At 66.9% G+C, this 225,078-nt stretch carries 202 protein-coding genes, 7 tRNA genes and 2 pseudogenes (2 of these 211 only partly in view); 120 read left to right on the forward strand and 91 right to left on the reverse strand.

Translation table 11 applies throughout. The features are described 5' to 3' along the window. The 22 genes from AC2EWF_RS10860 to AC2EWF_RS10965 form a co-directional block, all read left to right on the forward strand. A protein-coding gene (locus AC2EWF_RS10860) for an aminodeoxychorismate synthase component I (RefSeq protein WP_483639390.1) crosses the window boundary here: on the forward strand, window positions 1–883 show its 3' portion. It extends 446 nt beyond the left edge of the window; the window shows 883 of its 1,329 coding nt (coding positions 447–1,329); the start codon falls outside the window, past its left edge; the stop codon is at window positions 881–883. Continuing rightward, window positions 880–1,695, forward strand: coding sequence for an aminodeoxychorismate lyase (gene pabC, locus AC2EWF_RS10865; RefSeq protein ID WP_483639391.1), 816 nt, complete (start codon window positions 880–882; stop codon window positions 1,693–1,695). The genes AC2EWF_RS10860 and pabC overlap by 4 nt, the downstream gene beginning before the upstream one ends. Beyond that, window positions 1,692–2,714 (forward strand): endolytic transglycosylase MltG, encoded by a 1,023-nt coding sequence (mltG, locus tag AC2EWF_RS10870; RefSeq protein ID WP_483639392.1) that lies wholly within the window; start codon window positions 1,692–1,694, stop codon window positions 2,712–2,714. Before pabC ends, mltG begins: the two co-directional genes overlap by 4 nt. Further along, window positions 2,711–3,346 (forward strand): dTMP kinase, encoded by a 636-nt coding sequence (tmk, locus tag AC2EWF_RS10875; protein WP_483639393.1) that lies wholly within the window; start codon window positions 2,711–2,713, stop codon window positions 3,344–3,346. Before mltG ends, tmk begins: the two co-directional genes overlap by 4 nt. Then, a complete protein-coding gene (gene holB, locus AC2EWF_RS10880; RefSeq protein WP_483639394.1) occupies window positions 3,343–4,278 on the forward strand; it encodes a DNA polymerase III subunit delta' in 936 nt (311 codons plus the stop codon). The genes tmk and holB overlap by 4 nt, the downstream gene beginning before the upstream one ends. Then, window positions 4,269–5,222: a PIG-L deacetylase family protein gene (locus AC2EWF_RS10885; RefSeq protein WP_483639395.1), complete on the forward strand. Its 954-nt coding sequence runs from the start codon at window positions 4,269–4,271 to the stop codon at window positions 5,220–5,222. Before holB ends, AC2EWF_RS10885 begins: the two co-directional genes overlap by 10 nt. A gap of 82 nt (window positions 5,223–5,304) precedes the next feature. Continuing rightward, window positions 5,305–5,658, forward strand: a complete 354-nt coding sequence (locus AC2EWF_RS10890; protein ID WP_483639396.1) for a PilZ domain-containing protein — start codon at window positions 5,305–5,307, stop codon at window positions 5,656–5,658. Window positions 5,659–5,911: 253 nt separating this feature from the next. Beyond that, the gene (locus tag AC2EWF_RS10895; protein WP_483639397.1) at window positions 5,912–6,268 is read left to right on the forward strand and encodes an NADH-quinone oxidoreductase subunit A; all 357 of its coding nucleotides are present in this window, start codon (window positions 5,912–5,914) and stop codon (window positions 6,266–6,268) included. After that, window positions 6,259–6,816, forward strand: a complete 558-nt coding sequence (locus tag AC2EWF_RS10900) for a NuoB/complex I 20 kDa subunit family protein (protein WP_483639398.1) — start codon at window positions 6,259–6,261, stop codon at window positions 6,814–6,816. The genes AC2EWF_RS10895 and AC2EWF_RS10900 overlap by 10 nt, the downstream gene beginning before the upstream one ends. A 10-nt stretch (window positions 6,817–6,826) precedes the next feature. Next, window positions 6,827–7,558 carry an NADH-quinone oxidoreductase subunit C gene (locus tag AC2EWF_RS10905; protein ID WP_483639399.1) on the forward strand — a complete coding sequence of 244 codons (732 nt, stop codon included), beginning with the start codon at window positions 6,827–6,829 and terminating at the stop codon, window positions 7,556–7,558. A gap of 4 nt (window positions 7,559–7,562) precedes the next feature. Then, window positions 7,563–8,819, forward strand: a complete 1,257-nt coding sequence (locus AC2EWF_RS10910; protein ID WP_483639400.1) for an NADH-quinone oxidoreductase subunit D — start codon at window positions 7,563–7,565, stop codon at window positions 8,817–8,819. A gap of 21 nt (window positions 8,820–8,840) precedes the next feature. Then, window positions 8,841–9,368: an NADH-quinone oxidoreductase subunit NuoE gene (gene nuoE, locus AC2EWF_RS10915; RefSeq protein WP_483639401.1), complete on the forward strand. Its 528-nt coding sequence runs from the start codon at window positions 8,841–8,843 to the stop codon at window positions 9,366–9,368. 7 nt (window positions 9,369–9,375) lie between these two features. Further along, window positions 9,376–10,713: an NADH-quinone oxidoreductase subunit NuoF gene (gene nuoF, locus AC2EWF_RS10920; protein ID WP_483639402.1), complete on the forward strand. Its 1,338-nt coding sequence runs from the start codon at window positions 9,376–9,378 to the stop codon at window positions 10,711–10,713. Continuing rightward, window positions 10,713–13,040: an NADH-quinone oxidoreductase subunit NuoG gene (gene nuoG, locus AC2EWF_RS10925; RefSeq protein WP_483639403.1), complete on the forward strand. Its 2,328-nt coding sequence runs from the start codon at window positions 10,713–10,715 to the stop codon at window positions 13,038–13,040. Before nuoF ends, nuoG begins: the two co-directional genes overlap by 1 nt. 5 nt (window positions 13,041–13,045) lie before the next feature. Then, on the forward strand, window positions 13,046–14,062 hold the full coding sequence (gene nuoH, locus AC2EWF_RS10930) for an NADH-quinone oxidoreductase subunit NuoH (RefSeq protein WP_483639404.1): 1,017 nt from the start codon (window positions 13,046–13,048) through the stop codon (window positions 14,060–14,062). Window positions 14,063–14,069: 7 nt separating this feature from the next. Beyond that, a complete protein-coding gene (gene nuoI / locus AC2EWF_RS10935; RefSeq protein WP_483639405.1) occupies window positions 14,070–14,561 on the forward strand; it encodes an NADH-quinone oxidoreductase subunit NuoI in 492 nt (163 codons plus the stop codon). A 13-nt stretch (window positions 14,562–14,574) separates the two neighbouring features. Next, window positions 14,575–15,225 (forward strand): NADH-quinone oxidoreductase subunit J, encoded by a 651-nt coding sequence (locus AC2EWF_RS10940; protein ID WP_483639406.1) that lies wholly within the window; start codon window positions 14,575–14,577, stop codon window positions 15,223–15,225. After that, entirely contained in the window at window positions 15,222–15,527 is a 306-nt protein-coding gene (gene nuoK, locus AC2EWF_RS10945; protein ID WP_077483669.1) for an NADH-quinone oxidoreductase subunit NuoK, read from the forward strand. The genes AC2EWF_RS10940 and nuoK overlap by 4 nt, the downstream gene beginning before the upstream one ends. Window positions 15,528–15,531: 4 nt before the next feature. Further along, entirely contained in the window at window positions 15,532–17,574 is a 2,043-nt protein-coding gene (gene nuoL / locus AC2EWF_RS10950) for an NADH-quinone oxidoreductase subunit L (protein ID WP_483639407.1), read from the forward strand. 15 nt (window positions 17,575–17,589) lie between these two features. Continuing rightward, complete coding sequence (locus AC2EWF_RS10955; RefSeq protein WP_483639408.1) at window positions 17,590–19,098, forward strand: NADH-quinone oxidoreductase subunit M; 1,509 nt, start codon at window positions 17,590–17,592, stop codon at window positions 19,096–19,098. Window positions 19,099–19,110: 12 nt separating this feature from the next. Then, window positions 19,111–20,553 carry an NADH-quinone oxidoreductase subunit NuoN gene (gene nuoN / locus AC2EWF_RS10960; RefSeq protein WP_483639409.1) on the forward strand — a complete coding sequence of 481 codons (1,443 nt, stop codon included), beginning with the start codon at window positions 19,111–19,113 and terminating at the stop codon, window positions 20,551–20,553. Between the two features lie 76 nt (window positions 20,554–20,629). Beyond that, window positions 20,630–20,706, forward strand: a tRNA-Met gene (locus AC2EWF_RS10965). On the opposite strand, the gene AC2EWF_RS10970 is transcribed toward AC2EWF_RS10965, so the two are convergent. Beyond that, the gene (locus AC2EWF_RS10970) at window positions 20,663–21,559 is read right to left on the reverse strand and encodes a recombinase zinc beta ribbon domain-containing protein (RefSeq protein WP_483639803.1); all 897 of its coding nucleotides are present in this window, start codon (window positions 21,557–21,559) and stop codon (window positions 20,663–20,665) included. The two genes, AC2EWF_RS10965 and AC2EWF_RS10970, sit on opposite strands and share 44 nt — an antisense overlap. 14 nt (window positions 21,560–21,573) lie before the next feature. Between AC2EWF_RS10970 and AC2EWF_RS10975 the strand changes: the two genes are divergently transcribed. Continuing rightward, window positions 21,574–21,822, forward strand: coding sequence for a hypothetical protein (locus tag AC2EWF_RS10975; RefSeq protein WP_483639410.1), 249 nt, complete (start codon window positions 21,574–21,576; stop codon window positions 21,820–21,822). Window positions 21,823–21,840: 18 nt separating this feature from the next. Then, window positions 21,841–22,560 (forward strand): glycine-rich domain-containing protein, encoded by a 720-nt coding sequence (locus AC2EWF_RS10980; RefSeq protein ID WP_483639804.1) that lies wholly within the window; start codon window positions 21,841–21,843, stop codon window positions 22,558–22,560. 394 nt (window positions 22,561–22,954) lie between these two features. On the opposite strand, the gene AC2EWF_RS10985 is transcribed toward AC2EWF_RS10980, so the two are convergent. After that, complete coding sequence (locus AC2EWF_RS10985) at window positions 22,955–24,061, reverse strand: acyltransferase family protein (RefSeq protein WP_483639411.1); 1,107 nt, start codon at window positions 24,059–24,061, stop codon at window positions 22,955–22,957. Between the two features lie 130 nt (window positions 24,062–24,191). On the opposite strand from AC2EWF_RS10985, the gene AC2EWF_RS10990 reads away from it, so the two are divergent. The 17 genes from AC2EWF_RS10990 to AC2EWF_RS11070 all read left to right on the forward strand — a co-directional run bounded on the left by AC2EWF_RS10990 (window position 24,192) and on the right by AC2EWF_RS11070 (window position 45,658). Then, complete coding sequence (locus AC2EWF_RS10990; RefSeq protein ID WP_483639412.1) at window positions 24,192–24,479, forward strand: hypothetical protein; 288 nt, start codon at window positions 24,192–24,194, stop codon at window positions 24,477–24,479. A gap of 343 nt (window positions 24,480–24,822) precedes the next feature. Further along, window positions 24,823–25,365, forward strand: coding sequence for a ribosome maturation factor RimP (locus AC2EWF_RS10995; RefSeq protein ID WP_483639413.1), 543 nt, complete (start codon window positions 24,823–24,825; stop codon window positions 25,363–25,365). A gap of 178 nt (window positions 25,366–25,543) precedes the next feature. Then, window positions 25,544–27,049, forward strand: a complete 1,506-nt coding sequence (gene nusA / locus AC2EWF_RS11000; RefSeq protein WP_483639414.1) for a transcription termination factor NusA — start codon at window positions 25,544–25,546, stop codon at window positions 27,047–27,049. 125 nt (window positions 27,050–27,174) lie between these two features. Further along, entirely contained in the window at window positions 27,175–29,955 is a 2,781-nt protein-coding gene (gene infB / locus AC2EWF_RS11005) for a translation initiation factor IF-2 (protein WP_483639415.1), read from the forward strand. Between the two features lie 127 nt (window positions 29,956–30,082). Continuing rightward, window positions 30,083–30,454 carry a 30S ribosome-binding factor RbfA gene (gene rbfA / locus AC2EWF_RS11010; RefSeq protein ID WP_483639416.1) on the forward strand — a complete coding sequence of 124 codons (372 nt, stop codon included), beginning with the start codon at window positions 30,083–30,085 and terminating at the stop codon, window positions 30,452–30,454. Continuing rightward, window positions 30,441–31,394 (forward strand): tRNA pseudouridine(55) synthase TruB, encoded by a 954-nt coding sequence (truB, locus tag AC2EWF_RS11015; protein WP_483639417.1) that lies wholly within the window; start codon window positions 30,441–30,443, stop codon window positions 31,392–31,394. The genes rbfA and truB overlap by 14 nt, the downstream gene beginning before the upstream one ends. A 167-nt stretch (window positions 31,395–31,561) precedes the next feature. Continuing rightward, window positions 31,562–31,831: a 30S ribosomal protein S15 gene (gene rpsO, locus AC2EWF_RS11020; RefSeq protein WP_367845079.1), complete on the forward strand. Its 270-nt coding sequence runs from the start codon at window positions 31,562–31,564 to the stop codon at window positions 31,829–31,831. A gap of 143 nt (window positions 31,832–31,974) precedes the next feature. Beyond that, on the forward strand, window positions 31,975–34,077 hold the full coding sequence (gene pnp, locus AC2EWF_RS11025) for a polyribonucleotide nucleotidyltransferase (protein WP_483639418.1): 2,103 nt from the start codon (window positions 31,975–31,977) through the stop codon (window positions 34,075–34,077). 189 nt (window positions 34,078–34,266) lie between these two features. Then, window positions 34,267–35,256, forward strand: a complete 990-nt coding sequence (locus tag AC2EWF_RS11030) for a poly(R)-hydroxyalkanoic acid synthase subunit PhaE (RefSeq protein WP_483639419.1) — start codon at window positions 34,267–34,269, stop codon at window positions 35,254–35,256. A gap of 11 nt (window positions 35,257–35,267) precedes the next feature. Then, window positions 35,268–36,335: a class III poly(R)-hydroxyalkanoic acid synthase subunit PhaC gene (gene phaC, locus AC2EWF_RS11035; RefSeq protein ID WP_483639420.1), complete on the forward strand. Its 1,068-nt coding sequence runs from the start codon at window positions 35,268–35,270 to the stop codon at window positions 36,333–36,335. 26 nt (window positions 36,336–36,361) lie between these two features. Further along, the gene (locus AC2EWF_RS11040; RefSeq protein WP_077485233.1) at window positions 36,362–36,547 is read left to right on the forward strand and encodes a PspC domain-containing protein; all 186 of its coding nucleotides are present in this window, start codon (window positions 36,362–36,364) and stop codon (window positions 36,545–36,547) included. A 28-nt stretch (window positions 36,548–36,575) separates the two neighbouring features. After that, complete coding sequence (gene mtnA, locus AC2EWF_RS11045; RefSeq protein ID WP_483639421.1) at window positions 36,576–37,589, forward strand: S-methyl-5-thioribose-1-phosphate isomerase; 1,014 nt, start codon at window positions 36,576–36,578, stop codon at window positions 37,587–37,589. 212 nt (window positions 37,590–37,801) lie between these two features. After that, on the forward strand, window positions 37,802–40,399 hold the full coding sequence (gene gyrA / locus AC2EWF_RS11050) for a DNA gyrase subunit A (RefSeq protein WP_483639422.1): 2,598 nt from the start codon (window positions 37,802–37,804) through the stop codon (window positions 40,397–40,399). A gap of 157 nt (window positions 40,400–40,556) precedes the next feature. Then, window positions 40,557–41,609, forward strand: a complete 1,053-nt coding sequence (locus AC2EWF_RS11055; RefSeq protein ID WP_483639423.1) for a VirK/YbjX family protein — start codon at window positions 40,557–40,559, stop codon at window positions 41,607–41,609. After that, on the forward strand, window positions 41,606–42,160 hold the full coding sequence (locus tag AC2EWF_RS11060; RefSeq protein ID WP_483639424.1) for an RNA polymerase sigma factor: 555 nt from the start codon (window positions 41,606–41,608) through the stop codon (window positions 42,158–42,160). The genes AC2EWF_RS11055 and AC2EWF_RS11060 overlap by 4 nt, the downstream gene beginning before the upstream one ends. After that, window positions 42,160–43,170, forward strand: coding sequence for a FecR family protein (locus tag AC2EWF_RS11065; protein ID WP_483639425.1), 1,011 nt, complete (start codon window positions 42,160–42,162; stop codon window positions 43,168–43,170). Before AC2EWF_RS11060 ends, AC2EWF_RS11065 begins: the two co-directional genes overlap by 1 nt. Before the next feature lie 91 nt (window positions 43,171–43,261). After that, a complete protein-coding gene (locus AC2EWF_RS11070) occupies window positions 43,262–45,658 on the forward strand; it encodes a TonB-dependent siderophore receptor (protein WP_483639426.1) in 2,397 nt (798 codons plus the stop codon). A gap of 21 nt (window positions 45,659–45,679) precedes the next feature. Here AC2EWF_RS11070 and AC2EWF_RS11075 read toward each other — a convergent pair whose 3' ends face one another. Then, window positions 45,680–46,093 (reverse strand): DoxX family protein, encoded by a 414-nt coding sequence (locus AC2EWF_RS11075; protein ID WP_483639427.1) that lies wholly within the window; start codon window positions 46,091–46,093, stop codon window positions 45,680–45,682. A 115-nt stretch (window positions 46,094–46,208) separates the two neighbouring features. After that, the gene (locus AC2EWF_RS11080; RefSeq protein WP_483639428.1) at window positions 46,209–46,694 is read right to left on the reverse strand and encodes a redoxin family protein; all 486 of its coding nucleotides are present in this window, start codon (window positions 46,692–46,694) and stop codon (window positions 46,209–46,211) included. A gap of 138 nt (window positions 46,695–46,832) precedes the next feature. On the opposite strand from AC2EWF_RS11080, the gene AC2EWF_RS11085 reads away from it, so the two are divergent. Both AC2EWF_RS11085 and AC2EWF_RS11090 read left to right on the forward strand, forming a co-directional pair. Next, the gene (locus tag AC2EWF_RS11085; protein ID WP_483639429.1) at window positions 46,833–47,276 is read left to right on the forward strand and encodes an Hsp20/alpha crystallin family protein; all 444 of its coding nucleotides are present in this window, start codon (window positions 46,833–46,835) and stop codon (window positions 47,274–47,276) included. Window positions 47,277–47,512: 236 nt separating this feature from the next. Continuing rightward, window positions 47,513–48,418 (forward strand): DnaJ C-terminal domain-containing protein, encoded by a 906-nt coding sequence (locus AC2EWF_RS11090; protein WP_483639430.1) that lies wholly within the window; start codon window positions 47,513–47,515, stop codon window positions 48,416–48,418. Between the two features lie 142 nt (window positions 48,419–48,560). Here the strand turns inward: AC2EWF_RS11090 and pilH are convergent, their stop codons facing one another. From pilH to AC2EWF_RS11135, 9 genes are all read right to left on the reverse strand, one after another. Next, window positions 48,561–48,926 carry a twitching motility response regulator PilH gene (gene pilH / locus AC2EWF_RS11095; protein ID WP_367845065.1) on the reverse strand — a complete coding sequence of 122 codons (366 nt, stop codon included), beginning with the start codon at window positions 48,924–48,926 and terminating at the stop codon, window positions 48,561–48,563. 69 nt (window positions 48,927–48,995) lie between these two features. Further along, a complete protein-coding gene (locus AC2EWF_RS11100; protein ID WP_483639431.1) occupies window positions 48,996–49,991 on the reverse strand; it encodes an oxidoreductase in 996 nt (331 codons plus the stop codon). Between the two features lie 19 nt (window positions 49,992–50,010). Next, window positions 50,011–50,607, reverse strand: a complete 597-nt coding sequence (locus AC2EWF_RS11105) for an LOG family protein (protein WP_483639432.1) — start codon at window positions 50,605–50,607, stop codon at window positions 50,011–50,013. A 151-nt stretch (window positions 50,608–50,758) separates the two neighbouring features. Further along, window positions 50,759–52,186, reverse strand: a complete 1,428-nt coding sequence (lpdA, locus tag AC2EWF_RS11110; RefSeq protein ID WP_483639433.1) for a dihydrolipoyl dehydrogenase — start codon at window positions 52,184–52,186, stop codon at window positions 50,759–50,761. Window positions 52,187–52,330: 144 nt separating this feature from the next. Then, window positions 52,331–53,524 carry a 2-oxoglutarate dehydrogenase complex dihydrolipoyllysine-residue succinyltransferase gene (gene odhB / locus AC2EWF_RS11115; RefSeq protein ID WP_483639434.1) on the reverse strand — a complete coding sequence of 398 codons (1,194 nt, stop codon included), beginning with the start codon at window positions 53,522–53,524 and terminating at the stop codon, window positions 52,331–52,333. A 91-nt stretch (window positions 53,525–53,615) separates the two neighbouring features. Next, window positions 53,616–56,453: a 2-oxoglutarate dehydrogenase E1 component gene (locus AC2EWF_RS11120; RefSeq protein WP_483639435.1), complete on the reverse strand. Its 2,838-nt coding sequence runs from the start codon at window positions 56,451–56,453 to the stop codon at window positions 53,616–53,618. Window positions 56,454–56,697: 244 nt separating this feature from the next. Continuing rightward, complete coding sequence (locus AC2EWF_RS11125; protein WP_483639436.1) at window positions 56,698–57,198, reverse strand: DUF7931 domain-containing protein; 501 nt, start codon at window positions 57,196–57,198, stop codon at window positions 56,698–56,700. After that, window positions 57,195–58,373 (reverse strand): ribosomal protein uL16 3-hydroxylase, encoded by a 1,179-nt coding sequence (locus tag AC2EWF_RS11130; RefSeq protein WP_483639437.1) that lies wholly within the window; start codon window positions 58,371–58,373, stop codon window positions 57,195–57,197. Before AC2EWF_RS11130 ends, AC2EWF_RS11125 begins: the two co-directional genes overlap by 4 nt. Window positions 58,374–59,031: 658 nt before the next feature. Further along, on the reverse strand, window positions 59,032–59,781 hold the full coding sequence (locus tag AC2EWF_RS11135; protein WP_483639438.1) for a sulfite exporter TauE/SafE family protein: 750 nt from the start codon (window positions 59,779–59,781) through the stop codon (window positions 59,032–59,034). A 179-nt stretch (window positions 59,782–59,960) separates the two neighbouring features. Between AC2EWF_RS11135 and AC2EWF_RS11140 the strand changes: the two genes are divergently transcribed. The 3 genes from AC2EWF_RS11140 to AC2EWF_RS11150 all read left to right on the forward strand — a co-directional run bounded on the left by AC2EWF_RS11140 (window position 59,961) and on the right by AC2EWF_RS11150 (window position 64,329). Continuing rightward, complete coding sequence (locus tag AC2EWF_RS11140; RefSeq protein WP_483639805.1) at window positions 59,961–61,772, forward strand: assimilatory sulfite reductase (NADPH) flavoprotein subunit; 1,812 nt, start codon at window positions 59,961–59,963, stop codon at window positions 61,770–61,772. 62 nt (window positions 61,773–61,834) lie between these two features. Next, entirely contained in the window at window positions 61,835–63,595 is a 1,761-nt protein-coding gene (cysI, locus tag AC2EWF_RS11145; RefSeq protein WP_483639439.1) for an assimilatory sulfite reductase (NADPH) hemoprotein subunit, read from the forward strand. After that, the gene (locus AC2EWF_RS11150; RefSeq protein ID WP_483639440.1) at window positions 63,592–64,329 is read left to right on the forward strand and encodes a phosphoadenylyl-sulfate reductase; all 738 of its coding nucleotides are present in this window, start codon (window positions 63,592–63,594) and stop codon (window positions 64,327–64,329) included. The genes cysI and AC2EWF_RS11150 overlap by 4 nt, the downstream gene beginning before the upstream one ends. On the opposite strand, the gene AC2EWF_RS11155 is transcribed toward AC2EWF_RS11150, so the two are convergent. Next, window positions 64,295–65,347 carry a LysR substrate-binding domain-containing protein gene (locus tag AC2EWF_RS11155; RefSeq protein WP_483639441.1) on the reverse strand — a complete coding sequence of 351 codons (1,053 nt, stop codon included), beginning with the start codon at window positions 65,345–65,347 and terminating at the stop codon, window positions 64,295–64,297. The genes AC2EWF_RS11150 and AC2EWF_RS11155 overlap by 35 nt on opposite strands. Window positions 65,348–65,715: 368 nt before the next feature. On the opposite strand from AC2EWF_RS11155, the gene cysG reads away from it, so the two are divergent. The 4 genes from cysG to AC2EWF_RS11175 all read left to right on the forward strand — a co-directional run bounded on the left by cysG (window position 65,716) and on the right by AC2EWF_RS11175 (window position 69,061). Then, window positions 65,716–67,185: a siroheme synthase CysG gene (cysG, locus tag AC2EWF_RS11160; protein WP_483639442.1), complete on the forward strand. Its 1,470-nt coding sequence runs from the start codon at window positions 65,716–65,718 to the stop codon at window positions 67,183–67,185. A gap of 143 nt (window positions 67,186–67,328) precedes the next feature. Further along, complete coding sequence (gene cysK / locus AC2EWF_RS11165; RefSeq protein WP_483639443.1) at window positions 67,329–68,270, forward strand: cysteine synthase A; 942 nt, start codon at window positions 67,329–67,331, stop codon at window positions 68,268–68,270. Window positions 68,271–68,341: 71 nt separating this feature from the next. Beyond that, window positions 68,342–68,812 carry a Tse2 family ADP-ribosyltransferase toxin gene (locus tag AC2EWF_RS11170; RefSeq protein WP_483639444.1) on the forward strand — a complete coding sequence of 157 codons (471 nt, stop codon included), beginning with the start codon at window positions 68,342–68,344 and terminating at the stop codon, window positions 68,810–68,812. Window positions 68,813–68,839: 27 nt separating this feature from the next. Beyond that, window positions 68,840–69,061, forward strand: coding sequence for a Tsi2 family anti-toxin (locus AC2EWF_RS11175; RefSeq protein ID WP_483639445.1), 222 nt, complete (start codon window positions 68,840–68,842; stop codon window positions 69,059–69,061). Window positions 69,062–69,071: 10 nt separating this feature from the next. On the opposite strand, the gene AC2EWF_RS11180 is transcribed toward AC2EWF_RS11175, so the two are convergent. Then, window positions 69,072–69,455 carry a winged helix-turn-helix transcriptional regulator gene (locus AC2EWF_RS11180; RefSeq protein WP_483639446.1) on the reverse strand — a complete coding sequence of 128 codons (384 nt, stop codon included), beginning with the start codon at window positions 69,453–69,455 and terminating at the stop codon, window positions 69,072–69,074. A 144-nt stretch (window positions 69,456–69,599) separates the two neighbouring features. On the opposite strand from AC2EWF_RS11180, the gene gstA reads away from it, so the two are divergent. Next, window positions 69,600–70,220 carry a glutathione transferase GstA gene (gene gstA / locus AC2EWF_RS11185; RefSeq protein WP_483639447.1) on the forward strand — a complete coding sequence of 207 codons (621 nt, stop codon included), beginning with the start codon at window positions 69,600–69,602 and terminating at the stop codon, window positions 70,218–70,220. 251 nt (window positions 70,221–70,471) lie between these two features. Here the strand turns inward: gstA and purB are convergent, their stop codons facing one another. After that, window positions 70,472–71,839: an adenylosuccinate lyase gene (gene purB / locus AC2EWF_RS11190; protein ID WP_483639448.1), complete on the reverse strand. Its 1,368-nt coding sequence runs from the start codon at window positions 71,837–71,839 to the stop codon at window positions 70,472–70,474. Between the two features lie 103 nt (window positions 71,840–71,942). On the opposite strand from purB, the gene AC2EWF_RS11195 reads away from it, so the two are divergent. Next, entirely contained in the window at window positions 71,943–73,325 is a 1,383-nt protein-coding gene (locus AC2EWF_RS11195; protein WP_483639449.1) for a class II fumarate hydratase, read from the forward strand. Window positions 73,326–73,357: 32 nt separating this feature from the next. On the opposite strand, the gene AC2EWF_RS11200 is transcribed toward AC2EWF_RS11195, so the two are convergent. The 10 genes from AC2EWF_RS11200 to AC2EWF_RS11245 all read right to left on the reverse strand — a co-directional run bounded on the left by AC2EWF_RS11200 (window position 73,358) and on the right by AC2EWF_RS11245 (window position 79,374). Then, window positions 73,358–73,786, reverse strand: a complete 429-nt coding sequence (locus tag AC2EWF_RS11200; protein ID WP_483639450.1) for a DUF6326 family protein — start codon at window positions 73,784–73,786, stop codon at window positions 73,358–73,360. A 32-nt stretch (window positions 73,787–73,818) separates the two neighbouring features. Further along, a complete protein-coding gene (locus AC2EWF_RS11205) occupies window positions 73,819–74,541 on the reverse strand; it encodes a DUF4386 domain-containing protein (RefSeq protein WP_483639451.1) in 723 nt (240 codons plus the stop codon). Between the two features lie 36 nt (window positions 74,542–74,577). Then, on the reverse strand, window positions 74,578–74,964 hold the full coding sequence (locus AC2EWF_RS11210; RefSeq protein WP_483639452.1) for a PDZ domain-containing protein: 387 nt from the start codon (window positions 74,962–74,964) through the stop codon (window positions 74,578–74,580). 39 nt (window positions 74,965–75,003) lie between these two features. Continuing rightward, entirely contained in the window at window positions 75,004–75,567 is a 564-nt protein-coding gene (locus tag AC2EWF_RS11215) for a DUF2884 family protein (RefSeq protein ID WP_483639453.1), read from the reverse strand. 34 nt (window positions 75,568–75,601) lie between these two features. Continuing rightward, window positions 75,602–76,303 carry a YggN family protein gene (locus AC2EWF_RS11220; protein ID WP_483639454.1) on the reverse strand — a complete coding sequence of 234 codons (702 nt, stop codon included), beginning with the start codon at window positions 76,301–76,303 and terminating at the stop codon, window positions 75,602–75,604. Window positions 76,304–76,335: 32 nt separating this feature from the next. Continuing rightward, window positions 76,336–77,310: a hypothetical protein gene (locus AC2EWF_RS11225; RefSeq protein WP_483639455.1), complete on the reverse strand. Its 975-nt coding sequence runs from the start codon at window positions 77,308–77,310 to the stop codon at window positions 76,336–76,338. Next, a complete protein-coding gene (locus AC2EWF_RS11230; RefSeq protein WP_483639456.1) occupies window positions 77,307–78,164 on the reverse strand; it encodes an ABC transporter ATP-binding protein in 858 nt (285 codons plus the stop codon). The genes AC2EWF_RS11225 and AC2EWF_RS11230 overlap by 4 nt, the downstream gene beginning before the upstream one ends. Then, the gene (locus AC2EWF_RS11235) at window positions 78,161–78,535 is read right to left on the reverse strand and encodes a GntR family transcriptional regulator (protein WP_367845042.1); all 375 of its coding nucleotides are present in this window, start codon (window positions 78,533–78,535) and stop codon (window positions 78,161–78,163) included. Before AC2EWF_RS11235 ends, AC2EWF_RS11230 begins: the two co-directional genes overlap by 4 nt. Before the next feature lie 3 nt (window positions 78,536–78,538). Next, window positions 78,539–78,919 carry a hypothetical protein gene (locus tag AC2EWF_RS11240; protein ID WP_483639457.1) on the reverse strand — a complete coding sequence of 127 codons (381 nt, stop codon included), beginning with the start codon at window positions 78,917–78,919 and terminating at the stop codon, window positions 78,539–78,541. Between the two features lie 188 nt (window positions 78,920–79,107). After that, the gene (locus AC2EWF_RS11245) at window positions 79,108–79,374 is read right to left on the reverse strand and encodes an NAD(P)H-dependent oxidoreductase (RefSeq protein WP_483639458.1); all 267 of its coding nucleotides are present in this window, start codon (window positions 79,372–79,374) and stop codon (window positions 79,108–79,110) included. Window positions 79,375–79,510: 136 nt separating this feature from the next. Between AC2EWF_RS11245 and AC2EWF_RS11250 the strand changes: the two genes are divergently transcribed. From AC2EWF_RS11250 to AC2EWF_RS11265, 4 genes are all read left to right on the forward strand, one after another. Further along, a complete protein-coding gene (locus tag AC2EWF_RS11250) occupies window positions 79,511–80,476 on the forward strand; it encodes a LysR substrate-binding domain-containing protein (protein ID WP_483639459.1) in 966 nt (321 codons plus the stop codon). A gap of 127 nt (window positions 80,477–80,603) precedes the next feature. Beyond that, window positions 80,604–81,749, forward strand: a complete 1,146-nt coding sequence (locus tag AC2EWF_RS11255) for a pyridoxal phosphate-dependent aminotransferase (RefSeq protein ID WP_483639460.1) — start codon at window positions 80,604–80,606, stop codon at window positions 81,747–81,749. A 2-nt stretch (window positions 81,750–81,751) separates the two neighbouring features. Further along, complete coding sequence (locus AC2EWF_RS11260) at window positions 81,752–82,552, forward strand: amidohydrolase (RefSeq protein ID WP_483639806.1); 801 nt, start codon at window positions 81,752–81,754, stop codon at window positions 82,550–82,552. A gap of 160 nt (window positions 82,553–82,712) precedes the next feature. Then, complete coding sequence (locus tag AC2EWF_RS11265; RefSeq protein WP_483639461.1) at window positions 82,713–84,098, forward strand: FAD-binding oxidoreductase; 1,386 nt, start codon at window positions 82,713–82,715, stop codon at window positions 84,096–84,098. Here AC2EWF_RS11265 and AC2EWF_RS11270 read toward each other — a convergent pair. Beyond that, window positions 84,056–86,572 carry an ATP-binding protein gene (locus tag AC2EWF_RS11270; RefSeq protein WP_483639462.1) on the reverse strand — a complete coding sequence of 839 codons (2,517 nt, stop codon included), beginning with the start codon at window positions 86,570–86,572 and terminating at the stop codon, window positions 84,056–84,058. The genes AC2EWF_RS11265 and AC2EWF_RS11270 overlap by 43 nt on opposite strands. Before the next feature lie 159 nt (window positions 86,573–86,731). Between AC2EWF_RS11270 and AC2EWF_RS11275 the strand changes: the two genes are divergently transcribed. Beyond that, on the forward strand, window positions 86,732–87,322 hold the full coding sequence (locus AC2EWF_RS11275) for a hypothetical protein (protein WP_483639463.1): 591 nt from the start codon (window positions 86,732–86,734) through the stop codon (window positions 87,320–87,322). Window positions 87,323–87,371: 49 nt separating this feature from the next. Here AC2EWF_RS11275 and arsC read toward each other — a convergent pair whose 3' ends face one another. The 4 genes from arsC to AC2EWF_RS11295 are packed head-to-tail and all read right to left on the reverse strand — an operon-like array spanning window position 87,372 to window position 90,960. Beyond that, window positions 87,372–87,710, reverse strand: coding sequence for an arsenate reductase (glutaredoxin) (gene arsC / locus AC2EWF_RS11280; protein WP_483639464.1), 339 nt, complete (start codon window positions 87,708–87,710; stop codon window positions 87,372–87,374). Continuing rightward, a complete protein-coding gene (locus AC2EWF_RS11285; RefSeq protein WP_483639465.1) occupies window positions 87,710–89,134 on the reverse strand; it encodes a pseudouridine synthase in 1,425 nt (474 codons plus the stop codon). Before AC2EWF_RS11285 ends, arsC begins: the two co-directional genes overlap by 1 nt. A gap of 12 nt (window positions 89,135–89,146) precedes the next feature. After that, window positions 89,147–89,983, reverse strand: coding sequence for an SMC-Scp complex subunit ScpB (gene scpB / locus AC2EWF_RS11290; protein WP_483639466.1), 837 nt, complete (start codon window positions 89,981–89,983; stop codon window positions 89,147–89,149). Window positions 89,984–90,000: 17 nt separating this feature from the next. Beyond that, window positions 90,001–90,960: a segregation and condensation protein A gene (locus AC2EWF_RS11295; RefSeq protein ID WP_483639467.1), complete on the reverse strand. Its 960-nt coding sequence runs from the start codon at window positions 90,958–90,960 to the stop codon at window positions 90,001–90,003. Window positions 90,961–91,681: 721 nt separating this feature from the next. Between AC2EWF_RS11295 and AC2EWF_RS11300 the strand changes: the two genes are divergently transcribed. Then, complete coding sequence (locus AC2EWF_RS11300; RefSeq protein ID WP_077485156.1) at window positions 91,682–92,044, forward strand: PilZ domain-containing protein; 363 nt, start codon at window positions 91,682–91,684, stop codon at window positions 92,042–92,044. Window positions 92,045–92,159: 115 nt separating this feature from the next. On the opposite strand, the gene AC2EWF_RS11305 is transcribed toward AC2EWF_RS11300, so the two are convergent. Together AC2EWF_RS11305 and acnA are read right to left on the reverse strand one after the other, a co-directional pair. Next, on the reverse strand, window positions 92,160–93,839 hold the full coding sequence (locus AC2EWF_RS11305) for a long-chain-fatty-acid--CoA ligase (RefSeq protein ID WP_483639468.1): 1,680 nt from the start codon (window positions 93,837–93,839) through the stop codon (window positions 92,160–92,162). Between the two features lie 178 nt (window positions 93,840–94,017). Then, window positions 94,018–96,768 carry an aconitate hydratase AcnA gene (acnA, locus tag AC2EWF_RS11310; protein WP_483639469.1) on the reverse strand — a complete coding sequence of 917 codons (2,751 nt, stop codon included), beginning with the start codon at window positions 96,766–96,768 and terminating at the stop codon, window positions 94,018–94,020. Window positions 96,769–96,970: 202 nt separating this feature from the next. On the opposite strand from acnA, the gene AC2EWF_RS11315 reads away from it, so the two are divergent. Continuing rightward, complete coding sequence (locus AC2EWF_RS11315; protein ID WP_483639470.1) at window positions 96,971–97,876, forward strand: LysR family transcriptional regulator; 906 nt, start codon at window positions 96,971–96,973, stop codon at window positions 97,874–97,876. On the opposite strand, the gene hflD is transcribed toward AC2EWF_RS11315, so the two are convergent. The 3 genes from hflD to AC2EWF_RS11330 are packed head-to-tail and all read right to left on the reverse strand — an operon-like array spanning window position 97,873 to window position 100,114. After that, window positions 97,873–98,499, reverse strand: coding sequence for a high frequency lysogenization protein HflD (hflD, locus tag AC2EWF_RS11320; RefSeq protein ID WP_483639471.1), 627 nt, complete (start codon window positions 98,497–98,499; stop codon window positions 97,873–97,875). The two genes, AC2EWF_RS11315 and hflD, sit on opposite strands and share 4 nt — an antisense overlap. 20 nt (window positions 98,500–98,519) lie before the next feature. Continuing rightward, window positions 98,520–99,632: a tRNA 2-thiouridine(34) synthase MnmA gene (mnmA, locus tag AC2EWF_RS11325; RefSeq protein WP_483639472.1), complete on the reverse strand. Its 1,113-nt coding sequence runs from the start codon at window positions 99,630–99,632 to the stop codon at window positions 98,520–98,522. Continuing rightward, on the reverse strand, window positions 99,629–100,114 hold the full coding sequence (locus AC2EWF_RS11330; protein WP_483639473.1) for an NUDIX hydrolase: 486 nt from the start codon (window positions 100,112–100,114) through the stop codon (window positions 99,629–99,631). Before AC2EWF_RS11330 ends, mnmA begins: the two co-directional genes overlap by 4 nt. A 114-nt stretch (window positions 100,115–100,228) precedes the next feature. On the opposite strand from AC2EWF_RS11330, the gene clpS reads away from it, so the two are divergent. Together clpS and clpA are read left to right on the forward strand one after the other, a co-directional pair. Beyond that, on the forward strand, window positions 100,229–100,555 hold the full coding sequence (gene clpS / locus AC2EWF_RS11335; protein ID WP_483639474.1) for an ATP-dependent Clp protease adapter ClpS: 327 nt from the start codon (window positions 100,229–100,231) through the stop codon (window positions 100,553–100,555). Window positions 100,556–100,652: 97 nt separating this feature from the next. Then, window positions 100,653–102,926, forward strand: coding sequence for an ATP-dependent Clp protease ATP-binding subunit ClpA (clpA, locus tag AC2EWF_RS11340; RefSeq protein ID WP_483639475.1), 2,274 nt, complete (start codon window positions 100,653–100,655; stop codon window positions 102,924–102,926). Between the two features lie 141 nt (window positions 102,927–103,067). Here clpA and infA read toward each other — a convergent pair whose 3' ends face one another. Together infA and AC2EWF_RS11350 are read right to left on the reverse strand one after the other, a co-directional pair. After that, on the reverse strand, window positions 103,068–103,286 hold the full coding sequence (gene infA / locus AC2EWF_RS11345; RefSeq protein WP_077485337.1) for a translation initiation factor IF-1: 219 nt from the start codon (window positions 103,284–103,286) through the stop codon (window positions 103,068–103,070). A gap of 154 nt (window positions 103,287–103,440) precedes the next feature. Further along, the gene (locus tag AC2EWF_RS11350; protein ID WP_483639476.1) at window positions 103,441–103,716 is read right to left on the reverse strand and encodes a polyhydroxyalkanoic acid system family protein; all 276 of its coding nucleotides are present in this window, start codon (window positions 103,714–103,716) and stop codon (window positions 103,441–103,443) included. Between the two features lie 157 nt (window positions 103,717–103,873). Between AC2EWF_RS11350 and AC2EWF_RS11355 the strand changes: the two genes are divergently transcribed. The 13 genes from AC2EWF_RS11355 (at window position 103,874) to AC2EWF_RS11415 (ending at window position 115,590) form a co-directional block, all read left to right on the forward strand. Beyond that, window positions 103,874–104,641 carry an FHA domain-containing protein gene (locus AC2EWF_RS11355; protein WP_483639477.1) on the forward strand — a complete coding sequence of 256 codons (768 nt, stop codon included), beginning with the start codon at window positions 103,874–103,876 and terminating at the stop codon, window positions 104,639–104,641. A gap of 203 nt (window positions 104,642–104,844) precedes the next feature. Then, window positions 104,845–105,930 (forward strand): 3-phosphoserine/phosphohydroxythreonine transaminase, encoded by a 1,086-nt coding sequence (gene serC, locus AC2EWF_RS11360; RefSeq protein WP_483639478.1) that lies wholly within the window; start codon window positions 104,845–104,847, stop codon window positions 105,928–105,930. A gap of 202 nt (window positions 105,931–106,132) precedes the next feature. Next, a complete protein-coding gene (gene pheA, locus AC2EWF_RS11365; RefSeq protein ID WP_483639479.1) occupies window positions 106,133–107,221 on the forward strand; it encodes a prephenate dehydratase in 1,089 nt (362 codons plus the stop codon). An 8-nt stretch (window positions 107,222–107,229) separates the two neighbouring features. Then, the gene (aroA, locus tag AC2EWF_RS11370) at window positions 107,230–108,528 is read left to right on the forward strand and encodes a 3-phosphoshikimate 1-carboxyvinyltransferase (protein ID WP_483639480.1); all 1,299 of its coding nucleotides are present in this window, start codon (window positions 107,230–107,232) and stop codon (window positions 108,526–108,528) included. A 122-nt stretch (window positions 108,529–108,650) separates the two neighbouring features. Then, window positions 108,651–109,424 (forward strand): 3-deoxy-manno-octulosonate cytidylyltransferase, encoded by a 774-nt coding sequence (gene kdsB, locus AC2EWF_RS11375; RefSeq protein WP_483639481.1) that lies wholly within the window; start codon window positions 108,651–108,653, stop codon window positions 109,422–109,424. Further along, entirely contained in the window at window positions 109,421–109,897 is a 477-nt protein-coding gene (locus AC2EWF_RS11380) for a low molecular weight protein-tyrosine-phosphatase (RefSeq protein WP_483639482.1), read from the forward strand. Before kdsB ends, AC2EWF_RS11380 begins: the two co-directional genes overlap by 4 nt. Before the next feature lie 281 nt (window positions 109,898–110,178). Beyond that, entirely contained in the window at window positions 110,179–112,005 is a 1,827-nt protein-coding gene (gene uvrC / locus AC2EWF_RS11385) for an excinuclease ABC subunit UvrC (protein ID WP_483639483.1), read from the forward strand. A gap of 66 nt (window positions 112,006–112,071) precedes the next feature. After that, a complete protein-coding gene (gene pgsA, locus AC2EWF_RS11390; protein WP_483639484.1) occupies window positions 112,072–112,680 on the forward strand; it encodes a CDP-diacylglycerol--glycerol-3-phosphate 3-phosphatidyltransferase in 609 nt (202 codons plus the stop codon). A gap of 60 nt (window positions 112,681–112,740) precedes the next feature. Further along, window positions 112,741–112,816, forward strand: a tRNA-Gly gene (locus AC2EWF_RS11395). 136 nt (window positions 112,817–112,952) lie between these two features. Next, window positions 112,953–113,028: transfer RNA gene (locus AC2EWF_RS11400), tRNA-Gly, on the forward strand. 81 nt (window positions 113,029–113,109) lie between these two features. Then, a tRNA-Cys gene (locus AC2EWF_RS11405) sits at window positions 113,110–113,183 on the forward strand. Window positions 113,184–114,224: 1,041 nt separating this feature from the next. After that, window positions 114,225–114,311: transfer RNA gene (locus AC2EWF_RS11410), tRNA-Leu, on the forward strand. Window positions 114,312–114,396: 85 nt separating this feature from the next. After that, window positions 114,397–115,590, forward strand: coding sequence for a serine hydrolase domain-containing protein (locus AC2EWF_RS11415; protein ID WP_483639485.1), 1,194 nt, complete (start codon window positions 114,397–114,399; stop codon window positions 115,588–115,590). Between the two features lie 71 nt (window positions 115,591–115,661). Here AC2EWF_RS11415 and AC2EWF_RS11420 read toward each other — a convergent pair whose 3' ends face one another. The 3 genes from AC2EWF_RS11420 to AC2EWF_RS11430 form a co-directional block, all read right to left on the reverse strand. Then, the gene (locus AC2EWF_RS11420; RefSeq protein WP_483639486.1) at window positions 115,662–117,428 is read right to left on the reverse strand and encodes an ABC transporter transmembrane domain-containing protein; all 1,767 of its coding nucleotides are present in this window, start codon (window positions 117,426–117,428) and stop codon (window positions 115,662–115,664) included. Between the two features lie 81 nt (window positions 117,429–117,509). Further along, the gene (locus AC2EWF_RS11425; RefSeq protein ID WP_483639487.1) at window positions 117,510–118,610 is read right to left on the reverse strand and encodes an acyltransferase family protein; all 1,101 of its coding nucleotides are present in this window, start codon (window positions 118,608–118,610) and stop codon (window positions 117,510–117,512) included. A gap of 123 nt (window positions 118,611–118,733) precedes the next feature. Beyond that, entirely contained in the window at window positions 118,734–119,330 is a 597-nt protein-coding gene (locus AC2EWF_RS11430) for an IMPACT family protein (RefSeq protein WP_483639807.1), read from the reverse strand. Between the two features lie 83 nt (window positions 119,331–119,413). On the opposite strand from AC2EWF_RS11430, the gene AC2EWF_RS11435 reads away from it, so the two are divergent. Then, window positions 119,414–120,172: a YdcF family protein gene (locus AC2EWF_RS11435; protein WP_483639488.1), complete on the forward strand. Its 759-nt coding sequence runs from the start codon at window positions 119,414–119,416 to the stop codon at window positions 120,170–120,172. A 49-nt stretch (window positions 120,173–120,221) separates the two neighbouring features. Then, window positions 120,222–120,962, forward strand: a complete 741-nt coding sequence (locus AC2EWF_RS11440; protein ID WP_483639489.1) for a YdcF family protein — start codon at window positions 120,222–120,224, stop codon at window positions 120,960–120,962. 18 nt (window positions 120,963–120,980) lie between these two features. Here AC2EWF_RS11440 and AC2EWF_RS11445 read toward each other — a convergent pair whose 3' ends face one another. The 4 genes from AC2EWF_RS11445 to AC2EWF_RS11460 all read right to left on the reverse strand — a co-directional run bounded on the left by AC2EWF_RS11445 (window position 120,981) and on the right by AC2EWF_RS11460 (window position 127,006). Next, on the reverse strand, window positions 120,981–122,408 hold the full coding sequence (locus tag AC2EWF_RS11445; protein ID WP_483639490.1) for an aldehyde dehydrogenase family protein: 1,428 nt from the start codon (window positions 122,406–122,408) through the stop codon (window positions 120,981–120,983). A 13-nt stretch (window positions 122,409–122,421) separates the two neighbouring features. Further along, window positions 122,422–124,065, reverse strand: coding sequence for an acetolactate synthase large subunit (locus tag AC2EWF_RS11450; protein WP_483639491.1), 1,644 nt, complete (start codon window positions 124,063–124,065; stop codon window positions 122,422–122,424). A gap of 63 nt (window positions 124,066–124,128) precedes the next feature. Continuing rightward, the gene (gene xseA, locus AC2EWF_RS11455) at window positions 124,129–125,481 is read right to left on the reverse strand and encodes an exodeoxyribonuclease VII large subunit (protein ID WP_483639492.1); all 1,353 of its coding nucleotides are present in this window, start codon (window positions 125,479–125,481) and stop codon (window positions 124,129–124,131) included. A gap of 91 nt (window positions 125,482–125,572) precedes the next feature. Further along, window positions 125,573–127,006: a phospholipase D-like domain-containing protein gene (locus AC2EWF_RS11460; RefSeq protein ID WP_483639493.1), complete on the reverse strand. Its 1,434-nt coding sequence runs from the start codon at window positions 127,004–127,006 to the stop codon at window positions 125,573–125,575. 114 nt (window positions 127,007–127,120) lie between these two features. Between AC2EWF_RS11460 and ispG the strand changes: the two genes are divergently transcribed. Both ispG and AC2EWF_RS11470 read left to right on the forward strand, forming a co-directional pair. Continuing rightward, window positions 127,121–128,380 carry a flavodoxin-dependent (E)-4-hydroxy-3-methylbut-2-enyl-diphosphate synthase gene (gene ispG, locus AC2EWF_RS11465; RefSeq protein WP_483639494.1) on the forward strand — a complete coding sequence of 420 codons (1,260 nt, stop codon included), beginning with the start codon at window positions 127,121–127,123 and terminating at the stop codon, window positions 128,378–128,380. Window positions 128,381–128,384: 4 nt separating this feature from the next. Next, entirely contained in the window at window positions 128,385–129,083 is a 699-nt protein-coding gene (locus AC2EWF_RS11470) for a class I SAM-dependent methyltransferase (RefSeq protein WP_483639495.1), read from the forward strand. Here the strand turns inward: AC2EWF_RS11470 and aat are convergent. Genes aat through trxB form a run of 3 tightly spaced genes read right to left on the reverse strand, consistent with a single transcriptional unit; the run spans window position 129,053 to window position 131,935 of the window. Next, a complete protein-coding gene (aat, locus tag AC2EWF_RS11475; RefSeq protein ID WP_483639496.1) occupies window positions 129,053–129,787 on the reverse strand; it encodes a leucyl/phenylalanyl-tRNA--protein transferase in 735 nt (244 codons plus the stop codon). The genes AC2EWF_RS11470 and aat overlap by 31 nt on opposite strands. Beyond that, window positions 129,784–130,929, reverse strand: a complete 1,146-nt coding sequence (locus AC2EWF_RS11480; protein WP_483639497.1) for a GNAT family N-acetyltransferase — start codon at window positions 130,927–130,929, stop codon at window positions 129,784–129,786. Before AC2EWF_RS11480 ends, aat begins: the two co-directional genes overlap by 4 nt. Before the next feature lie 40 nt (window positions 130,930–130,969). Further along, a complete protein-coding gene (gene trxB / locus AC2EWF_RS11485) occupies window positions 130,970–131,935 on the reverse strand; it encodes a thioredoxin-disulfide reductase (RefSeq protein ID WP_483639498.1) in 966 nt (321 codons plus the stop codon). A 215-nt stretch (window positions 131,936–132,150) separates the two neighbouring features. On the opposite strand from trxB, the gene AC2EWF_RS11490 reads away from it, so the two are divergent. Next, the gene (locus tag AC2EWF_RS11490; RefSeq protein ID WP_483639499.1) at window positions 132,151–134,478 is read left to right on the forward strand and encodes a DNA translocase FtsK; all 2,328 of its coding nucleotides are present in this window, start codon (window positions 132,151–132,153) and stop codon (window positions 134,476–134,478) included. 13 nt (window positions 134,479–134,491) lie between these two features. On the opposite strand, the gene alr is transcribed toward AC2EWF_RS11490, so the two are convergent. Both alr and AC2EWF_RS11500 read right to left on the reverse strand, forming a co-directional pair. After that, on the reverse strand, window positions 134,492–135,568 hold the full coding sequence (alr, locus tag AC2EWF_RS11495; protein WP_483639500.1) for an alanine racemase: 1,077 nt from the start codon (window positions 135,566–135,568) through the stop codon (window positions 134,492–134,494). Then, on the reverse strand, window positions 135,568–136,839 hold the full coding sequence (locus AC2EWF_RS11500) for a D-amino acid dehydrogenase (RefSeq protein WP_483639501.1): 1,272 nt from the start codon (window positions 136,837–136,839) through the stop codon (window positions 135,568–135,570). The genes alr and AC2EWF_RS11500 overlap by 1 nt, the downstream gene beginning before the upstream one ends. A 146-nt stretch (window positions 136,840–136,985) precedes the next feature. On the opposite strand from AC2EWF_RS11500, the gene AC2EWF_RS11505 reads away from it, so the two are divergent. The 3 genes from AC2EWF_RS11505 to AC2EWF_RS11515 all read left to right on the forward strand — a co-directional run bounded on the left by AC2EWF_RS11505 (window position 136,986) and on the right by AC2EWF_RS11515 (window position 138,897). Beyond that, window positions 136,986–137,465, forward strand: coding sequence for an AsnC family transcriptional regulator (locus AC2EWF_RS11505; RefSeq protein ID WP_483639502.1), 480 nt, complete (start codon window positions 136,986–136,988; stop codon window positions 137,463–137,465). 61 nt (window positions 137,466–137,526) lie between these two features. Then, window positions 137,527–138,189: an outer membrane lipoprotein periplasmic chaperone LolA gene (lolA, locus tag AC2EWF_RS11510; protein ID WP_483639503.1), complete on the forward strand. Its 663-nt coding sequence runs from the start codon at window positions 137,527–137,529 to the stop codon at window positions 138,187–138,189. 18 nt (window positions 138,190–138,207) lie between these two features. Then, the gene (locus AC2EWF_RS11515) at window positions 138,208–138,897 is read left to right on the forward strand and encodes a YoaK family protein (RefSeq protein WP_483639504.1); all 690 of its coding nucleotides are present in this window, start codon (window positions 138,208–138,210) and stop codon (window positions 138,895–138,897) included. A 19-nt stretch (window positions 138,898–138,916) separates the two neighbouring features. On the opposite strand, the gene AC2EWF_RS11520 is transcribed toward AC2EWF_RS11515, so the two are convergent. Then, entirely contained in the window at window positions 138,917–141,952 is a 3,036-nt protein-coding gene (locus AC2EWF_RS11520) for a ligand-binding sensor domain-containing diguanylate cyclase (protein WP_483639505.1), read from the reverse strand. Between the two features lie 175 nt (window positions 141,953–142,127). Here AC2EWF_RS11520 and AC2EWF_RS11525 point away from each other — a divergent pair, with 175 nt between their 5' ends. The 5 genes from AC2EWF_RS11525 to AC2EWF_RS11545 all read left to right on the forward strand — a co-directional run bounded on the left by AC2EWF_RS11525 (window position 142,128) and on the right by AC2EWF_RS11545 (window position 146,784). Next, window positions 142,128–143,474: a replication-associated recombination protein A gene (locus AC2EWF_RS11525; RefSeq protein WP_483639808.1), complete on the forward strand. Its 1,347-nt coding sequence runs from the start codon at window positions 142,128–142,130 to the stop codon at window positions 143,472–143,474. A 195-nt stretch (window positions 143,475–143,669) separates the two neighbouring features. Next, entirely contained in the window at window positions 143,670–144,950 is a 1,281-nt protein-coding gene (gene serS, locus AC2EWF_RS11530) for a serine--tRNA ligase (protein WP_483639506.1), read from the forward strand. After that, window positions 144,947–145,327: an LrgA gene (locus AC2EWF_RS11535; protein WP_483639507.1), complete on the forward strand. Its 381-nt coding sequence runs from the start codon at window positions 144,947–144,949 to the stop codon at window positions 145,325–145,327. The genes serS and AC2EWF_RS11535 overlap by 4 nt, the downstream gene beginning before the upstream one ends. A gap of 48 nt (window positions 145,328–145,375) precedes the next feature. Continuing rightward, window positions 145,376–145,465: transfer RNA gene (locus AC2EWF_RS11540), tRNA-Ser, on the forward strand. 656 nt (window positions 145,466–146,121) lie between these two features. Beyond that, window positions 146,122–146,784 carry a hypothetical protein gene (locus tag AC2EWF_RS11545; protein ID WP_483639508.1) on the forward strand — a complete coding sequence of 221 codons (663 nt, stop codon included), beginning with the start codon at window positions 146,122–146,124 and terminating at the stop codon, window positions 146,782–146,784. A 593-nt stretch (window positions 146,785–147,377) separates the two neighbouring features. Here AC2EWF_RS11545 and AC2EWF_RS11550 read toward each other — a convergent pair. Then, window positions 147,378–147,749, reverse strand: a complete 372-nt coding sequence (locus tag AC2EWF_RS11550; RefSeq protein WP_483639509.1) for a hypothetical protein — start codon at window positions 147,747–147,749, stop codon at window positions 147,378–147,380. A gap of 47 nt (window positions 147,750–147,796) precedes the next feature. Between AC2EWF_RS11550 and AC2EWF_RS11555 the strand changes: the two genes are divergently transcribed. Then, a complete protein-coding gene (locus AC2EWF_RS11555; protein WP_483639510.1) occupies window positions 147,797–148,453 on the forward strand; it encodes a hypothetical protein in 657 nt (218 codons plus the stop codon). A 60-nt stretch (window positions 148,454–148,513) separates the two neighbouring features. Here the strand turns inward: AC2EWF_RS11555 and AC2EWF_RS11560 are convergent, their stop codons facing one another. Next, window positions 148,514–148,759: a hypothetical protein gene (locus tag AC2EWF_RS11560; RefSeq protein WP_483639511.1), complete on the reverse strand. Its 246-nt coding sequence runs from the start codon at window positions 148,757–148,759 to the stop codon at window positions 148,514–148,516. After that, a complete protein-coding gene (locus tag AC2EWF_RS11565; protein WP_483639512.1) occupies window positions 148,756–150,858 on the reverse strand; it encodes a hypothetical protein in 2,103 nt (700 codons plus the stop codon). Before AC2EWF_RS11565 ends, AC2EWF_RS11560 begins: the two co-directional genes overlap by 4 nt. Window positions 150,859–150,879: 21 nt before the next feature. Between AC2EWF_RS11565 and AC2EWF_RS11570 the strand changes: the two genes are divergently transcribed. After that, the gene (locus tag AC2EWF_RS11570; protein ID WP_483639513.1) at window positions 150,880–151,593 is read left to right on the forward strand and encodes a hypothetical protein; all 714 of its coding nucleotides are present in this window, start codon (window positions 150,880–150,882) and stop codon (window positions 151,591–151,593) included. 86 nt (window positions 151,594–151,679) lie between these two features. Here the strand turns inward: AC2EWF_RS11570 and AC2EWF_RS11575 are convergent, their stop codons facing one another. From AC2EWF_RS11575 to AC2EWF_RS11585, 3 genes are read right to left on the reverse strand one after another with little or no spacing between them, the layout of a single operon-like run. Beyond that, window positions 151,680–152,213 (reverse strand): terminase small subunit, encoded by a 534-nt coding sequence (locus AC2EWF_RS11575; protein WP_483639514.1) that lies wholly within the window; start codon window positions 152,211–152,213, stop codon window positions 151,680–151,682. Continuing rightward, window positions 152,213–152,830: a hypothetical protein gene (locus AC2EWF_RS11580; RefSeq protein WP_483639515.1), complete on the reverse strand. Its 618-nt coding sequence runs from the start codon at window positions 152,828–152,830 to the stop codon at window positions 152,213–152,215. Before AC2EWF_RS11580 ends, AC2EWF_RS11575 begins: the two co-directional genes overlap by 1 nt. After that, a complete protein-coding gene (locus AC2EWF_RS11585; RefSeq protein WP_483639516.1) occupies window positions 152,823–153,398 on the reverse strand; it encodes a hypothetical protein in 576 nt (191 codons plus the stop codon). The genes AC2EWF_RS11580 and AC2EWF_RS11585 overlap by 8 nt, the downstream gene beginning before the upstream one ends. 436 nt (window positions 153,399–153,834) lie before the next feature. Between AC2EWF_RS11585 and AC2EWF_RS11590 the strand changes: the two genes are divergently transcribed. Next, window positions 153,835–154,089: a hypothetical protein gene (locus tag AC2EWF_RS11590; protein WP_483639517.1), complete on the forward strand. Its 255-nt coding sequence runs from the start codon at window positions 153,835–153,837 to the stop codon at window positions 154,087–154,089. A 267-nt stretch (window positions 154,090–154,356) separates the two neighbouring features. On the opposite strand, the gene AC2EWF_RS11595 is transcribed toward AC2EWF_RS11590, so the two are convergent. From AC2EWF_RS11595 to AC2EWF_RS11610, 4 genes are all read right to left on the reverse strand, one after another. Further along, window positions 154,357–156,330 (reverse strand): AAA family ATPase, encoded by a 1,974-nt coding sequence (locus AC2EWF_RS11595; protein ID WP_483639518.1) that lies wholly within the window; start codon window positions 156,328–156,330, stop codon window positions 154,357–154,359. Continuing rightward, window positions 156,327–156,833 (reverse strand): hypothetical protein, encoded by a 507-nt coding sequence (locus AC2EWF_RS11600; RefSeq protein WP_483639519.1) that lies wholly within the window; start codon window positions 156,831–156,833, stop codon window positions 156,327–156,329. Before AC2EWF_RS11600 ends, AC2EWF_RS11595 begins: the two co-directional genes overlap by 4 nt. Next, window positions 156,830–157,084 carry a helix-turn-helix transcriptional regulator gene (locus AC2EWF_RS11605; protein WP_483639520.1) on the reverse strand — a complete coding sequence of 85 codons (255 nt, stop codon included), beginning with the start codon at window positions 157,082–157,084 and terminating at the stop codon, window positions 156,830–156,832. Before AC2EWF_RS11605 ends, AC2EWF_RS11600 begins: the two co-directional genes overlap by 4 nt. 342 nt (window positions 157,085–157,426) lie before the next feature. After that, on the reverse strand, window positions 157,427–158,635 hold the full coding sequence (locus tag AC2EWF_RS11610) for a tyrosine-type recombinase/integrase (RefSeq protein WP_483639521.1): 1,209 nt from the start codon (window positions 158,633–158,635) through the stop codon (window positions 157,427–157,429). A gap of 220 nt (window positions 158,636–158,855) precedes the next feature. Between AC2EWF_RS11610 and AC2EWF_RS11615 the strand changes: the two genes are divergently transcribed. Continuing rightward, the gene (locus tag AC2EWF_RS11615; RefSeq protein ID WP_483639522.1) at window positions 158,856–159,572 is read left to right on the forward strand and encodes a DUF6538 domain-containing protein; all 717 of its coding nucleotides are present in this window, start codon (window positions 158,856–158,858) and stop codon (window positions 159,570–159,572) included. Here the strand turns inward: AC2EWF_RS11615 and AC2EWF_RS11620 are convergent. Both AC2EWF_RS11620 and AC2EWF_RS11625 read right to left on the reverse strand, forming a co-directional pair. Continuing rightward, window positions 159,535–160,125, reverse strand: coding sequence for a hypothetical protein (locus tag AC2EWF_RS11620; protein ID WP_483639523.1), 591 nt, complete (start codon window positions 160,123–160,125; stop codon window positions 159,535–159,537). The genes AC2EWF_RS11615 and AC2EWF_RS11620 overlap by 38 nt on opposite strands. Further along, window positions 160,122–160,607, reverse strand: a complete 486-nt coding sequence (locus tag AC2EWF_RS11625; protein WP_483639524.1) for an RNA polymerase sigma factor — start codon at window positions 160,605–160,607, stop codon at window positions 160,122–160,124. The genes AC2EWF_RS11620 and AC2EWF_RS11625 overlap by 4 nt, the downstream gene beginning before the upstream one ends. Before the next feature lie 222 nt (window positions 160,608–160,829). On the opposite strand from AC2EWF_RS11625, the gene AC2EWF_RS11630 reads away from it, so the two are divergent. Then, window positions 160,830–162,185 carry an alpha/beta hydrolase family protein gene (locus tag AC2EWF_RS11630; protein WP_483639525.1) on the forward strand — a complete coding sequence of 452 codons (1,356 nt, stop codon included), beginning with the start codon at window positions 160,830–160,832 and terminating at the stop codon, window positions 162,183–162,185. Between the two features lie 637 nt (window positions 162,186–162,822). On the opposite strand, the gene AC2EWF_RS11635 is transcribed toward AC2EWF_RS11630, so the two are convergent. From AC2EWF_RS11635 to AC2EWF_RS11650, 4 genes are all read right to left on the reverse strand, one after another. Further along, a complete protein-coding gene (locus AC2EWF_RS11635) occupies window positions 162,823–163,653 on the reverse strand; it encodes a CHAD domain-containing protein (protein WP_483639526.1) in 831 nt (276 codons plus the stop codon). A 493-nt stretch (window positions 163,654–164,146) separates the two neighbouring features. Next, window positions 164,147–164,956, reverse strand: a complete 810-nt coding sequence (locus tag AC2EWF_RS11640; protein WP_483639527.1) for a helix-turn-helix domain-containing protein — start codon at window positions 164,954–164,956, stop codon at window positions 164,147–164,149. A 20-nt stretch (window positions 164,957–164,976) separates the two neighbouring features. After that, window positions 164,977–165,387 carry a GFA family protein gene (locus AC2EWF_RS11645; protein ID WP_483639528.1) on the reverse strand — a complete coding sequence of 137 codons (411 nt, stop codon included), beginning with the start codon at window positions 165,385–165,387 and terminating at the stop codon, window positions 164,977–164,979. A gap of 200 nt (window positions 165,388–165,587) precedes the next feature. Continuing rightward, on the reverse strand, window positions 165,588–166,049 hold the full coding sequence (locus AC2EWF_RS11650) for a glycine zipper 2TM domain-containing protein (protein ID WP_483639529.1): 462 nt from the start codon (window positions 166,047–166,049) through the stop codon (window positions 165,588–165,590). A 241-nt stretch (window positions 166,050–166,290) separates the two neighbouring features. Between AC2EWF_RS11650 and AC2EWF_RS11655 the strand changes: the two genes are divergently transcribed. Next, window positions 166,291–168,942 (forward strand): TonB-dependent receptor plug domain-containing protein, encoded by a 2,652-nt coding sequence (locus tag AC2EWF_RS11655; protein ID WP_483639530.1) that lies wholly within the window; start codon window positions 166,291–166,293, stop codon window positions 168,940–168,942. Between the two features lie 107 nt (window positions 168,943–169,049). On the opposite strand, the gene AC2EWF_RS11660 is transcribed toward AC2EWF_RS11655, so the two are convergent. Together AC2EWF_RS11660 and AC2EWF_RS11665 are read right to left on the reverse strand one after the other, a co-directional pair. Continuing rightward, on the reverse strand, window positions 169,050–170,237 hold the full coding sequence (locus tag AC2EWF_RS11660; protein ID WP_483639531.1) for a cation:proton antiporter: 1,188 nt from the start codon (window positions 170,235–170,237) through the stop codon (window positions 169,050–169,052). 190 nt (window positions 170,238–170,427) lie between these two features. Beyond that, window positions 170,428–171,897: an MFS transporter gene (locus tag AC2EWF_RS11665; RefSeq protein WP_483639532.1), complete on the reverse strand. Its 1,470-nt coding sequence runs from the start codon at window positions 171,895–171,897 to the stop codon at window positions 170,428–170,430. A 186-nt stretch (window positions 171,898–172,083) separates the two neighbouring features. Between AC2EWF_RS11665 and rnk the strand changes: the two genes are divergently transcribed. Beyond that, window positions 172,084–172,494, forward strand: a complete 411-nt coding sequence (gene rnk, locus AC2EWF_RS11670; protein WP_483639533.1) for a nucleoside diphosphate kinase regulator — start codon at window positions 172,084–172,086, stop codon at window positions 172,492–172,494. A gap of 115 nt (window positions 172,495–172,609) precedes the next feature. Here rnk and AC2EWF_RS11675 read toward each other — a convergent pair whose 3' ends face one another. Further along, window positions 172,610–173,236 (reverse strand): phosphatase PAP2 family protein, encoded by a 627-nt coding sequence (locus AC2EWF_RS11675; RefSeq protein WP_483639534.1) that lies wholly within the window; start codon window positions 173,234–173,236, stop codon window positions 172,610–172,612. 118 nt (window positions 173,237–173,354) lie between these two features. Here AC2EWF_RS11675 and ligA point away from each other — a divergent pair, with 118 nt between their 5' ends. Genes ligA through gloA2 form a run of 3 tightly spaced genes read left to right on the forward strand, consistent with a single transcriptional unit; the run spans window position 173,355 to window position 177,117 of the window. Further along, on the forward strand, window positions 173,355–175,763 hold the full coding sequence (ligA, locus tag AC2EWF_RS11680; protein ID WP_483639535.1) for an NAD-dependent DNA ligase LigA: 2,409 nt from the start codon (window positions 173,355–173,357) through the stop codon (window positions 175,761–175,763). After that, complete coding sequence (gene epmA / locus AC2EWF_RS11685) at window positions 175,760–176,719, forward strand: EF-P lysine aminoacylase EpmA (RefSeq protein WP_483639536.1); 960 nt, start codon at window positions 175,760–175,762, stop codon at window positions 176,717–176,719. Before ligA ends, epmA begins: the two co-directional genes overlap by 4 nt. 2 nt (window positions 176,720–176,721) lie before the next feature. After that, window positions 176,722–177,117 carry an SMU1112c/YaeR family gloxylase I-like metalloprotein gene (gene gloA2 / locus AC2EWF_RS11690; protein WP_483639537.1) on the forward strand — a complete coding sequence of 132 codons (396 nt, stop codon included), beginning with the start codon at window positions 176,722–176,724 and terminating at the stop codon, window positions 177,115–177,117. 42 nt (window positions 177,118–177,159) lie between these two features. On the opposite strand, the gene aqpZ is transcribed toward gloA2, so the two are convergent. Beyond that, window positions 177,160–177,891, reverse strand: a complete 732-nt coding sequence (gene aqpZ / locus AC2EWF_RS11695; protein ID WP_483639538.1) for an aquaporin Z — start codon at window positions 177,889–177,891, stop codon at window positions 177,160–177,162. Between the two features lie 263 nt (window positions 177,892–178,154). On the opposite strand from aqpZ, the gene AC2EWF_RS11700 reads away from it, so the two are divergent. After that, a complete protein-coding gene (locus tag AC2EWF_RS11700) occupies window positions 178,155–179,492 on the forward strand; it encodes an MFS transporter (protein WP_483639539.1) in 1,338 nt (445 codons plus the stop codon). Here the strand turns inward: AC2EWF_RS11700 and AC2EWF_RS11705 are convergent. Both AC2EWF_RS11705 and sbcB read right to left on the reverse strand, forming a co-directional pair. Next, window positions 179,489–180,175, reverse strand: a complete 687-nt coding sequence (locus AC2EWF_RS11705; protein ID WP_483639540.1) for a DUF2461 domain-containing protein — start codon at window positions 180,173–180,175, stop codon at window positions 179,489–179,491. The genes AC2EWF_RS11700 and AC2EWF_RS11705 overlap by 4 nt on opposite strands. 11 nt (window positions 180,176–180,186) lie before the next feature. Then, a complete protein-coding gene (gene sbcB, locus AC2EWF_RS11710) occupies window positions 180,187–181,623 on the reverse strand; it encodes an exodeoxyribonuclease I (RefSeq protein WP_483639541.1) in 1,437 nt (478 codons plus the stop codon). A 101-nt stretch (window positions 181,624–181,724) separates the two neighbouring features. On the opposite strand from sbcB, the gene orn reads away from it, so the two are divergent. The 4 genes from orn (at window position 181,725) to AC2EWF_RS11730 (ending at window position 185,677) form a co-directional block, all read left to right on the forward strand. Further along, the gene (gene orn / locus AC2EWF_RS11715; RefSeq protein ID WP_483639542.1) at window positions 181,725–182,282 is read left to right on the forward strand and encodes an oligoribonuclease; all 558 of its coding nucleotides are present in this window, start codon (window positions 181,725–181,727) and stop codon (window positions 182,280–182,282) included. Then, complete coding sequence (folP, locus tag AC2EWF_RS11720; protein WP_483639543.1) at window positions 182,279–183,193, forward strand: dihydropteroate synthase; 915 nt, start codon at window positions 182,279–182,281, stop codon at window positions 183,191–183,193. The genes orn and folP overlap by 4 nt, the downstream gene beginning before the upstream one ends. 78 nt (window positions 183,194–183,271) lie before the next feature. Next, a complete protein-coding gene (glmM, locus tag AC2EWF_RS11725) occupies window positions 183,272–184,618 on the forward strand; it encodes a phosphoglucosamine mutase (RefSeq protein ID WP_483639544.1) in 1,347 nt (448 codons plus the stop codon). A 123-nt stretch (window positions 184,619–184,741) separates the two neighbouring features. Beyond that, window positions 184,742–185,677, forward strand: coding sequence for an isopenicillin N synthase family dioxygenase (locus AC2EWF_RS11730; RefSeq protein WP_483639545.1), 936 nt, complete (start codon window positions 184,742–184,744; stop codon window positions 185,675–185,677). Window positions 185,678–185,756: 79 nt separating this feature from the next. On the opposite strand, the gene AC2EWF_RS11735 is transcribed toward AC2EWF_RS11730, so the two are convergent. Beyond that, entirely contained in the window at window positions 185,757–186,563 is an 807-nt protein-coding gene (locus AC2EWF_RS11735; protein WP_483639546.1) for an SDR family NAD(P)-dependent oxidoreductase, read from the reverse strand. Between the two features lie 109 nt (window positions 186,564–186,672). Between AC2EWF_RS11735 and tpiA the strand changes: the two genes are divergently transcribed. From tpiA to AC2EWF_RS11760, 5 genes are all read left to right on the forward strand, one after another. Continuing rightward, window positions 186,673–187,422: a triose-phosphate isomerase gene (tpiA, locus tag AC2EWF_RS11740; RefSeq protein ID WP_483639547.1), complete on the forward strand. Its 750-nt coding sequence runs from the start codon at window positions 186,673–186,675 to the stop codon at window positions 187,420–187,422. 19 nt (window positions 187,423–187,441) lie between these two features. Next, window positions 187,442–187,891: a preprotein translocase subunit SecG gene (gene secG, locus AC2EWF_RS11745; RefSeq protein ID WP_483639548.1), complete on the forward strand. Its 450-nt coding sequence runs from the start codon at window positions 187,442–187,444 to the stop codon at window positions 187,889–187,891. An 11-nt stretch (window positions 187,892–187,902) separates the two neighbouring features. Next, window positions 187,903–187,987 (forward strand) — tRNA-Leu (locus AC2EWF_RS11750). Window positions 187,988–188,163: 176 nt separating this feature from the next. Further along, window positions 188,164–189,744 (forward strand): tyrosine-type recombinase/integrase, encoded by a 1,581-nt coding sequence (locus AC2EWF_RS11755; protein ID WP_483639549.1) that lies wholly within the window; start codon window positions 188,164–188,166, stop codon window positions 189,742–189,744. A 23-nt stretch (window positions 189,745–189,767) separates the two neighbouring features. After that, window positions 189,768–190,085, forward strand: coding sequence for a hypothetical protein (locus AC2EWF_RS11760; RefSeq protein WP_483639550.1), 318 nt, complete (start codon window positions 189,768–189,770; stop codon window positions 190,083–190,085). On the opposite strand, the gene AC2EWF_RS11765 is transcribed toward AC2EWF_RS11760, so the two are convergent. The 8 genes from AC2EWF_RS11765 to AC2EWF_RS11800 form a co-directional block, all read right to left on the reverse strand. Further along, window positions 190,072–191,088: a hypothetical protein gene (locus AC2EWF_RS11765; protein ID WP_483639551.1), complete on the reverse strand. Its 1,017-nt coding sequence runs from the start codon at window positions 191,086–191,088 to the stop codon at window positions 190,072–190,074. The two genes, AC2EWF_RS11760 and AC2EWF_RS11765, sit on opposite strands and share 14 nt — an antisense overlap. A gap of 174 nt (window positions 191,089–191,262) precedes the next feature. Further along, window positions 191,263–192,582 carry a hypothetical protein gene (locus AC2EWF_RS11770; protein ID WP_483639552.1) on the reverse strand — a complete coding sequence of 440 codons (1,320 nt, stop codon included), beginning with the start codon at window positions 192,580–192,582 and terminating at the stop codon, window positions 191,263–191,265. Window positions 192,583–192,947: 365 nt separating this feature from the next. Further along, window positions 192,948–193,388, reverse strand: a complete 441-nt coding sequence (locus tag AC2EWF_RS11775; protein WP_483639553.1) for a very short patch repair endonuclease — start codon at window positions 193,386–193,388, stop codon at window positions 192,948–192,950. Between the two features lie 16 nt (window positions 193,389–193,404). After that, window positions 193,405–198,927 (reverse strand): ATP-binding protein, encoded by a 5,523-nt coding sequence (locus AC2EWF_RS11780; protein ID WP_483639554.1) that lies wholly within the window; start codon window positions 198,925–198,927, stop codon window positions 193,405–193,407. Beyond that, window positions 198,924–200,453 carry a hypothetical protein gene (locus AC2EWF_RS11785; protein ID WP_483639555.1) on the reverse strand — a complete coding sequence of 510 codons (1,530 nt, stop codon included), beginning with the start codon at window positions 200,451–200,453 and terminating at the stop codon, window positions 198,924–198,926. Before AC2EWF_RS11785 ends, AC2EWF_RS11780 begins: the two co-directional genes overlap by 4 nt. Then, the gene (locus tag AC2EWF_RS11790) at window positions 200,450–202,186 is read right to left on the reverse strand and encodes a hypothetical protein (RefSeq protein ID WP_483639556.1); all 1,737 of its coding nucleotides are present in this window, start codon (window positions 202,184–202,186) and stop codon (window positions 200,450–200,452) included. The genes AC2EWF_RS11785 and AC2EWF_RS11790 overlap by 4 nt, the downstream gene beginning before the upstream one ends. A 422-nt stretch (window positions 202,187–202,608) precedes the next feature. Further along, a complete protein-coding gene (locus AC2EWF_RS11795) occupies window positions 202,609–203,946 on the reverse strand; it encodes a DNA cytosine methyltransferase (RefSeq protein ID WP_483639557.1) in 1,338 nt (445 codons plus the stop codon). 216 nt (window positions 203,947–204,162) lie between these two features. Then, on the reverse strand, window positions 204,163–204,759 hold the full coding sequence (locus AC2EWF_RS11800) for a DUF6088 family protein (protein WP_483639558.1): 597 nt from the start codon (window positions 204,757–204,759) through the stop codon (window positions 204,163–204,165). 439 nt (window positions 204,760–205,198) lie between these two features. On the opposite strand from AC2EWF_RS11800, the gene AC2EWF_RS11805 reads away from it, so the two are divergent. Together AC2EWF_RS11805 and AC2EWF_RS11810 are read left to right on the forward strand one after the other, a co-directional pair. Further along, window positions 205,199–205,603: a hypothetical protein gene (locus AC2EWF_RS11805; RefSeq protein WP_483639559.1), complete on the forward strand. Its 405-nt coding sequence runs from the start codon at window positions 205,199–205,201 to the stop codon at window positions 205,601–205,603. 146 nt (window positions 205,604–205,749) lie between these two features. Next, complete coding sequence (locus AC2EWF_RS11810; protein WP_483639560.1) at window positions 205,750–206,229, forward strand: JAB domain-containing protein; 480 nt, start codon at window positions 205,750–205,752, stop codon at window positions 206,227–206,229. Window positions 206,230–206,260: 31 nt separating this feature from the next. Here AC2EWF_RS11810 and AC2EWF_RS11815 read toward each other — a convergent pair whose 3' ends face one another. Then, entirely contained in the window at window positions 206,261–206,563 is a 303-nt protein-coding gene (locus AC2EWF_RS11815) for a helix-turn-helix domain-containing protein (protein WP_483639561.1), read from the reverse strand. 379 nt (window positions 206,564–206,942) lie between these two features. Between AC2EWF_RS11815 and AC2EWF_RS11820 the strand changes: the two genes are divergently transcribed. The 5 genes and pseudogenes from AC2EWF_RS11820 (at window position 206,943) to AC2EWF_RS11840 (ending at window position 209,653) form a co-directional block, all read left to right on the forward strand. Further along, entirely contained in the window at window positions 206,943–207,293 is a 351-nt protein-coding gene (locus tag AC2EWF_RS11820) for a DUF4190 domain-containing protein (protein WP_483639562.1), read from the forward strand. Between the two features lie 160 nt (window positions 207,294–207,453). Beyond that, window positions 207,454–207,534: pseudogene (locus tag AC2EWF_RS11825) on the forward strand (zinc-ribbon domain-containing protein); the annotation flags it as partial. 15 nt (window positions 207,535–207,549) lie between these two features. Continuing rightward, window positions 207,550–207,990 (forward strand): hypothetical protein, encoded by a 441-nt coding sequence (locus tag AC2EWF_RS11830; RefSeq protein ID WP_483639820.1) that lies wholly within the window; start codon window positions 207,550–207,552, stop codon window positions 207,988–207,990. A 196-nt stretch (window positions 207,991–208,186) separates the two neighbouring features. After that, complete coding sequence (locus AC2EWF_RS11835; RefSeq protein ID WP_483639563.1) at window positions 208,187–208,528, forward strand: hypothetical protein; 342 nt, start codon at window positions 208,187–208,189, stop codon at window positions 208,526–208,528. Window positions 208,529–208,588: 60 nt separating this feature from the next. Then, window positions 208,589–209,653 (forward strand): hypothetical protein, encoded by a 1,065-nt coding sequence (locus tag AC2EWF_RS11840; protein WP_483639564.1) that lies wholly within the window; start codon window positions 208,589–208,591, stop codon window positions 209,651–209,653. Between the two features lie 524 nt (window positions 209,654–210,177). On the opposite strand, the gene AC2EWF_RS11845 is transcribed toward AC2EWF_RS11840, so the two are convergent. Together AC2EWF_RS11845 and AC2EWF_RS11850 are read right to left on the reverse strand one after the other, a co-directional pair. Further along, window positions 210,178–211,989 (reverse strand): hypothetical protein, encoded by a 1,812-nt coding sequence (locus tag AC2EWF_RS11845; RefSeq protein ID WP_483639565.1) that lies wholly within the window; start codon window positions 211,987–211,989, stop codon window positions 210,178–210,180. A 256-nt stretch (window positions 211,990–212,245) separates the two neighbouring features. Then, the gene (locus AC2EWF_RS11850) at window positions 212,246–212,650 is read right to left on the reverse strand and encodes an H-NS histone family protein (RefSeq protein WP_483639566.1); all 405 of its coding nucleotides are present in this window, start codon (window positions 212,648–212,650) and stop codon (window positions 212,246–212,248) included. 299 nt (window positions 212,651–212,949) lie between these two features. Between AC2EWF_RS11850 and AC2EWF_RS11855 the strand changes: the two genes are divergently transcribed. From AC2EWF_RS11855 to AC2EWF_RS11870, 4 genes are all read left to right on the forward strand, one after another. After that, window positions 212,950–213,468, forward strand: coding sequence for a hypothetical protein (locus tag AC2EWF_RS11855; RefSeq protein WP_483639567.1), 519 nt, complete (start codon window positions 212,950–212,952; stop codon window positions 213,466–213,468). 787 nt (window positions 213,469–214,255) lie between these two features. Continuing rightward, on the forward strand, window positions 214,256–215,212 hold the full coding sequence (locus tag AC2EWF_RS11860; RefSeq protein ID WP_483639568.1) for a DUF932 domain-containing protein: 957 nt from the start codon (window positions 214,256–214,258) through the stop codon (window positions 215,210–215,212). A 128-nt stretch (window positions 215,213–215,340) separates the two neighbouring features. Then, window positions 215,341–216,339, forward strand: a complete 999-nt coding sequence (locus AC2EWF_RS11865; RefSeq protein ID WP_483639569.1) for a YqaJ viral recombinase family nuclease — start codon at window positions 215,341–215,343, stop codon at window positions 216,337–216,339. Further along, window positions 216,333–217,226 (forward strand): recombination directionality factor, encoded by an 894-nt coding sequence (locus AC2EWF_RS11870; protein ID WP_483639570.1) that lies wholly within the window; start codon window positions 216,333–216,335, stop codon window positions 217,224–217,226. The genes AC2EWF_RS11865 and AC2EWF_RS11870 overlap by 7 nt, the downstream gene beginning before the upstream one ends. 108 nt (window positions 217,227–217,334) lie before the next feature. Here AC2EWF_RS11870 and AC2EWF_RS11875 read toward each other — a convergent pair whose 3' ends face one another. Then, window positions 217,335–218,714 carry a DUF3987 domain-containing protein gene (locus AC2EWF_RS11875; RefSeq protein WP_483639571.1) on the reverse strand — a complete coding sequence of 460 codons (1,380 nt, stop codon included), beginning with the start codon at window positions 218,712–218,714 and terminating at the stop codon, window positions 217,335–217,337. A gap of 942 nt (window positions 218,715–219,656) precedes the next feature. On the opposite strand from AC2EWF_RS11875, the gene AC2EWF_RS11880 reads away from it, so the two are divergent. Both AC2EWF_RS11880 and AC2EWF_RS11885 read left to right on the forward strand, forming a co-directional pair. Continuing rightward, window positions 219,657–220,835 (forward strand): hypothetical protein, encoded by a 1,179-nt coding sequence (locus AC2EWF_RS11880; protein ID WP_483639572.1) that lies wholly within the window; start codon window positions 219,657–219,659, stop codon window positions 220,833–220,835. Window positions 220,836–220,877: 42 nt separating this feature from the next. Continuing rightward, window positions 220,878–221,414, forward strand: a pseudogene (locus tag AC2EWF_RS11885) (ABC transporter permease); the annotation flags it as partial. A gap of 175 nt (window positions 221,415–221,589) precedes the next feature. Here AC2EWF_RS11885 and AC2EWF_RS11890 read toward each other — a convergent pair. From AC2EWF_RS11890 to AC2EWF_RS11910, 5 genes are all read right to left on the reverse strand, one after another. Beyond that, on the reverse strand, window positions 221,590–222,213 hold the full coding sequence (locus AC2EWF_RS11890; RefSeq protein WP_483639573.1) for a hypothetical protein: 624 nt from the start codon (window positions 222,211–222,213) through the stop codon (window positions 221,590–221,592). Continuing rightward, window positions 222,210–222,548, reverse strand: a complete 339-nt coding sequence (locus AC2EWF_RS11895; RefSeq protein WP_483639574.1) for a hypothetical protein — start codon at window positions 222,546–222,548, stop codon at window positions 222,210–222,212. Before AC2EWF_RS11895 ends, AC2EWF_RS11890 begins: the two co-directional genes overlap by 4 nt. Before the next feature lie 158 nt (window positions 222,549–222,706). Beyond that, the gene (locus AC2EWF_RS11900; protein WP_483639575.1) at window positions 222,707–223,669 is read right to left on the reverse strand and encodes a hypothetical protein; all 963 of its coding nucleotides are present in this window, start codon (window positions 223,667–223,669) and stop codon (window positions 222,707–222,709) included. A gap of 340 nt (window positions 223,670–224,009) precedes the next feature. Then, window positions 224,010–224,708, reverse strand: a complete 699-nt coding sequence (locus tag AC2EWF_RS11905; RefSeq protein ID WP_483639576.1) for a ribonuclease H-like domain-containing protein — start codon at window positions 224,706–224,708, stop codon at window positions 224,010–224,012. Between the two features lie 119 nt (window positions 224,709–224,827). Continuing rightward, window positions 224,828–225,078, reverse strand: the 3' portion of a protein-coding gene (locus AC2EWF_RS11910) for a DEAD/DEAH box helicase (RefSeq protein WP_483639577.1). Its footprint extends 2,158 nt past the window's final position; 251 of the gene's 2,409 nt are visible here — the last part of the coding sequence; the start codon falls outside the window, past its right edge; its stop codon occupies window positions 224,828–224,830.

Raw genomic sequence — 225,078 nt, forward strand, 5'->3', positions numbered from 1 at the left:
TGCCTTGGCGGCGGATCTGCACGCGGCGCCGACGATGGTGGCGCTCCCGCCGCCCGCGCAACTGGTCGAAGACGAGCCGCGGCACTTTCTCGACGGCGTGGCGCGCATCCATGGGCATCTGCAGGCGGGCGACATCTTCCAGGTGAACCTGTCGCGGGCGTGGCGTGCACACTACGCATCGGCGCCGACACCGGCGGCCCTGCATGCCGCGTTGCGCCGCGCCAACCCCGCGCCGTTCGCGGGCTTGCTGCAGCAGCCAGGCTGGGCGATCGCCAGTTCTTCGCCCGAGCGGCTGGTGGAAGTGCGCGACGGCATCGCGCAGACGCGTCCCATCGCCGGTACCCGGCCGCGCACGGCCGGCGATGACGACGTGGCGCGCATCCGCGAGCTCGCCGCGCATCCCAAGGAGCGCGCCGAGCACGTGATGCTGATCGACCTCGAGCGCAACGACCTCGGCCGCGTCTGCGTGCCGGGCACGGTCGAGGTGGACGAATTGATGACAGTGGAGAGCTACGCCCACGTGCACCACATCGTCTCCAACGTGCGCGGCCGCCTGCGTGCGGGCGTGACGCCGGGGCAGGCGATCGCCGCGGTGTTCCCGGGCGGCACCATCACCGGCTGCCCCAAGGTGCGCTGCATGGAAATCATCGCCGCGCTGGAGGACGCGCCTCGCGGCGCCTACACCGGCGCGCTGGGCTACCTCGACGCGAATGGCGATCTCGACCTCAACATCCTGATCCGCACGCTGACCCTCGCCGGCGACACGGTGAGCCTGCGCGCAGGCGCCGGCATCGTGGCCGACTCGGTGGCCGAGAAGGAACTGGACGAAACGCGGGCGAAGGCACGTGGCCTGCTGCGCGCGCTGGGCGTGACGGACGCATGATCCTGGTCGACGGCCAACCGCAGGATCACGTGTCTGCGCAGGACCGCGGGCTGCTTTACGGCGACGGCCTGTTCGAGACGATCCGTTGCGTGGACGGCATCGCGCCGCTGTGGTCGCGGCACATGCGGCGGCTGGCGCTGGGTTGCGACCGCCTGCACCTGCCCGCGCCCGATCCGGAAGCGTTGTGGCGCGAAGCCTTTGCGGTGTCGCGTGGCATGGCGCAGTCGGTGGTGCGCATCACGTTCACCCGCGGCACGGGTACGCGCGGTTATGCGATGCCCGCGTCCCCTCGTGCCACCCGCATCGTCGCGGCCTTTCCGATGCCGGTGCTGGATGCGGCCGCCTATCGCGACGGCCTGCGCCTGCACCTCTGCGGGATGCGGCTCGCCGGGCAGCCGCTGCTGGCCGGCCTCAAGCATCTCAATCGGCTGGAGCAGGTGCTGGCGCGCGCCGAGTGGAACGATCCGGCGATTGCCGAAGGCCTGCTGTGCGACGCGCAGGGCAACGTGATCTCCGCTACCGCGGCGAACCTGTTCGCGGTGGTCGACGGCATGCCGGTGACGCCCGCGCTGGAGCGCTGTGGCGTGGCCGGCGTGCTGCGCGCCGAATTGCTGGAGGCGCTGCGGCGGGTCGAGGTGCGCGACCTGCCGATGGCCGAATGCCTGCGCGCATCCGAACTCTTCCTAAGCTCCAGCGTTCGCGGCATCCTGCCGGTTCAGGCCGTGGCGGATAAGGTGTTCGTCCCAGGCCCGGTGGCCCGCGCGATGCAGGCGCATTGGTCCGCACTCGGTTTCCCGATGGAGCAGGCATGACCCGCAAGACCTGGCGCAAGACGATCCTGGTGCTGCTGCTGGCGCTGATTGGCGCCGCGGCCTGGGGCTGGCGCGACTTCAGTCGCTTCGGCAACGCGCCGCTGCATGTCACCGCGCAAGGCGAAAGCATCGACATCGGCCGCGGCAGCAGCTTCAAGGAGATCGTGCGCCAGCTGCGCGGCCAGGGCCTGAGCACCGCTTCTCCGCTGTACTGGCGCCTGCTGGCCGTGCAGATGCGGGTGGCCGGCAAGCTGCACGCCGGTGAGTACGCCACGCCCATCGGCCTCACCCCGCGCCAGCTGCTGGCCAACATGGCGGCGGGCAGGGTGATGCAGCGCAATTTCACCATCGTCGACGGCTGGACCTTCCGCGAGGTACTGGCCGCGCTGGGCAAGGCGGACAAGCTGCAGCACGCGACCGCCGGCCTCGACGATGCCGCGATCATGCAGAAGATCGGCGCTCCGGGCGAACAGCCCGAAGGCCGCTTCCTGCCCGAGACCTACGCCTACGTGAAGGGTGACAGCGACCTCGACATCCTCAGGCGCGCGCATGCCGCGATGGTGAAGACCCTCGATGCGCTGTGGCCGCAACGTGACAAGGATCTGCCGCTGGCGACGCCTTACGATGCGCTGATCCTCGCCTCCATCGTCGAGAAGGAGACCGGCCGCGCCGACGAGCGCGCGAAGATCGCCGGCGTGTTCGTGCGCCGCCTCGAGAACCACATGCTGCTGCAAACCGATCCCAGCGTGATCTACGGCATGGGCGCGAGCTACCAGGGCAAGATCCACAAGGTCGACCTCACCACGGACACGCCCTACAACACCTACACCCGCCCAGGACTTCCACCCACGCCGATCGCGCTGCCGGGCAAGCCGGCGATCCTGGCCGCGCTGCATCCCGCGCCTGGCACCGCGTTGTATTTCGTGGCGCGCGGCGATGGCAGCCACGTGTTCGCCGATACGCTCGCCGAGCAGAACCGCAACGTGGCCTGCTACCAGCTCAAGCGGTGCAGCCAGTGAGCGGGCGCGGCCGTTTCATCACGCTGGAGGGTGGCGAGGGTGCGGGCAAGAGCACCTTGCTGGCCGGCTTGCGCGCGCACCTGGAAAGCCGCGGCGTCGACCTGTTGCTCACCCGCGAACCGGGCGGCACCGCACTGGGCGAGGCGGTGCGCGCCATCGTGCTGGATCCGGCGAGGCATGAACTGTGTGCGGAGAGCGAGTTGCTGCTGATGTTCGCCTCGCGCGCGCAACTGGTACGCGAGACGATAGAGCCGGCCCTGGCGGCAGGACGCTGGGTGCTGTGCGACCGCTACGTGGATGCCAGCTATGCCTATCAGGGCGGCGGCCGGGGCCAGCCGGCGGAGCGCATCGCAGCTCTCGAGCAATGGGCTTGCGCCGGCCTCGTGCCCGACCTCACCCTGCTGCTCGACCTGCCGGTGAGCACCGGACGCGCCCGCGCCGCGGGTCGCGGCACGGCAGATCGCATCGAAGTCGAGGCGGACGGTTTCTTCGAGCGCGTGCGCGCCGCGTATCGCGCCCGCGCCGCGGCCGAACCGCAGCGCTTCCGGGTGGTCGACGCCAGCCAGTCGCCCGAGGCGGTGGTGCGCGACGCGGTGGCGGTGACCGCGCACCTGTTCGGGGATCAGCCATGAGCACAATGCCCTGGCATGCGGCGGATTGGTCGCGGCTGCAGGCGCGCCGGCAGCGCAATGCGTTGCCGCACGCGCTGTTGCTGTGCGGCCCGGCCGGACTGGGCAAGCGCGTGTTCGCGCAGCGTTTCGCGCGCGGCCTGTTGTGCGAACGCGCGCAGGACGGCGAGGCCTGCGGGCAGTGCCGCAGTTGCCTGCTGTTCGACGCGGGCACGCATCCCGACGTGGTCACGCTCACGTTCGGCCTGCGCAAGGACGGCACGCCGCGCACCGAAATCGTGATCGAGCAGATCCGCGAGCTGTCCGCGCGGCTGGCGATGCGCAGCCAGTTCGGCGGGTGGCAGGGGGTGCTGATCGATCCGGCCGACGCCATGAACGCGGCGGCGGCGAATGCGCTGCTCAAGACGCTGGAGGAGCCGTCCAGGCAAACCCTGCTGCTGCTGCTGGCCGACGCGCCGTGGCGTTTGCCACAGACGATACGCAGCCGCTGCCAGCGCATCGAGTTCACGTTGCCGGCGCCCGCCGATGCCCGGGCCTGGCTGGAAGAGCAGGGCGTGGCGCAGGCGCAAGTCGCGCTGGATGCGGCGTTGGGCAATCCCGGCCTGGCCCTGGCCTGGGCGCAGGAGGGGGCGCTGGAGCGCCGCGCCGAAGTGCGGCGCGACCTCGCTGCGCTGGCGGCAGGCCGCGGCCAGGTCACCGAGATGGCGCGGCGCTGGCTGGACGACGAAGCTGCGCAGCGCCTGTGGTTCGCCGCGCAGGCGGCGGCCGACGAACGCCGCGCACAGGCGACGCAGGCCGCGCCGCCGCTCGTCAGCGCGCTCGACGGCGCGGCGCTGGCGCACTGGTACGACGCCGCCAACCGCACCCGCGACGCCTTGCGCGGTCCCTTGCGCGGTGACCTGCTATTGCTGGAACTGCTGGCGCAATGGCGCTGACGGCTGCGCCGCCGGCGTCGCCGTTGCCGCCTTTCACGGCGCAGACCCGCCTGCTGGTGGTGGCGCCGCATCCGGACGACGAGACGATCGCCAACGGCCTGCTGATCCAGCGCGTGCGCGCGGCCGGCGGCACGGTGCGCGTACTGCTGCTCACTGACGGCGACAACAATCCCTGGCCGCAGCGCTGGCTGGAGCGGCGCTGGTCAATCGACGCCGCCGGGCGCGAACGCTGGGGCCGCCGCCGCCGAGCCGAACTGGAGGAAGCGCTGCGCCGGCTGGATCTGCCGCCCGCGGCGCTGCAGTCGCTGGGCTGGCCCGACCTGGGCGTGCTCGACCGCCTGCTGCAACCGGACCGCTCGGCGCTGGCCGAGCTGGCGATGGTGCTGGCCGGCTTCGCTCCCGACCTGGTCGCCGTGCCTGCGCTGGGCGATCGCCATCCCGACCACGGCGCGGCCCACGTGCTGTTGCGCATGGCGCTGGCCAGGCAGGGCGGCGCGGCGCGGCTGCTCGGCTACCTGGTCCACGGCCACGACGACGGCACGCCGGTGCCCGAGCCGCCGGTCTCGCCGGCCCAGAGGGCCGCCAAGCAGCATGCGCTGGCCGCCTACGCCAGCCAGCTGGCCTTGAGCGGCGGCCGCCTGCGCCGGCTGGCCGAACGTCCCGAGCTCCATGCGCAACCGGCGCCGCCGCCATCAGGGCCGGTCCGTGTCCTGCCGTGGCGGCCGCCGCCCTTGTTGTGGCCGCGCCTGCGGCTGACCGCGGCCAGCACATCCGGCCACGCGCAGCAGTGGCCGTGGCGCTCGGCGCCGTTGCGGCGCGACGGGCAGGGCGCCTGGCGGCTGGACTGGCCGGCGGCGCGGGCGGAGGATGCTTGCTTCGTGCGGCTGTCGCTGGCGCTGCCCTCGCCATGGATCTTCGATCACTGGGGTTGGCGCGAAGTGTGAGCGGGCGCTTTGCGCGCCGCGCCGCGGTGGTTAGCATGGACAGCCGCCGCCATGCGTGCCGAGACGCCATTCAGGAGCATCCATGAACCCCGTAGCCGCCCGCCAGGGCATCATCTCGCTGAAGATCAAGGATGCCGCCACGCTTTACAACGCCTACATGCCGTTCCTGCGCAACGGCGGCCTGTTCGCGCCTACCGCCCAGCCCTATGCCCTGGGCGACGAAGTGGTGCTGCTGGTGAGTCTGGCCGACGAGAGCGAGCGCCTGTCAGTGGTGGGCAAGGTGGCGTGGATCTGCCCGCCCGGCGCGCAAGGCAACCGCACCGCGGGCATCGGCGTCCACTTCAACGACTCGCCGGACGCGGAGGTGGCGCGCCAGCGCATCGAGAACATGCTCGCCGGCGTGCTCAACTCCGAGCGGCCCACCCATACGATGTGACGACGGGGTGACGCGTGCCGCATGGGCGGATTCATGCCTCGCCCATGCTCGTCAAGCTGTTGTGGTGTCGGCATGCGCTGATACAATGCGTCGGTTCACGACCCCCGTATCGTGGAGAGTCGGGCGTTCGCCATCACAAGAGATTGCGGGCGCGGCCGCGAAGCCCATGGCCTCCGGGTCTGCCGAAACGAATTGCCGGACCGTTGCCCCACGGTCACTGATGCGCCCCGGTGGCGCGGAGGTAGGTTGCATCGTGATTGCCGAATACTGGCCCGTACTGCTGTTCATCGCCGTGGCCGCCGGCCTCGGCCTCGTGCTTCTGGCGGTCGGCATGCTTGCCGGCCCGCGTCGCCCCGAGGCGGAAAAGCTCGCACCCTACGAGTGCGGCTTCGAGGCGTTCGAGGATGCGCGCGCGCGCTTCGACGTGCGCTATTACCTGCTCGCGATCCTGTTCATCATCTTCGACCTGGAAATCGCCTTCCTGTTTCCATGGGCGGTGGTGTTCAAGCAGATCGGCATCACGGCGTTGATCGAGATGGCGCTGTTCCTGCTGCTGCTGGTGGTCGGTTTCGCCTACGTCTGGAAGAAGGGAGCACTGGAATGGGAGTGATCTCCTCCATCGACAAGGTGATGCACAATCCGCAGCCGCTCGAGGTCGTGGACGACATCCTGCGTCCAGCCGGCGACAACCCGATCGTGCAGCGCGGCTTCGCCACCACCAGCGTCGACGCGCTGATGAACTGGGCGCGCACCGGCTCGATGTGGCCGATGACCTTCGGCCTGGCCTGCTGCGCGGTGGAGATGATGCACGCCGGCGCCGCCCGCCTGGACCTCGACCGCTACGGCGTGATCTTCCGCCCCAGTCCGCGCCAGAGCGACGTGATGATCGTCGCCGGCACGTTGGTCAACAAGATGGCCCCCGCACTGCGCAAGGTCTATGACCAGATGCCCGAGCCGAAGTGGGTGATCTCGATGGGCAGTTGCGCGAACGGCGGCGGCTACTACCACTACTCCTATTCCGTGGTGCGCGGCTGCGACCGCATCGTGCCGGTGGACATCTACGTGCCGGGCTGCCCGCCCACGGCCGAAGCCCTGATCCACGGCATCCTGCAGTTGCAGAAGAAGATCCGCCGCACCAGCACCATCGCGCGTTCCTGAAGGCGCTGCCATGACCGATACCCAAAAGACCTCGCTGGCCGAGCGCCTCGCCGCGCGGTTCGGCGACACGCTGAAGATCAGCGTCGTCCGCCACGAGACCACCGCCGAACTGGCGGCCGCCGACCTGCTTGCCGTGGCCGCCGCGCTGCGCGACGAGCCGGGCTTCCGCTTCAGCGAGCTGGTCGACCTGTGCGGCATCGATTACCTCGGCTACGGCCAGGTCGAGTGGGACACCGAGACCGTCAGCGGCTCCGGTTTCTCGCGCGGCGTGGAAGGCGAGGCGCAGGGACGCTTCGGCTGGGCCGACCGTCCGCGCGGCGTGAGCCAGCCGCGCCGCTACGCCTCCGTCGTCCACCTGCTTTCGATCGAGCACAACCAGCGCCTGCGCCTGCGCGTGTTCTGCGAGGACGACAGCCTGCCGCTGGTGCCCTCCGTGACCGGTATCTGGCCCGGCGCGAACTGGTTCGAGCGCGAGGCGTTCGACCTCTACGGCATCGTCTACGACGGCCATCCCGACCTGCGCCGCATCCTCACCGACTACGGTTTCGTGGGGCACCCGTTCCGCAAGGACTTCCCGCTGATCGGCAACGTCGAGGTGCGTTACGACGCCGAGCAGAAGCGGGTGGTGTACGAACCCGTGACGTCGGTGGTGCCGCGCGTGCTCGTGCCGCGCGTGATCCGCGACGACGCCGACCTCATGCAGGCCAAGGCCGAAGCCGCCGACGACTGGCGCAGGAACTGATTCGATGGCCCAGGAAATCCGCAACTACACGATGAACTTCGGCCCGCAGCATCCTGCTGCGCACGGCGTGCTGCGCCTGGTGCTGGAAATGGACGGCGAGACCATCGTCCGCGCCGACCCGCATATCGGCCTGCTGCATCGCGGTACCGAGAAGCTGGCCGAGTCCAAGCCGTTCAACCAGTCGATCGGCTACATGGACCGCCTCGACTACGTGTCGATGATGTGCAACGAGCACGCCTACGTGCGAGCCATCGAGACCCTGCTGGGGATAGCGGCGCCGGAACGCGCGCAGTACATCCGCACGATGTTCGACGAGATCACCCGCATCCTGAACCACCTGATGTGGATCGGCTCGAACGCGCTCGACCTCGGCGCGATGGCGGTGTTCCTCTACGCGTTCCGCGAACGCGAGGAATTGATGGACGTCTACGAGGCGGTGTCCGGAGCGCGCATGCACGCGACCTACTACCGGCCGGGCGGCGTCTATCGCGACCTGCCGGCACAGATGTCGCAGTATCGCGAGTCGCCTTGGCACAAGGGCAAGGACCTGAAGCGCCTGAACAGCTGGCGCGAAGGCTCGATGCTGGACTTCCTCGACGCCTTCACCGACGACTTCCCGACCAAGGTGGACGAGTACGAAGAGCTGCTCACCACCAACCGCATCTGGAAGCAGCGCACCGTGGGCATCGGCGTGATCTCGCCGGAACAGGCCCAGGCCTGGGGCATGACCGGCGCGATGATCCGCGGTTCCGGCATCGCCTGGGACCTGCGCAAGAAGCAGCCCTACGCGAAGTACGCGGAGATGGACTTCGACATCCCGGTGGGCGTCAACGGCGACTGCTACGACCGCTACCTGGTGCGCGTCGAGGAAATGCGCCAGGCCAACCGCATCATCAAGCAGTGCGTGAAGTGGCTGCGCGCCAACCCCGGCCCGGTGATGGTGGAGAACTACAAGGTCGCCCCGCCGAAGCGCGAAGAGATGAAAGAGAGCATGGAAGCGCTCATCCACCACTTCAAGCTGTTCACCGAAGGCTACGGCGTGCCTGCCGGCGAGACCTACTGCGCGGTCGAGGCGCCGAAGGGCGAGTTCGGCTGCTACCTGGTCTCCGACGGCGCCAACAAGCCGTTCCGCGTGCACCTGCGTGCGCCGGGTTTTGCCCATCTCTCCTCGATCGATCCCATCGTCAGGGGGCACATGCTGCCCGACGTGGTGGCGATGATCGGCACCTACGACCTCGTGTTCGGCGAAGTGGACCGCTGAGCCGGCACGACGGAGAAACGCATGAAAGCCACCGGACATTACGACCAGGTCAGGAACGTCGACCCGCTCGCCGTGCTGACCGAGCACACGCGGCACCACATCGACCACTGGCTGACCAAGTTCCCGCCTGACCGCAGGCGCTCGGCGCTGATCCAGGCGCTGTTCGCGGCGCAGGAACAGAACCAGGGCTTCCTCACCGACGAACTGATCGCGGCGGTGGCGAAGTACCTCGACCTGCCTGCGATCTGGGCCTACGAGGTGGCCAGCTTCTACTCGATGCTGGAGACGAAGCCGGTGGGCCGGAACAACGTGGCGATCTGCACCAACATCTCGTGCTGGCTGAACGGTGCCGAGGATCTGGTGAGGCACTGCGAGAAGAAGCTCGGCATCAAGCTCGGCGAGAGCACCCCGGACGGCCGCGTCTACCTCAAGCAGGAGGAAGAGTGCATCGCCGCCTGCGTGTACGCGCCGGCGATGACGGTGAACGGCCACTACCACGAACGGCTCACCACCGAGAAGCTCGACCAGATTCTGGACGGCCTGGAGTAAGCGCGACATGGCAAGCATTACCGGTCCGGTCGGACCCGCACCCCAGGACCACCAGGTCGTCTACACCACGCTGCATTTCGACAAGCCGTGGGCGATGGCCAGCTACGAGCAGGTCGACGGCTACAAGGCCTGGCGCAAGATCCTCACCGAGAAGCCCGATCCCGCCGGCCTGATCGAGGAAGTGAAGAAATCCAGCCTGCGCGGCCGCGGGGGCGCGGGTTTCCCCACCGGCCTGAAGTGGTCCTTCATGCCGAAGGGCTCGATGCAGAAATACATCCTCTGCAACTCGGACGAGTCGGAGCCCGGCACGGCCAAGGACCGCGACATCCTGCGCTACAACCCGCACGCGGTGATCGAGGGCCTGGCGATCGCCTGCTACTGCACCGGCTCGACGGTGGCCTACAACTACCTGCGCGGCGAATTCCATCATGAACCCTTCGAGCACTTCGAGGAGGCGCTGAAGGAAGCCTATGCCGCCGGCCTGCTGGGCAAGGACATCCAGGGTTCGGGCATCGACGTGGACATCTACGGCGCGCTCGGCGCCGGCGCCTACATCTGCGGCGAGGAAACCGCGCTGATGGAGTCGCTGGAGGGCAAGAAGGGCCAGCCGCGCTTCAAGCCGCCGTTCCCAGCCAATTTCGGCCTGTACGGCAAGCCGACCACGATCAACAATACCGAGACCTACGCCTCGGTGCCGGCGATCCTGCGCAACGGCGCGGAGTGGTTCCTCAATCTCGGCAAGCCCAACAACGGCGGACCGAAGATCTTCTCGGTGTCCGGTCACGTCAACAAGCCGGGCAACTTCGAGATCCGCCTCGGCACCCCGTTCAAGGACCTGCTCGAGATGGCGGGCGGCGTGCGCGACGGCAAGCAGTTGAAGGCGGTGATCCCCGGCGGCTCCTCGATGAAGGTGCTCAATGCCGAGGAAATGATGGCGAGCACCATGGATTACGACTGCCTGCAGAAGGCGGGTTCGGGCCTGGGCTCCGGCGCGGTGATCGTGATGGACGAAACCACCTGCATGGTCAAGGCCTGCCACCGCATCGCGCGCTTCTACAAGGCCGAGTCCTGCGGCCAGTGCACGCCCTGCCGCGAGGGCACCGGCTGGATGTACCGCGTGCTCGACCGCATCGTGGAAGGCAAGGGCACGCAGGACGACCTGCACCGCCTGAAGGCCATCGCCGGCCAGATCGAGGGGCACACCATCTGCGCGTTCGGCGAAGCCGCCGCGTGGCCGGTGCAGGGCTTCCTCGCCAAGTTCTGGAACGAATTCGAATACTACGTGCAGCATGGTCGCTCGATGACCGAGGACCGGCTCGCCGCCAACCGTGGAGTCGCTGCCTGATGAGCGCGCAGCCAACCAACAACGCCGCGCCCGATCTCGTCAGCATCGAGGTCGACGGCAAGCCCGTGCAGATCCGCAAGGGCGCGATGATCATCGAGGCAGCCGACGCCATCGGCATCGCCATCCCGCGTTTCTGCTACCACCGCAAGCTCCCCATCGCCGCCAACTGCCGCATGTGCCTGGTGGACGTGGAGCTGGGCGGCCGTCCGATGCCCAAGCCGCAACCTGCCTGCGCCACCCCGGTGGGCGAGGGCATGAAGGTCACCACGCGCTCGGACAAGGCGCTGAAGTTCCAGAAGGACGTGATGGAGTTCCTTCTCATCAACCATCCGCTGGACTGCCCGATCTGCGACCAGGGCGGCGAGTGCGAGCTGCAGGACGTGGCCCTGGGCTACGGTCGCAGCGTGTCGCGCTACACCGAGCGCAAGCGCACCATCGCCGACGAGAACATCGGGCCGCTGGTCGCCACCGAGATGACCCGCTGCATCCAGTGCACGCGCTGCGTGCGCTTCACCAGCGAGATCGCCGGCAGCTACGAGCTGGGCGGCATGAGCCGCGGCGAGAACCTGCAGATCGGCACGTATATCGGAAAAACCGTGGAAACGGAGCTTTCGGGCAACATCATCGATGTCTGCCCGGTCGGCGCGCTCACCAACAAACCATTCCAGTTCAAGGCGCGCGCCTGGGAGCTGGTCGCCAAGCCGTCGGTCGCCTACCACGATGCGCTGGGCTCCAACCTGTGGCTGCACACTCGCCGCGGCGAGGTGCTGCGCACGGTGCCACGCGACAACGAAACGATCAACGAGTGCTGGCTGTCCGACCGCGACCGCTACAGCCACCAGGGCCTTTACGCCGCGGATCGCGTGAGCGCGCCGCAGGTCAAGCGCAACGGCCAGTGGCAGCAGACCACCTGGGACGACGCGCTTTCCTTCGCAGCCGAGGCGCTGAGGAGCGCGCCGGGCAGCGAGCTGGGCGTGCTGGTGCATCCGGCCACCACGAACGAGGAGGCCGACCTGCTGCTGCGTCTCGCGCGCGGCCTCGGCAGCGCCCACGTCGACCATCGCCTGCGCCAGCTCGATTTTGCCGACCAGGCCGTGGCCACCAGCTTCGGCCTGCCGGTGGCCGAGGTATCGCAGGTCAAGGCTGCGCTGCTGGTCGGTTCCGACCTGCGCCGCGAGATGCCACTGCTCAACCATCGCCTGCACCAGGCGACCAAGCAGGGTGCCAAGGTCTATGCGGTCAATCCGGCCGCGTTCGAGTTCAACTACGCGCTGGCCGGCGCGGCGATCGTGCCGCCGCAAGGCATGGTCGACGCGCTGCTGGCGCTGGCCCGCGCCGCGGTGGCGGAGGGTGCCGCCGCGCCGGCCGCACTGGCCGACGCGATCAATGCCGCCGCCAGCGACGCGGGCGACCATGCCGCCATCGCCGCGCTGAAGGCGGGCAAGGCGGTGGTGATCCTCGGCGAGGCCGCGGTCACCCATCCGGAGGCCTCCTGGCTGCGCGCGATCGCGCGCTTCATCGCCACCGCCACCGGCGCCGGCTACGACGAACTGCCGGTGGGCGCGAACGCGGTCGGCCTGGCCCGGCTCGGCGTGGTGCCGGGCAACGGTGGCCTGGACGCCCAGGCCATGCTGGCGCACCCGCGCAAGGGCTATGTGCTGTTCGGGGTAGAGCCGCCGCACGATTTCGCCGACGGCGCGCAGGCGCTGGCTGCGCTGCGCGGCGCGCAGCAGGTGGTGGCGTTCAGTGCCTACGCCAGCCCCGCGTTGCGCGAGGTGGCGAACGTGATCCTGCCGATCGCATTGCTGCCGGAAACCGACGGCACCCTGGTCAACGTGGACGGCCTGGCGCAGGCGGTGCAGGCCGGCGCGAAGGCACCCGGCGAAGGCCGCCCGGGCTGGAAAGTGCTGCGCGCGCTGGGCGGCCTGATGCAGTTCGCCGGTTTCGAGTTCGACGACCTGGCGGGGCTGCGCGACGGCATCGTGGCGCGCGGTGCCGCGGCGCGTGACGCGCTGGCCGCTCGCAAGCCGGCTGCCGCGCTCGCCCGCCTCGCCACCTGGCCGATCTACCGCGGCGATGCGGTGCTGCGCCGGGCCGCCGCGCTCAATGCCCATCCGCTGAATCGGGCGCCAGCCGTGCGCATCAGCGCGGCCGAGGCGGCCCGGCTGGGCCTGGCCGACGGTGCGCCGGTGCGCGTCGCCGACGCGACGCTGCCGCTGGTCGTCGACCACGCCGTGCCCGAGGGCGCCGTATGGATCGAGGCCGCGCAGGACATCACCGCCACGCTGCCGCCTTACGGCGCGGCCATCACCCTGGGCAAGGCATAAGCATCATGGCTGATCAACTCGTCAACCAGCTCGTCTGGCCGATCATCCACATCCTGTGCATCGTGCTGCCGCTGGTGGTCGCGGTGGCGATGTTCGTGTACTGGGAACGCAAGATCATCGGCTGGATGCACGTGCGGATGGGGCCGAACAAGGTCGGTCCGCTCGGCCTGCTGCAGGCCTTCGCCGACGTGATGAAGCTGCTTCTGAAGGAAGTGATCCTGCCGAGCAAGGCGAACCGCGCGCTGTACTATCTGGCGCCGCTGCTCGCGCTGATCCCCGCGCTGGCGGCATGGGCGGTGATCCCGTTCGGCGCGAAGCTGGTGCTGTCGAACGCGAACGCGGGCCTGCTCTACCTGCTGGCGATGACCTCGCTGGGCGTGTACGGCATCATCCTCGCCGGCTGGGCCTCCAACTCCCGTTACGCGCTGCTCGGGGCAATGCGCTCGGCGGCGCAGGTGATCTCCTACGAGCTGGCGATGGGCCTGTGCCTGGTCTGCGTGCTGGTGCTGGCGGGCTCGCTCAACCTCACGGACATCGTCAACGCGCAGGCCGGCAACAAGGGCATCCTCGGCTGGTTCATGTGGCCGCTGCTGCCGGTGTTCGTCATCTACTTCATCTCCGGCGTGGCCGAGACCAACCGCGCGCCGTTCGACGTGGCCGAGGGCGAGTCGGAGATCGTGGCCGGCTTCCACGTGGAATATTCAGGCTCGGCGTTCGCGCTGTTCTTCCTCGCCGAGTACGCCAACATGATCCTGGTGAGCTTCCTCGCCTCGATCCTGTTCATGGGCGGCTGGCTCAGCCCGTTCCCGGCGAGCTGGGGCTTCATCGGCCACGGCGGATTCCTGTGGCTGTTCATCAAGGCCTTCGGCTTCGCCTTCCTGTTCCTGTGGTTCCGCGCCACCTTCCCGCGCTACCGCTACGACCAGATCATGCGGCTGGGCTGGAAGGTGTTCATTCCGATCGCGATCGTCTGGGTGCTGGTGGCCGGTTGCATGAAGTACTACGGCATCGCGGGGGTCTGAGGTTCCGATGAAACGCGTAATCAGTTATTTCAACAGCCTGCTGCTGATCGAGCTGCTCAAGGGCATGGCGCTGACCTGGCGCTACCTGTTCAGCCCGAAGTACACGATGCGCTACCCGATGGAGCACATCCCGAAGTCGAACCGCTTTCGCGGCCTGCATGCACTGCGCCGCTACGCGAACGGCGAGGAGCGTTGCATCGCCTGCAAGCTGTGCGAGGCGGTGTGCCCGGCGCTGGCGATCACCATCGACTCGGCGCCGCGCGAGAGCGACGGCCAGCGCCGTACCACGCGCTACGACATCGACCTGTTCAAGTGCATCTTCTGCGGCTTCTGCGAGGAGAGCTGCCCGGTGGACTCGATCGTCGAGACGCATGTGCACGAATACCACTTCGAGCGCCGCGGCGAGAACGTGGTGACCAAGCCGCAGCTGCTCGCCATCGGCGACCGCTTCGAGGCGGAGATCGCCGCTGCCCGCGCGCAAGACGCGGCGTACCGCTGAGGCAGGGGACATCATGATCAACCTCCAAGTGTTCCAACTGGTCTGTTTCTACGCCTTCGCCGCGGTCACGGTGGCTTCCGCGCTGGCGGTGATCAGCCTGCGCAACTCGGTGCACGCGGTGCTCGCGCTGGTGCTGACCTTCTTCAGTACGGCCTGCATCTGGATGCTGGCCGAGGCGGAGTTCCTCGCCATCGCGCTGATCGTGGTCTACGTGGGCGCGGTGATGGTGCTGTTCCTGTTCGTGGTGATGATGCTGGACATCGACCAGGAAAAGCTGCGCGAGGGTTTCGTGCGGTTCCTGCCGGTGGGCCTGGTGGTGGCCGTGGTGATGCTGGTGGAAATGCTGGCGCTGATCGGCGTGCGCGTGATGCATGCGCAGACGATGGGCGCGAACCCGGCCGGCGACTCCAACACCGCGTGGCTGGGCAAGGCGCTGTATACGCAGTACCTGCTGCCGTTCGAGATCGCTGCGCTGATCCTCACGGTGGGCGTTATTGCCGCGGTGGCGCTGACCCTGCGTGAGCGCACCGGTGTGAAGCGCCAGCTGGCCAGCGAGCAGGTCGCGATCAACCCGCGTGACCGTGTGCGCGTGCTGAAGATGGCGGCCGAGCGTCCCGCCGATGCAGAGCCGGCCGCGGCCCCGGCACAGGAGTCCAAGCCATGATTACCCTTTCGCACTTCATCGTGCTCGGCGCAATCCTGTTCTGCATTGCCGTCGCCGGCCTGTTCATCAATCGCAAGAACGTGATCGTGCTGCTGATGGCGATCGAGCTGATGCTGCTGGCGGTGAACATCAACTTCGTGGCGTTCTCCCGCTTCGGCCACGACGTGGCGGGGCAGGTGTTCGTGTTCTTCATCCTCACCGTGGCCGCGGCGGAATCCGCGATCGGCCTGGCGATCCTGGTGCTGCTGTTCCGCAACCGCAGCACGGTCAACGTCGCCGAAATCGACAGCATGAAGGGTTGATCCGATGCAACTTCCGACATCCATCCTGCTGACGATCGCGCTGGCACCGCTGGTGGGCTGCCTGCTGGCCGGTTTCCTCGGCAGGCAGATCGGCCGCGCCGGTGCGCACAGCGTCACCATCCTGGGCCTGCTGATCTCCTGCGGCCTGTCGTTCTACGTGCTGTACCAGCTGGTCTGGGCCGGCGCGGCGAACTACGACCAGAACCTCTACACCTGGTTCGAGATCGGCAAGTTCAACGCCAGCGTCGGCTTCATGATCGACCGCCTCACCGCAATGATGATGGTGGTGGTCACCTTCGTGTCGCTGCTGGTGCACGTGTACACCATCGGCTACATGCACGAGGACCCTGGCTACCAGCGCTTTTTCAGCTATATCTCGCTGTTCACCTTCTCGATGCTGATGCTCGTGATGAGCAACAACTTCCTGCAGCTGTTCTTCGGCTGGGAGGCGGTGGGTCTGGTGTCGTACCTGCTGATCGGCTTCTGGTTCAAGCGGCCGACCGCGATCTTCGCGAACCTCAAGGCCTTCCTGGTCAACCGCGTGGGCGACTTCGGCTTCCTGCTGGGCATCGCCGCGGTGCTGTACTTCCTCAACACGCTGGACTACGCCACCGCGTTCGCCGCGGCGCCGACGCTGGCCGGCAAGACGCTGGCGATCACCCAGGGCACGCAGTGGGACGCGGCCACGGTGATCTGCATCCTGCTGTTCATCGGCGCGATGGGCAAGAGCGCCCAGGTGCCGCTGCACGTGTGGCTGCCCGACTCGATGGAAGGCCCGACCCCGATCTCCGCGCTGATCCATGCGGCGACCATGGTGACCGCCGGCATCTTCATGGTGGCGCGCATGTCGCCGCTGTTCGAACTGTCGCAATCGGCGCTCAGCTTCGTGATGGTGATCGGCGCGACCGGCGCCCTGTTCACCGGCCTGATCGGCATCGTGCAGAACGACATCAAGCGCGTGGTGGCATACTCCACGCTGTCGCAGCTGGGCTACATGACAGTGGCGCTGGGCGTGTCGGCCTACGCCGGCGCGGTGTTTCACCTGATGACCCACGCCTTCTTCAAGGCGCTGCTGTTCCTGGGCGCGGGCTCGGTGATCATCGCCATGCACCACGAGCAGGACATGCGTTACATGGGCGGCCTGCGCAAGTACATGCCGATCACCTGGATCACGATGTGGATCGGCTCGCTGGCGCTGGTGGCGGTGCCGTTCACCTCGGGCTTCTACTCGAAGGACGCGATCATCGAGGCGGTGGGCGAATCGCACCGCTGGGGGGCGGGCTACGCCTACTTCTGCGTGCTGGCAGGCGCCTTCGTCACGGCGACCTACACGTTCCGCCAGATGTACCTGACCTTCCACGGCAGGGAACGCTTCACCGTGGTGCATGACCACGGCCACCACGTCGAACACATGGACGACCATGGCCACCACGAGCAGGGCATCATGCACGAGACGCCGAAGGAGTCGCCGTGGGTGGTCACGCTGCCGCTGGTGCTGCTGGCGATCCCGTCGCTGCTGGTGGGCTTCTTCGCCGCCAAGCCGATGCTGTTCGGCGGCTGGTTCGGCGGCGCGATCCACGTCGATCCCGCGAACGACGTGCTGGGCGAGATGGGGCACGAATTCCACGGTGCGCTGCAGATGGCGCTGCAGGGCTTCTGGAGCCTGCCGTTCGGCCTGGTGGTGCTGGCCTTCGCGATCACCACCTACATCTACCTGTTCAACCCGGCCGTGGCCGACAAGATCAAGAACGCGCTGCATCCGTTCTACCAGATGCTCAACCACAAGTACTGGTTCGACGCGGTGTACTACGTGGTGTTCGCCCGCGGCGGCGTGGCGCTGGGCCGGCTGTTCTGGAAGGCGGGCGATGCCGCGGTGATCGACGGCGTGATGGTCGACGGCACCGCCGGCCTGACCCGCCGCATCGCCTCCGGCATGCGCCGGGTGCAGTCGGGTTATCTCTACCAGTACGCCTTCGCGATGATCATCGGCCTGATCCTGCTGCTCGGCGGGTACTGGCTGTTCGGTCCCATGCTGGCTGCGCAATAAGGGAAGCAAGCAAACATGTTCAATCACTTGCTCAGCCTGCTGATCTGGCTGCCCATCGTCGGCGCGGTGCCGGTGCTGCTGGCCGGCTCCTCTCGTCCCAATGCGGCGCGCTGGCTCGCGCTGCTGTTCATGGTGCTCACCTTCGCGGTGAGCCTGTTCCTGCTGCCGCAGTACGACGCCGCGCGGGGCGGCATGCAGCTGGTCGAGAGCCACCTGTGGATCGCCTCGCTCAATGTGCACTACGGCCTGGCCGTGGACGGCATCTCGGTGGCGCTGATCCTGCTCACCACCATCGTCGGCATCCTGGTGGTGGTCGGCGCGTGGGAGGTGATCCAGAACAAGCCGCACCAGTACATGGCCGCGATGCTGGCGCTCGAAGGCCTGATGATCGGTGTGTTCTGCGCCACCGACGCCTTGCTGTTCTACGTGTTCTTCGAGGCGATGCTGATCCCGATGTTCATCCTGATCGGCATCTGGGGCGGTCCGCGGCGCGTCTACGCCACGCTGAAGTTCTTCATCTACACCTTCCTCGGCTCGATCTTCATGCTGGTCGCGCTGCTGTACCTGTACCACAAGGCCGGCACGTTCGATCTGCGCACGCTGGCGGCGCTGCCGTTGACGTTCACCGAGCAGGCCTGGATCTTCTTCGCCTTCCTGCTTGCATTCGCGATCAAGGTGCCGATGGTGCCGGTGCACACCTGGCTGCCGGACGCCCACGTCGAGGCACCTACCGGCGGCTCGGTGGTGCTGGCGGCGGTGATGCTGAAGGTCGGCACCTACGGCATGCTGCGTTTCATCCTGCCGATCGTGCCCGACGCCGGCGCGCACTTCACGTGGCTGGTCGTGGCGTTGAGCCTGATCGCGGTCGTCTACATTGGCTACGTGGCGCTGGTGCAGGAGGACATGAAGAAGCTGGTGGCGTATTCGTCCGTGGCGCACATGGGCTTCGTCACCCTGGGCATCTTCATCGCCTTCATGCTGGCGCGCGGGCTGGGCGACGTCGACTCGGCGCGCCTCGGCATGCAGGGCGCGATGGTGCAGATGATCTCGCACGGTTTCGTCTCCGGCGCGATGTTCACCTGCATCGGCGTGCTGTACGACCGCCTGCACACCCGCCTGATCAAGGACTATGGCGGCGTGATCAACGTGATGCCGTGGTTCGGCTTCTTCTACGTACTGTTCGCGATGGCCAACTGCGGCCTGCCGGGCACCAGCGGCTTCGTGGGCGAGTTCATGGTGATCCTGGCCAGCTTCAAGGCCAACCCCTGGATCGCGCTGTTCGCCGCCTTCACCCTGATCATTGGCGCGGCCTACACGCTGTGGCTGGTCAAGCGCGTGCTGTGGGGCGACATCCACAACCCGCACGTGGCCGAGATGAAGGACATCAACGGCCGCGAGACCTTCGTGCTGTTCTCCTTCGCCGCGTTGACGGTGGCGCTGGGCATCTGGCCGGAGCCGCTGATCCACCTGATGGACAGCTCGGTGACGCAGCTGGTGCAGCAGCTGGCCATCCACAAGATTTAAGCAGGATCGAACATGCCTACTCTCAACGACATCCTGATCCTGTTGCCGGAGTTCTACCTGGTGGCGGCGGCCTGCTTGCTGCTGCTGCTGGACGCCTTCATGAAGCCGGAGCAGCGCGGCACGCTGCACTGGATCTCCATCGTTGTGCTGCTGGTGGCTGCCTATATGGTGATCGCGGGCCAGCCCGACGTCACGGTGACCGCGTTCGGCGACATGTTCGTGCGCGACCAGACCTCGGAAATCCTCAAGGTGTTCGCGCTGCTGTGCACCGTGCTGGTGTTCGTCTACGCCAGGCCGTACCTGCTCGACCGCAAGCTGTATCAGGGCGAGTTCTACACGTTGATGATCTTCGCCACGATCGGCGTGATGCTGCTGGTCTCGGCCGGCAACCTGGTGATGATCTACCTGGGGCTGGAGCTTCTGACGCTGTCGTCCTACGCGCTGGTGGCCTTGAACCGCGACTCGCCGCTGTCTTCCGAGGCCGCGATCAAGTACTTCGTGCTGGGCGCGCTGTCCTCGGGCATGCTGCTGTACGGCATGTCGATGGTGTACGGCGCCACCGGCACGCTGGACCTGGCCCAACTGCACGCCGCGGTGCCGCAGAGCGCGATGCCGCACCTGCTGGTGTTCGGCCTGATCTTCATGCTGGTGGGCATCGCCTTCAAGCTGGGCGCGGCACCATTCCACATGTGGATCCCGGACGTCTACCAAGGCGCGTCCACCCCGGTCACCACCTTCATCGCCTCCACCTCCAAGCTGGCCGCATTCGGCATGGCCTGGCGCCTGCTGGAAACGGGGCTGGGCGACCTGTCGCAGCATTGGCAGCCGATGCTGGCCGCGATCGCGGTGCTGTCGATGGCGATCGGCAACCTGGTCGCGATTGTGCAGAGCAACCTCAAGCGCATGCTGGCCTATTCGACCATCTCGCACATGGGCTACCTGCTGATGGGCCTGGTCAACGCGGGGCCGGAAGGCTATGCCTCGGCGATGTTCTACGCGATCAGCTACGCGCTGATGAGCACGGTGGCGTTCGGCGTGATCCTGGCGCTGGCTCGCGCGGGCTTCGAGTGCGAGGAGATCGCCGACCTCAAGGGCCTGAACCAGCGCTCGCCGTGGTTCGCCGCGCTGATGGCGCTGGCGATGTTCTCGCTGGCCGGCGTGCCGCCGCTGTTCGGCTTCTACGCGAAGTACCTGGTGCTGCAGGCGGCGATCGACGCGCACATGCTGTGGCTGGCGCTCGCCGGCGCGGTGTTCGCGATCATCGGCCTGTACTACTACCTGCACGTGGTCAAGGTGATGTATTTCGACAAGGCCGAAGAAGGCGGCGCCGACCAGTCCGCACCCGACATGTCGATGCGCGTGGTGCTGTCGCTCAACGCGCTGGCGCTGCTGGTGCTGGGCGTGTACTGGGGGCCGCTGCTGGGTTGGTGCCGCCACTCGTTCGGTCTCGGTTGATCGCGGAGCCCGATACGAATCCCTCCGGCGAGGCTTGCGGTGAATGGCAAGTCTCGCTAGAATCTCCGGACTCTGATGCGGGGTGGAGCAGTCTGGCAGCTCGTCGGGCTCATAACCCGAAGGTCGCAGGTTCGAATCCTGCCCCCGCTACCAAGTTAATCTGCGACGCGGCGATCTCTGCAAAGAGGTCGCCGTTTTCGTTTATGAGCTTCACTTGGTCGTCGATCAGGCTGAGGATCGCCGCGCGTGCACGCTTAATGTTTCGACCGACGTCGCCCAGCGCCTCCACCATCGCATGCCACTGCTCGCGCAGGCGCGGGATCATCTGCGCCGGCTGCTGGGCGCGCGCTGCCGCAAGGGCAGCCTGAGCCGCAGCCACTTCGCCCTCCGCATTCATCAGCTCGGCTCGCGTGCTGGGCGTGATGATGCCGGCGCGCAGCGCGGCGAGGATATTGTCCTTCACCCTTTCGGCCTCGGCGAGACGCCGTTCCAGTGCATCGGTGTCGGGCTTCTTGGACTTCAGCGTCTCGCGCACCGTGCGCTGCAGTCGCTGGAACGCTGCATCGGTCAGCAGTTCCTGGCGGATCGTGGAAAGCACCGCGCGCTCGAGGACCTGCGGCGTGACACGTGCGCGCGACGAGCGCACCGAACTTCCGCGGTCCTTGTGCACGCTGCAGCCGTAGTAGCGGCCCACCATCACGATCGCGCCCCCACATTCCCTGCAGCGCAGGATGCCGCTCAGCAGGTAGCGCGGCGGGCGCCCCGGCCCGGCGTGCGGCTGTCCTTCGCGCTTCGGCTTGGCGCCCTTGATGCGCGCCTGTGCCGCCGCCCACGTCGACGCGTCGATGATCGCCAGCTCAGGGTGCTCGGTGACGATCCACTCCGACTCCGGACGGTTCTGCCGGATGCGCCGCCCCGTGTCCGGGTGCTTGATCCAGCGGCTGCGGTTCCAAACCTGCCGGCCGATACCACCGACACCGTGGTGAAGCAGGGCATCCAGCTGCAGCCGGCGACGCTCTCTTGCCCGCGCCCAGCACCAGCGGGTTCTCGATCAATTACCTGATCGAGGCGAAGTTCCAGTCGTCCGACACCGGCAGCGTGGTGCTGCCGTACTACAACGCCAGCAACCCACAGCAGGCCTTCAGCGGGCCGAACAATAGGGGTGCCGCGCAGGCTGTCACACGCGCCGGCACCGTCTCGCTGCAGGCGAAGGCTGGCATCGCGGCGGCTACTGGCACGCAGACGACACCGGCCGTCGATGCTGGGTAGATCGCCCTTGCCGTGGTCATGGTGGCGAATGGGCAGGCGACGATCACCAGCGGCAACATCGTCGCCGCGACGAATGGGCAGATTCTTTCGGAGCCGGTTTCTTCTGGGCGCCTGCTCAACGTGCAGGTATTCACCGCGAGCGGCACGTACACGCCGACGCCGGGCACGAATAGCGTTGTGGTGGAAGTGCTGGGCGCCGGTGGAGGCGCGGCTGCTACAGCCGCAGGCCAGGGATCTATCGGCGGCGGCGGCTGGTCTGGCGCATACGCAAAGGGGCGCATAACCTCGGGTTTTTCGGGCGCCTCCATTACGGTAGGTGCGAGCGGATCGGCCGTCAGTGGTGCAGCCGGTAATACAGGTGGTACATCCTCTTTTTGCGCACTTATTTCGGCACCTGGCGGTCCTGGCGGAGCCACGTCGGTTGCGACCTCCACCTTTCCTGTATGCCAGGGTGCTTCAGTCGCCACCATGTCACCTGCAACGGGTGGAAGCATTCTTAATACCCCAGGAAATCCGCCACCCATCGGCATCATTCCGAACCTCAGCACATGTGCGGCTGGCACAGGCGCGTCATCGCCATTTGGCGGTGGTGGCTATGGGATCACTTACGGCGTTTCCGCCAAGCCTGGATCAGGCTATGGAGCTGGCGGAGGCGGTGCGGCGAATGCCGCGAGCGCCTCGGCTGCTGCTGGTGGCGCGGGATCTCCGGGGTTGGTCATTGTTTGGGAGTATGCATAAATGAGCTTGTACGCACGAATCTACAACGGCCAGATTGCCGAGCTTTTCAGCAGCGACACCGACATCACCGAATTATTCAATCCGGCGCTCGTGTGGGTTGACGTGACAAGCGTGAGCCCCGCACCTAAGGTAGGGTGGAGCGCAGCACAGGAATCGTCTGGCTGGAGCTTCACCGCGCCCGCTACCGCCGCCATTGGCTTAGCGTTCAGGCATTGTCAGCCCTGGAATCGTCCGATCTGGTCGTTCTGCGCTGCTATGAGAATGCAATCTCGCTTCCGGCTGCCTGGGTCGCCTATCGCAAGGCGCTGCGTGCCATTGCCAATGGAAGCGACACCGTATCAACTACGTTGCCGACGCAACCGGCATATCCGTCCGGAACCTGAGCCAGTACCTGTCATGCGGTCGTGGCCGTTACGTCGTTGTCGCCACGGCGCAAGGTCAAACCCGCGAGAAATCGACGTCCTGGCACCTCGATCAAACGGTACGTAATGCTGGCCATGGCGATGACTACCAGAAGTAGTCCCATCAGATAGAGGCGGGAGTCACCAGGGACATTGACTCCGGTCTGCACGCTCCACAGGTGGATTCCAAGGAGAATCGGGAAGTGCACTAGGTAGATCGAGTAGGAGATCTCTCCGAGGTACACCATAGGCCGAGCGCGAAGGGCAGCGCGCACCAGATTGCTCCGGATAACGGACAGGATCATTGCCGGAAAGATGACGTAGCAAAGCAGTACATCGCCATAGTTCGGCCACCAATAGCCAGCCAGATACGCAAAGGAAATTGCCATCAGCATGAATGAGGCGACATCCCATTTTATCAAGCTTCCACGCGCCTCGAGGTGGCAGTGCAGACGATAGGTCAGAACGCCAATGAAGAATCCGGCGGCCGTCCTCACCAGATCATTTTCAATCCATCCGAAGGCTGCGGAGCCATTGATGACTCCACGGACGCACATCGTGACCACCGATGTGATCGCCAGAAGCCAGATGATCGCCTTGGCTGCACGTCTTGGCGTGACGATAATGATAAGAAAGAGCAGGTTTATCAGAAACTCGGTCGATATAGACCACGATGGCGCGTTGAATGAAAAACCATGCTGCAACCCAGACGAGTTGAGCAGTAGAAGGTTGAGTGCAAAGTGATAGCTGTCGTTGAATCGATAGATAAACGGTTCGCTATGCAGATGCGTAACCAAGTACCACTGCATTATCGCGACGGCGCATAGGGTTGCTAGATGGAGTGGATAAAGTCGGACAATGCGTGCCTTCACATTGGCCACGAGCTTCGGCGACCTGTCATCCGTCCAGAATGCGCGCGCCAACACAAAACCGGACAAGACGAAGAAGAAGTCGACCATGAGCAACCCGCGCCCATAGAAGGGCGCCAGGACATGTCCGAACGGCGCCGCATGGTACGTATTGACGTAGTGCCAGCAAATGACGCCCAAGGCGGCAATGGCCCGAAGCGAATCCAGCTCATGATATCGATGGTTGGTCAAGTCGACGCCTCCGTTGTCGAGCCATAGGATATCCGGCGGCAAGCATCTATACCGGCATGTAACTTGCCAGTGGCCACGCTTGGGCCGATCGTTGGGGCGCTCCGCGTCGGCCCGGGCGTAGCATGCCACCATGCCCAACGAAGTCACCATCCGCTGGCGCCAGGTCACCCTGAGCATGCACACGCATGGCCACTGGTTCGCCAGCCTGTCTGCCCCGGTCCGGTCGGAGATCTTCGCCGGCGTCGCCCGGACGCTCGATGGCACCTGGCTGATCGAGCTGTCGCCGAAGGGGCGCGGCCTGGGCCAGCCGATCATCGCCGTGAGGCGCTACCGGTCGCTGGCGAAGGTCAAGGCTCACGTCGAGCGGTGGGGCAGGGCGCACTGGCGGACGCTGCCGGCGGATCGCAGGGCGCCCTGAGAAGCGTCGAGCGCCCTGGCTGGTCTCTTTCCCGCGGTTGCGTGAAAACATGGGCTCACGCTACACTTTGCGGCCTGTAGCGGGTTGGAGCGGTATGCGGATGGTCTCTGGCGACAGATAAAGACCGAAGCATGCCCCCGCTACCAGATCTTTCTTGGACAAGAAAGCCTCCTCGTGAGGCTTTTTTGTTGGGCGCAGGATGCGCCGCGACGGTTGCGGCTTGTTGCCGTGCCGGCGCCGGAGGAGCTGCCTGGAGTCGGGACATCGGCGAGGACGCTCCGGCACGGAGCAGGGAATGGGCCGCTTGAGCCCATTTTTTGTTTTTGCGACCTGGAAACGCATGATGGATACGCACGCACTCGCACAACGCTTCAGCGCCGTCCTGGCCGATCTCGGCCTGGAATGCCTGGGCGTGGAATTCACGCCGTCGCAGGGGCAGAGTACCCTGCGCGTCTACTTGGACATTCCCCAGGGTGCCGCTGCCGCCGACGGCGAACGTCGCGAGGTGGGCATCGAGGATTGCGAGGCGGCCAGCCGCGAGCTTTCCGCGCTGCTCGACGTGGAGGATCCGATCCCCGGCCATTACGTGCTGGAGGTCTCCTCGCCCGGCCTGGACCGTCCGCTGTTCACCGCCGCGCAGTTCGCGCGGGTGGCCGGCCAGGAAGTGAAACTGCTGCTGCGCGCGCCGCTGGAAGGGCGCCGCCGCCTGCGCGGCAAGCTGCTGGCAGTGGAGGGCGAGCGGATTTCGCTGGAGGCCGAGGGCAAGGTGTTCGCCTTCGACCATGCCCAGGTGGAAAGCGCGCGGGTGGTGCCGGACTGGATGGCGCTGGGCTACGCACCCAAGCCCAAGCCCGGCAAAGGCCCCGGCAAGAAGCGGGTTGATTGAGGCCCTATTGAAGAGTGCGACCATGGACGGTCGCTTCCTGACCTTCGCGTTCAGGGACGAACGCAAAAGCATCGAACAGTGCGACCATGGACGGCCGCTTTTGATCCACGCGTCCAAGGACGAATCCAAACGCCAAGTTATCGAGCGGTCGCCGGTGGGCGCCCATGGAGTTGTTGCAATGAGCAAAGAGCTTTTGCTGGTGGTCGACGCGGTTGCCAACGAGAAGGGCGTGCCGCGCGAGGTGATCTTCGAGGCGATGGAGGCCGCGCTGGCTTCGGCCGCCAAGAAGCGCTATCCCGACGAGGAGCCGGATATCCGCGTGTCGATCGACCATGACACCGGCGAGTACGAGACCTTCCGCCGCTGGGAGATCATCGCCGACGACGGCGAGATGGAGTCGCCGTACTACCAGCTGCGCCTGATGGACGCGCTGGACGAGCGCGCCGATGCCCAGGTGGGCGAATACATCGAGACGCAGATCGAGAACGCCGAGTTCGGTCGCATCGCGGCCCAGGCCGCCAAGCAGGTGATCGTGCAGCGCGTGCGCGAGGCCGAGCGCCAGCAGGTGGTGGACGCCTACAAGGACCGTGTGGGCGAGTTGATCACCGGCATCGTCAAGCGCGTCGAGCGTGGCAACATCTACCTCGACCTGGGCGGCAACGCCGAGGCCTTCATCCCGCGCGACAAGACCATTCCGCGCGAGTCGGTGCGCGTGGGCGACCGCGTGCGCGGCTACCTGTACGAGGTGAAGTCCGAGGTGCGGGGGCCGCAGCTGTTCGTGTCGCGCGCCGCGCCGGAGTTCATGATCGAGCTGTTCAAGCTCGAGGTGCCGGAAGTCGGCCAGGGCCTGGTCGAGATCAAGGGTTGCGCCCGCGACCCGGGCGACCGCGCCAAGATCGCCGTGGTGGCCCACGACAGCCGCACCGATCCCATCGGCGCGTGCATCGGCATGCGCGGCTCGCGCGTGCAGGCGGTATCCAACGACCTCAACGGAGAGCGCGTGGACATCATCCTGTGGCACGAGAACCAGGCGCAGTTCGTCATCAACGCGATGGCGCCGGCCGAGGTGCAGTCCATCATCATGGACGAGGACAAGCATTCGATGGACATCGCGGTGGCCGAGGACAAGCTGTCCCAGGCGATCGGCCGCGGCGGCCAGAACGTGCGCCTCGCCAGCAAGCTCACCGGCTGGCAGCTCAACGTGATGACGCAGGACCAGGTCGCCGCCAAGAGCGAGGCCGAGCAGGAAGCCGCGCGCCAGCTGTTCATGGACAAGCTCGAGGTGGACCAGGAGATCGCAAACATCCTGGTGCAGGAAGGCTTTTCCAGCGTCGAGGAAATCGCCTACGTGCCCAGCGCCGAGCTGCTGGCGGTCGAGGGTTTCGACGAGGACATCGTCGAGGAACTGCGCGCCCGCGCCCGCGACGCGCTGCTCACCGAGGCGCTGGCGGTCGAGGAGACCATCGACGAGCACCAGCCCAGCGAGGATCTGCTGGCGCTCGGCGGCATGGACGAGACCACGGCCTATGCGCTGGCGGCCCGCGGTGTGGTCACGGTTGACGATCTCGCCGACCAGGCGGTGGACGACCTGATCGACATCGAGGGCATGAGCGAAGAGCGCGCCGCATCACTGATCATGGCGGCACGCGCGCCGATGATCGAACAACTGGAGAAGGGCGGCTAACCGCGAACGGCCGCGCCCGGGATGGGCGCGCCGAGGAAGGCGATGAGCCTTCCACCAGGGATGGCGGTGTACGTGCAGGCCAGGCCGCACGGACGACAAGCGCGGGAACGGCGGAGAAAAACACGATGTCGGATGTCACGATCAAACAACTCGCCCAGGTGCTGGGCATGCCGGTTGACAAGCTGCTCGGGCAGCTTGGCGAGGCCGGCATGAAATTCTCCGATCCGGAGCAGGTCATCAGCAGCACCGAGAAGGTGAAGCTGCTGGGTTTCCTGCGCCGCACCCACGGCAAGAACGAACCGGTGGCGGAAGCCGCCGACAGCGCGCCGCGCCAGATCACGCTGAAGCGTCGCACCGTGGGCGAGCTCAAGGTGTCCACGCCGGGCGGCCGCGGCGCGGCCAGCACGGCCAAGACGGTCAATGTCGAGGTGCGCGCCAAGCGCACCTACGTCAAGCGCAGCGTGATCGCCGAGGAGGCCAGTGCCGAGCCCGAGCGCGAGGAGGCCGTGCGCAAGCTGGCCGAGTCGCGCGAGCAGCGCGCGCAGGAAGAACAGGGCCGCCGCGAGGCCGAGCAGCGCAAGCAGGAAGCGAAGCAACGCGCGCTGGAGGAACAGCAGCGGGCTCACGAGGAAGCCGAAGAGCGCCAGCGCCAGGTCGAGGCAGAGGCCGCCGCCGCCGAGTTCGCGAGCGAGCCGGAGGAAGTCGCCGAGCCGGCGCCGGAAGCGGCCGAGCCGCTCGCCGCCACGGGCGCCGCCGGTACTGCCGACGAGCCGCAGCCGGCGGTGCAGCGCCTCGATACGCGCGGCCTCGGCATGATCGTTCCGCAGGTGCACGAGCCGCGCAAGCGCGAAAAACTTGTCAAGCCGGCAGCCGCTCCCGCGCCTGCGCCGGCACCCGTACGCGCCGCCCCGCCTGCGGCGCCGGGCGACGCGCGTGGCAAACCCCGCCACGGCGGCCGCGACCGCGATGACACACCGGGCGGCAAGCGTTTTGCCTCCGGAGAACTGCACCTGAGCGATGCCGATCGCGCCCGCCGTTCCAGCGGCAAGCGCGGCAAGCCAGGCAAGGGCGCCGTGCGGGAAGCCGTCCGCGGCGGTTCGCCGGCCGCTGGCGCCCATGGCTTCACCCGTCCCACCGCCGCCGTCGTGCGCGAAGTCGTCGTGGGCGACGCCAATGTGGTCGCCGAGCTGGCGCAGAAGATGGCAGTCAAGGGCTCGGAAGTGGTCAAGACGCTGTTCAAGATGGGCGTGATGGCCACCATCAACCAGACCATCGACCACGATACCGCCGCACTGGTGGTGGAGGAACTCGGCCACAAGGTGGTCGAGGCCAACGCCAACAATGCCGAGGCCGCGCTGGCAGCGCACACGCAGAGCGTGGAGCTGGACGGCGAGAAGGAATCGCGTCCGCCGGTGGTCACCATCATGGGCCACGTCGACCACGGCAAGACCTCGCTGCTGGACTACATCCGCCGCACCAAGGTCGCCTCGGGCGAGGCCGGCGGCATCACCCAGCACATCGGTGCCTACCACGTGGATACGCCGAAGGGCGTGATCACCTTCCTCGACACCCCGGGCCACGCCGCGTTCACGGCGATGCGCGCCCGTGGCGCGCAGTCCACCGACATCGTGGTGCTGGTGGTTGCCGCCGACGACGGCGTCATGCCGCAGACCGCCGAAGCCGTGCAGCATGCGCGTGCCGCCAAGGTGCCGCTGATCGTCGCGCTCAACAAGATGGACAAGGCCGACGCCAATCCGGACCACGTCAAGCAGGGCCTCGGCAACCTGGAGGTCATTCCGGAAGAGTGGGGTGGCGACACGCCGTTCGTGCCGGTCTCGGCCAAGACCGGCATGGGCGTCGATGCGCTGCTCGACGCGATCTCGGTACAGGCCGAGGTGATGGAACTTACCGCCGTGGTCGACGGCCCGGCCTCCGGCGTGGTGATCGAATCCAGCCTGGACAAGGGCCGCGGCCCGGTGGCCACGGTGCTGGTGCAGCAGGGCACGCTGAAGCGCGGCGACTTCGTGGTCTGCGGCGTGGAATACGGCCGCATGCGCGCGCTGGTCGACGAAACCGGCAAGGCCGTGCAGGAAGCCGGCCCCTCGATACCCGTTCAGGTACTGGGCCTCTCCGGCGTGCCGGAGGCGGGCGACGATTTCGTGGTGGTGGCCGACGAGAAGCTGGCCAAGCAGGTGGCCGCCGAGCGCCAGCAGAAGCGCCGCGAGACGCGCATGGTCAGCAAGGCCAACCGCCTCGAGGACATCATGGCGCAGATGGGCCAGGGCAGCGGGCAGCAGACGCTCAATATCCTGGTCAAGGCCGACGTGCAGGGTTCGGTCGAGGCGCTGCGCGAGTCGCTGAGCGCGATCGGCAACGAAAACGTCAAGGTCAATGTGATCTCCGCCGGCGTCGGCGGCATCACGGAGTCCGACGCGACGCTGGCGGCGGCCTCCAAGGCGCTGGTGATCGGCTTCAACGTGCGCGCCGATGCCTCGGCGCGCAAGGTGATCGACACCGCCGGCCTTGACGTGCGCTATTTCTCGATCATCTACGACGTGATCGACCAGGTGAAGCAGGCGGCTTCCGGTCTGCTGGGCGTGGAGGTGCGCGAGGAGATCATCGGCGTCGCCCAGGTGCGCGAGGTGTTCCGCAGCTCCAAGTTCGGCGCGGTGGCGGGCTGCATGGTCACCGAGGGTACGGTCAAGCGGAACAAGCCGATCCGCGTGCTGCGCGACAATACCGTGGTGTTCGAAGGCGAGCTGGAATCGCTGCGCCGCTTCAAGGACCTGGTCGACGAGGTGCGCAACGGCATGGAATGCGGCATCGCCGTGAAGCAGTACAACGACGTCAAGGTCGGTGACCAGATCGAGTGCTTCGAAAGGATCGAAGTCGCCCGCACCCTCTGACGCCAGAGCCCGGAGGCGCCCCGGCATGTGCCGGGGCGCCGAGTCAATCAAGTGCAGGACTGCGCCTTGATCGACATGGGTAACGCAGCTCTTGCTCTTCGTCTTCGATACGGACTCCGATTCCTTCATGCCTTCCCGCGACTTCAAACGTACCGACCGTGTAGGCGCCGAGCTGCGCCGCGAGCTGGGTCTGCTGGTGCATGCCGCGGTGCGCGACCACGGCCTGCCCTCGTGCAGCGTGTCGGACGTGGAGGTGAGCCGCGACCTGGATTTCGCCTCGGTCTGGGTGACCGCACTCATCCCCGAGCAGTCGGTGGTGGCAGTGAAGGCGCTCAACACGCTGGCCGGCGAGTTCCGTCGTTCGCTGTCGCGCAGCATGCGGCTGCGGCGCGTGCCGGAGCTGCGCTTCAAGTACGACGACTCGGTGGACAAGGGCGAACGCATCGACGCGCTGTTGCGCGATGCGGGCGATGCCACGCCGCCGGATGACGAGACGTAACCCGGGCTTCATGCACCGCAACCGCAAGCTCCCCCGCATCGCCTGGCGCGATCTGCACGGCATCGTGCTGCTCGACAAACCCGAAGGCGTCAGCTCCAACCAGGCCCTGCAATCGGTACGCCGCCTGTTCCGCGCCGCCAAGGGTGGCCATACGGGTGCGCTCGACCCCATGGCCACCGGCCTGCTGCCGCTGTGCTTCGGCGAGGCCACCAAGCTGGCCGGCAACCTGCTCGGCGCGCGCAAGGCCTACCGGGCCGAATGCCGGCTGGGTACCACCACCACCACGGCCGACCGCGAGGGCGAGCCGCTGCGGCAGTGGCCGGTGCCCGCGCTGGACGACGCCACCCTCGAGGCGGCGCTGGCACCGCTGCGCGGCCGCATCGTGCAGGTGCCCCCGGCGTATTCGGCGCTGAAGCAGGGCGGCGAGCCGCTGTATCTCAAGGCACGCCGCGGCGAGGCGGTGGAAGCGCCGCCCCGGGAAGTCGAGGTGTACCGGCTGGACCTGCTGTCCCGCACGGCGGATACCCTGGTGCTCGAAGTGGAGTGCGGCTCGGGCACCTACATACGCTCGCTGGCGGTTGACCTGGGCGAGGCGCTGGGCTGCGGGGCCCATCTCACCGCCCTGCGGCGGCTGTGGGTCGAACCGTTCCGCGAGCCGCACATGGTCACGCTGGCGGAGCTGGAGCTGGCGGCAGAGCAGGGCGATGCGGCCCTGCTGGCCTGGCTGCTGCCGGTGGCGGCGGGGCTGGGCGACTGGCCGCGGCTGCAACTGGACGAGGCACAGGGCCACGCCATCGCCCGTGGCCAGCCCATCGTGGTGGCCGGCGCCAGGGGGCGCCATGCCGCGTTTGCCGGCGACGGCACCCTGCTGGCGCTGCTGGAGCTCGATGCGGGCGGGCACAGCCGCATCCTGCGGGGTTTCAACCTGCCGCCACCGTGAGCCGGCCCGTTCCAGCCCCCGTCGCCCTTGTTGCAGGGGCCTTGCCGCCGCTAGAATAAGCAAGTTATTCCAGCACTTTCATCCATCAGGCGAAGCTTGCGCTTGCGTCACTCACGGTGGCGCAAACGCAAGCTTCGCATCGCATTTTCAAGGAAACAGGTATCACCATGTCTCTTACCGCAGAACAGACCGGCAAGATCATCGCTGACTTCGGCCGCGTGCCGAACGACACCGGCTCCACCGAAGTGCAGGTGGCGCTGCTGTCCGCCCGCATCGACCACCTCACCGACCACTTCAAGTCGCACAAGCAGGACCACCACTCCCGCCGCGGCCTGCTGAAGCTGGTGAACCGCCGCAAGAGCCTGCTCGCCTACCTCAAGGACCGCGACCTGGCCCGTTACCAGAGCCTGATCGAGCGTCTCGGCCTCCGGAGGTAACTTTTGCGTTCGTCCTGAACGCGAGAGTCAAAAGGGCGGCCATCCTTGGTCGCACTCTCCAAAGGTTCTGCGTTCGCCCGTGAACGCAAAGATCAAGGGGCGGCCATCCATGGCCGCACTCTTCAAAAAGGCAGGAAATCATCGTGGCGAAAGTAACCAAGTCATTCCAGTACGGTAAACACGAAGTCACGCTGGAGACGGGCGAAATCGCCCGCCAGGCGTCCGGTGCGGTCATGGTCAGCATGGGCGGCACCGTGGTGCTGGTCACCGCGGTGGCCGCGGCCAAGGCGAAGGAAGGGCAGGACTTCTTCCCGCTCACCGTCGACTACGTCGAGAAGTTCTACTCCGCCGGCCGCATCCCGGGCGGCTTCTTCAAGCGCGAAGGCCGCCCGACCGAGAAGGAGACGCTGACCTCGCGCCTGATCGATCGCCCGGTGCGCCCGCTGTTCCCCGAGGACTTCAAGAACGAAGTCCAGGTCATCGCCCAGGTCGTTTCGCTCAATCCCGAGATCGACGGCGACATCCCTGCGCTGATCGGCGCGTCCGCGGCGCTGAGCCTCGCCGGCATCCCCTTCAAGGGCCCGATCGGCGCCGCCCGCGTCGGTTACGCCAACGGCCAGTACCTGCTGAACCCCACCACCAGCGAACTGGCCGGCTCGCAGCTGGATCTCGTCGTCGCCGGTACCGCCGGTGCGGTGCTGATGGTGGAGTCCGAGGCGGAGCTGCTGTCCGAGGACGTGATGCTCGGCGCGGTGATGTTCGGCCACCAGCAGATGCAGGTCGCGATCCGCGCGATCGCCGAGCTGGCCACCGAGGCCAGCCGCCCGTCGATGGACTGGCAGCCGCCGGCGCGCGACGAGTCGCTGGTCGCCGCGGTCAAGGGCGCCGTGGGCGACAAGCTGGAAGCCGCCTTCCAGGTGCGCGACAAGCTGCAGCGCCGCGATGCGATCGCCGCGATCAAGGCGGACGTGATGGCTTCGCTGAAAGACGATGCCGAGGCCAGGGGCTGGGACAAGGCCGAGCTGGCCAAGGAGTTCGGCGAACTCGAATACCGCACCCTGCGCGACAGCGTGCTGAAGACCAAGGTGCGTATCGACGGCCGCCAGCTGGATGACGTGCGCGCGATCACCGCCCGGGTGGGCGTGCTGCCGCGCACCCACGGCTCGGCGCTGTTCACCCGCGGCGAAACGCAGGCGCTGGTGGTGGTCACCCTGGGCACCACGCGCGACGCGCAGATCATCGATGCGCCGGCCGGCGAGTCGAAGGATCCGTTCCTGTTCCACTACAACTTCCCGCCGTTCTCGGTGGGCGAGGCCGGGCGCTTCGGTGCGCCGAAGCGCCGCGAGATCGGCCATGGCCGCCTCGCCAAGCGCGGCGTGCAGGCGGTGAAGCCCTCGCTGGACGCGTTCCCCTACGTGCTGCGCGTGGTCTCGGAGATCACCGAGTCCAACGGCTCCTCGTCGATGGCCTCGGTGTGCGGTTCGTCGCTGGCGATGATGGACGCCGGCGTGCCGCTGAAAGCGCCGGTGGCCGGCATCGCCATGGGCCTGGTGAAGGAAGGCAACGATTTCGTCGTGCTCTCCGACATCCTCGGCGACGAGGACCACCTCGGCGACATGGACTTCAAGGTGGCCGGTTCGTCCGAGGGCATCAGCGCCCTGCAGATGGACATCAAGATCGACGGCATCACCGAGGAGATCATGAAAGTGGCGCTGGCCCAGGCCAAGCGCGGTCGCCTGCACATCCTCGGCGAGATGGCCAAGGCGCTCAGCACCGCGCGTACCGAGATGAGCGAATACGCGCCGCGCCTGATCACCATCAAGATCCACCCGGACAAGATCCGCGAGGTCATCGGCAAGGGCGGCGCGACCATCCGTTCGATCACCGAGGAGACCGGCGCCACCATCGACATCAACGACGACGGCACCGTGATCATCGCCTCGGTCAACCGCGACGCGGGCGAGGCGGCGAAGAAGCGCATCGAGCAGATCGTCTCCGACGTCGAGCCGGGCCGCATCTACGAGGGCAAGGTCGCCAAGCTGATGGACTTCGGCGCGTTCGTCACCATCATGCCGGGCAAGGACGGCCTGGTGCATGTGTCGCAGATTTCCAACGAGCGGGTCGAGAAGGTCTCCGACAAGCTGAAGGAAGGCGACGTCGTCAAGGTCAAGGTGCTGGAAGTGGACAAGCAGGGCCGCATCCGCCTGTCCATGAAGGCGGTGGCCGACGGCGAGGGCGAGGGCTGATCGGCCCGGGTCTGCGCTGCATGCAATGCGAACGAGGCCCGGCCATGCCGGGCCTTGTTCGTTTGTGCAGGTGGCGACTCCGACTGAATGCCCGTTGATCCTCGCGATCAAGCACGATCGCGGGGATCGTGCGCGTTTCGCGCAACTGGCTTTTGCTACGATGCGGATGTCGGCGGACGAGGATGGGCGATGAGCGGACAGGCAGGCGATTTCATCAAGGACTGGCAGGTGCTCGCCCAGCAATCCTGGGATGCCTGGCTGCGCCAGCTGCAGCCCTCTCCGGTGGTTGCGCCGTCGCCCCCGGGCAATGAGGCATTCGAGCGCACGCTGGCCGGCCTCAAGGGTTGTTTCGACTGGATGCAGGGCGTGGCCGCGGCCGGCGCCAGCCAGCCAGGTGCGGACTGGCAGAGCCTGCTGCGCGCCTGGGCCGGCTCCGGCAACCAGCCATTCACCCAGGCCTTCAACGGCATCGACAATGCCGCCGCGCAGGGCTTCGTGCAGCAGTGGCAGGCGTGGCTGCAGTCGATGCAGGCCGGCGGTTTCGCCGTGCCCGGGACGATGAATGGCCCGGTGCCGGCGTTCGGCCTGCACCGCGAACAGGCGGCGCAGCAGCAGGAGCTGGCGGCCGCGATCCAGGTCGCGCTGGAGGCGAGCGCGCGCTACCAGGCGCTGATCCAGCGCGCGAATGCACAAGGGCTGGAGCGTCTGCAGGCGCAGCTGGCACAGCGCGATGCGGCGAGCCCGCCGATCGAATCGCTGAGGGCGCTGTACGACCTGTGGGTGGATGCGGCCGAGGAAGCCTATGCGGAGATCGCGCTGTCCGACGAGTTCCGCTTGGCCTACGGCGAGATGGTCAACACCCAGATGCGCGTGCGCCAGTTGCAGCAGCAGCGGACCGGCCAGCTGTACCGCGAACTGGGCCTGCCGACCCGCGAAGAAGTTTCGGCGCTGGGCGAGCGCCTGCAGCAATTGCGCCGTGACATGCGCAAGCAGGGCAAAGAGGGTGTCGCGGACGAGGTCCTCGCGCTGCGGCGCGAAGTGACGGCGCTGAAGCGCGAACTGGCCGCGGCACTGGCCGAGTCGAAACCGAAGGCAGCGACCAGGCGTGCCGCGGTGCCCGCGAAGGCGCCCGCGCGCGGCAAGTCGCCTTCGTCCGCCACCAGCCCGCGCAGGCGCTGAAGGGAGCCGCCATGGATACTCCGCTCCACCTCGATCCCGTCCTGCTGATGCAGGAGATCGGCACGTTCCAGCGCAAGCTCAGTGCCGGCTTGGGCCAGCTGCGCGGCATGAGCGAACCCGGCTATGCCAACACGCCGCGCGAGCTGGTCCACGCCGAAGACAAGCTGAAGCTGTGGCACATGCAGGGGGACCGCGCGCCCACCGCGAAAACGCCCACGCTGATCGTCTACGCCCTGGTCAACACCGTGTGGATGACCGACCTGCAGCCCGACCGCTCGCTGGTGCGCAACCTGCTGGCGCAGGGCGAGGACGTGTACCTCATCGACTGGGGTTACCCCGACGGCGCCGACCGCTGGCTGACGCTGGACGATTACCTCAACGGTTACCTCGACCGCTGCGTGGATGCGGTGCGCGAACGCCACGGGCTGGACGCGATCAACCTGCTGGGCATCTGCCAGGGCGGTGCGTTCTCGCTGTGCTATTCCGCGATGCACCCGGACAAGGTGAAGAACCTCGTCACCATGGTCACGCCGGTGGACTTCCAGACGCCGGACAACATGCTCTCGCACTGGTGCCGGGAGCTGGACGCAGACCTGTTCGTCGATACCCTCGGCAATGTGCCGGCGATGCTGATGAACTGGGTCTACCTCACGCTCAAGCCGGTGCGGCTGAACCAGCAGAAATACGTCGGCCTGGTCGACATCCTCGACAAGCCGGTGGAGCTGGAGAACTTCCTGCGGATGGAGCGCTGGATCTTCGACTCGCCCGACCAGGCTGGCGAAGCCTTCCGCCAGTTCATCAAGGACTTCTACCAGGGCAACAAGCTGGTGAAGGGTGGGCTGGTCATCGGCGGCCGCGAAGTGGATCTGCGCAAGCTCGAGCTGCCGATCCTCAACATCTACGCCGAGCAGGATCATCTGGTCCCGCCCGACGCCTCGCGCGCCCTGGGTCGGCGAGCGGGCAGCACCGATTACACTGAGCTGGCGTTCAAGGGCGGCCACATCGGCATCTACGTCTCCGGCCGCGCCCAGCGCGAAGTGCCGCCGGCGATCCACCAGTGGTTGCGCGCGCGCGACTGATTCTCTTCCCCGCAGGATTCACGAGCATGGAAAAACGCCTCTGTCGTTCCCGCCAGAACCGCCAACTCGCCGGCGTCTGCGGCGGCATCGCCGAATACCTGGGCTGGGACCCGACCCTCGTGCGGGTGGCATGGATCATCCTCACCCTGCTGGGCGGTTCGGGCATCCTGATCTACCTCATCCTCTGGCTGGTGATGCCGGAATCGCCCTGAATCCCCGCCTCACGACACGAACATTCCGATGGATTACGACCGCTACGACCGCGTCCGCGCCGTGCAATGGCGCGGCGATCGTCTTCGTCTGCTCGACCAGCGCCTGCTGCCACAGGAGGAACGCTGGATCGATTGCCGGGACGCCGCCGGGGTGACCCAGGCGATCAGGGATCTCGCCGTGCGCGGCGCGCCGGCCATCGGCATCGCCGCGGCGTGGGGCGTGGTGCTGGCCGCGCAGCAGCGCGCCGCGCTGGACGAGGCGCTGGCGATGCTGCGCGCGGCGCGGCCCACCGCGGTGAACCTGATGTGGGCGCTGGACCGCATGAAGGCGCGCATCGCCGCCGGTGCCGACGCGCAGGCGCTGGAGCGCGAGGCGCAGGCGATCCAGGACGAGGACCTGGCCGCCAACCGCCGCATGGGCGAGCAGGGCGCCGCGCTGATCGCGCCGGGTTCCGGCGTGCTCACCCATTGCAACACCGGTTCGCTGGCCACCGCGGGTTTCGGTACCGCGCTGGGCGTGATCCGCGCGGGCGTGGCGCAAGGGCGCATCGTCAGCGTATTCGCGGGCGAGACGCGGCCGTGGCAGCAGGGAGCGCGGCTCACCATGTACGAGCTGGTGCGCGACGGCATCCCGGCAAAGCTGATCGCCGATTCCGCCGCGGCGCACCTGATGAAGTCCGGCGCGGTGCAGTGGGTGATCGTGGGCGCCGACCGCATCGCCGCGAACGGCGATACCGCGAACAAGATCGGCACCTATCAGCTGGCGATCGCGGCGAGGTACCACGGCGTGAAGTTCATGGTGGTGGCGCCGTCCTCCACGGTGGACATGGCCACGGCCTCGGGCGGGGCGATCGAGATCGAATTGCGCGATCCGGCCGAACTGCTCGCCATCGGCGGCCGGCGCGTGGCGGTCGAGGGCGCCGAGGCCTGGAACCCGGTGTTCGACGTCACGCCGGCGGGCCTGATCGATGCCATCGTCACCGAGCGGGGCGTGATCGGGCAACCGGACACAGGCGCGATGAGGGCCTTGTTCGGCGCCTGAAGACGGTGTGCGCGAGGTATCTGCGGACCACGCGTCGCGGTACTTCGCCAAGGCTGCGCATTTTTTGCGCAAAATACTGAAAAACAACGCTTAATCTTCGCTTTTCGCAGGCTGCGAAGGGTTGGCTCGTGCTACACTCGAAGGGTTGATTTTCATGCGTCCGCGAATGCGGCGCGACGCCGCCACTCCTCGCTCATCAGGGAAGCCGATTGATGGCAGAACTCGCCAAAGAAGTCATCCGCGTCAACATCGAAGACGAGATGCGCCAGAGCTATCTCGACTACGCGATGAGCGTGATCGTAGGCCGCGCGCTGCCGGACGTGCGCGACGGCCTGAAGCCGGTGCATCGTCGTGTGCTGTTCGCGATGAACGAGCTGGGCAACGCCTGGAACAAGCCCTACAAGAAGTCGGCCCGCGTGGTCGGCGACGTGATCGGTAAATACCACCCGCACGGCGACGCCTCGGTCTACGACGCGATCGTGCGCATGGCGCAGCCGTTCTCGCTGCGCTACATGCTGGTGGACGGCCAGGGCAACTTCGGTTCGGTCGACGGCGACAACGCGGCGGCGATGCGCTACACCGAGGTGCGCATGGCGCGCCTCACGCATGAGCTTCTTGCCGATATCGACAAGGAAACCGTCGACTTCGGCCCCAACTACGACGAGAGCGAGCACGAGCCGCTGGTGCTGCCCACCCGCGTGCCGAACCTGCTGGTGAACGGCTCCGCCGGCATCGCCGTGGGCATGGCCACCAACGTGCCGCCGCACAACCTCAACGAAGTGGTGGCCGCGACCATCGCGCTGATCGACGAGCCGACGCTGTCGATCGCCGACCTGATGCACTACATCCCGGGCCCGGATTTCCCGACCGCCGGCATCATCAACGGCTCCTCCGGCATCGTCGAGGCCTACCGCACCGGCCGCGGCCGCATCCTGGTGCGTGCCAAGACCGAGATCGAGACCGAAAGCAACGGCCGCGAGACCATCCTGGTCCACGAGCTGCCCTACCAGGTGAACAAGGCGCGGCTGATCGAGAAGATCGCCGAGCTGGTCAAGGAAAAGAAGCTCGAAGGCATCAGCGAGCTGCGCGACGAGTCCGACAAGGACGGCATGCGCATCGTCATCGAGATCCGCAAGGATGCGATGGCCGACGTGGTGCTGAACAACCTGTTCCAGCAGACCCAGCTGCAGGTGACCTTCGGCATCAACATGGTGGCGCTGCTGGACGGCCAGCCGCGGCTGCTGAACCTCAAGGACATCCTCGAGGCCTTCATCCGCCACCGCCGCGAGGTGGTGACCCGCCGCACCATCTTCGAACTGCGCAAGGCCCGCGCCCGCGCCCATATCCTGGAAGGCCTCACCGTCGCGCTCGCCAACATCGACGAGATGATCGAGCTGATCAAGGCCTCGGCCTCGCCGCAGGAAGCGCGCGAACGCATGCTGGCGCGCAAGTGGCAGCCGGGCATGGTGGGCGCGCTGCTCGCCGCCGCGGGCGCCGAGGCCTCGCGGCCGGAGGACATGGACCCGCGCGACGGACTCAAGGCCGAGGGTTACCAGCTCTCCGAGGTGCAAGCGCAGGAGATCCTGGCGATGCGCCTGCATCGCCTCACTGGCCTGGAGCAGGAGAAGCTCTCCGACGAATACCGCGAGATCCTGGAGACCATCCGTGGCCTGATCGAGATCCTGGAGAACCCCGAGCGCCTGCTCGCGGTGATCCGCGAGGAGCTGGAGACGGTCAAGAACGAATTCGGCGACGCGCGGCGCACCGAGATCCAGCACTCGCAGGAAGACCTGAACGTCCTCGACCTGATCGCGCCGGAAGACATGGTGGTGACGCTGTCGCACACCGGCTACATCAAGCGCCAGCCGGCCAGCGCCTACCGTGCGCAGAAGCGCGGCGGCAAGGGCCGCTCCGCCTCGGCGCTGAAAGACGAAGACGTGGTCGAGCAGCTGTGGGTGGTGAACACCCACGACACCTTGCTCACCTTCACCAGCACTGGCCGCGTGTACTGGCTCAAGGTCTACCAGATGCCGGAGGCGGGCCCGGGCGCGCGCGGCAAACCGATCATCAACCTGCTGCCGCTGGCCGCGGGCGAGAAGGTGCAGGCGGTGCTGCCGGTGCGCGAGTACAGCGAGGACTGCTACGTGTTCTTCGCCACCAAGCACGGCACGGTGAAGAAGACCCCGCTCACCGAGTTCGCCTTCCAGCTGCAGAAGGGCAAGCAGGCGATCAAGCTCGACGAGGGCGACGCGCTGGTCAACGTGGAGCTCACCGGCGGCAACAGCGACATCCTGCTGTTCGCCTCCAACGGCAAGACGGTGCGTTTCGACGAGAACACCGTGCGCTCGATGGGCCGTACCGCCACCGGCGTGCGCGGCATGCGCCTGGCCGAAGGCGAGGAAGTGGTTTCGCTGATCGTGGCGGCCGAGGGCGACATCCTCACCGCCACCGCACGCGGCTACGGCAAGCGCACCCAGCTCGAGGAGTTCCCGAAGAAAGGGCGCGGCACCCAGGGCGTGATCGGCATCCAGTGCTCCGAGCGCAACGGCGCGCTGGTCGCCGCGGTGCAGGTCAGCGAGGCGCACGAGCTGATGCTGATCTCCAACCAGGGCACCCTGGTACGCACCCGCGTGGCGGAAGTCTCCCAGCTCAGCCGCAACACCCAGGGCGTGACCCTGATCCGCCTGCCAGCCGAGGAATCGCTGGTCAGCGTGGTGCGGCTGGAGGCGGAGGAGGACAACGGCGAGGAAGCCGGCGATGCCTTGTCCGAAGGCGGCACGGCACCGCACGCGGGCACTGACGAAACCTGATCCGCGCCTGACGCTGCGGTTGCGCGACGGAAGCCCCGGCCTGGCCGGGGCTTTCCGCATGCGGAGTCCGCGACGGCCGCACCGCCGTTTCAAATTCCTGGCCTGCAAACGTCTTTCAGCTGACGTGATCGATTGCAGGCCGACGACCTTGAACGAAATGGAGCATTCACTGCGCAGCATCGCGGACGCCGTGCGCGTGGCCGGCCCGCCGGCATCGTCGCGCACCGGCGAGCCGGCGTCGGCTGCGGCGCACCTGCTGCGCTCGTTGCGCGGCCGTTCCGACTGGCGTGGCGACCTGGGCAGGCGCGTGTCGATGGCGGCCAAGTACCTTGCCCGCAGCCTGCTGATGTTCCGCCCGCACGCGGACTACCTGGCCTTCGTCGAGAGCGAGCCTGCGCTGCGCGCGCTCCGGCAGCGCGATCCGCGGATGCAGGAGCGCCACTTCCATCGCTACCTCAACCTGGGCTGGAACCGGCGGCAGCGCCTGCAGGCGATCAGCCGGCACTACCGTCATGCGCTCGCGGCGATGCCGGCCCCGCTGTTCCGCGCGATCTATGCGGAAGGCGGCGCGCCGCTGGGGCTGCTGCCGCTCAAGGACGGCAGCCGGCTGATTCTCAGCCTGCGGCCGCCGATATTCCTGGGCTGCGAGGGCGAGCTCGGCATCCAGCTCGCCGACGAGCAGGGCCATCCGCTGTACTGCATCGTGGTTACCGTGACCGACGAGCGCACGCTGGCGATCGGCTGCATCCAGGGGCCGGACGGAACCGCGGCGCGGGAGCGGGTGCGCGACCTTACGCGCCAGCTGCACGGCCTGCGCCCGAAATGCCTGATGCTGGCGCTGGTGTGTGCGCTGGCGCGACACTGGGGCATCACGCGGCTGCTGGCGGTCGGCAACGCGGCCCACCCGCTGCGCAACGCACGCCGCCGCTTCATGGCGGACTACGATGCGTTCTGGCAGGAGCAGCACGGCCGGGCGGTTGCCGGCGGCTGGTACGAGCTGCCGCTGCAGCCGGGACGCAGGACCGAGGCGGAGGTGCCCAGCCACCACCGCTCCGCATTCCGCAGGCGCGAGGCCCTGCGCGCGGAGGCCGAGCGCCTGCTGGTCGAAGCGCTGGGCGCACCGTCGGAACACCAGCGGCCGCGCGTCCCGCGGTTCGAAGCATCGAGTCCCCATCAGTTGTTCCAGGGAGTCTGCGCGGAAGCCTCATGAACCAGCCGGATCCCATCGCCGACATCGCGACACTGCCCGGGCATGCGAGCCGGGTGGCTGCGCTGTTCCGCGAGCACAATCGCGCGCTGCTGGCTTTCCTGCAATGCCGGCTCGGTTCACTGGCCGATGCGCAGGAGCTGGCGCAGGAAGCTTACGTGCGCATGCTCACGCTGGAGCATCCCGAGCAAATCGATTCGCTGCGTGCCTTCCTGTTCCGTGTCGCGGCGAACCTCGCGGTCGACCGCCTGCGCATGCGCAAGCTGCGCGAGGCGACGAGTGCCGACGAGCCGGTGGAGCCGGCGCCCGAACTGCATCTGGCGCCGGTGCCCGAACGCCAGGTGGCGGCGGCCGAACAATGGCGCGACCTGCAAGCGGCGCTGCGCGAACTGCCGCCCAAGACCAGTCGCGCCTTCGTTCTGCATGCGATCGAGGGGCGCGATTTCGAGGCGATCGCGCAAACCATGAAACTCAGCGCACGCATGGTGCGCTACCACGTCACCCGCGCGCTGGCGCATTGTCGCGCGCGCGTGGAAGAACGGGAGATGCCGTGATGGCCCATACCCCACAACATCCCGACGAACAGCTGCTGCTGGCCGCCGCCGACTGGTGGACACGCCTGCGTGATCCGCAGGCCGGCGAGGCAAGCCTGGAACAATGGCTGGACTGGACGGCGCAGGACGCGCGCCATCTCGCGGCCTTCGAATACGTCAGCGCCTTCGGCGAACGGCTGGGCACCCTCGATGCGGGCGCACGCCGCCGGCTGCTGGGCGAGTTCGCGCCAGCCGTTGCGCCGCGCCGGCGCCGCTGGCTGCCGCTGGCCGCGGCGGCCGCCTTGGCCGTGGCGATCGGGGCGGGTTTCCTGCTTTGGGGGCGCCTGGCGGTCGACGCCGCCGCGCCGGTCACCTACGCGTGCGTCACCGGGCAGAACCGCGACATCGTGCTGGCGGACGGCAGCGAGGTGACGCTGGGCGGCGCCAGCCGCCTCAGCGTGCGCTTCAGTCGGGGCGCGCGCCAGGTGGCGCTTGAGGCGGGCGAGGCGTATTTCCAGGTCGTGCACGACGCACAGCGCCCCTTTGTGGTGACCGCCGGCGACATCACGGTGCGCGACATCGGCACCGCCTTCGACGTTCGCCGCACCGGTGCCCGGGTGGCGGTAGCCGTCACCCGGGGCCGGGTGCGGGTCGCCGGACCCGGCGGCGCGTCGATGCCAGGGCGTCGCCTCGATGCCGTGGCCGGCCAGCGCGTGGCCTGGGACCCGCGCGCGCGCACCTTGAACCTGGGGACGGCCACGCTGGAGCAGGCCATCGGCTGGCGCAGCAACCGGCTGGAATTCGTCGACGAACCGCTGGCCGTGGTGATCTCCAACGTCAATCGCTACAGCCGCAGGCCGGTGCAGGCGGACGGCGTCGACCTGAGCGGTCTCAGCTTCACCGGCACAGTGCGCACCGACGAGATCGACGGTTGGCTGCGCGCCTTGCCCCAGGTGTTCCCGCTGCAGGTGCGTATGGGCGAGCACGCGGTGACCCTCTCCGGGGACGGAAGGGCGCCGCGGCAGCGCTGACGGAGCCGCGCATCCGCAAGGCGCCGCCCCCGCTGCATTCGCCCCCGGCGCATGCCACACTTGTCGCTTTCACCCGGGACAAGCGGATGTCATGAGGCGGTCCGGCCTGCTGCCAGCCATCGGGAGCCTGCTGCCGACGGTCGCGTTCGCCGCCGCGGCCACGCCGGGCCATGCCGCGGTTGCGGCCACGCTGCATTTCGCGATACCGCCGCAGGCGCTTTCCACGGCGCTGATCGCATTCGGCCGCCAGGCGAACGTGCAGGTGCTCACGGCCGGTGGCAGGGTCGATGCCGTCCGCTCGCCTGGAGTCGCCGGCGACTGCACCGCGGCGGCCGCGCTCGACCGGCTGCTGGCGGGCACCGGGCTGGCCTACCGCTATGCCGATGCCGGGACGGTGGTGGTGAAGCCCCTCGCCGCCGGCGAGAACGGCACCGGGCGCGCCGCCCTATCTGCCGCGGGAGGCGATGTCCGGCAGCTGGCGCCGGTGGTCGCCACCGGTGTGGTCGACCAGGGCGGCTACTTGGTCGACATCGCCAGTGGCGCCACGCGCATCGACACCGACCTGCTCGAACTGCCGGCCTCGGTCAGCGAGGTGCCGCACGAGCTGCTGGATTCGCAGCAGGCGCGCACCGTGGCCGACGCCGTGCGCAACGTGGCCGGCGTGCAGTTCCTGGACGGCGCGGACGCGCTGCCGGTATTCCTGGTGCGCGGTTTCCAGGTCGGCAACGGCATGATCGACGGCTTGCCGAACAGCATCGTTTCCTACGGCGATCTGCCTCCGCTGATCGGCATCGACCGCGTCGAGGTGCTGAAAGGGCCGCAGGCGATCATCGGCGACGCCTCGGTCAGCAACAACTTCGGCGGCTTGATCAACCTGATGATGAAGCAGCCGACGGCGGCGCCCGTGCGCCGGCTCGAGTTCGCGCTGGGCCAGTATGGCGACAGCCAGCTCGGCGTCGACCTCGGCGGCCCGCTCGGCAAGAGCGGGCACTGGACGTATCGCCTGGTCGCCTCCGGCGAATACGCCGACCGCAGCCGCCAGGGCCGGCGCGGCCAGCGCGCCGGCTACCTGGCGCCGTCGATAAGCTGGCGGGACACGGCGAACAAGCTGGTGGTTTCCGCCGAGCGCATCGTGCGGCGAGAGCCCATTCCCGATTATGCGGTGATGCTGGGCGGCAGCCTCTCCACCGCGACCCCGCCAGGCCTGATGACCGGCAACCCGGGCGACCACTCGCTGTTCCGCACCACCCGGCTTTCCTACGTGTTCGAACACCGATTCGGCACCGACTGGACCTTGCGCAGCCGTGGCCAGTACGTGCGCCAGGGATCGTCGGTGCAGGAGTGGAACCTCGCGGGCTTCTCGCCGAACGGTGATGCGCAGGCGCTGGCCGAACGGTTCCGTTACGGCGATGCGTTCTACACCGTGCAGAACGACGTGGTAGGACGTTTCGGCGATGGCGCGGTCCGCCACGTGCTGGTCGCGGGCCTCGATTATTCGCGGGCACAGTCCGGCAGCCTCGACGACGCGTTCGGCACCACCGCCCAGGCCACGTACAACCTGTTTGCCAGTCCGCCGCTGCCGCCGGCGGCGGCGGTGACCGGCCCGGGCAGCGGCTTCGACATGCACTTCCCGGGCGACCCCTGGTCGACCGACCACGCACTGTTCCTGCAGGACCAGCTCGCGCTGGGCGAACGCTGGAACGTGTTGCTGGCCTTGCGGCGCACCACCTACGAGCTCGTGACGCAGGACGCCAACGGCAACTCCTCGACCCAGCACAAGTCGCAATGGGTGCCGAACGCCGGGCTGCTTTACAAGCTCACGCCGCTGCTGTCGCTGTATGCCAGCGCCACCAGCGGTTTCCAGGCCGACGAGGTGCTGGGCAAGAACGGCCAGCCGCTGCTGCCGTCGCGCTCGCGCCAGCTGGAAGCGGGGACGAAGCTGATGCTGTTCGGCCAGCGCGCGATGCTCACCGTGGCGGCCTACCGCATCATGCTCGACCACAGCACGGACCTCAGCTCGCCCAAGCCGCCGTATTTCGGCATTCCCGGACCGGGGCAGACCAATCGCGGCATCGAGCTGGAGTTCAACGGCCGGCCCGCGCCGGGGCTGGACCTCAGCGCCGCCTGGACCGACGCGATGGTGCGCAACCACGACGGCTCGCAGCCCATCGGCACGCCGAGGCAGCGCTTCAACCTGTGGGCCAGCTACCGGCTCCGGCGCGGGACCCTGCGCGGCTGGGGCATCGCCGGCGGCGTGCTGGCGCGCAGCGCGAGCCGCGGCCAGCTGTCGGACGGCTCGGCGTATTTCGCGATACCGGGGCAGGCCCGCGTGGATGCGAACCTGTCGTACCAGGCCGTGCGCTGGAGCGTGACACTGGGCGTACGCAACCTGTTCGACCGCAACCTGCACGATGCGGTGTTCGACGAAACCTTCGTGCCGCTGCACCGCGGTCGCAGCGTGCTGCTGAGCGGCAGCCGGGATTTCTGAGCGCTGCCCCGCCGTAGCGTCCTATCGTCGATCGATCGAATACCTGCCGGGCCCGGTGAGGCAGAGCAGCAGCAGGCCGCCGATGATCGACAGGTTCTTGTAGAAGTTGATCATGTTGGCCATGTGCTCCGCGCCAGCCATCGTCCAGTAACGGTGCCCGACCAGCGCCGTGCCCAGCGTGTACAGGGCCAGCAGCAGGGCCAGCGGCCGTGTCCAGAAGCCGAGCACGATCGCCAGGCCCACGAAGAACTCCATCAGGATGACCACGGCAGCGGTCACGGCGGGCAGGGGCAGACCTTCGGCCGCCATGTAGGCGCTGGTGCCGCTGAAGTCGGTCAGCTTTTCCCAGCCGAACAGCACGAACAGCAGCATCATCAGGATGCGGGCGACGAGCAGCAGCGCGTCCCGCTGGCTTTCGAACAAGGCGTAGCGCATGGCGGTTCCCCTCGAACGACGGATGGCGCGGCCGGCGAGGCGAGCCGCGATCGGCCAGGCATCGGCGCGACGCGCTGGACTATAGCGCCGGTCCGGCCTGTTCGCGCGACCGGGTTCAGCCGGGGAGCGCCGCCAGCATCGCCTCCGCGCCGGAGACGCGGAACTCGCCCGGTGCCTCGACGTGCAGCTGGCGCACCACGCCGTCTTCCGCGTATAGCGCGAAGCGGCGCGCGCGCAGGCCCATGCCGTAGTCCCTGCCGTCCCGTTCCAGGCCCAGCGCGCGGGTGAAGTCGGCGTTGCCGTCGGCGAGCAGCAGCAGGCCGGGAGGCACGTGCTGCGACGCGGCCCAGGCCTGCATCACGTAGGCGTCGTTGACCGCGAGGCAGTACACGGCGATGCCGCGCGCCACGAAGGCCGCATGCTGCTGCACGTAGCCCGGCAGGTGCTTCTCCGAACAGGTCGGGGTGAAGGCGCCCGGGACGGCGAACAGCACTGCCTTGCGGTCGGCGAACAACGCGCCGGTGCGGGTGGGCTCGATGCGGCCCTCGGCGATGGTCTTGATCTCGATGTCGGGCAAAGGCTGGCCGATCCGGATGCTCATGGCGCGCTCCCTGGGGCAGTGGCAATCCGTCGATGCTAGCCGCTGCGGCCGGGCGTTGTCGCCTTGAATCGCCGCGCGGCGCACCTATCTTCCCGGGCAGGCGGCAGCGTGCCGCAATCCATGCCGAGGAGTTTTCCGATGAGCCTGAACCATCACGTGATGTGGGGCCTGCCGCACGACGCGCGGGCGTTTCGCCGTGCATTCGACCGTGTCGCGGAGCACGACGGCAGCCTGCCGACGGGCGGGGCGTCGTGGGCGCCGCGCGTCGACATCCGCGAGGAAGACGGACGTTTCGTCATCCGTGCCGACGTGCCCGGCGTCGATCCCGCGGCGATCGAGGTGAACATGGATCGCAACGTGTTGTCGATCAGCGGCGAGCGCGCGGCCGAGCCGGCCGATGCGCCCGGCCGCTTCTCGCGGCAGGAGCGGTCGCACGGTCCGTTCCATCGCCGCTTCGTGCTGCCGGACAGCGTCGACGCCGAACGCATCACCGCCAGCAACCGCCAGGGCGTGCTGGAGATCGTGATACCGAAGAAGGCCGAGAGCGCGCCGCGCCGCATCGCGATCGACGCCAGCCACTGAGTTCCGCGGAACTTGCGGGTGCGGCCTGCGGCGGACGATGATCCGCCGTGGGCCGTTCGGCGTTGGTGTGGCTGCCTCGCGGCCCGGGGGTTGCGCGACCGCGACGCACGGAAGTGTCGCACGCGATCAGGCACGCCCAGTGCCTGATCGGCGGAGGCGGGGCCGGACATGCGCCGGCCCGCCGACTCGACCCGCCGGCAGGATGGCGGTGGGCCGAACGTCAGAGAGGAGCGGCGGTGGAATTCAAAGACTATTACGAGATCCTGGGTGTGAAGCCCGAGGCCAGCGAGGCGGAGATCAAGACCGCCTACCGCAAGCTGGCGCGCAAATACCACCCGGACAAGAACAAGGAAGCGGGCGCCGAGGACAAGTTCAAGGCCGCGAACGAGGCACAGGAGGTGCTGCTGGACGCCGAGAAGCGTCGCGCCTACGACCAGCTGCGCGCAGGCGGTTACCGTGGCGGCGAGCAGTTCCGGCCGCCGCCGGGCTGGGGCGAAGGGCAGGGCAGGAACTTCGACTTCGGCGGCGACGGCGATTTCAGCGACTTCTTCGAGAGCCTGTTCGGCCGCGCCGCCGGTGGCCACGGCCAGCGCGGCCAGCCGCGCGCGCGCCGCGGGCAGGACGTGCAGGCCAGGGTTGAGATCGACCTGCAGACCGCGTTCGACGGCGGCCGCACCCGGCTGTCGCTTCACGATGGGCGCGGCGAGGAGCGCGTGCTGGAGGTGAAGATTCCCGCCGGCATCCAGCCGGGCCAGGTGATCCGGCTGACAGGGCAGGGCCATCCCGGCGGCCATGGCGGGCCGAAAGGCGACCTGCTGCTGGAAGTGGGTATTCGCGACGACGCCCGTTTCAAGCTGGAAGGCCGCAACGTGCTGCACGTGCTGCCGATCAGCCCGTGGGAAGCGGCGCTGGGCGCCACGGTGCCGGTGCCGACCCTGGCCGGTACGGTGGAGCTGCGCATTCCGGCCGGGTCGCAATCTGGGCGCAAGCTGCGCTTGAAGGGGCGCGGCATGCCGGGTGCGCACCCTGGCGACCAGCTGGTGGAGCTGTCGATCCGCGTGCCGGCCGCGGCCAGCGACGAGCAGCGCGCGACCTACGAGGCGCTGCGCGCGCAGTTCGCAGACTACGACCCGCGCCGCTGAACTCCGTGCCGGCGGATGCGGCCGCCGGGAGCGACAGTGGCATCGCGCCGGCGATGGCCGGAGGGCAGGCGCCAGGGATCGTGGTCGCCAAACGAGAACGGCGCCGCGAGGCGCCGTTTTCCGTGGCGACGCCGGAACCAGCTCAGGCCGGCAGCAGCTCCTTCAGCGTGGCCACCAGCTCTTCTTCCTTGATCGGCTTGGTGACGTAGGCGCGTGCGCCCTGGCGCATGCCCCACACCTTGTCGGTTTCCTGGTCCTTGGTGGTGACCAGCACCACCGGGATATGCGCCGTGCTGGCGTCCTTGCTGATGGTGCGGGTGGCCTGGAAGCCGTTGAGGTTGGGCATCACCACGTCCATCAGGATCAGGTCGGGGATCTCGCGCTTGGCCACCTCGACGCCGGCGGCGCCATCCTCGGCGGTGAGGGTCTCGTGGCCGAGCTTCTCCACGATGCGCTTCAGGCCCAGGAGCTGCGACGGCGAATCGTCGACGATCAGGATGCGTGCCATAAGGTCGGTGTCCCCTTGTTGTTTCGGTGGATTCTATGCTTGTGGCGCGGTGCTTCCAAGCCGCAAGCCTCAGTTTGCGGCGATGCGCACCACGGTGCGGCCGAAGGAATCCCCGGCCAGCATGCGGGCGAATACGTCGGGCAGCTCGTCCAGCGTCGCCTCGCGGGTGGCGATGCGCTGCAGGTGGCGCGGCTTCCAGTCGCCCGAAAGCTTCTCCCAGACGCGCTCGCGCATGGCGCGCGCGGTGCCGGCCGAGGCCACGCCCAGCAGGTTCACGCCGCGGATGATGAAGGGCATCACCGTGCCGTCAAAGGCGATGCCGCCGGCGTTGCCGCAGATCGCCACATTGCCGTACGGCGCGATCAGCGGCAGCAGGCCGGCCAGCATGGCGCCGCCCACATTGTCCAGCGCGCCGCCGAAGCGGGCCGAGTCCATCGGTTTGCCGCTGAAGGCGAGCGCATGGCGGTCGATGCAGGCGGCCGCGCCCAGCGAGTGCAGGAAATCGAAATGCTCGGTCTTGCCGCTGATCGCGTGCACCGCGTAGCCGGCGCGGCTGTAGATGTCGATCGCGAGCTGGCCCACGCCGCCGCTGGCGCCGGTGACGGCGATCGGGCCCAGCGCGGGCGTCTGGCCGTTGTCCTGCATGTGCTGCAGGCCCAGTGCCGCGGTGAAGCCCGCAGTGCCGAGGATCATGCTCTCGCGCAGCGAAAGACCTTGCGGCAGTGGGATCGTCCAGCGCGCCTCCAGCCGTGCGTATCCGGCGTAGCCGCCATCGCGGGTCTCGGACAGGCCGCTGCCGGTGCAGAGCACCGCGTCGCCTTCCTTGAACGCGGGGTCGGTGGAGGCGACCACGTGGCCGGCCACGTCGATGCCGCCGTTGAGCGGATACCGGCGCAGGATGCGGCCCTTGCCGGTGCCGGCCAGTGCGTCCTTGTAGTTGACCGAGGAGTAGGCCACCTTGACCAGCACCTCGCCGGGCGTCAGCGCGTCGGTGGCCATTTCCTCGATGCCGGCACGGTAGCCGGCGTCGTCGTTGTGGATGCGGAAGGCGCGGAAGTCGGTCATCGTCATCTCCCCGCCTGGCTCAGGCGTGCACGCTGTCGCGGTCGATCCACTTGGGTTGGTGGATACCCTCGTAGTCCTGCATCCAGTCGAACAGCGCGCCGATCTCCTCGCCGAACCAGATGCTGTCGCGCTGCCCGGCGCGCACGAAGCGCTCGCCGACCATGTGGTCCATCATCGCGCGCAGGTCGCGGTAATAGCCGCGCACGTCGAGGAAGGCGCAGGGGTAGCGGTGCAGGCCGAGCTGGGCCCAGGTCAGCATCTCGAACATCTCGTCCATGGTGCCGAACCCCCCGGGCAGCGCGACGAAGGCGTCGGACAGCTCGAACATGCGCGTCTTGCGCTGGTGCATGGTGTCCACCACCACCAGCTCGCTGAGGTCCTTGTGCGCCACTTCGCGCTCGACCAGCTGGCGCGGGATCACGCCGACGGCCTTGCCGCCGCCGGCCAGCACCGCGTCGGCGACGATGCCCATCAGGCCCACGTTGCCGCCGCCGTACACCAGCGCGATGCCGCGCTTCGCCATCTCGGTGCCGAAGGCGCGCGCCCGTTCGGCGTATTCGGGATGCCTGCCGGCGCTGGAGCCGCAGTAGACGCAGAGGGAGGTGGGCTGTGGCATGGGACGCCTGCGCTCAGGAGGTGGCCGTCACCTCGGCTACGGTCGGGAGGACGGCGGAAAAACGGCGACCCGCCGTGTCGCCACAAGCGGGCCGCATGGATCCCGGATCCACGCACCTCCATGTGCGGCCCGGGGCGAGGTCATCCTGACCTCAGTTGCCCTTGTGGATGGCGCGCTTGTCCACCGACAGCGCCGCCTCGTGCACGGCTTCCGACAGGGTCGGATGGGCGTGGACGATGCGGGCCAGGTCTTCGGAGGAGCCCTTGAACTCCATCGCCACCACGCACTCGGCGATCAGCTCGGATACGCCCGGTCCGACCATGTGCACGCCGAGGATGCGGTCCGTGTCGGCATGGGCGAGCATCTTCACCTGGCCGACGGCTTCGTTCATCGCCACGGCGCGGCCGATGGCGGCGAACGGGAAGGTGCCGACCTTGTACGGCACGCCTTCGTCCTTGAGCTGCTTTTCGGTCTTGCCGGCCCAGGCGATTTCCGGCTCGGTGTAGATCACCCACGGAATCGTGTCGTAGGCGACATGGCCCGACTTACCGGCGATCCACTCAGCCACGGCAATGCCTTCCTCGAAGCCCTTGTGCGCCAACATCGGGCCGCGCACCGCGTCGCCCACCGCCCAGACGCCGTCGACGCCGGTGTGGCAGTGGTCGTCCACGGCGATGCGGCCGCGCTCGTCCAGCTTCACGCCGCAGTCGTCGGACAGCAGGCCGTCGGTGTAGGCACGGCGGCCCACGGCGACCAGCAGCTTGTCGACCACCAGGCTGTGCTCGCCGTCGGAGTCGGTGTAGGTGAGGTGGACTTCGTTCTTCTTCACCTCGGCTTTGGCCAGCTTGGCGCCCAGCTTGATGTCCAGCCCGAGCTTCTTGAACTCCTTCAGCGCCACCTTGGCGATGTCCGCGTCGGCGGCGCCGAGGAAGTCGGGCAGGGCCTCGAGCACGGTCACTTCGGCACCCAGACGGCGCCACACGCTGCCCAGCTCCAGGCCGATCACGCCCGCGCCGATCACGCCCAGGCGCTTGGGCACTTCGTTGATGTCCAGGGCGCCGGCGTTGTCGATGATGTGCTTGCCGTCGAACTTGGCGAACGGCAGCTCGATCGGCACCGAGCCGGAGGCCAGGATCACGTTGGTGGCGCTGATGGTCTGCTTGGCGCCGTCGTTGCCGGTGATCTCCACCTGGTTGCCCTTCAACAGCTTGCCCTTGCCGAAGAAGCTGGTGATCTTGTTCGCCTTGAACAGCTGAGCCACGCCGCCGGTGAACTGCTTGACGATCTTGTCCTTGCGGCCGATGAAGGTGCCCAGGTCGACCTTGGCGTTGTCCACGCTGATGCCGTGCACTGGCAGGTTGTGTGCGATGTTGTAGAACTGCTTGGACGAATCGAGCAGCGCCTTGGACGGGATGCAGCCCACGTTGAGGCAGGTGCCGCCCAGCGCCTGCTTGCCGTCCTTGCCGGCCCAGGCGTCGATGCAGGCGGTCTTCAGGCCCAGCTGCGCAGCGCGGATGGCGGCGTGATAGCCGGCCGGGCCGCCACCGATGACGATGACGTCGAATTGTTGGTCGCTCATGGTGTTTCTCGCTTCTGTCCCTCTCCCTGCGGGAGAGGATGCCCAAAGGGCGGGTGAGGGTGCGTGCGGAGCGAGGCGTCGCGGCGATGCCGAACCCTCACCCCAACCCCTCTCCCACACGGAGAGGGGGCGATGCGGTGATGCTTAGAGGCCAAGCAGCATCCGCTGCGGGTTCTCGAGCTGGTTCTTGATGTCGACCAGGAACAACACCGCGTCCTTGCCGTCGATGATGCGGTGGTCGTAGCTGATCGCGATGTACATCATCGGCGCGGCGATCACCTGGCCGTTCTCGACGACGGCGCGCTCCTTGATCGTGTGCATGCCGAGGATGGCGCTCTGCGGCGGGTTTACGATCGGGGTGGAGAGCAGCGAACCGAAGGTGCCGCCGTTGGTGATGGTGAAGGTGCCGCCCTGCAGGTCCTCCAGGGTCAGCTTGCCGTCGCGCGCCTTCTTGGCATAGTCGGCGATGGCCTTCTCGACGTCGGCGAAGCTCATGTTCTCGGCGTTGCGCAGTACCGGTGTGACCAGGCCCTTGTCGGTGGAAACCGCGATCGAGACGTCCTGGTAGCCGTGGTAGATGATGTCGTTGCCGTCCACCGAGGCGTTGACGATCGGGTGGCGCTTCAGCGCCTCGACCGTGGCCTTGACGAAGAAGCTCATGAAGCCGAGCTTGACGCCGTGTTCCTTCTGGAACTGCTCGCCGAGGTCTTTGCGCATCTTGCTGACCGCGGCCAGGTTCACCTCGTTGAACGAGGTGAGCATGGCGATCGAGTTCTTCGACTGCATCAGGCGCTCGGCGATCTTCGCGCGCATGCGGGTCATCGGCACGCGCTCTTCCGGGCGGGCGCCCGGCGTGGGCTTTGCGGCCGGCGCGGCGGCGGGGGCTGCGGCCGGGCGCGCACCGGCGCTGACCACGTCTTCCTTGATGATGCGGCCGTCGCGGCCGGTGCCGGCGATGGCGGAGGTGTCGACCTTGTTCTCGGTCGCGACCCGCTGCGCGGCGGGCGAAAGCTCGGCGGCGGCAGCCTTCGGCGCGGCCGGGGCGGGCGCGCCAGCCTTCGGCTCTTCCTTCGCGGCCGGCGCCGGCGCCGGAGCAGCGGCGCCTTCCTCGATGATCGCGATCACCTGCTGGCTGTTCACCGTGGCGCCGGTGTCCTGCCTGATCTCCTTGATCACGCCGTCGACCGGTGCGGGCACCTCCAGCACCACCTTGTCGGTTTCCAGGTCGACCAGGTTCTCGTCGCGCTTCACCGCATCGCCGGCCTTCTTGTGCCAGGTGGCGATGGTGGCGTCGGAGACCGACTCGGGCAGGACGGGGACTTTGACTTCGATGGACATGACGGGCCCTTGGGGTTGGTGCGCTCGCCCTGGAGCGCAAAAATCAGAAGAATCGAAAGCGGCCGTCCCTGGCCGCGGGATGCTCGGAAGCTTACTCCGCGGAGTGGTCGGTGCCGATCGGCGCAGCCAGCGCCTGCTCGACCAGCGCGGCCTGCTCGGCGACGTGGGTGTTGAGGTGGCCCGCGGCCGGCGCCGGCGAGCGCGCGCGGCCGGCGTAGGAGAGGCTGTGCTTCGGGCCCACGCAGGCCTGCAGGTGGTGGCGGATCTGGAACCAGGCGCCCTGGTTCATCGGTTCCTCCTGGCACCACAACACTTCCTTCGCGGCCGGGTACTTCTCCAGCTCGGCGGACACCTCGGCGCGCGGGAACGGGTAGAGCTGCTCCACGCGCACGATGGCCACGTCGGCGAGGCCGCGCTTCTCGGCCTCTTCCAGCAGGTCGTAGTAGACCTTGCCGGCGCACAGCACCACGCGCTTCACCTTCTTGGCGGCCAGCTCGCGGTGCTCGCCGATCACCAGCTGGAAGCTGCCGTTGGCCAGCTCGTCCAGCGTCGACACGGCCAGCTTGTGGCGCAGCAGCGACTTCGGCGTCATCACGATCAGCGGCTTGCGCACCGGGCGCAGCATCTGACGGCGGATCATGTGGAAATCCTGCGCTGGCGTGGTGGGCACGCACACCTGCATGTTGTCGAACGCGCACAGCTGCAGGAAACGCTCCAGGCGTGCGGACGAATGCTCCGGGCCCTGGCCCTCGTAACCGTGCGGCAGGAACAGCGCCAGGCCGCACAGGCGATTCCACTTCGCTTCGCCCGAGCTGATGAACTGGTCGATCACCACCTGGGCGCCGTTGGCGAAGTCGCCGAACTGGCCTTCCCAGATGTTGAGTGTGTCGGGGTCGGTGGTGGAATGGCCGTATTCGAAAGCCATCACCGCCTCCTCGCTGAGCAGCGAGTCGATCACTTCCACGTCGGCGCCGTCGCGGATCGTGGCCAGCGGCATGAAGGTATGGCCATCCTTCTGGTCGTGCAGCACCGCATGGCGGTGGAAGAAGGTGCCGCGGCCCGAATCCTGGCCCACCAGGCGCAGGTTGCAGCCGGCGTCGATCAGGCTGGCATAGGCCAGGTTCTCGGCGAAGCCCCAGTCGCCCGGCTGCTGGCCGGAAGCCATCTTGCGGCGATCGTCGTAGATCTTCGCCACGCGTGACTGCAGGGCGATCTCCTTGGGGATGTCCAGCAGCTTGTTGGCCAGCTCCACCAGCTTCTGCTTTGGCAGCGTGGTGTCGGTCTTGTCGGACAGCTTGCCGTTGAGGAAGCGCGTCCAGTCGATGTGGATGTCGCGCTTCGGCGAGGGGTCGAGCTCGGTCATCGGCTTGCCCGCTTCCAGGCGGTCGCGGTAGGCGTCGAAGCGCTTCTGCACGTCGCCGTCGGCGATCACGCCCTCCTTCGCCAACTGCTGGCCGTACAGCTCGCGCGCGGGCGGCAGCTTCTTGATGACCTGGTACATCACTGGCTGGGTGGCGGTCGGCTCGTCGGCCTCGTTGTGGCCGTGGCGGCGGTAGCACACCAGGTCGATCACCACGTCCTTGCGGAAGGTCTTGCGGAAATCGTAGGCGAGGCGGGTGGCTTCGATCACCGCCTCCGGATCGTCGCCGTTCACGTGCAGCACCGGTGCGTTGACCATCTTGGCCAGGTCGGTGCAGTACATCGTGGAGCGCGCGTCCTGCGGGTTGGAGGTGGTGAAGCCCACCTGGTTGTTCACCACGATGTGCAGGCTGCCGCCGATCTTGAAGCCGCGGGCCTGCGACATGTTGAACAGTTCCATGTTCACGCCCTGGCCGGCCAGCGCGGCGTCGCCGTGGATCAGCACCGCCATCGACTGCTGGTGGGCGCCGTCGTGGCGGCGCACCTGGCGCGCATGCACGGAGCCGGCCACCACCGGGTTGACGATTTCCAGGTGCGAGGGGTTGAACGCCAGCGCCACGTGGGTACCGCCCCTGGGCGTCTTGACGTCGGCGGAGAAGCCCATGTGGTACTTCACGTCGCCGGAGTGCGCGGGATCGTCAGGGTGCTCGAAGCGGCCCTCGAACTCGTCGAACAGGGTCTTCGGCGGCTTGCCGAGGATGTTGACCAGCACGTTGAGGCGGCCGCGGTGGGCCATGCCGATCACCACTTCCTTGATGCCGTTGTCGCCGGCGGCGCGCACCACGTCGTCCAGCATCGGGATCAGGCTGTCGCCGCCTTCCAGCGAGAAGCGCTTCTGGCCGACGTATTTCGTGTGGAGGTAGCGCTCCAGGCCGTCGGCGGCGGTGAGGCCCTCCAGCACGCGCTGCTTGCCTGCGGCGTCGAGGCCGGCGCTGCCGTTGGCCTGCTCCAGGCGGCTGTAGATCCAGTTGCGCTGCGCGTGGTCGGAGATGTACATGAACTCCGCGCCGATGCTGCGCGTGTACACCTTCTTGAGGCGCGCCCACAGCTCGCGCAGCTTCATGCGCTGGCCGCCACCGGCATAGGTGCCGCAGTCGAACTCGGTGTCGAGGTCGGCTTCGGAGAGACCGTGGAAGGCAAGGCCGAGATCGGGCGCCTCCATCTTGTGCGCCAGGCCCAGCGGGTCGAGGTCGGCGGCGAGGTGGCCGCGCGAGCGGTAGGCGGTCAGCAGGCGCAGCACGCCGGCCTGTTTGCGCGCGTGTTCGTCGCTGACCGGCGCGGCGGCCACGACATGGCGCTGCTTCTGCGCCGCCTCGATGCGCGCGATGGCGTTGCCGTGCGGGACGTCGCCGGCCTCGCGGCCCCTGAACGTCTCGAAGTATTTGCTCCACTCGGCGGAAACCGACGCGGGGTCGGCCAGCCAGGCGTCGTACAGGGATTCGACGTAATCGGCGTTGCCGCCAGCGAGTTGCGAGGATTCGAAGAACTCGCGGATCAGGTTTGTACTCACGTCACCACCGGCAGGGAAGGGAGGCTTGCGGCGATCCTTCGGCGGCACGGATCGCCGGCGAAAAATCCTGTTAATTATAGCCTTGCGTTGCTGCGCAGCGGCAACCCATGCACGGCCCGGATCGGGCCTCGCGCAAGGGATTTCAAGCACGGGCCGCCGCGACTTTGGTCGCAAACGGCCCCCGGTCGCGTTTTGCGGCACCCGGGGCGCGTGCCGTCGAGGTGAACCGGGCGTTCAGCAGCTGCTACAAGTCCAGGGCCTGCAGCTCGCTTGCGCGGGCCGAGCGCTCCCACATCTCCTCGAACTGCTGCTGCAGCGGCGCCTGCGCAGCGCGGTCGGAGAGCGCCATGCGCCCCTGCGGGCGGCCGGCGTCGGGCAGGTACAGGTAGCCCCCGGTGTCCGTGGTGAGCCAGGCGCTGGCACATTGGCGATCCACGTCCTCCACCGGCGTGCGGATCGCGATCGCGCTGGAAAGGCGCTGGAACAGCGCGATCAGCCGGTGGCCGTCGCGCAGCGCGGTGGCAGGGTCGTGCAGCAGGATGCGGATCCCGGCACGGCGGCCGGAGGTGGCGATGCGCTTGAGCTCGGCCAGTTCCGCGTCGTTGCCGTAGTCGTCGCGGCCGAGCAGGGGCAAGTGCAGCGCCAGCCGGTGGCGCGCGGCGACCAGCAGTTGCAGCCGTGCGGCGGCCAATGCCTCGCGGCCGTCGATCGCCCGGCGCCCGTCGTCGTCGGCCGGGGCGTTCACCGCCGGCGTGCCCTGCGCAGCACCAGGTGCCCGTCGTTGACCAGCGCCAGCAGCAACTCGCCCGCCGCCGTGGACGGCGCGGCATCGAACGCGATCTCGCGCTGCGCACACAGCTGCCGCGCCAGCGCCGCCGAGGCCGGCCAGGCCTGGCCGTTCGCATACAGGGTGCAGCCGGACTTGCCGCGGCTCCACGCCATGCGAGACCACGGATGGCGCAGCAGGCGCGCGCCGGCGGCGAGCCGCTTGCGCAGCGCGGCCTCGGTGACGGGACGGTCGGGCGCGGCCGGGGTCTGCGCGTTGCGGTAGCGGGTGATGAAGCGGCCGAACCAGTCGCGCAGGGTGTCCTCGTCCAGCGCGGCGGCGAACGGCAGCGCCCGGCGCAGCCGCGCCAGCGACGCGTCGTCGATCTCCCCGGGCGCCCTGGCCGGTGCGAGGTCGGGGTCGGCGTAGCGCTGGTCGTCGTGCAGCCGCTCGGCAAGGTAGTCGGCGAGGTCGCCGGTCAATTCCCCCTGCGAGGGTGCGCGCATGCCCACCGAGATCGTCATGCAGGGCCCGCCGAAGGCCACGCCGTCGTGCGGCACGCCGGGCGGCAGGTAGAGCATGTCGCCCGGCTCCAGCAGCCATTCGTGGGTCGGCGTGAACTCGCGCAGCTGCTTCAGCTCCACGTCGGGGCGGAAGTCCTTCGGCGCGGCGGGGTCGGTACTGATCGCCCAGTGCCGCTGGCCCAGGCCCTGCAGCAGGAACACGTCGTACTGGTCCACGTGCGCGCCCACGCCGCCGCCGGGCTCGGCGTAGGAGATCATGATGTCGTCCACCCGCCAGCTGGGCAGGAAGGCGAAAGCCTCCAGCAGGGCGGCCACGTCGGCGTCCCACTTGTCCACGTCCTGCACCAGCAGGGTCCAGTTCGCGTCGCCGGTCTTCGCGAAGTCGGCCTCGGTCAGCGGGCCGGTCTTCACCTGCCAGCGCTCGCGTGCCTCGTCGTGGCGGATCAGCCGCGACAGCGCACCTTCCTCGCAGGCCAGGCCGGCCAGATCCTCGGGCTGGATCGGCGGCACGAAATCCGGGAAGGCGTTGCGGATCAGCAGCGGGCGCTTCTGCCAGTAGTCGCGCAGGAACTGCGCGGGCGGCATGCCCAGCGGCTGCCGGGTGGAACCGCGCACTTCGAGAGGGAGCATGGTCTTGCGGGGAGTGGGGGCGGGTGTCATTCGCGCATTGTAGATGGCGGAGGAGATGGCTGTTGCCCTCGGGCAAGTTTCAAAACGGTTTCGTGCCGCTGCCGCGGCCCGGGTTACTTTTCTCTTGGGTGGCCAAGAAAAAAGTAACCCAAAGAGAAGGCCACCCCGGTTGGCGCTTGCCGGGCATCCTGCCCGGCAAGTCCGTGAGTCGGGGCCGGGCTTTTCGAGCGGGCTCCTGCCCGCGCGAAAAGGCGAGGCCATCCCTGGCCTCGCCCGCTGCGCGGCCTGATCGTCCCCGCCTCATCGCCGCCCAGGGGCCCCGGAAAGAGCAGCGCGCTCCTGCGCGCAGAAGCAACGGCTAGAGCAAAGTAAGCCAAAGCGGCGCGTAGCGCCGCGAGGCTTTGCTCCCTCGGCTCCCGAATACGGCGCGGTATGGCCGTATCGTGTATCGCGCAGGCAGAAGTGGCTCCAAGAACCTCGAAACGTCCTGCTCGTAATCCTGGCGGGTTGAACCAGGCCATTTCCCTTGGTTACTTCTCTTTGGACCAGCAAAGAGAAGTGAGTCGGGTGCCGTCAGGCGGTCGAAACCGCTTCGTCCCCAGCGACAGGCGACCGAAACCACTCCACCGCCTGCGGCAACGCCCCCGCAGGCAAACCCTCAATGCAGCACACGCACCGCGTTGTTGATACCCAGCGCCAATACCGCCAGCCCGGCCAGCACGGTGGCGGCACGCGCCGGGATGCGGCGGATGAAGAACGCGCCGCACGGGGCCGCGAGGATGCCCCCCGCGATCAATCCCAGCACGGCTACCCCGTGGCCGGCGCCGATGCCGAACAGGAAGGCGGCGCTGGCGGCGATGCTCACCACGCATTTGGCCAGGTGCACGCTGCCGATCACCACGCGAGGCTGCAATCCGCGGGCGAGCAGGGTGGTGGCGGTCAGGGCGCTCCAGCCGCCACCGCCGACCGCGTCGAGGAAGCCGGCCGCCGCACCCAGCAACGAGGTGCCGCGCGGCGGTTCGGTGCATTCACCGGCGCGCTTCGCGCCGCGCAGCAACAGGAACAGGCCCATGCCAAGCAGGTAGGGCGCCAGCGCGATGCGCATCCACTGCGTGGGCAGGTGCACCGCCAGCCACGCGCCGAGCAGGGCGCCGATCACGCCGGGAATCGCCAGCGCCAGGAACAGGCGCCGCCGCACATTGCCGGCCGCGAGGTGGCTGAGCCCCGAGGCTCCGCAGGTGAAGGTCTCCGCGTAGTGCACGCTGGCGCTGGCCATCACCGGCGGCATGCCCAGGCCCAGCAGCAGTCCCGCCGAGGTCACGCCGTAGGCCATGCCCAGCGCACCGTCCACCAGTTGCGCCGCGGCGCCCACGAGGGCAAAGACAAGGAATTCCGGCAGGGCGCTCATCGGCACTCGCGGTTGGATGGCCGGCGCATGTCAGCACGCGCGCCGGTGGCCCGGAAATGAGCGGCCCGCATAAGCACATGCCCACAAGTGTTTTCAGGCCTGCCATCCCTGGCCATAGCATGGCCGCCAAGACGTATGGACGTCCAAAAGGAAAGCCTGTGAGCGTTGCCACACGACCGATGCTGCCGACGCCGGGCCTGGCCGCGGAGCGGTTGGCGCTGCTGCACCGGCTGACCGAAGGCTTGCCGCCCGCGGATCTGTACTGGATCTCGGCGTGGAGCGCCGCCCTGGCGGCGCAGTCCACGAGCGTGGTCCTGCCGGGCGCCGCCGCCACGGCCGTGGCGCCGAACGCGACGGCGGGCGGGCGGCTGACCGTGCTCTACGGGAGCCAGACCGGCAACTCGCGCCGGGTAGCCGAGCGGCTGGCCGAGCGCGCCACGGCGGCGGGCCTGAACGTGCGGCTGCTGCGCACCGGCGCCTATCCGGCGCGCGAGCTGGCCGAGGAGCGCCACCTCGCGCTGGTGATCAGCAGCCAGGGCGACGGCGACCCGCCGGACGACGCGCTGGGCTTCGTCGAGTTCCTCACCGGCAGGCGCGCCCCGAAGCTGCCGAAGCTGAAATTCGCGGTGCTGGGCCTGGGCGACTCCAGCTACCCGCAGTTCTGCGCGGTGAGCCGCCGGCTCGACGCGCGCTTCGCCGAACTGGGCGCGCAGCGCTTCGCCGAGCCGGGCGAGGCGGACGTGGATTTCGAGGCGGTGGGCGCGAGCTGGAGCGATGGCGTGCTGGAAAAGGCGCGCGAGGCGCTGGGCGCGCCGGCCACGCCTGTCGCCGCGAACCAGCGTCCGGTGGCCCTGCACGCGGTGAACAGTGTGCTGCACGGCCGCGAAAACCCGTATGCCGCCGAGGTGCTGGAAAACCAGCGCATCGTCGCGCGCGACAGCGCACGCGAGGTGCGCCACCTCGAATTGTCGCTTGAGGGCTCGGGCCTGCGCTACGAGCCGGGCGACGCGCTGGGCGTGTGGCCGCACAACCCGCCGGTGCTGGTGGACGAAGTCCTGCGCCTGCTGCGCCTGGACGGCGGACAGGAGGTGGCTCACGACGGTCGCCGACTGCCGCTGGCGCGCTGGCTGAGCCACGAGCGCGAGCTGACCCGGCTGAGCCGCCCGCTGCTGGCTGCGCATGCCGCCGCCAGTGGCGACGCCGCGCTCGCCCGCGTGCTGGAACCGGAGCGGCGCGAGGCGCTGGCCCGGCTGCTCGACACGCACCAGCCGATCGACCTGCTGCGCCGCCATCCGGTGGACTGGGATGCCGCGCAACTGGTGGCCGCGTTGCGCCCGCTCACCCCGCGGCTGTATTCCATCGCCTCCAGCCCAAAGGCGGTGGGTGAGGACGAGGTGCATCTCGCCCTGGCCGTCGTGGGCTACCACGCCCATGGCAGCGAGCACTTCGGTGCGGCCTCGTCCTTCCTCGCCGCGGCCGGCGACGGGCAGCGCGTACCGGTGTTCGTGGAGCCGAACGAGCGTTTCCGCCTGCCTGCCGACACCAGCCGCGACATCGTGATGATAGGGCCGGGTACCGGCGTGGCACCGTTCCGCGCCTTCGTGCAGGAGCGCCAGGCCGTGGGCGCCGCGGGGCGCAACTGGCTGTTCTTCGGCAATCGCCATTTCGCGCAGGACTTCCTTTACCAGACCGAATGGCAGCAGGCACTGCAGGACGGCGCGCTGCATCGCCTCGATCTCGCCTTCTCGCGTGACACCGCCGCCAAGACCTACGTCCAGCATCGATTGCGCGAACACGGCCGCGAACTATACGCCTGGCTGCGCGACGGCGCCCATCTCTATGTCTGCGGCGACGCGACGCACATGGCGAAGGACGTGCACGAGGCGCTGGTCGCGGTGGCCACCACCCATGGCGGCCTCTCCGCCGAAGATGCCCGCGGCTGGCTGGCCGAACTGCTGCAGGAAGGGCGCTACGCAAGAGACGTTTATTAGTGCGTTGACCCATGAACGCAAGAGTCAAGAAGCGGCCGTCCCTGGCCGTACTTTAGGAATCCATGCGTTCGTCCGCGAACGCGTGGATCAGGAAGCGGCCATCCATCGCCGCACTTTCAAAAGAAGCTAGCCATCCCATGCCTTCGCATTTCGAACACATCAAGGCCACCAGCCGCTTCCTGCGCGGCGGCATCGCCGAAGGGCTGGCCGACCCGGTCACCGGCGCGATCAGCGAGGACGACAACAAGCTGCTGAAGTTCCACGGCAGCTACCAGCAGGACGACCGCGACATCCGCGACGAGCGGCGGCGGCAAAAGCTGGAGCCCGCCTACGCCTTCATGGTGCGCGCGCGCCTGGCGGGCGGCGTGATGACGCCGGCGCAGTGGCTGGCCTTCGACAGGATCGCCAGCGACTACGCCTCCAGCGGCCTGCGCATCACCACGCGGCAGACCTTCCAGTGGCACGGCATCGTCAAGCGCAACCTGAAGCCCACCATCGCCGCGATCAACGACGCGCTGGCCAGCACCATCGCCGCCTGCGGCGACGTCAACCGCAACGTGGTGTGCAATGCCAATCCCGTGCAGTCGCAGGCACATGCCGCCGCCTATGCCTGGGCCGCGAAGCTGTCCGAGCATCTGAAGCCGAACACTCGCGCCTACCATGAGATCTGGCTGGATGGCGAGCAGCTGGTGGGCGAGGCGGCTGCCGCCGAGCACGAACCGCTCTACGGCGCCACCTACCTGCCGCGCAAGTTCAAGATAGGCGTGGCGATCCCGCCGCTCAACGACGTCGACGTGTTCGCCCAGGACCTGGGCCTGATCGCGATCCTGGAGCAGGGCGAGCTGGCCGGCTTCAACGTGGCGATCGGCGGCGGCATGGGCGCCAGCCATGGCGACCCGTCGACGTATCCGCGACTTGCCGACGTGATCGGCTTCGTGCCGCCCGAGCGCCTGGTGACGCTGGCCGAGGCCACCATCGCCGTGCAGCGCGACTGGGGCGACCGCGAGGAGCGCAAGCATGCGCGCTTCAAGTACACCATCGACAGGCATGGGCTGGACAAGGTCAAGGCGGAAATCGAACGGCGCGCGGGCTTCGCGCTGGCGCCGGTGCGGCCGTTCCGCTTCGACCACAACGGCGACCGTTATGGCTGGATCGAAGGCCATGACGGTCGCTGGCATCTCACCCTGCAGGTGGAGTCCGGCCGCCTGCTGGACGGCGGCGAGGCGCGCTGGTTGAGCGGCATGCGCGAGATCGCGCACGTGCATACCGGAGACATCCGGCTCACCTGCAACCAGAACCTGATCGTCGCCAATGTGGAGGCGGCCGACCGGGAGCACGTCGACGCCATCGTGGCCGCGCATGGCATGGACGGCTACCGCCGCCACAGCGGCATCCGCCGCCACGCCGTCGCCTGCGTGGCGCTGCCCACCTGCGGGCTGGCGATGGCTGAGAGTGAGCGCTACCTGCCGCAGCTGCTGCCCAAGCTGGAGGCTTCGCTGGATCGCCACGGGCTGCTCGACGCAGCCATCCTGCTGCGCCTTTCCGGCTGCCCGAACGGCTGCTCGCGTCCCTACCTCGGCGAAATCGCCCTGGTGGGCCGCGCGGTGGGGCGCTACGACTTGCGCCTGGCGGCGGATTTCCGCGGCCAGCGGCTCAACCAGGTTTATCGCGAGAACGTGGACGAGGCCGCGATCCTGTCGGCCCTGGACGAATTGTTTGCCCGCTATGCCGGCGAGCGTGCCCCGGGCGAGCACTTCGGCGACTTCCTGTTGCGCACCGGCATCGTGGCGTCGAAGAAGATCGCGCTGGAGGTCATTGCATGAGCGCGCCCGGGCTTCCCGCCGACGGCAACGACGCCGGAGCGCTGCGCGCGCTCAACCACTGGCTGGCCGGGCGCGATGCCGCGGCGCGCGTGCGCTGGATGTTGGCGCAGGTGCCAGGCGCGCATGCGCTGTCGTCCAGCTTCGGCGCGCAGGCGGCGGTGTCGTTGCACCTGCTGGCGAGCCATGCGCCGGACATCCCGGTGATCCTGATCGACACCGGCTACCTGTTTCCCGAGACGTACCAGTTCGTCGATACCCTGAGCGAGCGGCTCGCGCTCAACCTCAAGGTCTATCGCCCCGCCATCGGCCGCGCCTGGGCCGAGGCGCGCTACGGCAGGCTGTGGGAGCAGGGCATCGAGGGACTGGACCGCTACAACCGCATCCGCAAGGTGGAGCCGATGCAACGCGCGCTGGCCGAGCTGGGCGTACAGGGCTGGTTCGCCGGCCTGCGCCGCAGCCAGTCACGCAGCCGCCGCGCGATCGACTTCGTGGAATGGCGGCCGGATTCGTCCGGCACGGGCAGGTGGAAGCTGCACCCGATCGCCGACTGGACGGATCGCGACGTGGGTCGTTACCTGCAAGAGTACGACCTGCCCTACCACCCGTTGTGGGAGCAGGGCTACATCTCCATCGGCGACACCCACACCACCCACCGCTGGGAGCCGGGCATGGACGCCGAGGACACCCGCTTCTTCGGGCTCAAGCGCGAGTGCGGCCTGCACGAACTGCCGTGAGCGGCGAGGCCGCCGCGACAGCACGGGTGGCGCCGACGGCGGCATCATGGCCCTCGCGCCAGTGCGGCACGCGGGGCGGGGTTTCCGGCGCGATGCCCAGCGTGAGCTGGCGGCGCACGTCGCTGCGGTCCAGGTGCGGCGCGAACTGCGCGATCCACTCCAGAGTGTAGTCGCGCAGCACGCAGTCCTTGCGCAGCACGATCCAGGTGGTGCACAGCGGCAGCAACGCGTCTGCCTGGATCACCTGCAGGTCGGCGTCCTCGCCCGGCTGCAGCGCCATCTCGGCCAGCACGCCGATGCCGAGTCCCGCGCGTACGTAGGTCTTGATGAGGTCGGCGTCGGCGGCGGTCATCGCGATCTGCGGCACCAGCCCGGCGGCGGCGAAGGCGCGGCGCAGCGAGGATTCCGGCCGCTTCGAGGAGTCGTAGCTCACCAGCGGTTGCGCGGCCAGCTCGGCCAGGGTAGGCGCGCGGCCCAGCGTCGCCAGCGGATGGTCCCGTGGCGAAAGCACCACGCGGCTCCAGCGGTAGGCGGGCAGGGCGATGCCGCCGGCCGGCGCGGCGCCGGAGGTGCTGACCACCGCCAGGTCGACGCGGCCGCTTTCCAGCAGGGCCAGCACTTCGGCGTCGCCGCTGGGCTGCAGGTGCACGCTGACCTGCGGGTAGCGCCGGTTCAGCGCGGCGATCGAGCCGGGCAGGGCGAAGCGCGCCTGCGTGTGCGTGGTGGCGATGCGCAGCTCGCCGTGCGCCTCGTTGCGCAGGTTCGCGGCGATCGAGCGGATGTTCAGCGCCTCGGCCAGGATCACCCGTGCCCGCTCGATCACCCGCACGCCGGCATCGGTGGCCGAATCCAGGCTCTTGCCCTTGCGGATGAACAGCTGCAGGCCGAGTTCGTCCTCCAGCTGCTTGAGCTGCTTGCTTACCCCGGGCTGGGTGGCATGCACGTGCTCGGCGGCGGCGGTGATGTTGAGGCGGCAGTCGGCGATGGCGACAAGGTAGCGAAGCTGGGTCAGGGTCATGGCGATCCAGGGTGTCGGGACGGCGGCTGTGGCGTGGCGGCGTGCTGCGCGCACGTACATCGCATCGTCCCCGCCCGCACGACGCGGGTGCTGGGTCGGATGGATTCGGCATCGATGATGGCCATGCGAGCCAGTGTATATGCATTTTTGTTCGGACGTCTATACGGATAGACGTTCATAAATGCCTGACGGAAAGCATTCCGGTGGACGGTATCGATCGTGGCCCCTTCTCTGGCGAGCGAGCAGGGAGGGGCGCATTCGCGGATTCATGCTGCAGCGGCATATGCACGGATGGGATCGTTATTTCCGCCCACCGGGCGCGTTGCGTAGCGTGATCCCTTCCGAGGCCTTGACGTCGAAGCCACGCCATGAAGCTGTACCCGCTGTTCGCCGATCTTTCCCGTCGCGCCGTGCTGGTGGTAGGTGGCGGCGCCGTGGCCGAGCGCAAGGCTGCCGCCTTGCTGGCGGCAGGTGCGCAGGTGACCGTGGGTGCGCCGGAACTGACGCTGCAGCTGCAGCGCTGGGCGCGCCAGGGGCGCATCGCGCACCGTGCCGGCGAATTCGCGCCGAACTGGCTCGACCACGTGTGGCTGGTGGTGGCGGCCACCGGCGATCGCGCATTGAACGCCCACGTCGCCGAACTCGCGGGCCTGCAGCGCGTGTTCGTCAATGTGGTGGACGACGCGGAGCTGTCCAGCTTCCAGGTGCCGGCGGTAATCGACCGCGCGCCGCTAGTGGTGGCGATCTCCAGCGGCGGCGCGGCGCCAATGCTGGCGCGCCTCGTGCGCGAACGGCTGGAAAGCCTGCTCGACCATTCGCTGGGCCCGCTGGCCCTGCTCGCTGCACGGTTGCGCAGGCGCATCCGCCGCCGCCATCCCGAGCTGGCGGCGCGCCGCCGTTTCTACGAAGGCCTGTTCAACGGCCCGGTGGCCGCCTTGCTGCGCAGCGGCCAGCCGAAGCTGGCTGCCGAGGCCGCCGGGCAGGCGTTGCACGCCAACCCTGCCGCCACGACCGGCTCGGTGGTGCTGGTGGGCGCCGGCCCCGGCGATCCGGGGCTGCTGACCTTGCGCGGCCTGCGTGCACTGAACGAGGCCGACGTGATCCTGCACGACCGCCTGGTGAGTGCCGAGGTGCTGGAACTGGCGCGCCGCGACGCCGAGCGCATCGAGGTGGGCAAGCAGGCCGGCAGACACCACGCCACCCAGCACGCGATCCACGCATTGCTGCTCGAACACGCGCGGGCCGGCCGTCGCGTGGTGCGGCTGAAGGGCGGTGATCCTTTCGTGTTCGGCCGCGGTGGCGAGGAACTGGAATTCCTGCGCGACCACGGCATTCCCTATGAAGTAGTGCCCGGCATCACCGCCGCGCTGGCCTGCGCCGCCCATGCCGGCGTGCCGCTGACCCACCGCGACCACGCGCAGTCGGTGCGTTTCGTCACCGCGCACTGCCGCGATTCGCTGGACACGCTGGACTGGCGCGCGCTGGCGCAGGAGCGGCAGACCCTGGCGGTGTACATGGGCGTGGCCGGCCTCGACAGCCTGCAGGAGCGACTGCTTGCGCACGGACGCGCACCCTCCACCCCGTTCGCCCTGGTCGAGAACGGCACGCGCGCGAACCAGCGCGTGGTCACCGGCACCCTGGCCAGCCTGCCGGAGCGCGCCGCCGCGCACGCGGTGTGCTCGCCCGCACTGCTGATCCTGGGCGAGGTCGCCGCGCTGGCCGACCGCCTGGCATGGTTCGGTGCGCCACCGCTGGGTGGGGCCGTCGTCGCCGTCCGGCCAGTCAAGCCGTTGCGCCCGCCGCGCGAGGACGCCGTCGCCCTGCGCCGGCGCGCCTGACCGGGGAGCTGCTTCCTCCCCTGCCTGCGTCGAGCACCCCCTCCTGACCCCTCGCTGCAAGCTGGGGAAGAGACAAAGCTGCATACATCGTCTTAGCAAACCCGCGTGCATGATCGCGTGCGGCCATCGCCCGGAGCCCCGCCATGATTTACGACAGCATCCTCGACACCATCGGCAACACGCCCATCGTCCACCTGCACCGCCTCGCCCCGAAGCACGTGGAGCTGTACGTGAAGGTGGAGGCGTTCAACCCCGCGGGTTCGGTGAAGGACCGCCTCGCCCTGGCGATCATCCTCGACGCCGAGCAGCGCGGCACGCTCCAGCCCGGCCAGACCGTGATCGAAGCCACCTCGGGCAATACCGGCGTGGCGCTGGCGGCAGTGTGCGCGGCACGCGGCTACCCGTTCGTGGCGGTGATGAGCGACTCGTTCTCGGTCGAGCGGCGCAAGCTGATCCGCGCCTACGGCGGCAAGGTGCTGCTCACCCCCGCCGCCGCGCGCGGCACCGGCATGGTGCGGGTGGCGGAGGAACTGGCGCGCAAGCACGGCTGGTTCCTGGCGCGCCAGTTCGAGAATCCGGCCAACCCGGCCTGGCACCGGCAGACCACCGCGCCGGAAATCCTGCGCGACTTCGCCGGCCGCCGCCTCGACTACTTCGTCAGCGGCTGGGGCACCGGCGGCACGCTCACCGGCGTGGGCGAAGTGCTCAAGGTGGCGCGGCCGGACGTGAAGGTGATCGCCACCGAGCCGGCGGGGGCCTCGCTGCTCGGTGGCAAGGAATGGCAGCCGCACAAGATCCAGGGCTGGACCCCCGACTTCGTGCCCGCCGTGCTCAACCGCACGGTGGTCGACCAGTTGGTGCCTGTGGACGACATCGTGGCCCGCGACACCTCGCGCGCGCTGGCGCAGAAGGAGGGCATCTTCACCGGCATTTCCTCGGGCGCCACCCTGGCCGCTGCCTTGCAGGTGGCCCAGACCGCGCCCGCGGGTTCGGTGCTGCTGGCCATGCTGCCGGATACCGGCGAGCGCTACCTGTCGACGTTCCTGTTCGAGGGGGTCAACGAGGGGTCGGACGAGGTGGAGTGAGGTGCCGCAAACTTTCAGCCGGAGTTCCCGTGTAGCATCCACCGCCGTGTCGACGGGCAGGAGTGCGCGTGATGGCGACGACGAACACCGACTTGTATCGATCGGTCATGGGAAATGACTTCAAGGTCATCAAACTTGGGGTGTACCCCGGAGATGGCGTGCTCGACCCCCGCTGGGAGTCGAAGCAGTATTTCAGCAACAAGCTGAAAAAGATGGTCATCAGCCAAGCGGACGTCACGGTGGTTGCGGGCGGCAAGGACGGCCCGGAGGTGCTGCCGGACGGAGGCACCTCGTTGCACGACGTGGCCGGATGGTTCCCGAGCAAGGAATTCTTCATTCCCGCTGGAACCGAGTATGCAGAAGAAGTCATCCGCATCCGCAAGGACGACAAGCTCAAGACCAGTCCCTACAACAGCAAGCTGCAAGGACATCATTACCAGCTCGAGCCCCGTACGCGCATGACGGTGGAAGCCTTCAAGGGGGCGCTGGACAACATGGCGCGCGCGGCGGTCGTCCAGCAATGCAAAATGGCCGGGCGGTGATTCCCGTTGCGGTCGACGAGGACAGGTATGCCTAGCATCAGCCATCAAACCCTGGTCGTCGCCATACAGGCCGTGGCCGCCGAGATCCGGAGCCTGCGTGCGGCGCTTGCGGAAGGCGGTGCCGAGCCGGAGGAGTACCAGCTCCTGGAGGACCGCATCCGCGCTGCCGAGGATTTGGAGCGGGCCTACGACGAAGCGGCCAGGACCGTCCTCAACCTACCGCCCTACGACGAGCTGGTCGGGAGCTGACCGGGCGCATTCAACCCACCACGCGTGCCTTCTTTGCAAGCGAAGCCCGCGAATCCCACTCCGCGATCAGCTTCTGCCCCACCCGCGCCAGCGCATTGATCGCGGGCAGCAGTTCGCGCCCGAGTTCGGTGAGCGCGTATTCGGCGGAGGGCGGAGAGGTGTCAATCAGGCGACGCGATACCAAGCCGCGCGATTCCAGTTCGCGCAGGCGGGCGCTAAGCACGCGGGCGGAGATGCGCGGGATGTCGTGGCGCAGTTCGCCGAAACGGCGGGGTTCGCCGCTGAGGTACCAGATCACGTTGGGCGCCCAGGCGCCGCGCAGCAGCGCCAGGCTTTCGGTGAGCGGGCAGGCGGGTGGGGGTATGACCTTGCTCTTGCGTACGGGGAGACCCATGGGTGGCTCGCTGCTGGCGTGGGCGGTTCGGTAACCGCGGGGTTACCGCATTCTGCGGCTGATGGGTGGATACATGGTATCCAATGGTAACCATGGCGGCGTACGATGCGGGGCTTGTTCCACGTCCCTACCAGGAGTCATCGCATGAAGCTTTACTACTCCCCCGGCGCCTGTTCGCTTTCCCCGCACATCGTGGCGCTGGAGGCCGGCATCCCGCTGCAACTGGAGAAGGTCGACGGCAAGGCCAAGCGCACCGAGAGCGGCGCGGATTTCTGGCTGGTCAATCCCAAGGGCTACGTGCCGGTGCTGGAGCTGGACAGCGGCGAAGTGCTGACCGAAGGCCCGGCCATCGTGCAGTACCTGGCCGACCAGAACCCCGCCAGCAAGCTTGCGCCCGGCAACGGCACGCTGCCGCGCTACCACCTGCAGGAGATGCTGGGCTACATCAACTCGGAGCTCCACAAGAGCTACAGCCCGCTGTTCAAGCCCGACACGCCCGACACCACCCGTGCCGAGCGCAAGGAGTACCTGGCGAAGCGTTACCAGTTCATCGAGAAGGTGCTGGCGAAGCAGCCGTTCCTGCTGGGCGACGCGTTCACCGTGGCCGACGCCTACCTGTTCACCGTGACCAACTGGGCCAAGCACGTGCAGCTGGACTTGTCAGGCTTCCCGGCGTTGCTGGCGTTCCAGCAGCGCGTGGGCGAGCGCCCGGCAGTGCGCGAGGCGATGGAGGCCGAAGGCCTGGTGAAGAAGGCGCACGCCTGATACGCAGCGGGCCGCGCATATCGATGCGTGGCCCCCCATTCACCCGTTCGCGCCGCGCGTAGCTTGCGATAGCAAGCGCACGCGGAGAGCGGTCGTGGATGACCGCGCATTGGGGAGCGGGGAAGTCAAAGCGCCAACACCCGCGGCCTTTCGACTTCGGCCCTGCGGGCCTGCGCTCAGGGCGAACGGAGTCTTTGGCTGGGTTCGTTGCCAGTCAGGCCAACCGATGCTGGGGAGCAGGTACGCGGCGATCAGATATCCCGCGCCAGCCCCTCGGCCAGGCCGATGTAGCTGCCCGGCGTGAGCTCGAGCAGGCGCTGCTTCGCCTCGGCGGGCAGCTCCAGCTTGCCGATGAAATCGCGCATGGATTCCTTCGTGATGCCCTGGCCGCGGGTCAGCGCCTTGAGCTGCTCGTAGGGCTGCGGCAGGCCGTGGCGGCGCATCACGGTCTGCACGGCCTCGGCCAGTACTTCCCAGCTGGCGTCGAGGTCGGCGGCGAGGCGCTCGGCGTTCACGGTGAGCTTGCCCAGGCCCTTCTGCAGCGATTCCAGTGCCACCAGGGTATGGCCGAAGGCGGTGCCCAGCGCGCGCAGCACGGTGGAGTCGGTGAGGTCGCGCTGCCAGCGGCTGATCGGCAGTTTTTCCGCAAAATGACCCAGCAGCGCGTTGGCGAGGCCGAAGTTGCCCTCGGCGTTCTCGAAGTCGATAGGGTTCACCTTGTGCGGCATGGTGGACGAGCCCACCTCGCCCTCCTTGAGCTTCTGCTTGAAGTAGCCCAGCGAGATGTAGCCCCACACATCGCGCGCGAGGTCTATCAGGATGGTGTTGGCCCGGCGCACCGCGTCGCAGTATTCGGCCACGCCGTCGTGCGGCTCGATCTGCGTGGTGTACGGGTTGTAGTCCAGGCCCAGGCTTTCCACGAAGCGCTGCGAGAACGCGCGCCAGTCGATCTCCGGATAAGTGATGGCGTGGGCGTTGTAGTTGCCTACCGCGCCGTTGATCTTGCCGGGGATTTCCAGCGCGGCGAGCTGCCTGCGCTGGCGCTCCAGCCGCGCCACCACGTTCGCCAGTTCCTTGCCCAGCGTGCTGGGCGAGGCGGTCTGGCCGTGGGTGCGCGAGAGCATCGGCAGCGCGGCGTTGGCGTGCGCCAGTTCGCGCAGCCTGGCGATGATCTTGTCGAAGGCCGGCAACAGCACCTGCTCGCGCGCATCGCGCAGCATCAACGCGTAGGAGAGGTTGTTGATGTCCTCGCTGGTGCAGGCGAAGTGCACGAACTCCCTGGCCTGGGCCAAGGCAGGGTCCGAGCCGATGCGCTCCTTGATGAAGTACTCCACCGCCTTCACGTCGTGGTTGGTGGTGGCCTCGATCGCCTTGATGCGCGCGCCTTCCTCGATCGCGAAGCTGTCCGCGATGGTATGCAACTGCTTGACCTGGGTGGGCGTGAACGGCGGCAATTCCCCGATGCCCGGTTCGGCGGCCAGCGCCAGCAGCCACTCGATCTCCACGTGCACGCGGCGATGCATCAGGCCGAACTCGCTGAAGATCGGGCGCAACGGCTCGACTTTGCCGGCATAGCGGCCGTCCAGCGGGGACAGGGCGGTGAGGGCGTGGTTGGACATCGGGGCGTTCCGGCACGGGGAAACGGCCATTTTACATTGACTGCGGCTCCATGCCCGGGCGTCTATAGTCGGCCGGTTTCCCGTTCCCCCAAGGAAAACGACCATGAGCGGCTTCCGCATCGAACACGACAGCATGGGCGAGCTGCAGGTGCCCGCCGACGCGCTGTACGGCGCGCAGACCCAGCGTGCCATCGACAACTTCCCGATCTCCGGCCTGCGCCTGCCGCGCGAGTTCATCCGCGCGCTGGGGCTGATCAAGGCCGCCGCCGCGGAGGCGAACCTCGCGCTGGGTCATCTGAAGAAGGGCCAGGCCGCGGCCATCCGCAAGGCCGCGCTGGCGGTGGCAGGCGGCGAATACGACGCGCAGTTCCCCATCGACGTGTTCCAGACCGGCTCCGGTACCAGCACCAACATGAACGCGAACGAGGTGATCGCCCACCTCGCCGCACGCGCCGGCGCCAAGGTGCACCCGAACGACCACGTCAACTACGGACAGAGCTCGAACGACGTGATCCCCACCGCGATCCACGTCGGCGCCACCCTGGTCGCGCATGAGCAGCTGCTGCCGGCCCTCAAGCACTTGAAGAAGACCATCGACCAGCGTGCGCGCCAGTTGCGCCACGTGGCCAAGACCGGCCGCACGCACTTGATGGACGCGATGCCGGTGACTTTCGGCCAGGAGCTGTCCGGCTGGGCCGCGCAGATCGGCTCGGCCATCGCGCGCATCGAGGATGCGCTGAAACGCATGCGCCGCCTGCCGCAGGGTGGTACGGCGGTGGGCACCGGCATCAATGCCGACCCGAAGTTCGGCGTGGCGGTGGCCCGTGAGCTGAAAAGGCTCACCGGCGTGCGCTTCGAGGCGATGGAAAACCCCTTTGAAGGCATGGCCGCGCAGGACGACGCGGTGGAGCTCTCCGGCGCGCTGAAGGCGCTGGCCGTGGCGCTGATGAAGATTTCCAACGACCTGCGCTGGATGAATTCCGGACCGCTCGCCGGACTGGGCGAGATCGAGCTGCCGGCGCTGCAGCCCGGCTCCTCGATCATGCCCGGCAAGGTGAACCCGGTGATCCCCGAGGCCGCCGCGATGGTGGCCGCGCAGGTGATCGGCAACGACGCGGCCATCGCCATCGCCGGCCAGAGCGGCAATTTCCAGCTCAACGTGATGCTGCCGCTGATCGCCTATAACCTGCTGGAGTCGCTGGGCATCCTAGCGAACGTCTCGCGCCTGCTCGCCGACAAGGCCATCGCCGGCTTCGTCGTCAACAAGGCGCGGGTGAACCAGGCGCTGGCGATGAACCCGATCCTGGTCACCGCGCTCAATCCCGTGATCGGCTACGAGCAGGGCGCGGCCACCGCCAAGCAGGCGTACAAGGAGCGCCGGCCCATCATGGACGTGGCGCTGGAGACCACGGGGCTGTCCAGGGCCGAGCTCGCGAAACTGCTTGATCCGCTGGCGCTGACCAAGGGCGGCATCCACGGCGACTGATGCGCGGCGCTCCTGTCGGGTGGCGCCCTGGCTCAGGCGACCCGGGCGCTGCGTGGCCAGCGCCACGCATACCAGACCGCAAGCGACTGCAGCACCACCTCGATGATGCTGAGGAAGATGTAGAACGCCCACGACCCGGGAATGGTCATCAGCACAATGACGGTCAACGGTACGCCCGTCAGGATGTTCAACCAGCGTGCCAGTGCGGGCGGCAGCGCCAGCGACAGGAAGATCATCACGGCGGGCACGGCGATCAGGACGGCCACGGCCAGCAGCGACCCCTGGCTGGTCGGTCCAAGCAACCCCTGTCCGGCCAGAATCCCCTTGACCTCACCCGGACGGTAGAGTCCGAGGAAATCCCCGTAGATGTAGCAGGACATCACCGACGCCCACAGCGCGGACAGTTTCAGTTGCACGGGCACGCGCCAGTGTTCGAGCGGCCGATTTGCGGTCGTGTTCAAGGCAAACTCCCTGCGTGCGATGGAAAGGATGGTCACGCGCGCGTTGGCGTAACGGATGCGGCCTGCGGCCGCCGGAAGCCGGGGCGTGCGCCCAGTACCAGCAGCCACAGCATGAACAGCACTTCCACGAACTGCAGTGGCGCGAGCACGCTGGAAAGCCTGTCCTGTCCATCCGGAAACAAGGCCCACGCCAGGCTCTGGATCACGTAGGCCAGGCCATTGAGGATCAGCCCGTAGCCGAACAGGCGTGGCAGGAAGCCCGAGCGCAGCACCAGCAGCGCCAGCGGGAACAGCCACAGTCCCCACAGCATTTCGGCGGCACCGACGGTTTGACCGTGCAGGTGGAGGAACAGCACGGCGAGCGCCGCGCGCTGCGACGCATCGAACGCGGACAATGCATCCCCGCCATGCACCAGCAGCAGGGCGGCGGCATCGTTGAGCACATTGAAGAAGTACAGCGCCGGCACCAGCGCGCCGCCCAGCAGCAGCATGGCGATGCCGCCCTGCCGGTTGACCCCGCCGAGCAGGCGGAAAAGCGCGAGCACCATGAAAGCCTGCAGGGCGCCGCAGGCAAGATCGGTGGCGAGGCCGAGCCGGAACAGCGCCTCGTGTGCCGCGATGTTCGCGACGGTCTCCGCCACGTTGCCATCCACAAACAAGGTGCCCGGCACGTAGATCAGGCGGTACGGCGCGACCAGCACCACCAGCAGGTAGAGCAGGCCGGCAAGCCGCGCACTTCGGTTCCGTGGACTCATGCGTGCTCCTTGCACAGGTATCCGGGCCTGCCCGTTTCAGGGTTGTGGGTGCACAAGGGAAGCCAGCTCACCGGCGGGCAGGGCGAGCTGCAGGTCATCGTGACCGCGGCGCACGCTCAATTTGCAAGCGGCCTGCAGGTGCGCGTTCGCATAGCTCACCAGGTCGACCACGTGGGCCGCAGGCTGACCGTCGACGGCGACGATCACGTCACCCGGCTTCAGGCCATCGCGGTCGGCGGGTTCAATGCGGGCGACACGGATGCCCTTGCCGTCTGGCGAGACAAGGTCGAGCGCGCGGCCGTCGGGGGAATGCCAGGTCAGCATGTCGCGCGTGCCGTGCTCGTACACGTAAAGGCCGGCATGGGCCGGCAAAGCAAAGGCGCTTGCGGCGGCGAGGGCGCCGAGCAGGATCAGGTGTCGCATGGGACCGTCTCCATGGTGGTGGGGAGAAATGTGACGTGCTCAGGGCTTGGCCAGCGAGCGGTTCGCCTCGTCCAGGCCCTGCCTGCACTTGCCGACCTTGTCCTCGTCCAGCGTGGCGTAGGGGCGGAACGCCGCGACCTGGGCGGCGACGGCGTCCTGGGCGGCGCGCAGCTGTTCCAGGCCGATGCAGATCGCGGCGGCCTGGGCGGTGACCTTGCCGGCCTGCGCCTGGATGTCCTTGCCGATCTGGTCGGTGTCGCCGTGCGCCAGTCCCGACATCACGCTGCCCACGGCCTGGCCGGCCAGCGCCGCGCCGGCCTTGCCGGTGGCGATGCCCTCGCTGCGGATCTTGTACACGCCCACGTAGTACTGCTTGAGCAGGTCGCGCTGGTCCGCCGTCAGCGTCACCGGCTTGCCGGCGATGCTGAGCGTGCCGTCGCCGGTGACGCTGGCATCGGGCTGGCCCGCCACCTGGATCACCGCCACGCCGTCGCGCAGCCGGATGCTGCCGTTGTCGCCGGCGATGGTGGTGCCGCTGTCGCGGCCGCAGGCGGCGAGCAGCAGGCAAAGCAGGGTGGTGCATGTGAGGGGGCGAAGTTTCATCGTTGGGTTCCGTCGACGATGGTGCAGGCCGGGATCAATCGGAGAAAACGGCGAAGCCCTTCTTGCCGTTGCTGTCGGCGGTGTCCTTGCCGCAGTCGTCGACATCCTTCTGGGTCATCGTGGCGTAGGGCTTGAACGCCGGCATGGCGGCGGCGAGCTTCTGCTGCGAAGCCAGCATGTCGGGCAAGCGCTTGCACAGCTTCATGGCGGCAGCCTGGATCTTGTCGGTCTGCGGCTTGATGCTGGCCTCGATCTCCTTGTCGCTCTTGCCGGCCAGCGCGCCGAAAATCGCCTGCTTGGCTGCGCTCACGCCGAGGTCGGCGCCGCTGGCGCCAATGTCCATGCCGGCCTCGGCGATGCCGATGATCTGCTGGCGGTAGTCCACCAGCAAGGCGTGCTGCCCGGGCGTGGCGTCCACCGGCTTGCCGGCGATGACCAAGTTGCCCTGCGGAGTGATCACGGCCTTGGGCAGTTTGCTGGTGTCCTCGTGCTGTCCCTTGCTGTTGATGTGCACGCTGCTGACGTCGATGTCCTTGGTGAGCAGCTCCTGCTTGGCCTGGTTGATGCCTTTCTGCACCTCCGCGCCGATCGCCGACGAGGATGTCTGCTTCTGCACTTCCTTCATGGCTTGCGCCACGTTGTCGCCGGAGCCGTTTTCGGACGATTGGCTGCAGGCCGTGAGCGGCAGCAGCAGGGCCAGCGCAAGGATGCTGCCGGTGATCGCGGTGCTTTTCATGATGGTTCTCCCCGTTGGAATCCGAGCGGATATCAGTTGTCGTCGCGCCAGCGGCGCAGCCAGATCGCGCCGCCAAGCAGGGCGAGGCCGGCGACCGCGCCGATCCAGAAGCCCGGCGTGCCCATCACGCCGTAGGCATTGCCCAGGTTCAGGGCGTCCAGCCCGTGAGCCGCATCGTTGCTGACGGCCTGGTAGTTGCCCGCGCCCAGCCAGCTGCCCGGGAACACGCTGAGCAGGATGCGGCCGCAGATGTCGCTCCAGTACCAGCTGTTGCCCATGACCGCCGCACCCAGCAGATTGAACCAGCCCAGCATCAGGCCCACTGCGATCGGCAGTACCGCGGCCCACAGGAAGGGCTTGCTGCGCGCCCAGGCGGAGCAGAGCAGCAGCCAGCCGGTGGCGGGCAGCGCCCACATCGCGTACAGCGGGATGGTGCCGACCAGGTTTGCCACGACCCGGAACGGATGCGCGTAGGCCAGCAGGTGCCAGGCGCCGACGCCGTGGAAAGACAGCGTGGTGACGTACATCAGCAGCATCGCGATGCCGGTGACCACGCCGCAGACCACCGCGATCACCGGGGCCAGCAGGGTGCCGGCCACCACCTTGGACAACACGGTGGCGGAGTCCGACAACGGCAGCGACTTCCAGAACAGCAGGCTGCGGTCGCGGCGGTCGTCGTACAGCGCGCCCAAGAGGTAGAAGAACACCACGAAGCCCAGCACGATGCTGATGATGAACGTGGTCGAGTACATCACCATGTCCATCAGCATGCCGGCCCGGGCCGCCTCGTCCGCGCTCAGCGCGTGGTCGAGGATGTGGATGCGCGCGCTGAACAGCGAGTGGATGCCGTGCTGCGCGCCGAACACCTCGCCGGCAATGACGCCCATCAGGTTCAGCAGCAGGAACACGCCACCGGTGATCACCGGCGTCCACAGGAAGCCGCCGCGGTGCTCCCAGAATTCGCGCTTCACCAGCCAGTACATTTCGTTCAGAGCCGGGGTTTTCATGCGTAGGTCCCTTTCATGGTGGCGACGAACAGGTCGCTGACGGCAGGGCGGCGGATCTCGCCCAGCGCCTCCAGCTGCGCACGTTCGACGCCGTCGAACAGGAAGATGCTCTTGCCGAACACCTGGCGCTCGTCCAGCGGCTTCAGCGCGCGGGCGGCGGCGGCCTTGTCGGCACCGACCATCACCTCGGCGAAGCGCTCGCCCACCGTGTCCATGTCGGCGTCCAGCACGATCCTGCCGTCGCGGATGAACATCAGGTCGGTGAGGATGTGCTCGACTTCCTCCACCTGGTGGGTGGTGACGATGATGGTCTTGTTCTCGTCGAAGTAGTCCTCCAGCAGGTTCTGGTAGAACTGCTTGCGGTAGAGGATGTCCAGGCCGAGCGTGGGTTCGTCCAGCACCAGCAGGCGGGCGTCGATCGCCATCACCAGGGCCAGGTGCAGCTGCACGATCATGCCCTTGGACATCTGCTTGACGCGCAGGTCGGGCGTGAGCTTGGTGCGGGCGAGGAAGGCCTCGCATTTCTTGCGGTCGAAGCGCGGGTGGACGTTGGCGACGAAGTCCACGGCCTCGCGCACCCGGATCCATCGCGGCAGCACGGCGACGTCGGCGATGAAACAGACCTGTTCCATCAGCTTGCCACGCTGCTTGCGCGGGTCCAGGCCCAGCACCGAGAGCTCGCCCTGGAAATCGGTGAGGCCCAGGATGGCCTTCAGCGCGGTGGTCTTGCCCGCGCCGTTGGGACCGATCAGGCCCACGATGCGGCCCGCCTCGATGCGGAAGCTGGCGTTGTCCAGCGCAGCGGTGTTCTTGTAGCGCTTGCTCAGGCCACTGGCGACGACGACGGCGTTCATGCGGGCTTCTCCGGGTCGGCCTGCGTCTCGCGCAGCAGGGTCTTCAGGTCCAAGCCCAGCCGTTGCAGGCGGGCGTACAGCGCGGGCCATTCCTCGCGCAGAAAACGTTCGCGCTCGGATTTCAGCAGTTCCTCGCGCGCTCCTTCGATGACAAACATGCCCAAGCCCCTCCTTTTCTCAACCAAGCGTTCGTCGACCAGCTCCTGGTACGCCTTCGATACGGTCAGCGGATTGATCTGGAAATCCGCGGCCACCTGGCGCACCGACGGCAGCGGGTCGCCCTCGTTCAAGGCGCCATCCAGGATCATCGCCACCACGCGTTGGTGCAGTTGGCGATAGATCGGGATGCTGTCGTTCCAGGTGATGGTCATGGATTATTCCTTGCTGCTGGCGATGCCGGTCGTCGTGGAGCCAAACGAATAGTAGGGCATGGCCAACTGCGCCCCGAGCTGCGCGGCGCCGCCGCCGGGCAGGGTAGCGATGCCCACCGCGGCGTGTTCCAGCAGCGCCGCGGCCTTCAGCTCGGCGGCCGTGGGCGTCACCTGGACCGGCGCCAGGTTGGTCACGTGGATGCCGTCGATCCAGGCCACTTCGGGGGCGCGGACCGGCAGGTTCACGAGTGCGATGGTCAGGCTGGTCATCACCAGGGCGGTGGCGGAGGCAATCCAGCGCCGGGCAGGGACCAGGGTGGAGACGAAGATGTCGTCGGCGACGACGGCGGGGTGGTTCAGGCTGGACTCGTGCTTGGCGTTCATGGCGGCTCTCCTCTAGTGAGCTCGTTGACCGGTGTTGTAGTGAACTATAACACTGAAATTGAGCACGTCAAGCGGAACCTGCCGGTTTGGCAACATGACTGATGGCAGGGGGTGCCGGGATACGAAAAGACGCAAGGCCAGCTCGGGCTGGCCTTGCGCGGGGACCCCAGGCCGCCGGCGAAGCGGCTTCAGGCGGCCAGGGCGAGCGTGCCCAGCGCGCCGATGACCTGGCGCGCCGCGGTCAATGCCCTCGACCTGTGTTCCTCGCCCATGTTGACGCCTTCGGCACGCACGAACTCGACGTGGACGATGCCGAGGAAACCGAGCAGGGCGCACAGATAGGGTTTCTGGAAGTCCACAGGGCTGCCGGAATGCATGCCGCCACGGCTGGAAGCCACGATCACGCGCTTGCCGCCGGCTAGGCCTTCGGGACCGGCGGGACCGCAGATGTGCAAGAGTTTCCTGGCGGTTTCCGGGTGCGAGTTGATGTTGTCGGGCCGGCATGTCCGGCGACAGGATCAAGGTATATTTGGAACAATCTGGCGATAATTCGGCAGAACTCGAACTCGTTGTTCTTGAAGGGAAACGCTCATGCTGCAGTTGACTGGCGCCTTGCAGGACCTCAATGACCTGTATTTCTTCGCGGCCGTAGTCGAGCACGGCGGGTTCTCGGCGGCGGGGCGGGCGCTTGGCGTGCCCAAGTCGCGGCTCAGCAAGCGGGTGGCGCAGCTGGAGGAGCGCCTTGGCGTGCGCCTGCTGCAGCGGACCACACGCCGCTTCGTGGTCACCGAGGTGGGCGAGCGCTTCTACGCGCATTGCCGCGCGGTGCTGGAAGAGGCTCGCGCCGCGCAGGAGGCGGTGGATGAGCTGCGTGCCGAACCGCGGGGCGTGGTGCGGCTGAGCTGCCCGGTGTCGCTCACCCAGACCATCCTGGCGCACGTGCTGCCGGACTTCCTGGCCCAGTACCCGCGGCTGCAGGTGCGCGTGCTCTCCAGCAACCGGCGGGTGGACCTGCTGGGCGAGGGCTACGACCTGGCGATCCGCGTGCGCAACAAGCTCGACACCGACGCCAACATGGTGGTGCGCAGTTTCGGCCAATCGCGGGTGCTGCCGGTGGCCAGTCCGAAGTTGCTCGACACGCTGGGCCGGCCGCAGCATCCCGACGAACTGGCCAAGTTGCCGGCGCTGTCGATGCAGGAACATGAGGGCCCGCAGACCTGGGAGCTGATCGACGCAGCGGGCGAGCGCGTCAGCGTGGAAGTGCAGGCTCGGCTGATCTGCGGCGACTTCGCCGTGCTGCTGGAGGCAGCGCGCCGCGGCGTCGGCGTCACCTTGCTGCCGGAGTTCGTCTGCGCACCGGCGGTGACCCGCGGCGAACTGGAAGTGCTGCTGCCCGAATGGAGCACCCCGGAAGGCACCATGCACTTCATCTACCCGAGCCGTCGCGGCATGCTGCCTGGCGTGCGCGCCCTGGTGGACTTCCTTGCCGATCGCCTGCCAGAAGCCACCTTGCGCAAGCACGAGGAGTGCAAGACGCGCCCGTTGCCGGAACTGTAGAAGCGCACCCTGTGCGCGATTGCTCACGGCTCCGGTCGAAGCGCGTGGCATTCGCGCAAAGGGTGTGCTCCTGCCCGAGGCACGTGCGCATGCTACCCTTCCGTTTGGACATCCATACGGTATCGCGATGAAGATCGACACCAAGCTCCCCAAGGTCGGCACGACCATTTTCAGCGTGATGAGCCAGCTCGCGCTGCAGCACAAGGCCGTGAACCTGGGCCAGGGCTTTCCCGACTTCGAGCCGCCGCAAGGCCTGCGCGACGCGCTGGGGCGCGCGATGGACGATGGCAGGAACCAGTACGCGCCGATGCACGGCACCGCCTCGCTGCGCGAGCAGATCGCGGCGAAGACCGCGCGCATGTACGGCCATCGCCCCGACGTAGACGCTGAAATCACCGTCACCTCCGGCGCCACCGAGGCGCTGTTCGCCGCCATCGCCGCGGTGGTGCGCACGGGCGAGGAGGTGATCGTGTTCGATCCCGCCTACGACAGCTACGAGCCGGCCATCGAGCTGCAGGGCGCGAAAGCAGTGCACATCCCGCTGGTCGCTCCGGCTTTCTCGGTGGACTGGCAGCGCGTGCGGGATGCGGTGACGCCGCGCACGCGCATGATCCTCATCAACAGCCCGCACAACCCCTCCGGCGCGGTGCTGTCGGCGGCCGACCTCGAGGAACTGGCGGCGATCGTGCGCGACACCGGCATCGTGGTGCTCTCCGACGAGGTGTACGAGCACATCGTCTACGACGGCCGGCAGCACGAAAGCGTGCTGCGCCACCCCGAGCTGGCCGCGCGCAGCATCGTGGTGTCCTCCTTCGGCAAGACCTACCACTGCACTGGCTGGAAGCTGGGCTATGCGGTGGCGCCGCGGGTGCTCACCGCGGAGTTCCGCAAGGTGCACCAGTACCTCACCTTCTGCAGCTTCCATCCCGGGCAGGCCGCGTTCGCCGAGTTCCTCGCCAGCGACCCACAGCATTACCTGGAACTGCCCGCGTTCTACCAGGCCAAGCGCGACCGTTTCCGCGCACTGCTGGCGCCGTCGCGCTTCAAGCTGCTCGACGTGCCGGGCGGTTATTTCCAGCTGGTGGACTACTCGGCCATCCGCGACGAGGACGACCTCGCCTTCAGCCGCTGGCTGGTGGAAGAGGGTGGAGTGGCGGCGATCCCGCTGACGCCGTTCTGCGAGACCGCGCCGGGCACGCGTCTGCTGCGCCTGTGCTTCGCCAAGAGCGACGCCACCATGGAGGCGGCCGCCGAGCGGCTGTGCGGGCTTTGAGTCTGCTGCCGCTGACCATCTCGCTGGTGCAGGGCGCCACGCGCTGGCACGACGCCCCGGCCAACCGCGACTACTACGGCGCGCTGGTACGCCGTGCGCGCGGCAGCGATCTGATCGTGTTGCCGGAAACCTTCCTCTCCGGTTTCAGCAATGACACGGGCGTCAGCGCCGACACCATGGACGGCGAGGGCGTGGCCTGGCTGCGCGCACTGGCTGCCGAGGTGGGTGCGGTGGTCTGCGGCAGCCTTGCGATACGCGAGGGCGGCACCGTCTACAACCGCCTGCTGTGGATGCGCCCGGACGGCGTATTCGAGCAATACGACAAGCGCCACCTGTTCCGCATGGCCGGCGAGCACACCCGCTACGGCGGCGGCAACGCGCGGCTGATCGTGGAGCTGAAGGGTTGGCGCATCCTGCCCCAGGTCTGCTACGACCTGCGCTTCCCGGTGTGGCTGCGCAACCGCCGGTTGGCGGCCGCCGCAGGCGGCATGGACTACGACCTCGCGATCTTCGTGGCGAACTGGCCGGCGCCGCGCCGCCAGCCGTGGCGCACCCTGCTGCGCGCCCGCGCCATCGAAAACCTCGCCTGCGTGATCGGCGTGAACCGCGTGGGCGTGGACGGCAACGATCTTCCCTATGCCGGCGACAGCGCGGTGATCGATGCGGTGGGCGAACCGCTGGTGGAGTGCGGCGCGGTGGAGCAGGTCGCCACCGTCACCCTCGACCCCGCGCCGCTACTCGCCCATCGCGAGCGCTTCCCGGCGTGGATGGATGCCGACGCCTTCACGCTCGACGCGAACTGAACGTGCTTGCGGCCAGCCGACGCTGGCCGGGGCATCATCGAAGCCCAACGCTTCCATCATGACGGGTAGCGCCGTCCGGGTGCATGATGCCGTCCGGCCGGGGCCAGTCGGCGCGACGCGGCCCGTGGATGCCGCAGCTCATCGCGAGGAAGGGGGGAGCATGTCCGTCGAGTCTGGTCGTGCAAACGCGTTCGCCTGGCAGGATCTGGCCGGGGAGCTGCGGGGCAGGTTGCTGCGGCGGGGCGACCCTGAATATGAATCGCGCCGCCGCGTGTGGAACGGCGCGATCGACCGCTGCCCGCCGGCCATCGCCCAGTGCGCGGACGCCGGCGACGTCGTGGCCGCGGTCAAGTTCGCCGCCGCCGCGGGCCTGCCAATGACGGTGCGCGGTGGCGGCCACAACGTGGCCGGGTTGGCGGTGCGCGAGGACGCGCTGATGCTGGACCTCGGCGCGTTGAACCGCGTCGAGGTGGATGCGGCTGCGCGCATCGTGCGGGTCGGCGGCGGAACCCTGTGGCGCGATGTGGACGCGGCCACGCAGCCGCATGGGCTGGCCACCACCGGCGGCCTGGTCTCGACCACCGGTGTCGGCGGCTACACGCTCGGCGGCGGCGTAGGGTGGTTGATGCGCCGCTACGGGCTGGCGGTGGACAACCTGGTCGAAGCCGACGTCGTGCTGGCGGACGGTCGTGTGGTCGTGGCCAGCGAGCGTCAGCATGCCGATCTCTTCTGGGGGCTGCGCGGTGGCGCGGGCGGGCTGGGCGTGGTTACCCGCTTCACCTACCGGCTGCATGCGGTGGACGAGGTCTATGCAGGCGTGGCGTTCCATCCCATCGGATCCGCCGCGGAGCTGCTGCGTGCGTTCCGTGCATTCACGCCGGCGGCGCCGGCCGCGCTGACCGCGATGCTGGTATTCACCACTGCGCCGCCCCTGCCGTTCCTGCCGGTCGAGTCGCATGGGCAGCGCGCCATCGCGCTGGCCTGGTGCTGGAGCGGCCAACCCGCAGAAGGCCCGCGGGCAGTGGCGCCGCTCGCTGGCCACGGCCAGGCCTTGGGCCGCCACGAAGGGGTGATGCCGTACGCCGTATGGCAGCAGGCGTTCGATCCCACCGCGCCTGCGGGCGACCACTATTACTGGACGACCTCGCAACTCGATGCGCTCGACGACGCGCTGGTCGATGTGCTGGTTCCGTTGGCGACCCTGCCGCCCGATCCGCTCTGCGAAGTGCATGTGCACCACCTGGGCGGTGCCGTGGCTGCCGTTCCAGGCGATGCCACGGCCTTCGCGAACCGCGACGCACCCTTCTTCGTCAACGTGATCGGCCATGCCGGCGCGGCGGAGCGCTACGCCGGCGTCCGCGAATGGACGCGTGGCCTGCGCGCGGCGATCGCGCCACATGCGCGTGCCGGCATGCAGCCGAACTTCGTCGGCGAGCTGGCCGACCTCGGTGCGCGCACGCACGACGCGGCTGCGCAGGCCCGGCTGGCGGCGTTGCGTGCGAGCTACGATCCGGCAGGCTTGCTGGCCACGCTGCGCCGGCCCTGAGCCATTTCCGCCAGTGCTGCCCGGGCCTCGGCGGCGATTTCCTCGAAGCGCGCGGCGGCGCTCTTGCGCTGGATCTGCGCAAAGGCGGCGCCGAGCCCATCGCGGGCCATGCCCTCGGCCACGGCTTGCCCCTTGCGCCATTGCGGCATGAGTGGCGCGTCGGTCAGTACGCGCATGCGGGCGGCTGCGGCCAGGAAGCGTGCGGCGCCGCGCACTTCGCCTCGGGCGGCGGCAAGGTAGGCGGCGCCTTCGACGCAACCCGCCACGCCGCGCCAATGCTGTAGCCGGGTCATGGTATCCAGCACGGTGAGCCAATCCTGCGCGGCCCTGGCGTATTGGCGCAGGTAAAAGCGCAGCAGGGCAAGATTGATCAGCGTATAGGCCTGGTGGAAGGCGTCGTGTTCCGGCGCCCACACCGCGGCATAGGCCGCGGCCAGGCAGGCCTCGGCCTCGCGATCATGGCGACTGAGGGCTAGCGCGATGCCGCGGCTCAGCAGCGCCATCGAGCGCAGCCACGCGTCGTCCAGCGCCTCGGCGATGGCCAGGGCCGACGCCACGCTACGCTCGGCGCCGGGAAAGTCGCCGCAGGTTGCCAGCTCGAAGGCCAGCACGGCTTCGCCCGCCGCGGTCAGCCAGGTGTCGCCGAGCCGCGCGGCCAGCGCGATGCCTTCGCGCAGGCGCGGCCCGGCCTGCTCGTGCAAGGCCGACTGGTGATACACCATGCCGATGGCGATGAGTGCCTGCGCCCGCGACCGCGTCGCCGCCTGCCCGGCGCGCAGCGCCTGGTCGAGCCACCGCGCGGACTGGGCGTAATCGCTGCTCACCCGGAAGTACCAGCACAGGTTGCCGACCAGCGCCAGCGCAGGTTCCGCGCGATCGGGCCGTGACATGGCATGGTCGAACGCCGCGTGCAGGTTGGCCCACTCGCGCCGGATGCGGTCCGCCCACAGCTGCTGGCGGTTGCTGCGGATCTCCGCGTCGACCTGCGCGGCGAGCTGAACGAAGTGCCCCAGGTGCGCATCGCGCACCTGCGTCTCGTCGGCGCTTTCAGCCAGCTTTTCCTGCGCGAACAGTCGCACGCTGTCCAGCAGGCGATAGCCGGGCGGGTTGGTGGCTGCGTCCATCGCGAGCAGCGACTTGTCGATCAAGCCGCCCAGCAGGTCCAGCACCTGACCATCGTCGAGCCCGAACACGGCGCCTACCGCGCAGGCGCCGCCAAGCGTGCAGGCACCGGCAAAGACGCTCAAACCGCGCAGCAGCGCCTGTTCGCGCTCCGACAGCAGCGAATAGCTCCATTCGATCAGGGCACGCAGGGTGCGGTGATGCGCCGGCTGGCTGGAGCTGGCCTTGGCGTCGTTGAGAAAATGAGGGCCCACCCGCACCAGCAGTTGTTCCGGGCTGAGCAACCGCAGGCGCGCCGCGGCGATCTCCAGTGCCAGTGGCAGCCCTTCCATCCGCCGGCAGATCTCGGCGACCGCGGACGCGTTGTCCGGCGTCAGCATGAAGCCAGAAGCGAGCGCGCGCGAACGCTCCAGCAGCAGCTGCACCGCCGGCACCTGCGCCAGTTCCGCCACCGCGGCGCCAGTCGCCCATTCGCCCGGCGGCGGAAGGTCCAGTGGCGGCAGCCGGTAGATCGATTCGCCTGCGCAATCCATGCGATGCTGGCTGGTCACCAGCATGCGCAGGTCCGAGCACGCGCCCAGCAGGGTTTCGGCGATTTTCCCGAGCGGGCCGGCGACCCGTTCGCAGTTGTCGAACACCAGCAGCACGCGGCGCATCCGCAGCAGTTCGCATAGGCGAGCCAGCGATTCGTCCGCACCGCTGGTGGCGCGGATGTCGAACATGTCGGCCAGCGCGCGCACCATCGCGTCGCCGTCGTCGTGCAAGGTGCAATCGAACAGCCACGCGCCGTCGGGGAAATCCGCGGCGACCCTGCGCGCGACTTCCAGCGCCGCTTGCGTCTTGCCAATGCCGCCGGCGCCGGTGACGGTCACTAGCCGGGTCTCCTGCAACAGTCGTGCGAGCTGCCCGAGATCGTGTTCGCGTCCGATCAACGCTTCGCTCCGTTGCGGCACGCGGCTGCGTGTCGACGGCGCGAAGCGCAGCACGGGGGGCGCCTCGTCCCCGGCTTGCTGCAAGGGAGCGATGAAGCGATAGCCCAGCCCGTGCACGGTCTGGATGCAATGCGGGTTTTCGCTGTCGTCCTGCAGTGCGCGCCGCAATTGCGCGATGAGGCGGTTGAGGGTGCCGGGCGTGATGCAGGCGTGCCCCCAGACCGCGTCGAGCAGGTCCTCGCGGCTGCGCAACTGGCCGGGGCTGGCGAGGAACTCAAGCAGCACGGCGAAGGCCTTCGGCTCGATCGCGATCTCGCGCCCGTTGCGCAGCAGGCGGTGGGCAACCGCATCGACGACGACGTCCGCGAAAGCAAACCTGGCGGGCGTTTCCTGATACGTCGGGAGCCTGTCGTTTCCCATGTCGTAAGGCGCCGTGCTGGCCAAATCGCCGCGATCGCGGGGACGGAAATCCTCGCGATTCCCTCACCGGGCCATCATGACTCCAGCCCCTGTCGACGCGCAGTTTATCCCCAGGGCGGCACAAGGCGTGCCGCCCGACCAACCATCGAGGGGAACACCATGAATACTCGCACGCATGCTGCCTTCGCGCTCGGCGCGATCGGTCTGTCGATGCTTTTTTGCCATGCCGCAAAAGCCTGCGGCGCCAGCGGCGAGGCGGTCGGCATGCCCGTCGCCCTGGTCGTGGACGGGGCCCAGTCCAGCCTCTTGCAGGCAGTACCCGGCATGGTCAATCCCTTGCAGGAGCAAGAGCCGGTCACGGGCTTGTACCGGTTCACCTTCACCGCCAAGGGCGACCAGGACATACCCGACGGCACCGTGCTCGACCAGGGTTTCGCCACCTGGCATGCCGACGGCACCGAGATCATGAATTCCGGGCGGGCGCCCGTGACGCAGAGCTTCTGCATGGGCGTGTGGACGCGGACCGGGCCGAAAACCTATCGACTCAACCACTGGGCGATGAGCTGGGATCCCACCGGCAAGACCTACATCGGGCCGACCAACATCCGCGAATACGTAAGGCTGGATCGCAACGACAACAGCTATTCCGGGGACTTCACGCTGACCCAGTACGCCCCTGACGGAAAGACCAGGCTCGGCCAGGTCCAGGGCAGTGTCGTGGCGACGCGCGTGACGCCCGACGACGATTGAGCGGCTGGTACGGCTGGCGGGTGCGGGCCTCGCGCATCCGCCAGGGCAGTCAGAGTATCGCCAGCACCGCTTCCGGTGGCCGGCCGATCGCGGCCTTGCCGTTGGCGACCACGATGGGGCGCTCGATCAGGACCGGATGGGCAGCCATCGCGGCGACCAGCGCCTCGTCGTCCAGCGCAGGGTCGGCAAGGCCGAGTTCCTTGTAGACGGCCTCGCCGCGACGCAGCAGCTGGCGCGCCGGGATGCCGAGCAGTGCCAGCAGGCCTTTCAGTTCGGCGGCGTCGGGCGGCGTGTCGAGGTAGTGGATCACCTCGACGTCGCGGCCTTCCAGCAGCGCCAGCGTCTCGCGCGATTTGCTGCAGCGGGCGTGATGGTAGATGCGGACCATCAACGATTGCCGGAACGGTTGCCGCCGCGCCCGTGCGGGCGGTTGCCGCCGGGGCGACCGCCACCTTGCGGCGAACGGTTGCCGCCCTGGCCCTGCGGGCGACCGCGGCCGCCCGGACGGTTGCCGCCGGGGCGCGCTTCGTTGCCGTGGCCATGGCTGCTGCCGCCGTGGCTGCCGCCGAAACCGCCGTAAGGGTTGGCCGGCGCGAAGCCGGCCTGGCCGGTGCCGGCGCGGGCGCCGCCGGGCTTGCCGCCGCGGCGCTTGCCGGGTGCACCGGCCGGACGGGCGGTGCCGTCGCGGCTGTCGCCGGCGAACCACGTGCGTACCGAGGGCAGCTCCTGGCCAGGCGCGACGCCGCGCTTGTTCTTCTTGCGCAGGCCTGCGCCCGGGGAGCGCTCGGGCCGCGCCACGTTGCCGTTCACTTCGCGGCCGGGTGCGCGTTGCTTCTGGCGGCCGCGCGGCGGCTCTTCGCGGATGCGGTCGAAGGCGCGCAGCTCGCGTGCCTCGTCGTGGTAGCCGCCGCTCCAGGCGGCGGTTTCGCCGCGCTCGGGGCGGTATTCGGTGACATTGCGGTTGGCGCGGCGCTGGTGCAGCACGGGGCTCAGGGTGAGCACGGGCTGCGGTGCGCCGAGGCCGCTGGTCTGGCGCAGTTGCTTGACCGCTTCTTCGTCCAGCGCGGCGCAATCGCCGCGGCGCAGGGTACGTGGCAGTTCGAGGCCGCCGTAGCGGATGCGCTTCAGGCGGCTGACCAGGAAGCCCTGCGAATCCCACAGCCGGCGCACTTCGCGGTTGCGGCCTTCGCGGATCACCACGCGGAACCAGCTGTGGCTGCCGCCGCGGCTGATCACCGCGATCTCGTCGAAGCGGGCAGGGCCGTCATCCAGCTCCACGCCGGCCTTGAGCTTCTCGATCACTTCGTCGGGCACTTCGCCGTGCACGCGGCAGAGGTATTCGCGCTCGATGCCGTTGCGCGGGTGCATCAGCGCGTTGGCCAGCTCGCCGTCGGTGGTGAGCAGCAGCAGGCCGGTGGTGTTGATGTCGAGGCGGCCCACGGCGACCCAGCGCGCGCCCTTCAGGCGCGGCAACTGCTCGAACACTGTGGGGCGGCCCTCGGGATCGTCGCGGGTGGTCAGCACGCCTTCCGGCTTGTGGTAGATCAGTACCTCGACGTCGCCGCGGTTGTCGGTGGCGATCACGAACTGCTTGCCGTCGATCACCACGCGGTCGCCCGCGTGCACGCTGGTGCCGATGGTGGCCGGGCTGCCGTTGAGCTCGATCTCGCCGGCCTGGATGCGTTGTTCCAGCATGCGGCGCGAGCCGAGGCCGGCGTTGGCGAGCACCTTGTGCAGGCGCTCTTCCAGCGGCGCGCTCTCGGTGAGCGGCGCGCGCTTGAGGGAAAGGATGGATTTCTGCGGCGCAGTCATGCGCGGTACTCCTCAGGAATGCTGTGCGGCGGTGTCGTCGTCGACATCCGCGGGGGCCGCTGCCTCGTCGGCAGTGGCGGGTTCGGGTTCAAGGGATGCGCGTGCCCCGGCGGCGGTTTCGCCGGTCTCGGCGTCCGCTGTGGCGGTTTCATGCGGCGGCAGCCCGGGCGCTTCTTCGGCCGGGGTGGCTTCGGCGGTTTCGGCCGCGGTGCTTTCGTCCCTGGCCGTTGAGTCCTCGCCGGCTTCCTCGTCCGGATCGATCGGCAGGTCCTTGATCACGCGGGCCGGCAGCGGTGTCTGCTCGAAGCCCATCTGCGGATCCTCCATGTCGCGGATCTCGGACAGCGGCGGCAACTGGTCCAGCGACTTCAGGTTGAAGTAGTCGAGGAAGGCCCGGGTGGTGCCGAACAGTGCCGGCTTGCCGGGCACGTCGCGGTAGCCGACCACGCGGATCCATTCGCGCTCTTCCAGTGTCTTGACGATGTTGCTGGACACCACCACGCCGCGGATCTGCTCGATCTCGGGGCGGGTGATCGGCTGGCGATAGGCGATCAGCGCCAGCGTCTCCAGCAGGGCGCGCGAGTAGCGGCTGGGCTTCTCGGTCCACATCCGCGAGATCCACGGGTGCACCTCCTGCCGCACCTGGTAGCGGAAGCCGGAGGCGATCTCCTTGAGCTCCACGCCGCGACCTTCGCAGTCGGCCGCGAGCGCTTCCAGCGTGCGCGCGATCTGCTCGTGGCCGACCTCGTCGGTCTCGGCGAACAGGTCGCCGAGCTGGGAGATGCTCATCGGCTGACTGGCGGCGAGCAGAGCCGCCTCGACGATGGGTTTGAGTTGCTCGATCTGCATGGGCCTTCGGTGCCGATTCAGTGAGTGCCGTTGTTGCTGGCGTCGGTGGTTTCGAACGCCGATTCCTGTGCGGCGGGGTCATCCGCCGCCTCGTTCTCCGCCCCGTCGGCGAGCGGTTCCTCGCCGTGTTCCACCCGTGCCTTCAGGTAGATCGGCGCCAGCGGGGCCTCCTGCACGATCTCGATCAGCATTTCCTTGGCCAGCTCCAGCATGGCAAGGAAGGTGACCACCACGCCGAGCCGGCCTTCGCTGACGTCGAACAGTGTCTCGAAGCGGTGGAAGGCCTGGCCCTCCAGCTTGCCCAGCAGCTCGCCCATGCGTTGGCGCACGCTGAGCGCCTCGCGCTTGATCGCGTGGTGGCCGAACAGTTCGGCGCGGTGCAGCACGTCCTTCAGCGCCAGCAGCATTTCCTTGAGGTCCAGCGGCGGCGGCAGCCTGATCACGTTGCGCTCGCCGGTGTCGGCTTGCGCCGGCGCGGTGTCGCGCTCCATGCGTGGCAGCGCCTCGATGTCCTCCGCCGCCTTCTTGAAGCGTTCGTACTCCTGCAGGCGACGTACCAGCTCGGCGCGGGGATCCTCTTCGACGCCTTCCTCGGCGGGCGGCCGGGGCAGCAGCAGCCGCGACTTGATCTCGCCCAGGATCGCGGCCATCAGCAGGTACTCGGCGGCCAGCTCCAGCCGCATCGTTTCCCGCATCATGTCGATGTATTCCATGTATTGCCGGGTGATCTCGGCAATCGGAATGTCCAGGATGTCGAGGTTCTGCCGGCGGATCAGGTACAGCAGCAGGTCCAGCGGGCCCTCGAACGCCTCCAGGAACACTTCCAGCGCGTCCGGCGGGATGTACAGGTCCTGCGGCATCTGCAACACCGGCTCGCCGCGCACGACCGCCAGCGGCATTTCCTGCTGCTGCGGGGGCGTCGCGTGATTGTCCTGCGATACGACCGGGCGCTGTGGCCCGACTGGCTCGGTGCTCATCGATGCGTGTCGTTGGGCCGCCCCGCGGCCGGCAATGCGTCTGGATCCATCATGGGCGAAACGGTTGCCTCGCAGGACGATCCGGGCCGAACCCGTGCATGGATCGTGGAGCCGAGGCGGCACTTCGGTAAAGCGGTTTCGCACGATGCCTCGTGGACAAAGTCCGGCTCCCCCTTGTCGCTGCCGGCGTGACGAAGCCGCGTGTCGCGGTTCGATCAGGCATGCGGGCGTTGCAGCCAGGTGCCGGCACGGGACGCGGAGCGCGTCTGGCGGGAACAAGGCGGTGCGGTGACAAGAGAAACGTCACCGACAAGTCGGTCGATCTGCCTGGGGCATCGGGTGGGCGCCATCGCTGCGGCCGATCGACTGGTCGGCTTCTGGTCGTGGCGCCACGCGTGGATGACAGAGTAGCGACTGGCCGGCGACAAGTCCAGCGCATGCAACGCGCGGCGCACGCGAAACGGGCGACCGGTCGGCGCGTACAATAACGGGGTTGCACGCGGAGCCGCGATGCGATCCGGCGAGCCGCAAGGTGACCCTGAGGGTCCGACACGGCGAGCACGCGTCAGTCGACGTGGGCGAAAACGCGTGCAAGAGGGCGCATTGCGCGGCCAAACAGGAGCTGGCACACGGTTTGCTTGGGTGTGATCGCGGACACCATGCGAAGTCGGGCCGCGGGGACCGCCACGGTGGCGGGAAGGCAACACACAAGGAGCGCAGCATGGCGAAGGACGACAACAAGCTGAGTGGCGAATCCGAACGCCTGCGTCCGGCGCGCATGCAGATCGAGACGACCGTGCTGATGAGCCGCGGCGTCGAATCGCATCCCACCGAGCTGGTGGACATTTCCGCGACCGGCGCGCTGCTGCGCCGGCCGCTGGGCTGGGGCGGCGAGGTGGGCCAGACCTGGCTGCTGGACATGATCTTCGGCAGCGACCTGCACATCCATCTCGAGGCGCAGGTGGCGCGCGTCGCCGACCACCACATCGGCTTTTCCTACGTGTGCATCCCGGAGGACAAGCAGGTGCCGCTGTGGAACCTGCTGGGCGGCTACGCGGACATCCTCGAGTCCTGGAAGAACTGAGCGCGCGGCGCAAGCCCTCACTCGACAGCCCTCACTCGACCCGCCCCTGGCGAGGCGGCCGGGAAACGGGGACAGGCGCTTCGCCTAGTCCCGGACCCCGAGCCCCGGATCGCGGTCAGTCGGCCTTCTTCTCATCACGCAGCTCGCGCCGCAGGATCTTGCCCACGTTGCTTTTGGGCAGCGTGTCGCGGAACTCGATGAACCTCGGCCGCTTGTAGCCGGTGAGATTGTCGTGGCAGAACTGCTTGAGCGCGTCGACGGTGAGCGCCGGATCCTTGCGCACCACGAACAACTTCACCACCTCGCCGGAATGCTCGTCCGGCACGCCCACCGCGGCCACCTCGGCCACGCCGGGATGCTGCATCACCGTGTCCTCCACCTCGTTCGGATACACGTTGAAGCCGGACACCAGGATCATGTCCTTCTTGCGGTCGACGATGTAGACATAGCCGGACTGGTCCATCCGGGCGATGTCGCCGGTGTGCAGCCAGCCGTCGTCGCCCAGCACCTTGGCGGTCTCGTCAGGACGGTTCCAGTAGCCCTTCATCACCTGCGGGCCCTGCACCATCAGCTCGCCCACTTCGCCGATCGGCAGCGGCCGGTTCTCTTCCGACCAGATCGCCACGTCCGTGCTGGGCAGCGGGAGGCCGATCGAGCCGTTGTAGTCCTTGAGGTCGACCGGGTTGATGCAGACGCCGGGGGAGGTTTCGGTGAGGCCGTAGGCCTCGGACAGGGGGCAGCCGGTGACCTTCTTCCAGCGCTCCGCGACGGCGCGTTGCACCGCCATGCCGCCGCCCAGCGAGATCTTCATGTGCGAGAAATCCAGCTCGGCGAAGCCGGGTGTGTTGAGCAGCCCGTTGAACAAGGTGTTGACCCCGGGCAGGATCGAGAAGGGGACCTTGCTCAGTTCCTTGACGAAGCCGGGCATGTCGCGCGGATTGGTGATCAGCACCGTGTGCATGCCCAGCCGCACGAACACCATGCCGCAGGCGGTCAGCGAGAAGATGTGGTACAGCGGCAGTGCGCCGATGGCGACCTCCTCGCCCGGCCGCAGCGCTTCGCCGATCCATGCGCCGACCTGCAGCATGTTGGCGATCATGTTGGCGTGGGTCAGCATCGCGCCCTTGGCCACGCCGGTGGTGCCGCCGGTGTACTGCAGGAAGGCGATGTCGCCGTGGCCGAGCGTAACCTGCGGCAGCGGATGCGCGGCACCCTGCGCCAGCGCGTCGCGGAAACGCACCGCTTGCGGCAGGCTGTAGGCCGGTACCATTTTCTTGACATGCTTGAGCACGAAGTTGACCAGCGCACCCTTGGGGAAGCCGAGCAGGTCGCCGATGCCGGTGGTGACGACGTGCTCCACCGCGGTCTCGGCCAGCACCTGCTGCAGGGTGGCGGCGAAGTTGTCCAGCACCACGATCGCCTTGGCGCCGGAGTCCTCCAGCTGGTGCTTCAGCTCGCGCGCGGTGTACATCGGGTTGGTGTTGACCACGATGAGACCGGCGCGCAGCGCGCCGAACAGGGCGATCGGGTATTGCAGCACGTTCGGCATCATGATCGCGATGCGATCGCCCTTGCCAAGCTTGAGCACGCCGGTGAGGTAGCCTGCGAACTGGCGGCTGAGCAGGTCGATCTGGCCGTAGCTGAGCACCTTGCCGAAGTTGGCGAACGCGGGGCGGTCCCGGTAGCGCTGGAAGGATTCCTCCAGCACGGCCACCACCGAGGCATAGGCATGGAGGTCTATCTCGGCAGGCACGCCTTGCGGATAGTGGTCGAGCCACGGACGCTCGTTGCTCATGTGCTTGTTCGACTCCTGAATCGTGGCCGCCGAGGCAAAAGGATGGCGACACCCCCTTCCGGCATTGGAGCATACGGTCGCGTACAGCAGCAAGCTGCGGGACGCCTTGCGGCGGGCGTAAAAAAGCCGCCCCGGTTCGCATCGGGGCGGCCTTGGCTCGACGGTGCCGCGGCTGTGCTCAGGCGGCTTTCTTGCCGGCCAGCTGGCGCAGCACGTACTGCAGGATGCCGCCGTGGCGGAAGAAGTCGCGCTCCTTCGGGGTGAGCAGCAGCACTTTCACGGTGAACTCCTTCTTCTTGCCGTCCTTGCCGGTGGCGACCACCTTCGCTTCCTTCGATTCGCCGCCGGCCAGACCGGTGATCTCGAAGCTCTCGTAGCCGTCGAGGCCCAGCGACTTCGCGCTCTCGCCGTCCCTGAACTGCAGCGGCAGCACGCCCATGCCGACCAGGTTGGAGCGGTGGATGCGCTCGAAGCTCTCGGCGATCACCGCCTTCACGCCCAGCAGCAAGGTGCCCTTGGCCGCCCAGTCGCGGCTGGAGCCGGTGCCGTATTCCTTGCCCGCGAGCACGATCAGCGGGGTCTTCTCGGCCTTGTACTTCATGGCCGCGTCGTAGATCGCCATCTGCTCGCCCGAGGGCACGTGCTTCGTGTAGCCGCCCTCGACACCGTCCAGCATCTGGTTCTTGATGCGGATGTTGGCGAAGGTGCCGCGCACCATCACGTCGTCGTTGCCGCGGCGCGAACCGTAGGAGTTGAAGTCCTTCGGCGCCACGCCCTTCTCGATCAGGAAACGGCCCGCCGGGCTGTCCTTCTTGATCGAGCCAGCCGGCGAGATGTGGTCGGTGGTGATGGAGTCGCCGAACAGGCCGAGCACGCGGGCACCGTGGATGTCCTCCACCTTGCCCAGTTCCATCGTCATGCCCTCGAAGTAGGGCGGGTTCTTGATGTAGGTGGAATCGTCCCACGCGTACACCGCGCCGTCCGGCGAGGCGATCTGGTTCCAGCGGCTGTCGCCCTTGAACACATCGGCGTAGTTCTTCTTGAACATCTCCGGGTTGATCGCGCCGGCGATGGTGTCGGAGATTTCCTGGTTGGTCGGCCAGATGTCCTTGAGGTAGACCGGCTTGCCGTCGTTGCCGGTGCCGATCGCGTCCTTCGTCAGGTCGATGTCCAGCGTGCCGGCCAGCGCGTAGGCCACCACCAGCGGCGGCGAGGCCAGGTAGTTCATCTTCACTTCCGGGTGCACGCGGCCCTCGAAGTTGCGGTTGCCGGACAGCACCGAAGCCACGGCGAGGTCGCCCTCGGCGATGCCCTTGCTGATCTCCGCCGGCAGCGGGCCGGAGTTGCCGATGCAGGTGGTGCAGCCGTAGCCGACGATGTAGAAGCCGACTTTCTCCAGCTCCTGCAGCAGGCCGGTCTTTTCCAGGTAGTCGGAGACCACCAGCGAGCCTGGCCCGATCGAGGTCTTCACCCAGGGCTTGGCCTTCAGGCCCTTCGCCGCGGCCTTCTTCGCCACTAGGCCGGCGCCCAGCATCACCGCCGGGTTGGAGGTGTTGGTGCAGGAGGTGATCGCGGCGATGACCACCGAGCCGTCGCCGATCTTGAAGCTCTCGCCGTCCTTCTCCACCCGTACGCCGCCGTTGGTGATGCCGTTGGCGGCGTTGCCGATGGCCGCCGAGCCGCCCTCGCTGATGAATTCGGCGGTGGCGTTGTCGCGCGGGGCGCGGTTTGCGGTGAGCGGCCCGATCACCTCGCGATAGTTCTTCTGCACGCCGTCCAGCAGCACGCGATCCTGCGGGCGCTTCGGGCCGGCCAGCGAGGGCTTCACGTCGGCCAGGTCCAGTTCCAGCGTGGTGGTGAACTCCGGCTCGGCGGTGTGCTCGTCGTGCCACAGGCCCTGGGCCTTGGCATAGGCCTCGACCAGCTTGATCTGGCCTTCGTCGCGGCCGGACAGGTGCAGGTAGTTCAGCGCCTCCTGGTCGACCGGGAAGATGCCGCAGGTGGCGCCGTACTCCGGGGCCATGTTGGCGATGGTGGCGCGGTCGGCCAGCGCCAGGTGCCTCAGGCCCGGACCGAAGAACTCCACGAACTTGCCCACCACGCCCAGCTTGCGCAGCATCTGGGTGACGGTGAGCACCAGGTCGGTGGCGGTCACGCCCTCGGCCAGCTTGCCGGTGAGCTTGAAGCCCACCACCTGCGGAATCAGCATCGACGAGGGCTGGCCCAGCATCGCGGCCTCGGCCTCGATGCCGCCCACGCCCCAGCCGAGCACGCCGATGCCGTTGATCATGGTGGTGTGCGAGTCGGTGCCGAACACGGTGTCCGGGTAGGCCCAGTTCTCGCCGTTCTTGTCGTTGGTGAACACCACGCGGGCAAGGTGCTCCAGGTTCACCTGGTGCACGATGCCGGTGCGCGGCGGCACCACCTTGAAGTTGTTGAACGCCTTCTGGCCCCAGCGCAGGAAGCTGTAGCGCTCCTGGTTGCGCTCGAACTCGATCTCGACGTTCTGCTCCAGCGCAGACTCGGAGCCGTACACGTCCACCTGCACCGAGTGGTCGATCACCAGCTCGGCCGGCGCCAGCGGGTTGATCTGGTTGGCGTCGCCGCCCAGCTTCACCACGGCGTCGCGCATCGCGGCCAGGTCCACCACGCAGGGCACGCCGGTGAAGTCCTGCAGCACCACGCGCGCGGGCATGAAGGCGATCTCGGTGTCGGGCTCCTTCTTCGCGTCCCACTTCGCCACCGCCTCGATCTCCTTCGCGGTGACGTTGACGCCGTCCTCGTGGCGCAGCAGGTTCTCCAGCAGGATCTTCATCGAGTAAGGCAGGCGCTTGATGTCGAAGCGCTGGCCCAGCTTGGCGAGACTGGCGAAGCTGTATTTCCTGCCATTGGCCTCGAAGGTGTCGCGTACCTGGAATGAATCTTTCATGGGGAAGGCTCCTGGCGAATTCCTGCTGGGACGGTTGAACGGGGAAGGCGGCCGTGTCCGGCCGACAAAGATCGCAATTATCGCGCAAACACGGTGTGATCGCTGCGCATCGGCCTGCGACACCGAGCGTCGGGGAGGCGGGGCGGCCGGATGCCGTATAGCATGGGCGCCGGTGCAGTCCGGCACAAACGCATTTCATGACATGCAGCATTCGATGATTTCGACGGCGCTGGCGGCGGTCTCGCTGCGCGACCTCGCGCTGGTGCAGGCGGTGCATCGCCACGGCAGCTTCAACAGCGCGGCGCGGGCCATGCACATCAGCCCGTCCGGGCTGTCGCACCAGGTGCAGAAAGTGGAGCAGGCGCTCGGTGCGCCGCTGTTCGAACGTGGCGGACGCAAGGTGGTGCCCACCGCGGGCGGCCACCGGTTGCTGGAGCGAATCGACGCCGTGCTCGCCGCGGGCGAACTGCTGCAGCAGGCCGCCCGCGCCGGCGCGGTGGCGTTCGGCGGCGAGCTGCGCCTCGGCGTGCCGGCCTCGCTGGGGCCTTACCTGTTGCCGCACCTGATCGCCCCGTTCCCGCAGCATTTCCCCGGCGTGCGGCTGGGCATCTCCGAGGGCAAGCCGCGCGGACTGCTGAGGCGCCTGCACGAGGCCGAACTCGACGCCGTGCTGGCACCGCTCACGCCGGCGGCCAGCGGCATCGCGATGCAGCCGCTGTTCTTCGAACCGTGGGAGGCGATGCTGCGCGCCGATCACCCCCTGGCCGGCCAGCGCAGCGTGGCCCTCGACCAGTTGGAACAGGCCGATGCCATCCTGATGGCCGAGAGCCACGCCGACGGCGACGGCCACGTGCAGGACGTGAGCCTGGAAAGCCTCGCCGCCCTGGTCAGCCTGCGCGGCGGCCACGCCCTGGTGCCCGCGCTGGCGCACGAGCGGCTGGCCTCCAAACCCGACATCGTGCTGGCGAAGATCAGGGGACAGGCACCGGGCCGCGAGATCGCGCTGTACTGGCGCGAGGCCACGCCATGGGGCGCCGACCTGGCGGCCTTCGGCAAGCTGCTGCGTGCCCTGGCGAAACAATTGCCGGGCTTGAAACTGGCCGGTTAGCGCCCGCTGTCCAGCGTGGCGCCGGTGAGCAGGCCGCGCGCCAGCATGCTGCACTGGCGGCGGAACAGCAGCAGTTGCCACTGGCGGCCGCCGAGCTGGCGCCACAGCACGGCCGAGCGTACCGCCGCCAGCAGGCTGCTGCGCACCTTTTCGACGATGGCCGGCTGCTGCAGGTGCTGCGGATCGCCGTTGACCATCACGCGCGGGCGCAGGGTGGACAGAGTGGAGGTGTACAGCTCGGCCAGGCGCGCGGTGACCTGGTTCGAACCCTGTCCGAAATGTTCCACCTGGCGCTGGGTGGCGCGGATGCCTTGCTGCAGTCGGTCGAGCAGCTCCGGGCGGCCGGACAGGCTGCGCTCCAGCCGCATCACGGTCATCGCCATGCGGGTCACCGCCATGTCCTCGCTGCTCTCGTCGAGCTGGGACACCAGGCTGCGCAGCCCCAGCCGCACGCCGGCGATGTTGCCGTACACGCCGACCACCGACGGTGCGTCGATGCGGAACACGCTGGCGATGCTCGCATCCATCGCGTTCTCGTCGCAGCGGCCCTGGTTGGCCAGCTGCTGCACCAGCGCACAGGCCTGGTAGAGGCCGGCCAGCGCCAGCACGCGTTCCTCGTTCATCGCGAAAGCATCAAGCACCGTCAATTCTCGTCATGTATGGGGGACAGGCCGCCGAAGGGCGCGTCGGTGGCGGCGATCACCGCGCCACCGAGGCAGGCTTCGCCGGCGTAGAGCACCACCGACTGGCCGGGCGTCACCGCACGTTGCGGGGTGTCGAAGCGTACTTCAAGGCCAGCGTCCAGAACGCGCACCTCGCAGGCCTGGTCGGCCTGGCGGTAACGGGTCTTGGCGGTGCAGCGGAAATGCGCGGCCGGGGCATGTCCGGCCACCCAGGTCGGCGCCTCGCTGCGCAGCAGCCGGGAGTCCAGCCAGTGGTTCGCGTTGCCCTGGGCCACGTAGAGCAGGTTGGCCGCCACGTCCTTGCCCACCACGTACCACGGCTCGCCGCTGGCATCGCGGCGGCCGCCGATGCCCAGGCCGTTGCGCTGGCCCAGCGTGTAGTACATCGCGCCCTGGTGTTCGCCCACGAGCTCGCCTCCTGGCGTGCGCATCTCGCCGGGCCGGGCCGGGATGTACCGGGCGAGGAAGCTGCGGAAGTCGCGCTCGCCGATGAAGCAGATGCCGGTGGAATCCTTCTTCGCATGGGTGGGCAGGTTGGCCGTGCGGGCCATCTCGCGCACCTGCGCCTTCGTGATCTCGCCGACCGGGAACAGCGTGGCGGACAGCTGGGCCTGACCCAGCCCGTGCAGGAAGTAGGTTTGATCCTTGGCCGCATCCACCGCGCGCAGCAGGCGGCACTCGCCGTTTCGGCAGTCCACGCGGGCGTAATGGCCGGTGGCGATCTTTTCGGCGCCGAGCGCGCGCGCCTCGTCGAGGAAGGTCTTGAACTTGATCTCGCGGTTGCACAGCACGTCGGGATTCGGCGTGCGGCCGGCGCGGTATTCGGCGAGGAAGTGTTCGAACACGCCGTCCCAGTATTCGGCGGCGAAGTTGCGTGCGTGGAAGGGGATGCCCAGCCGGCCGCATACGGCCACGGCGTCTTTGCGGTCGGCGTCGGCGGTGCAGGGGCCGTCGCGGTCGTCCTCCTCCCAGTTCTGCATGAACAGGCCCTCGACCGCGTGGCCGGCCTGTTGCAGCAGCAGCGCCGCGACCGAGGAATCGACGCCGCCGGAGATGCCCAGCATCACCTTCATGACGCGGCCGGGTCGGGCAGCCAGTGCAGCGCGTCCAGCGGCAGGCGCGCACCGGCCAGCCAGGCGTCGATGCTTTCCAGCACCAGCGGGCTGCGCAGGCGTTCGCCCAGCGCGGCGATCTCGGCGCGGCTCAGCCACAGCGCGCGGCGGATGCCGGTATCCAGCACCCGCGCGGAATCGTGGGCCAGCGGACGGGCGGCGAAGCTGAAGCGGAGCACGCCCTCGCCGTGCTCGGTGCTGCGCCACTGGTGCACGCCGATCAGGTGGCTGGGCTGTACCGTCCAGCCGGTTTCCTCCAGCGTCTCGCGCACGGCGGCGTCGACGAGGCGCTCGCGATCCTCCAGGTGGCCGGCCGGCTGGTTGTAGGCGAGCCGGCCGTTCACCTCCTCTTCCACCATCAGGTAGCGCGCACCGTCGCTTACCACGCAGGCCACGGTGACATGGGGGCGCCAGATGGCGTCGGTAGTGGCGGCAGGCGGCATGACGGACGGGGGCTGGAAAAGCCGTCATTGTGCCACTACCTGTCGTAGCGGTCGCCGCGAAGCGTGCGGGTGGCCAGCGTATAATCGCAACCGTCGAAGGAACACCCGTCATCCATGGCCCACGAACCACAAAACGAACACGAGAGCGGCCACGGCCTGGCGGTGCAGACCGCGAAACCGGAGGTGGCGAAGCCGCCGCTGTTCCAGGTGGTGCTGCTGAACGACGACTTCACGCCGATGGACTTCGTGGTCGAGGTGTTGCGCGGCTTCTTCGGCCTGGACCAGGAGCGCGCGGTGCAGGTGATGCTGCACGTGCATACCCGCGGCAAGGGCGTGTGCGGCGTGTTCACCCGCGAGGTGGCCGAGACCAAGGTCACCCAGGTCAACGAATATTCACGCTCGCATCAGCACCCTCTGTTGTGCACCATGGAGAAGCTCTAGCGGCCGCCCAGGCGGCACTATGGAAATGACCTAGCTGCCCCCACCATGTAGCCATCGCGGCATAGCCGCCCATGCCATTGCAACGGAGACGGTCCGGATGTTCAGCAAGGATCTCGAAGTCACCATCGGCCAGTGCTACAAGCAGGCCCGCGAGCAGCGCCACGAATTCATGACCGTGGAGCACCTGCTGCTTGCTCTCACCGGCAACCAGTCCGCGCTGGGCGCCTTGCGCGCCTGCGGCGTGGATCTGCCGCGGCTCACCCACGAGCTGGAAAAGGTCATCGCCGAAACCGTGCCGGTACTGCCGCACGGCGACGAGCGCGACACCCAGCCCACGCTGGGCTTCCAGCGCGTGCTGCAGCGGGCGGTCTACCACGTGCAGTCTTCCGGGCGGAAGGAGGTCACCGGCGCGAACGTGCTGGTGGCGATCTTCGGCGAGAAGGATTCGCACGCCGTGTACTTCCTGCACCAGCAGGAGATCACCCGGCTGGACGTGGTCAACTACATCTCCCACGGCATCGCCAAGGTGGGCGACGAAACCCCCAGCGGCACCTCCGGCGGCAGCGAGCGCGAGGGCGAGGAGGGCGGCGAGGCGAAGGGCAATCCGCTGTCCGAGTACGCCAGCAATCTCAACGAGCTGGCGCTGGAAGGCAAGATCGATCCGCTGATCGGCCGTGCCGACGAGATCGAGCGCACCATCCAGGTGCTGTGCCGCCGCCGCAAGAACAATCCGCTCTACGTGGGCGACGCCGGCGTGGGCAAGACCGCGCTGGCCGAGGGCCTGGCCAAGCGCATCGTGGACGGCGAAGTGCCCGCGGTGCTGGAGAACGCCACGATCTGGGCGCTGGACCTCGGCGCGCTGGTGGCGGGCACCAAGTACCGCGGCGACTTCGAGAAGCGGCTGAAGAGCGTAATCGGCCAGCTGAAGAAGCAGCCGGGCTCGATCCTGTTCATCGACGAGATCCACACCATCATCGGCGCCGGCTCTGCCTCGGGCGGCACCATGGACGCCAGCAACCTGATCAAGCCGCTGCTGGCCTCCGGCGAGCTGCGCTGCATCGGCTCGACCACGTTCCAGGAATACCGCGGCGTGTTCGAGAAGGACCGCGCGCTGGCGCGGCGCTTCCAGAAGATCGACGTGGTCGAGCCCTCCGTGGCCGACAGCGTCGAGATCCTCAAGGGCCTGCGTTCGCGTTTCGAGGAGCACCACAATGTCATCTACACCAACGAGTCGCTGAAGGCGGCGGTGGACCTGTCGGTGAAGCACATCCCCGACCGCCTGTTGCCGGACAAGGCGATCGACGTGATCGACGAGGCGGGTGCCCGCCAGAGGTTGCTGCCCGAGGACCAGCGCAGCGGCAAGGTGGACGTGCCGGAGGTGGAGTACATCGTGGCCAAGATGGCGCGCATCCCGGCCAAGCAGGTTTCCGCTTCCGACCGCGACGTGCTGAAGAACCTGGAGCGCAACCTGAAGATGGTGGTGTTCGGCCAGGACACCGCGATCGAGGCGCTGGCCGCGTCGATCAAGATGGCGCGCTCCGGCCTGGCCGACCCCGCCAAGCCGATCGGCTGCTTCCTGCTGGCCGGCCCCACCGGCGTGGGCAAGACCGAGGTCACCCGCCAGCTCGCCCTGCAGCTCGGCATCGAGATGATCCGCTTCGACATGTCCGAGTACATGGAGGCGCATTCGGTGTCGCGTCTGGTCGGTGCGCCCCCGGGTTACGTGGGCTTCGACCAGGGCGGTCTGCTGACCGAGGCCGTCACCAAGCATCCGCATGCGGTGCTGCTGCTCGACGAGATCGAGAAGGCGCATCCTGACGTCTACAACATCCTGCTGCAGGTGATGGACCGCGGCGTGCTCACCGACACCAACGGGCGCGAGGCGAACTTCAAGAACGTGATCGTGGTGATGACCACCAATGCTGGCGCGGCGCAGGCGGCACGGCGCAGCATCGGCTTCCTCGAGCAGAGCCACCGCACCGACGCGATGGAGGTGATCCGCCGCAGCTTCACGCCCGAGTTCCGCAACCGGCTGGATGCGATCATCCAGTTCAACGCGCTGGACTTCGAGCACATCCTGCGCGTGGTGGACAAGTTCCTGATCGAGCTGGAGGCCCAGTTGACCGAGAAGCACGTGAGCCTGGACGTGGACGCCGAGGCGCGCCGCTGGCTGGCCGAGCACGGCTTCGACGCGCAGATGGGTGCCCGCCCGATGGCGCGGGTGATCCAGGAAAAGGTGAAGCGCGCGCTGGCCGACGAACTGCTGTTCGGCAAGCTGGCCGAGGGCGGCAAGGTGACGCTGGGCGTGAAGGACGGCGAACTGGTGGTGGGCTGCGAGACTGCCGAGAAGCTGCCGGCCGTGGTGGATTGACCACCGGCAGGCAACGCCCGGGCAACACAAAAGGCCGCGCAATGCGCGGCCTTTTCATAATCTTTTGCGATCATCCTTGATCGCCAAGGTCATACGGGCAGCCATCCATGGCTGCACTTTTCATCCGGTGCGGCTGTCGCCCTATTTCATGCGGTAGGTGATCCGCCCCTTGCTCAGGTCGTACGGGGTCATCTCGATCTTGACCTTGTCGCCCGTGAGGATGCGGATGTAATGCTTGCGCATGCGCCCGGAGATGTGGGCGATGACCACGTGCCCGTTCTCCAGCTGCACGCGGAACATGGTGTTGGGCAGGGTCTCCAGGACCGTGCCTTCCATTTCGATGACGTCGTCTTTGGCCATGTGTTCCGGGTCGGAGAGCGGCCGTGGTGGCCGCACAAGCCGGCGATTATGCCACGGTCGGGCCTGCGATCAAAATATCGCCGGAAACGATGTGGCGTCCCGGCAGCGACGGCCCGCAGGGCGGCTGCCATGGATGGCGGCTGCATGAGAACCCTCAGGCGAAATGCTCGTCCAGCTTGCGCCGGATCTCCTGTTCGATCATGCCCTTCAGCGGGGACAGCAGCAGGCCCAGCTCGACGCGCACCCGTATCGCATCCCCCTCCACGGCGATCAGTCCCTTCACGCCGGGGCGGGAGAAGTGCAGGGTGTCGCCCTGCCAGTGGCCCTCGAGATCGAACTTCTCGTGCATGCGCGCAGCCACTTTCTCGACCACGGCGCGGGCTTCCGGCAGCGGCAGGCGATGGGGGCGGTGGATGTCGATGCTGGGCATGCTGGACTCCGTCGGGGGGCGGCATGATAAGCCTTGGAGCGCCGCGATAGGACGTGGGGTGATTCGGTGCAAAAGTGTGAGCGGGTGCTCAGGAATCGCATGCTAGAGTGCAAGCGGTTGATCGGAGCACCCCGTTGGTCAATGGATTGGTAAGGCAATGCGCATCGAGTTTCTCCATTCGGCCCGCGAAGATTTCCTGTGGGTCGAACCACAATTGCGGATAGGCAGTGCGGCGGACAACGACCTGGTGCTGTCGGCGACGCAGGCCGCGCCACGGCACCTGCGCATTGAGCAGGACAACCGCGGCTGGGTGCTCCAGGTGCTGCCCTCGGCCACCCGCGTGTACGTGAACGCGCGGCCGGTGCGCGAACGTGCCCTGCTGCGCCCCGGCGACATGCTCAGCGTAGGCGACTGCCGCATGTTGCTGCGCGACGAGGCGTCGCCGGAGCAGCGTGAGGTGGCGCCGGTCCCGGCGCAGGCGCGCTGCACCGCGGCGCTGCGTGCGCTGGCGGGTGCGCTGTCCGGGCGTGTGTTGCCGATCGGCGACGGCCTGGAACTGGGGCCGTACGGCCGCTGCCCGCTGGAACTGCCGCAGGGCGAGGTGGCCAGCCTGAAACTGGACTGGCAGGACGACCGCCTGATGCTGGAGGCGACGCAGGCGTCGACAACCTGGCCGCTGCGGCTGAACGGCGTGCCGGTGCAGCGCGTGGCGCTGCAGCCCGGCGACCAGCTGAGCCTGGGGCCGCATCGCTTCGTGCTGGACGCGCCGGGCATGGAGGCGGAACCCGCGATCGCGCCACCCGCGCCCCCGGCACCGGCGCTGCCCGAGGACGCAGCCGGCCCGCGCGGCGAGGTGTGGTGGCTGATCGTCACCGCCGCGGCGCTGGCACTGGGCATCGCGCTGGTGCTGTGGATCCGCTTCTAGCCTGGCGGTCGCCCGTGACCGCGAAGGTCAAACGGGTGTCCAGCGCGTGCTTGCTGCTCTCCATGTCTTGCGACCATCCATGGCCGCAGGTATCAAAACGGGCGGTCGTCCCTGGCCACACGCGTCGATAGCGAAAGACCTCATTGACGGCTCCATGCTGCGGCGCGGCATAATGCGGCGGACGCAACCTTTGGGACAGCCCGGTGAGCCAGGTGTGGAATTTCAGTGCGGGTCCGGCAGCGCTGCCGCGCGAGGTGCTCGAGCGTGCGCGGCGCGAACTGCTGGACTGGGATGGCAGCGGCATGTCGGTGATGGAGCAGTCGCACCGCGGCAAGCGCTTCATCGCCATGGCCGCCCGGGCCGAGGCCGACCTGCGCGAACTGGCCGCGATCCCCGACGACTACGCCGTGCTGTTCCTGCAGGGCGGCGCCACCCAGCATTTCGCGCAGATCCCGATGAACCTGGCGGGCGAGGGCGACAGCGCCGACTACATCGTCAACGGCCACTGGGGCGCCAAGGCGGCCGGCGAGGCGGCGCCCTATGTCAGGGTGAACGTGGCCGCCGACAGCAAGGCCGAAGGTTACCGCCGCCTGCCTCCGCGCGAGGCATGGAAGCTCGACCCGCGCGCCGCCTACGTTCACTACACGCCCAACGAGACCATCCATGGCGTGCAGCACCATACCGTTCCCGACGTGGGCGAGGTGCCGCTGGTGGCCGACATGTCCTCCGACATCCTTTCCGCGCCGCTGGACGTGCGCCGCTTCGGCCTGATCTACGCCGGCGCGCAGAAGAACATCGGCCCCTCCGGCCTGGTGCTGATGATCGTGCGCCGCGACCTGCTGGCGCGCGCGACGCGACCGATGGCGAAGATCTTCCGCTACGCCGAGCATGCGGCGAACGATTCCATGCTCAACACGCCGAACACCTGGGGCTGGTATCTCGCCGGGCTCACCTTCCAGTGGCTGAAGGCGCAAGGTGGCCTGGCCACCATGGACGAGCGCAACCGGGCCAAGGCCGAGCAGCTTTACGCGGCCATCGACGGTTCCGGCGGCTACTACCGCAACGCGGTCGATCCGGTCGCGCGCTCGCGCATGAACGTGCCCTTCACCCTGCACGACAGTGCGCTCGATGCGCTGTTCCTCGCCGAGTCCGAGGCCGCTGGCCTGATCGCGCTGAAGGGCCACAAGGCGCTGGGCGGCATGCGCGCCTCGCTCTACAACGCGGTGCCGCCGGAAGCGGTGGAGGCGCTGGTTGCGTTCATGCGCGATTTCGCGGCGCGACACGGTTGAGAGCCTGCGCCTCTCAACCCGGCCATGGATGGCCGGAGCGCAAGGCGGACACGGAGGTGCCCGCCTTGCGGGGGCGACTCCGGACATGTGCCGGACTCGTGACCGAACAAATCCACTGGATGTGGATTTGTTCGCAAGACCCGGGCGTTTCGGGCATCATCGATCATCCGCATTTGGCCTTCCATCCGTTTAGACAGCCGACATGACCGACAGCAAGACCTCGCTGGCCAATGTGCGCGAGCGCATCGACAGCATCGACCGGCAGATCCAGGAGCTGATCTCCGAGCGTGCGAACTGGGCGCAGGAGGTCGCGCGGGTGAAGGGCGAGGGCCTCTCCGCAATCGATTACTACCGCCCCGAGCGCGAGGCGCACGTGCTGCGCATGGTGGTGGATCGCAACAAGGGTCCGCTGTCCGACGCCGAGATGGTGCGGCTGTTCCGCGAGATCATGTCCTCCTGCCTGGCGCAGGAGGACCCGCTGAAGATCGGCTACCTCGGCCCCGAGGGCACCTTCAGCGAGCAGGCGGTGCGCAAGCACTTCGGCCATGCCGCCTACGGCCTGCCGCTGGGCAGCATCGAGGAAGTGTTCCAGGAAGTCGCCGCAGGCCATGCCGATTTCGGCGTGGTGCCGGTGGAGAACTCCGGCCAGGGCATGATCCAGGTGACGCTGGACATGTTCCTCACGTCCGACGCGCGCATCTGCGGCGAGGTCGAGCTGCGCGTGCACCAGTGCCTGCATTCGATGGCGGGGCGGCTGGAGGACATCAAGCGGGTCTACGCCCACGCGCAGTCGCTGCAGCAGTGCAAGACCTGGCTGCGCATGAACCTGCCGAACGTGAGCTGCGAGGCGGTGGGCAGCAATGCCGAGGCGGCCCGGCTGGCGCGCCACGCCGACGACGCGGGCGCGATCGCCGGCGAGACCGCGGGCAAGGTCTACGGCCTGCGCACCCTGGCCACCGGCATCGAGGACCGCGCCGACAACACCACCCGCTTCCTGGTCATCGGTCGTTCGTTGTTCCCGCCCTCTGGCAACGACCGCACCTCGCTGCTGATCACCGTCAACGACCAGCCGGGCGCGCTGTACCACGTGCTCAGCCCGTTCGCGGTGCACGGCGTCAGCCTCAACCGCATCGAGTCGCGCCCCGCGCACAGCGGCAAGTGGCAGTACGCGTTCTTCATCGACGTCTCCGGCCACATCCAGGGCGAGGCGCTGCAGGCGGCGGTGAAGGAGATCGAACAGTCGGTGGCGCAGCTGCGCGTGCTCGGCTCCTACCCGGTGGCATTGCCGTGAGCGGGCGCATGGATTGGCGCAGCGGCCCGGCCGGCCCGCTGCGGGGCAGCGTGGGCGTGCCGGGCGACAAATCCGTCTCACACCGCGCGCTGATGTTCGCCGCGCTGGCCGACGGCAACTCGCATATCCGCGGCTTCCTCGAAGGCGAGGACACCCGCGCCACCGCCGCGGTACTGCAGCAGCTCGGCGTGCGTATCGACACGCCTGCGGAAGGCGAGCGCCTGGTGCATGGCGTGGGCCTGCACGGCCTGCGCGCAAGTGCGCAACCGCTGGACTGTGGCAATGCCGGCACCGGCATGCGGCTGCTGGCCGGCCTGCTAGCGGGGCAGGCGTTCGACAGCACCCTGATCGGCGACGCCTCGCTGTCGAAGCGGCCGATGCGCCGCGTCACCGATCCGCTGGCCGCGATGGGGGCGCGCATCGACACCCGCGACGGCCTGCCGCCGCTGGTGATCCGCGGCGGCCAGCGCCTGCACGGCATCCGCTACGAGCTGCCGGTGGCCAGCGCGCAGGTGAAGTCCGCGCTGTTGCTGGCGGGTCTGTACGCGGAAGGCGAGACCGAAGTGGTCGAGCCGCATCCCACCCGCGACTACACCGAGCGCATGCTGGCCGCGTTCGGCTGGCCGATCGCGTTCGGGCCCGGTCGCGCCAGGCTCTCCGGCGGGCACGCGCTAAGCGCCACCGACGTGGACGTGCCGGCGGATTTCTCCTCCGCCGCGTTCTTCCTGGTCGCCGCGAGCATCGTGCCCGGTTCCGAGCTGCGCCTGCCGGCGGTGGGCCTCAACCCGCGCCGTACCGGCCTGCTCGAGGCGTTGCGCCTGATGGGGGCGGACATCCGCATCGAGAACGAAAAGACCAGCGGTGGCGAACCGGTGGGCGACCTGGTGGTGCGCCATGCACCGCTGCACGGCGTCGAGCTGCCCGAGGCGCTGGTGCCCGACATGATCGACGAGTTCCCCGTGCTGTTCGTCGCCGCGGCCGTGGCCAGGGGCAACACCGTCATCCGCGGTGCCGGCGAGTTGCGCGTGAAGGAATCCGACCGCCTCGCCGCCATGGCCACCGGCCTGCGCGCCCTGGGCATCACGGTGGACGAAACACCGGATGGCGCGACCATCCACGGCGGCACGCTGACCGGCGGCGCGGTGGAAAGCCTCACCGACCACCGCATCGCGATGAGCTTCGCGGTGGCCGGGCTGGTGGCGCAGGCGCCGGTGCGCATCAACGATTGCCGCCACGTGGCCACCTCGTTCCCAGGCTTCATGGCGCTGGCCAACGGCTGCGGCTTCGTGTTGGATGCTGCCGACTGATCCTGATGCTTGAGCCCCTCTCCCCGTGGGAGAGGGGTTGGGGTGAGGGTTCGGGGTTGCGATGACCTTCGAGTGGCGGCAATTCCGGTAGAGTCGCAGCCCGTTTTCGTTCGAGGTCGCCAATGCCCATCGTCCCGCCCTTCATCGTCGCCATCCCCGCCCGCTACGGCTCCACCCGCCTGCCGGCCAAGCCACTGCGCGAGATCGCCGGTGTGCCGATGGTGGTGCGCGTGGCGCAGCGCGCCTTGCAGGCGGGTGCGGTGGACGTGGTGGTGGCGACGGACGATGCGCGCATCGCCGATGCCCTGGCCGGGCAGGGCGTCAAGGTGTGCATGACCCGCGTCGACCACGCCTCCGGCAGCGACCGCCTCGCCGAATGCGCCGCGCTGTGCGGCTGGGCCGACGACGCCATCGTGGTGAACCTGCAGGGCGACGAACCGTTCGCGCCCGCCGCCGGCATCCGCGAGGTGGCGCGCGCGCTGGCCGGGGACGATGCGCCGATGGCGACGCTGGCGACGCCGATCGCCGATGCGCACGAGCTGTTCGACCCGAACGTGGTGAAGCTGGTGCGCGGCGCGAACGACCGGGCGCTGTACTTCAGCCGGGCGCCCTTGCCGTGGGCGCGCGATGCCTTCGCCGCGGATCGCGAGGCGTTGCCGGCCGGCGTTCCGTTCCTGCGCCACATCGGCATCTATGCCTACCGAGCGGGTTTCCTCGCGCAGTACGCGCGACTGCCGCGTACGCCGCTGGAGCAGGCCGAGTCGCTGGAGCAGTTGCGCGCGCTGGAGCACGGCCATGCGATCGCCGTGCGGCTCACGCCCGAGCCGTTTCCGCCCGGCATCGATACCGAGGCCGACCTGGCGCGCGCCGCGCAATGGCTGCAGGCGGCGGGATGATCGTGCGCCGCCTGCTGTTCGTCTGCCTCGGCAACATCTGCCGTTCGCCCCTGGTGGAAGCGGTGGCACGCAAGCGCCTGGCCGAAGCCGGGCTGGACGTGACCGTGGCATCCTGCGGCACCGGCGGCTGGCATACGGGCGAGGGGGCCGACCCGCGCATGATCGCGGCGGCGCGCGTCGCCGGCCACGACCTGTCGCAACACCGCGCCCGCCAACTGCGTGAGCGTGATTTCGAGGACTACGACCTGTTGCTGGCGATGGACCGCAGCAACCTGGGCGAATTGCACCAGCTCGCCGCCACGCCCGGACAGGCGGGGCAGGCCATGCTGTTCCTTGAGTGGACGGGTTCGGCGCCGCCGCTGGAATTTCCGGACCCCTGGCATGGCGATGCGTCCGGTTTTGCGGCAGCGGTGGCACTGGCCGAGCGCGGCGTCACCGGTCTGGTGGAACGCTTGCGCAACGGCGACGGCTGAAGCCGCGGGAATGGCGCGGCCAAAACCGTGTTTCCACTCGCCGTGGATGAGGCCGGAATGACGAACAAGGCCGGTGCCGCCCGCGCAGCATCGCGATGACGATGCCGGACGGGATCGCGCCGGACAGCAGGCCGACAACGGCGCCCCGCCATTCGCCGACCCGCCTGCCGGGCGCGGCACAACGCCGGCGGCGGCTGGCAGCTCCCGGGTCTTTGCGCCAGGTTGCCGGTCGGGCGTCCATGGTGCCGGCCGCCGTGGGGCGAACCGGCTAAAATCCCCGCATGCCATCCAACACGCCGCCTGCCTTCGACGGCAAGGCCTTCGTCCGCTCCCTGACCACCTCGCCCGGCGTCTACCGCTACTTCGACGCGGACGGCGAACTGCTGTACGTGGGCAAGGCCGGCAACCTGAAGAAGCGCGTGGGCAGCTATTTCCTCAAGCCGCGCATGGAACCGCGCATCGCCGCGATGATCACCCAGATCGCACGCTGCGATATCACCGTCACGCGCACCGAGGGCGAGGCGCTGCTGCTGGAATCGCAGCTGATCAAGTCGCTGAAGCCGCGCTACAACATCATGTTGCGCGACGACAAGAGCTACCCCTACATCTATCTTTCCGGCGGCGAGGACTATCCGCGGCTGGCCTTCCACCGTGGCGCGAAGAACCTGCCCGGACGCTACTTCGGGCCGTACCCCAGCACCTTCGCGGTGCGCGAAAGCCTGGGCCTGATGCAGAAGCTGTTCAAGGTGCGCCAGTGCGAAGACAGCTATTTCCGCAATCGCTCGCGCCCCTGCCTGCAGTACCAGATCGGCCGCTGCAGCGCGCCGTGCGTGGGGCTGGTGACCAAAGAAGACTACGCGGGCGACGTGCGCCATGCCGAGATGTTCCTGGAAGGCCGCAGCAGCGCGGTGATCGACGAACTGGCCGCAACGATGGAGCAGGCCAGCGCGAGGCTGGACTTCGAGCGCGCCGCCGCGCTGCGCGACCAGGTGGCCGCGTTGCGGCAATTGCAGGCGCAGCACCACGTGCAGGGCGCCAGTGCCGACATGGACGTGGTCGCCTGCCGCATCGAGGCCGGCCTGGCCTGCGTCAGCGTGCTGTTCTTCCGTGACGGTATCAGCCTGGGCACGCGCGATTTCTTCCCGCGCCTGCCGCTGGATGCCGAACCGGCCGATGTGCTCGCCCAGTTCGTGGCGCAGTACTACCTGGACCGCCCAGTGCCGCGCGAGCTGATCCTGGGCGAGGAGCTGCCCGAACAGGCCGTGCTCGCGGAGGTGCTGACGGCACAGAGCGGGCACGCGGTAGAGCTGAAGAGCCGCGTGCGCGGCGAACGCGCGCGCTTCCTGCAGATGGCCGAACGCAACGCGCAGGCATCGCTGACCCAGCGCCTCGCCAGCCGGCAAACCCTGGGCACGCGCTTCGAGGATCTGCAGAAACTGCTGCAACTGCCCGCGCCGCCGCGGCGCATCGAGTGTTTCGACATCAGCCATACCCGCGGCGAGCTCACCGTGGCCTCCTGCGTGGTGTTCGGGCCGGAAGGGCCGGAGAAGTCGCATTACCGCCGCTTCAACATCGCCGGCATCACGCCGGGCGACGACTACGCGGCGATGCACCAGGCGTTGACCCGCCGCTTCCGCAAGGTGGCCGAAGGCGAGGGCGCGAAGCCCGACGTGCTGCTGATCGACGGCGGGGGAGGCCAGGTGGCGCAGGCGCTGGGCGTGCTGAAGGAACTCGGCGTCGCCGGCATCCACGTGGTCGGCGTGGCCAAGGGGCCGGCGCGGCGTGCCGGAGAGGAAACCCTGATCCTGGTCGACCAGGGCCGCGAGATCCATCCCGGCCCCACCTCGCCGGCGCTGCACCTGGTGGCGGCGGTACGCGACGAGTCGCACCGCTTCGCGATCAGCGGCCACCGCAAGCGGCGCGAGAAGGCGCGCGAGCGCAGCGTGCTGGAGGACGTGCCCGGCGTCGGCGCGCGCCGGCGCGCGGCATTGCTGAAAACCTTCGGCGGCCTCGCCGGCGTGGAGGCCGCCGGCGTGGAAGAGTTGACGCGCGTGAAAGGCATCGATCGCGGCCTGGCCGAACGCATCTACGACGCGCTGCACGGCTGAATGCCTCGCGTCGCTGCGCGGCGGCGCGGCGGCATGCGACACTGTGGCAAATCCGCAGGCGCCCCCATGCACATCAACCTTCCCACCTGGCTGACCTTGTTCCGCGTGCTGCTGCTGCCGGTGATGGTGCTGGTGTTCTACCTGCCGTTCCACGGCCACAACATCACCGCCGCGATCGTGTTCCTGCTCGCCGCGGTCACCGACTGGCTGGACGGCTTCCTCGCGCGCCGGATGAACCTCACCTCGGCCTTCGGCGCCTTTCTCGATCCGGTGGCCGACAAGCTGATGGTGGCGGTGACCCTGTTCCTGCTGGTGGAATCGCACCCGGAAGGCTGGTCCAGCATCGTGATGGCGGTGACCGCGGCGGTGATCGTGGGTCGCGAGATCAGCATTTCGGCGTTGCGCGAATGGATGGCCGAAGTCGGCATGCGCGCCACGGTCAAGGTGGCGTTCATCGGCAAGCTGAAGACGGTGATGCAGATCGTGGCGCTGGTGGTGCTGATCGTGCAGCACGAGAAGGAGGCCACCGCGCTGCGCCTGTACCACATCGGCGAGGCGCTGCTGGTGATTGCCGGCGTGCTCACCATCTGGTCGGGCCTGTACTACCTGCACGCGGCATGGCCCACCTTGCGCGGCGACGCGCCGCGGCGGCCGGGCCCGCACGGCGACGCTTGAACGGCGCGCGCGGGCAAGTCTTGACGCCGCGCACCCGCGTATTAGAATGCGCCCTCCCAAGCGGGAATAGCTCAGTTGGTAGAGCACGACCTTGCCAAGGTCGGGGTCGCGAGTTCGAGTCTCGTTTCCCGCTCCAGATTCACGCACGAAGCCCCGGCCCGCCGGGGCTTCGTCGTTTCCTGGGCATCGGCCGCGCGCGGGATGCGGCGCAGCGTGGCTGGCGCGAGGGCTTCACATCCGCCATGCTTCTGTTATCATTGACGGCTCACCAAGCGGGAATAGCTCAGTTGGTAGAGCACGACCTTGCCAAGGTCGGGGTCGCGAGTTCGAGTCTCGTTTCCCGCTCCAGTTTTCCAGCAAAACCTCGCGTCGCCGGGGTTTTGTTTTATCGGCAGCCGGTGATCCCCGTGGATCGCGACTGCGCCATCTGGCCGGGTGGCAGAGTGGTCATGCAGCGGACTGCAAATCCGCGTACGCCGGTTCGATTCCGACCTCGGCCTCCAATGTTCTGAAGCAAAGCATTGAAGGGCAACGACTTTCGTGGTCGTTGCCCTTTTTGCTATGCACACTTCTACGCCCACATGCCTCGATCGCTCAATGTGCGATCAAGCGCGAGCCGATGACCGAGCGCTTCGAAATATCGAGCCTTTGAGGCGCTTCCAGATTCCCTTGGCAGACTGCCGTTGTGCATGTCCGAGGACCTTCCGGACATCCTCCCGCGCGTCTGCAACCGCTTTTTGATAAGGGAGAAGGACGTCTAGATAACCTGCAGGTGGAGTGCTGCGTATGTTCGTTTGGATCCATTGCGTGCGGGCCATGATGGGGCGAAGGCTACCGAGCAGTGCGCCTAGCCGTGTACCCAGATCCCCCGGGAGCACTGCGAATTTGTCGAAGTGAGCGTGCAGATTTGGCGCCGATAAATTCGCCTGCGCCAGATCATTCATATGTACGAGCTCATCTCGAGTGAATCCGGACTGCCCGATGATCATGACCGCGGTGCGTTGATCAAGTTGGTTCAGCGCCTCGCCGATCGTGTGTAATTCGGGTTGCAGAAATGCCAAGAGGACGGTGGCATCTCTGCGACGGTCCTGTGACCTACGGAATCCGTCACGTAGCCCGAGAAGCAGCGCGATTAGCGCTGCAAAGAATGTCACCGCCGCGCCGGCCCATGTAGCAAGGTCACCCACCTTATAGCCGTGCCACACCGGATCCCCTGTCATGCGCGGATTCCCATCCAATACGACGACTCAGCATAGTCCACTGGCTTCATGCCGGTAGTGCTTCAGCGCTCCTCAGAGCGCCATGTCCACCTCGTCGATCGCTACCATGGCCACGAGGCCGGCCAGAAGCCCGCCGCATGGCGGGTTTTTTGTGGCCGTCGTTCGTGGCGGTTGCCATCTCGTGCCGTCGCCGACGCGCCGTCAAATGCCTTCCCTGGCGATTTAATTGCGCCCCGGCACAGCGTCGACGGCTCGTGGCGTCCGGGTTGCGCGCCCGCTGCGTGCTACGATCCGCGCCGCCTGTGCGCAGGCATCCCGCTCGCCGCCCGGATGGCGAAACTGGTAGACGCAAGGGACTTAAAATCCCTCACCCTCACGGGTATCCCGGTTCGATCCCGGGTCCGGGCACCAGTCGGCTCTGCACGGCCTGTCCGCGATGGACGGTGCTTGGCAGCGGCTAGAATCGCCGCTTCCTTGTCCTGTGCCGCACACCGACATGCCTGCCAGCTTCCGCACCTGTCTCATCGCCGCCGCCCTGTGCCTGGGTTTCTCCCTGTCGGCGGCGGCTGCGAGCGGACCGGCCAAACCCACCATCGGCCAGCAGCTCGAAGGCGTGCTGTTCTGGCCGCAGGCGGAGCGCGATGCGCAGTTCCGGCGGATGTACGAACGCTTTCCCAGCGACCGTGCGGCGCGAGGCACGCTGGTGCATGCCTTGCCCGCGGGCAAGCCGCTGGCAGTGGATGGGCGTGATGGATCGGCGTGGCTGGCCGGCTACATGGCGAAGTACCACGTCGCCGGCGTGATGGTGCTGCAGGATGGCCGCGTGCGGCTGGAGCGTTACGCGCTGGGCTTCGGGCCGCGGCAGCGCTGGACCTCGTTCTCGATGGCCAAGTCGGTGACTTCGGTGCTGCTGGGGATCGCCCTGCAGCACGGCGATATCGGCGGCATGGACGACACGCTGGCCACCTACATCCCGGAACTGCGCGGCAGCGCCTATGCCGGCGTCACGGTGGAGCAGTTGCTGACGATGACCTCGGGCGTGCACTGGAACGAGGACTACGACGACGCGAAGTCGGACGTGGCGCAGATGTATCTGGGCGCCTGCGTCGATGGCGAAGCGCATGTGCTGTCCTACCTGGCGAAACAGGCGCGGCAGTGGCCGGCGGGCACGCACTGGAACTACAACACTGCGGAGACCGACCTGCTCGGCATACTGGTGCAGCGGGCAACACACCGCTCGCTGGCGGCGTACCTGTCCGAGGCGATATGGAAGCCGTACGGCATGGCCTCCGACGCCTACTGGACCAAGGACGAATGCGACGGCAGCGACACCGGCGGCAGCGGCCTCTCGGCCACGCTGGGCGACTACGCGCGGCTGGGGCAGTTCATGCTGGGCGGCAGCCGCATTGATGGCAGGCCGGTGATCGCGAAGGCGTGGCTGGCCGGCGCCACGCGGCGGCACGCCGCCACCGGCGCGCCGGATCGCGGTTACGGCTTCCTGTGGTGGACCGACACCGACGGCAGCTACGCGGCCATCGGCATCTTCGGGCAAATGGTGTATGTCGATCCCGCGCGCAAGCTGGTGATCGCGCAGGTGGCCTCGTGGCCCGCCGCGACCTCGAAGGCACTGGTGGCCGGTCGTCGCGCGTTCGTCGAAGCGATCAAGCGGGCAGTGGATGCCCGGCCATAGGAGCGCACGCGGTGCGCGGTGTCGTCATCGCAAGAGCCCGGCCACGCCGCACAGGCGCACAGGGCGTGCTCCTACGCCACGAACTGCAGTCGCGCCAGCTCGGCGTACAGGCCGCCTTCGGCCAGCAGGCTCTCGTGCGTGCCCTGCGCCACGATGCGGCCGCCGTCCATCACCACGATGCGGTCGGCGCGCTGCACCGTGGCCAGCCGGTGGGCGATGACCAGCGTGGTGCGGCCCTGTTCCAGCCGTGCCAGCGCCTGCTGGATAGCGGCTTCGGATTGCGCGTCCAGCGCCGAGGTCGCTTCGTCGAGCAGCAGCAGCGGCGCGTCGCGCAGGATGGCGCGTGCGATCGCGATGCGCTGGCGCTGTCCGCCGGACAGGCGCACGCCGCGTTCGCCCAGCTCCGCGGTGTAGCCGTCGGGCAGGGCGCTGATGAAGTCGTGCGCCTCGGCGGCGCGGGCGGCTTCGATCACCTCGTCGTCGCCGGCGTCCTGGCGACCGAAGCGGATGTTGTCGGCCGCGCTGCCGGCGAAGATCGCGGTCTCCTGCGGCACCAGCGCGATCGCCCCGCGCAGTTCGGGCAGGGCCAGCGCGCGCAGGTCCACCCCATCGAAGGTGATGCGGCCGGACTGCGGATCGTAGAAGCGCAGCAACAGCGCCAGCACGGTGCTCTTGCCTGCGCCGGAAGGGCCGACCAGGGCCACCGTCTCGCCGGGGCGGATGGCCAGGTTGAAGTCGTGCAGCGCAGGCACATCGGGACGGGTGGGGTAGTGGAAGCGCACGTGCTCGAAGCTGAGCGCGCCGCTCACCGGGCGCGGCAGCACCTGCGGCTGCGCGGGGCTGGCGATATCGGCGCGCTCGGCGAACAGCTCGCCGATGCGTTCCATCGCGCCGGCCGCGCGCATCACGTCGCCCCACACTTCGCTGAGGCCCGCCACTGAGCCGGCGGCGAAGATCGCGTACAGCACGAACTGGCCCAGCACGCCGGCGCTGAGCGTACCGGCTAGCACGTCGCGCGCGCCGGCCCACAGCACCAGGGTGATGGCGCCAAAGAACAGCACGATCACCGCGGCGGTGAGCCAGGCGCGCATGCCGATGCGCCGGCGCGCGGAAGCCAGCGCGCGGGTGATCGCACCGGCGTAGCGGGTGCTCTCGATGTCCTCGCGGGCATAGGCCTTCACCGCGGGGGCGGCGTTGAGCGTCTCGTTGGCGATCGCCGCGGCGTCGGCGAGGCGGTCCTGGCTGGCGCGCGACAGCTTCTGCACGCGCCGGCCGAACACCAGGATCGGCAGCATCACCGCGGGGATCACCAGCGCGGTGAGTCCGGCCAGACGCGGGCTGGTCCAGATCATCATCGCGCTGGCGCCCAGCAGCATCACCACGCTGCGCAGCGCCACCGAGATGCCCGAGCCGATCAGCGCCTGCACCACCTCGGTGTCGGTGCCCAGGCGCGAGTTCAGCTCGCCCACGCGGCTGCGCTCGAAGAAGCCCACGTCGAGCCGGATCACATGCGCGTAGAGCTGGCTGCGCAGCGAGGCCAGCGCGCGCTCGCCCAGCAGGGTGATGCAGAAATAGCGCGCCGCGGTGGCGACGGCCAGCACCAGCGCCACGGCGAACAAGCCCATGAAGGTGGTGTTGATCGCGGCGGGATCGGTGTGCTCGAAGCCGTGCTCGATGATCTGCCGCGCCGCCATCGGCAGCACCAGGGTGGCGGTGGACGACACGCCCAGGAACACCAGCCAGCCCAGTGCCAGTCGCCAGTGCGGCCGCAGGAACGGCCATAGCTGGCGCAAGGCGCCAAGGCGGCGGGTAGGACGGGGCTGGGCGGATTCGCTCATGGCATGTCGTGAGGAACGAGCGGCGGACCGCGATCCGTTCCACATGGGGCTGGCATGGGGCGATTCAATCGCGATGCGTGGTCAGGCCGACGCTGCCTGCGTTTCGATGGCTCCGCGCGAACCGCTGCCGGCCAGCCGCGCGCGCAGGCGCAGGAACGGCCGTTCGACACCGTGGTGCAGCAGCACGCCGGTGGCGGCGATCGCCAGTGCGTACAGCGCGAAGGCGGCGAACCCGTGCACCGCAGGCCAGCGCAGCAGCAGGCCGTGCATCGCGTGCATCGCCAGCTTGTGGCTCAGGTACAGGCTGTACGAAACGGTGGCGACCCAGCCCGCGCCGGGAACCCGCCAGCGTCCCAGCCAGCCGGTGTTCCCGGCGCCCGCGGCCACCAGCAGGGCCAGCCCCAGCGACAGCAGCGGGAAACCGAACACGCTGGCGGCGAACGCGGTCTTGTCGCGGAACAGCCAGATCGCGGCGCCGGCCAGCAGCAGACCCGCACCGGCAAGTCCGTTGGCGCGCCGCTGCATGGCGGCCCAGCCATCCGGCTGCCAGATCTGGATGGTGGCGAGCAGCACGCCGGCCAGCAGGCCGTCCAGCCGCGTCCAGGTCGGGTAGTAGATGTTTTCCAGCCAGTCGCTGCCGTGCAGCGAGGCGTAGCCGCGCAGCAGCAGACCCGCCGCCACGACGAGCGCGGCAACGCCGACGACGCGCGCCCGCGACGGGCGCCGCGCCAGCCACCAGGCCTGCAGCGGGAACAGCAGGTAGAAGTGTTCCTCCACGCACAGCGACCATGCGTGCGAGAACGCCTGGTTGCGCCGGTAGTCGATCAACAGGTTCAACGTGAAGGTGAGGAACTGCCACGCCGGCTGCATGCCTGGCGCCTCGCGCCAGGCGGGAAACAGCAGGTAGACCGCCAGCACGACCAGGAAGGCCGGCAGGATGCGGAAGGCGCGGCGCAGGTAGAACGCGCCGAAGCGCAGCGGTTCGCCCCGGCGCAGCGGTGCCAGCAACTGGTGGCCGATCAGGTAGCCGCTGAGCACGAAGAACAGGTCCACGCCCATCCAGCCGTAGTCGGCGACGGGCTGGAGCGGCCCACCGACGCCGCCGATCATCCACGAGTGGAACAGCATCACCCAGACGATGGCGATGGCGCGCAGCAGGTCGAGGCCGGGCAGGCGTGGCATGGATTTCCCCGTGAGGCAGGCGCCGGACGTCGACCGGCGGGCGCGGTGGCGCAGTGTGCGCACTGCTTCGGCGCGCCACAAGGCCGGATGGTGGCGATTCGATGGACCGTGCGGAAACCGCGTTCAGTCGAGCCGTCGTGCCGCGATGCGGCCGCGGCTGAGGTCGCCGATGCGGGCCTGCGCCTCGGCCACGCGCTGCGCGGGCAGCTCGACTTCCAGCGTCACGCCGTCGGCGCCGAATTGCTCGCGCGTGATTTCGGCATGCAGTTCACGCAGGCGCGCCTTGAGCAGGGCCAGCTCCCCGAAATCGCAGGCCAAGCCCAGCCGCGCCATCGCCACGATGGGCACGCGCGCCGCCATGCGCAGGCATGTCGCCGCGGTGCCGCCGTAGGCGCGGGCCAGGCCGCCGGCGCCGAGCTTGATGCCGCCGTACCAGCGCGTCACCACCACCGCGACGCGATCGCAGCCCTGGCCCTCGATCGCCTGCAGGATCGGCCGGCCCGCGGTGCCGCCGGGCTCACCGTCGTCGTTGAAACGGTAGTCCAGGCCAATGCGCCAGGCCCAGCAGTTGTGCGTGGCATCCGCGGCGGACACCCCTCGCACGAAAGCCAGCGCCTGTTCCGGTGAGCTGGCCGGCGCGGCCTGGGCGAGGAAGCGGCTCTTCCTGATCTCCTCGGCGTACCGGCATGCTTCGACGAGGGTGTGCAGCGGGTCGTTCATGCGCGCAGGGTAGGCGAAGCGCGACATCCCGTCATGCCTTTGCTTTACCCTGCTGACCTTGCGTCGCGCCGGAGAGGATTTTGATGTCGCTGGATGTGCTGATCGTGCTGGTGCTGCTGGGCGTGGCCATGCGCGCGCTGAAGTGGCGGCGCACGGCCGCCGTCGCCCTGGGTCTGGCCGTGCTGCTGTTCCTCGCGACGGGCTGCGGCCTGTTGCCTGCCTGGTTGCTGCGGAACCTGCAAGGGCCTTATGCGCGGCGTCCCGCGATCGCCTGGGCGCCGCGCAACGCCATCGTGCTGCTGGGCGCCGGCGCGCAGCGTGCGGCGGACGGCACGGTGGAGCCGGGAGAGCCCGCGCACAGCCGCATCAACGAGGCATTCGCGCTGTACCGCGCATGCAAGGCCAGCGGCATGGACTGCCGCCTCGAGGTGAGCGGCGGCGACGCGCGGCATATCGGCGAGTCGGAGGCCAAGGTGTACGCCGCGGTGCTGGAACGCATGGGTGTGGCGACCGCGGACCTGCTGCTGGAACCGCGCAGCATGAACACCTGGCAGAACGCCCAGTTCAGCGCGCCGCTGTTGCACGGCTACGGCGCGCAGCGCGTGGTGCTGGTGTCGTCGGCCACGCATCTGCATCGCGCCAGCCTGTATTTCGCCCACTTCGGCATCGTTACCACACCGGTGCGCAGCGACTGGCTGAAGGAGCGCATGGACTGGTGGCCGCAGTCGTGGAACTTCGCGGTGACCGATCTGGCCCTGCACGAATACGTCGGCGTGCTGCGCTACCACGTCTACAACGTGATGGGCTGGAACGCGCAGGAGACGGAGCCGGGCGCGCCGTAGCGGCGCAGTCCATCGGCATAATGGGGCACCGCCCGTCGCTGGAGCGACCATGATCCTGTCCACGTTGATCGCCGTGCTTGCCTGCGCCTGGCTGGCCGGGCGACTGGGCTGGCACCGCTTGCGGCTGGCAGGCATGGTGCTGGCGGTGGCGGCGGTATTCGCGATCGGCTGCGGTCCGGTGCCCCATCTGCTGCTGCGCGGCTGGCAGGCACCGTACGCGCATCGGCCGCCGCTGGACTGGGCGCCCAGCAACGCGATCGTGCTGCTTACCGCCAACGCGAACAACCCGCCCGGCGATATGCCGGAGCCCGGCCCGGTCGGCTACGCGCGGGTGGCCGAAACGATGTCCTTGTTCAACGCCTGCCGTACCGCCGGCATGCACTGCACGGTGCTGGTCAGCGGCGGGGATGACTATGCCGCGGGCGAGCCGTTGGCGCGGGTCTACGGCAGGGCGCTGGCGCGGCTCGGTTTGCCGGCGTCGGACATGGTGCTCGAACCGCGCAGCCGCACTACCTGGCAAAACGCCGAGTTCGCACGGACGCCGCTGGCGCGGATCGGCGCGAAGCGGATCTGGCTGGTCAGTTCGGCATTGCACCTGCGGCGCGCTGAGTTCGCGTTTCGCCACTTCGGCATCACGGTCACGCCGGTGCGGGCGGACTACGCGCGCGTCGCTTGGTCGTTGCTGCCCCTGGCCGGCAACCTGAGCCTCTTCGACCACGCGTTGCATGAGTATGCCGGCATGGCGCTGTATCGTTGGAGGGCCTGGCGCCAGGGCGCCGTTGCGAAATGACCCTCCCTGGAACGGGGTCTACCGCCGCATCACCATCAGGCGCAGCTCGCTCATGTCCTCGATGGCGTAGCGCACGCCCTCGCGGCCGAGCCCGGAGAGTTTCACGCCGCCGTAGGGCATGTTGTCCACGCGGAAGCTGGGAATGTCGTTCACCACCACGCCGCCTTGTTCCAGCTCGTCCCAGGCGCGCATGGCGTGTTCCAGGCTGTCGGTGAAGATGCCGGCCTGCAGGCCGTAGTCGGAGTCGTTGACCAGCGTAATCGCCTCGTCGAGGGTCTGGAACGGCGCGAGCAGGGCGAACGGGCCGAACGCCTCCATGCGGTTGGCCTTGGCGTCGTGCGGCACATGCTCCATCAGGGTGGCGTCCAGCATGTTGCCGCGGCGCTTGCCGCCGCAGAGGATTTTTCCGCCGGCCCGTTTTGCTTCCGCGATCCAGCCGTGCAGGCGTTCGGCGGCGGCCTCGTCGATCATCGGGCCGAGGAACACGCTCTTGTCCTTGGGGTCGCCGGCCTTGAGCTTATTCGTGGCCGCGACGAGTTTCCGTTTCAGCGCATCGTAGACGTCGGCGTGGGCGTAGATGCGCTGCACGCCGATGCAGCTCTGGCCGGACTGGTAGAACGCGCCGAAGATCAGCCGCTCCACCACCTTGTCCAGCTTCGGCCCCTGGTCGGCGTCGACAATGCAGGCGGCGTTGCCGCCCAGTTCCAGCGTCACCTTCTTGTGGCCCGCGCGGGCCTTGAGGTCCCAGCCGATCTGGCCACCGGTGAAGGAAAGCAGCTTGAAACGTTCATCCTCCACCAGCGGTGCGGCATGCGCGCCATCCAGCGGCAGGATGGAGAACGCACCCTTCGGCAGGTCGGTCTCGGCCAGCACCGCGCCGATGATCAGTGCGCCGATCGGCGTCTTCTCCGACGGCTTCAGCACGAACGGGCAGCCCGCGGCGATCGCCGGCGCCACCTTGTGCGCCACCAGGTTCAACGGGAAATTGAATGGCGTGATGAAGGACACTGGCCCCAGCGGCACGCGCCTGGTGTAGCCGTGGTAGCCGTCCAGGCGCGCAGCCAGTTCCAGGTTCAGGGTCTCGCCGTTGATGCGCACGGACTCCTCGGCAGCGATGCGGAAGGTCTCGATCAGCCGCGTCACTTCGCCAGCCGCATCCTTGATCGGCTTGCCCGCCTCGATGCACAGCGCCTCGGCCAGCTCGTCGCGGCGGCCGCTGAAGCGGTCCACGCAGTGCTGCAGCACCGCCTGCCGCGCCCAGGGCTTGAACTCGCGCATCGGCCTGGCCGCCTTCACCGCGGCGGCGATGGCCTTCTCGGTGGCCTTGGCGTCGGGCATCGCCACGCGGGTGGCCAGCTTGCCGCTGTACTTGTCGAAGACGTCCAGCATGGCCTTCGAGGTCTGCGGCTGGTTGGCGAGGTAGTAGGGGTAGGTCTTGGCTAGCATCGGGTTCTCCGGTTCAGACCGCCGCGCTCAGCTGGCGGATTTGTTCGTCGAGAATGCGGTGGTTGTCGGAATAATCGATGGCGAGGTCGATCAGGTGCACGCCGCCGGCGTCGAAGGCCGCGCGCAGCGTGGGCAGGAAGGCGTCGGCGCTGTCCGGGCGGTGGCCGTGCGCGCCATGCGCCTCGGCGAACATCACGAAGTCGGGGTTGCCGAACTGCATACCGTAGTCGGCGAAGCCCATGTCCGCCTGCTTCCAGCGGATCATGCCGTAGGCGTCGTCGCGCAGCAGCAGGATCACCAGGTCGAGCCTCAGCCGCACCGCGGTCTCCAGCTCCTGCGCGTTCATCATGAAGCCGCCGTCGCCGCAGATCGCCAACACCCTGCGGCCCGGGTGCACCAGCTTCGCCGCGATCGCCGAGGGCAGGCCGGCGCCCATGGTCGCCAGCGCGTTGTCCAGCAGGATGGTGTTGGGCTGGCGGGCGCGGTAGTAGCGCGCGTACCACAGCTTGTACATGCCGTTGTCCAGGCACAGTACGCCGTCGTCGGCCATACAGGCGCGCGTGTCGGCGACGATGCGCACCGGATGCATGGGGAAGCGCGGGTCGTCGGCGTGTTCCTTCAGCTGCGCGTGGAACGCCTTGCGCACTTTGTCGAAGTAGCCGAAGTCCCAGTGCGGCTGCTTCTGCACCGCGTCGGTGAGCCGCTCGATGGTGTGGGCGATGTCACCCACCACCTCGATCTGCGGGAAGTACACCGCGTCCACCTCGGCGGTGGAAAAGTTGATGTGGATCACCGTGCGCCGGCCCTTGTGCATGAAGAACGGCGGCTTCTCCACCACGTCGTGGCCGGCGTTGACGATCACGTCGGCGGCGTCGATCGCGCGGTGCACGAAGTCGCCGTCGGACAGCGCGGCGTTGCCCAGCCACAGCGGGTGGTCCTCGTCCACCACGCCCTTGCCCATCTGCGTGGTGAAGAACGGGATGCCCAGCTTGTCGATGAAGGCGCGCAGCGCCACCGCGGTGCGCTGGCGGTTCGCCGCCGCGCCTATCATCAGGATCGGATGCCTCGCCTGGCTGATCGCCTCGCCGGCCTGCACCAGCGCGGCGTCGTCGGGCGAGGGGCGGCGTGCGTACTCGGTGGGCAGCAGGATCGCATCGTCCACCTCGTCGCGTGCGATGTCCTCGGGCAGTTCCAGGTGCGCCGCGCCGGGGCGTTCCTCCTCGGCGCGGCGGAACGCCTCGCGTATCCGCGCCGGGATCGTCGCGGCGGACACCAGCTGGCGCGTGTACTTGGTGAGCGGCTGCATCATGTCCACCACGTCCACCAGCTGGAACAGGCCCTGCTTGTGCAGGCGGATGGGTTTCTGTCCGGTGATCATCAGCATCGGCATCGCGCCGAGCTGTGCGTAGGCCGCCGCGGTGACCAGGTTGGTGGCGCCCGGCCCCAGCGTGGAAAGGGCCACGCCGGCCTCGCCGGTGAGGCGGCCCCAGGTGGCCGCCATGAAGCCGGCGGCCTGCTCGTGGCGGGTGACGATCAGCCGGATCGAAGACTCGCGCAGCGCTTCGACCAGATCGAGATTCTCCTCGCCCGGCACGCCGAAGATGCAACGCACGCCTTCGGCCTCCAGCGCCTTCACGAACAAGGATGCAGCTTTCATGCACGACCTCCGCAGGGAGGCGGCAGGATGCGCGATGCCGCGTTCACTGCATGTGAGCAGGTATCACGCGCGGTCCACGTGCAGCGGCAATTCGCCGTCGGCGAGGCGGGCGCGCAGCGCGGTGCCCGCCTCGACACCCTGCACGGAGCGCAGCACCTTGCCGCTCTCGTCGAACAGGATCGCGTAGCCGCGTTCCAGCGTGGCCAGCGGGCTCACCGCGTGCAGGGTGCGGGCGGCCTGCTGCAGGGCGTGGCGTTCGCGCTCCAGCTGGCGCGCCATGGCCTGGCGCAGGCGCTGCGCCTGCTCGGCAAGCTGCCGCTGCAGCAGGGCAAGACGCTGCTGCGGGTGGCGGGCCAGCAGGCGTGCCTGCAGTCGATCCAGCCTGGCAAGCTCGCGTTGCCGCCGTTCGCGCGATACCGCGAGCAGGCGGTGTTGCAGGTGGGCGAGGCGTTCGCGGTCGCGCGCCAGCCGCGCCTGCGGACGTTGCGCCTGCAGGCGCGTGAGCAGGTGGTCGACGCGCTGGCCGAGCGCCTGCAGCCGGCGCTGCTGCAGCGTGGCGAGGCGCTGCTGCAGCTGGCCCAGATGGCGCAGCGTGGTCTGCGCGTCGGGCACCAGCAGCTCGGCGGCGGCCGAGGGCGTGGGTGCGCGCAGGTCGGCGACGAAGTCGGCGATGCTGAAGTCCACCTCGTGGCCCACGGCGCTCACCACGGGGACGGTGCTGGCGTGGATGGCACGCGCCACGGCTTCGTCATTGAAGGCCCAGAGATCTTCCAGCGAGCCGCCGCCGCGGGTGACCAGCAGCACGTCGTGGCGTGCGGCGCGCGAGGCCTTGGCCAGCATGGCCACGATGGCGGGCGGTGCCTCGCGGCCCTGTACCGGCACCGGCAGCACTTCCACCTCGGCCAGCGGCCAGCGGCGCGACAGCACGCTCAGCACGTCGCGGATCGCCGCGCCGGTGGCCGAGGTGATGACGCCGATGCGCCGCGCGTAGCGGGGCAGCGGACGCTTGTGGGCGGCATCGAACAGCCCCTCGGCGTCCAGCTTGGCCTTGAGTTGCTCGAACGCGCGCTGCAGCGCGCCTTCGCCCGCCGGTTCCATGGATTCGGCCACCAGCTGGAATTCGCCGCGCGGCTCGTACAGTCCAACCCGTGCGCGCAGCAGCACCTGCATGCCATCGACGGGCTTGAAGCGCAGCGCCGCATTTTTCGGGCGGAACATCGCGCAGCGCACCTGGGCGCCGCTGTCCTTCAGCGTGAAATACAGATGCCCCGAAGCCGGACGCGCCACGTTCGACAGCTCGCCCTCGATCCATACCAGCGGCAGCGTGTCTTCCAGCAGTCCGCGCACCAGCCGGTTCAGCGTGCTGGGGGTGAGGATAGGGCGGGGCGGGGTAGCGTGGTCGTCGGGCGCGTGCATGGAACGAGCAGCCTAGCACGTCTGGCACGGCCTCAGAGGCTTGCGCAACAGTGGCTTGGCGGACGTTGTGCAGGTAACGCCTGACGTGTGATCAGTCTGTCGATTCGTGTTTGCGGCGCCGTTCGCGCCAGGCGCGGATGGCGAGGTTCAGCGCCAGCCACGCGCACAGCACGCCCAGCGGCCAGGCCAGCACCGCGGGCCAGTACCCGGCCACCACCGCGAGCAACAGCAGGGCCAGCGCGCCCAGCCCCAGCGGGCCGGCATCGGCACGGCCCAGCACGCGCTGGTCGATCAGCGCTGCGCCCATGCGGTTGGCGAGGCGGACCGCGCCGGTGGCGGCACGGCTGGAACTGCCGCCATCGTGGTGCGCGCGCGGCGGGCGCGCGGTGGCGTGGCGCAGCTTGTCGCGGCGGCGCCTGCGCGCGCTCAGCACGATCTCGGTGGCATGGGCGAGGTCGCGCTCGTACTGGATGGCGAGCTGCGCGGCGAAGCCGGCGTCCTCGATCGCCACGTCGATCTCGCGGTTGTTCAACCAGCTGGCGAGGTTGAGGTTGGAAGAGCCCACCCGCGCCCACTGGCCGTCGGCCACCGCGGTCTTGGCGTGCAGCATCGAGCCATTCCACTCGAACACGCGGATGCCGGCCTGCAGCAGCGGCCGGTAGCCCGACCGCGACAGGCTGGCCACCATGGGGATGTCGCTGCTGCCGGGCACTAGCAGGCGCACGTCCACGCCGTCGCGCGCGGCGGCCGTGAGCGCCTGCACGTAGGGTGCCGTGCCCACGAAATAGGCATCGGTGAGCCACAGCGTCTTGCGCGCCAGCGCGGCGATCATCTGGTCGAGCCGGTAAATGCCGGCGCTGGATGGCTGGGTGGCGATCAGGCGCAGCGCCACGTTGCCGGCCGCGGCGTCGGCGGCTGGCACGCAGCCGGGCAGTTCGGCACCGCACTCGGCCCAGCTCTGCGCGAATGCCGCCTGCATCTCGGCCACTACCGGGCCGCGCAGCAGCACGCCGGTGTCGCGCCACGGCGCCACGCCGCGGCGGGCGTCGCCCAGCCATTTCGCGCTGATGCACACGCCGGAGAGGAAGCCCTGCGCGCCGTCCACCACCAGCAGCTTGCGGTGGTCGCGGCTGAGCCAGCCGAACGGCTGGCCCAGTTGCGGCGGGTTGAAGGTGCGCACCTGGCCCCCGGCTGCACGCAGCGGTTGCCAGAACGTGCGACCGGACTGGCCGAGGCAACCCATCCAGTCGGCCACCACCGCCACGAACACCCCGGAGCGGGCGCGCTCGGCCAGCGCATCGCGGAAGGCGCGGCCGACTTCGTCGTCGCGGATGATGTAGTTCTCCAGCAGCACGCAGCGTCGCGCGCCGCGGATCGCGGCCAGCCAGGATGCGTAGTGCGCCTCGGCGTCGATCAGCAGCTCCGCCGCGTTGCCGCCCAGTAGCGGTGCGCCCGCGCTGCGGCTCAGCGCCTGTTCGGCCAGCAGGCGGGTGGCGGGAGACGACAAAGGCGAAGTCGCGGGCATGCCGGCAGTGTGCCACGCCGCGCGATCCGGTTCCGCCGTGCGGTCATGGGCGTTCCGCTATGCTTGTCGCCTGCGCCGCGACGTCGAGCGGCGGAATCCTCCCCGGTTGCCTGCATGAACGAACCCTCTACCCCGAAACCGCGCGCGGCCGAACCGATGGCGCGCCGTCCCAGCGTCGGCGTGCAGATCGGCAAGGTGACGGTGGGCGGCGGTGCACCCATCGTGGTGCAGTCGATGACGAACACCGACACCGAGGACCCGGTCAGCACCGCGAAGCAGATCGCGGAGCTGGCGCGCGCGGGCTCGGAGATCGTGCGCATCACGGTGAACACGCCGGCGGCGGCGGCGGCGGTGCCGCGCATCGCCGAGCGGCTGGCGATGATGGGCATGGACGTGCCGATCGTCGGCGACTTCCACTACAACGGCCATCAGCTGCTGGAAGCCGAGCCGGCCTGCGCCGAGGTGCTGGCGAAATACCGCATCAACCCCGGCAACGTGGGCTTCGGCAAGAAGAAGGACGCGCAGTTCGGCGCGATCATCGAGAAGGCGATCCAGTACGGCAAGCCGGTGCGCATCGGCGCGAACTGGGGCTCGCTGGACCAGGCGATGGTCGCCACCCTGATGGACGAGAACCACACGCGCGCCGAACCCTGGGACGCCGGCCACGTGGCGCGCGAGGCGCTGATCCGCTCGGCGCTGGACTCGGCCGTGCTGGCCGAGCGGATCGGCCTGCCGCGCGAGCGCATCATCCTCTCGTGCAAGGTATCCGGCGTGCAGGAGTTGATCGCGGTGTACCGCGACCTGGCGCTGCGCTGCGACTACGCCTTGCACCTGGGCCTGACCGAGGCGGGCATGGGTTCCAAGGGCATCACCGCCTCCAGCGCGGCGCTGGCCGTGTTGCTGCAGGAGGGCATCGGCGACACCATCCGCATCTCGCTCACGCCGGAGCCGGGCGCTTCGCGCACCGGCGAGGTGATCGTGGCGCAGGAGCTGCTGCAGACCATGGGCCTGCGCTCCTTCACGCCGCTGGTCACCGCCTGCCCGGGTTGCGGGCGCACCACCAGCGAGTTCTTCCAGGAACTGGCCAAGACCGTGCAGGAGCATGTGCGCGAGAACATGCCGCTGTGGCGGGTGAAGTACGACGGCGTGGAGAACATGACGCTGGCGGTGATGGGCTGCGTGGTGAACGGCCCGGGCGAATCGAAGCACGCCAACATCGGCATTTCCCTGCCGGGCAACGGCGAGGCGCCGGCGGCGCCGGTGTTCATCGACGGCGAGAAGGCGATGACCTTGCGCGGCGACAACATCGCCAGCGAGTTCGTGGGCATCCTCGACGACTACGTGGCCCGCAAGTACGCCGCGCGCGGCGGTTGACCGGGTGATTGCCGGCGCGCAGGAACGCCTGATCCTCGACGCCTGGCACGCCAACGCACAGGCCTGGGAACGCGCCGTGCGCGAGCGGCGCATCGACAGCCGCAGGCTGGCGACCGACCCGGCCATCCTCGATGCCGTGCTGGCGCGCTCGCCGCGCACGGCGATCGACGTGGGATGTGGCGAGGGCTGGCTGGCGCGCGCACTGGCGGAGCGCGGCGTGCAGGTGCTCGGCGTGGATGCCGTGCCGGCTTTGGTCGAGGCGGCCTGCGCCAGGGGCGGCGGCGAGTTCCGCGTCATGTCCTACGAAGAGATCGCCACCGGCGCGCTGCACCGGCAGGCCGATGTAGTGGTGTGCAACTTCTCGCTGCTTGGCGCGGCCTCGGTCGACGGATTGCTCGCCGCCGTGCCGGGCCTGCTGGCAGCGGGCGGCGCGCTGATCGTGCAGACGCTGCACCCGGCGATGGCCGGCGGACCTTATGCGGACGGCTGGCGCGAGGGTTCGTGGGCGGGATGCGGCGAGGGTTTCGGCTCGCCCGCGCCATGGTACTTCCGCACTCTCGGTACCTGGGTGGCCGCCTTCGCGGCGGCGGGCCTGAGCCTCGCGCAGCTTCTCGAGCCGCTGCACCCGGACACGGGGCGCCCGGCCTCCGCGATCTTCGTTGCGGTGGCGCGTCAGGCGCCGTCCAGCAGGTCCAAGGGCTGAACCCGGGACGCGCCGCAAGCCCAGCTGCCAACGCGGCCGGGCAGGGCGGCGAGCCGCGCCGCCTCGCGCAGGTACTCCTCCCGCGGGATCTCCTCGGCGCCCAGGCCCAGCGTGTGGGCGTTCGCTACCTGCGTGTCGATCAGCGGCCAGCCCCATGAGCGCAGCATGGCCGCCAGGGCCACCAGCGCAAGCTTGGAGCCGCCGCTCTCGGCGCTGAACATCGACTCGCCGCAGAACAACTGGCCGACGGCGAGGCCGTAGACGCCGCCGACCAGGCGCGTGCCGTCCCACACTTCGACGCTGTGCGCGTGGCCGAGCCGGTGCAGCGCGGCGTAGGCGTCGATCATCTCGGGTACGATCCAGGTGGCGGCATGGCCGTCGCGCGGCGCGGCGCAGGCCTGGACCACCGCTTCGAAGGCGCCATCCACGCTCACCCGCCACGATCTGCCGCGCAGCTGCCGACGCAGGCTGCGGTTGATGCGCAGTGTCTCGGTGCGGAACACGCAGCGCGGGTCGGGCGACCACCACAGGATCGGTTCGTCCTCGCCGTACCACGGGAAGATGCCGCGGGCGTAGGCGGCCAGCAGCCGCGCGGGCGAAAGGTCGCCGCCGAACGCCAGCAAGCCGTTCGGTTCGCGCAGCGCACCGCGCGGATCGGGGAAGCACGCCGGCGCGCCGGGATCGAGTTCGGGCAGGCGGATCATCGTGCGCCAGCCTGCGCGTACGGGCTGTGTCCCCGCAGTTCCCGCGCGTAGTCGTCCATCGACGCCGCCTCGTGCTGCAGCGCCTCGCGCACGGCGGCGCGGAAGCCTTGGTGCAGGATCAGGTGCCGCGACTGCGTGCGCACGGGCAGGAAGCCGCGCGCCAGTTTGTGTTCGCCCTGTGCGCCGGGCTCGAAGCGTTGCAGGCCGTGTGCGATCGCGTACTCGATGCCGCGGTAGTAGCACAGCTCGAAATGCAGGCCGGGCAGGTCGACCCGGCTGCCCCAGTAGCGGCCGTAGAGCACACCATCGCCCGCGAGGAACAGCGCCATCGCCGCGATGCCGCCCGCGTCGTGCGCCAGCGCCAGTTGTGCCAGTCCGCCGAGCCGGTGGAAGAACGCGGGCGTCAGCGCGGCGTGGTTGCCCTTGGCGTCGAAGGTGGCGAGGTAGAGTGCGTGCACTTCGTCCCATTCGGCTTCCGTGAGCGAGGCACCGTCGCGCCACTCGATGCGCAGGCCGCCGGTGGCGACGCGGGCGCGTTCGTGGCGGATGTTCGCGCGCTTCTTGTGGTTGAGCGTGGCGAGGAAATCGCCGAAGTCGCGCCAGCCGCGGTTGCGCCAGTGGAACTGCAGGTCCGAGCGGGCCAGCCAGTCCGTGCCGAACACGGCGGCCTCGTCGTCGCGGAGGAAGTTGGCGTGCACCGACGACAGCCGCAGGCGCTCCGCCTCGCGGTGCATCCCATCCACCAGCGCGTGCTGCAGTTCGACCTTGCCGCCGGCCAGCAGGCGCGGGCCGGTCACCGGCGAGTAGGGCACCCCGCACAGCAGCTTGGGGTAGTAGTCGCCGCCGGCGCGTTCCCAGGCCGCGGCCCAGCTCCAGTCGAACACGAATTCGCCGTGGGAGTTGCCCTTGAGGTAAAGCGGCGCGGCGGCGAGCAACCGGCCATGCTCGTACAGGCCGAGGTGGTGCGCCTGCCAGCCCCAGTCGGGACGGATGCAGCCGGTGTCTTCCAGCGCGCGCAGGAAGGCATGCGACACGAAGGGATGGCCGTCGGGGCGCAGCGCGTCCCAGTCGGCGGCGGGGATGTCGGCGATGCGGTCGTGGTAACGCGCTTCGATCACGGCACGATGATGCCAGCTATCCATGGCGCCGCTCCGGCTGGCCGGAGCGGCGGGGCATGCTGCATCAGCCGGCCGGCTTCTGCTGGTCCAGCCAGCGCTCGGCGTCCAGCGCGGCCATGCAGCCGAAGCCGGCCGAGGTGATCGCCTGGCGGTAGACGTGGTCGGCCACGTCGCCGGCGGCGAACACGCCGGGCACCGAGGTCATCGTGGCCATGCCGCCCTGGCCGCTGTGGATGCGGATGTAGCCGTCGTGCATCTCCAGCTGGTCCTCGAAGATGCCGGTGTTCGGCGTGTGGCCGATCGCCACGAAGAAGCCGGTGGCGGCGATGCCGCGGGTGGCACCGGAGTTGACGTCCTGCACGCGCACGCCGGTGACGCCGGAGTCGTCGCCCAGCACCTCGGCCACAGTGTGGTTCCAGACCAGCTCGATCTTGCCGGCGGCGGCCTTCTCGAACAGCTTGTCCTGCATGATCTTCTCCGCGCGCAGCTTGTCGCGGCGGTGCACCAGGGTGACCTTGCTGGCGATGTTGGAGAGGTACAGCGCCTCCTCGACCGCGGTGTTGCCGCCGCCGATCACCACCACTTCCTGCTCGCGGAAGAAGAAGCCGTCGCAGGTGGCGCAGGCGGACACGCCCTTGCCCTTGAACCTCTCCTCGCTGGCGATGCCGAGGTACTTCGCCGTGGCGCCGGTGGCCACGATCAGCGCATCGGCGGTGTACTCGCCGGAGTCGCCCTTGAGGCGGAACGGGCGCTGCTTCAAGTCCACCGTGTGGATGTGGTCGAAGATCATCTCGGTATGGAAGCGTTCGGCGTGCTCGGCCATGCGCTGCATCAGCGCCGGGCCCTGCAGGCCTTCGACGTCGCCGGGCCAGTTGTCCACGTCGGTGGTGGTCATCAGCTGGCCGCCCTGCTGCAGGCCGGTGATCATGGTCGGCTTGAGGTTGGCGCGGGCGGCGTACACCGCGGCGGTGTAGCCGGCGGGGCCGGAGCCGAGGATCAGCAGGCGGGAGTGCTTGGGGGTGGCGGTCATTGCGCGGGTTCCTCGGGATGGTCGGCGGTTCGCGTGGCTATTCGCCACGACCGCCGCGAAGGTTGCATCGTAGGGTGACGTTGACCCGCAAGGATGGGGAAGGCGGCCAGCCGATTCAAGCCGTAGGATGCCGATCCAGGCGCGACGGGCCGCTATGGAACCCCGCGCCGCCTGTGTAGACTTGCCGGGAATTCGGCAACAGGAAGCCCGTCCCGGTGGCGCGCAGCGCAAACGTCAAACAGAAAAAGGAGCGCGCCCCGCTCAGCGACGAGCTGAAGCGCCGCCTGCGCGAAGCGGGCGCCCTGGTGCTGCTGCCGCTGGCGCTGTACCTGCTGGTCTGCCTGTTCAGCTACGACGCCCAGGATCCGAGCTGGTCGCGCGTCGGCGCGTCGGCGCACGTGCACAACCTGGGCGGCACGGTGGGCGCCTATGTCGCCGACCTGCTGCGCTACCTGTTCGGCGGCGTGGCCTATTTCTTCCCGCTGCTGCTGTTGCTGCTCGGCGTGCAGGTGTTGCGCCAGCGCGGCGTGCAGCCGGTGCACCCCTGGGAATCCTCGCTGCGCCTGATCGGCGCGGTGTTCTTCTTCATCACCGCGCCGGGCCTGTGCTGGCTGAATTTCCGGCAGAGCACGATGGAGCCGCAAGGCGCCGGCGGCGTGATCGGCAGCGCGGTGGCGCATGGCCTGCTTGCCGCGTTCGGCGAGAAGGGCGCGCCGCTGCTGCTGCTGGCGGTGTTCCTGGTCGCCGTGACGCTGGCCACCGGGCTGTCCTGGTTCAAGCTGATGGACTGGACCGGGCAGGCCACGCTGCGCCTGGTCGAGTGGCTGCGCGGCAAGCTGCGGGCGGCGCCCGATGCGCTCAAGGCACAGCAGGCGCGCGCCGAGCGCGAGACGGCGAAGAAAGTCGAGGCGGTGAAGCAGGCCAGGCGCGAGCCGGTGCGCATCGAGACGCCGCCCGCGCCGGTGGCGAAGAGCGAGCGCGCGAAGCTGGAAACGCAGATCCCGCTGTTCACCGGCGCCTCCGCGCCCGGCGAGCTGCCGCCGTTGTCGCTGCTGGACGAGGCGCCGGAGCAGGGCCCGGGCTATTCGGAAGAGACGCTGGAGGTGCTGTCGCGCCAGGTCGAGCTGAAGCTCAAGGACTTCCGCATCGAGGCGAAGGTGGTGGGCGTGTATCCCGGCCCGGTGATCACCCGTTTCGAGCTGGAACCGGCCGCGGGCGTGCGCGGCTCGCAGGTGTCCAGCCTGGACAAGGACATCGCGCGCGGCCTGTCGGTGGTCAGCGTGCGCGTGGTGGACGTGATCCCCGGCAAGAACGTGATCGGCCTGGAGATCCCCAACGCCAAGAAGCAGATCGTCTACCTGTCCGAGATCCTGCGCTCGGACCGGTACGACCAGACCAAGTCGCCGCTGGCGCTGGCGCTGGGCAAGGACATCGGCGGCCGCGCGGTGGTGACCGACCTCGCCAAGATGCCGCACCTTCTGGTGGCCGGCACCACCGGCTCGGGCAAGTCCGTCGCGGTGAACGCGATGGTGCTCTCGCTGCTGTACAAGGCGAGCCCGAAAGACGTGCGGATGATCATGATCGACCCGAAGATGCTGGAGCTCTCGGTCTACGAGGGCATCCCGCACTTGCTGGCGCCGGTGGTCACCGACATGAAGGAGGCCGCCAACGCGCTGCGCTGGTGCGTGGCCGAAATGGAGCGCCGCTACAAGCTGATGGCCGCGGTGGGCGTGCGCAACCTCGGCGGCTTCAACAAAAAAGTGAAGGACGCCGAGAACGCCGGCCAGCCGCTGCTGGACCCGCTGTTCCGCCCCAACCCCGAGATGCCGAACCTCGCCGCGGAGCCGCTGGAGCCGCTGCCCTACATCGTGATCATCATCGACGAATTCGCCGACATGATGATGATCGTCGGCAAGAAGGTCGAGGAGCTGATCGCCCGCCTGGCACAGAAGGCGCGCGCCGCCGGCGTGCACCTGGTGCTGGCCACCCAGCGCCCGTCGGTGGACGTGATCACCGGCCTGATCAAGGCCAACATCCCCACCCGCATCGCGTTCCAGGTGTCGAGCAAGATCGATTCGCGCACGATCCTGGACCAGAGCGGCGCGGAAGCGCTGCTCGGCCACGGCGACATGCTCTACCTGCCGCCCGGCACGGCCACGCCCGAACGCGTGCACGGCGCCTTCGTGGACGACCACGAGGTGCACAACGTGGTGAACTGGCTGAAGGCGCAGGGCGCGCCGCAGTACATCGAGGGCGTGCTGGAGGAAGTGCAGGCCACGTCGGACGGCAAGTTCATCAACGATGCCGGCCTGCCGCAGGAAGGCGAGGAAGGCGGCGACGCCGACACCCAGCTCTACGACAAGGCCGTGGCCATCGTCACCCAGACCCGCCGTGCCTCGATCTCGGGCGTGCAGCGGCACCTGCGCATCGGCTACAACCGCGCCGCCCGCCTGATCGAGCAGATGGAGCAGGACGGCGTGGTCAGCGCCCCGCAGCACAACGGCAACCGCGAGGTGCTGGCGCCGCCCCCGCCAAGGGATTGAGTGTCGCCGCCGATCAGGCGTTGACGTAGCGGCGCGGCACGCGCTTCAGCGCGCACAGCAGGCGGTATGCGCTGGTGTTGCACAGCGGGGCCAGCGCCGGCACACGCGGCGCGTCGCCCCACAGCTGCACCAGGCTGCCCACCCCGGCCTGCGGATGGTCGGTGAGCTCGACGGTGAGCATGTCCATCGACACGCGCCCGATGGTGTGCCCTGGCTGGCCGTCGATCAGCACCGGCGTACCGTTGGGGGCGTATTGCGGGTAGCCGTCGGCATAGCCCATCGCCACCACGCCGACGCGGGTGGGGCGCTGCGCCACGAAGCGCGCGCCATAGCCCACCGGTTCGCCCACGCCGATCTCGCGCACCAGGAACACGCGCGACTGCAGCGTCATCACCGCCCGCAGCTCGTCGGCGTGCTCGTGCGGTTGGCCGTGCAGCGGATCGGCGCCGTACAGCATCAGCCCCGGGCGCGCCCAGTCGTTGCGCAGCTGCGGCCAGCCCAGCGCGGCGGCCGAGTTGCACAGGCTGGTCTCGCCGGCGAGGCCGTCGATGGCGCGGCGGAAGTTCTCCAGCTGTTCCAGCGTGCGCGGGCTGTCCAGCTCGTCGGCGCGCGCGAGGTGGCTCATCAGCACCATTGGCACCAGGTTCGGCCGCGCCGAGAGGCGCGCATGGGCGGCGCGGAAATCCCCGGGCGACAGGCCCAGCCGATGCATGCCACTGTCCAGCATCAGCCAGATGTGCAGCGTGGCGCGGGTCTCGAACGCAAGCACGGCCTCGAGCTGTTCGGGCGAGGCCACCGCGATCCACAGCCCGTGTTCCACCACCAGCGGCAGTTCCCCGGCGTCGAAGCAGCCCTCCATCAGCAGGATCGCTGCCTTGATGCCGGCCGCGCGCAGCTCCAGCGCCTCCTCGATGCAGGCCACGCCGAAGCCGTCGGCTTCGGCTTCGAGGGCGCGCGCGCAGGCCACCGCGCCGTGGCCGTAGGCATCGGCCTTGACGACAGCCAGCGCCTTGCCGCCGCCCAGCCGTTTCGCCAGCCGGTAGTTGTGGCGTAGCGCATCGAGGTCGATCAGGGCCTGGGCCGGGCGCATCAGCGGCCTCCCGCCGGGCCGAGGTAGCGGAAGATGTCCAGGCCTTCGCTGTCGATCGCCGGCGTCCTGCCGCCGATCAGGTCGGTGAGGTAGCGGCCGGAGCCGGCGGCCATGGTCCAGCCCAGGGTGCCGTGGCCGGTGTTGAGGTAGAGGTTGCGGTACGGCGTGGCGCCCACCACCGGCGTGCCGTCCGGCGTGGCCGGGCGCAGGCCGGTCCAGAAGGTGGCGCGGGCGAGGTCGCCGCCGCGCGGATAGAGGTCGTTGACCACCTTTTCCAGGGTGGCGCGCCGGCGCGGGTTCAGCGAGCGGTCGTAGCCGACCACCTCGGCCATGCCGCCCACGCGGATGCGGTCGTCGAAGCGGGTGACCGCGATCTTGTAGCTCTCGTCCAGGATGGTGGAGGTCGGCGCCGCGTCCGGGTCGGTGATCGGCACGGTCAGCGAATAGCCCTTCAGCGGATAAACCGGCAGGCGCAGGCCCAGCGGCTTGAGCAGCTGCGGCGACCAGCTGCCCAGCGCGACCACGTAGGCGTCGGCGCTTTCCAGCCTGTCGCCGACGCGCACGCCGGCGATGCGGTCGCCGTCGCGTTGCAGGCCGCCCACCTCCTGGCCGTAGCGGAACGCGACGCCGGCCTCGGCGGCCAGCGCCGCGAGCCTGCGCGTGAACAGCTGGCAGTCGCCGGTCTGGTCCATCGGCAGGCGCAGCGCGCCGACCAGCTTGTCGACGGTGGCCGCCAGCGCGGGTTCGGCCTTGACGATGCCGGCGCGGTCCAGCACCTCGTAGGGCACGCCGTACTCGCGCAGCACCCCAATGTCGTGGGCCGCCGCGTCGAGCTGCTGCTGGGTGCGGAACAGCTGCGTGGTGCCGAGCCGGCGCCCTTCGTAGTCGATGCCGGTGGTCCGGCTCAGCTCGTTGATGCAGTCGCGGCTGTAGTCGGACATGCGCACCATGCGCGCCTTGTTGACCGCGTAACGGGCTGCACTGCAGTTGCGCAACATCTGCCACAGCCAGCGGTACTGGTCCGGATTCGCGGTGGGACGGATCGACAGCGGCGCATGCGCCTCGAACAGCCACTTCACCGCCTTCAGCGGCACGCCGGGCGCGGCCCACGGCGAGGTGTAGCCGAACGACAGCTGGCCGGCATTGGCGAAACTGGTCTCCAGCGCCGGTCCGGTCTCCCGGTCCAGCACGGTCACCTCGTGTCCGGCCTGGCGCAGGTACCACGCGTTGGTCACGCCGATCACGCCGCTGCCGAGCATCAGAATCCGCATTGCTTCCTCCTGGCCACATTCCCTGCACGAAGCGCTGCGCAGTGGATGAATCGCGTAGTATAAGTGGGTGCATGTGGTTGTTTTTGCCGCAATGAATGAAAATGGCAGGATATTTTCCTGAAGCAACCCGCCGGAGCCAGAACGCCATGCCGTCCCGACCACGCGAGCTGGACAGGATCGACCGGAAAATCCTCAAGATCCTGCAACAGGAGGGGCGGATTTCCTTCACCGAGCTGGGCGAGCGGGTGGGCTTGTCCACCACGCCGTGCACCGAGCGCGTGCGCCGGCTCGAGCGCGAGCAGGTGATCACCGGCTACTACGCCCGGCTCGACCCGCAGTACGTCAAGGCGGGGCTGCTGGTGTTCGTGGAGATCAGCCTGGCCTACAAGTCCGGCGACATCTTCGAGGAGTTCCGCCGCGCCGCGCTGCGCCTGCCCAACGTGCTGGAATGCCACCTGGTCTCCGGCGACTTCGACTACCTGATCAAGGCGCGCATCAGCGAGATGGCCTCCTACCGCAAGCTGCTGGGCAGCACCTTGCTGACCCTGCCGCACGTGCGCGAATCCAAGAGCTACATCGTGATGGAGGAGGTCAAGGAGACCCTGTGCCTGCCCATCGCGGAATGAAGGTGCGGGTTAAGCCTGCAACGGCGACAATGGCGCCCATCGCCATGCTGCGGGGAATCCGATGAAACGTTTCAAGCTTGCCCTGGCCGCGCTCGCGCTGCTGTCGCTGGGCGCCGCCGCCCAGGGCGCCACCGGCACCGCGCGCGCCCGGCTCGACGCCTTCGCCACCGGCCTGCATTCGCTCACCGGCGACTTCAGCCAGACCCTGGTCGACCCGAACGGCAACGCCGGCAAGGCCAGCACCGGCACGCTGGCGCTGCAGGCGCCACGGCAGTTCCGCTGGGAGACCAGCGCGCCGTACAAGCAGACCATCGTCGCCGACGGCAGCCGGGTGTGGATGTACGACCCCGAGCTGGAGCAGGTGACGGTGAAGATCCAGAGCAGCGAGGAGGCGCACAGCCCGCTCACCGTGCTGACCGACCTCAAGCAGATGGACCGCGAGTTCAAGGTCACCGAGCAGGGCGAGCACGACGGCCTCGCCTGGCTGCGCCTCACCTCCACCGCGAAGGACCCGCAGTTCGCCTATGCCGATCTCGGCTTCGACGCGAATGGCCTGGCGCGGATGACGTTCAAGGACCAGCTGGGCTCCACCACCGACATCCGCTTCTCGGACTGGCGCCGCAACGTGGCCATTCCGCCGTCGGTGTTCACCTTCGTGCCGCCCAAGGGCGCCGACGTGATCGGCGACGCGCCGGTGCTGCAGGTGCAGCCGCTGAAGAACTGAGGCCGCGGAGCCCACGCCATGCCGGTATTGCGCCAATTGCCGCGCTGGGCCTGGTTCGGCACGGGCGTGCTGGCCTTCATCGCGGGCCAAGTCAACGCGGTGGGCTACCTCGGCTTCCGCCACGAATCCATCAGCAACATGACCGGCAACACCAGCCTGCTCGGCATCGCGCTGGGCCGGGGCGAGGCCGGCGAGGCGCTGCACTGGGCGCTGGCGATCGCGTCCTTCGTGCTCGGTACCTTGCTGAGCGGCATCATCGTGCAGCAGAGCACGCTGCGACTCGGCCGGCGCTACGGCGTGGCGCTGGTGCTGGAGTCGGCGCTGCTGTTCGCCGCCGTGCCCCTGCTCGATGCCTCCAGTTCCGTCGGCCTGTACCTGGCGTCCGTCGGCATGGGTCTGCAGAACGGCATGGTCAGCGCCTACAGCGGCGCGGTGATCCGCACCACCCATGTCACCGGCATCTTCACCGACCTGGGCATCTACCTCGGCCACCTGCTGCGCGGCCTGCCGGTGGACCGGCTGCGCCTGCGCGTCTGCGTGCTGGTGGCGGCCAGCTTCATGCTCGGCAGCGTCGTCGGCGCCGCGCTGTTCCGGCTGATGCAGCAGCACAGCCTGCTGATTCCCGCCACGCTCACCGGGATCTGTGGCCTGGGCTACGGCCTGTATCGCCAGTACACGCTGAGCAAGGCGGGTTCCGCGGACAGCTGATTGCGGAGGGCGGCTGGCCTCAGCCCGCCAGCGTGCAGCAGTCGCGGCCGCGGTGCTTGGATTCGTAGAGCGCCGCATCGGCGCGCGACAGCCACGAGGTCATGCCCTCGCCGGGCCGCAGTTCGGCGACGCCGATGCTCACCGTGATGGTGATCGCGTGGCCTTCGTGCCAGACCCGCGTGCCGCGCAGTGCGACGCGGATCTGTTCGGCGATCGCGATGGCCTTGGCGCCCGGGTTGTTCGGCAGGCACAACACCAGCTCCTCGCCGCCGTAGCGGCCGACCAGGTCGCCGGCGCGCAACTGCTGGCAGATCACGCCGGCGGCCGACCGCAACACCGCATCGCCGGCGAGGTGGCCGTACTCGTCGTTGACGTGCTTGAAGCGGTCCAGGTCGAGCAGGGCGATGCAGGCCGGCGCGGTGTCGGCGTAACGCCGCACGCCTTCGGCCAGTTCGAGGAAGCGGCGGCGGTTGCAGACGCCGGTCAGCTCGTCGGTGCCGGCCAGCAGGTCCAGGCGCCGGTTGGCGGCCTGCAGCTCATGGGTGTGCTTCTCGATCTGCGCCTGCAGCTGCACGGCGCGGCGGCGCAGGTAGATCGTGCGCATCTGCACCAGCAGCACCACCAGCGCCAGCAGCAGCACGATCGCCAGCAGGCGCGCCCACAGCGTCTCGTACCACAGCGGCGCAACGCTGATCGCCAGCGTGCTCTCGGCCGCGCGCGCGTGCAGCCCGCGCGGCACCGCGCGCAGGTGCAGCACGTAGCGGCCGTGCGGCAGGTTGGTGTAGATCGCGCTCGGCGTGCCGCCCTTGGGCACGTCGATCCAGTCGTCGTCGAAGCCGGCCATGCGGTAGCTGTACGCGGTCTCCTGCGATCCCTGGTAGTCGAGCAGGGCGAAGTCCAGGCGCAGGCTGCGTTCGTGCGCGGACAGCGCGAGGGTGCCGTGGTCGCCGGGCAGGCGGCCGAACGGCAACGGGTGCCCGTTCACCAGCGCATTCGTGATGCGCAGCGGCACCTGCGGGTCGTCGGGGCCGCGCCACCGCGGGCGGACCACGGTGAGGCCGCCGAGGCCGCCGAACAGCAGGGTGCCGCCGGGCATGCGCGCGGCGGCGGCGTAGATATAGCTGGCGATGTGCTGGCCGTCGCGCACGCCGAGGTTGCGGATGCGCAGGTTCTGCCCGTTGACCACCGAGATGCCGTTCGAGGTGCTCACCCACAGGTTGCCCTTGTCGTCGGGCAGCAGGGCGGTGATCTTGTCGCTGGCCAGTCCGGCGGCGGTGCCGAGATGCTGGAAACGCCACGGCGGCTTGTTGCCCTGCGGCAGCAGGGCGAGGCCGCCCAGCGTGCCCGCCCACACGCGGCCGCGGGTGTCGACGGCGATCGAATCGACCAGGTTCTGCGGCAGGCTGGCGGCGTCGCCCTCGTGCTGCACCAGGTTCACGAAACCCGAGGTCTGCAGCGGATCGGGCGCGACGCTGATGCCGTTGTTGGTGGCGTACCAGACGGCGGTGCCCACGCGCACGATCTGCCGCACGGTGTCGCTGACCAGGCTGCCGGGCTGGCCGGCGACGTGGCGGTAGTGGACCAGCTGGCCGTTGCTCGAGTCGTAGCGGAACGCGCCGTTGTAGGTGCCGATCAGCATGTACGGCCCCATGCGCAACAGGCTCAGCACCGGGCTGTCGCCCAGCGCGGGCAGGATCGCGTCCCGCACCGCCAGCGTGTCGGGGTCGACCTGCGCCAGGCCCTGGGTGCCGACCCAGATCGAGCCGTCCGGCGCCTCGGCCAGACTCTGCACGTCGCGGCGCAGCTGCTTGCCGGCCAGTTTCAGGTGGCGCACGGTGCCGGCGACCGGGTCGACGATGTCGATCTCGCCCGCCGCCATGCCCAGCCAGATGCGGCCGCGCGCATCGACGAGGATGCTGCGCACGTTGGGGTTGGCCAGCGAATGCGCGGAGTCGGACGACGGCAGCATGGAGAACGCGATGTCGGCCCTCGCGTTGCTGCGCGCCGCGCCGAGATCGGTGGCGGCCCAGGCGTTGCCGGCGCGACCCAGCAGCAGCGCGCGCACGGAATTGCCGGGCAGCGAGGAGGGCAGCGAGGTGTCGTGGTCCAGCACGCGCGTGTCGGCGTCGCCGGGGCTGTAGGTGACGATGCCGTCGCCGTCGGTGGCGATCCACATCCGGCCCGGCCGCACCTCCAGGAAGTCGCGCACGGTGGCCTGCCTGGCAGTGCCGTCATAGCCGCTGAAGCCGGGGACCGTGCGCCAGCGGCCGTCGGTGTCGCGGTAGATCGCGCCCATCTGCACGCTGCCTACCCACAGGCGCCCTTCGGCGTCCTCGCGCACCGCCCAGATCTCGTCGTGCAGCACCTGGTCGACCACGCCCGCGGGGTGGTCCGGGCGCACGAAGTCGTGGCGGCCCGCGTAGCGCACGAACAGGCCCTTGTCGTTGCCCAGCCAAAGGTTGTCGGCGCGGTCCTGGTACACCGCGAAGTTGCGCGGCGCCGCAGGCCCGGTGTCGACCGGCGCAATCCGGTCGCTGCTCAGGTCCAGGCGGTCCAGGCCGTTGTCGGTGGCGATCCACACGCCGCTGTCGCCGTCCGCCGCCAGCGCGTAGATCTTGCGGTTGCCGGTGCCGCCCGGACCGACCGGGTAGCTGCGGAAATGGCCGGTCTGCGGGTCGAAGCGGGCCAGGCCGCCCGCGTTGGTGCCCACCAGCAGGCCGCCGTCCGGCAGCGCGAGCAGGCTGCGCACGTAGGTGTCGGGCAGGCCGGCGGCCGCCGCATCGGCCAGCTCGAACACCTGAACGCGGTAGCCGTCGTAGCGCGCCAGGCCGCCCATGGTGCCGATCCACATCAGTCCGTCGCGATCCTGCGCCAGTGCGGTGGTGATGGAGTGGGGCAGGCCCTCGGCCATGCCCACGTCGTCGAACCACTGCCGCTCCAGCGGAAGCCAGCGGTCGCTGGCGACGGTGGCGACGGCGGCATGCAGCCAGGTGCACGGCAGCACCGCCAGCAGCATGGCCAGCAGGGTCGCGCGCAGGCCGCCAGCCCGCCTCAAGCGCAGCGCTCCGCCACGCCGCCGCGCTTCCGGCGATGGCGGTGCGGGCCAAGCTGGCGGTGGATTCCCCCGGACATGCGCGGCTCCTTGCGTGGTGCGCCGTTCCCGGCGACATGATAACGGGCGCGCCCGTTTCCCGGGGCGGGCCGTCGTCCGGGGACGTATCATGCTGGCCATGCCCCACAACCCTTTCCAGCCGGCGGGCTCCCTGTTCGCCGAACCCGAGGCGCTCAAGCCGCTGGCCGAACGCATGCGCCCGCGCAACCTCGACGAGGTCGTGGGCCAGCGTCGCCTGGTGGCGCCGGATCGCGCCCTGCGCCGCGCGCTGGAGGCAGGCCGGCTGCACTCGATGGTGCTGTGGGGACCGCCCGGCTGCGGCAAGACCACGCTGGCGCTGCTGGTGGCGCAGTACGCCGACGCCGACTTCAAGGCGATCTCCGCCGTGCTCTCCGGCCTGCCCGAGGTGCGCAAGGCGCTGGCCGAGGCCGAGGCGAACTTCGCCCAAGGACGGCGCACCGTGCTGTTCGTGGACGAGGTGCACCGCTTCAACAAGGCGCAGCAGGACGCCTTCCTGCCGCACATCGAGCGCGGCGTGATCCTGTTCGTGGGCGCCACCACCGAGAACCCCTCGTTCGAGCTGAACTCCGCGCTGCTCTCGCGCTGCCGCGTGCACGTGCTGGAAGCGGTGTCGGTGGACGACATCGTGGCCGCGCTCAGGCGCGCGCTGGCGGACACCGAGCGAGGCCTCGGCGCGCTGCAACTGCAGGTGGACGAGTCCTCGCTGCAGCTGATCGCCCAGGCCGCCGACGGTGACGTGCGCCGCGCGCTGACCCTGCTGGAAATCGCCGCCGAGCTGGCCGAACACAACCGCATCGACCAGGCCACGCTGGAACAGGTGCTGGCCGACCGCACCCGCCGCTTCGACAAGCAGGGCGAGCAGTTCTACGACCAGATCTCGGCGCTGCACAAATCCGTGCGCTCCTCCGACCCCGACGCCGCCGTGTACTGGCTGGCGCGCATGCTCGACGGCGGCTGCGACCCGCGCTACCTGGCTCGGCGCATGACCCGCATGGCGGTGGAGGACGTGGGCCTGGCGGAGCCGCGCGCCTGGCGCATGGCGCTGGACGCCTGGGACACCTACGAGCGCCTGGGCAGCCCCGAGGGCGAACTGGGCCTGGCCCAGCTCGCGATCTGGCTGGCCGTGGCGCCCAAGAGCAACGCCGCCTACATGGCCTGGAACCAGGCCCGCGCCGCAGTGCGCGACACCGGCACGCTGGACGTGCCCATGCACCTGCGCAACGCACCGACCAAGCTGATGAAGGGCCTGGGCTACGGCAAGGGCTACCAGTACGACCACGACGCCGAAGGCGGCGTCGCGCTGGCCCAGCAATGCCTGCCCGACGCGCTGGACGGCACCGTGTTCTACGAGCCGGTGGAGCGCGGCCTGGAGATCCAGCTGCGCGAAAAGCTCGCGGCGCTGCGCGAGGCGCGCCGCAAGGCGCGCGGAGGTAAGCCCCAGTGAATCCCTCTCCCTCCGGGAGAGGGTGGCGGCAGCCGGGTGAGGGTCCGGGCGAAGCGAAGTGTTGAGGCCAGTCCGAACCCTCACCCCCGGCCCCTCTCCCGGTGGGAGAGGGGAGCAAGCCGGCTTGCATCGCGTTGCCACTAGTCACGCGCGGCGGCGATAATCCGGGCCTTCGACCGCTTTCCGGACACCCCCATGCTCGACCCCGCCCTGCTGCGTTCGCGCCTCGCCGAAACCGCGGCGCGACTCAAGGAAACCCGCGGCTTCGAGCTCGACGTGGCTGCCGTGGAGTCGCTGGAAACCGAGCGCAAGCGCCTCGCCACCGAGACGCAGGATCTGCAGAACCTGCGCAACACGCGTTCCAAGGCGATCGGCCAGGCCAAGGCCAAGGGCGAGGACGCCGCGCCGCTGCTCGCCGAAGTCGCCGGCATCGGCGACAGGCTCAAAGCCAACGAGGCCGCGCTGACCGAAGTGCAGGCCAAGCTGGCCGACATCGCGCTGGGCATCCCCAACCTTCCGCACGAGTCCGTGCCGCTGGGCAGGGACGAAACCGCAAATGCCGAGCAGTCGCGCTGGGGCACGCCGCGCACCTTCGACTTCGCGGTGAAGGACCACGTCGACCTCGGCGCCCGCCACGGCTGGTTGGACGCCGACGCCGGCGCGAAGCTCTCCGGCGCGCGCTTCACGGTGCTGCGCGGCCAGCTGGCGCGGCTGCATCGCGCGCTCGCGCAGTTCATGGTCAACCTGCACAGCGGCGAGCACGGCTACCTCGAGTGCAACGTACCGCTGATCGTCAACGCCGGGACCATGCAGGGCACCAGCCAGCTGCCGAAGTTCGAGGAAGACCTTTTCGCCACCCAGGTCGGCGACAGCAGGCGTTACCTGATCCCCACCGCCGAAGTCGCGCTCACCAACCTCGTCGCCGACAGCATCGTCGAGGCCGACGCGCTGCCGATGCGGCTCGCCGCGCACTCCATGTGCTTCCGCGCCGAGGCCGGCAGCTATGGCCGCGACACCCGCGGCATGATCCGCCAGCACCAGTTCGAGAAGGTGGAGATGGTGCAGATCGCCGCGCCGGACCAGTCGCACGCGCAGCTGGAGGAAATGGTCGGCCACGCCGAGAAGGTGCTGCAGCTGCTCGGCCTGCCGTACCGCAAGGTGCTGCTGTGCACCGGCGACATGGGCTTCGCCGCGATCAAGACCTACGACCTCGAAGTGTGGCTGCCGAGCCAGAACACCTACCGCGAGATTTCCTCCTGCTCCAACTGCGGCGACTTCCAGGCCCGCCGCATGCAGGCACGCTGGCGCAACCCGGAAACCGGCAAGCCCGAACTGGTGCACACGCTCAACGGCTCCGGCCTCGCCGTGGGCCGTACCCTGGTCGCGGTGATGGAGAACTACCAGAACGCCGACGGCTCGATCACCGTGCCCGAGGTGCTGCGCCCGACCATGGGCGGGCAGGAGCGCATCGCGTGAACGCATCCGCCGAGGAGCGCGGCTGGGACAAGGTCGAGTACTGGACCAGCTGGTTCCTGCTGGCGGTGCTCGGCTCGGTGATCCTCACCCGCCTCGGTTTCGCCAGCGTGTGGACGGTACCCGCGCTCGACCTCGTGCTGGGCGGCATCGCGCTGCTGCTGATCCTCGCCAGCCCCTGGATCGCCCGCCGTCGCCGCGCGCTGCGGATTGCCATCGTGGCCTACGCCACCGCCACCCAGCTGGTGCCGATGTCGATCCGCCATCCCGCCTTGCTGCTGCCGCTGCTTGGCGCGCTGATCCCCGTCGCCATCACGATCTGGGCGCTGGTCGCGCTGTCGCGCAAAGGCCGTGCGGGGCAGGGAGTCCCGCGTACCTGATAGGATGCGCGCTGACTGCTGGGGAGCAGCTGACTCGCGGAAAAATCCGGAGAGATGGCCGAGCGGTTTAAGGCACCGGTCTTGAAAACCGGCGAAGGGTCAAACCTTCCGTGGGTTCGAATCCCACTCTCTCCGCCATTTGATGCGACAAGTCTCTGATTTTTCAGGATCTTTTTTTTTTGACGTCAGGGGCCTGCGAGGCTACCCATACCAGATCGCGAGTGGGCATCTGTGTTGCAGGTAGCTGCGGGGCAGCTTTACGATCACCGATGTGGTGGCGCATCGGGGGGGGGGGGGGGGGGATCGGCGATGAGGCGAAAAGGACTGCTCGTCGCGGTAACGTCGGCGGCTTTGTGCGGTTGCGTAATGCAAAACCTACAGAAGGACTTAGCCTCCTATGTAGACAAGCCGCTAGATGTCGCGATCGCGCACATGGGGGTGCCGACTAGCGAGCGGAACATCGCCGGCCATCACGTCTACGTCTGGACAAATCGGGACCAGCTGGTGTTGCCGACCTATCAGACAAGTACGACCACAGGCTATGTCGGGAATCAGAGCTTCTCGGCTACGACAGGGCAAATGGGGTCGACCGTTGTCCAGGGCGCTTGCGAGATTACACTCGAGGTCAACGACGAAAATATCGTAAAGTCATGGTCTTACTACGGTAATCCAGCCGGCTGCGGTCGCTACCAATAGCGGCGCACCTGTTTCCTCTCTGCCTGTGCTCTCGGCTAACGTTGATCTCGTAGTGACATCGTTATATACGGGTAACAACCTGTTGCGAAAGGACGGCCGTGCTTACGAAAAAAGAATTGTCCGACCGAGGCCTCGCGTATTACGAAGCCCTAGTAAACGCCTGGTTACAGACTGCAATGGAGCTAGATCGGAGCCTACTAACTCTGTCGGTTGCTGGACTGGGCTTGCTTCTTACGCTTCTTTCAACACATGCTGGCTGCAATCCTCTTTGGATGGTAATTCTGTATGTGGTTTCGATTGTCGGCTTCTCGGTCTGCGCCGTTGTTGTGCTTGTCGTGTTCCACGTGAACAAAAACGTTAATCTTGAGGCGATAAAGAACGATTTGGCCGGGGTTTCATCTCAACAATTGACGGGAGCGCAGACGCTCGCGAGGAGATTGGATATACTGGCCTGGACATCGTTTGGCGTTGGCGCGTTATCTTTGGCGATAATTTGCATGGGCTTGGCAATCAATTCGCGAGGAAGTTCGGATATGAACAAAGAAATCAAGTCAAAAGTCGTCATCGCATTGGATAGTTACCAAGGCGTGAATAGTATCAGCCCCCAAGCTGTCATTAAGAGCCTCAGCGGCATTAGTAACCTAAGCCCGGCTCAACTGGCGCAATCGGTCAGCACAACCGCTAACGGTGGCACTCAAACGACCGCGCAAAGCAGCTCGCAACCGGCTTCTAGCGGTGCAAGTAAATCGCCGGGTAAGTAAGCATCGTCGACTTATCCGGGCGACAACGGCGCGTGGTTCACGGACCTCATGGGCGCAAGACGTCGAGACGCCGCTGATAGCTAAACAGCCGTGTCGGCCGCCCCCTACGCGCCATCAAGCCCGGCGCTGGTGGGGCGCGTCACACAATCGCGCCACTCTACGCCTGCTCCGCACGTCAGGCCCAAACCGACCAAGCTGCCAGGCGTAAGCCAGCCGGTACGGAACGTCAGGCGGAACCGACATGCGTGGCACTTTCCTTAAGTTGCTTCATCACCTCATGCGCACCAACGGGCCGCTTTGTCTGCGCCACTTGCGGGTGGCACGAAGCAGCGCTAGGTTTCCGCCACCTTGGCTGATGGGGGAGCTCATGGCAACTCGTAAGACGATCAAGGTCAAAGCGCCGACCAATCGCGAGACGGTCGACGCGGCGAGGCAGACCCGAGCGGGTCATCCCTCCGGGGGAAAGGTCCTAGCGGAGCGCGAAGCGGCCAAGAATGCCGCCTCCAAAAAGTCCGCTGCCAAAAAGGCTCCACCGAAAAAGAAATAAGCCCGAGGCGACTGCATCGCGCGTGCAACGCAGTCGCCTCCTGGGTTCACCCGCTCCAAGTGAACATGAAAGTGCCCGGGGGCGGTTCGTACTTCGGCACGGTCTCCCAGCCGGGCGCGCTCTTGAACTCCACCGCGAGGGAGACCTGGCTACGCTCAAGCGCCGTCAGACTTCGAATCACTCCCCGCGGATCGCACGCATCCACGGAGCCGTGGCGCCACGCGAGCGCGTAGGCTACGCCGCGCATTCTCGCCGTCCCATGCAGCGTCCAGCCCTCGGCTATCGCGGACGGGTGTTCGACCTTCACGACCTCCCGCCAGTCGGCCAGGAAGTCAAAGGCGAAATCGGGTGAGGGTTTGCGTTCTCTGCGCGGCATGCCGGCGAGTGTGCGCGCCGGGAATCTCAGGTTCGGAGACACGCGTCGGTGTAGGCTGCCGCAACCATTGAACCGGGCGGGGGAAATGCATGACGCACAAGAATCTGTGCAAAGACCGCGAGTTGGCAGGCGACCTACTGAGGCAGCGACGCGACTTCTACGCGATTTCCCTGGGCCTGATCTTGTTCCACCTGGCGGGCGGCGTCATGAAGGATACCGCGACGCTCTCCACTCTGCCGGTGAAGCTCGCACACCCTCAGGTGCTGTACTGGTCGGCTTGGGTTTCGTTTGCCTACTTCGCCTGGCGTTACTGGGTACTAGACCCCGGCAGCTTGGAGCGGTTCCGGGAGGAATGGAATCGCCAGGCTCTCGCGAGCACAGAATTCCGGCGCCTTTGCGGGCGATGGCTGCAAAGATGCGAGCCACCCGACACGAACGCCGTAAGCGCGGCGACCAATTTGCTGAGGCAGTACCGCCCCGCATTTCCCGAGATCAAGGAAGGAGTACCGGTAAAGCTGAGCCAAATGTCGCACTTGACGTCGCCAAGGCTAGAGGGGACCCGCCCCCTTCTCGAGACGTCAGTGCGCCCCGAGGATCTTGGGCCGTTGCGGCGCGCTAGGCGCCATGGCTTCTTTCGCGCGATTTTACTTGAGCGAACAGCGACCGATCTACTGCTTCCATACTTCATGGGCGCTTCGGCGGTCGTCGTGTCGATCATCACCGCTTTGACCGGGCATAGCCTCTAGGCGATACGCCACTGGTCGCCTCATTGAGCTGATCAAAAGTCGTTGCGTGATTCGAAGGCATCAGACGTCCAAGACGTCGAGGCACCACCGATAGCTAAACGGCCGCGTCGACGTGTCGTCCTGCAGCCATTCTTGCGCGTCCAGTTCGCGCGCCTTGGGCTTGGCCTCGGGATTCTTGGCCCGGCGTGTCTCCATCGTCTCCACGTCCCTGAACGCCTGCAGCACCACCGCCGCGACGATGCGCCGGGCGGTGGATGCCTCCAGCGCAATCGGGACGACGAAGCCGTCGTCTGACATCAACGTCATGGGGTCGCTTGCCCCACGGCCGCCCCTATGTTCGGCGCGCGGCTCGGCGCCATGTCGCCGGACTGCCACCACGAGGTTTGCCCCTGCCGCGCCATGCGTTCCTGAACGCGGGCGTTGTATCCCGGCGACAGCTTCTCCATCTGCTGCTGGTAGACCATGTGGTTGAACGCGGCTTTCAGGTACCACAGGCGGCTGAACGGCATGGCGTAGTTGCGGGCGAACCGGAGGGTCTTGGCGCCGTACTGCCCCGGCCGTGTGCTACCGTTGCCGGTGGCCTCGTTCTCGGTGTCGCCGTAGAGGTGAATCAGGTCGTCCATGAACGTGGCGCCCGGGCCAAGCACCTTCACCAGGCCGTTATTGCGGTGTTCGGTGTTGTCCCCGAACAGGAAGTCGCCGTACATGCCGAAGCCGCCCGATGCAATCGCGATCTTGCCGAGACCCTTGGGCGTGGCCAGGTTCTCGGGGTCCTGGCCCAAGGCCATCGACTTGAGGGTGAGCGCCAGCGCGCCCAGACTCGCCTGCATTGCCAACAGGCGCGCGCGGTAACTCCAGGCGCTACGCCAGTCGCCCATGGCGCCGGGAACATCGATCATGTGCGTGCGGAAGATGCCCAGCGGGGTCTGCTTGAGGAACAACAACCAGCGAGCCATCTGGCCCATGATCGTACCGGCGCTGTCCGGCGTTACGTGCAAGGCTAGGTTGTCGCGAATGCTGTTGCCGCTGCCACCGCGCGCGCCGATGTGCGACTCGGCCAAGGTGAGCGCCAGCAGGTGCTGCGCCGCTTCGGTGCGAAGCCGGCGGATATCCTGCGCGATCTGATCCGGTGAGGCGTTCGCGCCAGCGCGCGCTTCGGCGATCGGGCGCAGCTTGTCGTCGGGAATGCTGTAGATGCTGTCCGGCGTCAGCATCGTATGGCCGCCATCCGGGCCGCCCTCCAGCTCGGCGCGCTGCCACGTGGCGAAGTGGTCGGCCGTCACGCCACGGGATGCGAGGTAGGCCTGGTCCTTCGGATCGAGCGCGGCGAAATCCGCTTGCCGCGTGTGCTCGCCGAGTAGATCCATCAGGCTCGCGGAAACCGCATGCGTCTGGCCGCGGTCCCACATCCGCAACAGGCTGGCCACGTGGACGCCGTGATTGAGGAACCGGGTGAATTGGTTCGACAGCTCACCCGCGCCAAACCGATGGGTACCGTCCTGCAGAGTCTGCGCGGTGATGCCAAGCCGCCGGACATAGGCCAGGTTCTCCTTGGTCGGCTTGAATCCTTCGGCCATGTTGCCCAACAGCGCGCGGCGCGTCAGGCCGATTTCGCGACCGTAAGCCATCGCCATGCCCATGTCGGGGATCGCGGCCAAGGTCGAGCCGCCGAGCAACGTGCTGCCCACCACACCCCGTATCGTGTTCGACACCTGTGCCCACAGAGGCAACGCACCCGGACTGCCCGGATTGCGCATGGCCTGGTATTCGGCCAGCGTGCGGCGCTTGAGGTTGTCCAGTTGCTTCAACTGGGCTTCGTCCAAGCCGCCCGCCGCATCCGCCGCAAACGCGCGGTTGACGAGCTGCGTCACTAACCGATCGGCACTGCGCCCGTACGTGCGCGCCGTGGCGATGTCGCGCGCCATGCCGTGAAAGTGATGGTCGAGCAACGACAGCACGTTGCCGGCGCTGCCGAATTCTTCGGCCATGCGGATTTCTGCCTCGGCATCCCGGAACTTCAGCTGTCGGGGAGTGTTGCGCGAGGCGCCGACGCTGTTGCCGTAACCGGAGCCCATCTGCTCGCCGCGCTTGTTGGCGCCATTCGTGCCCAGGGTCTCGGCCGATTCGCTTACGAACCGGCGCAACTGGTCCGCCGTCATCGGCGAGCCGTCGCGGTTGATGTAGTCGTCGGGGTTGATTTCCTCAAGCGCGCGCTTGATGAAGTGCGCGCGGTCGGCGCCGATCTTCTCCCACGCCCACGCACGCGGCATGTAGTCGTCGAGGTGGTGAATGGGGATGCCGGCATCGTTGGCGGCGACGCGTGCACGCTCCACGACGTCACGCACCTGTTTACCCAGCGCGTCGATTTCCGGATTACCGGAATCCTTGCCGAAGATCGCACGCATGATTGCGCGCTGTTCGAGCGGATGCTGTACCAGCCCGAAGAATCGCCCCTTCAACGCGCCGCCATCCAGCTCGCGGGTGAAGTCGTGATAGACGCCCTGGATTTTCTGTTCCAGCGGGATATCGCCGCCGCGGAAATTGCCCTGCAGGGTGAGCCGCTGGCGCAGTGCCGCGAGCTGGCCTTTCAGGCCAGGCTTGAACGAGTCCAGCAGACGCAGCTGCGCTGTTTGGAGCTGCATATCGCGCACGGTGCGCGCCTGCGCGGCCAGGGTGTCGGCCTTGTAGTTCGCGTGCGCCAGCTTGCCGGCTTCGGCGAACCGCTGCTCGCGCGACATGCCGCGCCACGCGGCCGGGTCCTTGCGCGCCAGCTCGCGCATGCTGCCCAGCATGCGGTCTTCGATGGCGCCGGTTTCCGCGGCCGTCAGCTTGCGGCCGGCGGCACGCGCCACGGCTTCCACACATTGGTCGAGCATCGATCAGCCTCCGTTCCGGGCCGCGCACGCGGCCGCGATTTCGTGCAGCTTGCCGAAGCTGTCCGCTTCCACGCTTTGCGCTTCCAGTTCTGTTCGGAGTTCCGCAAACGTGATTTCCCGACCGTCGTCGGTCGGCACGAGGAGGCTGCCGTACTCCTCGGCCAGCGAGTCCAGTTGTTCGGTGATTGCGGGATCGAGGAAGCCCATAAGCTTTTTCCTATAAAAAAATTTCGCAGCGTTCGTTCGCTACATGGCCCTGGGTGAAACATGCGCGGCCAGTTCCGGGGGTGCCACCACCACCGGCCCCGGGTCGCGGCGAAAAGGGGACCCGTTGCCGCGCGGCGCGCTGCTCACGGCTTTTCGATCCACCGATCAGACGGCGGAAATTCCCGCGCAGTTGATTCGTTATCAATTGGACGAGCGCCCGCAAACGCAGGCAGCGCAACAAACTCGCCGTCGATGTGCTCGGCTGGGTCGCACATGGGTCGCAAAACGCGGGATCGAGCCGTGGCCAGAGCCTCGGCGATGTCGGGCTGTGCACCGAGGTTCAAGTCCAGCTTGTCGCGCAGGAGGCCGGCCAAGCGGGCGCGCAGCTCAATCGCCTTGACGTACGCATTCGGGTTCTTGGCTTGCACGGCGAAGGCAATCGCCTGGTCCAGCTCGGCCATGCAGCGTTCGCCGTTGTAGTCAGCCGCCTTGGCCAGGTTCTGCGACACCTTGTCGAGCTCGGCGCGCACCAGCTTGTTGTCGTGCATGAGGGTGTGCGCGATGTGCCGCGCCGAATGCTCGCTGTAGCCGGCCGCGATGGCCGCCTGCGTCGCGCTGATACCGGTTTGGTACGCGGCCACGAATGCGCGTTGCTTGGGCGTGAGCTGGCGCGGCATTACTTGCCTCGACGCGCTGCGCGGCTGGTGCGAGCACGGGCGCGGTTGGCCAGATAGTTGATGAGAACCGGGTCGTTGCCCATGCCTGACTGCTCCAGCCAGTTGCGGACGGCCGGGTTTCGCTGGGCGATGGCGTCCACTTCCTGCTGCGCCAGCTTGATGGTTTCGGCGCCGCGCTGCGGATCCGTGCGCGTGAGCTGCGCAGTCACGCGCTCGGCGGCCGCGACGTTCGCCTCGTACGTGGGCGGATTCGCCGCGGCCTTGTTCCAGACAGTGGATAGGTACCGGCCCACTTCGGCCGGCACCTGTTCGGCGGCGAACAACGTGCGCGCGGCCAGTTCCTGTTCGGGGCTGTGCGTGATGCCTGGCGGCACGCGATCGAAGCTGTAGCGGCCGGGCTGTGCGGCCTCGTCGAAGAACGCGCCATCCTGAAAATCGGCTTCGCGTTCGGCCTGGGTGAATTCGCGTTGCGGTGCGTCGGCGCCGCTGGCCGGTGCAGCCTCGGCCGGCTGCTTGGGCTCGCTGGCTGGCGCTGGGCGCATGTCGAACGCGCCGGGGGCGAGCGTGCCCGATGCGGTAGCCGCAACGCTTTCGGACTGCTGGATTTCCTCAGTCATGGTCGGCCCCCACGTCGGCGGCCTTCCAGCGCTTCACGAGGTCCGGCGTGCTGGCCAGCTTGTCGGCCAGCGGTTCGATTTCGTGGTGGGCCTGCATGCTGGCGCCGAACGGTAGGCCGTGGCGCACCAGTTCGACACGCACCAGGTTTTCAACCATGTGGCCGCGCAGCAGTGCTCCGTCCATGTCCGGCACGTTGGGGAGTGCCCCGAGCACCGTATGCCCCAGCTCGACCAACTCGCGGTAGCCCTTGGCCAGGGCTTCCACCTGCTGGCCGATCGCCTTGGCCACCTCGGCACGGCGCACGGCCGCCTTGTGGGCGGCGTCGTATGCCTTGGTGCGGGCGTGGCGCTGCTCCGCGGCCTGGGCGGCGCTGTGGCGGCTGCGCGTGGCATCCAAGGCGTCCCGCGCAATGCGTTCGGCGGCTTCGGCCGCGGCGAGCTTGGCGCGGGCGTCGGATAGCTTGCGCAAGTCGGCGGTGTCCTCGGCTACCACGTTGGCCAGGGTGTCGGCGTACTCGGCGCGGGACAGGTCCAGCGCGGCCGCAGCGTCGGCATGCTGCTGGGTCACGCGGTCGACGGCGGCCGCGGCTTTGTCGACGGGAGATGCGTCCAGGGGCTTTCGGAACAGTGAGGGCATGCGCGCAGCCAGCGGGGAACTTGGCTACATTTTACCACGTGTCATGTGTTTGAACATGGGTAGATGTAATTTCAAAGAAATATAGTGAAGTATTTACATGGACTTACGTGGATAGTTTGATTGCGCATCGATCCTCCACACTCTGCTACAGCCTGAACACGACCGACACCGGCGACGGCTCGCGCGCACGCGCGATGGCGCTGGCCGAAGCTGGCAAGAAGGACGGGCCGAGTTGTGCCATTCGCAACCATGGTGTTGCGGAAAGAACAACACTAAGTATTTGATATTGAACGATAATTGCATTGACGGCGCCCGATTTCAAGCCTAGCGTTGCCCCCGCTGCATCCCGCGGCCAGGAGAACGAACCATGTCGAACGAACTGCAGACCGAATTCAGCGCCGCCGAAGTGCTCGGCCTCTACTCTCAATTGCACCAGCAGATGAGCCGGCTCGCGTACCGCGTTAGCCGCTGGATCGAACCGGGCTCCGGGCTCGACTGGGCGCGTGCCGACCGGGACAGCAGAGATGAAATGGAGAGCGCCAGGGGGGAGCTATTCGCCGCCGGCTACCTCGACGCAGACGGATCGTTAACCGAGCGATGCGGGGACTACGGCGTAGCGTGAGTGAGCGGGAACAGACTGTGACGACCAGGGGTTAGACCTACCCGCGGAAGTGGAAGTCCCCCTAAGGGGGGGACACTTCCACTTCCGCACCTGGCGGATGCGGAAATTCACTTCCACGCACACTTCCGCACTTCCGCGATGTGCCTCTAGCCCTTGTGGCACAAGGGTTGCGAAAATCTGGCCGGCGCCTGGCGCACCTCCGCGCCACTTCCGCAGACGGAAAATTTCGCCCTGCCGCGGAAGTGACCGCACTTCCGCACTTTCGGGTCAAAAATCACCGGTCAGGCGATACGCGGCCACCCCCTTTTTCGTCACCGTCTCGACCAGCTTTTGAGCTGTCAGCCAGTCCCGGGCATCGGTGAAATTCTTTCGCCGCGCGTCCCTGGCCTTGCGCGAGGCCTTGGGGTCCTCGTCGTCCGGCAGCGGTGTTGCGTCGAAATAGGCTCGCTGCCATTCGGTGATTCCGCAGATGGGGACATCGCCCGCATTGGCGAACTTGCCCGAAAGTACCGCGCGCAAGGTTTCGTAGACGTTGCTTCGCACTGGCGTCCATTTACGCGATACGCCGGGTGCGGGGGCGTCGGCCTTGGCCAAGTCAACGACGACGCATGACGAGTCGCGTTCGAACGGATCCGCGTCCGGGTCGTGCGCGCTCGTCGGGCCAAGGTCGACCGACTCGAGCCGGAACGAAAAGCGCGCGCCGTCCTCGCCATCCTTGACCTTGGTTGCCTTCAGGTACCGCGTCGAGCCATCGGGGCCGCGGAAAACTTCCAGCTCGGCATCGGCAGCGCCGAGCAGCGAAGAATGGCCGCGCGCGCCGGCGCTGCTGTCCTTGCCCGAGTGGTGCACGAACACGCACAGGCAGTTCAAGGCGGACGCGATCAACCCGGCACACCGAATCGCCTGGCCCATGTCCTCGCTGGCATTCTCGTTACCGCCGGGCATCGCGCGGTTGAGCGTATCCACGACCACCAGTGCCACCGGTTCACCGTCCTGCAGATCCGCAACGAGGTCCTTTGCATCCCTGGCACCCTCGGCCAACAGGTCGACGCCCTGGCGCTCGATGATCTGCAGGGCGGCCAGTTCATCCGGGCGCAGTTCATGTGCCTGCAGGTACGCCTCGGCGCGTGCCCGCATGGATCCCTCCAATCCGACGTAGACCACGCGCCCGTGGCGCACGCGCTGCTGCGCCCAGGCCTTCCCCTGCGCGATCGCCGCGGCGAGGTCGAGCATCAGGAAGCTTTTCCCGCTGCCGGGCGCGCCGTAGACCACACCGAGCCCGCGCGCCGGCAGCAGTCCGCGCACCAGCCATGCCGGGCGCGGCTGGTTCAACAGGTCCGCGACCGTTGCGACGTTGTACCGACGTTTCCGGGGCTCGACAGAAACCGGTTCAAACTGACATTCCGGCGCGTCGGCTCCCTGCGGATTCTGGCCGTTCCGATACGCGCTGGCGATCGTCTGCCGCAGCTCGTCCGCGTCGAGCATCGGTTCGCACGGCCAGTGTTCGAGCATGAGCGCCAGGCACTCGTCGGATCCGCACCCCAAGTCCTTCACCTTGGCCGCCGCAGCGAATGCCGCGTGGTTGCGGCCACCTTCCGCGACGACATCAAGATGCGTCAGGTACTCGACGGCGCGGGCATGGGCCCGCTCGGGGTCGATACCGGGAAGCGCGGCACGGCTGCCCGGCTCCGCATGCTGGGCGCCGGGGTGCGGCAGCAACGCTTCCAGCCACCCGGGGCAGTCGGCCAACTCGTGGTCCTTTGCCACCGCGTAGGCGCCCCCGTCGACTTCGGAGCCCGGCCCGACGACGTAGCCGCCGACGCCGCGGACGTCGACACCAGGCGCCAGCACGTTGGCGTTGCTGCCCACCGCGCGCGACGTATGGAGGTAGAGATGCAGGCCGCCGGAAGGCGTGCGCACCGTCAGCGTGTCCGGCAGGCCGCCGTGCGGATCGGCAAGCGTGCGCAGCGCTGCAATTCCGTCCTTGCCGCCCTTGGTGTCCAGGTCGATCACGGCCATATGCCGGACAGAGCCGTTCACGATCCGCTCTCCGGCATACACGCCGATGTTGTGCGTGTTATCCGCAAACCAACCCCGCACCTTGTCCGCATCGTGGGTGGCGACGCTTGGCCAGCGCTTTGTCGCCGGCTGCTTTCCACCAGGGACGCATCGGAACACCCGGAAGCCGTTGGCGCCTAGCTCGGTCGCATAGCCTGCGCGGTCCATCGCCGCGGCACTCATGCACACCCCGGCAGTTCGGCGTAGACCGATGCGACGACGAAGTCAGTGTGCCCGATCGGCTGGCAGCGGCGTGGGTCAGTACTGGGGCCGTCCAGCATCAGCTCGGCGCTTTGCAGTGTTGCCAGTGACTCGGCGGTGATACGGCCGCCCTTGGTCAGTTCCGTCACCACTTTGCGCATGCCGCCGCACGCCGCACGCAACTCGTCCGCGGAATACCCGAGCAATTCGCTGCCGGGCCGGCCGAGCACGCCAACCACGAAACGCAACTGTGCGCCGTCCATCTGGAGATCCACTTGGAAGTGCCGCTGTCCCGGAATGGGCGGCTCCAGGTTCTTCGGCGCGTCCATGTCGTGACGCGACAGAATGGTGATGGCTGCGCCGTCGTCGTCCGAAAGCGTGCCGTCAACGTGCCCGTTAATCAGCGACACCAGGTCGGCGAGCACGTCGTCGTCGCGGATGTCGACCCACACACGCCAGGGGATGCGGTAGGTGATCGGCTTCATTCAGCACCACCCGCTTTAGCGCGAGCGGCGAAGCGCGCTTCGAGCCACGCATCGACCTCGGCAGCGTTGAAGATGGAGCGGCGGCCGACCTTGGCCGGTTTCGGGAACTGCCCGGCCAGCATCAAGGCGTAGAGAGAGCTGCGGCCCAGCGCGGTTTTGCGGATGACGTCGGGTAGGGTGAGGGCGACGACGCCGGAAAGCGGCTTTTTCGCTGCAGCAGAATCCCGGGTTTGGTCAGCTGAGTTTTTCATGGGGAGCACCATTTGGAGATGGTGGCCATTCCCCGGAAGCTACGAAAACGCCCCCGAAACTCCGCGGCCAGATGGCGGAGTTTCGGAGGCGTGGTCGAGGATCCTTGCCCGCGTTTTCCCTTCGCTCGGCTACAGCTTCTGCGGGGGAACCTCAACTACACCGTCCGGAAAGTTGCGAACGGAGGGTACGGCGACATTATACATCAGAAGCCGCAGACGTCCAGCAATATTCGCTTTCTAATCAAATACCTGCAGGGCAATTGACTAAAAATCAATTGGTCTGTGGCTCGCAGCCCGCATGCCACAACGATTCGTCGCGGGCGCTTTTGCGCTGGGTCGCAGCTAGGTCGCAGAGGCGCGCTTCGGTGTGCAGTAGCGCGCCCACTCGTTCATCAGCTGCCGGCGCTTCTCTTTCATCGTGCCGCGGCGGTAGGCGGCTTCCGTCTTGTCGCTGACGATGTGCGCGAGGGCCATCTCTGCCAACTCGCCGGGATAGTTCGTTTGCTCGGCCACCCAGTCGCGGAACGTTGAACGGAAGCCGTGGGCGGTCAGGTCGCTACGGCCCATCCGCTTCAACAGCGCCAGCATCGCCATGTTCGACAGCGGATCGCGCGAACGCCGGCCGGGGAATACATAGTCACCCAGGCGCACCGCGTGCTGAGCCTTGACGATCTCCATCGCCCGCGACGACAACGGCACCTCGTGCGGCCGGCCCGCCTTCATGCGATCGCCCGGTACGGTCCATACCTTTGCCTCCATGTCGAACTCGTCCCAGCGCGCGCCGATCACTTCGCCCGTGCGCGCGGCGGTCAGAATCAGGAACTCAAGGGCGCGAGCCGTCACGCTATCGTGGGCGCGCAAGTCGCCGACGAAGATTGCTGCATCGGCATAGGGCAGGGCCGGGTGATGCTGGACCTTCCGCACCTTCGATCGCTTGGGCAGCAGCTTGTCCAGGTGGCCGCGCCAGCGGGCCGGATTCTCGCCGGTACGGAACCCGCGGACGGTCGCCCAGTCGAGCACGGACTCGATGCGGCCCCGCACTCGGCTGGCGGTCTCAGTCTTGGCCGCCCACAGTGGCCCCAGTGCGCGCATCACCGCGGCGGTATCGACGTCTTGCACAGGCCACGCGCCGAACTCCGGCGATGCGTAGGCGGAGAGGGTGCTCGCCCACTGGTCTCCGTGCTTCGCGTTCCGCCAGCCGGCGCGGTGCGCCTCGATGTAAGCCGCGGCGCACTGGTCAAAGGTCTGCGCGCGCGCCGCTTCCAGGCGCTGCCGTTGCCGCTCCGCGTCGCGCTGTGCGATCGGGTCGACACCATCGGCCAGCAACTGACGGCAGCGCGTCGCGCGCTCGCGTGCCTCCTTCAGTGAAAAGGTGTGCGCGGCCCCCAGGCCCATCTCGCGAGGCCGTCCGGCCATCTGGAAGCGGAACACCCACGACTTCGTGAGCGATGGCGACACCTGCAGATACAAGCCGCCGCCGTCGCCCAGATATCCCGGCGTCTTCGCGTTCCGCACCTTCAGATCCGTCAGCTTGTTGACTGCACGCGCCACAGTCCAACCCCCGCTTCTACCCATGAAAGTACGCCCGATTTGGGCGGCCGCACCCGGACGTTGTTGGAATCTCAACACCCGTAATGTAGCTATTTTACAGGGTTTCTAGGCTGTCAGCGAATCACGATGGACGGGAGTTAGATCGACACTCTCTCCGCCAAACCTTGTAAATTATTGATTTTCAGATGTTTTTCTGAAGCATCGATAAGTGCGCTTGGTCATGTCGGTTGGTCAAATCGACATGCGTTTGGCACACCATCTTTTGCGTCATCCGTCGGGTGTGTGGCACTTCCGCCTGATCGTCCCCGCCGACCTCCAAGCCATGCCGGGGCGGCGCGTCATCAAGAAGTCCTTGGGCACCCGGGACCCGGTGGTGGCCCGCGCGTGGGCGTATGCGTTGGGGGCGCAGTATGCTCAAGCCTTCGCCGCGGCACGCGGGAAAGGGGCGCGCATGGGAAGCGACTTTGAGGATTACTTGAAGGGCCTGAAGGGGTTCGAGATCGAGCAAGGGCCGGAGCCGCACCAGGTCAAGATCCGCACGAACGGGACGCCCGAAGCTAGCGACGCCATGTTGGACAGCTTGCCGGCAGCAGTCCAATCAGCCGATCCTGTTACAGCGCGTGGCGTAATTCCTCTTGGCTACGCAGCGAACCAGCGCCGGTATGAAGCGCAGCAGCGAAAAAACTACAGCCATCGCGACGATAGCGTTGGATACCGACAACACTATGTGACCACCATGCGTCTGGTACCACGCCAGGGCGATCAAGGCACCGGCGATGACAATGCTGAAGAGAATGGATGCGATGCGAATGTTCGACATGATGTTTCCCTATGTGGGGCCGGATTGACCGGTGTTGGTCTCGGCTATCGGAAACAAAGTCGTGGCCGCGTGGGATTTCTTACAGACTTTCTTCGAGTGACTTCAGTTTCCCGGTGAGCTCCAGGAGTTGGTGCCGCCTGGCACGCGCCAGTACGAGACCCGCGATCATCATCAGGACAAGGGCAGCCAGGCCAACGATTGTCTGCATCAGCGCCAGACCAGATTGAAGGGCGTGCCCACCGGGAGCCGCCCCCGGTGACAGAACCCTCATCAGAACTGTCCCTGCTGCCGCGCCCAGCGGTGTCCCCAGATAGAGACAGCGCGCCTGGAAGAGTCCCCGCTTGGCCTGGACGATCATGCGCTTCAGCAGACTGACCGTATCAAGGTCGAGCGTATCCACACTGTGGCAGCGCTTATGCTGATACCTGAGCGCGCCGGCCATGAAGGCAATCCACAACGCACTGATGAGCCCGTGGGTGCCGTATCGCCCGGTGGCCTCCTCAAAAACCAGACACGAAGCAATGCCACAGAGAATGACGATGAGGATTCGGTGCTGCCGCCGTTGCGCATTCTTCAAACGCTGCATGTCCTGCATGAGCTGCCGGGTGTCCGGCTTGGGCGCGGATTGCCAGAGGGCGGCGAAAGGATCGGTGTGGGATGACTCACTCATGACTCGGCTCCGAAATTCAACCGGATGAAAGTCTTGGCACGATGCAACCGTACGGATGCGTTACTTTCGCTGATGCCGAGGATCATCGCGATGTCCTTGATCGGTATCTCCTCGAGATAGAGACCGGCGACCGCTTTCAGTGGCTCCGGCAATTGGCGTACCACCTTGGTCAGGCGAGCCAGTTGCCTGGCGTGGTCCGTGGCTTCGTCGACGGGTATGGCCATGTCCGGAATGCTGTCGCTCAAGGGTTCGTCCTTGCGCACCAATGCGCGGCGCACATGGGTGACGCAAATGTTCTGGGCGATGCGGGCTATATAGGGTTTGAGCATCGACGGGTTGTCCAGGCGGGGCAGCGCCTGCCAGACAGCCAGCCAGACTTCTTGCACAAGATCGTCGACCCGGTCGGGGTAGCGCTCATAGACCGTCGCAATGCGACGGACCATGCCGGCGTGCTTGTCGACGATCGCTTCAAGGCTCAACACGATGTAGGTATTCCGTTCCCTTTGGGTGCATTAGTCGCTTGAACTGGAATCTCCTTACAAGCGGTTGGCGACAAGAAATTGTGCCTGATGCAGTAAGACCTGCCGCCGGCCCTCGACTTTACGTCTGACGCCAAGCCGGCGTTCTTGCAGAGGGGAAAAACTTTGAAAACGCATGGGACGAAACGGTCGGTAGCGAGGCGCCTGTTCGCCGTCGGGAGTCTGTTGGCCCTGACCATCGGCACGGTCTCGGCCGAAGATGCAGCGGGCGATTGGGGCGGCCTCCTGGCTGGCCAGTATCACATCGTGGTGCACGTCACCAAAGACGGCACAGGCCACTACGAGGCGACGCTCAAAAGCCCCGATCAGGGAGGCTTTGTTCTGCCTGCCGCTGACGTTGCGACCGATGCCGACCATTTGAGTTTCACCCTCCCCAAGATCAGTGCCACCTACAGGGGACGCTGGGACGCCACCAAGAAAGGCTGGGTCGGGACTTGGTCTCAGGGAACCACCATGCCGCTCGTCCTGACCCGGATGACGGACCAGACGTCGGGCATCGCGCCTCCGAAGCGCCCACAGGAAGAAGCGATCGCCACCGGCATTCGCCCTTACCGGCAGCAGGAAGTCACCTTCGACAATGCATCGGCAGGGATCCGGTTGGCTGGCACGCTCAGCGTGCCCGACGGTACCGGCCCCTTTCCAGCTGTCGTGCTGATCGGGGGCACCGGACCCGGAACGCGTGACGAGAACAGCTATGGGCACAAAATGTTTGTTGTCCTTGCTGATGCCCTCAATCGTCGCGGGATCGCCGTGTTGCGCTATGACAAACGGGGCATTGGCGCGTCGGGCGGAGACTTTGCCGCGGCCACCATCCCCGACTTCGCCTCCGATGCCGAAGCGGCCGTGACCTTCCTGAGGTCATGCCCCGAGATCGACGCGAAGCATATCGGCATCATCGGCCATTCGGAGGGAGGTGCCATCGCACCCATGATTGCCGTTCGCAATTCAGCCGTGCGCTTCGTTGTGCTCATGGCCGGACCGGGTATGCGCATCGGCCGGCTCTTGAATCTGCAAGACGCCCGGATTGCCAGGGCATCCGGCGTTCCCGAGGAGCAGATTGCAAAGCGAAGCGTCTTTTTCGACAAGCTCTATGCCGACCTGGCGACCGCAGGCAGCAACCCGGCAGCCCTGTCAATCGCCAGGGCGGACATTGCGCAAGGCGTCGCCGACAAGGTCATCCGACCGGACAATGCGGACGCGCTTGCCCATCTGGTCACCAGTCCCTGGGCGCGGCAGGCCTTCAACTACGACCCTATCCCGACGCTTCGCGCGCTGCGAACACCGGTGCTCGTGCTTGATGGCAGTCGCGACCTCTACGTGCCACCGGAAGACAACCTGCCCGCCATCAAGGCTGCCCTGACAGGCAACCCCAAGGCGACGATTGTCGAGCTTCCGAACATCAACCACATGTTCCAGACGGCCAAAATCGGAACGCCGGCGGAATCTGCCCGCATCGAGGAGACAATCTCACCGGTTGCTCTGAAAGAGATTGCCGATTGGGTGGTGGCGCAAGGCTCCTGACGACAGGGCCTCCCGACCTGGAAGGAATGTCTGCGAGAGCTCTTCCGTCGAAAGATCTGCTGCGCCCGGCAGACCTTCGGCAGGTTCCGCCTTGGAATGGATGGTCGATTGCGTCGCGGGCAAGGAGCAAACCGAAGAATTTAGAGCCCTGCTTTTGATAGCCCGGCCCCTTTTCCGAGCATCACCGAAGGGGCGCGTGTCGATATCCACGAAATGGAATCTCTCCGCGAAGGAGGCGGTCACTTCTTCAAAGACGTGAGGCCCTTACAGTCAAACATAAGGAGCTTTGGCGACTGCGCATCGCGTGGGCTTTCGGATTTTCAAGAGCAGTTTTTCTTGAACACACTGCATCGGACCTATTGTTGCCGTATGTGCTCGGCGTCTTGGCGGTCGTTTGTGCCGCCGCGACTATCTTGGCAGGGCACATCCCGTGGCGAATCAACTGAGAGTGCCCCCGCACAATGATGCTGGGACTCCTGGGAGGCTCGTTGTCGTCGGGTTCACTCGCTGGCGAGCATCTGACTGAAGTCGGGCGCACGATCAGGTGACGTTCCGTCGGCACTCCATCACGATCCCTGATCCCGCTTCGCCATGCGCTTGCTCACGCCATTCGCGTTCCAGGGTGCCAGTTGCTCCATCATTTTCGCGCTACCAAACCACCCGCAGGCTCCCGCAGTGTCGCGCGCTTGATTTCCAGGCGAAGGCGCCGCCGCATTGGCGCCAGCGGCAACGATGCGTCTGCTCCGTCGAGGAAGGGCTCAAGCATCTGGAGATCCTGGAGCCAACCGAGGCGGTCCGACCATTGGACCAGCTCGTGCAGGGACGCATATCGATGGGGTCGGGGTGGACCGGCCCAGGATGGTGCCTTCTTTCGTGCTGCCTGGATCGTCTGGTACTGCATGCGCAGACGCCGAAGCCTGCGCCGCCAGCGATGGCTGTTGGCCGTGTCGGGCTCCCGCTTCGCAGCCCGTTCTGCCTTGGCCAGGCGACGTGCGCTCCGCGCGATGCCTTCGCCGAGGTGCCCATCCTCAAGATGTTCCCACGGCAGTTCGGCCGTGGCCCGGGCCAGTTCATCGAGCTGCCTGCGTCGCGCAGTGAAATCCGGATCTTCCGCCAGGGCTTCCGCCAGAAACTGCTCACGTCGCGCGGCGAGGCGCGCGGCCAGCGCAAGCCAGCCTTCGGGCTGGTCCGCTGTAGCCAGCTTGGCCGCCGTCGTCGCCACGACGTGCGCGTCGCGCAGGTGCGACAAGCTGGCGCCAAGACGCTTGAGCTCCTTGTCGATGGTTTTCGCCTTTGCCCCAAGCCCCGGACGGCAGAGGGCCAGGAGGCTGCGCAGCCTGCGGATGGCCTTGCGCGTGCGATGGATCGCGGCATGCCGGTTCCTTCGCTGCGCCAGGGAGCGCATGGCCTGGCCCGCTTGCGCCGCAGCAAGCGCCGCAAATACCGATACTGGAGAGCGTGCATTCATGCTGGAGGCCGGCCGACTGCTCCACGGTGTTTATCGTAACGTGACCGAGAATAGGGTCAGGTTCAGTGATCCCAAGCCACTGGGGGCTTGTCGAGAGATGCCTGGCTCGCCATCCAGACAAAACGCCCCGGCCGGGGCGTTTTGCGTTACTGACAGGAAGGGACGATCACACGAGACCGCGTCCTGCACGGATCTCCATCAGCCCTTGGCGCACAGGCAGGTGCCGCCTTGCTGGCAGCCGCACTGGCAACCCGCGGACTCAGTGGTCGAGGTTGCCTGGCAGCCGCAGGTGCAGGCCGAGCCGAGGCAGTCGATGCACGAACAGGGAATGCTGGTTTCGGTATTCATGGTTTGTCACTCCAGTAGAAGTGGGCCGGAAGTAGTCCACGGCGCGCATTCTCAGGATCCTGGTCACGCGAGGCTTGAATGTAAGGGCTGATCTGCGGCGGCGGTGCCGTCGCATGATCCGGTGGCAGGAGAGAAGCGGGGGTGCCTACTCGACCCGTCCGAGCATGGTCGGCGCGATGCCGAACATCCGCCGGCAGGTGCGGCTCAGGTGGGCGGAATCGGCGAAGCCGGATTGCTGGGCCGCCGTCGTCCACGATTCCCCGCCCAGGCCACGGCCAATGGCATGGCCGACCCGTGCCCAAAGCAGGTAGGCGCGGAACGAAATGCCGGTCTGGGCAACGAAGAGATGGCGGAACCGGCTTGGCGAAAGATGCGCTACCGCCGCAGCCTGCCCCAGGTCGATCGGTGTGTCCAGGTGGTCGCGGATCCAGTCGAGTGCCCGTGTGATCCGCTGGTCCGGCGCGGCTGTTCCGGAAGCTTGTCCGGCGAGCAGATCAACGATCTGTTTGGCGGCTTCGATCAGGGCGGCATCATCGTAAGTAGTGCGATCGCCAAAGGCAGCCAGGAGATCGCGCGCGCGGCGGAGTACAACGGCGTCGCCGATCGATGCCAGCTCGGAATCGCCATAACGGATGGACAACGCCCGTCCGACGAGCGTTTCAGGCTCGACAAAGATCATGACCACATCCTGGCCACACCCATCAAATTGGTGCTGGCGGTCGGGCATGACGATGGAGGCATGCATGTCCTGCCAGTCCGCGGCCGCAGAGCACCGAAACCGGACCGGCTGTTCCGGCGCCAGCGTGATCTGCATGGCATGGTGGGCGTGGGGTTGCACCAGGCCGGTGGCCCGCCCCATCCACACGCTTCCGCCACGCCACATCAACACGCGGCCGGACGCGGCCGCCGCCGTGCGAGCGCTGCGGTGATTCGACGTGGCGGTGAGCTGCGTCATGCTGGGCGGTGGCGAAATTTCTACAAGTGCCGCGTTTCGGCGGGGCTTTTGTCCCAGTTGTCGTTGAGCCCGTCGTAATACGCCACGGGGGCGGACACCAGCTCGTCGATATCAACACCATCAAGGCACATGACGTTGATGTTGTAGTACCTGCTGCCGCTCATGTTCGGCATGTCGATCCATTCGAACGCCCTGACGCCGCAGTGTTTGCAGAACTGATGGTGGGCGACCGAGTTTCCGCGCCCTCGGTAGTCCGTGAGGTCGTCCTCGCCTGCCAGCAGGCGGAATGCCTCCGGCAGGGCATTGACCGACCACAACCGCATTTTGGTGCAGATCGTGCAATTGCACTTGCCGGTGCCGGTGCTGATGTCGAGATCCGCCTCGAAGCGGACGGCGCCGCAGTGGCAGCTTCCGGTGTATGTCGTGAGCATCGGACTCTCCACTGGTCTCCGGCCTTTCGACATTGCACCACGACTGGGACGGTTGCGGCGCCATCCCGTCCGCGATCCGCTCCGGCGGGCATGACGGCCAGAGAACGGGACGGCCGGAGGGAATCGAATATCGTCGTCATGGGGCGCCCTGACAAAACGCCCCAACCGGGGCGTTTTGTCTTCCCGCCATCCGGCAGCCCTCACCGGATCCGCGTGATGTTCCCGTTCGCGTCCACCTGCACCAGGTCGCCCTGGCGGATGGCGCTGGCGTCGTTGACCTGGATGTTCTGGTAGCTGCCGTTGCTCATCTTGATGCGTACGATCCAGGTGGTGCTGCTGCCGGCCTTGTTGCCGATGGCGTGGCCGGCGAATCCGCCGCCCACCGCGCCGCCCACGGTGGCGAGCTTGCGGCCGCTGCCCTTGCCGATCTGGTTGCCGAGCACGCCGCCGGCGATCGCGCCGATGATGGTGCCGGCGGTGCCGTGGCCGCCGCCCTGGGTGATGTTCTGTTCCACCCGCTCCACGGTGCCGCACTGGTCGCAGCGCAGGTAGATGCCGTCCGGGCGCATGAGTACTCCGCTGTTTTGCGCGCTGGCGACGCCGGTACCGGCGATGGTCAGCGTGGCGGCCAGGGCGAGCGAGGACAGGGAATGGGTCTTCATGGGGATCTCCTTGAATGAGGTGGTTCCACTGCGCAGTGTAGAGGCCCGTGAGCGCAAGATTTCGTTACGACGGCACCCCGCGATTCCCCGCTTCGGCAGCCCACGCGACCTGCCGTTGCGCCCGCGCTGCCGGGGTCGCCCGCATGCCTCGAAATCGGAAACGTGACGCTTTTTCCGCCGCGCGCGCCGTTGTAGCGTGCCGATGCGGGGGGCTTTCGGGGCAAGGGAAGGGGAGACGCAAATGCCAAACAAGACAAGTATCAACGTGGTGCTCGTGCGCACGGCGCTGGCCGCTGCGCTGTCGATGGCATGGTCGGCACAGGCGCAGGACCAGGGGACGGCGGACAGCGGACAGGCGGCACCGCCCTCGGCGACGGCGGCCCAACGCCGCAGCGCGAGCAAGGCCAAGACGACCACGAACCTGCAGGAGGTGGTGGTGACCGGCACGCATCGGGCGGGCTTGTCGCCGACCGAGTCGATTTCGCCGATCGACGCGTTCAGCGGCAGGCAGATCGCGGAGCAGCCCTCGGCGGACCTGACCGACACGCTGACCAGCATCGTGCCCTCGCTGACCACCCAGCGTTTCCCCATCGCCGACGGCACGGCGTTCGTGCGGCCGGTGTCGCTGCGCAACCTGTCGCCCGACCAGACCCTGGTGCTGGTCGACGGCGTGCGCTTCCACCGTTCGGCGCTGGTCAACCTGCAGATCGACCCGCTCGGCACCTTCAACCAGGGCGCGCAGGCGGTCGATTTCTCGGTGTTTCCGTCCAACGCGATCGAGCGCGTCGAAGTGCTGCGTGACGGCGCCTCGGTGCTGTACGGCTCGGACGCGATCGCCGGCGTCGTCAACGTCATCCTCAAGAAGGAGGCCAAGGGCGCTACGGTCAGCGCGGAGTGGGGCCAGTACGGCAAGGGCGACGGCGATCTGCGCCGCTACGACGCCGACGCGGGCTTCCCGCTGGGCGCCGACGGCTTCGTGCACGTGAGCGCGGAGCGCGAAACCACCGATCCCACCTCGCGTGGCGTGCCGCAGGGCGGCGCGGCGGCCGTCGCGGCGGTGGTGGGCGCGAACCAGGTGCCCTACGACGGCCTCGGCCAGCGCTGGGGCGATCCGCAGACCACGTCGAACAAGCTGTTCGTCAACGCGGGCCTGCCGCTGGCGGGCGACGTGCAGCTGTACGGCTACGGCGACTTCATGGACAAGAAGGTGCTGTCCAGCTTTTTCTACCGCAACCCGGTGCTGCCGCCGCAGTACGGCATCAGCGGCCGCTCGACCCTGGTGAGCTATGCCAACGGCACCCTGGTGCCGGCGAACGCGCCGCAGTCGCTGGTGGACAGCATCACCGCGGGTGGCGGCAACCCGGCGGACTACCTCACGGCCAACCCGGCCAGCCCGAGCGGCTGGGAGCTGCTCAACCCGATCTACAAGCAGTTCCCCGGCGGCTACAGCCCGCTGTTCGGCGCCGACATCGCCGACCACCAGCTGGTCGGGGGCGTGCGCGGCGGCGGCGAGAGCAACTTCCAGTGGGACGTGCACTACCGCAACGGCAGCAACGAGGTCGACTACCGGCTGCAGGGTTCAATCAACCCGAGCCTGGGCATGCTTTCGCCCACGAACTTCCATCCCGGCAAGCTGACCCAGCGCGAGCAGGGCGCCGGCGCAGATTTCGTCCGCTCGTTCGACAACTCGCCGCTCACCCTGGCCTTCGGCGCGCAGTGGCGCCAGGAGACCTACATCATCCACCAGGGCGATGCCGGATCGATCGCCGTGGGGCCGACCGCATCGGTATTCGGCGTGGGCTCGGACGCCTTCCAGGGCTTTCCGGCCAATGCGGCGGGACGGTTCACGCAGAACAGCGACTCCGCCTACTTCGACGCCGAGACGAACCTTACCGACAAGTGGTCGGGCGCCGCGGCGGTGCGCTACGAACACGCGAACGGTTACGGCTCCAAGGTGGTGTACAAGCTCTCCAGCCGCTACGCGTTCACCGATGCGTTCGCGCTGCGCGGCACCTACAACACCGGCTTCCGCACGCCGACGCCCGGCCAGGCGAACACGCTCAACGTCACCACCACGGCGAACGCACAAGGCGGCTTGATTCCCAGCGGCACCTATCCGGTGAACAACCCGGTGGCGCGCGCGCTGGGCTCGGCACCGCTGCAGACCGAGACCTCGAAGAGCCTGTCGGTGGGCGCGGTGTGGACGTCGACCGACAACGTCACCACCAGCCTGGACTACTACCTCATCCGTATCGCCAACCGCATCGGCCTGGTCAGCAAGACCGTGACCCAGGCCACCGTCGACCAGCTCGCCGCCGGCGGCTACCCGAACGCGCAGCTGCTGCTCGGCAGCGACGCCAGCTATTTCGGCAACGCATTCGGCTCGCATGTCCGGGGCCTGGACTTCGTGGTCGACACGCGGCACCCGCTGGGCGACGGCACGCTCAACATCGACTTCCGCTACAACTACAACAAACAGGACGTGGTGAAGGTCAAGCCGGACACGCTCAACAACGATTTCGTGTATGACCTCGAGCACCAGGTGCCGAAGAGCCGGGCGGTGCTCAGCTTCGACTACAACCTGCACCGGTTCGACGCGATCGCGCGGATCAACCACTACGGCAGCTGGAGCACCACGGTCGGCCTGTTCGGCAGCAACAACCCCCCGGACGACCTGAACCGTTACAGCGGCAAGACGCTGCTCGATCTGGAGGCGCGCTACAAGTTCAACGACACCTTCTCGGTGGCCGTCGGCGGCAACAACGTGTTCGACACCTATCCGGGCAAGGAGCAGAACGCCACGCTGCAGTTCCTCGGCGTCAAGTACGCACTTACCTCGCCGTTCGGTTTCAACGGCGCGTTCTGGTATGCGCGGGTGACGGCGCACTTCTGAGCCGTGCGCTCTGCGCGGCGGGACGCCCCGGACGGGGTGTCCCGCCTTCGCCAACCTGCTGCGCGGCATGCCGCCTGCGCCGGGGTCGGCCAGGCCGTCCCTGGCGTTCAGTGCGGCGGCGTGGTTTCCGGCGAATGCCGCAGCAGCCACGCCAGCACCGGCGGCGTCACCATCGCGGTGAGCAGGGACATCGCCACGATGACTGCGTAGACGCGGTTGCTGAACACGCCGGCGGCCAGGCCGAGGCTGGCGATCACCACGCCCACCTCGCCGCGCGGCACCATGCCGAAGCCCACGATGGTGGCGCCGCGCCGGCCCAGCGGCAGCGCGCCGAGGCCGCCGCCGACCAGCTTGGAGATAATGGCGATCACGGTGACCACCAGCAGCATCCACAGCGCGTCGGGGCTGGCCAGTTCGTGCAGGTCGATCTTGCTGCCGGTGATCACGAAGAAGAACGGGGTGAGCAGGGCCAGCAGCGGCTGGGTCTGCTGTTCCAGCGTGTGCTGCTGGCGGGTTTCGGAGGCGATCATGCCGGCGAGGAAGGCGCCGATGATCGCGGCGAGGCCGAACAGGGTGGAAACGTAGGCCAGGCCCAGGCACAGCGCCAGCGCGATCAGCAGCGGCGACTGCGCGTGGCGCGGCTTCTCCAGCCAGCTGGAGTTCCAGCGCATCACCCGCGCGCCGCCCCAGCCGATCACCGCGATGAAGCCCACCGCCTCGCCCAGCACCACCAGCAGGTGGGCGGGCTGGAAACCTTCGCCGCCCTGCAGCGACACCACCACGCCGAGCAGCAGCATGGCGAGGATGTCGTCGATCACCGCGGCGCCCAGGATCACCTTGCTCTCCGTCCGCTGCAGCGCGCCCAGTTCCTGCAGCACGCGCGCGGTGATGCCGGCCGAGGTGGCCACGAAGGCGGCGGCCACGAACATCGACTTGTCCCAGCCGAAGCCGCTGCCGTGCGCCCACAGCGAGCCCATGCCGAACGGCACGATCACGCCGATCACGCCGACCAGGAAGGCCGTCCTGCCGACCTTCTTCAGGTCCTCCAGCCGCGTTTCCAGGCCCACCGAGAACAGCAACAGCACCACGCCGACCTCGGCCAGCACGTCCAGCGGCGTGCCGGTGGCGATCTGCTCTGGGGTGATCCAGCCCAGCATCGACGGGCCGACCACGCAGCCGGCGGCGATTTCGCCCACCACGCCGGGCAGCTTCAGCCGCTGCGCGATCTCGCCGCCGATCTGCGCCGCGACGAACACGATGAACAGGGTCAGCAGGATGTCACTGGCGTGGTGCATGCGACGCATCCGGGCGTGGGCGAAGCCTGCATGCTACATGCCGGTCGCGTGCGCGTCGTGATCCCGGGGGCCAGCAAAAAAACAAGCCGCGGAATTTTCCATCGGCGCATGCCTATGGAACGGGTTGCCTGCGTGGGGCATGCAGGTCCGGCCATCCCTGACCAGGCCGGGAGGCGGAAAAAACCGACTCTCAGCGCGTCGCCGGCAACGCCTCGACCGGGCGGTCGGGGCGCAGGCGGCCGAACACGCGACTGGCGGCGGCCGTGACCACGGCCAGCAGCAGCACGGTCCAGCGGAAGGACACCACGAAATCCTCGGCCGTGTGCCCGCGCAGCAGCGCCTGCATCAGCAGGGTGGACAGGGCGATGCCGAAGCTCATCGCCAGGTATTGCACGGTGGAGGCCATCGACGAGGCCATCGAGGCGTGCCGGATGTCCAGGTCGTTGTAGATCAGCGTGTTCATGGTGGTGTACTGCAGGCCGGCGAAGAAGCCGTAGCAGAACGTGAGCACGGCAATCAGCCATGCCGGGGTGCCGGGCCCGAACAGCGCGAACGCGGCCAGCAGCAGGGCCACGAGCAAGGTGTTGCCCAGCAGCAGGCGGCGGTAGCCGAAGTGCACCAGCGCGCGGTTGATCACCCACTTCGCAGCGATCGCGCCCATCGCCTGCGGCACCATCATCAGGCCCGCGTCCAGCGGCGACCAGCCGCAACCCACCTGCAGGAACAGCACCAGCAGCAGGAACATGCCGGAGATGCCGAGCCGGGTGGACAGGCCGCCGGCCAGCGATACCCATACGCTGCGCACGCGCAGCAGGGACAGGTCCGCCACCGGGTGCGCGGTGCGCCGGCTGTGCCACACGTAGACCACGCCGAGCAGCAGGGCGATGCCGCCGCAGGCGCCCATCGCCGCCCAGGGCACCGGATCGGCGCCGGCGAGCTCCGAGCCGGTGAGCAGCAGGGCGGAGGCGGCGGCGAACAGCAGGAAGCCCACGAGATCGAAAGGATTGGCCCGCTCCAGCCGGTATTCCGGCATGTCGCGCCGGTTCATCCACACGCCGGCGACCGCCACCGGCACGTTGATGAGGAAGATCAGGCGCCACGAGGTGTATTCCACCAGCGCACCGCCGAGGAAAGGTCCCAGCACCGAGCCGAGCAGGCCGAAGGTGGCCACCGTGCTCATCGCGCGCACGAACTCGCGCTTGTCGATGCTGCGCACCAGCACGTAGCGCCCCACCGGCATCAGTGCGGCGCCGCCCACGCCCTGCAGCACGCGCGCGGCGACCAGCTGGGCCAGCGTCTGCGACAGGCCGCACAGAAGCGAGCCCAGGCCGAACAGCACGATCGCGCCACCGAACACCCGGCGCGTGCCAAAGCGGTCGCACAGCCACGGGCTGGCGGGAATCAGGACGGCCAGGGTCAGCACGTAGCTGGTCAGCGCGCTGCGCATGCCCAATGGCGTCTCGTGCAGCGCCTCGGCCATCGCCGGCACCGCAGTGTTGACCACCGTGGAGTCCAGCGCCTGCATGAAGAACGCCGCGGCCACCAGCCAGAGCAGCCCGCGATAGCGTTCGCGCGAAGAGACCGCGGGCTCCGCCTCGGCTACGGCCGCCGCCGTGGCGGTGTCGGCGTGGGGGAGAGGCTCGGCGGCTTCGTGGTGCATTGTGCGAATGGTAACTGCTGTGACAGCTTGTTTTCCGGCGGCACCTTGCGCAAAGTCAGCCTTGTTTCATCGATCGTCGTACCCAGATCGGATGGACGACACATCCAAGACCAGCGCGCGCCGGGGTGCCAACGCTCCGGCGTGTGCTTTTGCGCGACCCGCTTTGCTTGCGACAGGACAAGGACCATGAGCCGCAAACCCGCCATCACCGTTTCCCGCCTCGACCTGGAACGCATCGAGCACCTGCTCGACCGCATGACCCCGGCCCAGGCCGCGGCGCATGCCGCGTTGCGCGAGGAACTGGATCGCGCCACGGTGCTGGAACCGGCGGAGATGCCGCGCAACGTGGTGACGATGAACTCCATCGTGCGCTTCACCGACGACGCCGGCGGCGAGCCTTCGACGATGACCCTGGTCTACCCGAACGCGGCCGGCAAGCCCGGCACGGTGTCGATCCTGGCGCCGGTGGGCAGCGCATTGCTCGGTCTCGCCAAGGGCAGGCACATCGACTGGCCCACCCCGGACGGCCGCAGGCACCGCCTCACCGTGCTGTCGATCGACTACCAGCCGGAAGCGGCGGGCGACCTGCACCGCTGAGCGCCCGCCGCCGTCAGCCGTGCCGTGCCCCCGGGTGAATCCCTCCCTCTCCCCGCGAGAGGGACCGGCCGGGGCGAGGGACGGGTGCGCCGGCACCTCGCACCTGCGCGATCGCCTACGGCTTGAAGTGGTGCACGAAGCCCACCTGGAAGCCGCCCGGCAGCCAGCCGATGATCAGCGGAGAATCCCGGTGCGCGGCCCAGATGCCCACGCCCGCACCCAGCGCGGCGCCTGCCAGCACGTCGGTCTGCCAGTGGCCGCGGGTCTTCATGCGCGCCACTGCGTCGTACGCCGGCAACAGCGCCAGCGCATACACCGCGGGATGGTCGTGGCCGTAGTTCACGATGAACGGCGTCACCGCAGCGGTGATCGCGGTGACCTCGCCGCTGGGGAAGCTCTGCGCGTGGCTGCCCTCGAAGAAACGGTTCGGGTCGGAGGTCTGCGAGGGACGTTCGCGCTGGAAGGTGTACTTCAGCGCCGTGGCGCCGAGGCTGGAGATCACCATGGCGTCCACCGAGCGCCAGAACGTGTCGCCCAGCTTGTCCTGGTCGCCGAAGGCCAGCGCGCCGCCGCCCACGGCGAGGATGGTGCCGTACATCAGCGCGGTCTGGTTGCTGCGCTTCCAGATGCCGCTGTTGTCGTAGTGCAGGCGATGGTCGATGCCGAGCGGGCCACCGCCGGCAAAGGCCGGTGCAGACAGCGTGAAGGCGAGCAGCAGCAACGCATAACGTATCGTGCGCATGGGGTGCCTCCCTTGCGGCCGGAGACAACGGCCGTCCATGGATCAGCATAGCCCGGCAGCCTTTCGGTCCGCTTACGTCGACCGTCCGCCCCGCCTTGTGGATCGCTAAACTGCGCGCATGAGCGCATCCCCCGTTCCCACCGACAGCAAGACCCGTGCCGCCGACCTGCGCGAGCGCATCGAGCAGGCCAACTACCGCTACCACGTGCTCGACGATCCCACGATCACCGATGCCGAGTACGACGCCCTGATGCACGAGCTGGAGGCGCTGGAAGCCGCGCATCCCGGCCTGGCTACGCCCGACTCGCCCACCCGCCGGGTGGGCGCGCGCGCCACCGGCGGCTTCGCCGAGGTGCGCCACGCGCTGCCGATGCTGTCGCTGTCCAACGCCTTCGAGCAGCAAGCCGATGGAGAGCGGGGCGACGACGAGCGCACGCGCTTCCACGAGGTGGCCGAGTTCGAGCGGCGCATCGAGCAGACGCTGCATCGCAGCGAGCCCGTGTTTTCGGTGGAGCCGAAACTGGACGGTCTGGCGATCAGCCTACGCTACGAGCATGGCGTGTTCGTGCAGGGAGCGACCCGCGGCGACGGCGAGACCGGCGAGGACGTCACCGCCAACCTGCGCACCGTGCGCGCGATCCCGTTGAGGCTGCGCGGCACGGGCTGGCCGCAGGTGCTGGAAGTGCGCGGCGAGGTCGTCATGCTGCGCAAGGACTTCGAAGCGTTCAATCAACACGCGCGCACGCGTGGGGAAAAGACGCTGGCCAATCCGCGCAACGGCGCGGCCGGTTCGCTGCGGCAGCTCGACCCGGCGATCACCGCCAAGCGCAAGCTGAGCTTCTACGCCTATGCCGTAGGCGTGGTGGAAGGCGGCGAGCTGCCGCCCACGCACTCGGCCACCCTGAAGCAGCTGCGCGAGTGGGGCTTTCCGGTGTCGCCTGAAGTGGGCACGGCGCGCGGCTTCGCCGGGCTGATCGCCTACTTCAAGCGCATCGGCGCGAAGCGCGACCGCCTGCCTTACGACATCGACGGCGTGGTCTACAAGCTGGACGATTACGCAGGGCAGCGCGCGATGGGCTTCGTGGCGCGCGCCCCGCGTTGGGCCATCGCGCACAAGTTTCCCGCGCAGGAGCAGACCACCGCGGTGGAGGCGATCGAAATCCAGATTGGCCGCACCGGCGCCGCCACCCCGGTGGCGCGGCTGGCGCCGGTGCAGGTGGCCGGCGTGGTCGTCACCAATGCCACCTTGCACAACGCCGACCAGGTGGCGCGCCTGGACGTGCGCGTGGGCGACACCGTGATCGTGCGCCGTGCGGGCGACGTGATCCCCGAGGTGGTGCGGGTGATGCCCGAACTGCGGCCGCCGCACACGCGCCCCTGGCACATGCCCGCGCACTGCCCGGTGTGCGGCTCGGCGTTGCTGCGTGAAGAGGGGGCGGCGGCCTACCGCTGTTCCGGCGGCCTGATCTGCGCGGCGCAGCGCAAGGAGGCGCTGATCCACTTCGCCTCGCGCCGCGCCATGGACATCGATGGCCTCGGCGAGCGCTATGTCGACGCGCTGGTGGACTTCAGCTACGTGCAGACGCCGGCCGACCTGTACCGGCTCACGCTGGACGATTTCCTGGAGATGAAGCGCCGCGCCGACGAGCGCGACGGCACCACGCCGGAGACGGTGAAGCAGGGCAAGGTGGCCACCAAGTGGGCGGAAAACCTGCTCGACGGCATCGCGGCCAGCAGGAACACCACGCTGGCGCGTTTCCTGTTCGGGCTCGGCATCATGCACATCGGCGAGAGCACGGCGAAGACGCTGGCCGCCTGGCTGGGCCGGCTGGAGTTCGTGCGCAGCATGCCGGCGCCGGTATTGCGCACGCTGCCCGACATCGGCAACGAGGTGGCTGCGTCGATCGCCGGCTTCTTCGATCAGCACGGCAACCAGCAGGTGGTCGATGCGCTGCTTGCCGCGGGTATCCGCTTCGGCGACGAGGGCGCGCCCTCGCCGAGGCTGCGCGAGCGCCTGAACCTTGCGGTGCTGCTGGACATGGCGCACGTCAACAAGCTTGGCCCGAAGAGCACCGCGCTGCTGGCTGCACAGTATCCAACGCTGCAGCACCTGCGCGATGCCGGGCAGGCGCAGTGGATCGTCGCCGGTTTGCCGCAGGCGGCGGCGATCAATCTCGATGCCTACCTGGCCGACGCATCGCAGCTGGCGGCCTTGTGCGAGGCGGAATCGGCGATGCAGCAGCTGCTCGACGCCATTCCGCAGTCGGCGGAATCGGCCGGCTTGCCGCTGGACGGCCAGACCGTGGTGCTCACCGGCACGCTGCCGACGATGAGCCGCGATCAGGCGAAGGAAAAACTCGAAGCGCTGGGCGCGAAGGTGGCGGGCAGCGTGTCGAAGAAGACCAGTTTCGTGGTGGCCGGCGCGGAAGCCGGCTCCAAGCTCGACAAGGCGAACGAGCTGGGCGTGCCGGTATGGGACGAGGTGCAGCTGCTGGCGTTGCTGGCCAGGCACGGGGTTGCGCCGTGAAGCAGCCCGCCCTGCACGGGGCATTGCGATTGCGGGCGCGCCTCTATGCCCTGGTCCGCGCGTTCTTCGCCGAACGGAAGGTGCTGGAGGTGGAGACGCCGATCCTGTCGGCGGCGGGCAACACCGAGCCGAACATCGAGAGCTTCAGCACGCAGTTCAGCGGCCACGTCGATGCCGGCGCGCGCGAGCGCTGGTTGCGCACCTCGCCGGAATACCCGTTGAAGCGCCTGCTCGCCGCGGGCATGGGCGACTGCTACGAGCTGGGCCGGGTGTTCCGCAACGGCGAGGCGGGCGGACGGCACAACCCCGAATTCAGCATGCTGGAGTGGTATCGGGTGGGCTGGGACCACCGCCGCCTGATGCACGAGGTCATCGAGCTGGTGGAGGCGGCGCTGGCGCTGGAGGGTCGTCGCGCCGAGGTGCTGATCGAGGGTTACCGCCAGCTGTTCATCGACGAGCTGGGCATCGATCCCGCGCACGCGCCGATCGAGGAACTGCGCGCGCCCCTGGCGGACTTCGGCATCGATCCCGCGGGGCTCACCCGCGACGACTGGCTGGACCTGCTGCTCACCCACAAGCTGCAGCCGGCGTTTCCGGATGACCGCATCACGGTGATCCACGACTATCCGGCAAGCCAGTGCGCGCTGGCGAAGGTGCGCCCCGGAGACCCGCCGCGGGCTGAACGTTTCGAGCTGTACCTCGGCCGCTACGAACTGGCCAACGGCTATCACGAACTGAACGACTCGCGCGAGCAGCGCGTCCGCTTCGAGCGGGACAACGCCCGCCGCCGCGAACGCGGGCAGCGCGAGGTTCCGTTCGACGAAAACCTGCTGGCGGTGCTCGACGCGCTGCCCGATTGCGCCGGTGTGGCGCTGGGCATGGAGCGCCTGCTGATGTGCCTGGCCCGCTGCGACGAGATCGCCGGCGTGCTGGCGTTTCCCTTTTCGGAGGCCTGAGCATGGCCGAACCGTTGTTGCGCGGCATCCATCACGTCGCCCTGATCTGCTCGGACTACCCGCGCTCGAAGGCGTTCTACAGCACGACGCTGGGGCTGCGCATCGTGCGCGAGGTCTACCGCGACGCGCGCGATTCCTGGAAGTGCGACCTGGAAGTCGGCCCCGGCGTGCAGCTGGAGCTGTTCTCGTTTCCCGGCGCGCCGCCGCGTCCCTCCTGGCCGGAGGCGCAGGGACTCCGCCACCTCGCCTTCGCCGTGGCCGACGTGGAGGCGGCGGTGGCCGTGCTCACGGCGCGCGGCGTCGCCTGCGAGCCGGTGCGGGTGGACGAGCACACCGGTCGCCGCTTCGTCTTCTTCGCCGATCCGGACGGATTGCCGATCGAGCTTTACGAGTCGTAGTCGGCACGGGGCCCGAGAGACCGCGTGCCGTGTGTGGCGGGCTCAGGCCCGGTCGCCCTTGATGTCGGGAAGGACGGCGCTGTCGCTCCACAGGTAGCGGTAGATCAGGCCGCCGATGATGCCGCCGACGATCGGCATCACCCAGAAGAACCACAGTTGCCCCAACGCCCAGCCGCCCTGGAACAGGGCCACCCCGGTGGAGCGTGCCGGGTTCACCGAGGTGTTGGTGACCGGGATGCTGATCAGGTGGATCAGGGTCAGCGCGAGCCCGATCGCGATGCCGGCGAAGCCCACCGGCGCGCTCTTGTGGGTGGCGCCCATGATGATGAAGATGAAGAAGCAGGTCATCACGATCTCGCACACCGCCGCCGCGCCCATCGAATAGCCGCCCGGCGAATGCGCGCCGTAGCCGTTCGAGGCGAAGCCGCCGCCGACGGGGTCGAAGCCCGCCTTGCCCGAGGCGATCACGTACAGCACCGCGCCGGCCACCAGGCCGCCGATCACCTGGGCGACGATGTAGGGGATCACCTCCTTCACCGGAAAACGGCCGCCGGCGGCGAGGCCGCAAGTCACCGCCGGGTTGATGTGGCAGCCGGAGATGTGACCGATGGCGTAGCACATCGTCAGCAGGGTGAGGCCGAAGGCCAGCGCCACGCCGGCGAAGCCGATGCCGAGTCCCGGAAAGCCGGCGGCGAGCACGGCGCTGCCGCAGCCGCCCAACACCAGCCAGAACGTGCCGAAGAATTCGGCGGCCATGCGTTTGCCCAGGTTCATCGAAGACTCCTTCCCGATTGCGTGAATGGACAGGTGCGCCGCGACTGTGCGGCGCGGTCTGGATCACTGGCCGGCGGCCAGGTCGTACGACGTTTCCTCTCCCCCGAAACGACGCCGGGCGGGTCGCCTGCAGGCCGCGGCTCGCCCGTGTGGCCCGGCATCCCGCCGGACGGCGCGAGCATAAGCCATGCAGGGGGCATCGCGAAGTGGCGCGTGCTGCGCTATGTTGCCGGGCCTTCTCCGCATCGGGCCACGGTTCCGTCATGAGCGACGCCACGACATTGCCCGCACCGGACACGACAGGCGGCGCAGTGCGCCGGCTGGATCGTCGTGACGCGCGCACCCTGCTGCTGTCCGCGCTGGGCGGCGCGCTGGAGTTCTACGACTTCGTGGTGTTCGTGTTCTTCGCCGTTCCGCTCGGTCACCTGTTCTTTCCGCCGCATACCGCGCCATGGCTGGCCCAGCTGCAGGTCTATGGCATCTTCGCCGCCGGCTACCTGGCGCGGCCGCTGGGCGGTGTCGTGATGGCGCACTACGGCGACACGCTGGGCCGCAAGCGGATGTTCACCCTCAGCGTTTTGCTGATGGCGTTGCCCACGCTCGGCATCGGCCTGCTGCCGGTACATGCGCAGATCGGCATGCTGGCGCCGCTGCTGCTGCTTCTGCTGCGTGTGGTGCAGGGCATTGCCGTGGGCGGCGAGGTACCCGGTGCATGGGTGTTCGTGGCCGAGCACGTGCCGGCGGGACGGGTCGGCTTTGCCTGCGCCAGCCTCACCGCGGGGTTGACCGTGGGCATCCTGATCGGCTCGCTGGTGGCCGCGGCGATCAACCGGCATCTGGCGCCCGCGGCGGTGCTCGACTGGGGCTGGCGGGTGCCGTTCCTGATCGGCGGCGCGTTCGGGTTCATCGCGGTGTGGCTGCGCCGCTGGCTCAGCGAGACGCCGGTGTTCCTGGCGATGCACACGCGCCGCGAGCTGTCCGCGGCCCTGCCGCTGCAGCAGGTGCTGCGCCGGCATCGTGCGGGCGTACTGGTGTCGATGCTGGCGACGTGGATGCTGACCGCGGCGATCGTGGTGATGATCCTGATGACGCCTTCGCTGGCGCAGTCTGTGTTCCACATGCCGCCGGCGCGCGCCTTCCTGGGCAACAGCGTGGCGTCGCTGGCGCTGGCGCTCGGCTGCATCGGCTACGGCTGGCTGGCCGATCGCCTGGGCAGCGCGCGCGCGCTGCTGTGTGGCGCGATCGGCCTGCTGGTATGCAGCTACGCACTGTATCTGGATCTGCGGGTCGGCGCGGCGCATTTCGTGGCGCTGTATGCGCTGGCCGGCTTCAGCGTGGGCGTGACTGGCGTGGTGCCGGCGCTGATGGTGGCCGCGTTCCCGCCGGCGGTGCGCTTCTCCGGCGTGTCGTTTTCCTACAACGTCGCGTATGCACTGTTCGGCGGTCTGACGCCGCCGGTGATCGGTCTGCTGGTGAGGCGCCTGGGCGTGCTGGCGCCGGCGCACTACGTGGCGCTCACCGCGCTGGTCGGCATCGCGGCGGCACTCTGGCTGATGCAAGCCGGGCGCGATGGTGCGGAAGCGCCGCGCGGCGTTGCCTAGAACTCCAACTCCTGCGTGGCGCAGAGGTAGTCCACCATCGGCGCCGCGCGCCTGAAGCAGGCCACCGTCCACGGCAGCAGCTCGGTGGAGCAGGCCAGTGCTTCGTCGAAGCCCTCGCCGCAGGCGAAGTCCTTGCGCTTCAGGTCCTCGATCAGCTCGTGGTTGGGGTCGTAGCCGTGCGGCGGGCGCTTCAGCGATTCGCCCCAGAATTGCATGTGCTCGCGAAAGCCGGGGTTCTGCGTGGCCTTCTTCCAGGCGGCAGGGTTGTCGGCGAGGAAGGCGCGGATCTTCTTCAGCGCGTCGGGCTCGGGATGCCACATGCCGCCGCCGGCGAAGCAGTCGCCGGGCTGGACGTGCATGTAGAACGAGGGTGCCGGGATCTCGTGGCGGCGCTCGTGGAAGAAGCGCGCGCCCTGCCAGGGCTTGTACGGCAGCTTGTTGTTCGAAAAGCGGGTGTCCCTGAAGATGCGGAACAGCGAACCGCCGTTCTTGCGCGGGTCGGCGCGGTAGTGCGGGCTGATCTTCGCCAGCGGCGCCTGCAGGTCGGTGATGAGGCGCAGGAACGGCTCGCGCACGTGGCGCTCGTAGTCGGCCTTGTGCGCGGTGAACCAGTCGCGGCTGTTGTTGCGGTCGAGTGCGCGCAGGAACTTGAACGTGGCGGGGCTGAAGTAGGCGTGGGGCATGAGGGACTCGGTCAGGTCAGTTCGGCCGCCAGCTGTTCGCCCCAGGCCTGCAGCTGGTCCAGCAGCGGCAGCTTGTCCTGTCGCGCGGGATCGGCGCGCAGGGCCGAGAGCATGGCGAAGTAGCCGTCAAGGGTAAGCGTGGTGAGCGGCGTTTCGCGCGTGAGGCGCTGGCGACGGAAGGCTTCCCAGCGCGTCTGTTCTTCCGCACTCAAGGTCTCCGGCCAGTTGCGGGCGCGGTAGCGGAACAGCAGCTCGGCATAGCGCGGGTCGCGGAACGGGAAGGCGCGCGTCGCCAGCTGTTCCGGCGGCGTGGCGCGCACCTCGCGCAGCAGGCGCTTGTCGGCGTCGGGCAGGAAGCCGGCGTACAGCGCCAGCTCGGGATCTTCCGGCGGCGGCAGCTCGGCGGCGCGGGCGAACACGCGGGCGACCTTGGCGGCCAGCCCGTCGGCGGCGGCCAGCGCATCGCGGTGGGCGAGGCAGCGTTCGGGATCGAGCTGCAGGCGTTGCAGGTCCGCGCCCTTCAGCACGGAGAGCGGCGCCAGCGCCGGCGCGCGGTTCGCGCGCACGGTGCGCAGCGGGATGCGGGCGACGTCGTCGGGCAGGTCGGTGCGCGCGGTGAACACGCGGTCGGCGATCTCGTCTTCGTCCAGCCCGAGCCATTCCGCCGGATCGGAGGCGAGGTCGCAGACGATCACCTCGCCGGGGCGGCTGGGATGCATCGCCAGCGGTGCGATCAGGGCGAGGCAGTGGCGGCTGGCGGGATAGCGCGAGGAGACGTGCACGAGGGGCGTCATCGCCGCCACGTCGAGCAGTTCGAACACGCGCTGCTTGCGGCGCAGCGCGTAGTGCCAGTCCCACAGCCGTGGCTGGCGCACGCGGATCAACCGCGCGAGGTCGATCAGCGCGTACACGTCGGAGAGCGCGTCGTGCGCACGTTCCTGTTGCAGGTGGTTGGCGGTGGCCAGCAGTTCCAGCCTGAAGCTGGGCGCGCCGTCCTCGCGGGTGGGCCACGCGATGCCCTCGGGGCGCAGCGCCTCGCACATGCGCACGAGGTCGATCAGGTCCCAGCGCGAATTGCCGTTCTCCCACTCGCGGCCGTAGGGTTCGTAGAAGTTGCGGTAGAGCAGCTGGCGCGTCACCTCGTCGTCGAAGCGCAGCGAGTTGTAGCCCACGCCGCAGGTCCCGGGCGCGGCGAGCTGGTCGTGCACGCGGGCGGCGAACTCGGCTTCGCCGACGCCTTCGCGCTCGGCCTGCTGCGGCGTGATGCCGGTGATCAGGCAGGCCTCGGGCTGGGGCAGGCTGTCGCGCGGCGGCTGGCCGAAGAACATCACCGGCTCGCCGACGATCTCCAGCTCCGGCGTGGTGCGGATGCCGGCGAACTGCACGGGGCGGTCGCGCCGGGGATCGGCGCCGAAGGTCTCGTAGTCGTGCCAGAAGAACGTCTGCATAGGCTGGATGATCGCATGCGGATGCCCCGATGGGCCCAGGCGCGGGCGGCACCGGTCTGTCCGCCCGCATCCCTTGATAGACTGCGCGACCAGGAGGGCGCATGAGCCAAGCCAACGACGACAACCTGATCTGGATCGATCTGGAGATGACCGGCCTCGACACCGACGCCGATTCGATCCTGGAGATCGCCACCATCGTCACCGACAAGGAACTCAACGTGCTGGCCGAAGGCCCGGTGTTCGCGATCCGCCACGAGCTGGACCGGCTGGAGGCGATGGACGCCTGGAACCGCAACCAGCACGGCAGGTCCGGCCTGTGGCAGCAGGTGCTCGATTCCACCGCCGACCATGCGGTAGCCGAACAGGCCACGCTGGACTTCCTGCGCGACTGGGTGCCGGCGGGCAAGTCGCCGATGTGCGGCAACTCGATCTGCCAGGACCGCCGCTTCCTGCACCGGCAGATGCCGCGGCTGGAGCACTTCTTCCACTACCGCAACCTCGACGTGTCCACGCTGAAGGAGCTGGCGCGGCGCTGGGCGCCCGCGATCGGCAAGGGCTTCGGCAAGGATTCCGCGCATACGGCGTTGTCGGACATCCGCGATTCGATCGAGGAGCTGCGCTACTACCGCCGCTTCATGGGTGAGCTGGGCGGGGCATGAACGCGCTCGACGCCATGTTCGCCACCGTGCTGGACTGCGCCGGACGCAAGCTGCCGCTGGACCGCCCGCGCGTGGCCGGCATCATCAACGTCACGCCTGACTCGTTTTCCGACGGCGGCGAGCACGCCACCATGGAGGCGGCCGTGGCGCACGGCCTGGCGCTGACGGAGCAGGGCGCCGACCTGCTCGACGTGGGCGGCGAATCCACCCGCCCCGGCGCGGCCGAGGTATCGGTGGAGGAAGAGCTGCGCCGGGTGATCCCGGTGATCGAGCAGCTGGTCGCGCGTACCGCGCTGCCGATCGCCGTCGACACCTCCAAGCCCGAGGTGATGCGCGCGGCGGTGGCCGCGGGCGCCGGCATGATCAACGACGTGTACGCATTGCGCCGCGAAGGCGCGCTGGATGCCGCGGCGGCTCTCGGCGTGCCGGTATGCCTGATGCACATGCAGGGCGAGCCGCGCAGCATGCAGGACGCCCCGCACTACGACGACGTGGTGGGCGAGGTGCACCGCTTCCTCGCCGACCGCCTGTTCGCCTGCGAACTGGCCGGCATCGACAAGCGCAAGGTGCTCGTCGACCCGGGCTTCGGCTTCGGCAAGAGCCTCGAGCACAACCTGGCCCTGCTGCGGGCGCTGGAGCGCTTCGCGGATCTCGGCAGCGGCGTCTACGCGGGCCTGTCGCGCAAGGCCATGATTGGCGCATTGACCGGTCGCAAGCCCCCGGTCGAGCGCGCGGCCGGCTCGGTCGCCGCCGCGTTGATCGCGGTTCAGCGCGGCGCGTGCATGGTGCGCGTGCACGACGTGGCCGCCACGGTGGACGCGCTGGCGGTATGGCAAGGCGTGCACACGGGGGAAGAGGCGCCGAGCCGCGATCCGAAGCCGGCGGCACCGCGCTGGCCAGACGACGACTAGCCGGACAGAGAACAGCGACAGGACGGCGGCGCACGAAGCGCCGCCGACGGGACAGGGAACCCTTTCGGGAAGGCATCCATGAGTCAATGCAAATATTTCGGCACGGACGGCATCCGTGGCAGGGTCGGCGAGTGGCCGATCAATGCCGAGTTCATGCTGCGGCTGGGCCGCGCGCTGGGCGCGGTGCTAAGGCAGCAGAGCACCGGACGCCGTGGCGTGCTGATCGGCAAGGACACCCGCGTTTCCGGCTACATGTTCGAGGCCGCGCTGGAAGCCGGCCTGGTTTCCGCCGGCGTCGACGTACGCATGCTGGGGCCGATGCCGACCCCGGCCGTGGCCTTCCTCACCCGTTCCCTGCGTGCCGAGGCCGGCATCGTCATCAGCGCATCGCACAACCCCCATTACGACAACGGCATCAAGTTCTTCTCCGCGCAGGGCGAGAAGCTCAGCGACGCGATGGAAGCGGCCATTGAGGCGGAGATCGACGCGCCCTTCATCACGGTGCCTTCCGAGCACCTGGGCAAGGCCCGCCGCATCGACGACGCGGTGACCCGCTACGCGGAGTTCTGCAAGAGCACGGTGGCCGAGGACTTCAACCTCAACGGCCTGAAGATCGTGCTGGACTGCGCGAACGGCGCCACTTACCAGGTCGCGCCCAAGGTGTTCACTGAGCTAGGCGCCGAAGTGACCGCCATCGGCGACAAGCCGGACGGTTTCAACATCAACCGCGAGGTGGGCTCTACCCACCCCGAGGCGCTGCAGCGCGCGGTGCGGGAGCAGGGCGCGGACCTCGGCATCGCCTTCGACGGCGACGGCGACCGTGTGCAGCTGGTGGACCGCCTCGGCGTGCTCGCCGACGGCGACGACCTGCTCTACGTGATCGCCCGTGCCTGGCAGGCGCGCGGCCAGCTGCGCGGGCCGCTGGTCGGCACCCTGATGAGCAACTACGGCCTGCAGCTGGCGCTGGAAAAGCTCGGCGTCGAACTGGTGCGTGCCAAGGTGGGCGACCGCTACGTGCTGCAGCAACTCAAGGAGCGTGGCGGCGTGCTGGGCGGCGAAACCTCCGGCCACATCCTCTGCCTGGACCGGGCCACCACCGGCGACGGCATCGTCTCCGCGCTGGCCGTGCTGGAGGCGCTGGCCGGCGAGGATTTCGCCACGGCGCGGCAAGGCCTGGCCAAGCTGCCGCAGGTGATGATCAACGTGCGCGCCGACGGTGCGCGCGAAGCACTCGACGGGGATGCCGTGCGGCAGGCGCTGGCCGCCACGGAACAGACGTTGCGCGGCCGCGGCCGCGTGGTGCTGCGGCCCTCGGGTACCGAGCCGCTGGTGCGGGTCACCGTCGAGGGCACCGATGCGGCCGAGGTGCGGCAGTTGGCGCAAAACCTGGCTGACGTCGTAAAATCCTCCGCAGAACGCTCGTGAACCAGCCGGCGGCAATGCCGGCCTCAGGTCCCCAGGATCCGGTCGCCAAGGAATGGCCCGACGTGAACCGTCCCTGCGGTGGCGGTACACCCATCGACCGCGCAACCGACCGGACCCGGACCCATGAAGAACGTTCCCACCCTCGACATTCGCCGCTACGACGGTGACCGCGAAGCCTTCGTCGCCGAGCTTGGCGCCGCCTACCGCGAATTCGGCTTCTGCTGCATCGGCGGCCATGGCATCCCGGGCAGACTGATCGACGGCGCCTACGACGCCTTCCGCCGCTTTTTCGCACTGCCCACCGATACCAAGATGAAATACCACGTGCCCGGCAGCGGCGGCGCACGCGGCTACACCCCGTTCAAGGTGGAGACTGCGAAGGACAGTAAGCACCCCGATCTCAAGGAGTTCTGGCACGTCGGGCGCGAGATCGCGCGCGACTCGACGTTCGCCGACGTGATGGCGCCGAACCTGTGGCCGAGCGAGGTACCGGAGTTCCAGCGGTACGGCTACGGCCTGTACGAGGCGCTGGACCAGCTCGGCACCCGCGTGCTGCGCGCGCTGGCGCTGCACATCGGCCTGCCCGAGCATTACTTCGAGGACAAGACCGACCAGGGCAATTCCATCCTGCGGCCGATCCACTACCCGCCGATCACCGAGGAGAACATCCCGAACGTGCGCGCGGGCGCGCACGAGGACATCAACTTCATCACCCTGCTGGTGGGCGCCAGCGCGGAAGGGCTGGAAGTGCTGACGCGCGAGGGCGAGTGGCTGCCGGTCACTACCGAGGGCGACGCCATCGTGGTGAACATCGGCGACATGCTGCAGCGCCTGAGCAACCACGTGTACCCGTCCACCACCCACCGCGTGGTGAACCCGCAGAACGCGAACGCGCGCAAGCCGCGCTACTCGGTGCCGTTCTTCCTGCACCCCAACCCCGACGTGGTGCTGGACCCGTTGCCGCAGTGCGTGACGCCGGACAACCCGAAGCGATACGACACCCCGATCACCTCGCACGAGTACCTGCAGCAGCGCCTGCGCGAGATCAAGTTGATCTGAGCCGGGATTCGGGACACTGCGCTCGCCCCCTGCCTGCCCCAGGTTGCGCCCCGGACAGGCAGGGGCGAGGAGGACTCCGTCAATCCGCCTGACGGTAACGTCGCCCTTGCCGCGCCGACAGGCGAAATGCCAGCCGGTCCGGCATCAGCTTGAACACGCCCTTGATGAAGCGGTTCACGCGGCCGGTGACGTGCACCGCCTCGCCGCGCTCCACGGCGGCGAGACCCTCGGCCACCACCGTTTCGGCGCTCTGCCACATGAAGCCGGGCAGCTTGTTCATCAGCGCGCGGGTGCCGGTGACGTCATGGAACTCGGAATACGTGAAGCCGGGGCACAACGCGCAGACGTGCACGCCGCGCTCGCGGCTTTCCAGCGCCAGTCCCTGCGAGAACTTGATCAGGAATGCCTTGGCGGGCGCGTACAAGGTGTGCCCCGCGGTGCCCGGCACATGGCCGGCCAGCGACGCCACGTTGACGATGCGGCCGTAGCCGCGTTCGCGCATGCCGGGCAACAGGCGCCAGGCCAGTTCGACCGGCGCATCGAGCAATACCCGCAGGAAGCCCGCATGCGTGTTCCAGTCGTTGCCCACGAAGCTACCGGGCACGCCGTAGCCGGCGTTGTTGATCAGCCAGTCCACTGCGAGGCCACGTTGTTCCAGGTCTTCGCACAGCACGCGTGGTGCTGCGGGATCAGCAAGATCGGCGCCCAACACCGTCGCCGCGCAGCCGTGTCGCGATCGCAGCTCGGCGGCCAGCGCTTCCAGCCGCCCGGTGCGCCGCGCGGTCAGCACCAGGTCGTGGCCGCGTGCCGCCAGCGCATGGGCGAAGGCGGCGCCGATGCCGGCGGAGGCGCCGGTGACGAGACTCAGTGGTCGTGCAGGCGGCATGTTTTTCTCCGGTCGGGACCGGCGCATCTTGGACGTTGCGCTGCAGCAATACCAGTCCCTCTATCGTCCTGTAAAATTTCGATTTTGTAGCAAGGGAATGATGTCGAACATGCGCAAGAAGCTCGTCGTCGCAAACTGGAAGATGCACGGCAGCCGCTCGATGGCCGCCGCCCTGTGCGGCGAGATTGCCGCGGCCAGGCCCGACGGCATGGACGTGGTGATCTGCCCGCCGTTTCCCTACCTGGAGGCGGTGGGCGCGGCCTGCGCCGCGGCCGGCGTCGGCGTCGGCGCACAGGATCTCAGTGAACACGAAGGGCAGGGCGCGTACACCGGCGAAGTGTCCGGCGCGATGCTGGCCGACTGTGGCGCGCAGTGGGTGCTGGCGGGTCACTCCGAGCGACGCCAGTACCACGGCGAAAGCGACGGGCTGGTGGCGCGCAAGTTTGCCGCGGCGCGCGCGGCCGGCCTCACGCCCATCCTCTGCGTGGGTGAAACCCTGGCGCAGCGCGAAGCCGGCGACACCGAAGCGGTGATCGCGCGCCAGCTGCAGGCCGTGCTCGCCGGCGGCGGCATCGCGGCATTCGATACTGCGGTAATCGCCTACGAACCGGTGTGGGCGATCGGTACCGGCCGTACCGCCACGCCCGAACAGGCCCAGCAGGTACATGCGTTCATCCGTAGCCAACTCCAGAAGGAAGATGCTATGATTGCCCGTCTGACTCGGCTGCTTTACGGCGGCAGCGTCAAGGCGGCCAATGCCGCCGAATTGTTCGCGCAGTCGGATGTGGATGGAGGCCTGATCGGTGGGGCCTCTCTGATCGCTTCCGACTTCCTGGGAATCTGCGCAGCGGCGCGTTAAGTCGCCACGGGCTCGATTGATGTTCGTCATTTTCAGCGTGTTTTACATCCTGATCGCCGCGGCCATGACCGTGCTGATCCTGCTGCAGAACGGCGAGGGCGCCAGTGCCGGCTCCGGTTTCGGCGGCGGTGCTTCGGCCACGGTGTTCGGTGCACGCGGCTCGGCCAACTTCCTGACCCGTGCTACCGGCGTGCTCGCCGCGCTGTTCTTCGCGCTTAGCCTCGGCATGGGCATGTACCTGCACAGCCATGGCACGCAGCAGGGCAACGGCGCCGATCTCGGCGTGATGGCCGGCATGGGCAACCAGCCGGCACCCGCCAAGCAGGCGCCGGCGGCAGCCACGCCGGTGAACCCGGAAGTGCCGTCCGCTGCACCCGCAGCTGCGAACACCGCAGTGCCTGCGGCACCTGCCGCGAGCAAGCAGCAAGGCGAAGTGCCGGCTGCGCCGGCCCCGCAGAAGCAACACTGAGCAAGACACCTGCCCAGGTGGCGGAACTGGTAGACGCACTACCTTGAGGTGGTAGCGCCGCAAGGCGTAGGGGTTCGAGTCCCCTCTTGGGCACCATGACCTGATTCTGAACAGTTCAATATCGTCCAGAATCGTATCTAACCCCGCGATTTGCGGGGTTTTTTATTGCCTGGCCGTCCAGAGACGTCCAGTGCTGTCCAGAGGTATCCGTGCGTTTTGGGTATATTCTTGGGTACAAATCGTCTTGTTTGTACCCAAGTAGGTCTCAAGCCATGCCCCGCCTTTCGGCAACGTTGACTGATCTTCAGATTCGTCGAGCCCAGCCAGCCGACAAGCCTTACTTCTTGCCGGATGGCAATGGGCTGGTGCTCTGGGTGAGCCCGGCCGGATTGAAGGCTTGGCGTGTGCGTTACCGTCTCCCGGATGGTTCGCGCCCTGCGCCGGCCACGATTGGGCACTACCCCGACGTGTCCCTGAGCGAGGCGCGTATCAAGGCGATTGAGATACAGGGTGCTGCCAAGCAAGGCAGAGCCACGGCGGGGATACGGAAAGCTAAGCAAGAGGCGAAGACCGCAGTTGGAGCCGAACAGGAAGCTGCGGCGCAGGAGCGTGCTGAAATCGAGCACGCGTCAATGCGTGCCGTCTCGGGGCGATGGATGGCGGAGAAGCGCCCCACTTGGGCGCTGGAAACCTACCGCAAAGCCCGCCTGGTGGTGGAGTCCTATCTGGTGCCCAAGATCGGCGATGTGGACCTTCGCGTGATGGAGACGAAGGACGTCCGCCCTTTGCTCGTTGAGATGGCCAAAGAAACCCCGCAGCTGGCCCGGAAGGCACGGCAGTACGTGGCAAGCATCGTGGAGCACGCCATCAACGAAGGTCTGCGCCCTGACGACAGTCGACTGCGGCTCGATCGCATTTTGCCAACTCATCGCAGCGGCCATATGCCCGCCGTCACCGATAGCACCAGCAAGCTTGGTGATGTCATGCGGGCCATTGATGCTTACGAGAATCGCGTCGTACGCGCCGCCCTGATCTTGGCAGCCTTGACTGCAATGCGCTCAGGTGTGGTGGCTAGCGCTCGTTGGGATGAGATCAATCTGGAGGCTGGCGAATGGCGTGTTCCGGGAAAGAACCCGGACGGTACCCATCGCATGAAGACGGGGCAGGACTACAGCACCTCGCTGCCTGAGCAGGCGCTCGTCGTGCTGCGTGAGATGCATGAGCGGAACATGGGTGGCGAATACGTATTCCCGCCGCAAGCACGCCAGAAATCGCCGCATCTCAGTCGGGATGCCTTGAGCAAGGCGTTGCGCGATATGGGCTTTCAGGGCGAGCACACCACCCATGGCTTTCGTGCATCGCTGCGGACGCTTGGACGTGAGCGTTTGGGCATTGACGTGGACGTGCTCGAAGCCCAGTTGGCGCATGCCCCGAAAGACCAAGTCGAAGCTGCCTATGCGCGGGTCAAATTTCGCGAAAAGCGCCAAGAGGTCATGCAGGCATGGGCAGACTACTTGGACCAGCTCAAACAAGGCCGCACCGAGCCCGCACCCATCGCGAAACGGGAACAGGGGTCGGTCGATCTGTCAATGGATGTTCAACCCGTCGCTGTGCGCCCAACAGCTGAAGGCGACGGAGAGCGGACGAGCTTTCTACGCGGACAGAATTTGTCTCAGCGTCACAAGCCATGGTTGAGCGACAAAGTAGTCCAAAAGGTGGTTGACATCCCGGTGGATGGCGAGCGAGTAGAGCCAGTTACGGCGGTCGGTGGCACCGAAACGCGAGTAGTGAGCCTTCCGCAAGGTGAAGGTTTTTCGAAGCGCGATAAGCCTTGGCTGCGGAGGAGGTCCTGATCTCTCGCGAAGCGAGCGATGCCTTGAAGCTGATCCTCAACATGCTGGAGATATCGACGACGAGGGAGGGGCAGGAGTTCATGCGGGGGAAGGGGCAATGGGGCAGCCTTCATCCGCGAAATTGGCGCAACCAAGGCGTAGAGCGACTTCGGGCGCCATCGATGTCGACAGGCGAGCATGTGCCGATGCTCGTTAGTGAATTTCGCGACCTTGTTGCCGGGGTCTGTTCCTTGATGCGTAGGATCCGCGCTGAGGAGCGGCACGGGCGAGCTTCACCTCGTCTTTTCGAAAAAGAGGCGCAATACGCCATCCAGCCTTCACGCCTCCCTAGTGATCTGTGAGACGCCATCCGTTGGTGTCACCTTCATCGTTCCAGTTGTCTTCCACTAGCTTGGAGAATGTGTCCCCCATGTCCTTGAGCGCATTCAACCAAAGGTCGTCGTCACTTTCGCGCCTCAATCCAAAGAACCTAGGTTCTTTGTTCAATCCATGGACAATTAGTAGGAGCGCTTTAATGTCGGGGTAGGCTTCAAGGATGCCCTCTCGACCCAACTCTCCTTCCACAGTTGGTTTGCCTTCGAACTCCGGGATGCCGAACACCAAATGCCCGACCTTGCCAAATGCCAAGTTCCAGAACACGCCAGACCGGATGTTCCAGGGTTTCGGGTATCCGAATGCCACCGGACGTAATCCTGCATTTCCGTTCCAGTGACCATCTATTAGAAGCAAGTTGAGCACCAAGCAGGTTGGCGCGTCCGAATACTGACCAGACTTAATGTTGTTGGTTGTCTTGTCGATCAGGTTTTGGATGATCGTCGTAAGATTCTTTTCGTTTTCAACTACTCCGTGGGGCGCAGCTTCATGGATAGCAAAGGCTATTTTTTTGCCATCCTTTACCTGCTTGCTTAGTGATAGCTGTGCTTGAAAACTCGCCTCGTTCATCTGGCCAAGGTTATGGATGCCACCTGTTACAGACAACGTTTTGACCTCGAAGCAAGGGGCGCACTCACCACCACCGGCCAGACGAAAGTCTGGGGTTTTTTGGGATTTTTTTGACTTCTCCGGGATTCGCTCAAGATTGATGTTCCGGGCTTTGGCCATCATCCAAAACTGCGCCTCTCCCACTGCTTGCACGAACTCCTGAAACGCACCAGGTTCAAGCAACCAGTTAGAGATCTTGAAGATGCGTAACACTTCAGCCTTCAGCTTGAATGCTGCCGGCTCAGCGTCGAGAAAGGCTAGAACGCCTTGAATTGTCGGGATGTGAACTCCCAACAGTAGACTGGGTGCTACACGTTGCTGGCTTTGCCAGTGGGAGAGGAAAGTATCTTTCAATGCTGTCATGGTTTAATTCTTATGGCCGAGGACAAAAGGGTGGGAATCCATTTGCGACTCCTATCAAGATCAGTGGTGTCCGAGGGAAGGCCGTTTGAGCGATTGCGTGGCCGGCGGGTCGGTTCCTGATGAGGATCGTTCCCCTTGCAGCATTTCTGTCAGGCGATATCCCTGGTAAGGGAGCTAGGGAATCCTCGAGAAAGGTAGGTTGAGCGATACCTTCAAGTCAGGGTATTGGAACTCGATGTTCCTTGTCTCGGCTTCCTCGAATTGACCTTCGTAATCCGATACCCACGAAGGTATCCAGAGGAGCGGCGAGGTCTCGCCTGATCCGTATCTAGCGGCCATCTGCATCTCTGGCCAGGCAATCCAGCTGGCGCGAGGGTCCTGTACGTCGTTCCCGGTGAAGCGGGCCGCATATCTTGCGAGGACATAGAGCACTGGAGGGCGGGGCGATCCCTGGAAGGGCAAGCCCAGTGCCTTGAGCACCTGTGCGCACGAACGGCCATCTACCCAGAAGGAGACGCGATCGATCCAGTCATTGGCCCTGTTTATGTTCCTGCGCCGGCTTTCCCTTTCGTGCAGGGAAAGGCCGAAAACGTCATGCCATTTTAGTTGCAGTAGTGCCAAGTCACCGCTTTCCCTATCAATGACCAAGGCGTCGATATCGGTGATCAAGGAGCCGTCCGTGCGACGAAGGCCAAATCCATGAGCGGGGATCGTGAATCTGGAGGGCGGTAGGATCTCCCCGAGGTCAGTACGGAACACCGCCTCGCGGCGATCTACCCCGCGATCCCAGTCTCGTCGGTACTCCTGGCGTAGATGGCGAAAGAGCGCGAAGTATGGATTCACTAACGCCCCGAAGCAGGGAAGGAGGACGAAGTCTCTCCCTAGGTCGATGTAGAAGGGGGGCGGTATCTCGAGGGCGTGCTCCCAGTCGTCCAGTCCGTCGGACTCCAGGGTGAGTGCCTTCATTGTTGGCAATACCTGGCATCGCGGTAGGCCGGCTTCTATCCACACGGCTTCGATGTCATCGCGCCTGGCGAATATCGTGAGGACGTTTTCTATCGAGATCGATGGTGACTTCTTGCAAAGCAGCGCTGAGAAATCCATGTGCGCCAATATCCTTCCGACGGCCTGGTCGCACGCATCTTTCCATTCGCCAAAGGTCCTGTCGCCGATGGGGATGTCGTCCGGGAGGGCCTCGGCCTCCATCCACCCCATGCCGTGGCACCGTGCTTGCTCCCTGTAGGCTGCAACGATCTCCCGGTCGTTGTCATACCTGATGAACCATCCGTCAGGTGAGTCGACATATTTCCTCATGCGCGCGTGGCGACTATCCCAGCGTTCCGAGGACACCGGCTGTGGTTTGGTATCGGGGCGCATGAAACGGAGCGAGTAGGCCAGTGCCTTCTCGGCCGGGCCAGGCAGGACATCAATCTGGTGATGGCCTGAGGAGACCTGCTGCGTGGTGGCCAGGCCGTACCGCTCGAGGGCAGCCATGCGTCGCAGGAATGCAAGGGTGCCGCATGCCTTGAGGTATGAGTACGCAAAGCGGCTCGTGTCGGGACGGCTAGGCCCCCACGGTACGCCGCCGCCTTGGCCCTTTACTGCGTGAAGGAATGGGCGCATCGCCGAGGCGCAGCCTAGGAGAAGCATTTGCTGGTATCTGTCTGGAGCTTGCCCCGTCTGGCCAGCGGCGTCTATTTCGCCTCGATAGGCGGATGTCGCTGCGCAGTCGAGGGCCCTGGTGAGGGCGATCAATGCTTCTTTTTCCCTGCCTCTCCAAATCGAGGTGGCCTGCTGCTGGAAGCGACTCGTACATGCCGCCAGTACCTGTTCCGTATTGGAGGTATCAACCATGCGGGTTAGTTGCCGGGCCTGGTGGGAGCACGCCTGATCCTGGCGGCGAGACCTTTCGCCGTCTTGGCAGCCTCCGTGGGCTTGGATAGCTCGCATTCCCAGACGACAAAGACTGCCCAGCCTTGCTCCGCTAGCTGTTTTGTCACACGCACATCCCTTGCGACGTTCTTCTCGAACTTCTCCAACCAGAACGGCGTATTGCTCTTCGGCGTCGTTGCAATGCTGCAACCCAGGTGCCGGTGCCAGAAGCAGCCGTGGACGAACACAACGGTCTTGTAGCGGGGGAACACGAGGTCTGGCCTGCCAGGGAGCCCGGCACCGTGGAGCCGGTATCTGAGCCCCAGACGGTGCAAGGCCTTGCGGAGTGCAAGTTCGGGTTGGGTGTCCTTGCCCCGGATCCGAGACATCCTCTCCGAGCGCTCGCAGGGGGTCAGGAAGTCGGCCACGCCATCCTCCCGGACCTCACCCGGCGATACCCTTCGCCAACTCGTAGAAGGGCAGCCCCCTGATTACCTCGCCAGCTACACCTGCCGTCTTGTAGAGGCAATGGTGGTTGGGCAGGGTCTTCACTCGCTCGGAAAGCTCCCCTAGATCCGCCGTGAAGCCCAGCGCGCCCAGTTCCGAGGGGGTGACGTTGGGTACCTTGTGGATGAACCAGGTCAAGAGGGGATCCCGGTAGTCCGTCGTTCCTGTCTTGAAGTGCCTAAGGTACTGCGAGGCTAGGATTACGCCGGCGCCGAACTCCCGACCTTGCAATAACAGCTTGCGCAACACGTCGAACTCATACCGCATGATGTTATCCGCCTCGTCGACCAGAAGATACGAATCAATCACTCGTAGCTGCGGGTCGGTGCCAATGAATGGACGCTTGGGCGTCCCGAGCATGTTCTCGTAGAACATATTCAACATGACGGCCACCAGCATGTTCTTGCTGCGGTCATCCTGCCCCATCGCATCGAGCGATATCACCACGACCCCATCTAGGAACTCGTCGAAAGGCTTGGTCTTGGCTGGATCCTTCTCGAACACCTCCATGTCGACGAGGTCGTCGATGATCGCCATCGGTGAATCGGACTTCCCGCCGAGCAGCTCGCGATACTCCGCATGGACGTCGTAGATGGTGGGCTGGCGTCCTTGCAAGGCGCTGGCATCGTAGGCGTTGCGGACTGCTCCCTTGAGCTTGTCGCGCTGCACCGGGCCAATGCCTGAGTACACCTTGTCGAGGACGTCCGCGAAGAAGCGGAACCTATCAAGCCAAGGGGCCACAGACTCGCCCATCGAGGAGGTATCGAACAGGTTCAATGGCAATCGGGTTGGCCTGACCACGCGCGCACCCGTGGCCTCGACGAATTCCGGGCTGCTGTAGTCGCGCTTGTAGTCGAAGATCAGGAACCGGGGTTTGATTCCGCGATTCTCCCGGCCCGCTGCCGAGATCTGGAATATGAGCGACTTGAGCAGTTGGGTCTTGCCGGTCCCCAGATCCCCGACCACGCCAATGTTCAGGTGGTTGAGCCGCGTGTCCGACAAGTTCAGCGTGAGCGGGCGAGGCTCGAAGCCATCGACGGACCGGCCAATGGAGAGTGTGATACCCGTGCTACCAGAGTCGTCAACTGTCGTTTCTGCGGCAGCCACTTGAGGTGGGTAGGGCCCGGCACGTTGGATTTCCTGAGTGCTAGCCGGTGGAAGTTGGGCTGCATTGCTCGCCTTGCCTCCTTGCTCCGCCACGGGAGCAAGCGGGCCAGCGACGACCGCATTCCCTCCAGCGTAGCCTGGGACATCGACAGCAGGCGGCAATAGCCGCCAGTTACCGACCTTGGCGCGTATGGCCTCGTAGAGTCCATGGGCGTCGCCGCCTACGATTCTCCCAGCGTCTTCCGGAGAGATCGCTATGCTCTCATCGAACCCGTCCCCGTCATGGTCATGCGCATCGCTTAGCTTGGACCCGTCGATCACGACTAGGCGCCCATGGTCGTCAATGGTGACTTCGGGGTTGGCACCCAAGATCGCGGCGGCGATGCGCTCGTGATAGCCAGCCCATCGCCCGGCCTGTTCCTTGACGAGCTCTTGCTGGCTGTAGACGCGCAATCCGAACCCCACCATGGAAAGGAGCAAGTGCTGGTATGCGAGCTTCCAGGCGAGCGACTTGGCTGCACGGCCCTCCATTGCCTTGAGCAGCGAAGAGAGTGCCTTGGCCTGGGTGAGGGCATCCCTTGCATCGTTCAGGCTCAGGGTGCTGCTTTGCTGCCTGCATTTCACCTCGACCGGTGTGAGATGGATGCGGATGGCCGACTGGTTGATACGGAAGCCAACGACCAGGAGGTCCGGGCGCGAGAGCGATACGTCCTTGCGTTCCTTGCCCAATGACCGGGCTAGATCTGCGAGGTAGCCCCGAAACGGGTCGACCGGGACGATGATCGCGACGGAGGCATCGTCGGGTGTACCGGACAACACGGGGACGAGGCTGTCGAGGTTGCCGGATGTCCGGAACTGGTCCTGCAGGAGACGTACCGCGAGGAAGAGGCCGAGATCGCCGGTCGCGCCAGAATCGTCGCCGGAAAGGCCGCGTATCGTCGGGATTCCACGGCGGGCTATCTCCAGCAGGACTTGCTCGATCTGGTGGTCGCCAAGCCCATTACATCCAGGCAGGGGGCGCAGCACCCTCCCCAGGGCGTCGCGATCGGCATCCCTCACCTGGGATAGCAGGTAGTAGCCGCTCGTGTCGCCTGCCCGGTGGGAGTAGGACGGCAGGTCGTAGTCCCATAGGTACGTACCCTCTATCCACCCTCCCAGGAAGCAGGCTGGGTCGATAGCGGAGGATGACACCGCCACGAAACCAGCCTTCTTCTCCTCGAGCATGTTGGCGACCGCGTGCACGTTGGGAGCGAACTGGAGCCCCGTGGTGTCCTCGCAACCGCTCTCTAGGACCCCGATGCAATGGGCGACCTTGTCCGCGAACACCTCGCCCGAGGGCTGCGCGGGCAGGGCACGCCGTGATTCGCTGATGAATGCACCATGCAACTGGCGCCTGATCCTGTGCCGTAGAAGGCCTCCTGTCCCCAGCGGGGAGTAGGTGCCAACCTCGGCGGATTCAGGTTGAGCGGCATCGAGCTGGGCAATGATGCCGAGATCGGGCTTGCTCCCTGGAGGCTGCCTGTCGAACCAACGGACTTGGTTCCCGGTGTCCTCCGACAGGTTGGCGATCAAGGCTTGGTCGGGGCGCTCGTCATCCGGCCTGGTGTCGAATACCTCGAGCATCCTCGGACCTACGCCCTGTCCTTGCCTGGGGGCGTCGTCGCTACCAAACCGCCCGCTACACCAAGTTGCCAGCCCCTCGTTGCAGGCGTCGGTGGCCCCTCCACCACTGGATATAACGAGACTGACGATGGGCTTGGCAGCCAGCAGGTCGGAGACGTCCCCGAGGGCGCGTGCGACTTGGGCCGGGCTGAAGCCGCTGGAGATGCCTCCCACAACCAGTCCGAAAGTATCGTCGAATGGTGGTCGTCGCGACTTGTCTGCTATTTGACCAAGGCGCGCCCCGTTCCAGAGCACGGACCAGTAATCGGAACTGCACTCGACAGAAAGGAAGGGGACCTTGTCGACGCCAGTCGGTCCGCCCGGTGCTTGCAGCGACAGGGCAAGCAGATCGGGCACGCAGTCGGGATCAAGGATGCTCGCTGCCGGGCATGGCAGGGGATCGTCGCCCTCCGTCGCGTCGTATAGCGTTGCTTGCGCGAGACAATGCCAGGCCAGTCGCAAGGGGTGAAGCGGGGATAGCACGATCGCGTCCGGTACGCGTGCCAGCGTGCGGCCATCGGCCTCCCGTGGGCATATGGCTATGACGTCGACCCAGCAGGCGACGTCGCGGTCAGCCGCAAGCCAGGTGGCATACGCGTCGAGGTAGTCCTCGACCAAGGTTCGGAAAGTGGGATCGTTTGCAAGCCACTTACCGAGCGGCGCGGACTCGAGCAGTCCGGCTTGTTCGCTGGTTTCCCTTACTCGCTTGGCGATTTCCTTTCGGGCATCGACAAATGCGGGCGGGGGAGAGAACAACGCTGTCTGGGGCCTAGGGTCATGGAGGAAGCGAGCCTGGGAGAGGATCGGGCCGGACGGTGTGTCCCAGTCTGGCGATGTCCACTTGGTTGCGTAGTCATCGGAGAGCACTAGGGGAATGTACGACTTGCCCACGGTTTCCTCCTCTAGCATCCATGCTTGGAGGCTAGAGGAGCGAGCATGGCGGTCGAGCTGCACGACGGCCTTGGTGTCGAACTTTTCAAGATGGCGGCGATTGAGCTTGATGAGGCGCTCGAACTCGCTCCTGCACCCTTCCTCCCTCGCTTCCTCGCATGCCACGTAGACCCTGCAGGTCTCGGCGGCGCGACCTGCGACCTGGAACGACACGTCGAGCTGGTAGTTGCCATCGGCCTCGACCTCTACTTGGTAGCTGCCGTCCCTGGCCCGGTGCAGGAAAAGCGGTTTCGGGGGATCCATGGCTCGATCGGTCGCGTCGTCGGGTACCTCCTCCGCCTGCGTAACCACCACGTCGGGTGACGCCATGAGGATGAGCTCGTAGCGGCCGGGACCGGGAACCGAGAGTGCGGATTCCCAGTCGACCGGTGTACTGCCCTTGCGTGGCTTCTTCGGCAGTGACAGCTTGGTCGCCATTCGCGAGGTCACGACGATGCCCGGGTGCCAGCTCGCGAGCGAGATGACCCTCGCCGTGACGGCCTTCCTCCCCATGGCGGAAACCTTGTAGCTGAGAGGAGAGCGCTGCCCCGCCGACGGGGGCATATCCCGGTGGAGTGCCGTCCCACTGGCATCTACGTGGATGAGGACGGGGGTCTTGCCGTGGGATCCCCCTGTGAGAGATACCTCCAAGGAGCCTTCATTCCCTGCGTGGTCCACGGAGATGGAAAGCTCGACCTCGGTGCGCACGATAGCCGGCATGCCACGGGTTATCGGGAGGATCGCATTCGTGCAGGTGATCGAGAGATCGCCAGCTTGTCCCTCGGTTTCTTCCGCGAGGAGCTCGGTCCAGCATTCGCTCGTCAGGACTTGCCACCACGAGGGAGGTGTCTCGAGCTCGAGGCCATCCGATGGGAGGTAGAAGGCGGGCGCGGCACGCTCGAATGCCGTTGGCACGTCGCAATTCGCCAGTACGTGCGCCAGGAACGCAAGGAGTGCCTGCTTGGACGCCTCGGTCGTCGCCATGGCCGTCAATCGCGCGACGCTCGTCTTGAAGCCATCGGCCATTTCGTCCGCGATCTTCTCCATGACGTCAAGTTGCGTCTTGGCGATGATCCCGCCCTCTTGCAGGGGAGGAAAGCCGCAGGCAAGTGCAAGCGCCGATCCCGCGGGCAATTGCTGGACGTGATCGCGGATCGAGTAGATGCGCGACAACAGCCGCCATGCCCCCTCACCGGGGGCCACCTCGTCGATTGCCAAAGCCGCTCGCCCTACGAGCAACCGCGCCTCGTCGAGGGAGTCCTCGGTGATCCCCGCTTCCGTGAGTCCTCGCGCGACCAACTGCTGGACGAACCCATCCTCCCACCATGCCTCGAACGTTGCATGGCCCGTATTGTTGGAGGAATTGATCCCGAATTCCTCCGTCGTAGATGCTACTGACCGGTTGCTATGCTGGCCGGGCGGGAGGAGTGCAACAAAGCTGGCCAGGTTGGGGTCGTTGCGGATGTGTAGCAGGTGGCTTTCATCGCACTTGCCGGATGCGCCGATGCCAGGATTGGTGCCGGGCACCTGTCCGGCTGGGAGCTGCAGCAGCACGGGCAGGACGGCTTTGCTGCGACCGGCTCCTTGCCCGACCGCGATCCCACCCGGGGCTGCAAGCTCGTCGAAGACCTTCTCGAGGATATCCAGCGGTGGGCCGTGGAAGACGAAGCGGGACTCCTGCCTGCCGCCGGCCTGCACGCCAACCGCTGCCTGGACCTTGTCGCGGATGATGCCAACAAGGGCTTGAACTAGCCTTTTCATTCTTCCGTGTCCATGGCCGTGGTGGAGAAAGGGGGGAGCAATAGCATTCCGCTCTCGGCGTCTGGGCTGTCGAGGACGAGACCGAGCATGCGGAGTTGGTGGCCAAGGTCATTACGCGCTATGTCCTGCCTGTCCACGACGATTCCGTAGGAGGCTAGGTGCATTCCCAGCTGGCGAATCGACCGAGGACCGCCCATTCCCGCCAGTGCACAATGGACGAGGGCGAGGACGGCAACTGGCCCCAGTGACACGACCCAGGGGCTGGAGGAGTGGTTACCCTTCTTCTTCAGCACGTAGCCCTGATCGTATCCCCTGAGCAACTGGATGGCGGTCTGGCGCTGGCCAAGGGCATGTCGAGCGAACTCGAGCACGTTCGCGCCTATGCCTTTCCTGCAGTGCAGCGCGCGGGATTCTTGGTCACGTAAATCCGCGAGCATGCCACGGAGTCCTGCCTGTTCCATAGCTTGTCGGTTGTCGTAGACATGCTGGCAGAGCCGGGCGAGGTCCTCGCTCGACGAAAGATCGCCTTGATGGGGTACGCCTGCGTCCGCCAACGACCAAAGGAGTGCATTTATCCCCAGACGCGCTGACAAGTAGCTGGACGCCTTGTCCTTCAGGCCGTGCAGTGCCTTTCCACCGTACATCATGTATCGCGCTTCGCTTGGGAAGACCTGTGCCCGCACGGCGTCCGCACCGGTGGGCCCGTTGCCAGCGAGGGCGTCGGACAAGCAGCTCCAGATCCGCGCCTGCACGTCGCACAGCCATGCCACGTGGGACACCGCGGCAAGCCGGAGGGTCGCTTCTAGCAAGCTCGTCCATTGCCTTCTGGTCATGGCCCGCTTGGCTTGGATGAGTGCGCGCAAGTCCTTGGCGAATTGCCTCGCGGGTAAGAATCGGACATTGTCGAAGTCATCACCCGAGAGGATTGCAACCTCATTCCTAGGCACGGGTGCGAGCTGCCAGGGAGCGTGGCTTCCCCAGGCAGAGGTCTCTTGCTCGAGCCAGCGCGCGAAGATGTCGTCCTGCCCATCGACGCCCAATGCAACAAAGAGGTCTCCCCACAGGGCTTGAGCGGCCTCGTCGTTGCGGGAGCCAAGCCAGACCATGCGGCGCACGAGGCTTCCCGCAGGCCAGGAATTACGACTAAGGCGTGCCGAGCCAGAGAAGGGAGCAAGCAGCGGGACCAGCGGCGTGACCTGTAGGAATCGCTTGGATGATTGGTTGGGGAGCTTCGGGCTCTCGAGTACTCCGTGAAGGACCGCGTTCCACTCCTCGACGCCCAGCGTCGCTCCGCTGGGAGGGCCTTGTCGCCTGTCGCGTAGCTTCTGAAGCCTTTGCTCGAGTTCGCGCCCCGCCTGCGGGACGCTCCCTTCGCTGATGGGCGCGAACCCGATGGTGCGGTAGAGGGACGCGACCAGCACCTCGGAGCTCGCATACTCGGGCGCAGGGCTCATGGCAAGCGAGGAATCCCTGTATAGCGGGTGTGATGTCTTCCATGGGGTCCGCTTGAACTCGGCCAAGTTCATGTCTGCCTCCCTCCGCGCACCGAGACGAAGCTGCCATTCCAGGAACTACCAACCTCGGCACCATCCACGCCTATCCTGATCCTCGCATCCATGAGTACTTCGGGGTCCCTCACGATCGGTCCGGACAACCGTGCCTTGGTCGTATCGAGCAGGGCAACTACGGTGCGAGGCAGCGATGCCATGGATAGCCCGCATTCCAATTCCTTGACGGCCTTGAATAATTCGTAGGTCAAGGCGATGGGCTGCAGTGACTGGCCTTGCCCCACCTCGAGGAAGCGGATCGGGGGGCGGGGGCGCCCGGCCGTGTGAAGGCGCCGCATCCTGACCTGACGGACTGGCACGACAAGGATTGCCTGCCTCTGTTGCGGCGGGAGTGGCTGCCCGAATGTGGTCGTGAGAGACACTTCGAAGTCTTGGCCATTGTTCAGGAGGCTCTTCACCTGCTTGGCTACCTCGAAGAGTTGCTGGCCCTTGTCGTCCTCCTCGACCACCTGTTGGAAGGTTTTGAGTGTCTGGATGTCTGCCACGACGGCCGAGCGCGTGCAGATGCTGCGCCGAACAAGCCGGCAGGCGAAGTCGCGGATGATTCTCTGGATACGGCTTGCGGCGGAGGGGTTCTTCCGCCGGGGGGCTGGCGAGGAGAGGAAGTCATCCGCCTTGGCCAGCCGGCGCAACAAGTCGAGCTCGAACTTCGCGAGCACCTGATACTTGCGGACGAAGTCGATGCCTCCGCTGATGGACCGGCTGAACCTCGTGTCCAGCTCACCCAGCAGCACCTTGCTTCGCCCGCTGACGGCAACCTCGAGGTCAGGACTGGCCATGGCCGGGTCCAGGAGTTCCACCAGGTTGTCCAGTAGCGGAACGATCGTCGCTGGCAGGTATGTGTCCTTGCGCTCCTGCAGGAAGTGCTGGAGCCCGAGCAGAATTCGTATGTCACTCGTGTCCTTGCCTAGCCCGAGCTCCTTGAGGGATTGTCGCAAGGTGCTGGCGGCTTCCGGGGCCCATCGATGGAAGAGGGCATGCTGGTAGCTGGACAGCGCAAGGTGGAACGGGGCGGTGAGCTGCTGCCGCCGTGGGTTGATGGCCTGCTCCCCGGCCTCGCCCTGTATGGCGAGATGCGCAGCCCACTGGCAGGGATCGTGTTGCTGGTCGTGCCCGGATGGCCTGTTACCCGCCAACAAGTAGGAGGCTAAGGAGAATAGGTCCCGGAAGCTCCAGCGCTTGCCGCTGGCGAGCTCGTACCAGCGGAGGATTCGTAGCAATGCCGTGCGGTTGTCCTCGCGAGCCAGTAGCACCTGGCTGTGGCAGAAGGGGCAATCATCGCCAGCCGGGCACATGCCTGGGCCAGGCCAATATTCGGGTGAGGTGGCATGGGCCAGGAGGATGGAGGCGGGAGAGGGGTGGCCTTCGCCTGGGGCAAGCAGCAATGACTCGACATCCATGGGCCAGATCGCGATTTGCGGAAACCCCTCGAGGGGCCAGCAAGAGGGGGCCGTGGATGAGAGGCTGACCGCCCGGGTAATCGCCTCTAGCAAGGCTCGAGCGTCGCCAAGGTCTTGGTCGATGGCATGGATCAAGGCATCGTCGAGGACGCCACGATTGACGCAGCACAGGTAGTAGCGGTTGCCGGAGCCGACCAGCAAGGCAAGTAGCTCCTCGATGAGCAACTCGGCGGCCGTGCGCCCCTCCCGGCCCGAGGTGGCGGACGCGTCCTGCACAATGGATAGCTCCATTGGTCGTTGCACTGAAGCGAGGCTCCCTGCGTCGACATCCACGACCCTGGCGACGGCTTTTCCTGTGGGAGGATGAAAGGAAGCAGAGAGGGCGTGTACGAGCCTTCCGCCAGCTGCCAGCCCCTCGTCCAGGCAGTTTATGGTGTGCTCAATTGCCTCGGTCTTCCCGTTCCCGGGGCCGCCGACGAGCAGCAGTATCCGGGGTATGCCGGGGGTGCCAGATGCCGCCTCCCTTGCCCAGGACTCGAGCCGAGAGATCAGGTTGGTCCTCAGCAGTTCCCTGCCAGGACGACCGCTGTCAGGGTCGAATAGTCGCTTTACTCCCCCGGAGTGGTGCCCGGCCCATCCCAGCAAATCCTCCGGGAAACTGGGACCAGTTCCCTGCATGCTCTCCATGTTTCCCCCTCTAATCCTTGGTTTGGTTACGCCACGGCAGCGATTGGCTCTTGTCGACGTGGAATGCCCGCGGGCAGTTGCTGAGCGGGTGTCTGTGCAAGTTCGTCGAGGATGGCCGAGGCGGCGAGGCCGATAGCTTCTGCGAGCAAGGGCGGGACTGCATTGCCTACCTGGGTATAACGGGGACATTCCCTCGTGCGCAGCTTGCCCCCAGTAGTGAACTTGCCACGGAACCGGAACCAGTCCGGGAAGCTCTGTAGTCGAGCGCTTTCGCGAACAGTAAGGATCCGCGGCTCCATGTAGTGGAGGACATCGTCCGGCAACGTCGTGATCGTTGGCGCCGGCTCCCATTGGGACATCGGGTAGATCCGGTGCTTCTTGAGGCCGAATCGCTTCCGGACCTTCTCGTTCATCAAGACTCCTGGCTCGCATTCGCGAATGATCTTCTTGAAGCGTGCTTGGATATCGCTCCTGTGCCGCGCCAGGCGCATGCTGTCCATCGCACTTGCAGGGCAATGCTTGTGCATCAGCTTCTGGTAGGTGGTCTGCGGCCCAGGGTAGTAGGCTTCTTCGAAGCCCTCCCGCGACGAAGGGTCGGTACAGGGCACGGTGAATGTCTTGCTCACCAAGAGGTCCGATATCGCGTCACTTGCCGAGACTGGCTTGGTCTTGGGCAGGCCGTGCTTGGCAAGCATGTCAACCCGCGCGGATTCAAGCATGTCGAAGGCACGAGCGATGCCACCCTCGAGCCTAGATGCCAGATCCCTCTTGATGCCAATGACGATCAGCCGTGAACGGCGCTGGGGTACTCCAAAGCGGGACGCATCCACGATTTCCCCGCGCACGTCGTAGCCAATGGCCTCGAGACTCCTCTTGAGCTTGTCGTAATAGGACTCGGTTGCCTGTTCCGGCTTGCCTTCTTCCCCTTGCTTGGTGGAGTGCGCGACCTTCATTCCAGGCACATTCTCGAGCACCAAGATGGATGGCTTGAGAGTGGCCACGACCTGGACGTACTTCTCGAAGAGCTGGTTGCGGGGATCATCCTCTCGTCGCCGGCCGGCAAAACTGAAACCCTGGCAGGGAGGGCCGCCAGCCAGGACCTGGATTGTGCCTTGCAACTCGGCAAGGTCGTCCCGGTGCTTGTCCAGCAAGTCGTCGATGCCGCAGGCTCGCTCTTCCAGCCACGACGGCCAGTCGAACTTGCTGACAGGGACTTTCCTCTCGCCGAGGAAGTTATCGGAGAATGTTTCGAATGCCATCGGATCGCGTTCTACCGCAAACCGTCCTTGTAGGCCGGCCATGGAAAGACCCAGCGACAAGCCGCCGCAGCCCGAGAAGAGATCGACAAAGGTGTACTTGGGCATGTCTCGGATCGTTTTCTTGACGTCGCGCTTCGACATACGCTCTTGCAGGGCACGGCCGGCCCCGGGATGAGCGACATCATGGTTGGGGTTAAGGGCGGGGGATGTGGCCTTGTGTATCGCCCTCGGACCGCTGCTGGCACCGATGCGCGTGCTCAACTGAGTGCCTCCGCCGAAATGCAAGGCCACCTGCTACCAGGCACAAGGACTTCCAAGCGATTAGCCACGCGCGGATTCCCTTCCGATTGCCTGTGCTAGCCAGGCGGGCAGCATGGAGCGCGAAGTTGTGAGCGCATGCCACTCGGGGAGCGGCAAGGTGCGTCTTAATGCCACCAGAGCCTTGTCCGCCCGCGCCGGCCCCATCCATGCAAGCGCACGTACGGCCGTCCCGGCGGGGCGGCTACCTAGCGCGAGCATCCAGGAGGGAGCATGCTTCACAAGCACTTCTGCGCGCCCAAGCTTCAACTTCTTGGTGCGCCCGGAGGTCAGGTAGATTGGCCTGGCAGGTACTTGTCTTGTCAGCCCGAGGAGGTTGGCCGCACTCGCCCCGTGCGGAGCGATCATCTCGCCGCTTAGCTCCGCCATCGAGCTGAGAACTTTCTCGGGCGCAGGGGCCTGCATGCCGTAGCGGCCGGGAACGGGGGCGACGTAGGTGCCTCGCGCAATGCGCAGGAGCCGGCCATCCTTCACAAGTCGCGAAAAAGCTTGGTCAACCGCGGCCCGGCTACCAAGATGCAGGAATTCCTTTGGTGAGAGCACGCGACCTTCGGCGAGGGACTGCGCGTGCAACAGTATCGACCCTGGTAGCGTATCCATGTGGCTTCCACTTTCCCGTTAAGTAAGAAATCCTACCCTAGTTTCTGACATTGCTGTACCGGTACTGGTGGACGATCGCCTAGCCCGCGGATGGATATGTGGTGGACGTGAAGGTGCATCCATGCTTTCTCACGGATTGCGACATTGCCTAGCCGGTCAAAGGCAGGGGTATCGTCCTCGATGTGCATATAGACGCTCGCCGGCAGCGAGGCTCGAATCTACGTTGGCTCATCGAGGCATCACCCTATTCGCGGGTACAGGTTAGGGAAGTGACTGATCGGTAGCTCTTATGCGGGCGCCAGGTCCTGCCAGTCAGGCATGTGCCATGTAGCTTCAATCCAAAAATATTTCATACGCATATCACCACGCTTGAGCTGAGGAGTGTCTCGCTCCGTCTGCGCGATTGGTCGTGCAGGTGTCATTTCTCGGGAGTGTTGTGATGAATGAACCCATATCCTCGGAGCCGGCCTGCGAGGAGGTCGATCCCTCGTTGGCGCTTTCGGCCCAGGCGCTAGTCTGCCCGCGCTGTCAGTCAGAACGTATCGAAACCCGAAGCTACGGCAAGAAGATCGGCGGTGCCCTTGGCGCGGCCGCCGGAATCGGCAGCGGCATGGCCCTTGTCCTTTCCGGTGCGGATATCCGCGCAGCCAGCGGTTCGGCGGCGGACCCCGTGGAGACCGCTGCCGGTGGCCTCGCTGGAGGTGTACTGGCTGTGCTGAAGAGCGGTTCGGCAGGATGCGCCGCCGGTGCCGCCTTCGGTGACATGATCGACGAGCACGTGCTGGACAAGTACCGCTGCGTCGAATGCGGCCATGCCTTCAGTCAGCCCTGCGTGAGCAGCTGAATTTTCACCGCAATGTTCGGCATGGATCCCGGCCAGCTGCCGGGATGGCGACGGTTTCCAAGCCCAATCGTTTCCCACCTCACGCAGCCCCAGGCCCGGCACCCGCCGGGCCTGGGGCTTTTGGCGTCTCCGCCAAGGAGTTCACGATGTCTACCTTACGATCAGCTATGCCTCAGGTGCCGAGCGAGTCCTCAAGCGATCAGGCAATCCTTGCCGCTGCGGAAGACATACTCCGCACTCGGCTACAGCGGCTTGGTGAGATTCGAAACCCAGCCGATGCCTTCGACTTCCTGCGCATGCGACTGGGCGGTTTGCTTCACGAGGAGTTTCACGCCGTCTGGCTCGACAACCGGCACCGAATCCTCGACTGCCAGCGACTGTTCACCGGAACGATCGACGGTGCCAACGTCTATCCACGGGAAGTGGTCAGGGAAGCCCTGGGTCACAACGCGAGCGCCGTGATTCTTGCGCACAATCACCCGAGCGGCGTCGCGGAGCCCAGCGCTTCCGACCGGGCCATCACCCGGGCGCTGAAAGAGGCCCTGGACCTGGTGGGAGTTCGTGTCCTCGATCACGTTGTGGTCGGGGAGACCTGCGTCAGCTTGGCGGGGCGCGGTCTCGTCTGAGCCCCACCCGCGCACGGGGTGTGCGGTGATCCTAGCGACCGGCGCCCTTGGCCCGGCTCAGCCGGTGCTCCAGCTTGTCGACGTACGCCGCCAGCGTCGTGCCGCACGCGAGGCACCAGTCGCGAAGCTGCAAGGGGTCCAGACGAATGGCCCCACGCTCGGCCATCGAGACATACGACTGCGAGCGTCCCAGCTTCTTGCCCAGCTCGGACTGGAGGAGGTCGGCGTCCTCGCGCATCTCCAGCAAGGTCTCCAGGACGGCCTTGTACTCCGGGCGATGCAGGCTTTTGGGCGCCGCTGGCGCCTTGGGGCGTGACTTCTTGAGCGTTGGCATCGGGTCCACCTCGTCGCAAGCGGGTGGAACCTAAAGCGCATCTTTAGATACGCCGACATTTGATATCAAATGATTTGATATATTGAACCGATGGTGTGCTTGGCGCCAGCTCGTATAGGCGCCTGCGCGCCAGACGGCAGGAGTTGATCAGGTGCGCGCGTTCGATTCGGTGGGTCAGTCCATCCGAACGGGCGCGCCGATGCCAATCCGACAGGGGTTTTATGGACGACGAACTTGAACGCATCCGCTCTGAGCGGATCGCCTTACGGGCAGGGAGGCGGCACCCGCTCCAATGCTCCGAGCACCACATTCATCTACGTCGTGAAGGGCGTCTTACTCGTCCACCCCAGAGGGGCGACGGGGACCACAGGAGGTATCGATGATCTTTTGTACGGGTTGCGGCAAGGAACTTCATGAAACCGCGCCGATGTGTCCCCACTGTGGCAAGCCGCAGAAGGCGGGCGCGGCAGCACATGTCACGCACACCGATGCCAAGGCCCGGCCGCTCTGGGCGGCCATCATGTCGCTTGTATTGGGCGTCCTGTGCGTACTGGATGAGATCGGCAATTCCGGCGCAGACAGCGATACGACCGCCGGATGCGTGCTGTTCGCGATCGTGGGCCTCGTGCTCGGCATCGTCAGCCTGAACATCAGCAAGCGAGGCAAAGGCATGGCCATCGCCGGCATCGTGACGGCGGTGATCGGCCTAGGCCTATGTCTATCTAACTAATGGAGGAGCGCATCGTGAGAGCTGTGCCAGAGCAATGTGCGGCAGGGAGTTTCGGAGTCCTGCAGGTTGGGTATTTCAGGGTAGGTGGCGGGGTGCAAAGGCTGGCGCTGAGTGGCGTGCGCCTTGGCGATCCTCGCCGTGACGGTCACGGGGTGGAGTCATGAGCGCTGGAGGGGCGTGCTGTTCGCGTTGTGGGAAACCCCTGTCGCCGGGCGACAACTTTTGCGAGGGGTGTGGCGCGAAGGTCGATGACCCGATGCCGCATCCCGCCGGGAGTGCCGCCGCCAGCTACGGAGAGCATGTTGCCCAGGGCGCCGTGACCGATGAGCAAGTGCTGGAGCGGATCGCCGGCTACGAGCGCATCTCGGCGATCCTGTGGATCTGTCTGGGCGGGCTCCAATTGCTCGCCGGGGCGATCGCCGGATTCAAGATCGCGATGATCATCGTGGGTATCTGGAACATCCACGCCGCCTACTCGCGCCTGAAACTTCCGGACCGAATCCGGGCACGCAGTCCGGGCATACCTGCGATGTACGAGAAGCAGGTTGTCCAGCTGATCGTCGTCGGCGTGTTGAACCTCGCGCTGGGTGGCGTGATCGGCGTGGCGTTCGTGATCTTCGATTTCGTTATCCGCGGCATGGTCTTGCGTCACCGCGCCCTTTTCGCCGACGAAAGGCCGTCCGCGCAGGGCGTGTGATTTTCGAGGTCGGGCTTCTGCCGCCTGTCGCCGTGGCTACGGCGGCAGTAAGCGCTGGAAGGAGGGGCGCCACCGCGGCGGAGCGGTGCATGCGGCTGATGCAACCGGATTTCAGACCTTTATCACCGACATAACCCGGCGCTCATCGTGGCGCCTGGCAGGTCAACTTTCTACGAAGCATTAAAAGGAAAAAACCATGGACACCACGACACTCATCCTGACTCTGTTCGCCGCCTTCAATCTATCCCAACTAGTCATGAAGGTCTGGGGGAACAAATTCCCCCAGCCTTATGCGAGGAACCTCCATACGAACTGGTTGCAGGGTTGGCGTAACACCCAGAATCCGCAGAGCCGGTTCTGGATCCAGTTCGCCCTCACGTTCGCCATCATGGTGGGCTTCAACATCGCGGGCCAGACGTTCGTCGGCTTCCTGGTCTTCGTGCGCCTGATCGTGTTCTGCGTGGGCTACCGGCTGGCCAAGCAGCAGCTGGCCCAGGCAGGCGCCTCCCAAAGCGCCCCTACCGCCGCCGATCAGTAACCCGCCACCCGATCGGGCTTCTCGGAGGCCCGACTGGCTATTGGACATAGAGGATCGACCATGCCATCGCTCGTGAACATCCTGTCGCAGATGACAGGACTGCAGAAACTCAGTGTCACCCGCAACCTGATCGTCCTTCCCTTGCTCTTGCTGTCATTCACCCTGGGCGGCGGTGTCCTTGGTTTCACGGCGCCCGTCGTCCTGCCGTGGGTGCTCTACATGGGCTTCAACCTGGGGAGCAACAGCCATCGCCTGCAAGCGGCCCACGGCTTCCAGCTGGCGTCGCCCACGCCGAGGTATCTGGGGCTGTCGACCAAGGGGCTGTACATCCTGTCGTGCGCGGCCGGCATGGTGTACATCGGCGTGATCGCTGCGCTGCTGCCTGATGCTGACCAAGCGGCTGCGCCGCAGGCACTCCAGGTCGCGGTGATCGGAGCGGCATTCTTCGGTGTGTTCCTGACCCTCGTAGGCATACGCCTGGGCTGGAGCAGCGTGGAAGGGTGTGCCCCCGACACCGATCCCGCCAAGGCGTTGCGCCTGGTGAATCCTGCCGGCGTGAAGCGTCAGCAGCTGATCTACCTGGCTGCCGGCGTATTCGTGCTGGTGGGCTCGCTGTCCAGCTTGTCGGAAACCTATCCCCGCTGGGCAGGCGACGGTCGCGGCGCGTCTGCTTCAACGACACAGGACGGGCAGGACCTGGTCAAGGCTTGGCTGAGTGATTCGACACCGTCCACTGATCCGAAGTCCGCAGCCTCGGCGCCGCAATCACCGGCCGGGCAGGGAGAGCCAGCACCACGTCCTGTGCCCACGCAGGATGCAGCCTTGGGGGCGGCCGCTGATCCGCAGGCCATGCAGCAAACGGCGCAGACGGATGCCCCCCAGCAAGCGGTTGCCCCGGCAAGTGCAGGCAGCGTGGAGGACGAAAGCGACTTTCCGCCGATGACGCCCTGTATCCAGCGTTGGGAGGACACCTACCAGGCCGAGCGTGATGCCCAGGAACTTGATTCGACGGTGACCATCGATCAGGCGTGGGAGTGGAAGCACTGGTGTGATGCCGGCCGTCAGGCGCCCACGCCGCAACAGGCGGTGAAGTCCGACCAGTGGAAGAGCAGTGGTCAGCAATAGCCGCAAGCAACAGTCGTGTTTTATCTAGCGATGGTTCGATGGGCGCAAGCGCGCTGCAAACGCCAACCACTGACCACGGCCGACGCCTCCGCTGCCATCATCGTCGTCGCATCGCCCATTCCTGACGTCGAGCTTGACCACCGGGCGAACTCGCACCGGTGGTCGGCAGCTGGAGTCGACTAGCCAACTTCGGCCACAACCAGTCAGTCGACGCTTCAATCAAGTCGCCTCAGAGCTGACGTTCGCCGTGCGTGTAACAGCGCCGATTCAGGCATGGGAATCTCGCTTACGCAGCGCTGCTCGTGATGTGCCACGGCGTTCGAGGCACTCGCTTGACCGAGTCTGCGTCGCTCACTGCTGGCTTGAACCGGCTGCTGCGGAAACCGTCTGGCCTGGGTGTGGCAAACCGGCCTGCGAGCGCAAGGTCGCGAAGTGCGGGTCGTGCTGGCAGGCCCGCGTGATGAAGGGGGCCGTGAGCAGATATGGCGTCGCTTGAGTTCGGCGAGGAAGCAGGATTCCGGTACTTATTGGCACGTGAATGCGTTCTCGCCTGCGCTTAGTGCCGGCTTGCACAGGTCCGGCCAGCCGTTGCGCTTCCAGTAGTCGACCATGCCCAGCCGCTTGGCGAAGCCCTGGAAGGCGACATCCTGACGCGCCTTGCGCGACCACGGCTCCGGCTGCCACAGCCAGTTGAGGTAGGAGTCGGACAGGCCGCTGTGGTTGTGCTCGTAAAGGTCGAACGAGCGCTCCGCTTCGCCCAGTTGCAACAGCATGGTGGGTGCCCGCTGATCATCCGGATGGGCACTGACGATCTTCAACGCGACTTGTCTTTGCTCGGCGGTGCCAAACGTGCCGAGATAGATCGTTTGCAGTTCCTGGTCGGGGCTCTTTGAGCCCATGCCGACAGTGGATCTTGCGAAGCTTCGCTTGGCTCCCTCCTTGTCACCGTGAGCCTCGTCGTAAAATCCGAGCATCAGTTCGCCGAACGGAGAGTCGGCCGTACCGCTACGGTGGATGAAATCGAGTGCACCCGCTTGGTCGCCTTCGCGCCAGCGGAGCATGCTCTTGTAGAACAACAACAAGGGATTGGCAGGGTCGTTGGCCAGCGCGACATCAAGCCGTGTTTCGGCATCGCGGGTACGGCCCATCGCGGCCAGCTCGTTCGCCGCCCAGTAATTCACGGCGGAGCCCTCTGGCGCCAGTTCCAGCGCGCGCTGCATCGGTTCCACCATGGCGCTGTAGTGCCGCTGCGAGAACTGGTTGTAGCTGAGGGCGGCGTAAGCATCCGCGTCATTCGGATTGAGCGCGAGCGCGCGCTGTGCGGCTTGATCAGACGCCAGCCAGCTCGTCTGCCAGTCGGCGTCGCTGTATTGGGGCAGCACGGCGTAGGCCACGGCCAGCGTCGACCAGGCGCGTGCGAAATGCGGGTCCAGCCGGGTCGCTTCATCGAGCAGGCCGATTGCACGCGGTAGGCTGTCACCCACCCGTTTCGTCACCAACTCCTGCGCCTCGATGAACTTGGCATAGGCCTGCGGATTGTCGGTGACCTTGTCGACCAGACGCCGGGCACCGGCATCGCTGAGGGTGATGTCCAGCTCGCTGGCGACGTCACGTGCGCAGGCGTCCTGCAGCTTGAACACATCGGCCAGGTTGCCGTCGTACTGGTTCGACCACTGCTGCACGCCGTCACTGGTGCGCACCAACTCCACCGTGATGCGCAGTTCATTGCCCTGCTTGCGCACCGAGCCAGTCAACACATGGGCCACGCCGAGTTGCTGGCCAACTGTTTGCGGTGGGATGTTCTTGCCCTGGAACTGGAATGACGAACTACGACCGAGCACGCGCAGGCCCTTGACCCGGGTCAGCGCGTTGAGGATTTCCTCGGCCATGCCTTCGGAGAACAGTGCCTGGTCCTGCGCTACGCTGAGGTCGGCAAACGGCATCACGGCAATCGAATTGTTCGCCGCGGGCTTGGCGGCAGTGGCCTTGGCATCAACGGTATTTGCCACGCTGCTGGCCACCGCCATGGCTTGCTGCGCACGGGGCGCCACGCGCCACAACAGCACACCACTCACGACAATCAGCCCCACCAAAATCAACTTCTCCGAGCGCGGCATTTTCTGGGCACCGCGCTCCCCGTGATACCAGGCCAGCACCAGCACCACGAAGAAACCCATGATCAGCGCCAGCGTAATACCGCGACGCAAACTCTCCGGCCAACCAAACTGCGCCGCAACGATATCCAGCACGGGTATCAAGGCTACTGCCACAGCCGCATAGCCCAGCAGCCATTGCACCAGCTTGTGTTCTTTCAGGCGTGCGAAGAATTCTTCCACGGCATGGCTCCCCTCCCAACCCTTGGCAAGTATAGAGCCGGCCCGCCGCAACACGGCAGGGCTGGTCGGCGGACGAGGTTGGCATGCACGAGATCCGGTGGAGCCGATCGTCGTAGGCAGCCCGCCTAGCCGACAGCAGTCGTTCGTCACCGGCAGTAACGGGTCGGAACCGGCCCACCAACGACGAGAGGGGGCACTTGGCCGAAGCAGGCCAAGCGCCCCGGCGTAGCAATCGCCGTAGCGTCGTTAGGTTGGACTACTTTTTTGTGGCTTTCTTGGCTGCAACCTTCTTCACAGCCTTCTTGGCGGGCACGGCCTTCGCCGGAGAACCAGCAATCAGAAGGCTCTCGGCCGTCACGCCCTTCTTCTTCAACGCTTCAACGAACCAAAGTGGACGCTTGCCACGGCCTGACCAGGTCTGAGAGGCGTTGTCGGGGTTGCGGAATTTTGGCGCTACGGCGGCCTTCGGGCCCTTCGCAGACTTACCCCCACGTGCCGGATAAACCTCTCCAATGGTCAAGCCGGCACCAGCCAGGATGCCATCGATCTTGGCCCGCACTTCCTTGACGTGATTTTTCCGCGCGGAATCCATCTGCGCTTCTGCACTCTTGATGAGTGCTTGGAGTTCAGCCGGGGAGAGCGAATCAAGATTTATGGCCATGGTGGTCCTTTTCGGAGTGGATTGGAGGCCCTAGCCTACGCGAAAATTCAGCCGCTTGGTGGATTACGAGCGAGACAGGGCAGCACTTCAACATTAACTCCCCCGTCGGCGCCCTGCATCAACTAGCTGCCCCGACAAAGGGATCGAGCGTCGGTTTCGGCCAGAAGCGGCCGATCAGCCGTGCCTGTGCTTGATGCGGCAGTTGCCCACAGCTCGACTAGCTCAATGGTGAACTTCTTGAAATGCCCGTAGTCATGCTCTGAGCTTACCAAGTATGGGCGCGCCTTGAAGGGGATTCGATGAAAAGGCACTCGAGTAAGGCAGTTGTTGTTGCTGCGGCGGGTTTGCTGCTTGCGGTGCAGGCGTTCCCGGCGGATGCAGCCAGCGCATCAGGCGGAGATAAGAATTTGCCGGCGCTACGTGCGTTGTGGAAAGACTATGAGCACGCCGTGGTAAAGAAGGACGCCTCGAAATTACTAAGCATGTATGTGAGTGCAGACGTGCCCGTGATGGGAGGCTTTGCACCCAAGTCCTATGCGCTCGTCACTGCCGTCAACAAACAGCCTGTGCCACGTACTTTCCTGATCACCGCAAAGGAAGACGTCGTCGGCGAAGTGAAACTTCCACCGGACCAGATCGAACATCTCGACATTCATTCCGACGGTGAGGTCGGGTCGGTCTCTTTCGAATACAAGGCAAAGGTGGGGCACGGGCGCATTATCTGGACAACGGTCCTTACAAACCACGGATGGAAAATCGCTTCCGTCGTCTATTCAATCAACGTAGCTGCGGCAGATCATGCAGGAAATGCCGGCTGAAGTTGCCAACGATCCGATAAGGTCTGCTTCGGGTCGGAAGCAGACCTTAGCGAGTCGAGAAAAATGACGAGAAAGTCCGCCGTGCCTCATCCTCTCCAATGACGTAGGCCGAACGCTCTCCGAATTCCCACCACGCGTCACAACGATCGCAGTGATGTAGGTAGGCATGCGCTTGGAGACTCCTCGAAACCCGCTTGGGAGGAAGAAGTGTTCCGCCAAGACGAGCCACTGTTTCAGGTGACCAGTCACCCGAAAGCACCCCCTGTCTGCACGCTTCACAACCCTGTTCCGTCCAGTTCGTCACAGCCCCTCCTGGCCCATGCTCTCAACCTCCGCTCCGGATTGGTTGCCGCTTGTCGGTCGTGCCCGGCTAGCGCCCCTCGGGCGATGGTCTGCTGGTTGGCAATGTCGGTCAAGTTCGGTGTCACTCATGGTCAACTGCACTGGTAACGCTTGCTTGGTCAGTTCGCTGGCAATACGTACGTGCGGTCGATCCAAAAATTTCTCAGCTCTACATCATCCCCATGAGACGGGGAGATTCCGTCTTGCGTTTGGGTGTTTCCGCCCTGAAACGCCCCTTGGGATGGACTCGCATGATCCCTGAGAAGAACGATGTCGTGACCTGCGTCCTCGTCGTGACGGCCGCCCTGCTGCTGGGCTTTCTCCGCTGCAGCGGCGGCTTCTCGACGCCGGACTGATCCACCTACCCACCACCGCGACAGATACCGAAGGCCCGGACATTCCGGGCCTTCGGCGTTTATGCCGCCACACCACCGAGGAAATGCACATGCACCTGGTCGAAACGATGGCCTATGCCGGCGAGAAGCCGTGGCATGGCCTGGGGAAGAAGCTCGAAGCCAAGCAGCCCATCGAGATCTGGAAGGTCAACGCCGGCATGGACTGGCAAATCGAGGCCTCCGAAGTGCGCTACATCACAGGCGGCAACACCGTCGGCGTCATCAACGCCTTTCCGGAGCAGAAAGTGTTGTACCGCTCCGACACCAAGGCGCCGCTGGCCGTGGTCAGCAAGCGCTTCCAGGTCGTCCAGCCGGGTGAGATCCTGGAGTTCTACCGTGACCTGACCGCCTGCAACGGTTTCGAGCTGGAGACGGCCGGCGTGCTGCACGAGGGCCGGAAATTCTGGGCGCTGGCGCGTACGGGCCAGAGCACCACGCTGAAAGGCCGCGACAAGGTCGATGGCTACCTGCTGCTGGCGACCGCCTGCGACGGCACGCTGGCGACGACGGCGCAGTTCACCAGTGTCCGGGTAGTGTGCAACAACACCCTGCGCATCGCGCTGGGCGATGCCGGCAGCGCGATCAAGGTGCCGCACCGCAGCGCCTTCGATCCGGACGCGGTGAAGCGCCAGCTGGGTATCACGGTGTCGTCGTGGGACGGCTTCGTGGCCCGGATGAAGGCGCTGGTCGAGCGTCCGGTCGACCCGGACTCGGTGGAGGGGCTGTTGCGTCGCGTCCTCACCTACCAGGGGCAGGACAGCAAGGCCATGGTGGTCAACGAGCAAGCGGTGGCCACGGTGCGCGCCCTGTACGAGGGCGGCGGACGGGGGGCGCAGATGGCCTCCAGTCGTGGCACGGCGTGGGGCCTGCTCAACAGCGTCACCGAGTACATCGATCACCACCGGCGCGCACGCAGCGACGACCACCGCCGCGATGCCGCCTGGTTCGGCCAGGGCGCGCAGCTGAAGCAGCGTGCCTGGGACGAAGCCATGAAATTGGTCAGCTGATGGGGCGATAGCACGCGACGCGAGATGTGCGTCGAAGCGAAGCGCCAACGCCACCTTGAAAGCGAACCACCCACCGCCCGGTTGATGCGCGCGCATCGGCTGGGCTTCTTTTTGCCTGGAGAAACCCGATGAGCAAGCCAAGTGCCGCTGTGCGGCTGGTGGATACCAAGAAGCTGCCCTATGGGCAGTGGCTGGACGTGCGGCGGAACGGCATCGGCAGCTCGGATGCCGCCGCCGCGGTGGGCCTATGCCCGTACAAGAGCCAGCTGGAACTGTGGATGGAGAAGACCGGTCGTACGCCGCCGAACGACGTGCGACCCGGTCAGGACGACCCGCGTTACTGGGGCACCCTGCTGGAACCGATGGTGGCGGCGGCCTACCAGGAACGCACCGGACGCAAGGTGCGCAAGCTCAACGCCGTGCTCCAGCACCCGACATTCCCGTACATGCTGGCGAACATCGACCGCGAAATCGTCGGTGTGCCGGGTGTGCAAGTGCTGGAGTGCAAGACCGCCGGCGAGTTCGGCGCGCGGCTGTGGAAGGAAGGCGTGCCCGAGTATGTCCAGTTGCAGGTGCAGCACCAGCTGGCCGTGACCGGCAAGGCCGCCGCCGACGTGGCGGTGCTCCTGTGCGGGCAGCAACTGGAGATTCACCGCATCGAACGAGACGAGGACATCATCGCCCGCCTGGTGGTACTGGAGACCCGGTTCTGGGAATACGTGGAAAAGAACATCGAGCCGCCCGCGGATGGCAGCGAGTCGGCAGCCAAGGCGCTGCGGCAGCTCTACCGGGGCAACGACACCCGTGTGGACTTCACGGGCGACGAAGACCTCGGTCGTGCCTTCGACGCACTGGCGACGCTCAGGGAGGAATTGGCCGCGATGGAGGACGAGGCCGAATCGCTCAAGCAGGTGATCCAGCAAGCCATGGGCGATGCCAGCAAGGCGGTGTTCGCGCACGGCGAGGTGACGTTCAAGCGGGCCAAGGACAGCACGCTGCTGGATACGAGGCGACTGACTGACGAGTGCCCGGACGTCGCCGCCATGTATGCCGTGACTCGCCCCGGCGCGCGCCGGTTCGTGCTGTCGCGGACTTCCGACAACGATACGAGGACAGCGACATGCTGAAAGGCTTGGCGATTACCCCGCCCGTGGTCGGGCGGATTTCCATTGGCCGAGTGGTCGAGCGCAACGGCAAGCGCCTGCCCGAAAAGGATGACCAGTTCACCCTGACCAGCCAGGTACAGGGCAGGGATGGCTGGCTGCTGCATCCGCTGGACGAGAAGCTGCGCAAGGAAGCGGAAGGCCAGAAGCTGCGGTCGATCCCGGTGCGGATGCTTTTCAGCGATCCGGAACTCAACCTGCGGGCGGACTACTCGCTGTTCGATCGCGCCACGGGCCGGCCGGTTTGCGTGGGCAATGGTGAAACTTGCCGGCGCACAGGCAAGGACGGCGTGGCCAGCCTGCCGTGTCCGGGACCGGATGCCTGCGCGTTCGCCCAGGGCGGGTGCAAGGCCTACGCCCGGCTCAACGTGGTGGTGGGGGAGGGCGATGACGATGCACTGGGCAGCTTCGTGTTGCGTACCACCTCGTACAACACCATCCGTACGCTGGCCGCCCGGCTGGCGTATTTCAGTGCGGTGTCGGGCGGCCTACTGGCCTGCCTGCCGCTGGAGCTGAAGCTGCGGGGCAAGTCCACCACGATGAGCTACGGCACGCCGATCTACTACGTGGATGTCGTGGTGCGTTCGGGCCTGACGCTGGAGCAAGCCGTCACCCAAGCGCGGGAGTTGGACGAGCAACGTCGGGTGAGTGGATTCGATCAGGCAGCTCTGGATGAGGCTGCACGCCAGGGATTCGCGAACGGAGCCTTCGAGGAGCTGGACGAGGACGGGGCGGTCGTTGTGGAGGAATTCTTTCCCACAGAAACTGCTGAAATCCCGCAATCTCGACAGTCGACCGAAGGCTTGCGAGGGCGCCTGGATGCGAAGGTGAAGCGGGCGGCGGCAAACTAGGGATCGTGGCGCGCCAGATTACGAGCGGCCTGGCGGACTGACCAAATCATGGCGGCACGCGAGAAGAACTCCGCCAGGGGCCATTTGTACATCCCCTGGCGGAGCGACTTACGGTGACGATGTCTCCCACGTGACGGATTTCAAGTAGCCCATTTCAGCGAAGAAGTTAGGCGAAAAGCGAAGGACTGGGTCCTTGCCGCCAAGCTCCTCCACTTGCTTCCCGCTTTTCATGTGTGCGACGACCGTCTTGAACTTGTGCGCGCTCAGCCAGGAAAGTTCCTGGGCGAGACTCCACGGCATGGTGTCGCTGCCACTGCTGCACAAGTGGTTGTAAAGGTGGCCCTTGGCGACACGCGCTTCTTCGCGCTGGCGCTCTTTGACCCGCGAAGGCCTAGGCAGCTTGGGCGCTGGGGGCGGGAAAACATTGCAGAACTGCGTTACCGACCATTCGACAACGCTCCAGGCGGCGTCGATGGCTTCAGGCGGGATGGGAGATATGGGAGGGAGCGGTTCAGTAGGCGCGGCGGGGATGGGCACAGAGTGGAAGCAGTGTAGGAGGGCCGCGATGCGCCACGTTTTCTCTGTTGCACGGCCGGCCGAGTCCTGGGCAAAGCGGAAATCACCTGCCATCCGTACGTCGATGTTCTGCTTGATCTGTGCCCAGCGGGACTCTGCTTCGGGTGACAAGCACAACTCCACACGTTTGGTGTTTCCAGCCAGCAGGCGCTGCAACCGCTGCTCCAGGAACCAGATGGCCAGGGTGTGGATCTCGTTGAGGCATGGCGTCTGCAGGTTAGGTAGTTCCGGCGCTCGACCTGCCAGGGTATGGGCATAAAGGAACCTGGATGCCAGCCCCGACTTACGGTCCAATAAGCGAGTGTCGATTTGGTGTTCGGTGTAGATATCCGGTTGGGTCAAGCAGCAGATCCCGAACGAAGGGGAATAGGCCACGAGTGGCTCGTGGTCCCGCCGGGTAAGTGCCTCTTTCATCGGGCCATCAAAGAAGCGGTTGAGCTTGCCGCGCTTCTTCATGACGTCGCTTTTCAGCAAGTCAATACAGTCGTCGTCGGCGATGGTCAGGCCGCTGCCCCTACCATCCAGTGCTTCAAGTAGGGAAGTCCACGTAGCATCCTGCTGCAGGATGTCCCGATAGGCCGGGTGACTGCTCCATTCGTCGTTGGTTGCGCGTCGCTCGGCAAGATTGGAATCGAAATCTCGAATGGATTTGTAGAACTCCCACATTGCGGCCGACTTGGCGCACACGGGCGGCCCGATGCCCATGCAATACAGGGTGCACGGCATCAAGCGACCATTAGGCGTGCGGATTGCAACGCCATGGAGGGCAGTCGACATCGCCGATAGCGCGACGAGGATGACGATCTCAATCGGTGCGCCGGTCTTATTCTGAACCTCCACGATTGCCGATGCGATTCTGGGCGGCAAGCGCTGAAGAACGGTGTGCCATGGGTTGATTACACCAGCGATCACTTGTTTTCTCCATGTATCGGGTCGTCATCACGCGCGAAGCCGCGTCGTGGTGTTCTGTGCGATTGAAAGGGTGGACGGCGTGCAAGCCAGTCGGGCATATCGAATGCGTTGTTTCGGACCTTGCGTCTCGTGTCGTGGAGTTTGCCATGACGGCTTGAACTCTCCGCGATCCAAAAATGGCAGTTTGGCATCGAATTTACGATACCTGCCCAGTAAGTCTGGATAAAACAATTGGTTGCGCGAGGTCAAAGTCAGGACGAAAGCCTTGGGGCGAGCTTGTGCCGTGGTGTCGGCCCAAGACGATCATCAATTTTTTTGGTGTTTAGTTGCCCCAATACATTGATGGCATGTGATTTTTTCTGAATCTAAAGAAAAAACTTCGCCAGCGTCGTGGGCGGCGCCTCACATGGCCAAGGGATCACAGGGCAGCGTGGTGGGGGCGACTTTAAGCGTAGTTGTTCCGACATCAAGTTATTGATTTGAATGCTTTATACGTCGCGACACGCCACATCTTGCGTGCCAAAGTCAAGATAAAAAGTCCATGGGTGGTGGTGCTACGTGGTATTCATTGCTCTGGTTGAATCTATCGCTTCATGGTGATTGATAGCCACGCAGCGTGACTTGGAAAGTCTGGCGTCCGTGGAGGGTTACTCTGTCTGGTTAAGTGAAATCTTTCGTGCTATCTCAACATGGGTCCATCGATTTAAACAAGACTGTATGGGCGCGTCGTTACGTGCGCAGGGGTATCTATTTGAAAAAATTTGAGCAGCCATAATTCCGGTTCGTAGTCTTTACTTATTAGTTTTATCTCGTTGTCTAAGTATCTAGGAGGCTAGTTTGATCTTTTGTTCATTGACTTGCTTGATTCAAATTGGAGTTGCTTAACTCCAAATAACTAGTAATTCCATATTTTCGATAAAACTTAAGATCGGATTATTCGTTATGCATGATTACATGGTGAATGTCATTCCATTGCTTGGAGAGCGATTCCACAATCTTGTTTCATCTGGGGTCTTGGTGCCATGCGAATGGTATGACGAACAAGGAGATCGCCAGTGCGGTTACGAGGTAGGTGAGAACAAAGTGGCAGTGGATTATCTGAATAGCCTGCGGAACGCCATCAAGCGTGTTACCAAGTCCAAGGCTCCGCCGTGGACGCAGGTGGGCACTGGTGAATCAGCGCGATACGCTATCTCTCCGGAGGGGCGGTTACTGTGGCACGCTATTCGAGGTGTCAGTCGAGCGCCGAAGGCATGGGGCCGCGAACGTGACATGCATCCCTACCTTGCCGTTGGAATGCGCTTGGCCCGCAAGTGGGAACCCAGACTGCGCTTTTTCACCAACACGAGCTCCGAGCTGCTGATCGGTGAGGCCTACCCGCGGCGGATGTTGGCGCATTTGGTGCGCGTCATCAGGCACGTATGCACTTCTATCAAGTTTCGACGGCTGATCGAGCAACTGGAGCGCCAGGAACGGGACAACTTCGAGTCCTGTTGCGAATACTTCTTGTCGATCCTACGTGCGCATGCGCGTCCGCTGGTGCTGCGCGTGGATCTTTATGTCGAAGCCGAGGCGAAGAAGGCTGCGGAGGAGGGTAGGATCGAGCAGGCGGTGGAGAAGTTCATCCGCAATTTCCGGGAAGGACGCATCATCCGCGATGTCCTTGGCTACATCATCAAGCGAGAGCACGCTTACGACCGAGGCGTTCATCTGCATTTGATGGCAATAGTCGATGGAGACAAGCATTTCCAGTCGTACAAGCTGACTGAGTTGCTCAGGATGTACTGGATCCACGAGTGCGTTGGATCTCCGGAGTTTGCTTCGGGGTTCAACTGCTATCTGCGCAAGGACGAGTATCGCTTCAACGCGATAGGTCACGTCCACTATATGGATGAAGCCATGCTGCGTGGCGTCCGCGATGCGATCCGGTACCTCACCAAGACCGATGGTCATTTTCTTCTTCCGAAGTCCTTCGGCAAGAACATGCGTAAGGGCCAGGCTCCAAAGCAGCCGGAAGGCACCAAGCGGCGTGGGGCACCTCGGAAGTTTGCAAACGATGTTTCGCTTGCCGAACGCATCCTGCTCGGCGAGCAAGGCGAGGCTGGCTCGATGGGGTTGTAGTTTGAGTATGAGCGAGATCCGATACGCATGACCGCCACGGAAGGTGGAAGCTACGTGATCCGAGTCCGGGCAGGGGACCGCAAGCACATCCTGAAAGCCGCGTTGACCGCGCTCAAGCGTCTGGACCCCAACCGCATCGTGCTTGAACAGCGCACCTATGGCGAAGTGCGCCGGTCGTTCTTCGAGAACGACCGTGCCATGGCAAGCATGCTGGTGGGCGTCATCGTGGCCATGCTCGTCATCACCGCGTTGGGTATCGCGGGACTGGCCAGCTTCTGGGTAGGGCAGCGCCGTCGCACCATCGGTGTGCGGCGCGCACTTGGCGCCACCCGCAGCGACATCCTGCACTATTTCCAGACCGAGAACTTCATGCTGGCGACTATCGGCATCGCGCTGGGAATGGCGCTGGCTTACGGCATGAATCTTCTTCTGATGCAGTATTACGAGTTGCCCCGCCTGCCACCGACCTACTTTCCAGCAGGTGCGATCGCGCTCTGGCTGATCGGTCAGCTCGCTGTGCTGGGGCCGGCGCTCCGTGCCGCAGCGGTGCCGCCGGTAGTGGCAACGAGGGGCAGTTGAGTCTGGCGCAAAATCCGGTGGGCGCGTTGATCTCGATGAAGGATGATTAGTCTGTGTTATCGGGGTCTCAATGGACATCAAGCTGACTATGAATTGGTTATCACGATCTATCGGCGAAAAAAAACCGCCCGCGATCGCGGGCGGCTGGATTGAGGCTGTTCTGTGCCACCGGAAATTACCGATGGCTCGAGGGGCGCCGTAGCATTCGACAGATCGCTTGACGCTCTCCTAGCAGAAATCCGAAATCCTTGAGCTTCCTGTCAAGATGGGAAGTGGTCAGTGGATTCATGCGAGGTTGGATTGATCGGTGCCCCTGTTCGGAGGCCCACCATTTCGCTGCGCAGAGGAGCAAGCTCAAACCAGCGGTCAAATGGGCGTCTTCGGGATACGCCTGCCGAAACCAGCCCAGCGTCTCATGGCTGAATCGTGCACTGTTGGCACCATGTCCACGTGGGTTGATAAACTTGAGTGCTTGCCTGGCAACGTAATCGATCTGGAACGCGGAGTTGGGGACCCGCCTCCGCAAGCGTTGAAGTAGCGTCGCCTTGTCCAGAGTCCCATTCAACAGCCTTGGATAGCATTCAATAGCGACCGCATACAAAGCAAAGGCCAGCGGCGCGCCATCACGGAGGCCATGAGGGTCCATGCGAGACCGCTCCTCCACCTGCATCATGAGCGCCGTGTCCCGGCTGGCCTCCGAGCTGGTTAGCATTGCCGTTTTACCGTTCATGATCTCCGGCTCGGGAGCGGAGCCAGAAACTTGCGCGCGGATCGTGGCGCTCTGAATGGGAGTGTTCATTGGCCCTGATCTCCGCGGCTGGTTCGGCTGGCGATGCGAACTTTCCATCGCAGGATATCCACCGTCCAGTAGTTCCTCGGCGCTTTGCCAGAGCGTCGGCCACCAATCTGCTCGGGGTAGGAAGGATCAAAGTCAGGGCTCTTGGGATCCTGCCTCGCGTAAAACGCGGTGGGGTTGTCGCCAGTCGCCCAGATGGCCTTGGACTTGCTCAGCACAGGAGGGAGGCTGAAAAGCTTGATGAGCTGAGCGATCTGCTCCTCCTCGGACTGATCTCCAAACGACAAAAACGGTGACGGCGCCCCCGAAGTGGGCGAATCCTTCTCCGGGGCATTCATGGGGCAAAGCTCCGCCCAGCGAAGACGAACGTATGAACATGTGACATCGGTATTTTCTCCGTTGGACAGCTACGCAGAATTGCGCTGCTGCACGGAGGATTTTCTCGAGGTGCAGGCCGCCTTGGAGCCCGGCGGCCAGCTGTTGGCTTGACAAGCGCTTACGTTTTTGCTTTGACTTTGGCTTGGTTCGCTTGATACAGCGCCTGTTTGTAGGCTGTAACGAGATCTGGGTAGCTTGGCTTCTTGGCGGTCGCCCACTTCATCAGCGTGGCCACGATTCGATCGTTTGCACTGTCCGTCACTTTTTTGCTTGCGATTGCCTGCGCGTCGTATGCCCTCAACACCTGTGCATGCAGAGGGTCGCTCTGCATTTTTGACACCACGGTGCCCAAGAGGTAAATCGGATCCGCCATCCTTGAGGTCAAGTTGAGAGCGTGGAGTTCTTTTGTTGCTATGGCGGCAATAGCATCCCTTACCTGTTTGCCTTGCTTCGCACCCGCGTCGCTCTTCGCTTCACTTTCCGTCTTGGCTGAGCGCGTCTTACCGATATTTGTCCAGCATTCGATCAATGCGTGTAAACACCGTAGGTCATCGTTGTCTTTCCGAGCATTCCTTGCCTCAATCCAGTAGGCGATCGCAACCTCGAGGATGTCGTCCGTGGTCACCCTAGCCTTCGTTTCAAAATTGGCATACTCCCGTTTCGCGGCCTCATAGGCATCGCCGTCTGCTTTTCTTAGTGCAGGATCTTCTTGGCGATCAGGTAAGAATCGTTTGGCCCAAAGCGCACTAACCTTTTTTCCAAGCTCTTCCTTTTTTTCGCTATTTTTTGCAAGTGATGCGTTCTTCCAGTTCTCGAATGAAGTAGCATTCCTCTTTACTATCAGATTTTCACATACCTTGTCCCAGAGAGTGTCGAAACTCCGAGAGCTTCGCTCGCGACAGTTATGAGCATGTTCGATGTCGTTGAGGGTTCGGTCTAGGAGCCTATCGAGATTAGGAAGATCGGCGCTCTCGTACTTGCCAAGATCACGCAACGTTTTGCCGTAAGTGGTTGGCACCACCGGCTGTTCAGCTGCACGTCGTTTTGTGTGAGAGTCGGGATCGGCAAACAAGTCAGTCATTTAGGGCTCACTTTGATCGGGTGCGCACGAGGCATGTGCGCGTATAACGTTGGAGGCGCATGAATCGCTCGCGCCACCTCGCAGGGTTCCACTTCAACATGGTACGAAATGACGAGGGTTGTGCCGCTGTTCGCCCGATCAGCGCTGACGCGCGTGGTGCGCGCAAGGGCTCTGAGCCCGATCCTGCCGTCGCAACATGGGTACAGGCATGGGTATAAACGCCTGTCTGTGGTTGGCTAAAAGCTTTACATTCAATGTCTTGATTTGCCCAGAGGGTCCTGTGCTCGGACCAGCTTGAGCTCGAAAGTGTCGTAGCGCGGCGTTGGGGAGTCTCGATGCGTCATGGAGGTACTCGAGCCAGGCGGAGCAGCATCCCCGCTAGGCTTTTCACGTCTTGATGGTTGTGGGCCAAGACACGTCGTAGGTTCAGAGCTGAGCCGCCCCGCAGATAGCTCAGCCAGGCAGCGGGCGCTTCTGAGCCCGGCAAATCGTCCTCCCTTATCACCCCCAGCAGCTCACGCTCGGCGGTGGCCAGGCGGCAGTTCTGCCACACATTCTTCCAATGGCGGCGCACGGGATGGAGCAGGTCCAGGTGTCCCAGCCCGGAAAGTGGATTCGCCATCCGGGCCAGCCGATAGCGCGTGGCCAACAACGGCGCGTCGTAGCACTTGCCGTTGTAGCTCACGAGCACGGTGTCCGGCTGCAACCACGTCGTGAACAAGCGCAGCATGGCGACTTCGGCGGCTGTAGTGGTGATCGTCAGCTGACGCACGCGGAAGCGCCCATCGGGCTGCCAGTCCGCCGCACCGATCATCCAGGCGCGCGTACCGGTGCCCCCGGCGAGGCCGGTCGTCTCGGTATCAAAGTGCAGCAGCCGTCGATGGGCTACCGGCTCCGTCCAGCGCGCAAAGGTGGTATCGATCAGAGGCTCAGGGCATCCCCAGTCCATGATCGCCTCCGTGAGGAACAGCCCGGGGGCAATTTCGGTCCCCGGCACGAACCGGTCACTTGTTGCGCTTCCCTTGGGCGCGTCCTGCATGCGCGTACGCCGGCGGATCAGTTGGAGTACGTCCTGCGAAAGCGCAGGTTTGGGCGGAGGTACCTGCGATGCCTGACCGGACTGCGTACGCAGTTGTCGCAGCCGAGCAGCCAGTGCGCTCACAGGGCCACCAGCAGTGCCAGCACCCGCAAGGCCAGCGCCTTCGGGGTCGTGTCCGCCGTTTCATCCGCCGCGAGTATCGGTCCCACGCAGCCGGGACATCCGCCCATGCATGCGCAGCGCTCGATCAAGGTGATCGATTGCGCCACCAGATCCTCGTGCCGCTGGAACAGCGGCTCGCTCTGACCTATCCCGCCCGGAAAGGCATCGTAGAGGTAGACCGTCGGCGTGAACGGCGCCTCCGCGGCCA

It is taken from the genome of Rhodanobacter sp. sgz306013, assembly GCF_057031145.1.

Excerpts from the sequence above, each read along its gene's own strand:
- pabC (WP_483639391.1), top strand. The coding sequence starts at position 880 with ATGATCCTGGTCGACGGCCAACCGCAGGATCACGTGTCTGCGCAGGAC.
- mltG (WP_483639392.1), top strand. The coding sequence starts at position 1,692 with ATGACCCGCAAGACCTGGCGCAAGACGATCCTGGTGCTGCTGCTGGCG.
- holB (WP_483639394.1), top strand. The coding sequence starts at position 3,343 with ATGAGCACAATGCCCTGGCATGCGGCGGATTGGTCGCGGCTGCAGGCG.
- AC2EWF_RS10885 (WP_483639395.1), top strand. The coding sequence starts at position 4,269 with ATGGCGCTGACGGCTGCGCCGCCGGCGTCGCCGTTGCCGCCTTTCACG.
- AC2EWF_RS10890 (WP_483639396.1), top strand. The coding sequence starts at position 5,305 with ATGAACCCCGTAGCCGCCCGCCAGGGCATCATCTCGCTGAAGATCAAG.
- AC2EWF_RS10900 (WP_483639398.1), top strand. The coding sequence starts at position 6,259 with ATGGGAGTGATCTCCTCCATCGACAAGGTGATGCACAATCCGCAGCCG.
- AC2EWF_RS10905 (WP_483639399.1), top strand. The coding sequence starts at position 6,827 with ATGACCGATACCCAAAAGACCTCGCTGGCCGAGCGCCTCGCCGCGCGG.
- AC2EWF_RS10910 (WP_483639400.1), top strand. The coding sequence starts at position 7,563 with ATGGCCCAGGAAATCCGCAACTACACGATGAACTTCGGCCCGCAGCAT.
- nuoE (WP_483639401.1), top strand. The coding sequence starts at position 8,841 with ATGAAAGCCACCGGACATTACGACCAGGTCAGGAACGTCGACCCGCTC.
- nuoF (WP_483639402.1), top strand. The coding sequence starts at position 9,376 with ATGGCAAGCATTACCGGTCCGGTCGGACCCGCACCCCAGGACCACCAG.
- nuoG (WP_483639403.1), top strand. The coding sequence starts at position 10,713 with ATGAGCGCGCAGCCAACCAACAACGCCGCGCCCGATCTCGTCAGCATC.
- nuoH (WP_483639404.1), top strand. The coding sequence starts at position 13,046 with ATGGCTGATCAACTCGTCAACCAGCTCGTCTGGCCGATCATCCACATC.
- nuoI (WP_483639405.1), top strand. The coding sequence starts at position 14,070 with ATGAAACGCGTAATCAGTTATTTCAACAGCCTGCTGCTGATCGAGCTG.
- AC2EWF_RS10940 (WP_483639406.1), top strand. The coding sequence starts at position 14,575 with ATGATCAACCTCCAAGTGTTCCAACTGGTCTGTTTCTACGCCTTCGCC.
- nuoK (WP_077483669.1), top strand. The coding sequence starts at position 15,222 with ATGATTACCCTTTCGCACTTCATCGTGCTCGGCGCAATCCTGTTCTGC.
- nuoL (WP_483639407.1), top strand. The coding sequence starts at position 15,532 with ATGCAACTTCCGACATCCATCCTGCTGACGATCGCGCTGGCACCGCTG.
- AC2EWF_RS10955 (WP_483639408.1), top strand. The coding sequence starts at position 17,590 with ATGTTCAATCACTTGCTCAGCCTGCTGATCTGGCTGCCCATCGTCGGC.
- nuoN (WP_483639409.1), top strand. The coding sequence starts at position 19,111 with ATGCCTACTCTCAACGACATCCTGATCCTGTTGCCGGAGTTCTACCTG.
- AC2EWF_RS10980 (WP_483639804.1), top strand. The coding sequence starts at position 21,841 with ATGGTGGCGAATGGGCAGGCGACGATCACCAGCGGCAACATCGTCGCC.
- AC2EWF_RS10990 (WP_483639412.1), top strand. The coding sequence starts at position 24,192 with ATGCCCAACGAAGTCACCATCCGCTGGCGCCAGGTCACCCTGAGCATG.
- AC2EWF_RS10995 (WP_483639413.1), top strand. The coding sequence starts at position 24,823 with ATGGATACGCACGCACTCGCACAACGCTTCAGCGCCGTCCTGGCCGAT.
- nusA (WP_483639414.1), top strand. The coding sequence starts at position 25,544 with ATGAGCAAAGAGCTTTTGCTGGTGGTCGACGCGGTTGCCAACGAGAAG.
- infB (WP_483639415.1), top strand. The coding sequence starts at position 27,175 with ATGTCGGATGTCACGATCAAACAACTCGCCCAGGTGCTGGGCATGCCG.
- rbfA (WP_483639416.1), top strand. The coding sequence starts at position 30,083 with ATGCCTTCCCGCGACTTCAAACGTACCGACCGTGTAGGCGCCGAGCTG.
- truB (WP_483639417.1), top strand. The coding sequence starts at position 30,441 with ATGACGAGACGTAACCCGGGCTTCATGCACCGCAACCGCAAGCTCCCC.
- rpsO (WP_367845079.1), top strand. The coding sequence starts at position 31,562 with ATGTCTCTTACCGCAGAACAGACCGGCAAGATCATCGCTGACTTCGGC.
- AC2EWF_RS11030 (WP_483639419.1), top strand. The coding sequence starts at position 34,267 with ATGAGCGGACAGGCAGGCGATTTCATCAAGGACTGGCAGGTGCTCGCC.
- phaC (WP_483639420.1), top strand. The coding sequence starts at position 35,268 with ATGGATACTCCGCTCCACCTCGATCCCGTCCTGCTGATGCAGGAGATC.
- AC2EWF_RS11040 (WP_077485233.1), top strand. The coding sequence starts at position 36,362 with ATGGAAAAACGCCTCTGTCGTTCCCGCCAGAACCGCCAACTCGCCGGC.
- mtnA (WP_483639421.1), top strand. The coding sequence starts at position 36,576 with ATGGATTACGACCGCTACGACCGCGTCCGCGCCGTGCAATGGCGCGGC.
- gyrA (WP_483639422.1), top strand. The coding sequence starts at position 37,802 with ATGGCAGAACTCGCCAAAGAAGTCATCCGCGTCAACATCGAAGACGAG.
- AC2EWF_RS11055 (WP_483639423.1), top strand. The coding sequence starts at position 40,557 with ATGGAGCATTCACTGCGCAGCATCGCGGACGCCGTGCGCGTGGCCGGC.
- AC2EWF_RS11060 (WP_483639424.1), top strand. The coding sequence starts at position 41,606 with ATGAACCAGCCGGATCCCATCGCCGACATCGCGACACTGCCCGGGCAT.
- AC2EWF_RS11065 (WP_483639425.1), top strand. The coding sequence starts at position 42,160 with ATGGCCCATACCCCACAACATCCCGACGAACAGCTGCTGCTGGCCGCC.
- AC2EWF_RS11070 (WP_483639426.1), top strand. The coding sequence starts at position 43,262 with ATGAGGCGGTCCGGCCTGCTGCCAGCCATCGGGAGCCTGCTGCCGACG.
- AC2EWF_RS11075 (WP_483639427.1), bottom strand. The coding sequence starts at position 46,093 with ATGCGCTACGCCTTGTTCGAAAGCCAGCGGGACGCGCTGCTGCTCGTC.
- AC2EWF_RS11080 (WP_483639428.1), bottom strand. The coding sequence starts at position 46,694 with ATGAGCATCCGGATCGGCCAGCCTTTGCCCGACATCGAGATCAAGACC.
- AC2EWF_RS11085 (WP_483639429.1), top strand. The coding sequence starts at position 46,833 with ATGAGCCTGAACCATCACGTGATGTGGGGCCTGCCGCACGACGCGCGG.
- pilH (WP_367845065.1), bottom strand. The coding sequence starts at position 48,926 with ATGGCACGCATCCTGATCGTCGACGATTCGCCGTCGCAGCTCCTGGGC.
- AC2EWF_RS11100 (WP_483639431.1), bottom strand. The coding sequence starts at position 49,991 with ATGACCGACTTCCGCGCCTTCCGCATCCACAACGACGACGCCGGCTAC.
- AC2EWF_RS11105 (WP_483639432.1), bottom strand. The coding sequence starts at position 50,607 with ATGCCACAGCCCACCTCCCTCTGCGTCTACTGCGGCTCCAGCGCCGGC.
- lpdA (WP_483639433.1), bottom strand. The coding sequence starts at position 52,186 with ATGAGCGACCAACAATTCGACGTCATCGTCATCGGTGGCGGCCCGGCC.
- odhB (WP_483639434.1), bottom strand. The coding sequence starts at position 53,524 with ATGTCCATCGAAGTCAAAGTCCCCGTCCTGCCCGAGTCGGTCTCCGAC.
- AC2EWF_RS11130 (WP_483639437.1), bottom strand. The coding sequence starts at position 58,373 with ATGCTCCCTCTCGAAGTGCGCGGTTCCACCCGGCAGCCGCTGGGCATG.
- AC2EWF_RS11135 (WP_483639438.1), bottom strand. The coding sequence starts at position 59,781 with ATGAGCGCCCTGCCGGAATTCCTTGTCTTTGCCCTCGTGGGCGCCGCG.
- AC2EWF_RS11140 (WP_483639805.1), top strand. The coding sequence starts at position 59,961 with ATGCTGCCGACGCCGGGCCTGGCCGCGGAGCGGTTGGCGCTGCTGCAC.
- cysI (WP_483639439.1), top strand. The coding sequence starts at position 61,835 with ATGCGTTCGTCCGCGAACGCGTGGATCAGGAAGCGGCCATCCATCGCC.
- AC2EWF_RS11150 (WP_483639440.1), top strand. The coding sequence starts at position 63,592 with ATGAGCGCGCCCGGGCTTCCCGCCGACGGCAACGACGCCGGAGCGCTG.
- AC2EWF_RS11155 (WP_483639441.1), bottom strand. The coding sequence starts at position 65,347 with ATGACCCTGACCCAGCTTCGCTACCTTGTCGCCATCGCCGACTGCCGC.
- cysG (WP_483639442.1), top strand. The coding sequence starts at position 65,716 with ATGAAGCTGTACCCGCTGTTCGCCGATCTTTCCCGTCGCGCCGTGCTG.
- cysK (WP_483639443.1), top strand. The coding sequence starts at position 67,329 with ATGATTTACGACAGCATCCTCGACACCATCGGCAACACGCCCATCGTC.
- AC2EWF_RS11170 (WP_483639444.1), top strand. The coding sequence starts at position 68,342 with ATGGCGACGACGAACACCGACTTGTATCGATCGGTCATGGGAAATGAC.
- AC2EWF_RS11175 (WP_483639445.1), top strand. The coding sequence starts at position 68,840 with ATGCCTAGCATCAGCCATCAAACCCTGGTCGTCGCCATACAGGCCGTG.
- AC2EWF_RS11180 (WP_483639446.1), bottom strand. The coding sequence starts at position 69,455 with ATGGGTCTCCCCGTACGCAAGAGCAAGGTCATACCCCCACCCGCCTGC.
- gstA (WP_483639447.1), top strand. The coding sequence starts at position 69,600 with ATGAAGCTTTACTACTCCCCCGGCGCCTGTTCGCTTTCCCCGCACATC.
- purB (WP_483639448.1), bottom strand. The coding sequence starts at position 71,839 with ATGTCCAACCACGCCCTCACCGCCCTGTCCCCGCTGGACGGCCGCTAT.
- AC2EWF_RS11195 (WP_483639449.1), top strand. The coding sequence starts at position 71,943 with ATGAGCGGCTTCCGCATCGAACACGACAGCATGGGCGAGCTGCAGGTG.
- AC2EWF_RS11205 (WP_483639451.1), bottom strand. The coding sequence starts at position 74,541 with ATGAGTCCACGGAACCGAAGTGCGCGGCTTGCCGGCCTGCTCTACCTG.
- AC2EWF_RS11210 (WP_483639452.1), bottom strand. The coding sequence starts at position 74,964 with ATGCGACACCTGATCCTGCTCGGCGCCCTCGCCGCCGCAAGCGCCTTT.
- AC2EWF_RS11215 (WP_483639453.1), bottom strand. The coding sequence starts at position 75,567 with ATGAAACTTCGCCCCCTCACATGCACCACCCTGCTTTGCCTGCTGCTC.
- AC2EWF_RS11220 (WP_483639454.1), bottom strand. The coding sequence starts at position 76,303 with ATGAAAAGCACCGCGATCACCGGCAGCATCCTTGCGCTGGCCCTGCTG.
- AC2EWF_RS11225 (WP_483639455.1), bottom strand. The coding sequence starts at position 77,310 with ATGAAAACCCCGGCTCTGAACGAAATGTACTGGCTGGTGAAGCGCGAA.
- AC2EWF_RS11230 (WP_483639456.1), bottom strand. The coding sequence starts at position 78,164 with ATGAACGCCGTCGTCGTCGCCAGTGGCCTGAGCAAGCGCTACAAGAAC.
- AC2EWF_RS11235 (WP_367845042.1), bottom strand. The coding sequence starts at position 78,535 with ATGACCATCACCTGGAACGACAGCATCCCGATCTATCGCCAACTGCAC.
- AC2EWF_RS11240 (WP_483639457.1), bottom strand. The coding sequence starts at position 78,919 with ATGAACGCCAAGCACGAGTCCAGCCTGAACCACCCCGCCGTCGTCGCC.
- AC2EWF_RS11250 (WP_483639459.1), top strand. The coding sequence starts at position 79,511 with ATGCTGCAGTTGACTGGCGCCTTGCAGGACCTCAATGACCTGTATTTC.
- AC2EWF_RS11255 (WP_483639460.1), top strand. The coding sequence starts at position 80,604 with ATGAAGATCGACACCAAGCTCCCCAAGGTCGGCACGACCATTTTCAGC.
- AC2EWF_RS11265 (WP_483639461.1), top strand. The coding sequence starts at position 82,713 with ATGTCCGTCGAGTCTGGTCGTGCAAACGCGTTCGCCTGGCAGGATCTG.
- AC2EWF_RS11270 (WP_483639462.1), bottom strand. The coding sequence starts at position 86,572 with ATGGGAAACGACAGGCTCCCGACGTATCAGGAAACGCCCGCCAGGTTT.
- AC2EWF_RS11275 (WP_483639463.1), top strand. The coding sequence starts at position 86,732 with ATGAATACTCGCACGCATGCTGCCTTCGCGCTCGGCGCGATCGGTCTG.
- arsC (WP_483639464.1), bottom strand. The coding sequence starts at position 87,710 with ATGGTCCGCATCTACCATCACGCCCGCTGCAGCAAATCGCGCGAGACG.
- AC2EWF_RS11285 (WP_483639465.1), bottom strand. The coding sequence starts at position 89,134 with ATGACTGCGCCGCAGAAATCCATCCTTTCCCTCAAGCGCGCGCCGCTC.
- scpB (WP_483639466.1), bottom strand. The coding sequence starts at position 89,983 with ATGCAGATCGAGCAACTCAAACCCATCGTCGAGGCGGCTCTGCTCGCC.
- AC2EWF_RS11295 (WP_483639467.1), bottom strand. The coding sequence starts at position 90,960 with ATGAGCACCGAGCCAGTCGGGCCACAGCGCCCGGTCGTATCGCAGGAC.
- AC2EWF_RS11300 (WP_077485156.1), top strand. The coding sequence starts at position 91,682 with ATGGCGAAGGACGACAACAAGCTGAGTGGCGAATCCGAACGCCTGCGT.
- AC2EWF_RS11305 (WP_483639468.1), bottom strand. The coding sequence starts at position 93,839 with ATGAGCAACGAGCGTCCGTGGCTCGACCACTATCCGCAAGGCGTGCCT.
- acnA (WP_483639469.1), bottom strand. The coding sequence starts at position 96,768 with ATGAAAGATTCATTCCAGGTACGCGACACCTTCGAGGCCAATGGCAGG.
- AC2EWF_RS11315 (WP_483639470.1), top strand. The coding sequence starts at position 96,971 with ATGCAGCATTCGATGATTTCGACGGCGCTGGCGGCGGTCTCGCTGCGC.
- hflD (WP_483639471.1), bottom strand. The coding sequence starts at position 98,499 with ATGAACGAGGAACGCGTGCTGGCGCTGGCCGGCCTCTACCAGGCCTGT.
- mnmA (WP_483639472.1), bottom strand. The coding sequence starts at position 99,632 with ATGAAGGTGATGCTGGGCATCTCCGGCGGCGTCGATTCCTCGGTCGCG.
- AC2EWF_RS11330 (WP_483639473.1), bottom strand. The coding sequence starts at position 100,114 with ATGCCGCCTGCCGCCACTACCGACGCCATCTGGCGCCCCCATGTCACC.
- clpS (WP_483639474.1), top strand. The coding sequence starts at position 100,229 with ATGGCCCACGAACCACAAAACGAACACGAGAGCGGCCACGGCCTGGCG.
- clpA (WP_483639475.1), top strand. The coding sequence starts at position 100,653 with ATGTTCAGCAAGGATCTCGAAGTCACCATCGGCCAGTGCTACAAGCAG.
- infA (WP_077485337.1), bottom strand. The coding sequence starts at position 103,286 with ATGGCCAAAGACGACGTCATCGAAATGGAAGGCACGGTCCTGGAGACC.
- AC2EWF_RS11350 (WP_483639476.1), bottom strand. The coding sequence starts at position 103,716 with ATGCCCAGCATCGACATCCACCGCCCCCATCGCCTGCCGCTGCCGGAA.
- AC2EWF_RS11355 (WP_483639477.1), top strand. The coding sequence starts at position 103,874 with ATGCGCATCGAGTTTCTCCATTCGGCCCGCGAAGATTTCCTGTGGGTC.
- pheA (WP_483639479.1), top strand. The coding sequence starts at position 106,133 with ATGACCGACAGCAAGACCTCGCTGGCCAATGTGCGCGAGCGCATCGAC.
- aroA (WP_483639480.1), top strand. The coding sequence starts at position 107,230 with ATGGATTGGCGCAGCGGCCCGGCCGGCCCGCTGCGGGGCAGCGTGGGC.
- kdsB (WP_483639481.1), top strand. The coding sequence starts at position 108,651 with ATGCCCATCGTCCCGCCCTTCATCGTCGCCATCCCCGCCCGCTACGGC.
- AC2EWF_RS11380 (WP_483639482.1), top strand. The coding sequence starts at position 109,421 with ATGATCGTGCGCCGCCTGCTGTTCGTCTGCCTCGGCAACATCTGCCGT.
- uvrC (WP_483639483.1), top strand. The coding sequence starts at position 110,179 with ATGCCATCCAACACGCCGCCTGCCTTCGACGGCAAGGCCTTCGTCCGC.
- pgsA (WP_483639484.1), top strand. The coding sequence starts at position 112,072 with ATGCACATCAACCTTCCCACCTGGCTGACCTTGTTCCGCGTGCTGCTG.
- AC2EWF_RS11415 (WP_483639485.1), top strand. The coding sequence starts at position 114,397 with ATGCCTGCCAGCTTCCGCACCTGTCTCATCGCCGCCGCCCTGTGCCTG.
- AC2EWF_RS11420 (WP_483639486.1), bottom strand. The coding sequence starts at position 117,428 with ATGAGCGAATCCGCCCAGCCCCGTCCTACCCGCCGCCTTGGCGCCTTG.
- AC2EWF_RS11425 (WP_483639487.1), bottom strand. The coding sequence starts at position 118,610 with ATGCCACGCCTGCCCGGCCTCGACCTGCTGCGCGCCATCGCCATCGTC.
- AC2EWF_RS11430 (WP_483639807.1), bottom strand. The coding sequence starts at position 119,330 with ATGAACGACCCGCTGCACACCCTCGTCGAAGCATGCCGGTACGCCGAG.
- AC2EWF_RS11435 (WP_483639488.1), top strand. The coding sequence starts at position 119,414 with ATGTCGCTGGATGTGCTGATCGTGCTGGTGCTGCTGGGCGTGGCCATG.
- AC2EWF_RS11440 (WP_483639489.1), top strand. The coding sequence starts at position 120,222 with ATGATCCTGTCCACGTTGATCGCCGTGCTTGCCTGCGCCTGGCTGGCC.
- AC2EWF_RS11445 (WP_483639490.1), bottom strand. The coding sequence starts at position 122,408 with ATGCTAGCCAAGACCTACCCCTACTACCTCGCCAACCAGCCGCAGACC.
- AC2EWF_RS11450 (WP_483639491.1), bottom strand. The coding sequence starts at position 124,065 with ATGAAAGCTGCATCCTTGTTCGTGAAGGCGCTGGAGGCCGAAGGCGTG.
- xseA (WP_483639492.1), bottom strand. The coding sequence starts at position 125,481 with ATGCACGCGCCCGACGACCACGCTACCCCGCCCCGCCCTATCCTCACC.
- AC2EWF_RS11460 (WP_483639493.1), bottom strand. The coding sequence starts at position 127,006 with ATGCCCGCGACTTCGCCTTTGTCGTCTCCCGCCACCCGCCTGCTGGCC.
- ispG (WP_483639494.1), top strand. The coding sequence starts at position 127,121 with ATGAACGAACCCTCTACCCCGAAACCGCGCGCGGCCGAACCGATGGCG.
- aat (WP_483639496.1), bottom strand. The coding sequence starts at position 129,787 with ATGATCCGCCTGCCCGAACTCGATCCCGGCGCGCCGGCGTGCTTCCCC.
- AC2EWF_RS11480 (WP_483639497.1), bottom strand. The coding sequence starts at position 130,929 with ATGGATAGCTGGCATCATCGTGCCGTGATCGAAGCGCGTTACCACGAC.
- trxB (WP_483639498.1), bottom strand. The coding sequence starts at position 131,935 with ATGACCGCCACCCCCAAGCACTCCCGCCTGCTGATCCTCGGCTCCGGC.
- alr (WP_483639500.1), bottom strand. The coding sequence starts at position 135,568 with ATGCGCCCGGCCCAGGCCCTGATCGACCTCGATGCGCTACGCCACAAC.
- AC2EWF_RS11500 (WP_483639501.1), bottom strand. The coding sequence starts at position 136,839 with ATGCGGATTCTGATGCTCGGCAGCGGCGTGATCGGCGTGACCAACGCG.
- AC2EWF_RS11505 (WP_483639502.1), top strand. The coding sequence starts at position 136,986 with ATGCCGTCCCGACCACGCGAGCTGGACAGGATCGACCGGAAAATCCTC.
- lolA (WP_483639503.1), top strand. The coding sequence starts at position 137,527 with ATGAAACGTTTCAAGCTTGCCCTGGCCGCGCTCGCGCTGCTGTCGCTG.
- AC2EWF_RS11515 (WP_483639504.1), top strand. The coding sequence starts at position 138,208 with ATGCCGGTATTGCGCCAATTGCCGCGCTGGGCCTGGTTCGGCACGGGC.
- AC2EWF_RS11525 (WP_483639808.1), top strand. The coding sequence starts at position 142,128 with ATGCCCCACAACCCTTTCCAGCCGGCGGGCTCCCTGTTCGCCGAACCC.
- serS (WP_483639506.1), top strand. The coding sequence starts at position 143,670 with ATGCTCGACCCCGCCCTGCTGCGTTCGCGCCTCGCCGAAACCGCGGCG.
- AC2EWF_RS11555 (WP_483639510.1), top strand. The coding sequence starts at position 147,797 with ATGACGCACAAGAATCTGTGCAAAGACCGCGAGTTGGCAGGCGACCTA.
- AC2EWF_RS11560 (WP_483639511.1), bottom strand. The coding sequence starts at position 148,759 with ATGACGTTGATGTCAGACGACGGCTTCGTCGTCCCGATTGCGCTGGAG.
- AC2EWF_RS11565 (WP_483639512.1), bottom strand. The coding sequence starts at position 150,858 with ATGCGTGCGATCTTCGGCAAGGATTCCGGTAATCCGGAAATCGACGCG.
- AC2EWF_RS11570 (WP_483639513.1), top strand. The coding sequence starts at position 150,880 with ATGCTGTACCAGCCCGAAGAATCGCCCCTTCAACGCGCCGCCATCCAG.
- AC2EWF_RS11575 (WP_483639514.1), bottom strand. The coding sequence starts at position 152,213 with ATGCCGCGCCAGCTCACGCCCAAGCAACGCGCATTCGTGGCCGCGTAC.
- AC2EWF_RS11580 (WP_483639515.1), bottom strand. The coding sequence starts at position 152,830 with ATGACTGAGGAAATCCAGCAGTCCGAAAGCGTTGCGGCTACCGCATCG.
- AC2EWF_RS11590 (WP_483639517.1), top strand. The coding sequence starts at position 153,835 with ATGTCGAACGAACTGCAGACCGAATTCAGCGCCGCCGAAGTGCTCGGC.
- AC2EWF_RS11595 (WP_483639518.1), bottom strand. The coding sequence starts at position 156,330 with ATGAGTGCCGCGGCGATGGACCGCGCAGGCTATGCGACCGAGCTAGGC.
- AC2EWF_RS11600 (WP_483639519.1), bottom strand. The coding sequence starts at position 156,833 with ATGAAGCCGATCACCTACCGCATCCCCTGGCGTGTGTGGGTCGACATC.
- AC2EWF_RS11605 (WP_483639520.1), bottom strand. The coding sequence starts at position 157,084 with ATGAAAAACTCAGCTGACCAAACCCGGGATTCTGCTGCAGCGAAAAAG.
- AC2EWF_RS11615 (WP_483639522.1), top strand. The coding sequence starts at position 158,856 with ATGTCGGTTGGTCAAATCGACATGCGTTTGGCACACCATCTTTTGCGT.
- AC2EWF_RS11620 (WP_483639523.1), bottom strand. The coding sequence starts at position 160,125 with ATGAGTGAGTCATCCCACACCGATCCTTTCGCCGCCCTCTGGCAATCC.
- AC2EWF_RS11635 (WP_483639526.1), bottom strand. The coding sequence starts at position 163,653 with ATGAATGCACGCTCTCCAGTATCGGTATTTGCGGCGCTTGCTGCGGCG.
- AC2EWF_RS11640 (WP_483639527.1), bottom strand. The coding sequence starts at position 164,956 with ATGACGCAGCTCACCGCCACGTCGAATCACCGCAGCGCTCGCACGGCG.
- AC2EWF_RS11645 (WP_483639528.1), bottom strand. The coding sequence starts at position 165,387 with ATGCTCACGACATACACCGGAAGCTGCCACTGCGGCGCCGTCCGCTTC.
- AC2EWF_RS11650 (WP_483639529.1), bottom strand. The coding sequence starts at position 166,049 with ATGAAGACCCATTCCCTGTCCTCGCTCGCCCTGGCCGCCACGCTGACC.
- AC2EWF_RS11655 (WP_483639530.1), top strand. The coding sequence starts at position 166,291 with ATGCCAAACAAGACAAGTATCAACGTGGTGCTCGTGCGCACGGCGCTG.
- AC2EWF_RS11660 (WP_483639531.1), bottom strand. The coding sequence starts at position 170,237 with ATGCACCACGCCAGTGACATCCTGCTGACCCTGTTCATCGTGTTCGTC.
- AC2EWF_RS11665 (WP_483639532.1), bottom strand. The coding sequence starts at position 171,897 with ATGCACCACGAAGCCGCCGAGCCTCTCCCCCACGCCGACACCGCCACG.
- rnk (WP_483639533.1), top strand. The coding sequence starts at position 172,084 with ATGAGCCGCAAACCCGCCATCACCGTTTCCCGCCTCGACCTGGAACGC.
- AC2EWF_RS11675 (WP_483639534.1), bottom strand. The coding sequence starts at position 173,236 with ATGCGCACGATACGTTATGCGTTGCTGCTGCTCGCCTTCACGCTGTCT.
- ligA (WP_483639535.1), top strand. The coding sequence starts at position 173,355 with ATGAGCGCATCCCCCGTTCCCACCGACAGCAAGACCCGTGCCGCCGAC.
- gloA2 (WP_483639537.1), top strand. The coding sequence starts at position 176,722 with ATGGCCGAACCGTTGTTGCGCGGCATCCATCACGTCGCCCTGATCTGC.
- aqpZ (WP_483639538.1), bottom strand. The coding sequence starts at position 177,891 with ATGAACCTGGGCAAACGCATGGCCGCCGAATTCTTCGGCACGTTCTGG.
- AC2EWF_RS11700 (WP_483639539.1), top strand. The coding sequence starts at position 178,155 with ATGAGCGACGCCACGACATTGCCCGCACCGGACACGACAGGCGGCGCA.
- AC2EWF_RS11705 (WP_483639540.1), bottom strand. The coding sequence starts at position 180,175 with ATGCCCCACGCCTACTTCAGCCCCGCCACGTTCAAGTTCCTGCGCGCA.
- sbcB (WP_483639541.1), bottom strand. The coding sequence starts at position 181,623 with ATGCAGACGTTCTTCTGGCACGACTACGAGACCTTCGGCGCCGATCCC.
- orn (WP_483639542.1), top strand. The coding sequence starts at position 181,725 with ATGAGCCAAGCCAACGACGACAACCTGATCTGGATCGATCTGGAGATG.
- folP (WP_483639543.1), top strand. The coding sequence starts at position 182,279 with ATGAACGCGCTCGACGCCATGTTCGCCACCGTGCTGGACTGCGCCGGA.
- glmM (WP_483639544.1), top strand. The coding sequence starts at position 183,272 with ATGAGTCAATGCAAATATTTCGGCACGGACGGCATCCGTGGCAGGGTC.
- AC2EWF_RS11730 (WP_483639545.1), top strand. The coding sequence starts at position 184,742 with ATGAAGAACGTTCCCACCCTCGACATTCGCCGCTACGACGGTGACCGC.
- AC2EWF_RS11735 (WP_483639546.1), bottom strand. The coding sequence starts at position 186,563 with ATGCCGCCTGCACGACCACTGAGTCTCGTCACCGGCGCCTCCGCCGGC.
- tpiA (WP_483639547.1), top strand. The coding sequence starts at position 186,673 with ATGCGCAAGAAGCTCGTCGTCGCAAACTGGAAGATGCACGGCAGCCGC.
- secG (WP_483639548.1), top strand. The coding sequence starts at position 187,442 with ATGTTCGTCATTTTCAGCGTGTTTTACATCCTGATCGCCGCGGCCATG.
- AC2EWF_RS11755 (WP_483639549.1), top strand. The coding sequence starts at position 188,164 with ATGCCCCGCCTTTCGGCAACGTTGACTGATCTTCAGATTCGTCGAGCC.
- AC2EWF_RS11765 (WP_483639551.1), bottom strand. The coding sequence starts at position 191,088 with ATGACAGCATTGAAAGATACTTTCCTCTCCCACTGGCAAAGCCAGCAA.
- AC2EWF_RS11770 (WP_483639552.1), bottom strand. The coding sequence starts at position 192,582 with ATGGCTGCCCTCGAGCGGTACGGCCTGGCCACCACGCAGCAGGTCTCC.
- AC2EWF_RS11780 (WP_483639554.1), bottom strand. The coding sequence starts at position 198,927 with ATGAAAAGGCTAGTTCAAGCCCTTGTTGGCATCATCCGCGACAAGGTC.
- AC2EWF_RS11785 (WP_483639555.1), bottom strand. The coding sequence starts at position 200,453 with ATGAACTTGGCCGAGTTCAAGCGGACCCCATGGAAGACATCACACCCG.
- AC2EWF_RS11790 (WP_483639556.1), bottom strand. The coding sequence starts at position 202,186 with ATGGAGCTATCCATTGTGCAGGACGCGTCCGCCACCTCGGGCCGGGAG.
- AC2EWF_RS11795 (WP_483639557.1), bottom strand. The coding sequence starts at position 203,946 with ATGCCCAAGTACACCTTTGTCGATCTCTTCTCGGGCTGCGGCGGCTTG.
- AC2EWF_RS11800 (WP_483639558.1), bottom strand. The coding sequence starts at position 204,759 with ATGGATACGCTACCAGGGTCGATACTGTTGCACGCGCAGTCCCTCGCC.
- AC2EWF_RS11805 (WP_483639559.1), top strand. The coding sequence starts at position 205,199 with ATGAATGAACCCATATCCTCGGAGCCGGCCTGCGAGGAGGTCGATCCC.
- AC2EWF_RS11810 (WP_483639560.1), top strand. The coding sequence starts at position 205,750 with ATGTCTACCTTACGATCAGCTATGCCTCAGGTGCCGAGCGAGTCCTCA.
- AC2EWF_RS11815 (WP_483639561.1), bottom strand. The coding sequence starts at position 206,563 with ATGCCAACGCTCAAGAAGTCACGCCCCAAGGCGCCAGCGGCGCCCAAA.
- AC2EWF_RS11820 (WP_483639562.1), top strand. The coding sequence starts at position 206,943 with ATGATCTTTTGTACGGGTTGCGGCAAGGAACTTCATGAAACCGCGCCG.
- AC2EWF_RS11830 (WP_483639820.1), top strand. The coding sequence starts at position 207,550 with ATGCCGCATCCCGCCGGGAGTGCCGCCGCCAGCTACGGAGAGCATGTT.
- AC2EWF_RS11835 (WP_483639563.1), top strand. The coding sequence starts at position 208,187 with ATGGACACCACGACACTCATCCTGACTCTGTTCGCCGCCTTCAATCTA.
- AC2EWF_RS11840 (WP_483639564.1), top strand. The coding sequence starts at position 208,589 with ATGCCATCGCTCGTGAACATCCTGTCGCAGATGACAGGACTGCAGAAA.
- AC2EWF_RS11850 (WP_483639566.1), bottom strand. The coding sequence starts at position 212,650 with ATGGCCATAAATCTTGATTCGCTCTCCCCGGCTGAACTCCAAGCACTC.
- AC2EWF_RS11855 (WP_483639567.1), top strand. The coding sequence starts at position 212,950 with ATGAAAAGGCACTCGAGTAAGGCAGTTGTTGTTGCTGCGGCGGGTTTG.
- AC2EWF_RS11860 (WP_483639568.1), top strand. The coding sequence starts at position 214,256 with ATGCACCTGGTCGAAACGATGGCCTATGCCGGCGAGAAGCCGTGGCAT.
- AC2EWF_RS11865 (WP_483639569.1), top strand. The coding sequence starts at position 215,341 with ATGAGCAAGCCAAGTGCCGCTGTGCGGCTGGTGGATACCAAGAAGCTG.
- AC2EWF_RS11870 (WP_483639570.1), top strand. The coding sequence starts at position 216,333 with ATGCTGAAAGGCTTGGCGATTACCCCGCCCGTGGTCGGGCGGATTTCC.
- AC2EWF_RS11880 (WP_483639572.1), top strand. The coding sequence starts at position 219,657 with ATGCATGATTACATGGTGAATGTCATTCCATTGCTTGGAGAGCGATTC.
- AC2EWF_RS11890 (WP_483639573.1), bottom strand. The coding sequence starts at position 222,213 with ATGAACACTCCCATTCAGAGCGCCACGATCCGCGCGCAAGTTTCTGGC.
- AC2EWF_RS11895 (WP_483639574.1), bottom strand. The coding sequence starts at position 222,548 with ATGAATGCCCCGGAGAAGGATTCGCCCACTTCGGGGGCGCCGTCACCG.
- AC2EWF_RS11900 (WP_483639575.1), bottom strand. The coding sequence starts at position 223,669 with ATGACTGACTTGTTTGCCGATCCCGACTCTCACACAAAACGACGTGCA.
- AC2EWF_RS11905 (WP_483639576.1), bottom strand. The coding sequence starts at position 224,708 with ATGCAGGACGCGCCCAAGGGAAGCGCAACAAGTGACCGGTTCGTGCCG.